Annotated in this window: 201 protein-coding genes, 3 tRNA genes, 3 rRNA genes, 4 other RNA genes and 5 pseudogenes (2 of these 216 running past the window's edge); 112 read left to right on the forward strand and 104 right to left on the reverse strand. The window is 65.5% G+C overall.

The genetic code is table 11. The features are described 5' to 3' along the window. The 3 genes from ACCQ01_RS01695 to ACCQ01_RS01705 all read left to right on the forward strand — a co-directional run. Positions 1-903: the 3' portion of a tryptophan--tRNA ligase gene (locus ACCQ01_RS01695; protein WP_161960434.1), read on the forward strand. It extends 387 nt beyond the left edge of the window; only the last 903 of its 1290 coding nucleotides appear in the window; its start codon lies beyond the left edge, outside the window; the stop codon is at positions 901-903. Between the two features lie 83 nt (positions 904-986). Continuing rightward, positions 987-1931 carry an MBL fold metallo-hydrolase gene (locus ACCQ01_RS01700; protein ID WP_228433156.1) on the forward strand — a complete coding sequence of 315 codons (945 nt, stop codon included), beginning with the start codon at positions 987-989 and terminating at the stop codon, positions 1929-1931. A gap of 164 nt (positions 1932-2095) precedes the next feature. After that, entirely contained in the window at positions 2096-3748 is a 1653-nt protein-coding gene (locus ACCQ01_RS01705) for a M28 family metallopeptidase (protein WP_228433187.1), read from the forward strand. A 124-nt stretch (positions 3749-3872) separates the two neighbouring features. Here ACCQ01_RS01705 and ACCQ01_RS01710 read toward each other — a convergent pair whose 3' ends face one another. Then, entirely contained in the window at positions 3873-4256 is a 384-nt protein-coding gene (locus tag ACCQ01_RS01710; RefSeq protein ID WP_016944600.1) for a Rap1a/Tai family immunity protein, read from the reverse strand. A 122-nt stretch (positions 4257-4378) separates the two neighbouring features. On the opposite strand from ACCQ01_RS01710, the gene yedA reads away from it, so the two are divergent. Continuing rightward, positions 4379-5281 carry a drug/metabolite exporter YedA gene (yedA, locus tag ACCQ01_RS01715; RefSeq protein ID WP_228433155.1) on the forward strand — a complete coding sequence of 301 codons (903 nt, stop codon included), beginning with the start codon at positions 4379-4381 and terminating at the stop codon, positions 5279-5281. Then, on the forward strand, positions 5278-6186 hold the full coding sequence (rarD, locus tag ACCQ01_RS01720) for an EamA family transporter RarD (RefSeq protein WP_012439498.1): 909 nt from the start codon (positions 5278-5280) through the stop codon (positions 6184-6186). Before yedA ends, rarD begins: the two co-directional genes overlap by 4 nt. A gap of 154 nt (positions 6187-6340) precedes the next feature. Here the strand turns inward: rarD and ACCQ01_RS01725 are convergent, their stop codons facing one another. The 4 genes from ACCQ01_RS01725 to ACCQ01_RS01740 all read right to left on the reverse strand — a co-directional run bounded on the left by ACCQ01_RS01725 (position 6341) and on the right by ACCQ01_RS01740 (position 10840). Then, positions 6341-7462, reverse strand: a complete 1122-nt coding sequence (locus ACCQ01_RS01725; RefSeq protein ID WP_011038989.1) for an alpha/beta hydrolase family protein — start codon at positions 7460-7462, stop codon at positions 6341-6343. Positions 7463-7644: 182 nt separating this feature from the next. After that, a complete protein-coding gene (locus ACCQ01_RS01730) occupies positions 7645-8964 on the reverse strand; it encodes an ABC transporter permease (RefSeq protein WP_228433154.1) in 1320 nt (439 codons plus the stop codon). Between the two features lie 13 nt (positions 8965-8977). Beyond that, on the reverse strand, positions 8978-10138 hold the full coding sequence (locus ACCQ01_RS01735; RefSeq protein ID WP_228433153.1) for an ABC transporter permease: 1161 nt from the start codon (positions 10136-10138) through the stop codon (positions 8978-8980). A gap of 12 nt (positions 10139-10150) precedes the next feature. Beyond that, complete coding sequence (locus ACCQ01_RS01740) at positions 10151-10840, reverse strand: ABC transporter ATP-binding protein (RefSeq protein ID WP_012439495.1); 690 nt, start codon at positions 10838-10840, stop codon at positions 10151-10153. Between the two features lie 339 nt (positions 10841-11179). Here ACCQ01_RS01740 and ACCQ01_RS01745 point away from each other — a divergent pair. Continuing rightward, a non-coding RNA gene (locus ACCQ01_RS01745) (sX9 sRNA) lies at positions 11180-11254 on the forward strand. A gap of 30 nt (positions 11255-11284) precedes the next feature. On the opposite strand, the gene ACCQ01_RS01750 is transcribed toward ACCQ01_RS01745, so the two are convergent. Beyond that, positions 11285-12523, reverse strand: coding sequence for an efflux RND transporter periplasmic adaptor subunit (locus tag ACCQ01_RS01750; RefSeq protein ID WP_228433152.1), 1239 nt, complete (start codon positions 12521-12523; stop codon positions 11285-11287). A 393-nt stretch (positions 12524-12916) separates the two neighbouring features. Between ACCQ01_RS01750 and ACCQ01_RS01755 the strand changes: the two genes are divergently transcribed. The 3 genes from ACCQ01_RS01755 (at position 12917) to ACCQ01_RS01765 (ending at position 15764) form a co-directional block, all read left to right on the forward strand. After that, a complete protein-coding gene (locus ACCQ01_RS01755) occupies positions 12917-14104 on the forward strand; it encodes a sensor histidine kinase (protein WP_161960967.1) in 1188 nt (395 codons plus the stop codon). An 88-nt stretch (positions 14105-14192) separates the two neighbouring features. After that, complete coding sequence (locus ACCQ01_RS01760; RefSeq protein ID WP_014506244.1) at positions 14193-14795, forward strand: response regulator transcription factor; 603 nt, start codon at positions 14193-14195, stop codon at positions 14793-14795. Between the two features lie 180 nt (positions 14796-14975). Continuing rightward, complete coding sequence (locus tag ACCQ01_RS01765) at positions 14976-15764, forward strand: ThuA domain-containing protein (protein ID WP_228433151.1); 789 nt, start codon at positions 14976-14978, stop codon at positions 15762-15764. A gap of 285 nt (positions 15765-16049) precedes the next feature. Here the strand turns inward: ACCQ01_RS01765 and ACCQ01_RS01770 are convergent, their stop codons facing one another. The 9 genes and pseudogenes from ACCQ01_RS01770 to ACCQ01_RS01810 all read right to left on the reverse strand — a co-directional run bounded on the left by ACCQ01_RS01770 (position 16050) and on the right by ACCQ01_RS01810 (position 24280). Then, positions 16050-16592 carry a cytochrome b gene (locus ACCQ01_RS01770; protein ID WP_011038981.1) on the reverse strand — a complete coding sequence of 181 codons (543 nt, stop codon included), beginning with the start codon at positions 16590-16592 and terminating at the stop codon, positions 16050-16052. Further along, positions 16589-17680 (reverse strand): catalase family peroxidase, encoded by a 1092-nt coding sequence (locus ACCQ01_RS01775; protein ID WP_228433150.1) that lies wholly within the window; start codon positions 17678-17680, stop codon positions 16589-16591. Before ACCQ01_RS01775 ends, ACCQ01_RS01770 begins: the two co-directional genes overlap by 4 nt. Positions 17681-17922: 242 nt before the next feature. Continuing rightward, positions 17923-19293, reverse strand: a complete 1371-nt coding sequence (locus tag ACCQ01_RS01780) for a leucyl aminopeptidase family protein (RefSeq protein WP_011038979.1) — start codon at positions 19291-19293, stop codon at positions 17923-17925. Positions 19294-19353: 60 nt separating this feature from the next. Beyond that, the gene (locus ACCQ01_RS01785; protein ID WP_115577826.1) at positions 19354-20085 is read right to left on the reverse strand and encodes an HAD family hydrolase; all 732 of its coding nucleotides are present in this window, start codon (positions 20083-20085) and stop codon (positions 19354-19356) included. A gap of 100 nt (positions 20086-20185) precedes the next feature. Beyond that, positions 20186-21292, reverse strand: a complete 1107-nt coding sequence (locus tag ACCQ01_RS01790) for an AI-2E family transporter (protein ID WP_011038977.1) — start codon at positions 21290-21292, stop codon at positions 20186-20188. A 192-nt stretch (positions 21293-21484) separates the two neighbouring features. Then, positions 21485-21862 (reverse strand): annotated as a pseudogene (locus tag ACCQ01_RS01795) (hypothetical protein); the annotation flags it as partial. Then, positions 21859-22362 (reverse strand): phage holin family protein, encoded by a 504-nt coding sequence (locus ACCQ01_RS01800; RefSeq protein WP_228433149.1) that lies wholly within the window; start codon positions 22360-22362, stop codon positions 21859-21861. The pseudogene ACCQ01_RS01795 and the gene ACCQ01_RS01800, both read right to left, overlap by 4 nt. Before the next feature lie 3 nt (positions 22363-22365). After that, complete coding sequence (locus tag ACCQ01_RS01805) at positions 22366-22728, reverse strand: hypothetical protein (RefSeq protein WP_011038974.1); 363 nt, start codon at positions 22726-22728, stop codon at positions 22366-22368. A gap of 115 nt (positions 22729-22843) precedes the next feature. Then, positions 22844-24280 (reverse strand): Do family serine endopeptidase, encoded by a 1437-nt coding sequence (locus tag ACCQ01_RS01810; protein ID WP_228433148.1) that lies wholly within the window; start codon positions 24278-24280, stop codon positions 22844-22846. A gap of 243 nt (positions 24281-24523) precedes the next feature. On the opposite strand from ACCQ01_RS01810, the gene ACCQ01_RS01815 reads away from it, so the two are divergent. Then, positions 24524-25303, forward strand: a complete 780-nt coding sequence (locus tag ACCQ01_RS01815) for a histidine biosynthesis protein HisIE (RefSeq protein WP_228433147.1) — start codon at positions 24524-24526, stop codon at positions 25301-25303. A 211-nt stretch (positions 25304-25514) separates the two neighbouring features. On the opposite strand, the gene ACCQ01_RS01820 is transcribed toward ACCQ01_RS01815, so the two are convergent. From ACCQ01_RS01820 to ACCQ01_RS01835, 4 genes are all read right to left on the reverse strand, one after another. Continuing rightward, positions 25515-26177, reverse strand: coding sequence for a DUF3313 domain-containing protein (locus tag ACCQ01_RS01820; RefSeq protein WP_228433146.1), 663 nt, complete (start codon positions 26175-26177; stop codon positions 25515-25517). 67 nt (positions 26178-26244) lie between these two features. Continuing rightward, positions 26245-26532 (reverse strand): hypothetical protein, encoded by a 288-nt coding sequence (locus tag ACCQ01_RS01825; protein ID WP_228433145.1) that lies wholly within the window; start codon positions 26530-26532, stop codon positions 26245-26247. A 100-nt stretch (positions 26533-26632) separates the two neighbouring features. Further along, positions 26633-27841 carry a sensor histidine kinase gene (locus tag ACCQ01_RS01830; RefSeq protein WP_228433144.1) on the reverse strand — a complete coding sequence of 403 codons (1209 nt, stop codon included), beginning with the start codon at positions 27839-27841 and terminating at the stop codon, positions 26633-26635. Beyond that, complete coding sequence (locus tag ACCQ01_RS01835) at positions 27838-28503, reverse strand: response regulator transcription factor (protein WP_040941992.1); 666 nt, start codon at positions 28501-28503, stop codon at positions 27838-27840. Before ACCQ01_RS01835 ends, ACCQ01_RS01830 begins: the two co-directional genes overlap by 4 nt. A 263-nt stretch (positions 28504-28766) precedes the next feature. Here ACCQ01_RS01835 and ACCQ01_RS01840 point away from each other — a divergent pair, with 263 nt between their 5' ends. Then, entirely contained in the window at positions 28767-29231 is a 465-nt protein-coding gene (locus tag ACCQ01_RS01840) for a DUF4126 domain-containing protein (protein WP_228433143.1), read from the forward strand. Further along, positions 29228-30610, forward strand: coding sequence for an FAD-containing oxidoreductase (locus ACCQ01_RS01845; protein WP_228433142.1), 1383 nt, complete (start codon positions 29228-29230; stop codon positions 30608-30610). Before ACCQ01_RS01840 ends, ACCQ01_RS01845 begins: the two co-directional genes overlap by 4 nt. Positions 30611-30658: 48 nt before the next feature. Here ACCQ01_RS01845 and ACCQ01_RS01850 read toward each other — a convergent pair whose 3' ends face one another. From ACCQ01_RS01850 to ACCQ01_RS01865, 4 genes are all read right to left on the reverse strand, one after another. Continuing rightward, positions 30659-31549, reverse strand: a complete 891-nt coding sequence (locus ACCQ01_RS01850) for a TIGR01777 family oxidoreductase (RefSeq protein WP_228433141.1) — start codon at positions 31547-31549, stop codon at positions 30659-30661. 182 nt (positions 31550-31731) lie between these two features. Next, on the reverse strand, positions 31732-32325 hold the full coding sequence (locus ACCQ01_RS01855) for a DUF4142 domain-containing protein (RefSeq protein WP_228433140.1): 594 nt from the start codon (positions 32323-32325) through the stop codon (positions 31732-31734). Between the two features lie 122 nt (positions 32326-32447). After that, complete coding sequence (locus ACCQ01_RS01860; RefSeq protein WP_050912607.1) at positions 32448-32714, reverse strand: hypothetical protein; 267 nt, start codon at positions 32712-32714, stop codon at positions 32448-32450. A 42-nt stretch (positions 32715-32756) separates the two neighbouring features. Next, positions 32757-33038 (reverse strand): hypothetical protein, encoded by a 282-nt coding sequence (locus tag ACCQ01_RS01865; protein ID WP_014506262.1) that lies wholly within the window; start codon positions 33036-33038, stop codon positions 32757-32759. Positions 33039-33457: 419 nt separating this feature from the next. Here ACCQ01_RS01865 and ACCQ01_RS01870 point away from each other — a divergent pair, with 419 nt between their 5' ends. The 3 genes from ACCQ01_RS01870 to ACCQ01_RS01880 all read left to right on the forward strand — a co-directional run bounded on the left by ACCQ01_RS01870 (position 33458) and on the right by ACCQ01_RS01880 (position 35684). Beyond that, on the forward strand, positions 33458-33622 hold the full coding sequence (locus tag ACCQ01_RS01870) for a hypothetical protein (protein WP_014506264.1): 165 nt from the start codon (positions 33458-33460) through the stop codon (positions 33620-33622). Positions 33623-33702: 80 nt separating this feature from the next. Beyond that, positions 33703-34815: a DUF3182 family protein gene (locus ACCQ01_RS01875; protein ID WP_228433139.1), complete on the forward strand. Its 1113-nt coding sequence runs from the start codon at positions 33703-33705 to the stop codon at positions 34813-34815. Then, positions 34815-35684 (forward strand): alpha/beta hydrolase family protein, encoded by an 870-nt coding sequence (locus ACCQ01_RS01880; protein WP_019238059.1) that lies wholly within the window; start codon positions 34815-34817, stop codon positions 35682-35684. The genes ACCQ01_RS01875 and ACCQ01_RS01880 overlap by 1 nt, the downstream gene beginning before the upstream one ends. A gap of 146 nt (positions 35685-35830) precedes the next feature. On the opposite strand, the gene ACCQ01_RS01885 is transcribed toward ACCQ01_RS01880, so the two are convergent. From ACCQ01_RS01885 to fabR, 5 genes and pseudogenes are all read right to left on the reverse strand, one after another. Then, positions 35831-36628, reverse strand: coding sequence for a hypothetical protein (locus ACCQ01_RS01885; protein ID WP_228433186.1), 798 nt, complete (start codon positions 36626-36628; stop codon positions 35831-35833). A 199-nt stretch (positions 36629-36827) separates the two neighbouring features. Continuing rightward, entirely contained in the window at positions 36828-38048 is a 1221-nt protein-coding gene (locus ACCQ01_RS01890; protein WP_228433138.1) for an RtcB family protein, read from the reverse strand. A gap of 57 nt (positions 38049-38105) precedes the next feature. After that, positions 38106-39226 (reverse strand): annotated as a pseudogene (locus ACCQ01_RS01895) (slipin family protein). A 1129-nt stretch (positions 39227-40355) separates the two neighbouring features. Continuing rightward, positions 40356-41015 (reverse strand): UdgX family uracil-DNA binding protein, encoded by a 660-nt coding sequence (locus ACCQ01_RS01900; protein WP_228433137.1) that lies wholly within the window; start codon positions 41013-41015, stop codon positions 40356-40358. A gap of 375 nt (positions 41016-41390) precedes the next feature. Next, positions 41391-42038, reverse strand: coding sequence for an HTH-type transcriptional repressor FabR (fabR, locus tag ACCQ01_RS01905; RefSeq protein WP_011038955.1), 648 nt, complete (start codon positions 42036-42038; stop codon positions 41391-41393). 93 nt (positions 42039-42131) lie between these two features. On the opposite strand from fabR, the gene ACCQ01_RS01910 reads away from it, so the two are divergent. Both ACCQ01_RS01910 and ACCQ01_RS01915 read left to right on the forward strand, forming a co-directional pair. After that, on the forward strand, positions 42132-43208 hold the full coding sequence (locus ACCQ01_RS01910; RefSeq protein ID WP_228433136.1) for a ferredoxin reductase: 1077 nt from the start codon (positions 42132-42134) through the stop codon (positions 43206-43208). Between the two features lie 9 nt (positions 43209-43217). After that, a complete protein-coding gene (locus ACCQ01_RS01915; RefSeq protein WP_228433135.1) occupies positions 43218-44339 on the forward strand; it encodes a fatty acid desaturase family protein in 1122 nt (373 codons plus the stop codon). Between the two features lie 380 nt (positions 44340-44719). On the opposite strand, the gene ACCQ01_RS01920 is transcribed toward ACCQ01_RS01915, so the two are convergent. Beyond that, positions 44720-46279 (reverse strand): EAL domain-containing protein, encoded by a 1560-nt coding sequence (locus ACCQ01_RS01920; RefSeq protein ID WP_012439470.1) that lies wholly within the window; start codon positions 46277-46279, stop codon positions 44720-44722. 381 nt (positions 46280-46660) lie between these two features. On the opposite strand from ACCQ01_RS01920, the gene ACCQ01_RS01925 reads away from it, so the two are divergent. Further along, entirely contained in the window at positions 46661-46837 is a 177-nt protein-coding gene (locus ACCQ01_RS01925; RefSeq protein WP_012439469.1) for a hypothetical protein, read from the forward strand. A gap of 10 nt (positions 46838-46847) precedes the next feature. Here the strand turns inward: ACCQ01_RS01925 and ACCQ01_RS01930 are convergent, their stop codons facing one another. The 3 genes from ACCQ01_RS01930 to ubiK all read right to left on the reverse strand — a co-directional run bounded on the left by ACCQ01_RS01930 (position 46848) and on the right by ubiK (position 49541). Continuing rightward, a complete protein-coding gene (locus ACCQ01_RS01930; protein WP_220357705.1) occupies positions 46848-47357 on the reverse strand; it encodes a lipocalin family protein in 510 nt (169 codons plus the stop codon). 375 nt (positions 47358-47732) lie between these two features. Further along, positions 47733-49253, reverse strand: a complete 1521-nt coding sequence (locus ACCQ01_RS01935) for a YifB family Mg chelatase-like AAA ATPase (RefSeq protein WP_116670835.1) — start codon at positions 49251-49253, stop codon at positions 47733-47735. Between the two features lie 15 nt (positions 49254-49268). Beyond that, the gene (gene ubiK / locus ACCQ01_RS01940; RefSeq protein ID WP_011038948.1) at positions 49269-49541 is read right to left on the reverse strand and encodes a ubiquinone biosynthesis accessory factor UbiK; all 273 of its coding nucleotides are present in this window, start codon (positions 49539-49541) and stop codon (positions 49269-49271) included. A 190-nt stretch (positions 49542-49731) separates the two neighbouring features. Between ubiK and ACCQ01_RS01945 the strand changes: the two genes are divergently transcribed. After that, a complete protein-coding gene (locus ACCQ01_RS01945; RefSeq protein ID WP_042595602.1) occupies positions 49732-50070 on the forward strand; it encodes a P-II family nitrogen regulator in 339 nt (112 codons plus the stop codon). A 320-nt stretch (positions 50071-50390) separates the two neighbouring features. Here the strand turns inward: ACCQ01_RS01945 and ACCQ01_RS01950 are convergent, their stop codons facing one another. After that, the gene (locus tag ACCQ01_RS01950) at positions 50391-51050 is read right to left on the reverse strand and encodes an RIO1 family regulatory kinase/ATPase domain-containing protein (protein ID WP_014506282.1); all 660 of its coding nucleotides are present in this window, start codon (positions 51048-51050) and stop codon (positions 50391-50393) included. A gap of 528 nt (positions 51051-51578) precedes the next feature. Here ACCQ01_RS01950 and ACCQ01_RS01955 point away from each other — a divergent pair. Further along, a complete protein-coding gene (locus tag ACCQ01_RS01955) occupies positions 51579-52364 on the forward strand; it encodes a hypothetical protein (protein ID WP_228433134.1) in 786 nt (261 codons plus the stop codon). Between the two features lie 132 nt (positions 52365-52496). Here ACCQ01_RS01955 and speE read toward each other — a convergent pair whose 3' ends face one another. After that, positions 52497-53354 carry a polyamine aminopropyltransferase gene (gene speE / locus ACCQ01_RS01960; protein WP_042595599.1) on the reverse strand — a complete coding sequence of 286 codons (858 nt, stop codon included), beginning with the start codon at positions 53352-53354 and terminating at the stop codon, positions 52497-52499. Positions 53355-53595: 241 nt separating this feature from the next. Here speE and speA point away from each other — a divergent pair, with 241 nt between their 5' ends. Further along, positions 53596-55482, forward strand: a complete 1887-nt coding sequence (gene speA / locus ACCQ01_RS01965) for an arginine decarboxylase (RefSeq protein ID WP_011038943.1) — start codon at positions 53596-53598, stop codon at positions 55480-55482. 155 nt (positions 55483-55637) lie between these two features. Here speA and ACCQ01_RS01970 read toward each other — a convergent pair whose 3' ends face one another. Continuing rightward, positions 55638-55994, reverse strand: coding sequence for a hypothetical protein (locus tag ACCQ01_RS01970; protein ID WP_228433133.1), 357 nt, complete (start codon positions 55992-55994; stop codon positions 55638-55640). 370 nt (positions 55995-56364) lie between these two features. Here ACCQ01_RS01970 and ACCQ01_RS01975 point away from each other — a divergent pair. From ACCQ01_RS01975 to ACCQ01_RS01985, 3 genes and pseudogenes are all read left to right on the forward strand, one after another. Then, positions 56365-60257, forward strand: a pseudogene (locus ACCQ01_RS01975) (amino acid adenylation domain-containing protein). Beyond that, complete coding sequence (locus ACCQ01_RS01980; RefSeq protein ID WP_228433132.1) at positions 60250-61584, forward strand: glycosyltransferase; 1335 nt, start codon at positions 60250-60252, stop codon at positions 61582-61584. Before ACCQ01_RS01975 ends, ACCQ01_RS01980 begins: the two are co-directional and overlap by 8 nt. 678 nt (positions 61585-62262) lie before the next feature. Next, positions 62263-63387: an acyltransferase family protein gene (locus ACCQ01_RS01985; protein ID WP_228433131.1), complete on the forward strand. Its 1125-nt coding sequence runs from the start codon at positions 62263-62265 to the stop codon at positions 63385-63387. A 362-nt stretch (positions 63388-63749) separates the two neighbouring features. Here the strand turns inward: ACCQ01_RS01985 and ACCQ01_RS01990 are convergent, their stop codons facing one another. The 5 genes from ACCQ01_RS01990 to radC form a co-directional block, all read right to left on the reverse strand. After that, the gene (locus tag ACCQ01_RS01990; RefSeq protein WP_012439460.1) at positions 63750-64505 is read right to left on the reverse strand and encodes an SDR family NAD(P)-dependent oxidoreductase; all 756 of its coding nucleotides are present in this window, start codon (positions 64503-64505) and stop codon (positions 63750-63752) included. 23 nt (positions 64506-64528) lie between these two features. After that, on the reverse strand, positions 64529-65086 hold the full coding sequence (locus ACCQ01_RS01995) for a hypothetical protein (RefSeq protein ID WP_228433130.1): 558 nt from the start codon (positions 65084-65086) through the stop codon (positions 64529-64531). A 6-nt stretch (positions 65087-65092) separates the two neighbouring features. Further along, entirely contained in the window at positions 65093-65953 is an 861-nt protein-coding gene (locus tag ACCQ01_RS02000) for an SPOR domain-containing protein (RefSeq protein ID WP_076057114.1), read from the reverse strand. Between the two features lie 46 nt (positions 65954-65999). Further along, entirely contained in the window at positions 66000-67688 is a 1689-nt protein-coding gene (gene argS, locus ACCQ01_RS02005; protein WP_014506293.1) for an arginine--tRNA ligase, read from the reverse strand. An 87-nt stretch (positions 67689-67775) separates the two neighbouring features. Continuing rightward, positions 67776-68453: a RadC family protein gene (gene radC / locus ACCQ01_RS02010; protein ID WP_228433129.1), complete on the reverse strand. Its 678-nt coding sequence runs from the start codon at positions 68451-68453 to the stop codon at positions 67776-67778. 96 nt (positions 68454-68549) lie between these two features. Here radC and coaBC point away from each other — a divergent pair, with 96 nt between their 5' ends. The 3 genes from coaBC to ACCQ01_RS02025 are packed head-to-tail and all read left to right on the forward strand — an operon-like array spanning position 68550 to position 72622. After that, complete coding sequence (coaBC, locus tag ACCQ01_RS02015; RefSeq protein WP_228433128.1) at positions 68550-69809, forward strand: bifunctional phosphopantothenoylcysteine decarboxylase/phosphopantothenate--cysteine ligase CoaBC; 1260 nt, start codon at positions 68550-68552, stop codon at positions 69807-69809. Further along, positions 69797-70264: a dUTP diphosphatase gene (dut, locus tag ACCQ01_RS02020; protein WP_029217103.1), complete on the forward strand. Its 468-nt coding sequence runs from the start codon at positions 69797-69799 to the stop codon at positions 70262-70264. The genes coaBC and dut overlap by 13 nt, the downstream gene beginning before the upstream one ends. Before the next feature lie 15 nt (positions 70265-70279). Further along, positions 70280-72622, forward strand: a complete 2343-nt coding sequence (locus tag ACCQ01_RS02025; RefSeq protein WP_228433127.1) for a phosphomannomutase/phosphoglucomutase — start codon at positions 70280-70282, stop codon at positions 72620-72622. Between the two features lie 314 nt (positions 72623-72936). Here ACCQ01_RS02025 and ACCQ01_RS02030 read toward each other — a convergent pair whose 3' ends face one another. The 10 genes and pseudogenes from ACCQ01_RS02030 to pyrE form a co-directional block, all read right to left on the reverse strand. Continuing rightward, complete coding sequence (locus ACCQ01_RS02030; protein ID WP_323370333.1) at positions 72937-73383, reverse strand: hypothetical protein; 447 nt, start codon at positions 73381-73383, stop codon at positions 72937-72939. Positions 73384-73601: 218 nt separating this feature from the next. Beyond that, positions 73602-73943, reverse strand: a complete 342-nt coding sequence (locus ACCQ01_RS02035; protein WP_011038930.1) for a lipid-A-disaccharide synthase N-terminal domain-containing protein — start codon at positions 73941-73943, stop codon at positions 73602-73604. Then, positions 73943-74665 (reverse strand): glycosyltransferase family 2 protein, encoded by a 723-nt coding sequence (locus ACCQ01_RS02040; RefSeq protein WP_228433126.1) that lies wholly within the window; start codon positions 74663-74665, stop codon positions 73943-73945. Before ACCQ01_RS02040 ends, ACCQ01_RS02035 begins: the two co-directional genes overlap by 1 nt. Positions 74666-74744: 79 nt before the next feature. After that, positions 74745-75710: an SDR family NAD(P)-dependent oxidoreductase gene (locus ACCQ01_RS02045; protein WP_228433125.1), complete on the reverse strand. Its 966-nt coding sequence runs from the start codon at positions 75708-75710 to the stop codon at positions 74745-74747. 43 nt (positions 75711-75753) lie between these two features. After that, a complete protein-coding gene (locus ACCQ01_RS02050; protein ID WP_115573711.1) occupies positions 75754-76482 on the reverse strand; it encodes a suppressor of fused domain protein in 729 nt (242 codons plus the stop codon). 101 nt (positions 76483-76583) lie between these two features. After that, positions 76584-76871 (reverse strand): annotated as a pseudogene (locus ACCQ01_RS02055) (helix-hairpin-helix domain-containing protein); the annotation flags it as partial. A gap of 25 nt (positions 76872-76896) precedes the next feature. Further along, positions 76897-77826: a ParB/RepB/Spo0J family partition protein gene (locus tag ACCQ01_RS02060; RefSeq protein ID WP_228433124.1), complete on the reverse strand. Its 930-nt coding sequence runs from the start codon at positions 77824-77826 to the stop codon at positions 76897-76899. Beyond that, entirely contained in the window at positions 77826-78623 is a 798-nt protein-coding gene (locus ACCQ01_RS02065) for a ParA family protein (protein ID WP_012439448.1), read from the reverse strand. The genes ACCQ01_RS02060 and ACCQ01_RS02065 overlap by 1 nt, the downstream gene beginning before the upstream one ends. A 114-nt stretch (positions 78624-78737) precedes the next feature. Beyond that, positions 78738-79400 (reverse strand): hypothetical protein, encoded by a 663-nt coding sequence (locus ACCQ01_RS02070; protein ID WP_012439447.1) that lies wholly within the window; start codon positions 79398-79400, stop codon positions 78738-78740. A gap of 25 nt (positions 79401-79425) precedes the next feature. Beyond that, positions 79426-80085 (reverse strand): orotate phosphoribosyltransferase, encoded by a 660-nt coding sequence (gene pyrE, locus ACCQ01_RS02075; RefSeq protein WP_103700854.1) that lies wholly within the window; start codon positions 80083-80085, stop codon positions 79426-79428. Positions 80086-80206: 121 nt separating this feature from the next. On the opposite strand from pyrE, the gene ACCQ01_RS02080 reads away from it, so the two are divergent. The 3 genes from ACCQ01_RS02080 to ACCQ01_RS02090 all read left to right on the forward strand — a co-directional run bounded on the left by ACCQ01_RS02080 (position 80207) and on the right by ACCQ01_RS02090 (position 82853). Further along, positions 80207-81007: an exodeoxyribonuclease III gene (locus ACCQ01_RS02080; protein ID WP_228433123.1), complete on the forward strand. Its 801-nt coding sequence runs from the start codon at positions 80207-80209 to the stop codon at positions 81005-81007. A gap of 264 nt (positions 81008-81271) precedes the next feature. After that, positions 81272-82567, forward strand: a complete 1296-nt coding sequence (locus tag ACCQ01_RS02085; RefSeq protein WP_223647350.1) for an AmpG family muropeptide MFS transporter — start codon at positions 81272-81274, stop codon at positions 82565-82567. Positions 82568-82625: 58 nt separating this feature from the next. Further along, on the forward strand, positions 82626-82853 hold the full coding sequence (locus ACCQ01_RS02090; RefSeq protein ID WP_011038919.1) for a hypothetical protein: 228 nt from the start codon (positions 82626-82628) through the stop codon (positions 82851-82853). A 244-nt stretch (positions 82854-83097) separates the two neighbouring features. On the opposite strand, the gene ACCQ01_RS02095 is transcribed toward ACCQ01_RS02090, so the two are convergent. Both ACCQ01_RS02095 and ACCQ01_RS02100 read right to left on the reverse strand, forming a co-directional pair. Continuing rightward, entirely contained in the window at positions 83098-84231 is a 1134-nt protein-coding gene (locus ACCQ01_RS02095; RefSeq protein ID WP_115007579.1) for an anhydro-N-acetylmuramic acid kinase, read from the reverse strand. Positions 84232-84434: 203 nt separating this feature from the next. Then, positions 84435-85853 carry a M23 family metallopeptidase gene (locus tag ACCQ01_RS02100; protein WP_014506310.1) on the reverse strand — a complete coding sequence of 473 codons (1419 nt, stop codon included), beginning with the start codon at positions 85851-85853 and terminating at the stop codon, positions 84435-84437. A gap of 172 nt (positions 85854-86025) precedes the next feature. Here ACCQ01_RS02100 and tyrS point away from each other — a divergent pair, with 172 nt between their 5' ends. From tyrS to ACCQ01_RS02135, 7 genes and pseudogenes are all read left to right on the forward strand, one after another. Further along, the gene (gene tyrS / locus ACCQ01_RS02105; RefSeq protein WP_228433122.1) at positions 86026-87237 is read left to right on the forward strand and encodes a tyrosine--tRNA ligase; all 1212 of its coding nucleotides are present in this window, start codon (positions 86026-86028) and stop codon (positions 87235-87237) included. A gap of 779 nt (positions 87238-88016) precedes the next feature. After that, a 16S ribosomal RNA gene (locus ACCQ01_RS02110) occupies positions 88017-89563 on the forward strand. A gap of 94 nt (positions 89564-89657) precedes the next feature. Continuing rightward, positions 89658-89733: transfer RNA gene (locus ACCQ01_RS02115), tRNA-Ala, on the forward strand. Positions 89734-89752: 19 nt separating this feature from the next. Further along, positions 89753-89829 (forward strand) — tRNA-Ile (locus ACCQ01_RS02120). Positions 89830-90056: 227 nt separating this feature from the next. After that, a 23S ribosomal RNA gene (locus ACCQ01_RS02125) occupies positions 90057-92939 on the forward strand. 127 nt (positions 92940-93066) lie between these two features. Beyond that, positions 93067-93181: ribosomal RNA gene (gene rrf, locus ACCQ01_RS02130) — 5S ribosomal RNA — on the forward strand. Together the 16S, 23S and 5S rRNA genes with 2 tRNA genes alongside form the textbook arrangement of a ribosomal RNA operon. A 522-nt stretch (positions 93182-93703) precedes the next feature. Beyond that, positions 93704-93943: pseudogene (locus tag ACCQ01_RS02135) on the forward strand (DNA-formamidopyrimidine glycosylase family protein); the annotation flags it as partial. 393 nt (positions 93944-94336) lie between these two features. Here ACCQ01_RS02135 and putA read toward each other — a convergent pair. Then, the gene (putA, locus tag ACCQ01_RS02140) at positions 94337-97537 is read right to left on the reverse strand and encodes a bifunctional proline dehydrogenase/L-glutamate gamma-semialdehyde dehydrogenase PutA (RefSeq protein ID WP_228433542.1); all 3201 of its coding nucleotides are present in this window, start codon (positions 97535-97537) and stop codon (positions 94337-94339) included. A 278-nt stretch (positions 97538-97815) separates the two neighbouring features. Here putA and ACCQ01_RS02145 point away from each other — a divergent pair, with 278 nt between their 5' ends. The 6 genes from ACCQ01_RS02145 to ACCQ01_RS02170 are packed head-to-tail and all read left to right on the forward strand — an operon-like array spanning position 97816 to position 102586. Further along, entirely contained in the window at positions 97816-98292 is a 477-nt protein-coding gene (locus tag ACCQ01_RS02145; protein WP_183110888.1) for a DUF2244 domain-containing protein, read from the forward strand. A 16-nt stretch (positions 98293-98308) separates the two neighbouring features. Next, positions 98309-99283, forward strand: coding sequence for a cytochrome c oxidase subunit II (gene coxB, locus ACCQ01_RS02150; protein ID WP_115003730.1), 975 nt, complete (start codon positions 98309-98311; stop codon positions 99281-99283). 39 nt (positions 99284-99322) lie between these two features. Next, a complete protein-coding gene (ctaD, locus tag ACCQ01_RS02155) occupies positions 99323-100927 on the forward strand; it encodes a cytochrome c oxidase subunit I (RefSeq protein WP_114999697.1) in 1605 nt (534 codons plus the stop codon). Continuing rightward, positions 100908-101081: a hypothetical protein gene (locus ACCQ01_RS02160; RefSeq protein ID WP_115003731.1), complete on the forward strand. Its 174-nt coding sequence runs from the start codon at positions 100908-100910 to the stop codon at positions 101079-101081. The genes ctaD and ACCQ01_RS02160 overlap by 20 nt, the downstream gene beginning before the upstream one ends. Further along, the gene (locus tag ACCQ01_RS02165; protein WP_014506318.1) at positions 101078-101674 is read left to right on the forward strand and encodes a cytochrome c oxidase assembly protein; all 597 of its coding nucleotides are present in this window, start codon (positions 101078-101080) and stop codon (positions 101672-101674) included. The genes ACCQ01_RS02160 and ACCQ01_RS02165 overlap by 4 nt, the downstream gene beginning before the upstream one ends. A gap of 36 nt (positions 101675-101710) precedes the next feature. Next, complete coding sequence (locus ACCQ01_RS02170) at positions 101711-102586, forward strand: cytochrome c oxidase subunit 3 (protein ID WP_042595322.1); 876 nt, start codon at positions 101711-101713, stop codon at positions 102584-102586. Between the two features lie 92 nt (positions 102587-102678). Here the strand turns inward: ACCQ01_RS02170 and ACCQ01_RS02175 are convergent, their stop codons facing one another. Continuing rightward, positions 102679-102897, reverse strand: coding sequence for a twin transmembrane helix small protein (locus ACCQ01_RS02175; RefSeq protein ID WP_011038908.1), 219 nt, complete (start codon positions 102895-102897; stop codon positions 102679-102681). A gap of 60 nt (positions 102898-102957) precedes the next feature. On the opposite strand from ACCQ01_RS02175, the gene ACCQ01_RS02180 reads away from it, so the two are divergent. From ACCQ01_RS02180 to cyoE, 4 genes are read left to right on the forward strand one after another with little or no spacing between them, the layout of a single operon-like run. Then, a complete protein-coding gene (locus ACCQ01_RS02180) occupies positions 102958-103683 on the forward strand; it encodes an SURF1 family protein (protein WP_228433541.1) in 726 nt (241 codons plus the stop codon). Between the two features lie 27 nt (positions 103684-103710). After that, positions 103711-104286 carry a redox-active disulfide-containing membrane protein gene (locus ACCQ01_RS02185; RefSeq protein WP_014506320.1) on the forward strand — a complete coding sequence of 192 codons (576 nt, stop codon included), beginning with the start codon at positions 103711-103713 and terminating at the stop codon, positions 104284-104286. Positions 104287-104296: 10 nt separating this feature from the next. Next, a complete protein-coding gene (locus ACCQ01_RS02190) occupies positions 104297-105460 on the forward strand; it encodes a COX15/CtaA family protein (RefSeq protein WP_115576314.1) in 1164 nt (387 codons plus the stop codon). 2 nt (positions 105461-105462) lie between these two features. Beyond that, the gene (cyoE, locus tag ACCQ01_RS02195) at positions 105463-106359 is read left to right on the forward strand and encodes a heme o synthase (RefSeq protein WP_042595343.1); all 897 of its coding nucleotides are present in this window, start codon (positions 105463-105465) and stop codon (positions 106357-106359) included. Between the two features lie 90 nt (positions 106360-106449). Here the strand turns inward: cyoE and ACCQ01_RS02200 are convergent, their stop codons facing one another. From ACCQ01_RS02200 to rpsU, 7 genes are all read right to left on the reverse strand, one after another. Beyond that, positions 106450-108024 carry a thioredoxin family protein gene (locus tag ACCQ01_RS02200; RefSeq protein WP_228433540.1) on the reverse strand — a complete coding sequence of 525 codons (1575 nt, stop codon included), beginning with the start codon at positions 108022-108024 and terminating at the stop codon, positions 106450-106452. 207 nt (positions 108025-108231) lie between these two features. Continuing rightward, positions 108232-109272, reverse strand: a complete 1041-nt coding sequence (locus ACCQ01_RS02205) for a bile acid:sodium symporter family protein (RefSeq protein WP_228433539.1) — start codon at positions 109270-109272, stop codon at positions 108232-108234. Between the two features lie 46 nt (positions 109273-109318). Next, positions 109319-109816 carry a fused DSP-PTPase phosphatase/NAD kinase-like protein gene (locus ACCQ01_RS02210; RefSeq protein ID WP_372358852.1) on the reverse strand — a complete coding sequence of 166 codons (498 nt, stop codon included), beginning with the start codon at positions 109814-109816 and terminating at the stop codon, positions 109319-109321. Next, complete coding sequence (dnaG, locus tag ACCQ01_RS02215) at positions 109816-111564, reverse strand: DNA primase (protein WP_011038900.1); 1749 nt, start codon at positions 111562-111564, stop codon at positions 109816-109818. Before dnaG ends, ACCQ01_RS02210 begins: the two co-directional genes overlap by 1 nt. Before the next feature lie 80 nt (positions 111565-111644). Continuing rightward, positions 111645-112592 (reverse strand): YihY/virulence factor BrkB family protein, encoded by a 948-nt coding sequence (locus ACCQ01_RS02220; protein ID WP_019238042.1) that lies wholly within the window; start codon positions 112590-112592, stop codon positions 111645-111647. A gap of 833 nt (positions 112593-113425) precedes the next feature. Continuing rightward, a complete protein-coding gene (locus tag ACCQ01_RS02225) occupies positions 113426-113872 on the reverse strand; it encodes a GatB/YqeY domain-containing protein (RefSeq protein ID WP_011038898.1) in 447 nt (148 codons plus the stop codon). 225 nt (positions 113873-114097) lie between these two features. Further along, positions 114098-114313 carry a 30S ribosomal protein S21 gene (gene rpsU, locus ACCQ01_RS02230; RefSeq protein ID WP_002808376.1) on the reverse strand — a complete coding sequence of 72 codons (216 nt, stop codon included), beginning with the start codon at positions 114311-114313 and terminating at the stop codon, positions 114098-114100. A 280-nt stretch (positions 114314-114593) separates the two neighbouring features. On the opposite strand from rpsU, the gene tsaD reads away from it, so the two are divergent. The 3 genes from tsaD to ACCQ01_RS02245 all read left to right on the forward strand — a co-directional run bounded on the left by tsaD (position 114594) and on the right by ACCQ01_RS02245 (position 118512). After that, on the forward strand, positions 114594-115661 hold the full coding sequence (gene tsaD, locus ACCQ01_RS02235; protein ID WP_228427252.1) for a tRNA (adenosine(37)-N6)-threonylcarbamoyltransferase complex transferase subunit TsaD: 1068 nt from the start codon (positions 114594-114596) through the stop codon (positions 115659-115661). Between the two features lie 69 nt (positions 115662-115730). Further along, positions 115731-116084 (forward strand): dihydroneopterin aldolase, encoded by a 354-nt coding sequence (folB, locus tag ACCQ01_RS02240; protein ID WP_011038896.1) that lies wholly within the window; start codon positions 115731-115733, stop codon positions 116082-116084. Positions 116085-116340: 256 nt separating this feature from the next. Then, positions 116341-118512: a glycoside hydrolase family 3 N-terminal domain-containing protein gene (locus ACCQ01_RS02245; protein WP_228433537.1), complete on the forward strand. Its 2172-nt coding sequence runs from the start codon at positions 116341-116343 to the stop codon at positions 118510-118512. 325 nt (positions 118513-118837) lie between these two features. Here ACCQ01_RS02245 and ACCQ01_RS02250 read toward each other — a convergent pair whose 3' ends face one another. Further along, the gene (locus tag ACCQ01_RS02250) at positions 118838-120016 is read right to left on the reverse strand and encodes a PQQ-dependent sugar dehydrogenase (RefSeq protein WP_228433536.1); all 1179 of its coding nucleotides are present in this window, start codon (positions 120014-120016) and stop codon (positions 118838-118840) included. 170 nt (positions 120017-120186) lie between these two features. Between ACCQ01_RS02250 and yiaA the strand changes: the two genes are divergently transcribed. Continuing rightward, on the forward strand, positions 120187-120621 hold the full coding sequence (gene yiaA, locus ACCQ01_RS02255) for an inner membrane protein YiaA (RefSeq protein WP_228433535.1): 435 nt from the start codon (positions 120187-120189) through the stop codon (positions 120619-120621). A 40-nt stretch (positions 120622-120661) separates the two neighbouring features. Here the strand turns inward: yiaA and ACCQ01_RS02260 are convergent, their stop codons facing one another. The 6 genes from ACCQ01_RS02260 to ACCQ01_RS02285 all read right to left on the reverse strand — a co-directional run bounded on the left by ACCQ01_RS02260 (position 120662) and on the right by ACCQ01_RS02285 (position 126506). Further along, positions 120662-121009, reverse strand: a complete 348-nt coding sequence (locus ACCQ01_RS02260) for a hypothetical protein (protein WP_014506334.1) — start codon at positions 121007-121009, stop codon at positions 120662-120664. 173 nt (positions 121010-121182) lie between these two features. Next, on the reverse strand, positions 121183-121680 hold the full coding sequence (locus tag ACCQ01_RS02265; RefSeq protein ID WP_228433534.1) for a hypothetical protein: 498 nt from the start codon (positions 121678-121680) through the stop codon (positions 121183-121185). 87 nt (positions 121681-121767) lie between these two features. Continuing rightward, positions 121768-123069: an APC family permease gene (locus ACCQ01_RS02270; RefSeq protein WP_228433533.1), complete on the reverse strand. Its 1302-nt coding sequence runs from the start codon at positions 123067-123069 to the stop codon at positions 121768-121770. Further along, complete coding sequence (locus tag ACCQ01_RS02275; protein ID WP_228433532.1) at positions 123066-123842, reverse strand: L,D-transpeptidase family protein; 777 nt, start codon at positions 123840-123842, stop codon at positions 123066-123068. Before ACCQ01_RS02275 ends, ACCQ01_RS02270 begins: the two co-directional genes overlap by 4 nt. A gap of 163 nt (positions 123843-124005) precedes the next feature. Next, complete coding sequence (locus ACCQ01_RS02280; RefSeq protein ID WP_228433531.1) at positions 124006-125100, reverse strand: dipeptide epimerase; 1095 nt, start codon at positions 125098-125100, stop codon at positions 124006-124008. After that, on the reverse strand, positions 125097-126506 hold the full coding sequence (locus tag ACCQ01_RS02285; RefSeq protein ID WP_228433530.1) for a C40 family peptidase: 1410 nt from the start codon (positions 126504-126506) through the stop codon (positions 125097-125099). The genes ACCQ01_RS02280 and ACCQ01_RS02285 overlap by 4 nt, the downstream gene beginning before the upstream one ends. Before the next feature lie 153 nt (positions 126507-126659). On the opposite strand from ACCQ01_RS02285, the gene ACCQ01_RS02290 reads away from it, so the two are divergent. The 10 genes from ACCQ01_RS02290 to hglS all read left to right on the forward strand — a co-directional run bounded on the left by ACCQ01_RS02290 (position 126660) and on the right by hglS (position 134239). Continuing rightward, complete coding sequence (locus ACCQ01_RS02290; RefSeq protein WP_228433529.1) at positions 126660-127469, forward strand: N-acetylmuramoyl-L-alanine amidase; 810 nt, start codon at positions 126660-126662, stop codon at positions 127467-127469. A gap of 125 nt (positions 127470-127594) precedes the next feature. Then, positions 127595-128284: a M15 family metallopeptidase gene (locus ACCQ01_RS02295; RefSeq protein WP_228433544.1), complete on the forward strand. Its 690-nt coding sequence runs from the start codon at positions 127595-127597 to the stop codon at positions 128282-128284. Positions 128285-128294: 10 nt separating this feature from the next. Continuing rightward, positions 128295-128492, forward strand: a complete 198-nt coding sequence (locus tag ACCQ01_RS02300) for a CPXCG motif-containing cysteine-rich protein (RefSeq protein WP_011270049.1) — start codon at positions 128295-128297, stop codon at positions 128490-128492. Positions 128493-128728: 236 nt separating this feature from the next. Next, positions 128729-129106 (forward strand): hypothetical protein, encoded by a 378-nt coding sequence (locus ACCQ01_RS02305; RefSeq protein ID WP_103700431.1) that lies wholly within the window; start codon positions 128729-128731, stop codon positions 129104-129106. Between the two features lie 224 nt (positions 129107-129330). Continuing rightward, positions 129331-129678 carry an EF-hand domain-containing protein gene (locus tag ACCQ01_RS02310; RefSeq protein ID WP_115555192.1) on the forward strand — a complete coding sequence of 116 codons (348 nt, stop codon included), beginning with the start codon at positions 129331-129333 and terminating at the stop codon, positions 129676-129678. A gap of 241 nt (positions 129679-129919) precedes the next feature. Beyond that, positions 129920-130354 (forward strand): EF-hand domain-containing protein, encoded by a 435-nt coding sequence (locus ACCQ01_RS02315; protein ID WP_115576328.1) that lies wholly within the window; start codon positions 129920-129922, stop codon positions 130352-130354. A 167-nt stretch (positions 130355-130521) separates the two neighbouring features. Next, positions 130522-131274 carry an HAD family hydrolase gene (locus ACCQ01_RS02320; RefSeq protein WP_228433528.1) on the forward strand — a complete coding sequence of 251 codons (753 nt, stop codon included), beginning with the start codon at positions 130522-130524 and terminating at the stop codon, positions 131272-131274. 110 nt (positions 131275-131384) lie between these two features. Then, entirely contained in the window at positions 131385-131951 is a 567-nt protein-coding gene (locus ACCQ01_RS02325; RefSeq protein WP_228433526.1) for a hypothetical protein, read from the forward strand. Next, a complete protein-coding gene (locus ACCQ01_RS02330; RefSeq protein WP_228433524.1) occupies positions 131951-132616 on the forward strand; it encodes a hypothetical protein in 666 nt (221 codons plus the stop codon). Before ACCQ01_RS02325 ends, ACCQ01_RS02330 begins: the two co-directional genes overlap by 1 nt. A 255-nt stretch (positions 132617-132871) precedes the next feature. After that, complete coding sequence (hglS, locus tag ACCQ01_RS02335) at positions 132872-134239, forward strand: 2-oxoadipate dioxygenase/decarboxylase HglS (protein ID WP_228433522.1); 1368 nt, start codon at positions 132872-132874, stop codon at positions 134237-134239. Positions 134240-134350: 111 nt separating this feature from the next. On the opposite strand, the gene ACCQ01_RS02340 is transcribed toward hglS, so the two are convergent. From ACCQ01_RS02340 to ACCQ01_RS02350, 3 genes are all read right to left on the reverse strand, one after another. Beyond that, entirely contained in the window at positions 134351-135622 is a 1272-nt protein-coding gene (locus ACCQ01_RS02340) for an RNA polymerase sigma factor (protein ID WP_228433520.1), read from the reverse strand. A 454-nt stretch (positions 135623-136076) separates the two neighbouring features. Beyond that, a complete protein-coding gene (locus ACCQ01_RS02345; protein ID WP_228433518.1) occupies positions 136077-136511 on the reverse strand; it encodes a VOC family protein in 435 nt (144 codons plus the stop codon). 23 nt (positions 136512-136534) lie between these two features. Further along, complete coding sequence (locus ACCQ01_RS02350; RefSeq protein WP_228433516.1) at positions 136535-136954, reverse strand: YciI family protein; 420 nt, start codon at positions 136952-136954, stop codon at positions 136535-136537. 254 nt (positions 136955-137208) lie between these two features. Here ACCQ01_RS02350 and ACCQ01_RS02355 point away from each other — a divergent pair. Continuing rightward, positions 137209-137283: non-coding RNA, sX9 sRNA (locus tag ACCQ01_RS02355), on the forward strand. A gap of 4 nt (positions 137284-137287) precedes the next feature. Here the strand turns inward: ACCQ01_RS02355 and ACCQ01_RS02360 are convergent. From ACCQ01_RS02360 to ACCQ01_RS02370, 3 genes are all read right to left on the reverse strand, one after another. Further along, positions 137288-140428: an efflux RND transporter permease subunit gene (locus ACCQ01_RS02360; protein WP_228433514.1), complete on the reverse strand. Its 3141-nt coding sequence runs from the start codon at positions 140426-140428 to the stop codon at positions 137288-137290. Between the two features lie 133 nt (positions 140429-140561). After that, complete coding sequence (locus ACCQ01_RS02365) at positions 140562-143810, reverse strand: efflux RND transporter permease subunit (protein WP_228433512.1); 3249 nt, start codon at positions 143808-143810, stop codon at positions 140562-140564. A gap of 93 nt (positions 143811-143903) precedes the next feature. Continuing rightward, entirely contained in the window at positions 143904-145142 is a 1239-nt protein-coding gene (locus ACCQ01_RS02370; RefSeq protein WP_114999762.1) for an efflux RND transporter periplasmic adaptor subunit, read from the reverse strand. 259 nt (positions 145143-145401) lie between these two features. On the opposite strand from ACCQ01_RS02370, the gene ACCQ01_RS02375 reads away from it, so the two are divergent. From ACCQ01_RS02375 to ACCQ01_RS02395, 5 genes are all read left to right on the forward strand, one after another. Continuing rightward, entirely contained in the window at positions 145402-146706 is a 1305-nt protein-coding gene (locus tag ACCQ01_RS02375; protein WP_228433510.1) for a M20 family metallopeptidase, read from the forward strand. 182 nt (positions 146707-146888) lie between these two features. Continuing rightward, complete coding sequence (queF, locus tag ACCQ01_RS02380) at positions 146889-147704, forward strand: NADPH-dependent 7-cyano-7-deazaguanine reductase QueF (protein WP_042595272.1); 816 nt, start codon at positions 146889-146891, stop codon at positions 147702-147704. Between the two features lie 104 nt (positions 147705-147808). Next, positions 147809-148105: a LysM peptidoglycan-binding domain-containing protein gene (locus ACCQ01_RS02385; RefSeq protein WP_040941941.1), complete on the forward strand. Its 297-nt coding sequence runs from the start codon at positions 147809-147811 to the stop codon at positions 148103-148105. 71 nt (positions 148106-148176) lie between these two features. After that, positions 148177-148737 carry a hypothetical protein gene (locus ACCQ01_RS02390; RefSeq protein ID WP_228433508.1) on the forward strand — a complete coding sequence of 187 codons (561 nt, stop codon included), beginning with the start codon at positions 148177-148179 and terminating at the stop codon, positions 148735-148737. Positions 148738-149113: 376 nt separating this feature from the next. Continuing rightward, positions 149114-151345 (forward strand): NADP-dependent isocitrate dehydrogenase, encoded by a 2232-nt coding sequence (locus tag ACCQ01_RS02395; protein ID WP_228433505.1) that lies wholly within the window; start codon positions 149114-149116, stop codon positions 151343-151345. 78 nt (positions 151346-151423) lie between these two features. Here ACCQ01_RS02395 and ACCQ01_RS02400 read toward each other — a convergent pair whose 3' ends face one another. Then, a complete protein-coding gene (locus ACCQ01_RS02400) occupies positions 151424-151648 on the reverse strand; it encodes a hypothetical protein (protein WP_228433503.1) in 225 nt (74 codons plus the stop codon). Positions 151649-151750: 102 nt separating this feature from the next. Here ACCQ01_RS02400 and ACCQ01_RS02405 point away from each other — a divergent pair, with 102 nt between their 5' ends. The 3 genes from ACCQ01_RS02405 to ACCQ01_RS02415 are packed head-to-tail and all read left to right on the forward strand — an operon-like array spanning position 151751 to position 155361. Beyond that, positions 151751-152680 (forward strand): LysR substrate-binding domain-containing protein, encoded by a 930-nt coding sequence (locus ACCQ01_RS02405; protein WP_228433501.1) that lies wholly within the window; start codon positions 151751-151753, stop codon positions 152678-152680. 8 nt (positions 152681-152688) lie between these two features. Then, positions 152689-154428 carry a bifunctional isocitrate dehydrogenase kinase/phosphatase gene (aceK, locus tag ACCQ01_RS02410; protein ID WP_228433499.1) on the forward strand — a complete coding sequence of 580 codons (1740 nt, stop codon included), beginning with the start codon at positions 152689-152691 and terminating at the stop codon, positions 154426-154428. 60 nt (positions 154429-154488) lie between these two features. Then, the gene (locus ACCQ01_RS02415) at positions 154489-155361 is read left to right on the forward strand and encodes an energy transducer TonB (protein WP_228433543.1); all 873 of its coding nucleotides are present in this window, start codon (positions 154489-154491) and stop codon (positions 155359-155361) included. Positions 155362-155587: 226 nt separating this feature from the next. Here ACCQ01_RS02415 and rho read toward each other — a convergent pair whose 3' ends face one another. Continuing rightward, positions 155588-157450: a transcription termination factor Rho gene (gene rho / locus ACCQ01_RS02420; RefSeq protein ID WP_228433497.1), complete on the reverse strand. Its 1863-nt coding sequence runs from the start codon at positions 157448-157450 to the stop codon at positions 155588-155590. Positions 157451-157666: 216 nt separating this feature from the next. Next, the gene (trxA, locus tag ACCQ01_RS02425; protein ID WP_011038858.1) at positions 157667-158008 is read right to left on the reverse strand and encodes a thioredoxin TrxA; all 342 of its coding nucleotides are present in this window, start codon (positions 158006-158008) and stop codon (positions 157667-157669) included. 198 nt (positions 158009-158206) lie between these two features. On the opposite strand from trxA, the gene rhlB reads away from it, so the two are divergent. The 6 genes from rhlB (at position 158207) to rpoH (ending at position 164286) form a co-directional block, all read left to right on the forward strand. Continuing rightward, positions 158207-159928, forward strand: coding sequence for an ATP-dependent RNA helicase RhlB (gene rhlB / locus ACCQ01_RS02430; protein WP_228433495.1), 1722 nt, complete (start codon positions 158207-158209; stop codon positions 159926-159928). Between the two features lie 75 nt (positions 159929-160003). Beyond that, entirely contained in the window at positions 160004-160690 is a 687-nt protein-coding gene (gene ftsE / locus ACCQ01_RS02435) for a cell division ATP-binding protein FtsE (protein ID WP_003484499.1), read from the forward strand. Beyond that, positions 160687-161637, forward strand: a complete 951-nt coding sequence (ftsX, locus tag ACCQ01_RS02440; protein ID WP_011038856.1) for a permease-like cell division protein FtsX — start codon at positions 160687-160689, stop codon at positions 161635-161637. The genes ftsE and ftsX overlap by 4 nt, the downstream gene beginning before the upstream one ends. 8 nt (positions 161638-161645) lie before the next feature. Then, complete coding sequence (locus ACCQ01_RS02445; RefSeq protein WP_014506371.1) at positions 161646-162488, forward strand: response regulator; 843 nt, start codon at positions 161646-161648, stop codon at positions 162486-162488. Then, complete coding sequence (gene ung, locus ACCQ01_RS02450; RefSeq protein ID WP_014506372.1) at positions 162485-163210, forward strand: uracil-DNA glycosylase; 726 nt, start codon at positions 162485-162487, stop codon at positions 163208-163210. The genes ACCQ01_RS02445 and ung overlap by 4 nt, the downstream gene beginning before the upstream one ends. 200 nt (positions 163211-163410) lie before the next feature. Beyond that, positions 163411-164286 (forward strand): RNA polymerase sigma factor RpoH, encoded by an 876-nt coding sequence (gene rpoH / locus ACCQ01_RS02455; protein ID WP_011038853.1) that lies wholly within the window; start codon positions 163411-163413, stop codon positions 164284-164286. Between the two features lie 193 nt (positions 164287-164479). Here the strand turns inward: rpoH and ACCQ01_RS02460 are convergent, their stop codons facing one another. Further along, positions 164480-165094, reverse strand: a complete 615-nt coding sequence (locus tag ACCQ01_RS02460; RefSeq protein WP_011038852.1) for a trimeric intracellular cation channel family protein — start codon at positions 165092-165094, stop codon at positions 164480-164482. Positions 165095-165146: 52 nt separating this feature from the next. Next, a complete protein-coding gene (locus ACCQ01_RS02465) occupies positions 165147-166433 on the reverse strand; it encodes an NAD(P)/FAD-dependent oxidoreductase (protein ID WP_042595249.1) in 1287 nt (428 codons plus the stop codon). 119 nt (positions 166434-166552) lie between these two features. On the opposite strand from ACCQ01_RS02465, the gene ACCQ01_RS02470 reads away from it, so the two are divergent. The 3 genes from ACCQ01_RS02470 to ACCQ01_RS02480 are packed head-to-tail and all read left to right on the forward strand — an operon-like array spanning position 166553 to position 168539. Next, entirely contained in the window at positions 166553-167056 is a 504-nt protein-coding gene (locus tag ACCQ01_RS02470) for a hypothetical protein (RefSeq protein WP_228433493.1), read from the forward strand. Then, the gene (locus ACCQ01_RS02475; RefSeq protein ID WP_228433491.1) at positions 167053-167880 is read left to right on the forward strand and encodes an NYN domain-containing protein; all 828 of its coding nucleotides are present in this window, start codon (positions 167053-167055) and stop codon (positions 167878-167880) included. The genes ACCQ01_RS02470 and ACCQ01_RS02475 overlap by 4 nt, the downstream gene beginning before the upstream one ends. Then, positions 167877-168539: a glutathione S-transferase family protein gene (locus tag ACCQ01_RS02480; RefSeq protein ID WP_228433488.1), complete on the forward strand. Its 663-nt coding sequence runs from the start codon at positions 167877-167879 to the stop codon at positions 168537-168539. Before ACCQ01_RS02475 ends, ACCQ01_RS02480 begins: the two co-directional genes overlap by 4 nt. Before the next feature lie 408 nt (positions 168540-168947). Here ACCQ01_RS02480 and ACCQ01_RS02485 read toward each other — a convergent pair whose 3' ends face one another. Further along, on the reverse strand, positions 168948-171167 hold the full coding sequence (locus tag ACCQ01_RS02485) for a primosomal protein N' (protein ID WP_228433486.1): 2220 nt from the start codon (positions 171165-171167) through the stop codon (positions 168948-168950). 459 nt (positions 171168-171626) lie between these two features. Between ACCQ01_RS02485 and ACCQ01_RS02490 the strand changes: the two genes are divergently transcribed. The 4 genes from ACCQ01_RS02490 to sppA all read left to right on the forward strand — a co-directional run bounded on the left by ACCQ01_RS02490 (position 171627) and on the right by sppA (position 177011). Continuing rightward, the gene (locus tag ACCQ01_RS02490; RefSeq protein ID WP_228433484.1) at positions 171627-172685 is read left to right on the forward strand and encodes a hypothetical protein; all 1059 of its coding nucleotides are present in this window, start codon (positions 171627-171629) and stop codon (positions 172683-172685) included. Beyond that, positions 172672-173274 (forward strand): DUF3106 domain-containing protein, encoded by a 603-nt coding sequence (locus ACCQ01_RS02495; RefSeq protein ID WP_228433482.1) that lies wholly within the window; start codon positions 172672-172674, stop codon positions 173272-173274. The genes ACCQ01_RS02490 and ACCQ01_RS02495 overlap by 14 nt, the downstream gene beginning before the upstream one ends. A gap of 374 nt (positions 173275-173648) precedes the next feature. Further along, the gene (locus ACCQ01_RS02500; protein WP_228433481.1) at positions 173649-175025 is read left to right on the forward strand and encodes an MATE family efflux transporter; all 1377 of its coding nucleotides are present in this window, start codon (positions 173649-173651) and stop codon (positions 175023-175025) included. Positions 175026-175109: 84 nt separating this feature from the next. Then, on the forward strand, positions 175110-177011 hold the full coding sequence (sppA, locus tag ACCQ01_RS02505; RefSeq protein WP_228433479.1) for a signal peptide peptidase SppA: 1902 nt from the start codon (positions 175110-175112) through the stop codon (positions 177009-177011). Positions 177012-177079: 68 nt separating this feature from the next. On the opposite strand, the gene ACCQ01_RS02510 is transcribed toward sppA, so the two are convergent. Then, a complete protein-coding gene (locus ACCQ01_RS02510) occupies positions 177080-177295 on the reverse strand; it encodes a hypothetical protein (protein ID WP_076056920.1) in 216 nt (71 codons plus the stop codon). A 104-nt stretch (positions 177296-177399) separates the two neighbouring features. Between ACCQ01_RS02510 and ACCQ01_RS02515 the strand changes: the two genes are divergently transcribed. Next, a complete protein-coding gene (locus ACCQ01_RS02515) occupies positions 177400-178176 on the forward strand; it encodes an SDR family oxidoreductase (RefSeq protein ID WP_040941929.1) in 777 nt (258 codons plus the stop codon). Positions 178177-178226: 50 nt separating this feature from the next. Further along, positions 178227-179585, forward strand: coding sequence for a sensor domain-containing diguanylate cyclase (locus ACCQ01_RS02520; protein WP_228433477.1), 1359 nt, complete (start codon positions 178227-178229; stop codon positions 179583-179585). A gap of 30 nt (positions 179586-179615) precedes the next feature. Here the strand turns inward: ACCQ01_RS02520 and ACCQ01_RS02525 are convergent, their stop codons facing one another. The 9 genes from ACCQ01_RS02525 to ACCQ01_RS02565 form a co-directional block, all read right to left on the reverse strand. After that, positions 179616-180260, reverse strand: a complete 645-nt coding sequence (locus ACCQ01_RS02525; RefSeq protein WP_228433475.1) for a DUF4124 domain-containing protein — start codon at positions 180258-180260, stop codon at positions 179616-179618. Continuing rightward, on the reverse strand, positions 180257-180997 hold the full coding sequence (locus ACCQ01_RS02530; RefSeq protein WP_116890837.1) for a DUF4124 domain-containing protein: 741 nt from the start codon (positions 180995-180997) through the stop codon (positions 180257-180259). The genes ACCQ01_RS02525 and ACCQ01_RS02530 overlap by 4 nt, the downstream gene beginning before the upstream one ends. A gap of 122 nt (positions 180998-181119) precedes the next feature. Further along, entirely contained in the window at positions 181120-181683 is a 564-nt protein-coding gene (gene tsaC, locus ACCQ01_RS02535; protein WP_228433473.1) for an L-threonylcarbamoyladenylate synthase type 1 TsaC, read from the reverse strand. A gap of 8 nt (positions 181684-181691) precedes the next feature. Then, complete coding sequence (locus tag ACCQ01_RS02540; protein WP_011038837.1) at positions 181692-184187, reverse strand: DNA topoisomerase I; 2496 nt, start codon at positions 184185-184187, stop codon at positions 181692-181694. A 180-nt stretch (positions 184188-184367) separates the two neighbouring features. Further along, positions 184368-185513, reverse strand: a complete 1146-nt coding sequence (locus ACCQ01_RS02545) for an RDD family protein (RefSeq protein WP_228433471.1) — start codon at positions 185511-185513, stop codon at positions 184368-184370. A gap of 26 nt (positions 185514-185539) precedes the next feature. Further along, positions 185540-186280 (reverse strand): pilin, encoded by a 741-nt coding sequence (locus ACCQ01_RS02550; protein WP_228433468.1) that lies wholly within the window; start codon positions 186278-186280, stop codon positions 185540-185542. 40 nt (positions 186281-186320) lie between these two features. Beyond that, complete coding sequence (locus ACCQ01_RS02555) at positions 186321-186794, reverse strand: DUF494 family protein (protein ID WP_011038834.1); 474 nt, start codon at positions 186792-186794, stop codon at positions 186321-186323. Positions 186795-186837: 43 nt separating this feature from the next. Continuing rightward, positions 186838-187974, reverse strand: coding sequence for a DNA-processing protein DprA (gene dprA / locus ACCQ01_RS02560; protein WP_228433466.1), 1137 nt, complete (start codon positions 187972-187974; stop codon positions 186838-186840). Positions 187975-188046: 72 nt separating this feature from the next. Further along, positions 188047-189183, reverse strand: coding sequence for a LysM peptidoglycan-binding domain-containing protein (locus tag ACCQ01_RS02565; RefSeq protein WP_228433464.1), 1137 nt, complete (start codon positions 189181-189183; stop codon positions 188047-188049). Between the two features lie 131 nt (positions 189184-189314). Here ACCQ01_RS02565 and def point away from each other — a divergent pair, with 131 nt between their 5' ends. The 5 genes from def (at position 189315) to ACCQ01_RS02590 (ending at position 195667) form a co-directional block, all read left to right on the forward strand. Next, positions 189315-189827, forward strand: coding sequence for a peptide deformylase (def, locus tag ACCQ01_RS02570; protein WP_014506394.1), 513 nt, complete (start codon positions 189315-189317; stop codon positions 189825-189827). A gap of 423 nt (positions 189828-190250) precedes the next feature. Beyond that, the gene (fmt, locus tag ACCQ01_RS02575) at positions 190251-191174 is read left to right on the forward strand and encodes a methionyl-tRNA formyltransferase (protein WP_042595220.1); all 924 of its coding nucleotides are present in this window, start codon (positions 190251-190253) and stop codon (positions 191172-191174) included. Then, a complete protein-coding gene (gene rsmB / locus ACCQ01_RS02580) occupies positions 191174-192484 on the forward strand; it encodes a 16S rRNA (cytosine(967)-C(5))-methyltransferase RsmB (RefSeq protein WP_228433462.1) in 1311 nt (436 codons plus the stop codon). The genes fmt and rsmB overlap by 1 nt, the downstream gene beginning before the upstream one ends. 21 nt (positions 192485-192505) lie before the next feature. Next, positions 192506-194227, forward strand: coding sequence for an ArnT family glycosyltransferase (locus ACCQ01_RS02585; RefSeq protein WP_228433460.1), 1722 nt, complete (start codon positions 192506-192508; stop codon positions 194225-194227). A gap of 150 nt (positions 194228-194377) precedes the next feature. Continuing rightward, positions 194378-195667, forward strand: coding sequence for an O-antigen ligase family protein (locus ACCQ01_RS02590; RefSeq protein WP_042595216.1), 1290 nt, complete (start codon positions 194378-194380; stop codon positions 195665-195667). Here the strand turns inward: ACCQ01_RS02590 and ACCQ01_RS02595 are convergent. After that, complete coding sequence (locus ACCQ01_RS02595) at positions 195652-196476, reverse strand: glycosyltransferase family 2 protein (protein WP_228433458.1); 825 nt, start codon at positions 196474-196476, stop codon at positions 195652-195654. The two genes, ACCQ01_RS02590 and ACCQ01_RS02595, sit on opposite strands and share 16 nt — an antisense overlap. Here ACCQ01_RS02595 and ACCQ01_RS02600 point away from each other — a divergent pair, their 5' ends adjacent. Next, entirely contained in the window at positions 196477-197535 is a 1059-nt protein-coding gene (locus ACCQ01_RS02600) for a CDP-glycerol glycerophosphotransferase family protein (RefSeq protein WP_228433456.1), read from the forward strand. Positions 197536-197563: 28 nt separating this feature from the next. Here ACCQ01_RS02600 and ACCQ01_RS02605 read toward each other — a convergent pair whose 3' ends face one another. From ACCQ01_RS02605 to ribA, 3 genes are read right to left on the reverse strand one after another with little or no spacing between them, the layout of a single operon-like run. Beyond that, the gene (locus tag ACCQ01_RS02605) at positions 197564-199066 is read right to left on the reverse strand and encodes a PH domain-containing protein (RefSeq protein ID WP_228433454.1); all 1503 of its coding nucleotides are present in this window, start codon (positions 199064-199066) and stop codon (positions 197564-197566) included. Continuing rightward, positions 199063-199641, reverse strand: a complete 579-nt coding sequence (locus ACCQ01_RS02610) for a PH domain-containing protein (RefSeq protein WP_042595214.1) — start codon at positions 199639-199641, stop codon at positions 199063-199065. The genes ACCQ01_RS02605 and ACCQ01_RS02610 overlap by 4 nt, the downstream gene beginning before the upstream one ends. Positions 199642-199678: 37 nt before the next feature. Then, on the reverse strand, positions 199679-200812 hold the full coding sequence (gene ribA / locus ACCQ01_RS02615; RefSeq protein ID WP_228433452.1) for a GTP cyclohydrolase II RibA: 1134 nt from the start codon (positions 200810-200812) through the stop codon (positions 199679-199681). A 245-nt stretch (positions 200813-201057) separates the two neighbouring features. Between ribA and ACCQ01_RS02620 the strand changes: the two genes are divergently transcribed. Next, positions 201058-201579, forward strand: coding sequence for a GNAT family N-acetyltransferase (locus tag ACCQ01_RS02620; RefSeq protein WP_228433450.1), 522 nt, complete (start codon positions 201058-201060; stop codon positions 201577-201579). A gap of 140 nt (positions 201580-201719) precedes the next feature. Here the strand turns inward: ACCQ01_RS02620 and ACCQ01_RS02625 are convergent, their stop codons facing one another. Beyond that, a complete protein-coding gene (locus ACCQ01_RS02625; RefSeq protein ID WP_100666294.1) occupies positions 201720-202634 on the reverse strand; it encodes a lauroyl acyltransferase in 915 nt (304 codons plus the stop codon). A gap of 99 nt (positions 202635-202733) precedes the next feature. Between ACCQ01_RS02625 and dtd the strand changes: the two genes are divergently transcribed. From dtd to ACCQ01_RS02645, 4 genes are all read left to right on the forward strand, one after another. Continuing rightward, positions 202734-203174 (forward strand): D-aminoacyl-tRNA deacylase, encoded by a 441-nt coding sequence (dtd, locus tag ACCQ01_RS02630; RefSeq protein ID WP_042595206.1) that lies wholly within the window; start codon positions 202734-202736, stop codon positions 203172-203174. 107 nt (positions 203175-203281) lie between these two features. Further along, positions 203282-205156: an RNA polymerase sigma factor RpoD gene (gene rpoD / locus ACCQ01_RS02635; protein ID WP_228433448.1), complete on the forward strand. Its 1875-nt coding sequence runs from the start codon at positions 203282-203284 to the stop codon at positions 205154-205156. Positions 205157-205406: 250 nt separating this feature from the next. Beyond that, on the forward strand, positions 205407-205652 hold the full coding sequence (locus tag ACCQ01_RS02640; protein WP_161960456.1) for a hypothetical protein: 246 nt from the start codon (positions 205407-205409) through the stop codon (positions 205650-205652). Positions 205653-205936: 284 nt separating this feature from the next. Continuing rightward, positions 205937-206012 (forward strand) — tRNA-Ile (locus tag ACCQ01_RS02645). Positions 206013-206160: 148 nt separating this feature from the next. Here the strand turns inward: ACCQ01_RS02645 and ACCQ01_RS02650 are convergent. Then, positions 206161-207513 (reverse strand): S41 family peptidase, encoded by a 1353-nt coding sequence (locus ACCQ01_RS02650; protein ID WP_228433446.1) that lies wholly within the window; start codon positions 207511-207513, stop codon positions 206161-206163. Positions 207514-207665: 152 nt separating this feature from the next. Between ACCQ01_RS02650 and ACCQ01_RS02655 the strand changes: the two genes are divergently transcribed. The 6 genes from ACCQ01_RS02655 (at position 207666) to ACCQ01_RS02680 (ending at position 212397) form a co-directional block, all read left to right on the forward strand. Beyond that, a complete protein-coding gene (locus tag ACCQ01_RS02655; RefSeq protein WP_202863343.1) occupies positions 207666-208208 on the forward strand; it encodes a winged helix-turn-helix domain-containing protein in 543 nt (180 codons plus the stop codon). 718 nt (positions 208209-208926) lie between these two features. Continuing rightward, a complete protein-coding gene (locus tag ACCQ01_RS02660; RefSeq protein ID WP_228433444.1) occupies positions 208927-209130 on the forward strand; it encodes a hypothetical protein in 204 nt (67 codons plus the stop codon). A gap of 94 nt (positions 209131-209224) precedes the next feature. Next, positions 209225-209299, forward strand: a non-coding RNA gene (locus ACCQ01_RS02665) — sX9 sRNA. 120 nt (positions 209300-209419) lie between these two features. Further along, entirely contained in the window at positions 209420-209509 is a 90-nt protein-coding gene (locus tag ACCQ01_RS02670; protein WP_267132464.1) for an iron-sulfur binding domain-containing protein, read from the forward strand. Between the two features lie 422 nt (positions 209510-209931). Continuing rightward, a complete protein-coding gene (locus tag ACCQ01_RS02675) occupies positions 209932-210792 on the forward strand; it encodes a GAF domain-containing protein (protein WP_228433442.1) in 861 nt (286 codons plus the stop codon). Positions 210793-210891: 99 nt separating this feature from the next. Beyond that, positions 210892-212397 (forward strand): sensor domain-containing diguanylate cyclase, encoded by a 1506-nt coding sequence (locus ACCQ01_RS02680; protein ID WP_372358853.1) that lies wholly within the window; start codon positions 210892-210894, stop codon positions 212395-212397. A 67-nt stretch (positions 212398-212464) separates the two neighbouring features. Here ACCQ01_RS02680 and ACCQ01_RS02685 read toward each other — a convergent pair whose 3' ends face one another. After that, the gene (locus tag ACCQ01_RS02685; RefSeq protein WP_115539495.1) at positions 212465-212833 is read right to left on the reverse strand and encodes a winged helix-turn-helix transcriptional regulator; all 369 of its coding nucleotides are present in this window, start codon (positions 212831-212833) and stop codon (positions 212465-212467) included. Between the two features lie 101 nt (positions 212834-212934). On the opposite strand from ACCQ01_RS02685, the gene ACCQ01_RS02690 reads away from it, so the two are divergent. The 3 genes from ACCQ01_RS02690 to ACCQ01_RS02700 all read left to right on the forward strand — a co-directional run bounded on the left by ACCQ01_RS02690 (position 212935) and on the right by ACCQ01_RS02700 (position 216789). Next, positions 212935-213678 (forward strand): NADPH-dependent F420 reductase, encoded by a 744-nt coding sequence (locus tag ACCQ01_RS02690; RefSeq protein ID WP_228433438.1) that lies wholly within the window; start codon positions 212935-212937, stop codon positions 213676-213678. A gap of 499 nt (positions 213679-214177) precedes the next feature. Continuing rightward, positions 214178-215392 (forward strand): IS4-like element IS1481A family transposase, encoded by a 1215-nt coding sequence (locus ACCQ01_RS02695; protein ID WP_372358837.1) that lies wholly within the window; start codon positions 214178-214180, stop codon positions 215390-215392. A 407-nt stretch (positions 215393-215799) separates the two neighbouring features. Continuing rightward, entirely contained in the window at positions 215800-216789 is a 990-nt protein-coding gene (locus ACCQ01_RS02700) for a zinc-dependent alcohol dehydrogenase family protein (protein ID WP_228433813.1), read from the forward strand. Between the two features lie 91 nt (positions 216790-216880). Here the strand turns inward: ACCQ01_RS02700 and ACCQ01_RS02705 are convergent, their stop codons facing one another. Further along, on the reverse strand, positions 216881-217774 hold the full coding sequence (locus ACCQ01_RS02705) for a LysR family transcriptional regulator (RefSeq protein ID WP_267132162.1): 894 nt from the start codon (positions 217772-217774) through the stop codon (positions 216881-216883). Between the two features lie 106 nt (positions 217775-217880). Here ACCQ01_RS02705 and ACCQ01_RS02710 point away from each other — a divergent pair, with 106 nt between their 5' ends. Then, entirely contained in the window at positions 217881-218657 is a 777-nt protein-coding gene (locus ACCQ01_RS02710; protein ID WP_228433817.1) for an NADPH-dependent F420 reductase, read from the forward strand. Positions 218658-218806: 149 nt separating this feature from the next. On the opposite strand, the gene ACCQ01_RS02715 is transcribed toward ACCQ01_RS02710, so the two are convergent. After that, on the reverse strand, positions 218807-219592 hold the full coding sequence (locus ACCQ01_RS02715; RefSeq protein ID WP_228433818.1) for an SDR family NAD(P)-dependent oxidoreductase: 786 nt from the start codon (positions 219590-219592) through the stop codon (positions 218807-218809). 124 nt (positions 219593-219716) lie between these two features. On the opposite strand from ACCQ01_RS02715, the gene ACCQ01_RS02720 reads away from it, so the two are divergent. Together ACCQ01_RS02720 and ACCQ01_RS02725 are read left to right on the forward strand one after the other, a co-directional pair. After that, positions 219717-220376 carry a TetR/AcrR family transcriptional regulator gene (locus tag ACCQ01_RS02720; protein ID WP_042595187.1) on the forward strand — a complete coding sequence of 220 codons (660 nt, stop codon included), beginning with the start codon at positions 219717-219719 and terminating at the stop codon, positions 220374-220376. Positions 220377-220629: 253 nt separating this feature from the next. Then, positions 220630-220704: non-coding RNA, sX9 sRNA (locus ACCQ01_RS02725), on the forward strand. A 64-nt stretch (positions 220705-220768) separates the two neighbouring features. On the opposite strand, the gene ACCQ01_RS02730 is transcribed toward ACCQ01_RS02725, so the two are convergent. Next, positions 220769-221749: a ketopantoate reductase family protein gene (locus tag ACCQ01_RS02730; protein WP_228433820.1), complete on the reverse strand. Its 981-nt coding sequence runs from the start codon at positions 221747-221749 to the stop codon at positions 220769-220771. Between the two features lie 537 nt (positions 221750-222286). Between ACCQ01_RS02730 and ACCQ01_RS02735 the strand changes: the two genes are divergently transcribed. Both ACCQ01_RS02735 and ACCQ01_RS02740 read left to right on the forward strand, forming a co-directional pair. Next, the gene (locus tag ACCQ01_RS02735; RefSeq protein ID WP_228433822.1) at positions 222287-222439 is read left to right on the forward strand and encodes a hypothetical protein; all 153 of its coding nucleotides are present in this window, start codon (positions 222287-222289) and stop codon (positions 222437-222439) included. Positions 222440-222807: 368 nt separating this feature from the next. Further along, a complete protein-coding gene (locus tag ACCQ01_RS02740) occupies positions 222808-223284 on the forward strand; it encodes a hypothetical protein (RefSeq protein WP_228433824.1) in 477 nt (158 codons plus the stop codon). A gap of 91 nt (positions 223285-223375) precedes the next feature. Here ACCQ01_RS02740 and ACCQ01_RS02745 read toward each other — a convergent pair whose 3' ends face one another. Beyond that, positions 223376-224245: an NmrA/HSCARG family protein gene (locus ACCQ01_RS02745; RefSeq protein ID WP_228433826.1), complete on the reverse strand. Its 870-nt coding sequence runs from the start codon at positions 224243-224245 to the stop codon at positions 223376-223378. A gap of 49 nt (positions 224246-224294) precedes the next feature. After that, positions 224295-225230, reverse strand: coding sequence for an NADP-dependent oxidoreductase (locus tag ACCQ01_RS02750; RefSeq protein ID WP_228433828.1), 936 nt, complete (start codon positions 225228-225230; stop codon positions 224295-224297). Between the two features lie 104 nt (positions 225231-225334). Between ACCQ01_RS02750 and ACCQ01_RS02755 the strand changes: the two genes are divergently transcribed. Continuing rightward, positions 225335-226210: a LysR family transcriptional regulator gene (locus ACCQ01_RS02755; protein ID WP_228433905.1), complete on the forward strand. Its 876-nt coding sequence runs from the start codon at positions 225335-225337 to the stop codon at positions 226208-226210. Positions 226211-226250: 40 nt separating this feature from the next. On the opposite strand, the gene ACCQ01_RS02760 is transcribed toward ACCQ01_RS02755, so the two are convergent. Beyond that, the gene (locus tag ACCQ01_RS02760) at positions 226251-226727 is read right to left on the reverse strand and encodes a hotdog fold domain-containing protein (RefSeq protein ID WP_076056855.1); all 477 of its coding nucleotides are present in this window, start codon (positions 226725-226727) and stop codon (positions 226251-226253) included. A gap of 224 nt (positions 226728-226951) precedes the next feature. Here ACCQ01_RS02760 and ACCQ01_RS02765 point away from each other — a divergent pair, with 224 nt between their 5' ends. Beyond that, a complete protein-coding gene (locus ACCQ01_RS02765) occupies positions 226952-227470 on the forward strand; it encodes a hypothetical protein (protein WP_228433830.1) in 519 nt (172 codons plus the stop codon). 232 nt (positions 227471-227702) lie between these two features. Here the strand turns inward: ACCQ01_RS02765 and ACCQ01_RS02770 are convergent, their stop codons facing one another. Beyond that, positions 227703-227748: the end of a methyl-accepting chemotaxis protein gene (locus ACCQ01_RS02770; protein WP_228433831.1), read on the reverse strand. Its footprint extends 2075 nt past the window's final position; 46 of the gene's 2121 nt are visible here — the last part of the coding sequence; the start codon falls outside the window, past its right edge — the gene reads right to left on this strand; its stop codon occupies positions 227703-227705.

Here is a 227748-nt window from a genome sequence, read left to right on the forward strand (position 1 = left end):
ACCGCCGGATTGTTCATGTATCCGGTGCTGATGGCCGCCGACATCCTGATCTTCAATGCGCACAAGGTGCCGGTGGGGCGCGACCAGATCCAGCACATCGAGATGGCGCGCGATTTCGCGCAGCGCTTCAACCATGTGTATGGGCAGGACTATTTCACCCTGCCCGATGCGGTGATCGATGAGCAGGTGGCCACCTTGCCAGGCCTGGATGGCCGCAAGATGAGCAAGAGCTACAACAACACCATTCCGTTGTTCGCCCCGCGCGAGGAATTGCGCAAATTGGTGTTCTCGATCCTGACCGACTCGCGTGCGCCGGGCGAGGCCAAGGACACGCAGGGCTCGGCGCTGTTCCAGCTGTACCAGGCCTTCGCCACGCCGCAGGAAACCGCTGCGTTTGCGCAGGCGTTCGCCGATGGCATCAGCTGGGCCGATGCCAAGCAGCAGCTGTTCGAGCGCATCGATCTGGAGATCGCACCGCTGCGCGCACGCTATGAGGCATTGATGGCCGAGCCGGCCAAGATCGAGGCGACGCTGCGTGCCGGCGGTGCGCGCCTGCGGGCCCGTTATGCCACGCCGTTGCTGGCGCAACTGCGCGATGCGGTGGGCTTGCGCGATCTGTCCAGCCAGGCCAGCGCAGTGGCTCCGGCGACGACGGCAAAGGCTGCATTACCGGTGTTCAAGCAATACCGCGAGAGCGATGGCCAGTTCTATTTCAAGTTGCACGATGCGGCCGGCACCTTGCTGTTGCAGAGCGATGGCTTTGCATCGCCGCGCGAGGCGGGCCAGCTGATTGCGCGCTTGAAACAGGCCGAAGACACCACCCAGCTGCAATTGCCGGGTGTGCAGCTGCCCGCCGATGCAGCGCCGGTGCTTGCCGCATTGCGCGCGCTGCGCGAGGCGTGATTGCCGCCGCTTGACGTGGTCCACAGCGGCCCGCTGCGCACGCGTCTACACTTGAGGCTGCGCATGGCAATCGTGTGGTGGGCATGACAGAACCCGTCGAGCATGGCATCCAGACCATCGACACCGGCTTTGGCGGCGCGAACTTCGATGCCGCCTACCTGATCGTCGACGAGCAACGCGGCGCATTTGTCGATTGCGGCACCAGTCTGTCGGTGCCGCACATGTTGGCGGCGTTGACTCATGCCGGGCTGACGCCGGCGCAGGTGGAGTGGTTGATCCTGACCCACGTGCACCTGGATCACGCTGGCGGCGCCGGGGCCTTGCTGCAGCACCTGCCCAACGCGCGCGTGCTGGTGCATCCGCGCGGTGCGCCGCATCTGATCGATCCGGCGCGTCTGATTGCCGGCGCCACCGCCGTCTATGGCGCCGAAGCGATGGCGCGCAGCTATGGCGAGATCCTGCCAGTGCCGGCCGAGCGCGTGGTGCAGGCACCGGACGGGCACACGCTGCTGCTGGGCACACGCGCGCTGCAATGCATCGACACGCCCGGGCATGCGCGGCATCACCTGTGCCTGTGGGATGCGCGCAGCCGCAGCTGGTTCACCGGCGACACCTTCGGGTTGTCGTATCGCCAGCTCGATAGCGCGCAGGGCGCCTTCATCCTGCCGACCTCATCGCCGGTGCAGTTCGAGCCAGAGGCCATGCTGCAGTCCATCGAACGGCTGATGGCAATGGCGCCAGAGGCGATGTATCTCACCCACTATGGTCGCGTGACCCATCCGCAGCGATTGGCGCAGGCGCTGGTGCAGCAGATCCATGCGATGACCGAGATCGCGCAAGGCTGTGCCGACCGTGCCGACCGCCACCGCTGTCTGGTGGCCGCATTGACCGCGCTCTACCTGGAGCGCGCACGCCAGCATGGCTGCCCGTTGGACTATGCCGCGGTGGAGCACTTGCTGGCCACCGATATCGAACTCAATGCGCAGGGATTGGCCTGCTGGCTGGACCGGCCGGTGCGCGCGGGCTGAGGCAGCGTGTGGCGTGTGGTTGCGCTGCAAGTGGCGGCAACCGCGTGCGAATCACTGCGTGGCACGCTTGTCCGTATCACGCAGCAACACAGCGCTACGGTTTTGCGCGCGCGCTTTGTAAACTGTCGGTCATCTTTGAGTTGCAAGGCCACGCCGTGAATCCGATGCGCATCCTGCTGTTGTCCGCCTGCCTGTTTGTGGGGGGCGTGGCGCAGGCCGCCAACGATCTGCCCGGCGGCGGGATCGATGCCGAAGCGCTGTCGCGGCATGTGCGCCTGCTGGCGTCCGACGATTTCGAAGGGCGTGCACCGGCGAGCGCCGGCGAGCAGCGCACCGTTGATTATTTGGTCGAGCAATTCAAGGCTGCAGGGGTGCAGCCCGGTGGCGAGCAGGGCGGTTGGACCCAGGCGGTGCCGCTGGTGCGCGCGCAGGTGGACGGGCCGATCCGCGCCACGTTGCATGTGGGCGGCAAGGACCAATCTCTGGTCAACGGTACTGATGTGACCTTGCAGAGCCTGCGGCCGATCGACACGGTGGCATTGAAGAATGCACCGCTGGTGTTCGTGGGCTACGGCATCAGCGCGCCGGAACGGCAGTGGGACGACTACAAGGGCGTGGACCTGCGCGGCAAGATCGCGGTGGTGCTGATCAACGATGCCGACTTCGCTACGCCGCAGCCGGGCGCATTCGACGGCAAGGCGGTGACCTACTACGGCCGCTGGACCTACAAGTACGAAGAAGCCGCGCGCCGCGGCGCGGCCGGTGTATTGATCGTGCACGAGACCGCGCCGGCCGCGTATGGCTGGGCCACGGTGCAGAGCTCTGGCCTGTCGCCGCTGTTCGATATCGAACGCAGTGATGCCGACGCCCGCGCGCAGCACGTGCCGGTGCGTGGCTGGATGCAGCGTGCATTAGCGGAATCGTTGTTCCAGCGCGCCGGCCTGGATTTCGAGCAAGCCAAGCAGCGTGCGCAGCAGCGCGACTTCGCACCGATCGCGCTGGGCGATGCGCGCCTGTCGGTGGACTTCAAGCTCAAGCGCGAGCGGGTGGTGACCCACAACGTGGTGGGCAAGCTCACCGGTAGCCAGCATCCGGATGAGACGGTGATCTTCTCCGCGCACTGGGATGCGTTTGGGGTTGGCAAGGCCGATGCAAGCGGCGACACGATCCGGCGCGGTGCGGTGGACAACGCCACAGGCGTGGCCAGCGTGCTGGAACTGGCGCGCGTGTTCGCCGCCGGCCCCAGACCGCAGCGCACGCTGTACTTCATTGCCTTGACTGCCGAAGAGAAGGGCCTGCTGGGTGCCAACTACTACGCGGCACATCCGCTGGCGCCGTTGGACAAGACCGTGGCGGTGCTCAACATGGAGATGTTCAGCCCGGATGGCCCGACCCGCGACATCGCCTCGTGGGGCCGTGGACGGGTGTCGCTGGAGGGCGATCTGGAACAGGCGGCCAAGGCGCGTGGGCGCACGTATTCGCCGGACCCGAATCTGGAAGCGGGCTTCTTCTACCGCGCCGATCATTTCGCGTTTGCTCGCATGGGTGTGCCGGCGATCACCGCAGGCCCGGGCCTGGACATGCTCGACGGTGGCGTGGCTGCCGGCAAGGCGCTGCGCGATACCTACTTTGCGCAGTGCTATCACCAGCCCTGCGATCGCTGGACCCCGCAGTGGGATGCCAGCGGCCATGCGGCCGACACCACGCTGGTTTACGACGTGGGTGTGGCGCTGGCCAACAACCGCCAATGGCCGAGCTGGCAGGACGGGTCGGAGTTCAAGGCGATCCGCAGCAAGAGCGATGCGGCGCGCAAGTAAGCGCGGCGCGGTGCAGGTGCCCGGTGCGTTGGTCAGGCCCGGGCGTCGCTGAGTGCAGATGCACCTTCAGCTGTATCGCGCACGCCGCCGAAGGATTGCGGCAGTGCCCCAATCAATCTGACCCTCAGCGACACGGATAGCGTTTGGCCAGCGCCTGCAGGATCAAGCCGGGAGCGGGCTCTTCCAGACGCTTCAACGGCAGTGCCGCAAGATCGGCAATGATGGCCTGCAAGTCTGGCGGGCCGGCCTTGCCTGCGGGCATGCACCACTTGGTGCGATAGCCGGTGCTGGCGACGCCGAGCACGTACGCGCCGGCGCGGCTGGCCGAAACCATGACCTTGAGTTCGGGCTGCCCGGGTGCGTCGATTTCCGGTGCCAGCGAACCGTCCAGTCCGGCATCGATCAGCGCCTGCCCGGTGAGTTCCCACGGCTCGGGCGTGCGCGCCGCTGCAGTGGTGGAGAGCAGGCTCAGGGCGGCCAGAGCCAGCAAGGGGATGCGACGCTGCATAAGCATTCCATCGTGATGAGAGTCGGTAGGCACCATAACGTGCGCGGCAGGCGAGCGCATGCGGCACGAGGGCGTGTGCAGGTGCTCTAGAATTGAAGCTTCCGCTGCACTTGGCATGTCCGATGTCTTCCTCTCACAACGCTGCCGCGCCTGCGCCTGCGCGCAACGGGTTGGTCGTTCTCGCGCTGCTGCTGGTCTACGTGGTGTGGGGCTCGACGTACCTGGTGATCCGCTTCGCCCTGGCCGGCGGTGCGCAACCGCTGACGATGGTGTCCGGCGCGCGCTTCATCGTTGCCGGCACGCTGTTGTATGCGGTGCTGCGCTGGCGTGGCGTGGCCGCACCGACGCCTGCGCAATGGACGCATGTGGCCTTCATGGGCGCGGCGCTGTTGCTGTTGGGCAACGGCATGGTGGTGCTGGCCGAGCGCAGTGTGTCGTCGGGCCTGGCGGCGACCGCAGTGGCATCGGTGCCGTTGTGGATGGCCTTGTTCGGCGCGTTGCGCGGCCAGCACGCCAGCCGCGGCGAATGGCTGGGCATCGTGATCGGATTTCTTGGGGTGGTCTGGCTCAATGCCGGCAGCAGTCTGACCGCCACGCCGGGCGGGCTGGTGTTGTTGCTGATCGCGCCGATCGGATGGGCGTTCGGCTCGGTGTGGTCGCGTGGGCGTGATCTGCCGACTCCGTTCATGACCGCCGCCGGGCAGATGCTGTGCGGCGGCGTGTTGCTGCTGAGCACCGGCCTGTTGCTGGGCGAACGCCCGCACGCCTGGCCCACCACGCAGGGCCTGCTGGCGGTGGCCTACCTGTGCGTGTTCGGCTCGATCGTGGCCTTCACCGCCTACGTGTGGCTGTTGCATCACGTGCGCCCGGCACTGGCTGGCAGCTATGCGTACGTCAACCCGGTGATTGCGGTGAGCCTGGGCGCCTGGCTTGGCCACGAACGTTTCAGTGCGCACGATATCGGCGCGATGGCGGTGATCCTGTGCGGCGTGCTGGTGGTGACGCTTGCCAAGGCGCGCCGATGAGCGCGGTGTCGCCGGTCGAAGCGCGCCGCGGGTTGTTGATCACCGCGTCCACCTTCGTGTTGTGGGGCGTGATTCCGCTGTACTGGCATGTGCTCAAGGCGGTGCCGTCGCTGCAGATCATTGGCCATCGCATCGTCTGGAGTGCGCTGCTGGTGGTGGCGTGGCTGGTGGCCACCTCCGGCTTGCGCTGGTGGCGCACGATCGCCGCGCAGCCGCGCGCGCTGGCGATGCTGGCCGGCAGCAGCGTGGCGATTGCCTTCAACTGGGGCCTGTATATCTGGGCGATCAACGCCGGGCATGTGATCGAAAGCAGCCTGGGCTACTTCATCAACCCGCTGCTGAGCGTGCTGCTGGGCGTGGTGGTGTTGAAGGAGCGCCTGCGGCGCCTGCAATGGGTGGCGGTGGCATGCGCGGCGCTGGGCGTGCTATGGCTGACGCTCGATGCGGGCGCGCCGCCATGGATCGCGTTGGGGCTGGCGAGTTCGTTCGGGTTGTATGGCTTGCTGCGCAAACTGGTGGCGGTGGATCCGGTGGCCGGCCTGGGCGTGGAAAGCGTGTATCTGTTCGTGCCGGCACTGCTGCTGGTGGGCTGGGGCGAATACGGCCACGGCGGCGGTTTTATCGGCAGCTGGAGCCTGGGCACCGATGCGATGCTGATCTTCGGCGGCGTGGTCACCGCCTTGCCCTTGATCGGGTTTGCCTACGGTGTGCGGCGCATTCCGCTGTCGCTGGTGGGCATCCTGCAATACATCGCGCCGAGTCTGCAGCTGCTGCTGGGCGTGTGGTTCTTCCATGAGCCGTTCGACCAGGGCCGTGCGATTGGATTTGCCGCGATCTGGCTGGGCTTGTTGTTGTTTGTCGGTGACAGCGTGTGGCGTGCGCGCAGGCCTGCGGCGTCGCGCTGAACGCGGAGCGTGTGGCATGCAGGTGTGAGAGTGCGCGCGGAATGTGGTCGTGTGCTTGATGCACCTGCGCGTGCGGGACTCGATATGCGATCTGTTTCGCTACGCGCGCTTGCGAGCGCCCGCGCAGTGATCTGAAGCTACTGCTTAGCTGCGATCAGCTACGCGGCGGCGTTGCGGCCGCCGCTGCTACAGCAAGCGTGGAGGCTGGAAGCGCCTGCGGGGCCGGGCAAGTGCCGCGGTCCTGTTGCGTTTGCGCCAGCCAGGCATCGATCGGCTGCGCCAGCAGGTCCAGGCGCAACGGCAGGCTCAGATGGTCTTCGTCGTGCAGCTCGAGGTAGTGCGCGCGCGGGCTGGCCAGGGCGAGGGCACGGCCATGCGCCACCGGAATGTGCTGATCGGCATCGCCATGCAACAGCAGCACGCAGCTGCGCGTGGCGGCCAATGCCTGGGTGACGTCGACATGGTCCAGATCCAGCTGTAATTGCGTGTCTGCCGCGGCAATCACCGCATCGATGTCCTGGCCGCCGTAGCGCCAGCGCGCATACGCCGCCACCGCCTGCCCACGCCAGCCGTTGGGCTGGCTGGCGAGCAGGTGCGGCACCATGTCGCGAATGCCGCGCCCGGCATTGGCGAAGGATTCCATGGCCACCACGCCGGCCACGCGGTCGCCGAGTTTGTCGGCGGTGAACAGCGCGGTGGCCGCGCCGTAGGAAATCCCGAACAGATACAGCGGGCCCTGGATCTCGCCGCGCGGCTGCAGTGCATTGATCACATCGATGACGTCGTCGGACTCGCGCGTGCCGTAGCCGGACGGGCCACCGCCGGAATGGCCGTGGTTGCGCAGGTCGATGGTGACCACGCGGTAGCCGGCCTGCGCCAACTCCAACGACCACGGCAGCAGCGAATCGCCATCCATCATCCAGCCGTGCAGCAGCACCACGGTGCCGCGCGGTGTGGCCGGCGCGGCCGCGGTGGGCGCGGTGAAGCTGAAATCCACGTCCAGCGCATGCGCCGGGTCATGCCGCTGGCCGCGGTAGCGGTAGCGCATGGCGTACTGGCCCGGGTCGATCGCGCGCCAGAAGATCGGCACCTGATCGCGGGTGACCACGTGCCCGCTGCGGCTGGGCACGCTGGCGATGGTGGCGGCAATGCGCTCTTCGTCCAGCAACGGCGAGGTGCCACCGGGCGCGACCAGGCGCTCGCTCAGCGAGGTGGAGGACGAGGAACAGCCGGCCAGCCAAAGGCAGGCGCAGGCCAGCAGGAGCAGGCGCGTCATGGCAATGCATCGAAGGGCGAAGCGGCCGAGCAGACTACGGCCTGCCCGCCGCGCGCATCTACCGCAGTGCGGTGACAAAACGATGACAGCCCGCCCGGCGTTCAGCCGCAGCCAGATGGTTTGCCCTGGCTGTTACGCATCCCCAATCCCCACTCCCCAATCCCGGCGGGCCACCGCCCGCCTCACACCTCGCGCAATGCCGTGGTGATCGGCAAGCGCGCCGCGCGCAATGCCGGGAACAGCCCGCCCACCAGCCCAATGCCCAGCGCCCATTTCAGCCCGCTCCACAGCAGCTCTGGCGACACCTTGAACTGGAACACCACCTGGCTGAAGTTGTTGCCCAGCGTGGAGACGGTGTAGCCGTTGAACACTGCCCAGGCGATCAGCCCGCCTAGCAGGCCGCCGAGCAAGGCGAGCAGCATGGTTTCCAGCATCAGCGCCATGATCACCGGCACCCCGCGGAAGCCGATCGCGCGCATGGTGGCGATCTCGCGCGCCCGCGTGGCCACGGCGGCATACATGGTGTTGAGCGCACCAAACACCGCGCCCACCGCCATGATCGCGCCGATCACCGTGCCCAGGATGCTGATCAACTTGTTCAAGCCGCCGCCCTGCTTGCCGTAGTACGCGCGGGTGGTGTCCACATCCAGCTTGAGCCGTGGATCGGCCGCCATGGCGGCCTTGAACTGTGCAAACCCCGGTTTGCCGGCGGTGCGCGCGGTGATCGACTGATACGCGCTGCGGTTGTAGGTGGTGGCCAGGGTCTGCGCGTCGGTCCACATCTCCGAGTCGTGCGCATCGCCGGACGCGAATACGCCCACCACCGTCCACTGCTGGCTGCCCAGGGTGAGCGTCTTGCCCAGTTCCAGCCCGCGGAACTGATTCAACGCGCCCTTGCCGACCACGATCTCGCGCAGGCCGGGCGTGAAGTGGCGGCCCTGCACCAGCTTGACCTTGGTGTGCACCGCCCAGGCCTGTTCGCCCACCCCGCGCAATTGCGCGTTGACGTCGGTGGCATCGGATTTGGAGGCGATGTTGACCACCTGCGCCAGTTCCGGCGACAGCAGCGGGCGCCCGTTGGCATCGGTCGCAATGCCGGGCAGGTTGCTGATCAACGGCACCAGATCACGGGTGATCACCGAGTTGGTTTCCGCTTGCGAGCCGCCGCGCAGCACAATGGCGGTGCTGTCGTCGCCGGTGTTGTTGAGCGTGGCCTGAAATCCCTGGCCCATCGCCAGCATCGCCACCAGCACCCCGACCACCCCGGCGATGCCGACCACGATCACCGAGCTGGAGCCCCAGCGTTGCGGCAACGTCGCAATGCCGATGCGTGCCGCCGCCAGCGACAGCCGGCCGCTGCGTGTGACCACCAACCACACTGCCAACAGCGCGGCGATCGGCAGCAACAACGTCCATGGCAAGGCGATCCACGCAGCCAGGCCGATTGCCAGCAGCACCACCGACAGCAGATTGACCAGACGGTTCTTCCATTTGCTTTGCATCTGCGTGCTCCTGTCAGCGGCCGGCGAGGGCATCGACGATCTTCAAGCGCTGCGCGCGTAACGCCGGCAGCACACCCACCACGATACCGATCCCGGCCATCAGGCACAGGCCGACCAACCAGGTCTGCAGCGGCACCGTCTGTGTCGGCATCAGGCCACCGCTACGCGCGGCCACCATCGGAATCACCAACGCCGACAACCCCATGCCGATCAACCCGCCCAGGCCGATCAGCAACACCGATTCGACCATCACCAACGTCAGCACGGTGCGGTCCTGGAATCCCAGTGTCTTGAGCGTGGCCAGTTCCGGAATGCGCTCGCGCACCGCCTGCACCATGGTGTTGCCGGTCAGCAGCAGCAAGGTGAAGAACACTGCGGCCATGATCGAGGTGACGATCAAACCGATGTCGGCGAACTGCTTGAGAAAGGCCTGCTGGAACGCCGATTCGGTCTGCGACTTGGTTTCATGATCGGAGTTGGCCGACAACGCATCGATCGCCAGCGCCACGCGCGAGGCCTGGTCGGCACTGCGCAAGGTCACCGTGTACCAGCTCACCTGGTTCTTGATGTAGTCGTTGGATTCGTCGAAATATTTCCAGTTCATCATCAACTGGCGTTCCTGGTTGGCTGCCACGGTGCGGTCCTTCATGCGGAAGATGCCAACCAGTTGCAGCGGCCAATCGTTGCTGCCGCTACGCGGGAAGATGGTGGCCTGCAGTGGAATGGTGTCGCCGATCTTCCAGCCGAATTGCTTGGCCAGCGACTCGCCGACCACCGCGCCGGTGCGCGTGGTCTGGAAGGCCTTGAGCTGGTCCTTGGGTAGCTGGTATTCGCTGTAGACATCGAAGAAGTTCGGCGCCACCGAAAAGTTCGGGAAGAAATTCTTCGGGTCCTGGTAGATGCCGCCGAACCACATCGCCGAGGTCACATCGCGCACGCCCGGCACGCTGCGAATCTGGTTTTCCAGGCGGATCGGCAGCGATTGGGTGATCGACAGCCGCGAGGCCACCACCAACCGGTCCACGCCGCTGACATTGCCACCGGAGGTAAACGCCACGCGCACCGAATCGAGCATGCCGAACAACAGGAACGCCGCCACCACCGACAGCAGTGTCAGCAAGGTGCGCGTCTTGCTGCGGAACAGTTGCGCCCACACCAGCGAGAGATACTTCATGGCAGCGCTCCTTTACGGCGCGAGTGGCGCGTCGGCCAGCTCACCCTTGTCCAGGTGGATGGTGTGGGTGGCGTATTCGGCGGCCTTCGGGTCGTGGGTGACCATGACGATGGTCTTGCCGTGTTCGCGGTTGAGTTCCTGCAGCAGGCGCAGGATTTCTTCGGCGTTGTGGCGGTCCAGATCGCCGGTGGGTTCGTCGCAGATCAGGAAGGTGGGGTCGGACACGATCGCGCGTGCAATCGCCACGCGCTGCTGTTGGCCGCCGGACAATTCGCTGGGCTTGTGATTGCGACGTTCCTGCAGGCCGACCAGGGTCAGGGCGATTTCCGCATTGCGCTTGCGCTGGGCGGCGTTGAGCGAGGTGAGCAGCAACGGCAACTCCACGTTCTTCTGCGCGGTGAGCATCGGCATCAGGTTGTAGAACTGGAACACGAAGCCGACGTGGTGGCTGCGCCAGGTGGCGAGCTGGCCGCCACTCATGCGGTCGATGCGCTCGCCTTCGATCTCGATCTCGCCGCCGCTGGGTGTGTCCAGCCCGCCGATCAGGTTGAGCAGGGTGGTCTTGCCGGAGCCGGAGGGCCCCATCATGGCGACGAAATCGCCGCGGGCAATTTCCATGTCGATGCCGTGCAGCACCTGCACTTTTTCCGGGCCGCGTTGGTAGGTCTTGGTGATGTTGCGCAGGGTGACAAGGGCGGTCATGACGGTTCCTGACGGGGCAATGGCGGGAATGGAACGGCAAGGCAAAGCGACAACGCATGGCAGGACGACGGTGCGGTACGGCGGCTACGGGCTAGGGACAACTGGTGCTACACACGGCGGCCGCGATGCAGCGCCACAACGGCAAACACGGCGCACAGCGCGATCCAGCAATTCAACAGCGAGCACGACACAGCAAGACACACAGCACACGACGTTCGGCAGCTGCTGATTTCGACAAACGCCGCAGCGCCGCGCTGCAGCCAGGTTGCGTCTGCTTAGAGCAGCTATCAAAACGACTGCGCAGCCGCCAGGCGGGCGCGGCCGGTGCTCGGAATCGGCATGTACCCCCGTACACTCCGGTTCCTCCGCGCCGTCCGCACCCACCTGACGGCTGCTCGCTACGTTTTGTTAGCCGCTCTTAGTGCAAAGGCGCCATCGCGTGCGTCACTCGCTCTCGGCGGCCGCCTCGGCCACCGTGTCGCCATCTTTCAACTGCGCCGGCGGCTGCAACACCACGCTGTCGCCGGCGGCAAGCCCCTTGCTGACCTGCCTGTCCTCGCCCAGGGTGATGCCGGTGGTAACGGTGTGCGCCTGCACGCGGTTTTCCGCATCGACCACGAAGGCAACCGTGGCGCCATCGCGCTCCACCAGCGCGGCGGCGGGCACGCGTACGCCTTGCGGCGTGGCCGCTTCCTGCGGTTTGGCCGGTTCCAGAAAGCTCACCCGCACGCCCATTTCCGGCACGATGCGCGGGTCCTTGACCTTCAATGCCACGCGCACCTTCACCGTGGCCTTGCCGCGATCGGCGGTGGGGATGATGGCAATCACCTCGCCGGGAATCTTCCACTCCGGGTAGGCATTGAGCACCGCTTCGACCGGCATCTTCGGCTGCACGCGGCCGATGTAGGACTCGCCCACTTCCACCTCGATTTCCAGCGATTCCATGTCGACGATGGTGCCGATACCGGTGCGCGTGAAGCCGCCGCCGGCCGACAGCGGCGAGACGATTTCGCCCGGCTGCGCGGCCTTGGCGGTGACTACACCCGCGAACGGCGCGCGCACCACGTTGAAGTCCGAGCGGATCGCCGAGATCGCCAGTTGATTGGAGGCTACCTGCACATTGCGCTGCGCATTCTGCAGCTGCGCACGCAGGGCATCGCGCTGCGCGGTGGCCTGTTCGTACTGCGAGCGCGAGACCAGTTGTGCTCCCACCAGCGATTGCAGACGCGAGGCATCGGCATTGGCCACTGCCAGCTGCGCCTGCATGTTGTCCACCTGGCTGCGTGCGGCCGACAGTTGCGAGGCGGACAAGGTGCGTTGCGCATCGGCGTCCAGCGGGTCGAGCGTGGCCATCACCTGGCCTTCTTCCACGCGCATACCTTCTTCGATCATCACCTCGCGCACCTTGCCGGTGACCTGCGCCGACACGGTGGCCATGCGCCGTGCCACCACGTAACCGGAAGCATCCAGCACCGAGGCGCTGCTGCTGCCGGTGCTGATCGCCACCACCGGTGCGGTCTGCACTTCGATGACCTGGCGCCGGTTGAACCACCACAACGCGGCGGCAACGATGACGACGAGCACGATGGCCAGGCCGATCCACAGCCCACGCCGGGACGGAGCCGGTGGCGGGGTCTGGCGGTCGATACGGAGTTGCTTGAGCAGATCGGCGGAAGTGTTCATCGTTGACCGTGACGGGGTGCTGCGCGAAATGTGACCGGCCGGGCGCCGTGCCGCAAGCTGCCGGAAGTCACCAGCAATACGAAGGCGACCAACGGGGTGGGTGCCGCGCAGCATGCAACCGCCCCATCGCGACCGCCAGTGACAGCTGTCACCCGCCGCACATGACAGCGGCAACTGGGCGCGGCGGTGGCAGTACGCGATGCTGGGTGCATGTCAGGCTGTCGCGTTCGCCAGGCATGCTGTGGCAGCGCTGCGCCCGTCGCATCGTAGGTGCACGCACTGGCGCGCGCGACAAGCGGGCCGTGCCTTACAGACCGGCTGCGTGCTCAACTGTTTCAATCCACTGCGCGCACTGCGGTGGCAGACTCCAGCTTCCTCACCGGACTCATCCAGATGCGCTTTCCGCTTCCTGCCTGGTTACGCCCCGCCGCCAATTCGCAGGTCAGCGCACGCCTCGCGCAAGGGCAGTCGCCCTGGATGGATTGCGTGCACCTGCTGTGGTCGTCCTGGATCTTTGTGGTGCCGGTGTTTTCTTCGCGTGGCTACGATGCCACCTGGCTGCTGTGCACGCTGCTCTCGTATCCGGTGTTCCTGCTGCTGTACGCGCGCATGCTGCTTGCCCCGCGCGGCCAGTTGTATCGCTACGCCTGGGCCATGGGCGTGCTCAGCGCGGCCTTGCTGCCGGTGTATTCCTCCGGCATCAGCTACTTCGTATTTGCTTGCCTGAGCCTGCGCCCCTCCACCCGGCACGCACTATGGCGGCACTTCGGCATGCTGGTGCTGATGAACCTGCTCTACCTGGGCTGGGCGCGCTGGCTGGGCCTGGGCTGGCAATCGCTGGTGTGGTTGCCGGTCTCGGTGCTGGGCATGGCGGCGGTTGGCGCGGTGTACAGCGTCAACGAGCGCAAGGACATGCTGCTGCGGCTGTCGCAGGATGAAGTGCGGCGGCTGGCCGCCACTGCCGAGCGCGAGCGCATTGGCCGCGATCTGCACGATCTGCTCGGGCACACCTTGTCGCTGGTGGCACTCAAGTCGGATCTGGCCGCGCGCCTGATCGAGCGTGATCCGCAGGCGGCGCGCAGCGAGATCGATGCGGTGGCGCAGATCTCGCGTGATGCGCTGGCGCAGGTGCGGCGCGCGGTCACCGGCATCCGTGCGGCCGGGCTGGTGGCCGAACTGGCCTCGGCGCGGGTGTTGCTGGACCTGGACGGCATCGTGCTGGAGCAGCACCTGGAAACGCTGGCCTTGCCACCCGAACACGAGACCGCGCTCGCCCTGGTCGTACGCGAGGCCGCGACCAATGTGCAGCGCCATGCGCAGGCCAAACGCGTGCGGGTCCGCCTGCAGGCACAGGACGCGCACGCGGTGCTGGAAATCACCGACGACGGGCGCGGTGGCGTGATCGTGCCCGGCAACGGCCTGGACGGCATGCGTACGCGCCTGCAAGGCCTGGGCGGTGCACTGGATGTGGAAGCGCTGCCGCGTGGCATGCGCTTGCGTGCCAGCGTGCCGCTGCCGCGCCCCACGCCGGCGCCGGCCACTCCGCCGCTGCCGGTGCCGCTGATGCCACAGTCGCGCTGACGGCGCATCGGTCGATGCGCGTGTCGCATACACGCCAGGCGCGCGGCTGCTATCGTGCGCAGCCGTTGCATGCATGCGAGCGCGACCGATGATCCGTGTCCTGTTGGCCGAAGACCAAGCCTTGCTGCGCGGTGCGCTAGTGGCCTTGCTCGGCCTGGAAGACGACATCACGGTGGTCGGCAGCGCCGCCGATGGCGAAAGCGCCTGGCGCGAGCTGCAACGCCTGCAGCCGGACGTGCTGGTCACCGACATCGAGATGCCGGCGCTCACCGGCCTGGAGCTGGCGCAGCGCATCCAGCGGCAGGCGTTGCCGGTGCGCGTGATCATCGTGACCACCTTTGCGCGCCCCGGATTCTTGCGCCGCGCCCTGGATGCCGGCGTGGCCGGCTACCTGCTCAAGGATGCGCCGGCCGAACAACTGGTGAGCGCCTTGCGCACGGTGCAGCGCGGCGGGCGCGTGATCGACCCGCAACTTGCAATGGACGCCTGGGTGGAAGCCGACCCCTTGAGCGAACGCGAGCGCACCGTATTGCGGCTGGCCGGCGAAGGCCGCTCGGCCAGCGAGATCGCACAACAGCTGCAGTTATCGCACGGCACCGTGCGCAATTACCTGTCCGAATGCATCGGCAAATTGGGTGTGGCCAATCGCATCGAAGCGTATCGCCTGGCGCGGCAAAAAGGCTGGTTGTGAGCCAATGATGCGCTGATACGCGTGCATGCATGCGCGATGTTTGGCCGTTGTACGCGCGATGTAATGCGGTGACATCCACAGTGCAGGACACGCATGGACACCTATTCCAAAATGCAGGGAAAGGCATGCCATGCGTGCGCAGGTACACTCGTTGATGGGTGATCAACGCGAGCGCATTGCATGAAACATCTGTGGTTGTTGGGTCTGCTATTGGCCTGCGCATTCAACGCATCTGCCGAGCAATTCAAGATTCTGGTGGCAGCCATCCCCAACCAGTATCACCACGACTACATTCCCGTCGCCAAGCCGCAGTTCGAAGCGATTGCGCGCAAGCATTACGTCGAACTGGTGTGGGCCTGGAATGCCAAGGCCTTCGATGGCGATCTGTCGCAGTACGCGGCGATCGTGTTGCTCAACACACCGGCCACCGATCTGGATCCCACCCAGCGCGCCAACTTTCAGAAGTACGTGCGTAACGGCGGCGGTGTGGTTGCAGTGCACAAGGCGTTTGCGATCAAGCGCGGCGACTGGGAGTGGTACGACCATCTGATCGGGCGGTCGTTCCGCACCCATCCCTACATGCAGACGGCGATGGTGGATGTGGTGGACGCCAATTTCCCGGCCACGGCCGGCTTGCCCGCGCGCTGGGTGTGGACCGATGAGTGGTACGAATACGACCCGCCTTACAGCGATGATTTAGTGACGCTGATGACGGTGGACGAATCCAGCTACGACCCCACGCTGATCTGGCCGGGCCAGGTCGCCAAGGGCATGGGCAAGCAGCACCCGGTGGCGTGGTACCACCACTTCGAAGGCGGCCGCGTCTTCGCCACGGCATTGGGCCATCTGGCCGAGGCCTACAACGACCCACGCTATCTGGAGCATCTGTACGGCGGGATTTACTGGGCCGCGACCGGCAAGGGCATCGACGCATCTGCGCCAGAGGCCAAGACAAAACGCCAGCGCTAGCCCCTCTCCCGTCGGGAGAGGGGTTGGGAGGGGGTGCGCGGCAAAGCCACTCCAGACGGCGGCGAACCCGATGCTTCGCCCATACCCTCATCCGCCCCTGCGGAGCACCTTCTCCCGAGGGGAGAAGGGAGACCAAAGCCTCTCTCCCGTCGGGAGAGGGGTGAGGGTACAACAGGGCAAAACCACTCCAGACGGCGGCGAACCCGATGCTTCGCACGTACCCGCATCCGCCCCTGCTGCGGAGCATCTTCTCCCGGCGGGAGAAGGGAGCCCACCCCCCATCCATCAACGCGCGGAGCGCTCCCCGCGCGCCATGCTGGAAAACACGCCATCGCGGCGCACCCAGGCATGGAACAGCGCCGCACTCAGATGCCCCAGCACGGTGGCGAACAACAGATACGCCAGCCAGCCATGCGCACTGCGCAGCCAGGCGTAGAGCGCCGGGTCATGCGGCGCGATTGGCGGCAATTGCGCGCCCGGCCACAACACGATCGGATACGCGCCGGCCGACAGCATTGCCCAACCGATCAGCGGCATGCCCAGCATCAAGGCGTACAACAGCCAGTGCGAGGCGATGGCTGCCGCCTTCTGCCAGGCCGGCAGATCGGAGGGCAGCGGCGGCGGGCGGTTGCGCAGGCGGTTGATCAACCGCAGCACGGCGAGAATCAAAATGGCGATGCCCAGCGGGCGATGCAGGTCGATCAACCACGGCCGCTGCGTCACCGAGGCCACCATGCCCACGCCGACGAACAGCATGGTCAGGATCATCGCGGCCATCAGCCAATGCAGCACGCGTGCGGGCAGATTGAAGTGGGTGCGGCTGCTCATGGGTGGGCTCCCTGGCCGGTGGCGGCGCTGCCTTTGCCGTTGGCGATCTCGCGCTCGCGGCGATTGAACGATTGCGAATACACCGACGAGCGCGCCGCCAGGATCGGGTCGTTGGAGGCGGCAATGCCCTTGGGCAGGATCAGCGGGTCGTAGTTGAGATCGCGGCATGGGCCGCTGGCCTGCGGCTGCGCATGGTCGAGCGACAACGTGCCGGCCACGATCTGGCGGCGGTTCGCCGGCCATGGCTGGGAGGGATCATCCACCGGGTCGCCGGGCTCGGCGACGGTCAGCACCATGTCCCAGCGCAACGGCCCCTGCGCCAGGCGCGCATCCAGATCGGTGGCCAGAAAATCGCCATCGGCCTGTGCGCGTTGTTCCGCACTCAAGCCCTTGAACGGCGTGTGCGGGCGCATCGACCAGCGGATGTAGCGCTCGCGGCCATCGGCGGCCACCGCGCGGAAGGCGTTGACGCCGTTGTACTGGGTATTGGCCCAGCTGTCCGACCACGGCGCGGTCTTGGCCCACTGCTGGAATTTTGCCGCCTCCGGGTACTGTTTGCCGAACGCCGCCAGCTTGGCCGGATCGGGTTTGCCGGTGGCCGGATCGGGCTTGGAGGCGACGTTGAGCGCCTGAAACCCGGCCGGTGTGGCCACCACGAAAAACGGAAAGCTGTTCATGGCGGTGCGCCATTCCTGCCCGTCATCGCTGCGCAGTTGCAGCGCCATGCTGCGCACGCGGGCCGCACCGTCGGCGCCGTGCGGGTCACCGCCGCCAATCGACATGCGCCCCAGCACCGGCGTGCTGGGCTGGCTGAAGATGCGTGCCGACGACAGCCAGGTGGCCTTGCCGCTGGACTGGAACTGCCCGCTCACGCACACGCCCTTGGTATGCGCGCGCCGGAAGCCCGGATGCGGCGGCCCGCTGGATTCGATGGTGTCGGTCATGCGTGCGGCGGTCAGCCGGTCGCCGCCAATCCAGCCGGCGGTCCAGGCGAATGCGATGGCGATGCCGCCGGCAATCGCTGCGATACCCAGCAAGGGCACCACAGGGCTGCGTGCGCGGTGTGGCGAGGGAGGTGGCAACGACATGGCTGGCTCCGGGTGATGCGAGAGGTGATGTAGCGGTCGCCCGGGTTGGCCGCGCGGTCGTCGCGGCAGAGGACGCCTGCGCCGCATCATCCGCAGGGCGCTGCTTGTAGCGTGTGATGTTGGCAACGCGCGGGCAAGTGCCGGTGCGACCGGCGCTCGCAATGCGTGCGCCTGCAGTGCGTCCCGCACGTCTCAGCGCGGTATCCGACGATGCCGGGCGCGCGCTGCGCCGGCCGTGTGCCTCAGCCGCCGTAGCGCTGCTGCAGCATCGCGAAGGCCGAGCGCAACGCCAGTGCCTCGCCGCCGGCGGGGCGGCCGGGGCGGTCGCTGTCGTTCCAGGCGTAGACGTCCAGATGCGCCCACGCCAGGCCCGGGGCGATAAAGCGTTCCAGATACAGTGCCGCGGTCACCGCGCCGGCCATGCGCGAGCCGGCGTTGGCCATGTCGGCGACATGGCTGTTGAGATACCGCAGGTACGGGCGCCACAAGGGCATGCGCCAGACCGGGTCGCGGGTGCGTTCGCCAGCGCCCAACCAGGCCTGCGCCACTGCTTCGTCGTTGGCGAACAGCGCCGGCAGGTCCGGGCCCAGCGCAATGCGCGCCGCGCCGGTGAGCGTGGCGAAATCCAGGATCAGGTCCGGGCGCTGCTCGCTGGCGTAGCTGAGCGCATCGCACAGCACCAGGCGGCCTTCGGCATCGGTGTTGTCCACTTCCACGCTCACGCCGGCGCGGGTGATGATCACTTCGCCAGGACGGAATGCATCCGGGCCCACGGCGTTTTCCACCGCCGGAATCAGCAACGTCAGCTGCACCGGCAGCTGCTGCGCCATCACCAGCCCGGCCAGCGCCAGTGCATGCGCGGCGCCGCCCATGTCTTTTTTCATGTTGCGCATGCCGTCGGCCGGTTTCAGGTCCAGCCCGCCGGTGTCGAAGCACACGCCCTTGCCGACCAGCATCAGGTGCGGGTGTTCCGGCTTGCCCCAGCGCAGCACGATCAACCGCGGCGCCCGGTGCGAGGCACGGCCCACCGCATGGATGGTGGGGAAGTTCTGCGTCAGCAACTGCTCGCCGACAATCGCCTCGACCTGTGCGCCGTGCGTCTGCGCCAACGCGCGTGCGGCGTCTTCCAGATGCTGCGGGCCCATGTCTTCGGTGGGTGTATTGACCCAGTCGCGCACCTGCAGGCAGGCCTCGATCAGCGCGCGGGTATGCGCAGACGGCGCGGCGGCCAGTTCGGCCGGCGCACGCGGCACCTTGCGGTAGCGTGCAAAACGGTAGGCCCCCAGGCCCCAGCCCAGCTGCAGCAGCGCCTGTTCGGCTTCGTTCAACGGCGTGGCCAGCATCCAGCGGCTGGCCGGCGGCAGCGCCATCGGTGCATGCGCATACGCATACGCGTCGGCGCGGTCACCAATGCCCAGCACCGCACCGGCCAGGCCCTGCTCACCGGGCAGCAGCAGCACGCTGCCGGGTGCGGCGTCGAAGCGTTGCGCCTGCGCCCATGCCAGCACCTGGGTGGGCTGGTCGGCACACCAGCTGGCAAACCCTTCGCGGTCGAGGACATGCAGCGGCAACGCCGCCGCGCTGGGGTCGGTGAAACCGGTGAGGTGCGACATGGGAATCCTCGAATGCGGCGCGGCATGCCGCGCAAAAGCTGCGGAAAGAAGGCGCCGGATTTAGCCGGGCACGCACACGCCAGCGTGCGCCGCCGGTGTGTGGTGCACGTCCAGCCAATCGGCCAGGCCGAGCAGGCTGTCGAACTCCAGGTCCGGCTGCTGGGTGGGGTGCGACCACTGCGCCTGCTCGCGGTTGATCCAGCACGCGCGCAGGCCGGCATCGAGCGCGCCCAGCACATCCATGCGCACATGGTCGCCCACATGCAGCACCTGCGCGGGCGGCACCTGCAGGCGCGCGCACGCGGCCAGGAAGATGCTCGGGTCGGGTTTTGCGCTGCCGTGTTCGCGCGAGCCAAGCTGGAAGGCGAAATGGTGCATCAGGCCGATGCGTTCCAGATCGGCATTTCCGTTGCTGAGCGCAGCCACCGGCACGTGCGCGGCGATGCGCGCCAATGCATCGAGCGCATCCGGATAGCATTCCACCTGATTGCGCGCGGCATAGAACACTTCATAGGCCGGTTCCAGCAGCGCCAGATCGCCGCCGCTGTCGCGCAAGGCCATCTCCAGTGTGAGCCTGCGCAGCGCGCTCAGGTCGTGATGCAGGTGCGGGTTGTCGGCAAAGCTGCGCTCACGCAACTCGCGCATCGCCTCCACCGGGAACCGCGCTGCGGTGACCGGGCTGTGCTCGCACATCCAGTCGTACAACACCTGATCGATGCGCGCACCGATCGGAGCGAAGGGCCACAACGTGTCGTCGAGGTCGATGGTGATGGCGCTGATTTGGAAACTCATCGCGAGATTGTAATGCCGGGAATGGGGAGTCGGGAATCGAGAATGGGTAGAGCGCAGCCACTGCTCTTGCGATTCCCGATTCCCAACTCCCGATTCCCGGCTACTCCAACAACCGCGCCCAGCGCTGCATGCCTTCCACCCGGCTGAGCACCATCTTGATGCACACCAGCAGTGGCACCGCCAGCAGCAGGCCGACCATGCCCCAGAGCCAGCCAAACAGCATCAACGCCAGGATCAACATCAGTGGCGAGATCGCCATGCGCCGGCCCAGCACGATCGGGGTGACCACCTGGCCTTCGATGGTATGCAGCGCTAGATACAGAATGGCCGGCAGCAGCGAAGACAACGTGGTGCGGAATTCCACAAAGCCCATCAGCAACATCAGCATCACGCCGATCAGCGGGCCCACGTATGGCGCGAAGTTCAGCAGCGCCACCACGGTGCCCCACAGCAGGGCTTCGGGCAGCGGAATCTTGAGTACGTACAAGATGCCGGCAAACACCAGGCCCACCAGCATATTGATCACGCTGATGGTGAGCACGTAGCGCGAGACCTCGCGCTCGATGTCCAGCATGATTTCGGTGGTGAAGCGTTGCTGCTGACGATTGGGCAGCAAGGCGATCGCATGCCGTTGCAGGCTCTCGCCATACACCATGAAGAAGAACGTCAGCAGCACCACTGCCAGCACCGAGGCGGCGAGCTTGGGTGTGCGGGTCAGTGATTTGTACGGGTCATCCAGCTGCGTGCGCACGATCTGGATGCCGCGTGCGCCTTCACCGCCAGCGGCGCGGGCAAAATTTTCCGCCGCCTGATTGGCCTGCTGCACCGGCTTGGTGAAGTCGCGCACATCGCGGGCGATCTGGCGCATCTGCCGCGGTGCCTGCTGCACCCACTCGGCCGCCGGGCCCGCCAATTGCGCAGCCAGTGCCACGGTGCCGGCCAGGCCCAGGCACAGGATCATCAAGGCGCCGAGAAAGCGCGGGATGTACAGCTTGCGCAGACCGCGCAGGATGGGGTTGCCGATCAGCGCGAAAAACGCCGCCAGCATCACCGGCAGGATGATCGTTTGCGCGGCCCAGAGCGTGTAGCCCACTGCCAGCGTGGCCAACACCACCAACGAGGCGGGTGCACGCGGGCGTGGCGCCGGTGGTGGCGGAAGCGAGTCTGCCGGTTCGGCGGCATCCAGTGAGTCAACGGGGAAGTTCATGCGCGCCCTGGCAGCAGCCGGCGAGGTGCCGGCGGTGGGCCATTATCAGCAGAACGTGTCAACGCCGCGCACAGAACTGTGCGCGGGAATTCAGTGCTCGGAGAGCTCGGTAGCGGCCTCGGCCGCGCGCGGTGAGCCACGCGGGTAGGTCGCCTGGGCTGGCGCCACAGTGGCCGTGGCCAGCGTGCGTTCGTCCACCGGCACCGGGCCCATGGCGGCACCTGCGCTGTTGTCGGCGGCAACTTCTTCGGCGTTGTCGGCAGCGCGCTCGGCCTGCTCGGAGGCTTCCTGCGCGCGGTGCGCGGTAAACAGCGCCGAGATGGTGCTGATCATCTGCAGGATCTTGGGAATACCGCCCAACTTGCCGGCAATGCTGCCCAGTGCGGCCTGCGGTTCGTTGCGGCCGACGACAAAGCCCAGCCCGAAACCGGCGACCAGAATCCGCACAGGTGACCAGCCACTGGTCCATGCCTGACGCAGCTCCGCCCAATGCTGGCGGGTTTCGTCACTGCGGCCTTCGACCAGCAGTTCGGCGCGTTCAACGCGATGACGCATGGCGCCGAATTTCATGGGCGGCCTCCGGTTGTGGACGATGGCGTTGCCGGCGAGGCCGGGCCGGTGTCATCGTCGTTGCCGTCATCGAAGATGCCCAGGCGCACCAGTTGTCGGCGCGTGGCATTCATGCCGGTGTGATCGAAGTAGAAGAACACCCGCCATGCGGCGAGGCCGGTGACCAGCAGGCTGGCCAGCGCGGTGAAGAACATTGCCTGGAACCACGACAACCCTGCACGTTGCAGCAGCGCAATGATGGCACCGGCCAGCAGCAACCAGGACGAGGCGCCAAACACCACCGCCACACATGCCCAGGCCAAGCCGCGGCCAAAGGCGCTGCGTGCCAGTTGCAGGTCGGCCGACACCAGCCGGCGCAAGGCACGGCTGGTGTCTCTGGCCGATCCCAGCGTCGCCCGGCCGGCAGCACCGACCTGACGTACGCTTTCGTCCAATCCTGGCGTTTCCGGACGTGCGTCGTGCGCGTCCGGGCCGCCAGCAGTAGAGGCCTGATCGCTCACGACTTAGTTGTCGTTGCTACGGGCCAGCTTGGCGATGATCCAGCCAGCAGCAAATGCCACACCAAAGGCGGCCAGCGGACGCTCGCGGATCAGATCGGTGGCGCTGTCGAGCAGATCGTTACCCTTGCTGACCAGCACGTCCATCTGTTCCTTGGCAGCGGCGCCACCGAACTCGGCAGCGGCCATGCCCGCAAGCGCGGTGTCGGACAGTTCGGCCTTGACGTTGGCACGGCCCAGCTTGAGCTCATCGCCCGCGGCGCTGGTGGCACCCTTGACCGCTTCACCTGCTGCGCTGGCGGCGGACTTCAGATGGGTGCCGGCTTCGCTCAGGTTGTCCTTCAGCTGTTCGGTATTGGTGGGGCTCATGCGATATCTCCTACGGTCGTTGAGGGCAGCCGCGAAAGCGTGCGGTCGTGCGGTAGCAATAGCATCGGCAGGGTGTAGGGGGTGTTAGGGCAGGCGCTCGTCAGTGCACGCCGGATCAACGCATGAGCGCGTCGTACTGGGCGTTTCCGCGCAGGATGCGTAGTACCAGCTGTTGCGGCTTGCGCTGGAAATTGGCCCGCCAGCTGGCCAGGTCGGCGAACTCGCCCACGCTGCTGGCCAAGATCACATCGCCGCTCACCAGCCCGTTGGCAGCCGCGCGCCCGCCGCGTTTGACCTCGCTCACCATGACCCCGGTGACACCGGACTGGCGCAGCGATTCGGGCAGATCCACGAAGGTGGCGCCGCCCAGGCGCGGGTCGAGCATGTCGCCGGTGACTGCGCGGTCCTGTTCCTTCAAGGTGGCCTTGAGCTTGAGCGGCTTGCCGTCGCGGCGGATGTCCAGCGTGACCGCACTGCCTACCGCCTGCAGGCCTTCGTAGTTGTGCAGCGCCTGCGCGCTGTCCACGCGTTGATCGTTGGCTGCCACGATCACATCACCGGGTTGCACGCCGGCCGCTGCCGCCGCCGAACCCGGCAGCACGCGCGTCACTAGCGCGCCGCGCAGCGAATCCACGCCCAGGCCCTGCAGCATCTGCTGGGTGAGGTTCTGGGTTTCCAGGCCAAGCGTGCCGCGCACCACCACGCCCTTGGTCACCAATTGCTCGACCACATTGCGCGCCAGGTTGGACGGGATCGCCAGGCCCAGGCCGATGTTGCCGGCCATGCTGCCTTGCGGGTTGAAGCTGGCGGTATTGATGCCGACCAACTGGCCCTGCAGATTGACCAGCGCACCGCCGGAATTGCCGGGGTTGATCGACGCATCGGTCTGGATGAAGTTCTGGTAGCCCAGCCCACGGATGCCGCTGCGGCCCACCGCCGACACGATGCCCGAAGTGACCGTCTGGGTGAAGCCGAATGGGTTGCCGATCGCCACCACAAAGTCGCCGACGCGCAATGCATTGCTGTCGGCCAGTTTGATGTCGGTGAGGTTGTCGGCCTTGATGCGGATCAGCGCGATGTCGGTATCGGCATCGGAGCCAATGAAATCGGCCTTGACCGTGCGCCCGTCACCGAGCGTCACCTGTACGTCGTCGGCGTTTTCGATGACGTGATGGTTGGTCAGCACATAGCCTTTTTGCGCATCGATGATCACGCCCGAGCCCAGCGACTCGTTGATGCGGTCTTGCGGAATTTCCGGAAACAGCCGGCGCAGGATTGGATCATTGAAGAACGGGTTGCGTACGCGCACCACCTGCTTGGTGTTGACGCTCACCACCGCCGGCATGGCCTGCTGCAGCATCGGTGCCAGTGAGGGCACCGGCTGCCCGGCGACCGCCGCCGGCAACGTGGCGGCGGTAGGCAGCGTAAACGCCGCACCCGCGGTGGGCGCGGCTTCGGCGCGGTTGTCCAGCCAGGCATTGATGCCGCTGGCAGCGAAACCGCCGAACGCGGCGGCCAGCGAAAGGGACAGCAGGGTGGGCAGCGGTCGCATGCAACGGATTCCGGTTACGCGGTGGAAGAGGAATAGGGCGTCTGACTGCGTAAATCAAGCTGAACGAAGATGCCAGCGCGCGATTTAACCGCTGGTGAAAGTCGCGCGCAGGCCTTGTGGGCACTGCGTTGACAGCCGCTTGAGCCCGGCGTAGCGTCCGCTCGAACAGCCCCACATTCAGCAATACGGCGTGCCTGTGCGCACCGCCCCGGGTTTCCACACTGACGCCCCGAAGGAGGGCTTATGAGCAATGGCAATGGTGTGACGGCAACCCTGTCCGACGCCGTCGACAGCGTGAAAAGTACAGCCACCGAACTGGGGCAGAGCATCGCCAGCACCACCAGTGACGCGGTCGCCAGCGTGCAGGACGCCGCCGATGGCGCGGTGACGCAGGTCAAGCAGCGTGTCAGCAAGGCGCGCAAGGCCGTGGTCAAGTTCGAAAAACGCGTGGTCAAGAAAGCCGGCGCCGCCGCCAGCGCGGTGAAGCGCAGCGTGGCCAAGACCCGGCAGTCGATCGAGACCGGCACGGCGGCAGCCAAGCACAAGGTCGAAACCACCGCGGCCACGGCCAAGCGCAAGATCGCTGGCACCACCGCCACGGCGAAGAAGAAGATTGCCACTACCAAGGCCGCGGCCAAGCAAAAGATCGCCAGCACCAAGGCCACTACCAAGTTGAAGCTGGAAACCGCCAAGGCCAATGCCAAGGCCGAAGCGGCGGCACTGAGCACCAAGACCGCTGCCAGCAAGGCCGCGCGCAAGGCGGCGGTTGCCAACGCCGGCACGCGTTCGGCCGCCAAGAAGGCGCAGGTGAAGTCGGTAGCGGTGAAGAAGGCGATCGCCAAGAAGATCGCCAAGAAGGCACCCGCGGCCAAGCAGACCGCGACCCGGCAGGTGGCGGTGAAAAAGGCGCCACTGAAGAAAGCCGCCACCGCCAGCGCATCGCCGGCCAAGCGCGTGGTGGCCAAGAACAGCGTTGCTCGCAAGGCCGCAGTCAAGAAGGCCCTTCCGCGCGGCACGCGCTGAAAACCACAGGCCGGCGGTGCAGTAGCGCCGGCCTGTTTCATTGTCAGTGGCGGCGGTGACAGCGGCGCACCAATTGATCGGTGTGCAAGACGCTGCACGCACATCGGCTGCGGAGCCTAGGTAAGCGCTATGCCCGGATGCGGCACGCACCTGCGTCTGCGCAGGCGGCCGTCTGCGTAAGCCGCCTCGCGCAGCGCAGTCACGGCATCACTCACTGCAGGCCTTGCACAAACTGGTCGGCGCCTTTGCGGATGCCGGCCTTGGCGGCGTCGTATGCGCCCAGGCTGGCCTTGATGTTCAAGGCGCTTGGATATTGCTTTTCGACGTAGGCGGCCAGCAGGCGATTGCTCTGCGCATCGAAGATTTCCACCGCGTAGCTGACCGAGCCTGAAAACGCGCCTTCCTTGCCGCGTGCGGCCTGCACCGCGTTGTAGGAGCCGCCACCGATATCCACTTTCATGATGGTGCCGATCACCCGTTTATTGGGCTTGGCACCGGTGAGGGTGATGCGGATGCGCACGGTGTCGGCCAGGGGCGTGGTGGCGCGTTGCCAGCGCTGGGTGATGGCGCCGCTGAATTCCTGCTGCATGTAGTCGGCCAGCATGCGCTTGTCCTGCTCGGGTACGTCTTCGAACTGCGCATCCGGTCCGCGATAGATGCTGACCGGCTCCACGATCGCGGCGCGGTAGCGGCTCCAGTTCGCATCGCCTTGATACGCGTAGGGCATGCGGTCGCCGCGGCTCCCGTCATGCGGACGCAGATAGCTGGACGAGGGCAACTGGCTATACGGCAGTGGCCGCGTGCTGGCGCAGCTGCATAGCAGCAGGCCGACCGATGCCACTGCGCACCAGCGAACAATAGGAGAGCTCGACATACAGGGGTACCTGATTGGAAGGAGACAACGAATGGATCAGCAGCACCAGCGCGGCCGGCACGCGGATTCAATGCAGCAGCAACCGGCACGCAGCCATCACCAGCACACCGGTGGCCGCCAGGCACAGCAGCCCGCAATGGTGGTGCTGCAGGCGGCGCGCATCGCGCGCGCTGCGGATGTCCGGCAGCGCACTCCAGATATCGCGATTGCAGATGCCGGTGCGGGCGCAGTGATACGGCGGCGCCGCGTGCATGCCGGTGGTGGTGGCCGGCGCACTATCGTTGGCGGCAACTGCGGAGACGTGCAGCACCAGCGGAGCGGGCGCGGGCGGGGTAGAACGGATGGAGTGGAACATGGGCGTGCATCCTGGATGCGAGCGGTTCCAGGCACTGTAGGCAGCACTGTTTGGGACGGTATTGGTGCGCGCGCCGAGGGCGCCGTGCGTGCTTGCGTGTTCAGCGCGCAGCGGGGCCGCTGGTGGTGCCGGCCGGGAACAGCACGCGGATGCACAGGCCACGTCCGTCGCCGCCTTCGCAGGTTTCAATACGCGCCTCGTGCAGCCGCGCAATGCCGGCCACCAGCGACAGCCCGATGCCACTGCCTTGCACCGCGTTGCCGGAAACACGGTAAAACCGCTCAAAAATCGCGGCGCGGGCGTCCTCCGGCACGCCGGGGCCATCGTCGCTGACCTGCACGAATGGATGCAGCTGATCTGCGCGCAGGCAATACCCGCAACTCACTTCCACCGTGCCGTGCAGGCGCCCGTAGCGGATGGCGTTGTCGACCAGGTTGCGGATCAGGATGCCTACCGCGTCCACGTCGCAGCGCAGCACGCACGGCGCGGCTTCCACCTGCAGATTGATATGGCGTGCCTCGGCCTGCACGCTGAATTCGTCCAGCACATGCGTGATGAGTTCGGCCATTTCCACCTGGTGATACGCCGCCGAGCTGATGCCGGCATCCAGCCGGGCCAGATCCAGCAGTTGCTCGGCCAGGCGATTGCTACGGCGTGCGGTTTCCAGCAAGCGTTGCAGCGCGGCGTCCTTGTTTTCCAGGGTGGTGGCGCGCAGGGCGACCTCGGCGTAGGCATGCAGCGCGGAGAGCGGTGTGCGCAGCTCGTGTGCGGCGTCGGCAACGAAATCGCGTTCGGCTTGCACGGCCTTTTCCACGCGTGCCAGCAACGTATTGAACGATGTCACGAGTGGGCGGATTTCGTCGGGCACCTGCTGCAAAGGCAGCGGCTCCATGTCCAGGCCCTTGCGTTGCGCGATGGCGTGCGAGATGGCGCGCAGCGGGCGCAGCGAGGTGCGCACCGCCAGCCACATCAGCAGGCCCAGGATCGCCAGCTGGCTGGTATTGAGCACGATCGCGGTGAGCGTGCGTTCCAGTTCGGCGCGGGGCGATTCGGCATCGGCGGCAGCTTGGTCGTGGGCGCGGGCATTGCGCCTGGCGCGCAGATGCGCTGCATCGACAGTGGCGATCTGGCGTTCGATCGGGTCCGGCAGCGCCGCCAGCAGCTGCGCGCCGAAATGGGTGAGTTCGTGTTCGAGTGCGCTGTCCTTGCCATGGAACATCAGCGCCACGATGATCCAGATCGAGGCTGCCCAGCTCAGCACCACGATTGCCCCCAGCGTCGCCAGCATGCGCGCCTGCAGGGATCTCATTCGGGCGCCTGGCCGATCATGTAGCCCTGGCCATAGATGGTGCTGATGGCCTCGTCGCCGAGCTTGCGCCGCAGCTGGTGCACGTACACCGCGATCATGTTGCTGCCGCCTTCCGACGGGCCGCCATACACGCCTTCTTCGAGCTGGTCCTTGGTGACCACGCGCCCGGCGCGTTCCATCAAGGCCAGCAGCAGGCGGTATTCGTGCGCGCTTAGCGCCACCCATTTGCCGTTGCGGGTGACCTTGCGGCTGCTCGGGTCCACCGACACTTCGCCCTGGGTGAGCAACGGCACCACGCGGCCCTGGCTGCGCCGGGCGATGGCGCGCACGCGTGCCATCAATTCATCGAACTGGAACGGCTTGACCAGGTAGTCGTCTGCGCCGGCATCCAGGCCGCGGATGCGGTCGGTGAGCTGGCCGCGCGCGGTCAGCGCGATCACCGGGGTGGGGTCGTAATGGCCCCGCATGTAGCGGATCACCGTGAGCCCGGAATCGCCGGGCAGGCCGATGTCCAGCAACACGGCGGTGTAGTGGTGTTCCACCAGCGCGGTCCTGGCCGCAGCGGCGGTGCCGACATGGTCGATGGTCCAGGACTGCTGGCGGACGCCGTCGCAAATGGCGTCGGCAAGCATGGTGTCGTCTTCAACAAGGAGCAGGTGCATGGTGGGTCCGCCGGGCACTGGGGCCAGTCCGATCTCCGCAGCACTGTCGGTTGTGGTCGTTAGGCAAATATTAGTGCATCGCCACCGCGGGCAACCCGGGCAGCCGACCAGAGGCGGCCCGGCCAGTGGTATCGACGTGCGCAGTAACGGGCTCATCCGCAAGGGGAAGCGCCTGGGCTGCCTATACTCGCGGCGATCGCGGCCGTGTCCGAGCCTGGCTCGCACCGACGCGGCATCCCGCTGATTTCACGAGGAGTGGTTGCATGGACCTTCTTCCTGCTGCGTGGTTGCTGGGTGTGGTGGCCGGGCTGCGCGCGATGCTGGCGCCCGCCTTGCTCAGTTGGGCCGCGGCCCTGGGCCACGTGCACCTGGCGGGGACGCCGCTGGGCTGGCTGGGCTGGCGCTACACCCCCTGGGTCGTCTCGTTGCTGGCGCTGGGTGAGCTGATCACCGACCAATTGCCCAACACGCCCAGCCGCAAGGTCCCGGTGCAGTTCCTGACCCGGCTGCTGAGCGGTGCGCTGTGCGGCTGGGCGATTGGCCTGCAGGCCGGGCAGTGGGTGCTCGGCGCAGCGGCCGGCGTGGTCGGTGCAGTGCTGGGCACCTATGGCGGCGCTGCGGCACGCGCCGCCGTGGCACAGCGGCTAGGGCGTGACCGTCCCGCCGGGCTGCTCGAAGACGGCATCGCGCTGCTGCTGGGCGGTGTGGCCCTGGTGCTGCTGCCATGACGGCCACGCGCTACGACGCCATCGTGGTGGGCGCGGGCCAGGCCGGCCCGTCGCTGGCGGTGCGCCTGGCCGAACGCGGCCAGCGGGTGGCGGTGATCGAGCGGCATCTGGTGGGCGGCACCTGCGTCAATACCGGCTGCATGCCGACCAAGACCCTGGTGGCAAGCGCACGCGTGGCGCACCTGGCCCGGCGCGCGGGGGACTATGGCGTGCGCATTGCCGGCCCGGTGGAGGTCAACCTGCCGCAGGTAATGGCGCGTGCGCACGCGATCAGCGATGCGGCGCGTACCGGCGTGGAGCAGTGGCTGGCGCAGACGCCGGGTGTGCAGTTGATCCGCGGCCATGCCCGGTTTGTCGCGCCGGGTCGGCTGCGCGTCGGCGCGCAAGAACTCAGCGCACCGCGCATCTTCCTCAACGTGGGCGGACGCGCACGCACCCCGGAGCTGCCCGGGCTTGATCAGATCAGTCCGTTGAACAACACCTCGATCCTGCAGCTGCGCACGTTGCCGCAGCATCTGGTGGTGATCGGTGGCAGCTACATCGGCCTGGAATTTGCGCAGATCTTTCGCCGCCTGGGGGCGCAGGTCACGGTGGTGGAGCAGCACGCGCACCTGATCGGGCGCGAGGATGCCGACATCTCCGAGGCCATCGCCCAGATGCTGCAAGACGAGGGCATCGCGGTGCGCACCGACGCGCGCTGCATCGCCTTCGCGGCGCATGCCGACGGTGCGGCCGTGCAACTGGAGTGCGCGCAGGGCGCGCCGCAGATTGTGGCCAGCCACGTGCTGCTGGCCCTCGGGCGGCAACCCAACACCGACGACCTGGGCCTGGAGGCCGCCGGCATCGCCACCGATGCGCAAGGCTATGTGCAGGTCGACATGCAACTGGCCACCAATGTGCCCGGCGTGTGGGCGATGGGCGACTGCAACGGCCGCGGCGCGTTCACGCACACCGCCTACAACGATTACGAGATCCTGGCCGCCAATCTGCTCGACGGTGCTGAGCGCCGGCTCAGCCAGCGGGTGCCGGCCTATGCGCTGTTCACCGACCCGCCATTGGGCCGGGTGGGCATGAGCGAAACCCAGGCGCGTGCCAGCGGGCGGCCGTTGCTGGTGGCGCACCGCCCGATGCAGCAGTTGGGGCGTGCGCGCGAGAACGGAGAAACCATCGGCATGATGAAACTGGTCGCCGATGCGCAGACCCGGCGCGTGCTGGGCGCCGCAATTCTGGGTCTGCATGGCGACGAAGCCATCCACGGCATCATCGACCTGATCAACGCCGACCAGCCGATCGACACCCTGGAATGGGCGGTACCGATCCACCCAACAGTCTCCGAGCTCTGGCCGACCCTGGCGCGCGCGCTGGCCCCTGCGCAGTAACGCGACGACGCCCACTGCTGGTTACCGCGTGGGGCCGCGTACGTGCGCTCAGCGCTGCAGGATGGCGCGCAAGGCTGCGTCCAGGCGCACGTACTGGAACTGAAAACCCGCATCGAGCGCGCGTTGCGGCAGCACGCGCTGGCTGACCAGCAGCAGATCGGCCATTTCGCCAAAGCCCAGTCGCAACACACCAGCCGGCAACGCCAGCAGCGCGGGGCGGTGCAGCGTGCCCGCCAGCGTGCGCGCGAATTCTGCGTTGGTCACCGGCGTCGGTGCCGTGGCGTTGTAGGCGCCGGCCTGGCCGTGCTCCAGCAGCCACTGCAGCAGGGCCACCATATCGGCGCGATGGATCCAGCTCATCCAGTGCCGCCCATTGCCGAACGGCCCGCCGCCACCCAGCCGGAATGCCGGCAGCATGCGCGCCAGCGCGCCGCCATCGCGGTCCAGGACAATGCCGGTGCGCACGCAGCTCACGCGCGGGCCCAGCGCGGCAATCGCCATGGCCGCGGCTTCCCAGTCGCGGCAGAGCGCTGCAGAAAAGTCATCGCCCGGGCCGTCGGCCTCGGTCAGTACCGCGTCGCCGCGTTCGCCGTAATAGCCCACCGCCGAGCCGGACACCAGCACGCGCGGGCGTTGTTCGGCCGGCTGCTGGGCGATCCAGGCGTGTAGCTGCTCGGTAGTGCCGATCCGCGATGCACGGAAGCGCTGCTTGCGCGCGTCGGTCCAGCGCCCGGCCGCCAGCGGTTCGCCGGCCAGGTTGATCACCGCATCGGCGCGCAAGCTGTTGCTGAGCGTGGCGACCGTGGTCACGCCGGGGAGTGTGCGCGCAGCGCGCGGCGGGTCGCGGGTCAGCACGCTGACCTGGTGGCCGGCCTCCAGCAGCGCCGGACACAGTGCCTGGCCGATGAAACCTGTGCCGCCAGTGATGAGCAGATGCATTGCCAGGCTCCAGTGCGCCGTATCGATGCCGCACCATAGGCGATGGCGGGCGCGAGTGGAGTGAAGCCGTGCGGGGGCGTGTTTGTCACTGCGGCTGCGTGATGCACGAGAAACGCTGCACGCCTGAAACGCAAACGCGCCGGACAAGCCGGCGCGTCGTGATGCAGGTACCGCTTGGCGTGTCAGCGCGAAGACGACACCGAATGTGCCCGCTCGAAATGCGCCGAAACCACGCGGCGGGTTTCTTCCAGATGCGCCTTGACCGGGTCGGTCGCCGCGGCCGGGATCAGCTCCGCATCCAGGATCTTGATGGTGTCGGCGTGGTCGGTGACCATCGTGCGCATGAAGGCGTTGCGGTACGCGTCCTTGCCGTCCGGCAGGGTGAGCGTCTTTTCCAGTGCGTCCACCGCAGCCTTGCCTTTGGCACGCATCGCATCGGCGCGCGGCGAATCGGTTGCGCCCAGGGCCTTGGTCTTTTCCAGATTGGCCTCGTGGTCGTGCAGCATCTGCTTGGCGAATTCGTCGTTGGCGCCGCCCAGATCCTGTGCGATGGCCTGCTTGGCCAATGCGATTTCGTTCTCGTCGATCGCCGCAAGCACGCCCAGCGCGCCACCGTCGCCCTTGGCCAACTCGGTTGCGCCAGTGCCGCTCACCGGAGCAGCCGTGGGTTCGGGAGAGACCGCCGGCGCGGTCCGCGAGGCGTCGCCTCCTGGGCGATCACAGGCGCTGAGGGAGAGCACGGCCAACAAGGAAGCAGCAATAAGCGTGAGTTTCATGAAAGTCCTGGGAACGGGGAATGGCGGCGGCCGTCAACGGGCCTATAAGAGCGGCTGCACAGTAGTTTTGATAGCTGCTCCAAATGCAAAGGAGCCGCTGAGCGGCTCCGGTGTCGCATCGATCAGGCCCACTGCGGCTGGGCGAGGGGTTGCATGCCCAGAGGTCGTACAGGTGCACGTGCTGCAGCCTGCCCTGTCCGGCACATCCGCGCCATATGCGCGGTGCGCTCACGGATCAGCGCGTGTTCGCTTGCCGGTGCACTGCCCAACAAACTGGCTACATGGAAGCCAAGGATCTCCTCCGCGCGGTCGCCCTGGTCGCTGATGATGTGCGGCACCAGCCGCTCCAGTCGTTCCAGCTCCTGCTGCACTTGATACGGGGTTTTCATGACGATCTCCATTGGATTACAGGTCTTGCTCAACGATTGCGATCAACTTGTGCGATTGCCCAGACGCTGCCAGCAGTCAGTGGCCAACTGTTCGTAGTTCGACTGCGTGCTTGACGAAATGAAGTGATGTTCCAGACGGTCGCGAAACAGCCTCAAACGTTCCTGGTCGCTGGAACGCGGTGCCTGCAGATAGATGTCGCAGGCCATCTTCACAACCGGCGACAATTCGCTGAACTTGCCGGCGCCGAGATTGCCTTGGGCATGCCGCGCCTGCCAATGCGCGATTTCGGCTTGTACATCGATGACGGAGGGATCTCTGCTCATGACTTGCATGTTCCGGGTTAAACAAACTTGACGCGCAGAGTAACTGCAGGTATGTCAACAAATGATCATCGAACGCGACAATTCAGCGCGGCGTTTGCCAGGGTTTGCTTAATTGGTCAGCTTTTTGCGCCGCGCCTGCACAGCGTGCCAACGCAACTCACCTGCGAACACCTTGCGTGCACATGTGCCGCACCATCCACCAGGCACTGCGGCGTTTCAGTGCCGATTGCAGCCACGTTACGGCGCATCGATGAACTGCGCACTGCGCGCGGTAAAGCAACAACGTCGGGTTGCCTGCATTGATTGCGCGAAATAGCGCGCGCACTGCGTCATTTCACGGAAGATTCTGAACCGCTCCACACCTGTGTAACGTCTGATCGTTAAGGTGGATGCTTGGAGCGATGGAGAGAGCACTCAGGATGCAGGACAGCAATAACCGCAGTTCAAAGCCGCACCACGCAAGCGGCACCCCCGAAGCACGCGTCTGGTGGCACGCCCTGTTGGAGCTACGTGGCGGCCGCATGCTGGTCAGCCTGGTCGTTGTCCTGCTGATCGTGTTCGGGTTCTACCTGTTGCTGAAGTAGCAGACAGGGCGCGGTAGACAGCGGGGCATGGCATGCGATGCGTGCATCACGCCAGTGACAACCTGCACGAGGGGAACGCCATGCAACACACGCACTACCGGCAGGTGCTGGGGCATACGCTGCGCGACGTACCTCACGATGGTCACGAGCGTGCCACCCATGCCTGGGTGTGCGCGGAAGTGGCGCGCCTGCTGGGCGTGCGCACCATGCACGCGGAGAGCAATGAGCGCGTTCAACACGGTGGCGGCGCGGCAGCGCACACGCTGCATATCCCCGACGAAACCCTGACCGTTGCACAAGCGCGCACGCTGGGCATCCAGGACGCGCGTGACGTGTTGGGCGGCGTGGTGCCTTACGCCTTTCTGGCCACGAAGGTCATCGGCCATCCGTTGATCACCGAGGCGGCGCAGCGTGTGGACGGTTGGAATCAAGCCCTGGCCACGGCCTTGATGCCCGCCACGTTGCCGGGGTACACGGTGTTCTCGCGTGCAGATGCCACGCAGGCAGCAGCGGCGTTGCGTAAAGGTGGTGGCGTGCGATTGAAACTTCCCACTGGTGTGGGTGGCAATGGCCAGTGGCGGATCGACGATGCCGCGCAGATGGATGCCGCACTGGACGCCTTGCCGCCTGCGTATCTCGCCACCCATGGCGCGGTGCTGGAGCGCAACGTGGTGCAGCCGCACACCCATAGCGTGGGCGAGCTGTGCATCGGCGGCATCCAAATCGCCTACTACGGCACTCAATGCAGCGTGCGCGATGGCAATGGTGCAGAGGTGTATGGCGGTTCCAGCTTGCGCGTCTACCGCGGCTCGCTCGAAGCGCTTGCCGCCAGCGCGTTGCCGCCGCTTGAAAAACAGGTGGTCGCGCAGGCCTGCATGTACGATCGATTCATCACTGCCGCGTATCCTGCCTTGCGGATCTCGCGTCGCAATTACGATGTGGTGAGTGGACAGGACGCGCAGGCCGGCCCGGTCTGTGGTGTGCTGGAGCAATCCTGGCGCGTCGGTGGTGCCACGCCGGCAGAGCTCGCTGCCATTGCCAGCTTTCAGCAGGACCCGGCGCTGCAGTGGGTGACCGCCTCCACACATGAACTGTATGAGGGCGATGCGCCGGACGACGCACAGATCTACTACCGCGCGCAGCGGCCCAGGCCCGGGCCGCGCGTCAAATACCGGAGGGTGTCTACGGACTGATGGAAGCCAAACTATCCAGCATCGAAATCCCCGTTGGCCAAGATGAACTCAGCGGCACCTTGCTCACGCCGACCGGCATGCCGGGCGTGTTGTTCGTGCACGGGTGGGGTGGCAGCCAGCATCACAGCCTGGTGCGCGCGCGCGAAGCCGTGGGCCTGGGCTGCATCTGCATGACCTTCGATCTACGCGGCCACGAAGGCTATGCCTCGATGCGCCAGAGCGTGACACGTGCGCAGAACCTGGACGATATCAAGGCCGCCTACGATCAGCTGGCAAGCCTGCCGTATGTGGATGCGCATTCGATTGCGGTGGTGGGCCTGAGCTATGGGGGCTATCTCTCGGCATTGCTGACGCGCGAGCGCCCGGTGGAATGGCTGGCGCTGCGCTCGCCTGCGCTCTACAAGGATGCGCATTGGGATCAGCCGAAAGTGAGCCTGAATGCCGACCCGGACTTGATGGATTATCGCCGGCGTGCGCTGGCGCCCAGCGACAATCTGGCGCTTGCCGCGTGCGCGCAATACAAGGGCGACGTGTTGCTGGTGGAGGCCGAGAACGATGTGATCGTGCCGCATCCAGTGATGCGCAACTATGCAACTGCCTTCACCAATGCGCGCTCGCTGACCTCGCGTGTCATTGCCGGTGCCGATCATGCGTTGAGCGTGAAAGAGCATCAGCAGGAATACACCCGTGCATTGATCGATTGGCTGACCGAGATGGTGGTGGGGCGTCGCATCGCATTGGCCAAGGAAGTGGTGGCCGCACGCAAGCAGTTGCTCAAGGAACAGCAGGGCGACGCGGTGTCGTTGCCGGGGCAGGGCTCACGCGAATTTCGTGGCGATATTCGTGCGGTAGAAAAGACGTCGGGATAGGTGCACTTGCCGGTGGCGGCTCAAAACACGCACGTCGCCGCGCAGCAAGACAGTCTCGCAAGGCTTGAAAACAACAACGGGCCCACTGGGCCCGTTGTTGTTAGCCATCCACGTGCAACGCATTGCGCTGCACGTAGCGCGCTCCTTTAAAGACGGGTGTCATCGGTGCGGCGCACCGAGCCATCGTGACGGTCCGAATCAAAGGCCTCGCGCACGGCATGCTTGGCTTTTTCCCAGCTCAGGCGCGAATCGGCCTTGAAGCGGTCCCAGCCGTCGCCCAGGTCGCGCTCCAGATGGTCATCCCATTGGCGGCCGGCATGCTGCTGGCGCGCCTGCATGCCATAGCGGTACGCAGGGCGATAGTCATCGTAGGAGTAATCGGCTTCGCGGTAACCCACGCTGTCGAAGCGGCTCTGGTAGTGGGTGTCGCTGTCGCGATACACGGTGTGAGTGCGATCCGCACGGTCCCAGGCATCACGCGCGGCGAGGCGGGCTTCGTCCCACTCAAGACGCGATTCACCACGGTTGCGCGGCCATTCGCCTGCCAGCGTGGCTTCGGTCTCTTCCCAGGTGCTGGTGGGGCGGGTTTCGCGCGCCTGCAGGCCGAATCCGTAGACGGTGGCGTAGTCGCGATCGTAGTCGGTGCCTTCCTTGTAGTACGGGCGGTTGCGATGCTCCTGGCGCCAGTATTCGGTCTCCACCGTTGGGTCTAGCCGTTCGGCGACGCCCTTGCCTGCGGCAGCGCCAGCAACCACACCTGCCGCGGCGCCGATCAGCGTGCCCAGCGGGCCAAACACCGTGCCCGCCAGCGCGCCTGCGGCCGCACCACCGGCAATGCCGCCCACGCCCACGCCAACCGGATGGGAGCCGGGCGCGCCGGAGATCGGGTCGCGGTTGAGATCTTGCGCTTCTGCCTTGCGTTCCTGCTTGTCGTAGCTGGTCATGTCGCCTCCGGGTTGCTTCAAGGACGCGTCCTGACAGTGCAGGTCCGCGAATGTGGCGTCACGATGGCGTCGCAAGAGTGAAACGTGTGTGCGTGGATGTGAGTGCGGCCGCGACATGACTGAACTGTGCACCTGCAGCGACGGATGAGTTCGTCGCCTTCGCACGCGCAATGAAAAGGGCCGCTTGCATGGCCCTCGCTCACCCCTTGATGCACACCACCTGGCGCAGCGTGTGCAGCACTTCCACCAGATCCTGCTGCGCGGCCATCACGGCGTCGATCGACTTGTACGCCGCCGGCGATTCGTCGATGACCGCCGCATCCTTGCGGCATTCCACGTGCGCAGTGGCTTCGCGGTGCTGCGCCAGCGTGATCTGCTGACGCGCGGCGGTCCGGCTCATGACCCGGCCCGCACCATGGCTGCAGCTGTGGAAGCTCTCCGCGTTGCCGAGCCCGCGCACGATGTAGCTACGCGTGCCCATGCTGCCGGGAATGATGCCCAACTCGCCGGTGCGCGCACTGACCGCGCCCTTGCGGGTGACCAACAGTTCCTCGCCGCCGTGCGTTTCCTTCTGCACGTAGTTGTGGTGACAGTTCACCGCCAGCTTTTCCAGCTGGAACTTCGGCAAGCGGTGGCGCATTTCCGCCAGCACCCGCGCCATCATCGCCTCGCGGTTTTCGCGGGCGTAGTCCTGCGCCCACGACACCGCTTCCACGTACTCATCGAACAACGGCTCGCCCTGCATGAAGAACGCCAGGTCCTTGTCGGGCAAATGAAAGCCCAGCACGCGGTGTGCCAGCTGCTCACGCGCCCGCTCGATGAAATAGGTGCCGATCAGGTTGCCGGTGCCGCGCGAGCCGCTGTGCAGCATCACCCAGACCGCATCGGTTTCGTCCAGGCAGATCTCGATGAAGTGATTGCCGCCGCCCAACGTGCCGATCTGGCACTCCAGCTTGTCGGTACGGATGCGCCGATGGGTCTGCTTGATCGCTTCCAGGCGCGGCACCAGCCCGGACTGTGCAATGCGCGTGGCGATGCTGTCCGGGAGCTTACGGTGTTCGCCACCCCGGCCATTGCCCACCGGCACGCTGCGCTCGATGCTGGAGCGCAGCTGGGCCAGGTTGTCGGGCAGATCGTTTGCACGCAGCGTGGTGCGCACTGCGGCCATGCCACAGCCGATGTCCACCCCGACCGCGGCCGGGATGATGGCGCCGCGGGTCGGGATCACCGAGCCCACGGTTGCACCCTTGCCCAGGTGCACGTCGGGCATCACCGCCACCCACGGCCCCACAAAGGGCACGGCGGCGATGTTGCGCAGCTGTGCATGCGCCTGTTCTTCCAGCGGCACGCCACGCACCCAACCCTTGATCGGCGTGGAGGTGCCTTCGGCATGCAGAAATTCATAGGCGTGTGTGTTCATTGTTCTCATTCCTTTGGGGTCGTGCGTGGCGGATCCGTCCACCGCACACGGCGATCATCAGCGCAGCGTCACCAGCTGCTTCAGCACGCCATCCAGGCCGCCGAACACGGTGAGCGTGTTGATCTTTTCGGTGACCTTTTCCAAGGCCTCCAGTTCCTTCAGCCGCATCAGCACGCTGCTTTCCTCGATCAACTTTGCAGTGTTGAGCAGTGAACGCGTGGCATTGGCTTCTTCGCGCCGGCGGATCACATTGGCTTGCGCCTGCTTCTCTGCCTGCACCACGGCATTGAGGATGGCGCGCATCTCGCCGGGCAGGATCACGTCCTTGACGCCCACGCCCAGCACCTCGATGCCGAAGCCGTGCACGCTGCCACGCACATGCGCCACGATGTCGGCGTCCAGCGATGCCTTGTCGCCCAGCAACTCGTCCAGCGTCTTGCTGGCCACCGCACGGCGCAGCCCGTACTGCAGTTCGCGATACAGCAAATCACCGGCCTTGGCCACGCGGGTGCGCATGGCCACCGCATCGGTGATGCGCATGCTGGCAGCCAGGTTGACCCGCAACGACACCTTGTCGCGGGTCAGCAGCTCCTGGCCGGAGACTTCGACCGATTGCACGCGCAGGTCGACCACTTCGGTCACCACGGTGTTCTGGAAATTCCAGAACGCATACGCCCCGGGTGGCAGCGGTGGTGCAAGCGTGCCATCCACCGAGACCAGGCCGACCGAATCGGCCGGCACCTCAACGCAGCTGGCCACCTTCGACAGCGTGCCGAGCTGGCGCAGCCGGCGCTGCACATCCGTTGGCACCTGCAGCCCATCGCTGAGCGGCAGCACCTGCACGGACAGGGGGGGGCCCCACGCCAGTACAGCGTGCGCGAGCCCGGCGGCAGTACGCCGTCGAGGACGCCGTTGCGCAGCAGCAGGCCGACCTGGTGCGCGCCGATGTCGGCGAGCACACAGTGCGTCTCCAGCTGCGGGCCCAGCGCCTCGATCAGCCGCTCGGCCTCCGCCCCTACCGGGGCGCCATTGCCCACCGCATGCAGCGTGATGGTCAGGCGATGCAACCGGTCGAACAGGCGATAGACGCCGGGCATGAGCAGGCGCGCAAAGCGCCGGTCGCGCTACACCAGGCCGCGTTCGCCGTCACCGATCACGACCTTCTTGGTCCAGAACATGGCATGTCTCCTTGGGTTGGCTCTGGTGATCCGATCCGGGCACGCACGCACGCCTCGTCCCCCGGATCGGAACCGGGACGAAGCCATTGCCGACGCAACGCGGCGCAAGCAAGAAAAAGAAGGAAACGCCCGACAGAGCGCGGTGGCGGAGCACAGTGGGCTGGCGCTGCCGCCGCACCGCGCATGACCAACACGGCGAACCGCACGGCCAGGCGCACTGCAGGGAAGGCAGCGTCAGGCCACAGGCCCGGCGACAGCGCCGCTGTCTGGTGGCCGCGCACGGTTGTACGCTTACACCAGGCAAGGGCGTTTCCTGGAGTTGGGACATGTGTCCCGTGGTGCATCAGGCAAGGGCGTTTCCTGGAGTTGGGACATGTGTCCCGTGGTGCATGACGTGAAAGGTCATGGTGGAGCGGGATTCGAACCCGCGACTCACGGAGGTGACTCCGCTGCTCTACCCAACTGAGCTATCCAGTGGTGGATGTGCCGGAATCGAACCGACCCTGTGGCTGACGCCACCGCTCCCACCAGGAGCCGACATCCGATGTCAGAAACTGCATCGGGGTTTCCGGTATATGCCACGGCACGCCGCGCACACCAGCTGGAATAAACTCCAGACCGCTGGAAACCTTTCTGCATCGTTTCTGATTACCGTTCTTTAGGAACGATAATCCATGTGTACGCATGATCGTCTGCCGCCCGTGCCCGACACCTGGGCACAGCGCTTGCGCGCCTCGCAGCACTGCAACTTCCCTGTTGCCGGGCGTTCCCTGCCCGGGTGTCTTCGGCGATCAGCCGTACCAACCTATTGAGCGAACGCATAACGAAAAACGCCCCCGGATGCAGCATCCGAGGGCGTTCGCAAGCCTCGGAGATCGGGTGACCGATCTCCTGTGGCTGAAGATCAATCGAAGGTGTGCATCCGCGCTGCCAGCACGGCGACACGCGTCTGCGGAACGCGGTTGGCGCGTTGCAGTCGGTCCTGTTTGCTGGGGAGATGAATGGTCATCTGCGCGGGAATCCAAAAAGTGTAGGGCGTACCTGCCGAGGGCGCGAACATTACCCGTGTTGTTTTTATTGTGCAAGGACTTTATGCAAAAAAAATAATCGGGCCGATTATCTCCGGGCATCATCGGCGGTTATTCAGTGCGGCCGCGACCTGGGCCAGATCCTCACGCAGCAGCGCGCGTGTGGCGGTGCGCTCGGGCTCACGCATGCGCAGGATGGCGGACGGGTGCCAGCTTGCCAGCGCAGTGGTGCGGTCATCCAGCGCGCGCCATTGCCCGCGTTCGGTGGTCAATCGAAACGCGTTGCCGAACAGGGTCTGCGCCGCCATCGCGCCCAGCGCCAGCACAATGCGTGGGCGCACCCGTAACAGTTCGGCGGCCAACCACGGCCGGCACGCGGCCTGTTCGCCGGCGGTGGCGCGCTGATGCAGCCGGCGTTTGCCGCGCGGGACGAACTTGAAATGCTTGACCGTGTTGGTGACGTAGGCCATCGCCGGATCCAGGCCCACGTCGGCCATCAGCGTGCCCAGGAACTGGCCGGCCGGGCCCACGAACGGGCGGCCCTGCTGGTCTTCCTGGTCGCCGGGCTGTTCGCCAATGATCATCAACGGCGCGCGGGCAGGGCCGGCGCCAAATACAACCTGGGTGGCCGGCTTCCAGAGATCGCAGCGACGGCAGTGCTGTGCCTGCGCTCGCAGCGCGGTCAAGGTGCCGCTGGGCACGGTGTCCACCGGCTTGGCTAATGGAGTGGTGGGCGCAGAAGGGATGCGGTGCGCAGGCATGGGCAGCGGCAAGGCAAGCGGGTAGCCGACGCTAGGGCGCGGCCCGCCGAGACGCCGTGAATCACCCAGCGGTATGTGCGGGCATGCTCACTGGGTGGCGACGGTGCGCGTGCGTGTTCGGCCATTGATGCAACGGCGGCCTCGGCAGGCGTGTGAAAAACGCGCTGGGCGCTGTCTCAACGTATCCCAATCGCGACAGTCGGTCGCGCTGTGGGCAACGCACCGCCGTGCCGCTTGGGTGCATACACCGGGACGCATCCAACGGTTTGTAGGCGACTAAAGACGCATTCGCGCAGGGATACCGATGGCGCAGCACAGCGTCAATGGCGCACGCACTCCAGCGTGTCGACAACGCAGCACCTGCCAGTCCCGCACTCAGTGGCCGTGCGAGCCCAGCGTGCGGGCGCCGGTGAGGATCATGCGCAGCATCTGCGAGATCTGTTCGACCAGCTCGGGGTCTTTCTCCGGCGGCAGGTCCATCGCCGTGGCGCCCATCGCAAACACCAGCCGGGTGATCGCCTTGGAGACCAGCGCCGGCGCATGCAGCGTGGCGCCGTCGGCAGCGGCCAGGCGGATCAGGTCCACGCGCAGCTCGTCTTCGAAATAGCTGAGCTCGCGTTCCACCGCCTGCTTGAAGGCATCCGAGCCCACCGCGCCTTCGCGTAGCAACACGTGCAGCAGCTTGTCGTCGGCGCGCAGCTGTTCCATGAAGGTCTCCACCGACACCCGGATCACGCTGCGGTCGGTGGAGGTCGCCCGCCGCCGTGCCTGGCCGATGATGGTGCGCAGCGAGCGCCCGGCCAGATCGATCAGCGCCACGGCGAGCTCGTCCATGTCGCGGAACTGGCGGTAGAAGCTGTTCGGCGCGATGCCGGCCTCGCGGGCCACTTCGCGCAGGCTCAGCGTGGACAGGCTGCGGTGCGGGCCGATCAACGACAGCGCTGCGGCGATCAGGTCCTCGCGTGAAATCGCCGGCTTGCGTGACGGCGGCGCGTCGTGGGATGGCAGGGCGATGGAGGTCATGAGGCAGCAGCCGGGCGTGGGCCTGAATCATAGCCCCTCTGGTCGATATACAACTGTATACACGTCTGTGCATGCGTGCGTATAGTACACCCCATGAACTCGGCTCCTGCTCGCATGCCCAAGTCCCCGCTGCCCACGCGCCTGGCGCGCCGGCTGGTGTCGCCCCAGCTGTTCGACTTCTGGGCGACCCGGATCAACCCGCTGTGGACCCTGGAGCGCCCGCTGGCGCGGCTGGTCGCACGCACGCCAGCCAGCCGGGATGCAGTGACCTTGCTGTTCCAGCCCAATGGGCATTGGCGGGGCCTGCAGGCCGGCCAGCACGTCAGCATCGGCGTGGAAATCGACGGCCGCCGCCTGCTGCGCAGCTACAGCCCCACGGTGCTGGCCGACGGCCGCCTGGCGATCACCGTCAAGGCGATCACCGGCGGGCTGGTCAGCACGTATCTGGCCAGTCAGGCGCCGCTGGGTGCGGTGGTCTCGCTGGATCCGGCGTTCGGCGACATGCTGCTGCCCACAACGCCCGCACCTCTGTTGCTGTTGGCAGCTGGCAGCGGCATCACGCCGATGCGCGCGCTGCTGCAGGCCGCGGCCGCGGCAGGCATGCCGATGGACGTGGACCTGCTGTACTGGGTGCGCCAGCGCGACGAGGCCTGCTTCCTGGACGAATTCGAAGCGCTGGCGGCCGCGCATCCACGCCTGCGCGTGCAATTGCTCACCACCCGCGAAGGCGCCGCGCCTGCGCCGCGGATCGACAGCTTCCCGCTGGAGCAGGTCACCGCCCTGCAGGACCGGCATGTGATGGCCTGCGGGCCGGGCGGTTTCGTGCAGGCCGCGCGCGCGCGCTTGCAGGACCGTGTTGCCCGGTTCCAGGCCGAAGCCTTCAGCGTGCCGGCACTGGACGACGGCGAAGCCGGTCAGGTGCAGGTCCAGCTGTCACGCAGCGGCCGTACGCTGACCCTGCCGCGCGGCCAGTCGCTGCTGGAAGGGCTGGAAGCCCAGGGCCTGCGTCCCAAACACGGCTGCCGCATGGGCATCTGCAACAGCTGCGCGTGTGCGCGCCAGTCCGGCACCACGCGGCACCTGCTGACCGGCGAGCGCAGCAGCGAACCCACCGCACAGGTACGCCTGTGCATCAGCGCCGCCAGCACCGACCTGATCCTGGATCTGTAAGGAACCCTCATGAGCCGAGTCCATAACCGCGCCCTGTCCGCCGCCGAACTGCAGTCCTTCGGCGACGAGCTCGATGCCGTCCGTGCCCGCGTGCTGACCCAGGTCGGCGCCGCCGACGCGCGCTACATCCGTCGCATCGTTGCGGCCGTGCGCTGGACCGGCGTGGCCGGCCGTGCGCTGCTGTTTCTGGGCGCCTTCGTTCACAGCGTGCTGATCCCGGCGTGGATCGCCGGCGTGGCGCTGCTGACCCTGTCCAAGATCCTGGAAAACATGGAGCTGGGCCACAACGTCATGCACGGCCAGTACGACTGGATGGGCGACCCGCAGCTCAACGGCAACACCTACGAGTGGGACATCGTTGCCACCGGCGATAACTGGCGCAAGACCCACAACTTCAAGCACCACACGTATACCAACGTGCGTGGGATGGATGACGACATCGGTTACGGCCTGTTGCGCATCTTCCCCGAGCAGCGCTGGCGCCCGTTCTACCTGCTGCAGCCGTTCATCGCGGTGGTGTTCGCGCTGCTGTTCGAATGGGGCGTGGCGATCCAGGACCTGCGCCTGGGCCGCTGGTTCGCTGGCAAGATGAAGGCTGCCGAATTGCGCGCGTCGTTCCTGCCGGTCGGCCGCAAGATGGGCCGTCAGATGCTCAAGGACTACATCGTGTTTCCGTTGCTGGCCGGCCCGTTCTTCCTGACCGTGCTGCTGGGCAACCTGGCCGCGAACATGCTGCGCAGCATCTGGACCTTCGTGATCATCTTCTGCGGCCACTTCACCGCCGATGCGGAAGTGTTCCCGAAGGAATCGATCCGCAACGAGTCGCGTGGTCACTGGTATCTGCGTCAGCTGCGTGGTTCGTCCAACCTGACCGGCGGCAAGCTGATGAATGTGCTCTCGGGCAACTTGAGCCACCAGATCGAACACCACTTCTATCCCGACCTGCCGGCCAATCGCTATGCGCAGATCGCGATCGAAGTGAAGCAGATCTGCGCGCGCTACGGCCAGCACTACAACACCGGCTCGCTGCCGCGTCAGTTCGGCCAGGTGATGTGGCGGATCGTGCGGCATGCATTCCCGAGCCGCCCGGCACCGGTGCGTCAGAACGACGGCGCACTGCAACGCGCCTGAGGCTTGCGACTTGATGCAGATGATCGGCCTGTCGCGCGTGCGGCAGGCCGATTGTGTTTGTGGGGTGCGCAACTGTTTGGCTGACTGTATTGAGGAGCAGCTGCGCTCGTTGGCACGTACAACAGAAAGAGGTGTGGCAGGGCTCGCGCCATCGCTGTCGGCTTTGCTTGGAACCGCGATGTGATGCGATGTCGCCGGGATGGAAGGGCGGTTGCGTTGGAGTGCATGCGGTAATGCGTAACAACTGTCTGTCGCTGTTTCAGCGCGCAGCATGTCCGCTGATCGCGACCTAACGACCTAACGACCTAACGACCAAACGAACCAATGAACCAATGAACCAATGAACTAACAACCCACTGCGCAGATCAGCGATCCGACGCTCAGCCAGTCCGCCGCAGCGCATTGCGATAGGCGATGAATCCCGCCGCCGGCAAGGCGCGCGAGAACAGCCAGCCCTGTGCCAGGTCCACGCCGTGGGCGCGCAGATAATCCAGTTGCTCCTGCCGCTCCACGCCTTCGGCAATGGTGCGCAACTGCAGGGTCTTGGCCATTTCGATGATGTGCGAGGTCACCGCGCTGGTGGCCGAGTGCGTGCCGATGGTGTCCACGAAGGATTTGTCGATCTTCAACGCGTCCAGCGGCAACCCCTGCAGGTATTGCAGGCTCGAATAGCCGGTGCCGAAGTCGTCGATGGACACGGTGTGGCCGGCGCCGCGCAGATGCATGATCGTGGTGCGCGCCGCATCGATATCCATGAGGCTGCGCTCGGTCGCTTCCACCCACAGTTGCCCGCTGTCCACGCCGGTGCCGGCCAATGCATCGGCCAGCACGCTCTGCACGCGGCCGCTCTTGATATCGCCGGCCGAGACATTGATGGCCACGTGCAGGGAGCGATCGGCCGCCAGCATGGGGCCGAGGTCGCGGATGACTTCGGCCACCACCAGGTCGGTGATCGGCAGGATCAACCCACTGTGCTCGGCCAACGGGATGAAGTCATCCGGCGGCACCAGCGCGCCGCCGGGCTGCTGCCAGCGCACCAGGGCCTCGGCGCCCACGCAGTCTCCGCTGTCCAGCGCGATGATCGGTTGGTAATGCACCACGAACTCGCCACGCTGCACGGCGATCTCCAGCCGCGCCAGCGGGGACAGGCGCCGCCGCGACACCCACACCACCGCGCCCACCAGCAACAGCGCCACCAGGATGCCGACCGGCAGCAGCTGCAGGCGCAAGGCCGCCAGCGGCCCGCGCAGATAAGCGGCCGGCTCGGTGACCACGGCCACCCAATCGCCGCGCCGCGCCCGCCCGGACAGCACTTCCGAGGCCGGAGCGGCATGCGAGGTGGCCGCCAGCGCCTGCCCCTGCAGCAACTGTTCGGCGGCAGTGCCGGTGCTGCTGAGGATCTGCCCGGCCGGCGTGCCGATCGCCAACTGCAGGCCGGGCGGAACGTTGATGTCGGTGAGGGTGGAGGGGTTGATCAGGACGTTGTAGTCGCCCAGGTGCAGGGCCATCACCGGGTGCTGCGGGCTGGCCAGCGGGAGCAGGCGGGTGGTGACGGCGATCCCGCGGGCGACCGTGAAGTCCGCAGGCGTCTGTGGCACTGCCGCGTCCAGCGTGCCCCACGAGGTGCAGCGCAGCTGACCTTGCTGGAAATGGCCGAGTTCGACGATGTGGTGGCTGCTCAGCACCAGCGCGCGCATCTGCGCCAGGTGCGCGGGCGAACAGGAGGGCAGGGTCGAAGCGGCCATGCTCAGCAGCGCGCCATGCGCCTCGTCGAAGGCGGTGTCGGTGCGGCGGATCGACAATTCGGCCAGCCGGCTCAACTCGGCCTGCTCGCGCGTGAGCGCCAACCGCCAAGCCAGGTAATACGACACGCCGGTGGGAAGCGCCGCACACAGCAGGGCAAGCAGCACGGTGACGCTGATGATGCGGTGCCGCTTCACTTCAGATCCTGACATGGGTAGCCAGCATTGCCGGCTGGCCGATGGCAGGGTGGGCAGCCGCGCACGGCGCGCTCAAGAGTGGTTTGCGCTGTGGCGGATGTTCGGCCACGCAACACCGCCGCATGGGGACGGAGATGGCGGGCGGCGGTGACAGATGAGGCTGCACGTCACGAATGTACGACACACACGCGCATTGCGGGCAGCGTTTCGGCGAAGCGGTCGCGTTTTTGTGCTCGCGGCCGCTTGTGCCGGTGCTGAAAGGTCCGGCCCTGTTAGGTTCACGCACCCGCGTCGGGGCAGCGGGTAGGGTCAGGTGGTCGGCAGTGCTGCACTGATCCGACACCTCGGCGCCATGCTGGCGCCCTCGATGGAGAACGACCCATGACCCAACAGAAAGAACGCGTCGGCGGCACCGATGCAGTGCCGATCTTCAAGATGCAGGAGGCCACCCGCGACGGCGAGGTGACCAAGTATGTGGTGGGCGACACCGGCGTCGCCTTCGACAGCCTGGAGGGCGCGCAGGCCGCCGCCAAGGACCTGGGCACCCTCAACAACTAGCGGTGCCGCGCTACGGGAGCGGCTGCTCGGTCAGCCGCCCCGTATGCGGGGTGTGGATCAGCGGCGCCAGATCGAAGCCCTGCTCGCGTGCATGGGCCAGATAGGTCTGCGCGATGTTTTCGTCCAGCTGCGGCAAGCGCGCCAGCAACCACAGGTATTTGCGATCCGGGCTGCCGACCAGCGCAGCGGTGTAGTCGGCATCGATACGCATCACCCAGTAGTCGCCTTTGGTGAAGGGAATCCAGCGCAAGCCTTCCGGCAAAAAGGTGACTTCCAGGCGTGCGCCCGTTTCATCGATCGCGCGTGCCTGCCCAACCGCTTCCTCGAGCTCGCCCTTGGCGGTGAAGCAGCGGTTCTGCACGCGGATGCCGCCGTCGGCGTCCAACGAATAATGCGCAGACACATCGGTGCAATCGGCATCCTCGAAACGGATCGGCAGGCGGGCGATCTCGTACCAGGTGCCGAGATAACGGCTCAGGTCCAGTGATGCGACGGTGGACAGGTCGGGATGTCGGCTCATGGCGGCCTCTGTGCAGTGGGATCGCCGCAGTTGTACGCGCACCGCCATGAATCGGGTGTCGGCATGTGGTGCGGTGTGGCCTTACGCGCTGGTTGCGGCCTCCTGTGATTGACCACAGCGGGCTGTTTTCGAGCATGCGCCGCGCACTACGCGTGCCGAGCAGATCAACGCAGCAAGGTGCAACGCAGGCGTGCGGCCACGCAGCGCACCGCACACTCAGTGTGTTGTTCGAGCACAGTGTGTTGATCGAGCAGCGCAGAGCAGCCTGGCGACACGCCCAGCGGCGTCACCGCAGTGGCCACGCGTCTTTCCTTCACCACGAACCCGCATGCGTCTGCCGCCGGTCGCGTTGTCAGAGCCATCCATCAAGACCCGTTATGCGGCGCTGGAGGTATCAAGGGCACGGTCGAGTTTACGGTAGCCGATGGCTTCGGTGAGGTGACGGGTGGCGATGTCGGCGCTGTCGTCGAGATCGGCGATGGTGCGCGAAACGCGCAGAATGCGATGCATCGAGCGCGCGGACAGCTGCAGATGTTCGATGGCGCGTTCCAGCAGCAACTGATCGTCATTGCCCAACCGGCAGTGGCGGTCGGTGGCGGCCTGGTCCAGCCGGGCATTGGGCACCTGTGCACGTGCCTGCTGGCGTTCGCGCGCGGCGGCGACGCGTGCACGCACGCTGGCACTGTCCTCGCCGGTCGCACCGCTGCGCAGTGCCTGCGGCGGCAGGCGCGGCACGTCGACGTGCAGGTCGATGCGATCCAGCAGCGGCCCGGAGATGCGGCTGCGATACCGGCGGATGGCGTCACCACTGCAGCGGCATCGCCCGCTGGCATCGCCGGCCCAGCCGCACGGGCAGGGATTCATTGCGGCGACCAGCTGGAACCGCGCCGGGAAGTCCATGCTGCGCGCGGCCCGCGAGATGGTGACCACGCCGGACTCCAGCGGCTCGCGCAGCACTTCCAGGGTCTGCCGCTGCCACTCGGGCAGCTCGTCCAGGAACAGCACCCCGTTGTGCGCCAATGAGATTTCGCCCGGGCGCGGATGGGTGCCACCGCCTACCAGTGCCACTGCGCTGGCGGTGTGGTGCGGGGCGCGATACGGGCGTTGCCGCCAGCGCGCCAGGTCCAGGCCGCGTCCGCTGATGGAGGTGATGGCGGCGGTTTCCAGCGCCTCGGCCTCGCTGGCGTCCGGCAACAGACTGGGCAGGCGCGAGGCCAGCAGGGTCTTGCCGCAGCCAGGGCTGCCGACCAGCAGCAGGTGATGGCCGCCGGCCGCGGCGATCTCCAGGGCCCGGCGTGCATGCGGCTGCCCGCGCACGTCGGCCATGTCCGGTAGCGCGCGGGCGCCGAGCGCCACGATCGCCAGTTCGGCGGCCGGTGGCGGCTGGGTGCCGTTGAGTGCGGCGCACACTTCCAGCAAGGTGCGCGCGGTGAAGGCCTGCACGTGTCCGGCGATGGCCGCCTCGGCGCCGTTGGCCAGCGGCACGATCAGGCGCCGCCCGGCCTGCGCGGCGGCCAGGGCCGCAGGCAGCACCCCATCGATGCCGCGCAGCTCGCCGGTGAGGGCCAGCTCGCCGAGGAATTCGTAGTCGGCCAGGGCCTGGCGGTCGATCTGCCCGCTGGCCGCAAGGATGCCGAGCGCGATCGGCAGGTCGAAGCGCCCGCCGTCCTTGGGTAGATCCGCCGGCGCCAGGTTGATGGTGATGCGGCGTGCGGGGAATTCGAACTGTGCGCACAGCAAGGCGGCACGGACCCGTTCGCGTGACTCGCGCACCGCGGCCTCGGGCAGGCCCACGATCTGGGTGGAAGGCAGGCCGCCGGAGAGATGCACTTCCACCCGGACTTCAGGCGCGTGCACTCCCACGCGGGCACGGCTGTGCACCAGCGCCAGACTCATGGGGGCGGCCTTGGGTCAGGGGGTTGGGGAGGTGGGCGGCGCGTTGCCGCTGCGCGCTTCCAGCGCTGCGACCGTCTGCTCCAGCGCGTCGAGTTTTTCGCGTGTGCGCAGCAGCACCGCGCGCTGCACATCGAACTCTTCGCGGGTGACCAGGTCCAGCTTGCCCAGGCCAGCCTGCAGCGCGCCCTTGAAAGTGCTCTGCAGTTCTTCACGCGACTGACGCAGGCCCGGCGGCACCAGGTCGCTGAGGCGGCGGGCAAGGTCGTCGAGTTGGTTGAAATCGATCATGGCAGTTCTCCGCAGGTCCGTAGGAAGCCTAGTGCAGGCCGGACAGACGGGACATCGGCAGGGCAGTCGGCAGGCGGTAAGGATAGTCCCATTCGGCTGTCGGCCGTGGCGGCCCCTGCCATCGGATGGGATGAGTGTTGCGGCGGTCCACGGTATGCTGCGCGCCCGTCATTCCTGGGACTTGCCCCCGATGAAAATGATCATGGCCATCGTCAAACCGTTCAAGCTGGACGATGTACGCGAAGCACTCGCCGGCTGCGGCGTCGCGGGCATCACGGTGACCGAGGTCAAGGGATTCGGGCGCCAGAAGGGCCACACCGAGTTGTATCGCGGCGCCGAATACGTGGTCGACTTCCTGCCCAAGGTGAAGATCGAAGTGGCGGTGACCGACGACCAGGCCGAGCAGGTGGTGGAAGCCATCGTCAAGGCGGCCGGCACCGGCAAGATCGGCGACGGCAAGGTGTTCGTCTACGACCTGGGCAGCGTGGTGCGCATCCGCACCGGCGAACTGGACGGCGACGCGCTGTAAGGCACGTTCGTCCGTGGGGCGAATGCCACGCTCCCAGGTAGTGCTTGGTGCTGATCAGTGGGTGGAGGCGCTGGTGGACCTCGCCACGACGTGATCGACGGCGCTGCCATGCGCGCAAGCACGTGCATCTGGATCTGATCGTCGGCGGAAGACCGCAGTAACCCGACTTACTACGGGCACAGACTTATCGCAGTCCGCAGTCCGCAGTCCGCAGTCCGCAGTCCGCAGTCCGCAGTCCGCAGTCCGCAGTCCACGGCCAATCCTGTGGATCCCACCAGCCTGCGATCAACAACGCACCGCAAGCCCACCCCTGCCGGATCTCAGGCAGCGCCACCCTTCAGCCGCCGATACAGCCGCTTCCAGCCGTTACGCACGCCGCGCACCCATCCCGGTTCGGCAGTGAGCGCGGCTTCGGCGTCGCTGGGCGCGATGCCGACCAGGCGCCGACGCATCTTCTGGAAGTTCGCCACATCGCTGCGCTGCAGCTGCCGCGACAGCGTGCTGCGGCGTAACCAGCGCGGGAACCGCCACGCCGAGGTGAAATCGATCAGCACCGGCACCCCGGCGCTGACCACCACGTTGGTGCCATGCAGGTCGTTATGGGTGATGCCCACCGCATGCAGGCGGCGCAAGGCGTGCTGCAGCTGCTGAAAGACCTCCTGCCCCACCACCGCGCTGGCGCTGAGCGTGTCGCCGGGAATGAACTCCATGCCCAGCGCCAGGCCACCCAAGGTGCCGAGCAAGGCCGGTGCATGCTTCCAGCCCTGCAGGCGCCGCAGCATGTTGGCCTCGTGGCGCACCATCAGCCGCGCGATCGGCGCGAGCAGGGTGCGCCGGTAGCGGCTGTAGTCCTTGACCACCGCCAACTGTCCATCCAGATGGGTGCGGTAGACGGTGGGCTCGAGCAGGCGGGTGCCTTGCTTGAGCAGCACGGGGGTGGCAATGGTCAGGCTGGCGGTATCCAGCGCTTGGTAGTGCATGACGGCTCTCCGGACCCTAGGGGCGCGGGAGTGGTCACGCGTCTGCAGGTCCACGGTGATCACTCGGATCGGGACCAGGCAATTTTAGAACTTCCAAGTTCTGAAATTAGATTTGTTAAAAAAATGAAATGTTCCGGAGATGGAACGCTCTGCCAGATCAGGCACTTGGGCGATCACGCAGATGCAGGCGGTTGCTGGAAGTAGATGCCGAGGCGGCGCCGCACAGCAGCTACGTTGAGACGAGGCACAACTGACAGCCAGGCAGAAGCGGCATCGCGCCTCAACCGTCCATCGGAAACCGGTCACTTAACGTCTTGACCGCAAATGAGACTCCAGGCACTGTGCCGCTGCGGTCAGGGGGGCTGCATCACCCGCGCGCATGCCAAGGCGTGCGCGCCGCGTGCCATGCGGTGATGAGGGGAACGCCTCCAGCTACTGACGGCAACTGCGCCACTTCCGGACGCCGTTGGGCCATGCCTGCGCGCGCAAGGATGCGGAAGACGATGGAGTTTCACACATGGGGATGCGATGAAAAGGACCGCAACACTGCTGTTGGCCTGCACGGCGCTTGGCGTCACGGCACAGGCCTCGGCGCAATCGTTATCGCGCGGCTGGGACAGCTACCGCCAGCAGCAAAAGCAGCAGCAGGCCGGTACGCAGGGTGCGGAGGCGCCTGCCGCAAGTACGCAGCAAACACGCGGCACGTCGCCGCAGTCTGCCGGTGCGAGCGGGACCACCAGCGATGGAATGACCACCGCCACTGCACCGTACCCGGTCGTGGACACCACACCAATACCAGCGTATGCACCACCGCCACCACGCCAGGAGGAGCAACGCCTGAAGAGTGGCGCGTTTATCGGTGTGCAGGGCGGCCAGGGCAAGGTGTACGAAAGCATCGACCAGGACATGCTTGGCCTCAACGCCGGTTATCGGTGGCGTGCAGGCCCGGTGACGTTGATCGGCATCGAGGCCGCAGTTGGAAAGCTGGCCCGTATCAGTGACCACGACGGCTACTACGTTCCTAGCGTGGAATTCGGCAGTCTGGGCGGCATGGCGCGCTTCAACTTCGGCGACAGCCCACTGTTTGCCGTCGTGCGGCTGGGATACTGGTCGGCTAATTCACAAGGCGACTCGAACGAGCGCGTTTCCGGCGGCTATGCGGGTGCGGGCGTTGGCGTCGACCTCGGCCGGCACGCGAGCTTGAGCGTGCTCTATACGAACTATGTGTACGCCAACGATTACTACTACTCGGATGAAGACATCACCATCAATCGCGCAGAAGTGCTGAACGTTGGTGCCGAAGTGCGCTTCTGATCAGGCGCGCGTCGGAACTGCAGATGTGGCAACGGGGCGGATGACAACATCCGCCCCGTTCTCGTTTCACACGACGCCGGCAAGCGCGTACTCCACTGCCGACGTTTATGACGTTTATGACGTTTATGACGCTTACTCGCCCAGCGCCTTGGCCACGAACGGCGGTGCCACCAGCACGCCGGTGTGCAAGTGCGCGGTGTAGTACAGCGTGTCGAAGCCCTTGGCCTGCGCGTCGGCCTGGCGGAAGGCGAAATCCGCGTTGGCCTGCTTGCTGGCCATGGTCACGCTCCACCAGCCGGTGGGGTAGCACGGCTGCGGGAACGGCAGGGTCTTGAACGACTGGAAGCCGGCCTTGCCCATTTCCGTGCGCATTTCCTTGATCAGGTCCAGCAGCGCCAGCGGCGATTCGGACTGCTGCACCAGGATGCCGTCGTCCTTGAGTGCGTTGAAGCAGCTCTCGTAGAAGGACTTGTTGAACAGGCCTTCGGCCGGGCCCACCGGGTCGGTGGAATCCACGATCACGATATCCACGCTGCCGGCCGGGCAATTGGCCATGTAGGCCACGCCGTCGTCGAACAGCAGCTCGGCGCGCGCATCGTCATTGGAATCGCACAGTTCGGGGAAGTACTTCTCCGACATGCGGGTGACCTGCTCGTCGATGTCGCACTGGGTGGCGCTTTCCACGCCGGGGTGCTTGAGCACCTCGCGCAGCGTGCCGCAGTCGCCGCCACCGATGATCACCACGCGCTTGGGGGCGGCATGGGTGAACAGCGCCGGGTGGCTGATCATCTCGTGATAGAAGAAGTTGTCGCGGCTGGTGAGCATCACCGCGCCGTCGATGATCATCAGCTTGCCCCAATCGGTGGTCTGGTAGATCTCGATCTTCTGGAACGGGGACTGCACCTCGTCCAGCTTGCCGCTGATGCGGTAGCCGATGGCCGAGCCGGTGGGCTGGAAGTGTTCGATGTACCAGTTGTCGTTGGTGCTCATGCGGACGTCCTAATCGAAAAGAAACGGGCTGTTCCTGCTCCCGGCGGGAGAAGGTGGCGCACGGCGCCAGGTGAGGGTCGGGGCGCAGCCTGGTGCAGCCATGCGGCTGACGGCCAGGTCCGAGCCCTCGTCAGCCCCGTTTCCATCGGGAACAGGGCGTCAGATCGGCGCGGATTGTAACGGACCCTCGGCATGCCAGGCGTTACAATTCACGCCCTTTTGCCCCAGCCGAGACAACGAAATGAGCGATTGGTCCCTCGACCAAGCCCGCAAGACCTACTCGATCCCGCATTGGGCCGATGGGTATTTCGATGTGAACGACGCCGGCCATGTCGTGGTCAGACCGACCGCCGACGGCCCTGCGGTGTCGCTGCCCGAAGTGGTGGATGCCGCGCGTGCGGCCGGCGCCAAGCTGCCGCTGCTGGTGCGCTTCCCGGACATCCTGGGCCAGCGCCTGGGCAAGCTGCAGGCGGCGTTCGCCCAGGCCCAGGCCGATTGGGACTACGCCGGTGGTTACACCGCGGTGTACCCGATCAAGGTCAACCAGCACCGCGGCGTGGCCGGCACGCTGGCCAGCCACCACGGCGAGGGCTTCGGCCTGGAAGCGGGCAGCAAGCCCGAGCTGATGGCGGTGCTGGCACTGTCGCGTCCGGGTGGGCTGATCGTCTGCAACGGCTACAAGGACCGCGAGTACATCCGCCTGGCGCTGATCGGCCGCAAGCTCGGCCTGCAGACCTTCATCGTCATCGAAAAGCCCTCCGAGCTGAACCTGGTGCTGGAAGAGGCGCGCGCGCTGGACGTCAAGCCGGGCCTGGGCGTGCGCATGCGGCTGGCGTCGCTGGGCGCGGGCAAGTGGCAGAACAGCGGCGGCGACAAGGCCAAGTTCGGGCTGTCGCCGCGCCAGGTGCTTGACCTGTGGAAGTCGCTGCGCGACACCGAATACGCCGATAGCCTGAACCTGCTGCATTTCCATATGGGCTCGCAGATTTCCAACGTGCGCGACATCGCCAACGGCATGCGCGAGGCCACCCGTTACTTCGTGGAGCTCTCACGCCTGGGCGCGAAGATCAGCCATGTGGATGTCGGCGGCGGCCTGGGCATCGACTACGAAGGCACCCGTTCGCGCAGCTATTGCTCGATCAATTACGGCCTGCACTCGTACGCCAGCAACATCGTGCAGCCGCTGGCCAGTGCCTGCGAAGAACACGGCCTGCCGCCGCCGCGCATCGTCACCGAATGCGGCCGCGCGATGACTGCGCACCACGCGGTGCTGATCGCCAATGTCTCGGAAGTGGAGCAGGCGCCGGAAGGCCGCGTGCCGGATGCGCACGACGACGAGCCGGCGGCGATCCGTCACCTGCGCGAGATCCACGACGAGCTCGATGTGCGCCCCGCGGTGGAACTGTTCCAGGAAGCCCAGCACTTCCATGCCGAAGGGCTGAGCGCCTACGCGCTGGGCCAGATCGACCTGACCCACCGTGCGCGCATCGACGACCTGTTCTACGCCATCGCCCACGGCGTGCGTGCGCGCCTGAGCTTCGACGAAAAGAGCCACCGCCCGGTGCTGGACGAGCTCAACGAGCGGCTGGTGGACAAGTACTTCGTCAACTTCAGCGTGTTCGAATCGATTCCGGATGTGTGGGCGATCGATCAGGTCTTCCCGATCGTGCCGATCGAGCGCCTGAACGAGGCGCCGCAGCGGCGCGGCATCATCGCCGACATGACCTGCGATTCCGACGGCATGGTCAAGACCTACGTCGAGAACGAAAGCCTGGACAGCTCGCTGCCATTGCATGGCTTGAACCCCGGCGAGAGCTATCGCATTGGCTTCTTCCTCGTGGGTGCCTACCAGGAAATCCTGGGCGACATCCATAACCTGTTCGGCGATACCGATGCGGTGGAAGTGGCGGTGGATGGCACCGGCTACCGCATCGCGCAGCAGCGTCGCGGCGACACCACCGATGTGATGCTGGATTACGTGGGCTATCAGCTGGACACCCTGCGTGCCACCTATGCCGAACGTATCGCCGCGGCACAGCTGCCACCCGAGCGCGCGCAGGAATTGCATGACGCCCTGGAAGCCGGCCTGACCGGCTACACCTATCTGTCCGACGAACCGTTGGGCTGATGGGCAGCTGCGCTGCGGCCAATGCCGCAGCGCAGTGGGGGTGGTGTGTGCGCATGCCTGTCACGGAGCGGGGTGCACTTGTCAGCGTTCTCTAAGCCGGGTAATGCATTCACACGCCCGCGCCACGCGCGATGCGCATCGACCTATTAGAGTGATCAACGCCGCACTTTCTTGTGCGTAAGGCCTGCCATTGGCCGCATGCGTGTGCCGAGAAGGCGTAGACAATCGCCGCGTGTTGTTCCCGAAGGGTGCTGCCCGCCGATGACAGTTCGGCGACTGTGGTGATCGTGCGAGGACACGCCGTGCTTGCTAAAACGTTCGCCGCTCTCTGGAACCAGTCCGATTTCGGTAAGTGATTCGGTCTGCGGCGCAGTTATACCAATAGCGTTACGCAAAGTGGTCTTATCAGCGCCTGCATTCGATGCGTTGCGATGGATGAAGATTCCGAGTGTGCTTGGACGCTTAAATGCACGAATGCGGCCTTTATCAAGCGCTTCTGCGGCAGCAGCCATCGCGATATGCGCGCGCTACCTATGCATCAAGAACACTAGTTCAAATCACGCTTCGGTAAAAATATTTGCGCACGACGCGAAAATCGTGATTTTTGCACGGTTCATTGTGCGCGCAGATTGTTAGTGTTTATTAACTTGCAGCGACGCAAGGGGCTTTATCAGTCAGCTGTCATGCGAGCGACTGTGCGTCGCGTCAGTGTGCGTCTCTATTGTGCGTTTCCATCGCGTATTGCCGGCAGATGCTGGTGATCGGTGGTGTTGCTTACCCCACGATTCTTAAAAGGCGGCTCGGTCTTGCCCGCGTCCTGATACCGCATTGCGGTGAGGATGCGCTGGATCACTGCGCGCCAACAACAAGGAATGCACGTCAATGCACGCTGACTCTTCCCCGGTGTATCCCCTGACCAGAGCGCAACGCGGGCTGTGGGTGGCCAGTAAGTTGCATACTGACAACACCTTACGCTGCGGCTATGCATCGTCGAGCACGACGGCGTGCCCAGTCAGGTGGTGATGCCCGAGTACACCGCGCCGATCCATTATTTCAACTTCAGCGACGATCCTGCGCCACGGAATGCGGCCGAGCATTGGGTGGAAGAGGAAATCCGCAAGCCGGAGGATCTGCAGAACGGGCCGTTGTGGCGATGTGCAGTCTTCCGTCTGGGTGAAGACCATCACATGTGGGTGCAATGCGTGAGCCATCTGGTGATGGACGGCTATTGCGCTTCGATCATGATGCAGCGCATGGCGGTGTTGTATACCGCCTACGCCACCGGGTGCGAGCCGGCACCTGCCGAGTACGGCAGCGCGCTGTCGTTGATCGAGCTGGAGCAGCAGTACCGCGACTCTGATCGCTTTCAGCGTGATCGCAATTACTGGATGGAGCAGCTGGCCGACCTGCCACCGCCGGCGACCCTGGCGCGCCCGGGCAACCACCTGTCCACCGGGTTGTTGCGTGGCACCGGGGAATTCTCCCCGCAGCAGGTGGTGCAGTTGCGTGCGCTGGGCAAGCACTACGGTGCCAGCCTGCCGCAGATGCTGATTGCGCTGATTGCCACGTATTACTACCGCTGCACCGGCGCAGAAGACCTGGTGCTGGCCATGCCGGTGACTGGCCGGATCAATGCACGCTACCGGCAGGCCGCCGGGTTGGTGGCCAATGTCATTTCGCTGCGTCTGAAGATGGATCCGCAGCAGCCGGTGCATGCACTGTTCGCGCAGGTGGCCTCCGTGGTCAGGAGTGCACTGCGGCACCAGCAATATCGCTTCGAGGATGTGCGCCGCGATTTGGGCCTGTTCGGCATCGAGCAGAAGTTCGCACGCCTGGCCGTGAATATCGAAGCCTTCGACTATGCACTGCGCTTTGGCGAGGCCTACGCGGTGCCGCATAACCTGTGCAATGGCCCGGCCGATGATCTGACCATCTTCTGCTACGAGCGTGGCGACGGTGCAGCGTTACGCTTTGATCTGGATGCCAACCCGGCGTTGTATGACAGCGAGGAGCTGGCCGAACATTGCCGCCGCCTGACCCATCTGGCCGATGCCGTGCTCGCCGATCCGGAGTGCGCGCTTGGTCAGGTCGATGTGCTGGGCGATGCCGAGCGCCAGCGTCTGCTGCACACCTGGAACGCCACTGCCGCGCCATTGCCGGAGCCGAGCACCTTGCTGCACGGCATGCTGCAGCGTGCCGAACTGATGCCGGCAGCGGTGGTGGTGCAGTACGACAACCGCACGCTGGATTACGCCACGCTGTGCGAGCTGGCCGCGCGCATCGCCGCGCAATGGGTGGACGATGGTGTGCGCCCGGGCGATGTGGTCGCCATCGCGTTGCCGCGCAGCGAGCAGTTGCTGGTGGCATTGCTGGCGGTGATGTGGAGCGGGGCGGCGTATCTGCCGCTGGACCCGGAAAGCCCGGCCGCGCGTAACCGCCAGATGCTCAACGATTCCGGTGCCATCGCGCTGGTCTGCGAGCCTGCACTGTGCGAGCGCTATCTGCTCGGCGGCATGGTCTGGCTGGACCCGCGCCCGGCCGTCTTGCCCGCCGCGATCGCCCCGCTGGCGCAGCCGGATGGCACCGCGTATGTGCTGTACACCTCCGGCTCGACCGGTGTGCCCAAGGGTGTAGAAGTCAGCCATCGCAACCTGGCCAATTTCCTGCATGCGATGGAGCAGGAACTGGCGTTGCGCCCGCGCGATCGCGTGCTGGCGGTCACCACCATCACCTTCGATATCGCCGGGCTGGAACTGTATTTGCCGCTGCTGACCGGCGCGCGCGTGGTCATTGCACCTGCGGGGATTACGCACGATCCACGCAGCCTCTCGCGCCTGATCGTCAACGAACAGATCAGCGTGGTGCAGGCCACGCCGTCGTTGTGGCGCATCCTGCTGGCCAACCAGGAGCTTGCGCTGGACCGCGTGCATGCGCTGGTCGGCGGCGAGGCCCTGGTGCCCGAACTGGCCGCGCAGCTGTTGAGCCGGGTAGGGCGGCTGACCCAGTTGTACGGGCCCACCGAAACCACCATCTGGTCGACCATCATGCCGCTGCAGCTGAGCGACGCGGCGGCGCCGCCCATCGGCCGGCCGTTGCTCAATACACGCGTGTACGTGCTCGATGCGCAGCGGCAGCCGTTACCGACCGGCGCGGTCGGCGAGCTGTACATCGGGGGCGCGGGCGTGGCCAAGGGCTATCGCGGCAAGCGGCAGCTCACCAGCGAACGGTTTGTGCACGACCCGTTTGCCGATGACGGCAGCACCATGTACCGCACTGGCGATCGCGTGCGTCAGCGCCGCGACGGCCTGCTGGAATTCATCGGCCGTGCGGACGGGCAATTGAAGATCCGTGGCCACCGCGTGGAGCCGGCGGAAATCGAAAACGCACTGCTGCTGCATACGCAGGTGGCGCAGGCGGTGGTGGTGGGGCATCACGATGGTGCCAACGCGTTGCAACTGCTCGCCTACGTGGTTGGCAAGCACGGCACCGCGCCGTCCACCGAGCTGCTGCGCGCGCATCTGCAGCAGCGCCTGCCGGCATCGATGATTCCCACGCTGTGGATGCCGTTGCAGGCGCTGCCACTCACGGCCAATGGCAAACTCGATCGCCGCGCGTTACCGGCGCCGGGCGCCATACTGCAGCGTGCGCATCTGGCCCCGCGCGATGCACTCGAACAGCAGCTGGCAGCGATGCTGCAGGACGTGCTGGGCATTGCCGTGGTGGGCGTGGACGACAACTTCTTCGAACTTGGCGGCGACTCGCTGCGCGCTGCAGAAATGGCGGCACGCTTTCCGCAGCTGTTTGGGGTGGAACTGCCGCTGGGGACGCTGTTCCATGCGCCGACCATTGCCGGGCTGGCCGAGGTGGTCCGGCGCAGCACGCACACGCCGAACGATCCACTGGGCGTGCTGCTGCCGCTGCGTGCCGGCACCGCAGGCGTTACGCCGTTGTTCTGCATCCACCCGGTGGTGGGGCTTGGCTGGTCGTATCTGACCTTGCTGGGGCAGCTCGACCCGCAGTGGCCGGTGTATGCGCTGCAGTCGCCTGGCCTGAGCGACCCGCTGCACCGCCCGGACAGCATCGAGGCGATTGCGCGCGATTATCTGGCGCGGCTACGCGCAGTGCAGCCGCACGGCCCCTATCGCCTGATGGGCTGGTCGCTGGGTGGGCTGATCGCCCACGCCATCACTGCCGAACTGCATGCGCTTGGCGAGGAAGTCGAGGTGCTGGCCATGCTCGACAGTTACCCGCATCGCCAGCAGGCTGCCGCGCTGCCGGAATCCGAAGGCGTGCGTGCCTCGGTGCATGCGCTCAATCTGAATCTGGCGCCCGGACAACCCATGCCGACCACGGTGGCCGAACTCGCCAGCCTGTTGTGCGATCACTACGGGCTGATGTCGGTGCCGGCGGTGCGCCAGCTGCTCGATCAACGCCCCACGCTGCTGGATGATCTGGGCGCGGTGACCCAGCATCACCTGCACCTGGCACGGCGCTACCAGCCGCGTGCATTGGCGCAGGATGTGCTGTTCGTCGAAGCCAGCGTGCGCATGACCTCCGGTGGCGACGATGCGCTCTGGGTGGACTACCGGCCGCAGGCATGGCGCCCGTATGTGCGCACCCTGCAGCTGCACACCCTGGATAGCGACCATCACTCGATGCTGTCGCCTGCGCACTCGGCCACGCTCAGCACGCTGCTGCATGCGGCGACCGCGAAAACCGCGCGCACCGACGGCTGCATCACCACCGCCAGCGACGGGGTGGCCGAATATGCCTGAGTCCTCCACAGCGTCATCCCAGCGCCCGGTGGTGATCGCCACGCTGGGCACGCATGGCGATGTTCGCCCGATCATCGCGCTGGGCCGTGGCCTGCAGCAGCGTGGCTATCGGGTACGGGTGCTGACCAGCGCCAACTTTGCCGCGTTGATTCTTGCCAACGGGCTGGAGTTCTACCCGCTGAGCGGCGATCACCAGAAGCTGTTGCAGGGGCATCCGGACATCGCCGAGATGCGTGGCGGCTGGCGTGGCATCTGGGGCAAATTGCGTGCGCAGCTGATGGAGTGGGCGCGCGATTGGGCCGACCAGGGCCGCGCCGCCTGCGCCGATGCCGGCCTGATTCTTGGCGTGGGCAGCGCCAGTTTCCTGGCCCATAGCCTGGGCCAGCGGTATGGCCTGCCGGTGGTGTTCGCGCAGTTGCAGCCGCTGACCGCCTCGCGCCATCTGCCGTTGATGGTAATTCCCACCGTGCGCCTGCCCGGGCTGGTGAGCGTGGCGCTGCATCATGTGGTGCGCTTTGCCGGCTGGCAGTTGATGCGCCCGGCGCTCAATGAGGTGGTGCGCCCGGCATTGGGGTTGCCGGCCTACCCGCGGAGCGGGCCCGATCGCAGTGCGTTACGGGTGCTATACGGCTACAGCGCGCATCTGTGTCCGCGTCCGCCCGACTGGCCGGAGAGCGCGCAGGTCTGCGGCTTCTGGCAGTTGCCGCAGCCGCAGTGGCAGCCGGCGGCGGCGCTGCAGGCGTTTCTGCAAGCCGGGCCGCCACCGCTGTACATCGGCTTCGGCAGCATGACCAGCAACGATGCCGCGCAACTCACCGCCACCGTCAAGGCGGCGGTGCGCCTGACCGGCCAGCGTGCGCTGCTGGCCAGCGGCTGGGGCGGGTTGGCGGCCGGGGAAGACGCCGATGACGATGCCACGCGCTTCTTCCATCTGGAGCAGGCGCCACACGACTGGTTGTTCCCACGCGTGGCGGTGGCCGTGCATCACGGCGGCGCCGGCACCACCGGTGCGGCGCTGACCGCGGGGATCCCGTCGGTGGTGCTGCCGTTCGGCTACGACCAACCGTTCTGGGCGCATTGCCTGGCCCAGCGCGGTGTGGCGCCGCCGGCGTTGTCACGTAACGGGTTGCTGCCGCAGACCCTGGCCGATGCCATCGCCCAGGCCAGCACGCCGGCCATGCGTGCGGCCGCAGCTGCGCTGGGCCAACGCATTCGCGACGAAGACGGCATCCGCCGGGCCGTGGACCAGCTGGAGGCCTGGGCGTTACTGGAGGCCGGCATACCCTTCAGCGTGGATGCGCGGAGTACGCAGCCGGCGATGGCCTGAGGCGCGATGGCGTTTGGCATGTGGCGGCGCTGAGGTGAGCAGCGCCGCGATGCATTGCCGCAGCAGGCACGTTTGTCTGGCCGCTGAAGCGCCGGTGCTGTGCGAAAGGCTATAGCGCACACATCAACTGGCCGCCGTGTGACGCGGCCTATTCTTTGGGTGCGGGAAGAGTGCCTGCGCTGCGTGCTGGATCTATGCGTAGGCAAGGCCATCTAACGTGAGAGCACTGCGAACCACCAGGGTTGAGAGATCGGGCCACTGGCTGTGTCTTCATGTTTGGCCGCGTGATGCGGCGGCGGAGTACGTTTCTGTATCCGCCGTCTGCTCCATGCATGCGCTCGCGACCAGTGTCCAAGCAAACGTGCGCCGCTGACATCGGCACTGCGTTGCTTTGCATCATTCGCCCGTCATGCTGGGCCGCCAGTTGGCGCGCGATCGCCAGAGTCGGATGCACGCTGGCAGCGTGGTGTGCGCATTGGGGTGTCTTTCATGCGTGCACAGGCTTCCTCTGATCCAGACATGCGTGCGCTTGCGGCGCATTGCCACATGCGCGTGCGCTGCTGACATCGATAGTGCATTCCTCTGCGTGCCCGGGCATCTGCGCCAATGCACGCGCACCCATCCGTAATGCCGCGATGGTTAGGGCACAATCGGGGTTCTCCCGACCGCCTCTACCGCATGCGCTATCCGGCTCTCGATCTGTTGCGTGGTATCGCCATCGTGTGGGTGATGCTGTTCCACGCGTTCGTGGTCGGTGGTCTGGGGCCGGAATGGGCATGGCTGTCGCGCTACGGCTGGATGGGCGTGGATCTGTTCTTCGTGCTGAGCGGGTTTCTGATCGGCACGCAGGTGCTGATGCCGCTGGCCAGTGGGCAGCGTCTGGATTTCACCGACTTCTACCTGCGCCGCGCTTTCCGCATCTTGCCGGCCTTCCTGGTGGTGCTGGCGGTGTACCTGGCCTGGCCGGGATTCCGCGAGTCGCCGGGCCTGGCGCCGTGGTGGATGTTTGTGACCTTTACGCTGAATCTGCTGGTCGATTACGGCCGTGACGCCGCGTTTTCGCATGCGTGGTCGTTGTGCGTGGAAGAGCATTTCTATCTGGTGTTTCCGCTGCTGGCCACGGTACTGCTGCGGCGTCCGTCGGCGTTGCGCTTTGGTGTGCTGTGCGTCGTGGTGGTCGCGGCAGGCATCGCGCTGCGTGCGGGGGTGTGGCTGCATGACAGCGCGCTGGATGCGGCCGGCGCCGGGCTGCAACGCAACTGGTTTATCGAAGACATCTATTACCCCACCTGGAACCGTCTGGACGGCCTGCTGGCTGGCGTGGTGCTGGCGGTGGTGAAGGTGTTCCGCCCGCACACCTGGCAGCGCCTGCAGCAGCGCGGCAATGCTTTCGCGCTGGCCGGCGTGGCGGTCATGGCGCTGGCGCTGTGGCTGTTCCGCGACCGAACCGGCCTGCTCGGCAATGCAGTGGGCTGGCCGGTGTTGTCGCTGGGCCTGGCATGCCTGGTGTTGGCCGGTACCGCCACCAACAGCGCGCTCGGCAGGCTGCGTGTACCGGGCGCGGCCTGGCTGGCAGGCATTTCGTACAGCCTGTACTTGACCCACAAGGCGGTGTTCCATGTCACCCAGACCTGGCTGGGGGAGGCGCTGGACGGGCGCGGCATCCTCGCGTTCGCCGTCTACGGCGTCTGCGCACTGCTGGCCGGGGCGTTGTTGCACTACGCAGTGGAGCGGCCGTTCCTGCGCCTGCGCGGCAGGGTGCTTCGCCGGCGCAGTTCGGCCGTGGTGGCCGAGCCGGCGTAGCGCGCTCGGCGTTGGCGCTCCTGCGTTGGGTATGCGCTACACCGTTGTTGGCCGAACAGGCGCGCAGCCGTGCGCTGTGTCTGTCCACATCGCGCCAACAAGCAGCGGCTACCGATCGACCAACCCACCGATCTCTCGACGTATCGACGCCAATGAAGAAAGCCGCGCAATGCGCGGCTTTCTGACTTCAGCAGTCGCGTTCATGGACGAGAGCAGGTGCAGCCACGGCCATGCACCGGCACGGCTCCAACACGCCCGCAAACGCGGCGTTCGTTCTGCCCACGCAGCGCAGTGCGGCAGGGTGATCACCGGCAATGCGCTTGGCTGCAAACAACGCTCGCCTGCCCGCACGTATCACCGCCTCACTGCGCGTCGCGTGCCACCTGGAAGCCTGCAAACGACTGCGTCACCGGCATGATCTCCAGCCGGTTGATGTTCAAGTGCGGCGGCAGGCTGGCCACGTAGAAGATCTGCTCGGCGATGTCCTCGGCCGTCATCGGCGTGGCACCGCGGTACAGCGTGTCCGAGGCGGCCTGGTTGCCGCCGGTGCGCACCAGGGTGAATTCGGTTTCGGCCATGCCCGGTTCGATCGAGGTCACGCGCACGCCGGTGCCGTGCAGATCCGAGCGCAGGCCCAGCGAAAATTGCTGCACGAACGCCTTGGTGCCGCCGTACACATTGCCGCCCGTGTAGGGGTAGGTCGCCGCGACCGAGGCGATGTTGATGATGGCGCCGCGGCGCGCGATCAGCGCCGGCAGCAGGCGATGGGTGAGCGTCACCAGCGCGGTGACATTGGTGTCGATCATCTGCTGCCACTGGGTCAGGTCGGCCTGCTGCGCCGGTGCGGTGCCCAGCGCCAGGCCGGCGTTGTTGACCAGCACGTCGATGTTGGCGAAGTCCGCCGGCAGCGCGTCGATGGCAGCGCCTAGGGCCTGTGCATCGCGCATGTCGAAGGCGGCGGTGTGCACCTGGCCTGCGGGGAGTTCAGCGGCCAGCGCCTGCAGGCGGTCGGCACGCCGGCCGGTGGCGATGACGTTCCAGCCGGCTGCGGCAAAACGGCGGACGGCGGCACTGCCGAATCCGGAGGTGGCGCCGGTGATCAGGACGGTCTTGGACATGGGGGAACTCCTGGGGATATGGGTCAGGGATGGGGAGCGGCACGTTGCGCATCGGCGGCGGCGCGCCGCGCCTCCAACATCGCCGCGCTGAGCGGTTTGCGTGCGGTGATTTGGCCGTGCTGGACGTGCAACAGCAGATACGGCAACGACTTCGAACTGGCCTGTGCAGGAGCCGCCGCTACGTCGTGTGCGTGCTCATCAGGCAGGGCGATCAGCAGTTCGCCGTCGACCCAGTCTGCCAACAGCGGCGCCTGGCGCTGCGGAAACAGCACCTGCAGCGGCAAGTTCGGCGGTGTTTCGGCACAGGCGCCGATGACCACGCGATCCAGCAGCAGGCGCACGCCGTCCAGTCGCCAATAGGCCTGGTAACCACGCCAGTTGGCGCTGCAACCGCCCAGCGCCTGGTGCGCATGGGCGACGAAACGCTGCCAGGTGGCCTGGTCGTCGAGCACCGCAGATAACGGTTCGGCCAGCAGCGCTGCATCGCGGCCATCGATCTGGATGCGGTCGGGAATCTGCTCGGTGGCCTGCGCCGTGCAGATCAGCCCCCACAGCAGCAGCGCGGCGACCCGGCGCATCACCGGTGTTTACTGCGCCTTGATGGCGATGGCCGGCAGCCCACTGCCGGTGAGCTTCTGCTTGGCCTCGGCCAATTCGCCGGCGCTGCCATACGGCCCCATGCGCACACGGTAGACCGTCTTGCCAGCGATGTCGGCCGACTCCACGCGTGCGGCCAGGCCCATCATCGCCAGCTTGGCCTTGGTCGACTCCGCATCGCCCGAGGCGCCGAACGAGCCGGCCTGCAGGATGTAACGGGTGGTGTCGGCCACGGCCGGTGCGGTGGCCGCGCTGGCCGCCGGTTTGGCGGCGCTTGCGGCTGCCGGCGTGGTGACCGCAGCGGTGCTGGCCGGTGGCGGCGTCGCGGCCGGCCGCGCGGGCGAGGTTTCCGGCAACGGCTTGGGCGTGCTGGCAGCGGTTTCGTTCAAGGGCACCGGCACGCTGGTCGTGGGTGTGGCGGCCGCGACGCTGGCCGCTGGTGCCACCGGCTTGCCTTCCAGCGCAGCGCGCGCACGCGCAGCCTCTTCGGCACGCGCGCTGGCGGCCAGTTCGGCATCGGACATCTGCACTTCCTTGCCCGGTAGCAGGGTGTAGAAGTCGTACTGTGTCTGCGCATCGCCGGGCTTGACCGCCGGCTTGGCCGGCGGCGCGCTGGGCTTGGGCAACTCGGCCGGCGTGTCGACATCGGTGTCGGCCACCGGAGCGGGCTGCGCGTCCGGATTGGGCCGTGGACCCACGCGCAGGAACCCGTCGCCGTCCTTCTTGAACAGGTTGGGGGCCGCCAGGAAGATCACGGCCGCAATCGCTGCGCCGGCGACCAACCAGACCCATCCCGGTGTGCCATTGCTGGTATTGCGTCGCGCCTGACTCTTACCGCGTCGTGCTGCCATTCACCACTTCTCCGAATCACGTCATTGCGGGCCATGCGGCCGCTGATTACATCTTTTCTGGGGCGCTGACGCCGAGCAGTTCCAGGCCGTTGGCGAGAACTTGCTGGGTGGCCACCGCGAGGGTGAGCTTGGCGTCGCGCTCGGCGGCATCGTCCACCAGCACCTTGCTGTTGTGATACCACGTGTGGAAGGCGTGCGCCAATTCACGCAGGTACTGCGCAATCTGGTACGGCTCCAGCGTCTGGCCCGCCAATTCCACCACTTCGGCGTAGCGCGACAACTCCAGCATCAGCGCCAGCGAATGTTCGTCGTCCAGGCGTGCAAGCTCGGCCATGCCGTGGGTCTGGTCGTACTTCAGACCCTTTTCCTGCGCCTGGCGCAGCACGCTGCAGACGCGGGCATGCGCGTACTGCACATAGAACACCGGGTTGTCGTTGCTCTGCGCACGCGCCAGATCGATATCGAAGGTGAGCTGCGAATCGGGCTTGCGCGCAATCAGGAACCAACGCACCGCATCGGCGCTGGTTTCTTCGATCAGGTCGCGCAAGGTGACGTAGCTGCCGGCGCGCTTGGAAAGCTTCACTTCCTCGCCGCCGCGCATCACCGTGACCATCTGGTGCAGCACGTATTCCGGCCAGCCCTGCGGGATGCCGAGCTCCATCGCCTGCAGGCCGGCGCGCACGCGCGTCAGCGAGCCGTGGTGGTCGGCGCCCAGCTCGGTGATGGCGCGCTCATAGCCGCGCTGCCACTTGGTGAGGTGATAGGCCACGTCCGGCACGAAGTAGGTGTAGGTGCCGTCGGACTTGCGCATCACCCGGTCCTTGTCGTCGCCGAAGTCGGTGGACTTCAACCACAGCGCGCCGCCTTCCTCATAGGTGTGGCCGGAGGCGATCAGCTTCTGCACGGCTTCGTCGACCTTGCCGTCCTTGTACAGCGAGCTTTCCAGGAAATAGATATCGAAATCGACGCGGAACGCGGCCAGGTCGTGGTTCTGCTCGTTGCGCAGGTAGGCCACCGCAAAGCGACGGATCGATTCGAGATCGGCCGGGTCCTTGGTGCCGGTGACCAGGTGGCCTTCCAGGTCGACGGTGTCGCCCGCCAGATAGGCCTTTGCGACATCGGCGATGTAATCACCGCGGTAGCCGTTTTCCGGCCAGCCGGGGCTGTCCGGGGTGAGGCCCTGCGCGCGCGCCTGCACCGACAACGCCAGGTTCTCGATCTGCACGCCGGCATCGTTGTAATAGAACTCACGCTTGACGTTCCAGCCATTGGCATCGAGCACGCGTGCCAGGCTGTCGCCGATCGCCGCCGCGCGGCCGTGGCCGACATGCAGCGGGCCGGTCGGGTTGGCCGAGACATATTCCACACCCACCGAGCGGCCGTTGCCGGCCAGCCCGCGGCCGTAGTCGTGCCCCTGCTTGATCACATGAATCACTTCGCGCTGGTAGGCGGCCGGGGTGAGATGGAAATTGATGAAGCCCGGGCCGGCAATCTCCACGCGCGCTACATCGTCACTGGCCGGCAATGCGGCCAGCAGCGCCTGGGCCAGCGCACGCGGGTTGCTGCGCGCAGCCTTGGCCAGCAGCATCGCCGCATTGGTGGCGAAATCGCCGTGCTCGCGGGTCTTGGGCCGCTCGACCACAAAATCCGGCGGCAGGGTGTCGGCGGGCAGGGTGCCATTGGCGCGCAAGGCTTCGATGCCTTGGCCGATCAGTGCGCGGAGTTGGGCTTTCACGTGGGATCTGCTTGGAACGAAACCAGCGATTTTACCCGACCGGGCGGCCGCGGGTCCGAGTGACGATTCAGGTCCCGGCGCGCACGCTCACGGCACCCAGCCGCGCTCGGCCAGCGAGACCGGCCGGCCATCCCCGATCACGAAGTGGTCGAGCAGCCGGATATCCACCAGCCCCAGGGCCTGCAGCAGGCGCTGGGTGACCGCGCGGTCGGCCTCGGACGGCTCCGGATTGCCGGAGGGATGGTTGTGGCCCACCACCACCGCCGCCGCGTTGTGCAGTAGCGCTCGCCGCACCACTTCGCGCGGATGGATCTCGGCCGCGTCGATGGTGCCGGTGAACAACTCCTCGAAGGCGATCGCGCGGTGGCGGCTGTCCAGGAACAGTGCCGCGAACACTTCGTAGTTGCGCGCCCGCAGCCGCTGCGAGAAGTAGCGCCCCACGCTGCTGGGATCGTTCAGGGCCTCGCCGCGCTCCAGGTCGCTGAGCAGGTGCCGGTTGGCCAGCTCCAGCGCAGCGCTCAGCTTGCAGGCCGACGCCGGCCCCAGGCCGGGCAGGCGGGCCAGCGCCTTGGCCGGGCGATCCAGCAGGCAGCGCAGCGGGCCGTGCCGGTGCAGCAGGTCGCGCGCGGTGCGCACCGCGTCCTGGCCGCGCAACCCCGAGCCGACAAAGATCGCCAGCAGCTCGGCATCGGAGAGAACAGCGGCGCCGCGGGCCAGAAGTTTCTCGCGCGGGCGTTCGTCGGTGGGCCAGTCGTTGATGTGCATATGGCCAGATTGCCGGTGCTCATCGCCGACGCCTATCAGGCCGAACGGGGGCATCGGCTAATCTAGTTGTCCTTGTAACGGTAGGACGACTCCGACGTGACCGGCTCCACTCAGGCCCGCCCCCTGGACGGACAGCGCTTGCTGCTGTGCGTCGGCGGAGGCATTGCCGCCTACAAATCGCTCGAACTGGTCCGTCGCCTGCGCGACGCCGGTGCGCAGGTGCAGGTCGCCATGACCAGCGGCGCGCAGCAATTCGTCACCCCGCTCAGCTTCCAGGCGCTGTCCGGGCAGCCCACTCGCACCACCTTGTGGGACAGCGCTGCCGAGCAGGCCATGGGCCATATCGAACTGGCACGTTGGGCCGATCGCGTGATCGTCGCGCCGGCCACCGCCGATCTGCTGGCGCGCCTGGCGCACGGCCTGGCCGACGACCTGGTCACCACCCTGTGCCTGGCCACCACCGCGCCACTGACCGTGGCGCCGGCGATGAATCACCGCATGTGGCTGCACCCGGCCACCCAGGCCAATATCGCCACCTTGCGCGCGCGCGGCGTGGCGGTGGTCGGCCCGGATGACGGCCCGTTGGCCGAGGGCGAATCCGGTCCCGGCCGCTTGGCCGAGCCGGCCGCGATCATCGCGGTGCTGGCCGGTGACGGTCTGCGTCAAAACGCTGCTGCCGCGTCGCCGCCGGTGTTCGTTCCCAGCAGTGCCCAGCTTGAAGGCCTGCGCATCGTGATCAGCGCCGGCCCTACCTTCGAGGACCTGGACCCGGTGCGCTACGTCGGCAACCGCAGCAGCGGCAAGATGGGCTACGCGCTGGCAGCGGCGGCCGCACGCCAGGGCGCCGATGTGGTGCTGGTCAGCGGGCCGGTGCACCAGACCACGCCCGAGGGCGTGCAGCGCCTGGATGTGCGCTCGGCCGCGCAGATGCGCGATGCGGTACTGGGCGCGTTCCCGGCCGATATCTACATTGGCGCGGCCGCGGTGGCCGACTACACGCCCAAGCGGGTGGTGTCGCAGAAAATCAAGAAGACCGGCGAGACGCTCACGCTGGAACTGGTGCGCACGCCGGACATCCTGTCCGAGGTCGCCGCGCAGACCGGTGCGCTGAAACTGGTGGTCGGTTTTGCTGCCGAAACGCACGACGTGGAGCATTACGCCCGTGGCAAGCTGGCGGCCAAACGGCTGGACCTGATCATCGCCAATCAGGTGGGGATCGCCGGCGGTGGTTTTGAAAGCGACAACAATGCCGCCACCGCCTATTGGCAGGGCGGCGAGCGTGCGTTCCCCAGCAGCAGCAAGACGGACCTGGCCGAGCAACTGCTGGCCCTGATCGCGGAGAGATTGCAGGCATGACCCAGTCCTTGCAGGTGAAGTTGCTCGACCCGCGTTTCGGCGACCTGTGGCCGCTGCCGGCCTATGCCACCGAGGCCAGCGCAGGCATGGACCTGCGCGCGGCACTAGAGGCGCCAATGACGCTGGAGCCCGGCGATGCGGCGCTGATTCCCAGCGGCATCGCCATCCATCTGGACGACCCGCAGGTCTGCGCGGTGATCCTGCCGCGCTCTGGCCTGGGCCACCGGCACGGCATCGTGCTGGGTAATGGCACCGGTCTGATCGATGCCGATTACCAGGGGCCGCTGTTGATCAGCACCTGGAACCGTGGCCGCGAGGCCTTCACCATCGAGCCGGGCGATCGCATCGCGCAGTTGGTGATCCTGCCGATCGTGCGCGTGAGCTTGCAAGTGGTGGATACTTTCGTGGACAGCGCGCGGGGAGCGGGTGGATTCGGCCACACCGGCGTGCGCTGACAGGGGAGCTTGACGATGAGCAAGGCGAACGAGCGCAGGCAGGGGATGTCGGGCGTGCGGACGAGTGGACCGGTGTTGGGCGGCATGCTGCTGCTGTTGGCCGCCTGGTTCGGCTGGAGCAGCTACGCACAGTGGCGCGAGGACGCGATCGCGCAGACGCTTGAGCAGGCGCGCGACCGCGCCGTGCAGGACGTGCGTCAGGCCATGGCCTCGCAGGCCGGCCAGCTGGACGCCGTGCTCAAGCAACCTCAGGTGGTGGCCGCGTTGGCCGGCGGCGATGCACTCGCCGCCGCCTCGGCGATCCGCGAGCGCTTCAAGGGCGCCGAGGATGTGCAGGTGCTGCGAGGCGACCTCAGCGCGGCGTACGACAACCCCAAGGACTTTGGTTACGCCAGGTTGAGCCTGCTCGAGTCGGCACTGGTCGGCGAACGGGCCCAGGTGCGCGTGGTGCGCGACGCCAAGCAGGTGCGGCTGGGCGTGGCCGCCGCGGTCGCCCTGGGCGGCCAGCCAGCGGTGGCCTACGCACGGCTGCCGTTACTGCGCCTGACTGGCCCGCTCGATGCCATTGCCGTGCCCGGGCAGGCCTATCTGGCATTGCGCCAGGGCAGCTTCAACGTGGTGGAGCAGGGCAATACCGCGCTGGCGGACGCCGCCGAAACCCTGGCCCGCCCGTTGGGCGACAGCGGCCTGCGCATCGCTGCGGCGGTGCGGCAAAGCGACAGCGGCCCGCTGGGGCTGGGCGCGCTCGGCTGCGCGATCGTGGCGGCATTGCTGCTGGTGATCGCGGTGCTGTTGGTGCTGGCCAGCCGGGGCCAGGTGGCCTTGCCGCGCCGCCGGGTGGCCGGTGATGCGGCCGCAGACGAGCCGACCTTCCGCCAGAGCCTGCAGCAGGACGCCAGCGTGGCCGGCGAGCCTCGCGCGCTGGACGATGCCACGCCGGCGTCCGCAGTGCTGGTCCCGGCTGTGCAGGTCGCCGCAGAAATGTTCCGCGCGTACGACATCCGCGGCGTGGTGGGCAAGGATCTCAACCCCGGCATCGCCGCGCTGATCGGCCAGGCCATCGGCAGCGTGATGCAGGCGCAAGGCCTGCGCGACATCGTGGTCGGCCGCGATGGCCGTTTGTCTGGCCCGGAACTGACCAACGGCCTGATCGAAGGCCTGCGCCGCGCCGGTTGCAACGTCACCGACATCGGCCTGGCGCCGACGCCGGTGGTGTACTTCGGCGCCTACGAATTGCGCGCCGGCAGCTGCGTGGCGGTGACCGGCAGCCACAATCCGCCCGACTACAACGGTTTCAAGATCGTGATCGGGGGCGAGACGCTCTCCGGTGCGGCGATCACTGAGCTGCACCAGCGCATCAACGAAGGCCGCCTGCATACCGCAGCCAGCCCCGGCGAACTGGAGCAGCGCGACATCAGCGATGCCTACATTCAGCGCATTGCCGACGACGTGCAGCTGGATCGTCCGATCAAAGTGGTGGTGGACGCCGGCAATGGCGCGGCCGGCGAGATCGCGCCGCGCTTGTTGGAGGCCATCGGTGCGGAAGTGGTGCCGCTGTATTGCGATATCGACGGCACCTTTCCCAATCATCATCCAGACCCGAGCGAGCCGCACAATCTCGGCGATCTGGTGCAGATGGTGCAGCGCTTCGATGCGGATATCGGCGTGGCCTTCGATGGCGATGCCGACCGCTTGGGCGTGGTCACCAAGGAAGGCGCCATCGTCTTCCCCGACCGCCTGCTGATGCTGTTCGCCGCCGATGTGCTGCAACGCAACCCCGGCGCGCTGGTGATCTACGACGTGAAGTGCACCGGCAAGCTGTCCGACTACGTGTTGCGCAATGGCGGCAGCCCGTTGATGTGGAAGACCGGGCATTCGCTGATCAAGGCGAAGATGCGCGAAACCGATGCCGAGCTGGCCGGGGAAATGAGCGGGCACTTCTTCTTCAAGGAGCGCTGGTACGGCTTCGACGATGGCATCTATGCCGCTGCGCGCCTGCTGGAAATCCTGGCCCAGCGCGAAGAGACCCCGTCCGACGTGCTCGGCGAGCTGCCCGAAAGCGTGTCCACGCCGGAGATCAAGGTGCCGGTGGACGGCGATGCGCACGCGCTGGTGGCCCGGTTCGTGGAGCGTGCGCAGGCCGGCGAGGAGTCGCCGTTCGAGGCCGCGCGGTTGTCCACCATCGACGGGCTGCGCGCGGATTTCGGCGACGGCTGGGGCCTGGTGCGTGCGTCCAACACCACCCCGATTCTTGTGTTGCGCTTCGAAGCCGACACCGCTGTGGCGCTGGAACGCATCCGCGCGCTGTTCCGCAGCGAACTGCAGGCGCTGCTGCCGGATCACCCGCTCGCATTCTGAGCACGGCAGCCGCCGAGCCACTGCGCTGGCCGCATCGGCCGCGGCCAGCGCGCTGGCGTCCTGGCCAAGCCGCGTTCTGCTCCGCAGTCTCCGCGCGCGAGGCTGCGCGTGCGTTGCTCGGCGGTGAGGAATAGCCACCCCGCCGCGGCGACGAACTGACGTGGTTGCGCGCGGCTTTCCCGGCGCACTCGCGCTGATTCCGCAGCTCAAGACGCATGGGGAAGAGCACCCGCCCGGTCTGCCGGGCACCATGGCCCGCGAGCGCAGGCCTCTTGCATTCGCTGATCCACGCCGCGCTGATCTGCACCGCACAGTCACCCGGCCCGCCGCGTCATCGCCGTGATGCCTGGCACCGCTATGCCACCTGCCTCGTGCGGCAGCCAGACCGCATCCCAGTACGGGTAGGCGCCCACGTGCGCGGCCAGCCCGGCGCGCACCGGCGCGGCCACCAGCGCACGCGCGAATTGCCGATGGTCGTTGGGCGCAGCCAACGGCGTCAGGGTGGGGTGCGGTTGCCAGACCGTACCGCCGCGTCCGCGTGCGCGATTGACCGCCTCTGCCGCCGCCTGGCACGCGCTGCCGGCGCGGTGCAGCAGCAGCGCCGGCTGATCCGCCTGCAACAACGCGCTCCAGTGATCGGGCAGCAGCACCCAGCACAGCAATCGCGTGCCATGCCAATGGCTGCTATGCGACAGGCACGCCGCTGCAGCGCGTGCGCAGCGCCAGTCAGCGAACAACGCTACCTGCTGATGGGTGTGCACCTGTAGATGCCAATGCCGCGCAGCGTTGGACGGCAGAGGCAGAGCGGGCGGGTGCTGGGCGCTGGGCATGTCCACAGCCTGCGTGGCAGCAACGTCGCCGCGCATCGGTGCGGCACCCACGCGCGATTAGGCAAACCCGGCAGCGCAGTGTCCGAAGAGGCGCCGTTTCAGGCGCGCGCTGGCGGTGCGTCAGCAGGCGCAGCAAACCTGTGCAGCACTCAGTGCGAGGCGCGCTCGCGCTTCCAGCCGCGGTGCTTGATGTCCAGGTACAGGCTGTAGAACGCGGTAAAGGCCGGGAACATGTTCTGCAGCACGCCCACCGAGTCCTGCTTGGCCGAGAACACGAAGTAGCTCAGCGTCATCAGGCTGCCGACCACGCTCATGTACCAGAACATGCGCGGGATCACCGGCTTGCCGGCGCGCTTGGAGGCCACGAACTGCACCAGCCAGCGGCCGCCGAACATCAGCGCGCCCACATAGCCGATCAGCTTCCAGCCGGTGACGTGCAGCCCGGTCCAGTACAGCCAGGTCAGCGGTTGATCCAGCCAGTGCAGCTCCATCAGCGCTCCTCCACCGCGGTGCGCTTGCTGCGGGTGATCAGCCATGCCACGCCGCGCAGGTCGCGGATGCCCACCAGCGCCCGGTTGAGATTGTTGTACTTGGACACGCCTGCGGTGCGGTGGCGGTGATGCACCGGCACGCTCACCGTGCGCCAACCGGCGCGCTGCATCAGCGCCGGCAGGTAGCGGTGCATGTGGTCGAAGTAGGGCAGGTCCAGGAACGCCTCGCGCTCGAACAGTTTGATCCCGCAGCCGGTATCGGGGGTGTTGTCCTGCAGCATGCGCGAGCGGATCGCGTTGGCCCACTTGCTGGCCCAGCGCTTGGAGCCCGAATCCTGGCGGTTGACCCGCCAGCCGGCGAACAGCTTCACCTGCGGCTCGGCCTCGGCACGCGCGATGAGCAGCTTGGGGATGTCGGCCGGGTCGTTCTGGCCATCGCCATCGAGCGTGGCGATCCAGCTCGCCCGCGCGGCCTTGATCCCGCTGCGCACCGCCGTGCTTTGCCCGCTCTGGGTAACGTGGTGCAGCACGCGCAGTTCGGGGGTGCGGGTTTTCAGCTCCTGCAACACCGCCAGCGTGTCATCGCGCGAGTGGTCGTCGACATAGACGATCTCGAAGGCGACCACGCCGCGCAACGCCGCCACGATCTCGCCGACCAGGGGCGCCACGTTGTCGCGCTCATTGAACACGGGGACGACGACGGAAAGCTGAGGTTGGCTCATGGGATCGTGGTGGCCCGGATGCAGGCGGAGCAAAAAAGATCGCGCATTGTGCCCTGACCATCTGAGCCGGGCATGAAGCTCAGGCGCGCGAGGCGAAATAACGGTGGCACCACTCCACCACCTGTGGCAGACCGAGCTCGACCGGCGTGGCCGGATCGAAGCCGAATGCCGCCTGCGCCCGCGAAGTGTCGGCCATGGTGCGCACCATGTCGCCTGGCTGCATCGGCCGGTAGACCTTCTCGGCTGGCCTGCCGGCCGCCTGGGCGATCACGTCGATGAAGTATTCCAGTTCCACCGGGGTGTGGTTGCCCAGGTTGAACACGCGGTGCGGCACCGGCTCGGTGCTGGGGGTGTCCAGCGCGCCCAGCACGCCGGCCACGATGTCGGCCACGAAGGTGAAGTCGCGCTGCATCTTGCCGTGGTTGAACACCTCGATCGGCCGCCCGGCCAACACCGCGCGGCTGAAGATCAGTGGCGCCATGTCCGGCCGGCCCCATGGCCCGTACACGGTGAAAAAGCGCAGCCCGGTGGCGCGCAGGCCGTACAGCTGCGCATAGGTGTAGCCCATCAACTCGTTGGCCGCCTTGGTCGCGGCATACAGCGAGCGTGGCTGGTCCACGCGCTGGTCTTCGGAGAACGGCGGGGTGGCCGAATCGCCGTAGACCGAACTGCTCGACGCATACACCAGGTGCTGCACGCCGCGGTGGCGGCACAGCTCGAGCACGTTGACGAAGCCGACCAGGTTGCTGTCGACATAGGCATGCGGATTTTCCAGCGAATAGCGCACGCCGGCCTGTGCAGCCAGGTGCACCACGCGGGTGGGCTGGATCTCGTCGAACAGCGCGGCCAGGCCTGCGCGGTCGGTGAGATCCAGCGTGCGGATGTCGATTTGCGGGCACAGCGCGGCCACGCGGTCGTGCTTGAGCTGCGGGTCGTAGTAGCTGTTGTAGTTGTCCAGGCCCGCCACGTTCTCGCCGCGCGCAGCCAGTGCGCGGCAGGTGTAGGCACCGATGAAACCGGCGGCGCCGGTGACGAGAATGGTCATGGCAAGGGTCCTGAAAACGTCAAAGGGAAGGAGACAACAGCGCTCAGAACAGCCCGAAAAAGCGCTTCCTCGCCACGTTGCGGCGGCGCAGGTCGATGTCGTCCCGAATGTTGCCGGCATCGAGGCGATCCAGCAGTGCATCGCTGCCGTGGCTCAGCTTCAGCGCCATTTCTTCCGGATACAACGGCACCGCCGTCATGAAGGCGATGGTCTTGTCGGCATCGATGCGCAGCTGGGCAAATGCTTGCGGCGTGCTCACCGGCGGCAGCACGATCGCGCCGTCGAAGGCGACACCCGGCGCATACGGCTCGGCCGGGTTGCCATTGGGAACGGTATGGCCGAAACCCAGCCAGGTGTCGAACTTGTGCGGCAGCCGCGCCAGGTTCTTGAGCAGGCGGATGGGCCAGTAGTGGCGCTCGTCGTCGAAGTCGCGCTGGTCGACCGGCCAATCGCCTGGCAGGCTCAGCATCAGCTCCATGTAACGCGGCGCCTCCACCCCGTCGGGCAGCGTCATCGGCAGATCGCTCATGCCCGAGGTGACCAGGCGCAGATGCGGCGAGTGCGCATTGGGCGGCACGATGTGCACATCCAGATGCACGGTATCGGAGAGGATTTCGTGGAAAACACTCGCAATCGGACCCAGGTGCTGCTCGATATGCGCGCTGATCTGCGCGAGGCATGCTTCGCCGCGTGCCGGCTCGAAGCCCTTGGCCTGCGCGTGATGCAGGATCGGGCTGCCGGATGGGCTGATCGTCTCGTCGGCGTGGCTCATGGGCGGTGTTTGTCGTCGCTGCTGGCGCCAGTGCCGGTGCCAGTGCTGGTGTTGGCGACACGGCGCCCCGGCAGCGGCGCGGTTGCCCGCGTATCCGTGCGCTCGGCCGCCAGGGTTGCCTTGCGCTCGGCGCTGAAATCCCACCAATTGCGTGCCGGCTCGCCCTGCATGAAGCGCACCAGTGACAGGAACACATCGATCACGCACGGGTCATGGGTGACGCCGGTGCGCAGGCAGAGCTGGGCGTACATATCGTAGGCATCGCGGCCGTGCAGCTGCGCCGGCATGCGGATGCCAATCTGTTGCAGGTCCTTTTCGCAGGCCGGCCCCACATTCGGCAGGTCGGTCAGGCGCAGCAGATGCGCGCGGTCCACTTTGGCGGGATGCATCGCTGATCCTCCTGCGCTGGCCGCGTCACCCCGTGCGGGCGCGCAAGCGTTCCAGCACGCCGTCCAGGGTGTCCAGGTCGGTGTAATGAATCACCAGCTTGCCCTTGCCGCCGCGGCCGTGGTTGAACACCACCTTGGTGCCCAGCGACTCGGACAGTTCGGTTTCCAGCGAGGCGATATCGGCCTGCGGCGCAACCGCGGCCGGTTTGCCCTTGCGCAGCGAGCCCGGCACCTTGCCGGCGGCGAACTGCTGCGCGCGGTGTTCCACTTCGCGCACCGACCAGCCCTGGTCGGCCGCTTCCTGCGCCAGCTTGCTGGCCAGTTCCGGCGCCAGGGTGAGCAACGCACGCGCGTGGCCCATTTCCAGGCGGCGGGTTTCCAGCAGCACGCGGATGGCCACCGGCAATTCCAGCAGGCGCAGCAGGTTGGATACCGACGCGCGCGAACGGCCCACCGCTTCGGCGGCCTCGGCATGCGTCAGCGAGAATTCGTCGATCAACCGCTGCAGCGCCTGGGCTTCTTCCAGCGGGTTGAGGTCTTCGCGCTGGATGTTCTCGATCAGCGCCATCGCGATGACGGTGCGGTCGTCGAGCTCGCGCACCACCACCGGCACTTCGGTCAGCCCGGCCAGCTGCGAGGCGCGCCAACGGCGTTCGCCGGCGACGATCTCGAACTGCCCCGGCGCCAGTTCGCGCGCCACGATCGGCTGGATCACGCCCTGCGCCTTGATCGACTCCGCCAGCTCGGCCAGCTTGACCTCGTCCATCTCCCGGCGCGGCTGGTACTTGCCCGGCTGCAGCTGGGTGACCGGCAACTGGCGCAAGGTATCGCCGGGCTGCAGAGTGCTTTCGTCGGCGCCGGCCGGTGCCGCTGCGGCTGCCGCGCCCTTGGGTCCCAGCAGCGCTTCCAGGCCGCGGCCCAGTCCACGCTTCTTGGCAGGGGTCGGCTTGCTCATCAGACGGTCTCCATGGGCCGGACGGCCTTGTTGCGGTCGTTCTGGCGGCGCACGATCTCGCCGGCCAGGCCCAGGTAGGCCACCCCGCCGCGCGAGGTGCGGTCGTAGCCCACGATGCTCTGGCCATGGCTGGGCGCCTCGGCCAGGCGCACGTTGCGCGGCACGATGGTGCGGAACACCTTGTCGCCAAAATGCTCGGTCAGCTCGGCCGACACCGCGTTGGCCAGGTTGTTGCGGATGTCGAACATCGTGCGCAGCACGCCTTCGATCTCCAGCGCCGGATTGAGGTTGGCGCGCAGCGCTTCGATGGTTTCCAGCAGCGCGGTCAGCCCCTCCAGCGCGTAGTACTCGCACTGCATCGGCACGATGATCGAATCTGCCGCGGTCAGCGCGTTGAGCGTCAGCAGCGACAACGCCGGAGGGCAATCGATCAGGATGAAGTCGTATTCGTCGCGGATCGGCGCCAACGCGCGCTTGAGCCGCTGTTCGCGCTCACCCTGGTCCATCAGCTGGATCTCGGCGGCGGTCAGGTCGATGTTGCCCGGCAGCAGGTCGAAGCCTTCCGGCGCGGTGACCCGGATCTCGGCGGCGGTGTTTTCGCCCAGCAGCAGGTCGCAGGTGGAGGCGGCGACCTCGCGCTTGTCGATGCCGCTTCCCATCGTGGCGTTGCCCTGCGAGTCCAGATCCACCAGCAACACACGCTTGGGCGCGCGCGCCAGGCCGGCCGCCAGATTGACCGCGGTCGTGGTCTTGCCGACGCCGCCTTTCTGGTTGGCAATGGCGATGATCCGGGCCATGCGGGAGAGCCTCGTGGGCAAGGAGTAAGACCGGCCATTATGCGGGCTGGGCGCCGGATCGGGAAATGCGCCCCGACGGCGCTGCGTCACCCCTGCGGGCGGCGTCTGGCTGGCTCAGCCTGCCGGCGTGGCGGTGTCCTGCGCGCCCTTCATGGCTCGGTAGCGCTGCAGGATGTCGGTGATTTCGCCGTCCAGCGCGGTGCGCTGCTGCTCGAAACTGCCCTGCAGGCGCAACTGCGCCATCAGCTCGCGATGGCGCTGCTGGATATCGCCGGCCAGCTTGTCGGCCACCGCCTGGCCGGCCAGCTCGCGGTCACCGGCGGCACGCAGCATGCTGGCCAGGCCTTCGCGCAGGCTGGTCACGTTGAAGCGCGCGGTGTGGATGTTGTTGTCGACAATGGCAATGCGCTCGTTGAACACCCGGCGCAGGTCGTCCTCGCTCTGGTACGACATCAGCATTGCCTGGTCGGTGCGCTTGCGCATCTGTTCGGCGGCCAGGTCGGCCTGGCGTTGTTGCTCGCTGGCCGCAGCGGCGGCGCGCTCGTCGCTGCTCATCGCGCGCTGCACCTCGGCGCTGCGCATGCCGCTCTTGACGTTGAATTCGTCGCGCGCCTGGTTCACCGCCTCCGGCGGCAGCGTATCGCTGCAGACCCGGGCGCCGTTCTGGTTCCAGCAATAGAGTTTCTTTGCAGCCGGCTTGTCCTGCGCAACGCCGGGTGCGGCCACCACGGCGGCCGCAACGGCGGCCAGTAACGCCAAACGTGTGTGTATCGGCATCAGCGCAGCCCCCTGTCGCCTGCTATCAGCCCGTGGTGTCGGTTCCGTAGCGGCCACGATAGGCCAGCAGCGGTTCCCGGAAGCCCACAAGGTCGGCGTTTCCTGCCGCGAATGCAAGCAGGTCGGCGAGGTTGGCCACCGCGATCACTGGAATGCCGGCCTCGGCCGCCACCGCCTGCGCAGCCGAACGGCGGTCCTGCTCGGAGGCGATCTCCTGCCGGTCCAACGCCACCACGATGCCCGACGGCGTGCCGCCAGCGGCGCGGATGATGCCCAAGGCCTCGCGGATCGCGGTGCCGGCGGTGATCACGTCATCGACGATCAGCACCTTGCGGCCCTGCAGCGGCGCCCCGATCAGCGTGCCGCCTTCGCCATGGTCCTTGGCTTCCTTGCGGTTGAACGCCAGCGGCAGGTCGCGGCCCCGCCCGGCATAGGCGCAGGCCAACGCCGTCGCCAGCGGGATGCCTTTGTAGGCCGGCCCGAACAGCAGGTCGAACTCCACCCCCGCCGCATCGATCGCATCGGCGTAGCACTGCGCCAGCTTGGCGGTCTTTGCGCCCGAATCGAAGCGCCCCGCATTGAAGAAATACGGGCTGAGCCGGCCGGACTTGAGCGTGAACTCGCCAAAGCGCAAGGCATCGGCATCCAGGGCCAGCTGCAGGAAACGGGTGCGGTGGTCGGTCATGGGGCGGGAATGGGGAATAGGGAGTCGGGAATGGTAAACGCATCGCAGCGCGGCAGCCTTCCTGGCGGCGCTGGGGTAGGCTTTACGATTCCCCATTCCCGACTCCCCATTCCCAGCTCTTATGCGCATCATCAGTTTCAACGCCAATGGCCTGCGGTCGGCCGCCAGTAAGGGGTTCTTCGAGTGGTTCGCCACCCAGGACGCGGATGTGCTGTGCATCCAGGAGACCAAGGCGCAGGAACATCAGCTGGCCGGGCCGGAATTCCTGCCCGCCGGCTACAAGGCCTGGTTTCGCGATGCCAGCACCAAGAAGGGCTACAGCGGCGTGGCGATCTACGCCAAGCGTGAACCCGACGAGGTGCGCACCGCGCTCGGTTGGCCGGAGTTCGACGAAGAAGGCCGCTACATCGAGGCCCGCTTCGGCAACCTCAGCGTGGTGTCGTTCTATATCCCGTCCGGCTCCTCGGGCGAGTTGCGGCAGGGCTACAAGTTCCAGGTCATGGAATGGCTGCGCCCGATCCTGGACGAGTGGCTGGCCAGCGGCCGGCAGTACGTGCTGTGCGGCGACTGGAACATCGTGCGCTCGGCGCTGGACATCAAGAACTGGAAGTCCAACCAGAAGAACTCCGGCTGCCTGCCGCCCGAGCGCGACTGGCTCAACGGCCTGTGTGCCGACCTGCTGGACGAGGCCGATGCCAGCAACGGGCGCGCCTGGGTGGACAGCTACCGCGTGCTGCATCCGCAGGGCGAGGACTACACCTGGTGGAGCAACCGCGGCGCTGCCCGCGCCAACAACGTGGGATGGCGCATCGATTACCAACTGGTCACCCCCGGGCTGCGCGACAAGGTGCAGGCCTGTTCGATCTACCGCGAGCAGCGCTTTTCCGACCATGCGCCGTACATCGTGGATTACGCGCCGTGACCCAGTGGCGGCCATGGCGTGGTGCCGCCTCGCGCGGCGGTTACCGCTGCAGCGGCATCGCCGGGCTGCGGTGGATCGCCCGGACGGCGGCTCCTAGAAGGCAGGTCGGATAAGCCGCATGCCGTCCCAGTTGCAGCAGCGCGGTGAAGGCGACCGCCGCGCGTTCCATTCGAGGCGAAGGTTCGTCTTCGGCAGTTCGGTCCGTGCAGTGAGCGGCGACAATGGCGGCCGTCGCGCTTCCCATCACTTCCACCGGACGCCGTTATGACCCCGCCCGCATCCACGTACAAAGGCCTGAGCGGCATCCAGCGCGCTTTCGCAACCCCGTCGGCCGCCACCATGGCGCTGCTCGGGTTCGGCAGCGGGCTGCCGTTTCTGCTGATCGCCTCGCAGACGCTATCCACGCGCCTGCGTGATGTGGGCCTGGATCTGGGCAGCATTGGCCTGATCAGCCTGGCCAGCTTCTTCTACCTGTTGAAGTTTCTGTGGGCGCCGCTGCTCGACCGCTACGCGTTTCCGATCACGGCGTTCCTGGGCCGCCGCCGCTCGTGGCTGCTGGTCTCGCAAGTGGGCGTCAGCATCGGCTTGTTCGCGCTGGCGTTCTCGCGTCCGGACATGAGCGTCACCGGCCTGGTCGCGTGGGTCCTGTTTGCCTCGTTCTGGGGCGCCACCCAGGACTCGGTGGTGGATGCCTACCGCATTGAAATCGCACCCGATACCGCGCAGGCCGCGCTGGCGGCAACCTACACGCTGGGCTACCGCATCGGGCTGATCCTTGGCGGCGCCGGCGCGCTGTACATGGCCGAATACCTCAACTGGACCTGGGCGTATCTGGCCATGGCGGGGCTGATGCTGTTGCCGATCATCACCACCTTGGTGTGCCGCGAACCGGAGCGGCCAGAGCTCACGGTGGTGCGCCGCATCGATGTGGTGGGCGCATTCTGGCAGCCCATCTCCAGCTTTTTCTCGGGCAATGGGCTGGCGCTGGGCCTGATGTTGCTGGCGTTTGTGGGCCTGTTCAAATTTCCCGACCAGGTGATCGGCGTGATGGCAGGGCCGTTCTATCTGGATTCGGGCTATACCAAGGCCGACATCGCCACCGTGTCCAAGTTGTTCGGTGTCTGGATGGGCATTGTTGGCGCGTTTGCCGGCGGTGCGGCGGTGGCGGCATTCGGCTTCCGGCGCATGCTGCTGGTTGCCGCGCTGGGTGTGGCGCTGTCCAACCTGGCCTTTCTGCTGATGGCGCAGAACCCCGGCAAGCTGTGGGCGTTCTACGCCGCGCTCAGCGCCGACAACCTGTTCCAGGGATTTGCCGGCACCGTGCTGGTGGCCTTCATGTCGTCGCTGACCAATCGCAATTTCACCGCCACCCAGTACGCGTTGCTGGTCTCGCTGGCCAACCTGCCGGGCAAGTTCGCCGGCGGTGTCTCCGGCTTTCTGGTGGAGGCCACCTCCTACAGCACCTTCTTCATCCTGAGCGCGCTGACCGTCGTGCCCACCCTGGCACTGCTCGCCTGGCTATGGCCGCGCTTGCAGGCCCATGACCGGCGGCCGGATTGAAACCGCTGCCAAGGTTGCCGATGATGCCGGCGGGGCAGGGCATTGCACGAGGAAGGGCATGACCGATCTGGTGTTGCGTGATATCGATCCGGTGCTGGTGGACCGGATCCGCCGCATTTCCGTCGCACGGGGCTGGACCCAGCACCAGACGGTCATGCATCTGCTCGAACAAGGCCTGTTCGCCAGCGAGTACGAAGTCACCGGCGGCCTGCAACACCCGGAAGTCGATGCGCTGGCCGAAGCCATTGCCGCGCTCAAGGCGCTGCCGGCGGGCAACACCCCCTGATAGCAGGCGGACGCTGCTTTAACTACGCTTTTTTCTGCGAGAGCTGAGTGCGAGGACACCGTCCAGGCGCGCGACCAGATTGCTGCTTGCTCGCATCTGCATCAGCAGCAAGCGGTGCGACTGCATATCTGCAATCTGTGGCTAGTGCTGTCCCGCCATAGCTATCCAGCTAGGTGTTCGACGAGTAGACCGGTATCGCGCCCAGCTGCACCGGCTCACGACGCTAATTCCGGCTGCACGGCCCTCAGGCCGGATAAATCGCTCCCAGCAGCCGCGGCCCCGCCGCACCAGTCACCGATGGCAGATTGGCCGGCCGTCCGGCCAGGAGCTCGGCGGCCAGCCAGGCAAAGCCCATCGCCTCCAGGTAATCCGGATCCAGCCCATGGCGCGCGCTGGACTCCACCACCACGCCGGGCAGGCGCGCGGCCAGCCGCGCCAGCAGCACCGGGTTGCGCACGCCGCCGCCGCAGACCAGCACGCGGCGCGTTGTCGGCTGGTGGCACAGCAACGCATCGGCCACCGTGGCCGCCGTCAATTCCAGCAAGGTGGCCTGCACATCGGCCGGGCGCAGCGTCGCGGCGCCCATGGCCTGCAGTGCCCACGCCAGGTGAAATTGCTCACGGCCGGTGCTCTTGGGCGGCGGCAGTGCGAACCACGGGTCGGCCAACAGCGCGTGTAGCAACGCTGCATCTACCTTGCCGCTGGCTGCAAACGCGCCGTCGGCGTCGAACGGCGTGCCTCGGTGCTGCTGGCACCAGCTATCGAGCAAGGCATTGGCGGGGCCGGTGTCAAATCCCCGCACCGCGCCGTCGCGCGGGATCAGCGTCAGGTTGCCGATGCCGCCCAGGTTGAGCACCGCACGGTCTTCGTCGCTGGCACCCAGCATCGCCAGGTGGAAGGCCGGCATCAGCGGCGCACCCTGGCCGCCAGCCGCCACATCGCGCCGGCGGAAATCGGCCGCCGTGGTAATGCCTGTGTGTTCGGCGATCCGGCTGGCGTCGCCGATCTGCCAGGTAAAGGCCGGGTCGGCCTGTGGCCGGTGGCGGATGGTCTGCCCGTGCGAGCCGATCGCGCGGATCTGCTCGCGCGCCACGCCGGCCTCGGCAATCAGCTGATTGGCCGCATCTGCAAAGGCCAGCCCGACCTGCGCGTCCAGGCGGCCCAAGCGGTCGATCGCCATCTGCTCGGCGCCCTGGCCGAGCGCGACCAACGCTTCGCGCAACTGTGGCTCCCAGCCCACCGTGATGCCAGCGACCAGTTCGCAGCGGCGGTGGCTAGCGTCGTCGAAGCGCACCAACGCCGCATCGATGCCGTCGGCACTGGTGCCTGACATCAAGCCGAGATAGAGCGGGGAGTGCGTGTGTGTCGGAGCAGACATGCCGGAGCCAGGTGCGGAGCGGTCAGGCAGCTTGTGCAGCGAGGGCAGGGCCGTCAACCGGGCGTTGGTCGAAGCGCGGTGGTTCGGGTCTGGCGGCCAGGTGCTGGCCGCCGTGCACCACCGTCTGCGGCTGGGCAACCGCGCTCGCGGGAGCTAAAGCGCGCCGCGAGCGCTGATCAATCGGCCATCAGGGCAGGCCGCCCTCAGCCGCGCGGCTTGCCCTTGGCAGGCTTGCCGGCGTCGGCGTAGATCAACTTCTCCATGCCTTCGATACGTGCCATCGCCGGCGCGGTCTGCGCGCGGAAGGCTGCGAGCTCGGCGCCCTGCAGCGGCTCCGGTGGCGGCATCGTCACCGACATCGGGTTGCGCTGCTGCCCGCCGACGCGGAATTCATAATGCAGATGCGGCCCGGTCGCCAAGCCGGTCATGCCGACATACCCGATCACCGTACCCTGGTTGATGCGCTGACCGGCCTTGACCTTGCCAAACCGCGACATATGGCCGTACAGCGTGCTGTAGTTCTTGCCGTGGTCCAGGATCACCACGTTGCCATAGCCGCGCTGGGTGCCCACAAACACCACCCGCGCATCGCCCGCCGCCATGATCGGCGTACCGGAAGCGGCCGCGTAGTCCACGCCCTTGTGCATGCGCATCGTGCCCAGCACCGGGTGCTTGCGTGCGCCAAAGGTCGAGCTGATCCGGCTATAGGCCACCGGCATGCGGATGAAGCTCTTCTTCAGCGGGCGCCCGGTGATGTCGAAATATTCCGCCGGCTTGCCCGCGCGCTCGAAGCGGAAGCCGGTATAGGTCTTGCCGCCGGTGGTGAAGGTGGCCGCCAGGATGTCGCCGGTGCTGATCCGCTCGCCTTCGCGCCAGGTCTCGTCCATCACCACGCTGAAGCGGTCGCCCGGCTGCAGATCCTTATCGAAATCGATGTCGTACTTGAAGATATCGTCGGTCATCACCGCGACCGCCGCCGGGGAGAGCCCGGATTTGCTGGCCGAGGCATACAACGAGCTGGTGATCTCACCGCTGGCCACCACCGTGCGGGTGCTGGTCGCCCGCTCGGTGACGTTCTCGCGCACGCTGTCGCCCAGCAGACGCAGCTCCACCCGGTGACTGTCATCGCGATCGAAGCGCAGCGCCCGCAACTCACCGGGGGTGGGCATGTCGAAGGCGATTTCCGTGCCGGGGCGCAGCTTGGTCAGCGCCTCCTTGGTCCCCGGATGCGCCAGCACCTGGTACATCACCGTTGTGGGGATGCCCAGCTCCCCGAACAGGGTGCTCAGCGTCTGCCCGGACTTGACCTTGAGGATCTCCCAGTCGGTGCCCGGCCCCAGTGCCTTGCGGCTGGGTACCAGCGGCGGCAGCGGCAGTGCCAAGGTGGCATGGCTGGAAAGCGGCGCATCGATGGCATTGGAAAAGCCCGGCACGATCGTCGCCACCATCGCGCCGATCGTCGCGAACAGGCTGGCATGGATCCAGTGACGGCGCGTCCAGCGGTCATTGAACGCCGCCGGCAGGTGTTCCTTGAGCTTGCGATGCAGTGCAGTGTCGTGGAGGACGTGGAGGCGTTCTTGGAAGCGCCGCTTGCGTGCACGGCCCTGCTCTGAGTTCTGCATCGTTGGAAGTCTCCGGGACGGCTCGAAGTGCGAGCCCAAACGCCGGTACCATAGACAGCGATCAACAGCGCGTCAAACCATTGAGCCTGTTCATTATTTTCATTTGGCGCGGTATTAACCTGCGTTTAACTTAATTCATGTTGTTGACGGCGAACGCCGCTGGAGTCTGTGGTTGGCCACTATCGATGAATCCCTTGCGCTCATTGGCCGCGGTGCCGAGGAGATCCTCAAGCTTGAGCAGCTCGAAGCGCGCCTGACCTCCGGTGTGCCGTTGCGGGTGAAGGCTGGCTTTGATCCCACCGCACCGGATCTGCATCTCGGCCACACCGTGTTGCTCAACAAGATGCGCCAGTTCCAGGAGCTGGGGCACCAGGTGATTTTCCTGATCGGCGACTTCACCGGCATGATCGGCGACCCGAGCGGCAAGAACGTCACCCGTAAGCCGCTCAGCCGTGAGGACGTGCTCGCCAATGCACGGACCTATGAAGAGCAGGTCTTCAAGATCCTGGACCGCACGCGGACCGAGGTGCGCTTCAACTCAGAATGGTTCGGCCAGATGAGCGCGGCGGACATGATCAAGCTGTCCGCCCAGCACACCGTGGCGCGCATGCTCGAGCGCGACGACTTCGCCAAGCGCTTTGCAGGTCAGCAACCGATCGCGATCCACGAATTCCTGTATCCGCTGGTGCAGGGCTATGACTCGGTGGCCCTCAAGGCGGACGTCGAGCTCGGCGGCACCGACCAGACATTCAACCTGCTGATGGGGCGCGGTCTGCAGGAGCACTACGGTCAGGCGCCGCAGGTCGTGCTGACCATGCCACTGCTGGAAGGCCTGGACGGCGTCGCCAAGATGTCCAAATCCCTGGGCAACTACATCGGCATCAACGAACCGGCCATCGACATCGTCACCAAGACCATGAAGATCGGCGATGCGCTGACCTGGCGCTGGATCGACTTGCTCTCCTTCGATATCAGCGTTGCCGAGGCTGCCCGTCTTAAAGAAGATGTCGCCGCCGGCAACCTGCATCCGCGCGACGTCAAACTGCGCCTGGCGCGCGAGCTGGCGACCCGGTTCCACGATGCAGCCACTGCCGAGCAGGCCATCGCCGGCTGGCATGCCGTAGTGACCGGGCAGGGCGACACCAGCGTGTTGCCGCTCCAGCAGGTCAGCGTTCCCGCAGAAGGCCTGCGGATCGCCAGCTTGCTCACTGCGGCCGGTCTGACACCCAGCAACTCCGAAGCCACCCGCAAGCTCAAGGAGCGGGCAGTCAAGATCGACGGCGAAGTGGTCGACGACCTCGCTCGCCAGTTCGGCCCCGGCTTTGAGGGCGTCATCCAGGTGGGCAAGCGCAACTTTGCCCGCGTTGCGTTGGTAACCGGCTGAGTTGCCTGGGTCGAACAAGTGGTGACGCAGGCAACTGATCTGTGTCGCTCGCGGCTATCTGTATAGAGCGTCGCCAGCGCCTCAGCGTTTGGTGAGCTAATTGATCAAATCGGTAGTCTCTATAGATAGGAAACGTGCGTCAGGCGGCTAGCAACGTGCGCCCGCGCACGCTTCCAAACTCGCGGCGAGGATCAGTGAAATTTTTTTCACAAACCCCTTCCCAAATGCGTTTGACCGGCCCATAATTCGCCTCCCCCGACGCAACGGCCCCGCAGACGCGGAACCAGCGCAAAGGGCTCGAAAACAGCCTGAAATTAGGGTGTTGACGAAACAGAAAAGCCGGCTATGATGGGCGGCTCGCTACACGGAAAGACGCTACGGCGGATTGAGGTGCAGCGGCGGCAACTTCCTCTTCACGAGGGGTTGACGAGGATGAAAAGCCTGCTAATATGGCCGGCTCGCTTCGCAGAAAACCTTCGGGTCGAAACGGAGAAGCGTCAACCACCTCGGAAACAAGGTGTTGACGGCAAGAAAAAGTCCGCTATAATGGGCGGCTCGCTTCGACGGAAACGACGAAGCTGACGGGAACGGCGCTGAGGCCACTTCCCAATGTTCTTTGACAGTGTGCGCAGGTAATTTGTGCGGACGCCTGCAGGAAGGATGATTGTCCATCTTGCAGACGTTTAATCAAAAAGCAACATATTAATTGCTTTGCAAGCGATAAGTTGTCAGTGGTTGAACTTCTGCAGCTAAAGTATTTGTCTTCGGACATGTAATTTTAAGTGAAGAGTTTGATCCTGGCTCAGAGTGAACGCTGGCGGCAGGCCTAACACATGCAAGTCGAACGGCAGCACAGTAAGAGCTTGCTCTTATGGGTGGCGAGTGGCGGACGGGTGAGGAATACATCGGAATCTACTCTTTCGTGGGGGATAACGTAGGGAAACTTACGCTAATACCGCATACGACCTACGGGTGAAAGCGGAGGACCTTCGGGCTTCGCGCGATTGAATGAGCCGATGTCGGATTAGCTAGTTGGCGGGGTAAAGGCCCACCAAGGCGACGATCCGTAGCTGGTCTGAGAGGATGATCAGCCACACTGGAACTGAGACACGGTCCAGACTCCTACGGGAGGCAGCAGTGGGGAATATTGGACAATGGGCGCAAGCCTGATCCAGCCATGCCGCGTGGGTGAAGAAGGCCTTCGGGTTGTAAAGCCCTTTTGTTGGGAAAGAAAAGCAGTCGGTTAATACCCGATTGTTCTGACGGTACCCAAAGAATAAGCACCGGCTAACTTCGTGCCAGCAGCCGCGGTAATACGAAGGGTGCAAGCGTTACTCGGAATTACTGGGCGTAAAGCGTGCGTAGGTGGTGGTTTAAGTCTGTTGTGAAAGCCCTGGGCTCAACCTGGGAATTGCAGTGGATACTGGGTCACTAGAGTGTGGTAGAGGGTAGCGGAATTCCCGGTGTAGCAGTGAAATGCGTAGAGATCGGGAGGAACATCCGTGGCGAAGGCGGCTACCTGGACCAACACTGACACTGAGGCACGAAAGCGTGGGGAGCAAACAGGATTAGATACCCTGGTAGTCCACGCCCTAAACGATGCGAACTGGATGTTGGGTGCAATTTGGCACGCAGTATCGAAGCTAACGCGTTAAGTTCGCCGCCTGGGGAGTACGGTCGCAAGACTGAAACTCAAAGGAATTGACGGGGGCCCGCACAAGCGGTGGAGTATGTGGTTTAATTCGATGCAACGCGAAGAACCTTACCTGGTCTTGACATCCACGGAACTTTCCAGAGATGGATTGGTGCCTTCGGGAACCGTGAGACAGGTGCTGCATGGCTGTCGTCAGCTCGTGTCGTGAGATGTTGGGTTAAGTCCCGCAACGAGCGCAACCCTTGTCCTTAGTTGCCAGCACGTAATGGTGGGAACTCTAAGGAGACCGCCGGTGACAAACCGGAGGAAGGTGGGGATGACGTCAAGTCATCATGGCCCTTACGACCAGGGCTACACACGTACTACAATGGTAGGGACAGAGGGCTGCAAACCCGCGAGGGTAAGCCAATCCCAGAAACCCTATCTCAGTCCGGATTGGAGTCTGCAACTCGACTCCATGAAGTCGGAATCGCTAGTAATCGCAGATCAGCATTGCTGCGGTGAATACGTTCCCGGGCCTTGTACACACCGCCCGTCACACCATGGGAGTTTGTTGCACCAGAAGCAGGTAGCTTAACCTTCGGGAGGGCGCTTGCCACGGTGTGGCCGATGACTGGGGTGAAGTCGTAACAAGGTAGCCGTATCGGAAGGTGCGGCTGGATCACCTCCTTTTGAGCATGACGTCATTCGTCCTGTCGGGCGTCCTCACAAATTACCTGCATTCAGAGATTCATACCGGCACAGGTCGGTATGCGAAGTCCCTTTTGGGGCCTTAGCTCAGCTGGGAGAGCACCTGCTTTGCAAGCAGGGGGTCGTCGGTTCGATCCCGACAGGCTCCACCATATTGAGTGAAAAGACTTCGGGTCTGTAGCTCAGGTGGTTAGAGCGCACCCCTGATAAGGGTGAGGTCGGTAGTTCGAGTCTACCCAGACCCACCACTCTGAATGTAGTGCACACTTAAGAATTTATATGGATCAGCGTTGAGGCTGAGACATGTTCTTTTATAACTTGTGACGTAGCGAGCGTTTGAGATATCTATCTAAACGTGTCGTTGAGGCTAAGGCGGGGACTTCGAGTCCCTAAATAATTGAGTCGTATGTTCGCGTTGGTGGCTTTGTACCCCACACAACACGGCATGTAGCTCCGAGGCAACTTGGGGTTATATGGTCAAGCGAATAAGCGCACACGGTGGATGCCTAGGCGGTCAGAGGCGATGAAGGACGTGGTAGCCTGCGAAAAGTGTCGGGGAGCTGGCAACAAGCTTTGATCCGGCAATATCCGAATGGGGAAACCCACTGCTTCGGCAGTATCTTGCAGTGAATTCATAGCTGCTTGAAGCGAACCCGGTGAACTGAAATATCTAAGTAACCGGAGGAAAAGAAATCAACCGAGATTCCCTGAGTAGTGACGAGCGAACGGGGAACAGCCCTTAAGCTGGAATGGCTTTAGAAAAACAATCTGGAAAGATTGGCCATAGAAGGTGATAGCCCTGTATTTAAAAGGGCCACTCCAGTGAAGACGAGTAGGGCGGGGCACGTGAAACCCTGTCTGAATATGGGGGGACCATCCTCCAAGGCTAAATACTCCTGACCGACCGATAGTGAACCAGTACCGTGAGGGAAAGGCGAAAAGAACCCCGGAGAGGGGAGTGAAATAGATCCTGAAACCGTGTGCGTACAAGCAGTAGGAGCTCGCAAGAGTGACTGCGTACCTTTTGTATAATGGGTCAGCGACTTACTGTTCGTGGCAAGCTTAACCGTATAGGGGAGGCGAAGGGAAACCGAGTCTGATAAGGGCGCATAGTCGCGGGCAGTAGACCCGAAACCGGGTGATCTAGTCATGGCCAGGGTGAAGGTGCCGTAACAGGTACTGGAGGCCCGAACCCACGTCTGTTGCAAAAGACGGGGATGAGCTGTGATTAGGAGTGAAAAGCTAATCGAACCCGGAGATAGCTGGTTCTCCTCGAAAGCTATTTAGGTAGCGCCTCGGACGAATACTACTGGGGGTAGAGCACTGTTATGGCTAGGGGGTCATCGCGACTTACCAAACCATTGCAAACTCCGAATACCAGTACGTACTATCCGGGAGACACACGGCGGGTGCTAACGTCCGTCGTGAAAAGGGAAACAACCCAGACCCACAGCTAAGGTCCCAAATTCACTGCTAAGTGGAAAACGATGTGGAAAGGCATAGACAGCCAGGAGGTTGGCTTAGAAGCAGCCACCCTTTAAAGAAAGCGTAATAGCTCACTGGTCGAGTCGGTCTGCGCGGAAGATTTAACGGGGCTAAGCAGTGAACCGAAGCTTGGGGTGCGTAAAACTTCGGTTTTATGCGCGGTAGAGGAGCGTTCCGTAAGCCTGCGAAGGTGGATTGAGAAGTCTGCTGGAGGTATCGGAAGTGCGAATGCTGACATGAGTAACGATAATGCGGGTGAAAAGCCCGCACGCCGAAAGCCCAAGGTTTCCTTGCGCAACGTTAATCGACGCAGGGTTAGTCGGTCCCTAAGGCGAGGGCGAAAGCCGTAGTCGATGGGAAGCAGGTTAATATTCCTGCACCTCGCGTGAGTGCGATGGAGGGACGGAGAAGGTTAGGTGTACCGGGCGTTGGTTGTCCCGGGGAAAGGCGGTAGGTTTGGATCTTTGGCAAATCCGGGATCCTTTAAGACCGAGCACCGAGACGAGCCTTTATGGCGAAGTCACTGATACCACGCTTCCAGGAAAAGCTCCTAAGCTTCAGCTCACGAAGACCGTACCGTAAACCGACACAGGTGGGTAGGATGAGAATTCTCAGGCGCTTGAGAGAACTCGGGTGAAGGAACTAGGCAACATGGCACCGTAACTTCGGGAGAAGGTGCACCCTTTTTGGTGGCTCATGCGAGCTATAGCTGAAGAGGGTCGCAGAAACCAGGCCGCTGCGACTGTTTATCAAAAACACAGCACTCTGCAAACACGAAAGTGGACGTATAGGGTGTGACGCCTGCCCGGTGCTGGAAGGTTAATTGATGGGGTCAGCCGCAAGGCGAAGCTCTTGATCGAAGCCCCAGTAAACGGCGGCCGTAACTATAACGGTCCTAAGGTAGCGAAATTCCTTGTCGGGTAAGTTCCGACCTGCACGAATGGCGTAACGACAGCGGCGCTGTCTCCACCCGAGACTCAGTGAAATTGAAATCGCTGTGAAGATGCAGCGTTCCCGTGGCAAGACGGAAAGACCCCGTGAACCTTTACTATAGCTTTACACTGAACGTTGAGTTCGTCTGTGTAGGATAGGTGGGAGGCTATGAAACTGTGGCGCTAGCTGCAGTGGAGCCAACCTTGAAATACCACCCTGTCGTGCTTGACGTTCTAACCTAGATCCGTTATCCGGATCAGGGACCGTGTATGGTGGGTAGTTTGACTGGGGCGGTCTCCTCCTAAAGAGTAACGGAGGAGCACGAAGGTACGCTCAGCGCGGTCGGACATCGCGCACTGTGTGCAAAGGCATAAGCGTGCTTGACTGCAAGATCGACGGATCAAGCAGGTACGAAAGTAGGTCTTAGTGATCCGGTGGTTCTGTATGGAAGGGCCATCGCTCAACGGATAAAAGGTACTCCGGGGATAACAGGCTGATACCGCCCAAGAGTTCATATCGACGGCGGTGTTTGGCACCTCGATGTCGGCTCATCACATCCTGGGGCTGTAGTCGGTCCCAAGGGTATGGCTGTTCGCCATTTAAAGTGGTACGCGAGCTGGGTTCAGAACGTCGTGAGACAGTTCGGTCCCTATCTGCCATGGGCGTTGGAAGTTTGAGAGGGGCTGCTCCTAGTACGAGAGGACCGGAGTGGACGAACCTCTGGTGTTCCGGTTGTCACGCCAGTGGCATTGCCGGGTAGCTATGTTCGGAAGCGATAACCGCTGAAAGCATCTAAGCGGGAAGCGCGCCTCAAGATGAGACTTCCCGGGGCACAAGCCCCCTAAAGGAACCATATAGACTATGTGGTTGATAGGTCAGGTGTGTAAGTACAGCAATGTATTGAGCTAACTGATACTAATGATCCGTGCGGCTTGACCATATAACCTCAAGTTGCCTTGGTCCCAACGAACGTTGGAAGATCCCCAAACGCAAGCTACGTCACAAGTTAACTATGCGAGACTGGGCGCCTTAATCCGTTTCTTGGATGGCGACGCTCCAACCGTCTCCCTGGTGAAATTAGCGCTGTGGAACCACCCGATCCCATCCCGAACTCGGAAGTGAAACGCAGCTGCGCCGATGGTAGTGTGGCTCAAGCCATGCGAGAGTAGGTCATCGCCAGGGGCTTTACCCGAAACCCTCAGTCCAACAGGACTGAGGGTTTCTTTTTGCCTGCGATTTGACTAAAGACAGGACCATCGGCCAGAAGATGGCCGTAGGCGACGCGCTCGGTCCTAGCGATTTAATCCTGACTCGGCTTGGACACGCTTGCGTTGTCGTTGGCGGCCAGGGTCTCCAACTAACTGCCCTAGCGGAGAGGCTGCCTGGATCGACCGTTTCTAAGCCGCTTTGCTGCTCAGCCTGGCGCTGTGCGTGTGACATTGGCCTCTTCCGCACCGGGCAATAGGCATTTACTGACGCTGCTGCTGCAGAGATGAGTGGTGTGCCTAGCAACATGCGAGGTGTGAGCACATTCCTGCAGAGCCGCCACGTGTCTAGATCACTTGGTAAGTCCGGTAGACGGCTAGAATCTGCGGCTGCACGCGGGGATCTAGGTCCGCTCATACCGCCATAGCAGTTGTGTTTGCCTGCCTGCACCACCATGTGGTGTGCTCCGGTCTGTTGCCGTGTGTCGAGTCGATCTGCATGCCTGAGCTTCCCGAAGTCGAAACCACCTTACGTGGGCTGGCCCCGCACCTGGTGGGGCAACGCATCCATGGCGTGATCCTGCGGCGGCCTGACCTGCGGTGGCCGATTGCAGAGCAGATCGAACAGTTGCTGCCAGGCGCCACGATTACCGATGTGCGTCGGCGGGCGAAGTATCTGCTGATGGATACCGATGCAGGCGGCAGTGCAGTGCTGCATTTGGGGATGTCGGGCAGCCTGTTGCGTTGCATCGCGGTGTTTGGTGCACTGCTAAGCCATACTAGTTTTGAATCATGTGCTGAGGCATCGGCTGCGCGTAGGTCCACGGCCGTTTCGCGCTCGGCGGGGCCTATCCGTTGCGCCAAAAGAAAACCCCGCTTCTGCGGGGTTTTTTTGTTTCAAACGCTCAATTCGACGCGTAAATGTAATGCGGCACTGCACTGCCGCCTGCATCAGTCGAACTTTCTGGCTTCCAGTGATGCGATAGCAAGTTGGGGCACTCCCTACTAGTTATAGCTGCCAGGGAACTCGTACTTCTTTACATCTAGGCTTCCTGCAAGAATCGTTCGGTAGCGTTGCCTTGGCACGCCCACGGACTAATCGCAGAGCTACCAAGGTGCGGCACTCCCAGCCTCAGTCACCCAAGGTCAGCAGCGAAGCATTGCCGCCGGCTGCGGTGGTGTTCACCGTGACTACCTTTTCGGTGGCAAAGCGCAGCAGGTAGTGAGGGCCGCCGGCCTTCGGGCCGGTGCCTGACAGTCCCTGACCACCGAACGGCTGCACCCCGACCACAGCGCCGATCTGGTTGCGATTGACGTAAACATTGCCTACGGCCACGCGCGAGGTGATGCGATCGATGGTCTCATCGATCCGCGAATGCACGCCCAGGGTGAGGCCATAGCCGGTGGCGTTGATCTGATCGATGACCGCATCCAGCTGGTCGGCTTTCCAGCGAATGACGTGCAGCACGGGGCCGAAGATCTCACGCTGCAGCTGCGCAAGTGACTTCAGTTCATAGGCGCGTGGAGCAAAGAAGCTGCCGTGTGCCGTGGCGCTGTCCAGCGTGGTCGTGCCGATCAGGCGTGCTTCGCTGTCCATGCGGCTCGCGTGTTCTTCCAGGATCTTCAGGGCATCGGCGTCGATTACGGGGCCAACGTCTGTGGAGAGCAGGGCCGGGTCGCCGATTTTCAGCTCGCCCATCGCGCCGGCGAGCATGGTCATGACCTTGTCGGCGATGTCGTCCTGTACGAACAGCACGCGGGCGGCCGAGCAGCGCTGGCCAGCAGAGATGAAGGCGCTGGAGATGGCGTCCTTGACCACGGCTTCCGGGAGCGAGGACGAATCGGCGATGAAGGCATTCTGGCCGCCGGTCTCGGCGATCAGTACGCCAATCGCGGCGTCACGCGCGGCGAGGGTACGATTGATGCTGCGGGCGGTATCGGTGGAGCCGGTGAAGGCCACGCCGGCAACGCGGGGATCGTTGGTCAACGCGGCGCCGACCGTGGCGCCATCGCCGGGCAGGAACTGCACAGCGGCTTCCGGCACGCCGGCTTCATGCAACAGTTTGACCGCCGCAAAGCCCACCAGGTTGGTCTGCTCGGCCGGCTTGGCGATGACGGTATTGCCTGCCGCCAGCGCCGCAGCCACCTGGCCCAGGAAGATCGCCAGCGGGAAGTTCCAGGGGCTGATGCAGACGAACGCGCCGCGGCCATGCAGTTGCAGCTCGTTGGATTCGCCGGTGGGGCCCGGCAGGCGCTCAGGCGCACCAAACTGCGCACGCGCCTGGGCAGCGTAATAGCGCAGGAAGTCCACGGCTTCCCGTACCTCGGCCACGGCGTCCGGCAGGGTCTTGCCTGCTTCCTTGACGCAGATCGCCATGAACTCCGGCATGCGGGCCTCGAGCAGGTCTGCAGCGTGTTCGAGGATGGTGGCGCGGCTGGCGGCGGGCGTGCGATTCCAGGCTGGCTGGGCGGCTGCGGCAGACGCCAATGCCTTTTGCACGGTGGCCGGGTCCGCAGGCTGCCAGTGGCCGACTGTCTCGCGGCGGTCGGCCGGGTTGAGCACGGTCTCGCTTGGCGTTGTGATCACGGCACCGGGCACCAGCGGCGCAGCCTTCCACGGCTTGATTGCAGCAGTGAGTTGGTCGGCCAGCTGCCGCAGATCGTTGTCGTTGGCGAGGTTGGCGCCCATGGAGTTCTTCCTGTTCTGGTTCTGGCTGCGCAGCAGGTCGGCCGGCAGCGGGATCTTGGGGTGCGGGATGGACGCGAAAGAGGACACCGCCTCGACCGGATCGCGGATCAGGTCTTCGATGGCGACGTCTTCATCGGTGATGCGATTGACGAAGCTGGAGTTGGCGCCATTTTCCAGCAGACGACGGACCAGGTACGGCAACAGGTCTTCGTGCGAGCCGACCGGCGCATACACCCGGCACGGCAATCCCAGCCGATCGGCCGGAATCACCTCGGCATACAGGTCATCCCCCATGCCGTGCAGCTTCTGGTGCTCGTAGGTCTTTCCCGCCGAGATCGCGCGTACCGCGGCGATGGTCTGCGCGTTGTGGGTGGCGAACATCGGATACAGCGCGTCGCTGTGCGCAAACATGCGCCGTGCGCAGACCAGATAGGACACATCGGTGTTCTGCTTGCGCGTAAACACCGGGTAGCCCGGATGACCTTCGATCTGTGCGCGCTTGATTTCCGCATCCCAGTACGCGCCCTTGACCAGGCGCACCGGGATACGACGCCCGACGCGCCGCGCCAGGTCGGCCAGGAAATCGATCGTGTAAGGCGTGCGCTTCTGGTATGCCTGCACTGCCAGCCCGTACCCTTCCCAGCCATCGAGCGACGGGTCGGAGAAGGTGGCTTCGATGATATCCAGCGACAGCTCCAGACGATCGGCCTCTTCCGCATCGACGGTGTAGCCAATGCCGTAGGACTTGGCCAGCTGCGCGAGCTCCAGCACGCCGGGCGCAAGTTCGGCCATCACGCGTGCGCGCTTGGCATGTTCATAGCGCGGATACAACGCGGACAACTTGATCGAAATGCTGGGGGCGGCGAACACATCGGTGCCGACGAAGCTGCCGCTGCGACCGATCGCATGGATGGCATCGCGATACGCCTGCAGATAGCGCTGCGCGTCCTTCATGGTCAACGCGCCTTCGCCGAGCATGTCGAACGAATAGCGGTAGTCGGCGTTGTCGCCCTTGCGCGAACGCGACAACGCCTCGCCGATGGTACGGCCCATGACGAACTGGTGGCCCATGATCTTCATCGCCTGCCGCACGGCCAGACGAATCACCGGCTCGCCAACGCGGCCGATCAGGCGCTTGAAGGCACCGGGCACATCTGCACGGGTGAGGTCGTTGAGTTGTACCAGCCTGCCAGTGAGCATCAGGCCCCAGGTCGATGCGTTGACCAGCACCGAGTCGCTGCCGCCCATGTGCTTTTTCCAGTCGGCTTCACCGAGCTTGTCGCGGATCAGCTTGTCTGCGGTGTCCTGATCGGGAATGCGCAGCAAGGCTTCGGCCACGCACATCAGCAGCACGCCTTCCTCGCTGCCCAGATCGTACTGACGCATGAAGGCTTCGATCGCGCCCTGATCCTGGGCACGTGCGCGCACCCGGGTGACCAGGTCGGCGGCCAGCGCCTGCACCTTGGCCTGCTCTGCGGCCGGCAAGCGCGCCTGCTCCAGCAATTCACGGACGTGCTCGGTTTCGTCCTTGAGCCAGGCAGCGGTGATAGCGGCACGCAAGGCGCCGGGCGCGGCGGGCAGTTCGGGCGCCAACAGCGGGCGCGCGGCGTGGGAAGAGGCAAACGTGTCTGGCTGGGCGTTCATGCGTAAGGTGCCTGGGAATCCGCGCTCATTCTAGAGAGCCCGCACGGCTGTGCACTTGTGTGGAAGCGGCAGCTTTTCTGCCGTTTTGTGCATGCCGTCGCGCAACGCCGTGATCGCCCACGCGCGCACCGCGATAAAACCCCAGCCATCGGGAAGTGATTGATTTTTCGTGCAGTTTTTAGCTGCAGTGCAGCATCGGTGATTCGCGCGAAACGCTTGCCGCATGCGTTCGCCGGGGACTACCATCGGGACATTCCCGCAGTCCGCTGCGTGTTGCCATGATCGAAGTACTGCCGTTGATGTCCGAAGGGGTTGGGACGCAGGTGCGGTTACGGCCTCCGCGGGCAATGAGTGCCAGGCAATTCGTGCAGTTGTTTGCGGTGTTGGCGGGAACGATGTGGTTGTTTGCAGGCCTGGGGTGGTGGACCGGCAATGCGTTCGCGCCGGTGTTCGCCCTGTTGCACAGTGGTGTGGTGGCGCTGGCGCTGCGGCAGTTGTGGCGAAGCGGCGAGCGTGTAGAAGCGATCCGGGTGGGGGAAGCAGTAGTTGAAGTGTTTCCTTCCGGGCATGCGCCACCAGCGTTTCAGGCACATCCGCACTGGGTGCGGTTGCGCACGGAACGCGACGACAGGGTGTTGCTGGTGAGCAGCGGCAGGCAGATCGAGATCGGGAGCTTTCTCGGGCCGGCCGAACGTGTGGAACTGGCAGATACGCTGAAACGCTTGCTCGCGGCCGCCAATGGCCGTCACCGATGACGTAAGGGTCTAGGCAATGACGCAACGCAGCAGCTGGAACGCGACGTACATGAAATGTGGCTCGGCCGTGTTGGCGCTTGCAGGTGCGCCGGTTGCCTGGGCGCAATCAGCCGATCCCAAGGAATGGCAGCTCAACATGGGCCGTGGGGTCACCCAGACCGCGCGCATGGCCTATGAGGCCCACATGGTGGCGTTGTGGGTGTGCGTGGTCATCGGCGCGTTGGTGTTCGGCGCGATGGGCTATGCGATCTTCAAGTTCCGCAAATCCAAGGGCGCGGTGGCCGCGCAATTCAGTCACAACACCAAGGCCGAGGTGCTGTGGACGGTGATCCCGGTGCTGGTGCTGATCGCCATGGCATGGCCGGCGACCGCCAAACTGATCGCGATGTACGACACCCGCGAGTCGGAAATGACCGTCAAGGTCACCGGTTATCAGTGGATGTGGAAGTACGAATACCTGGGGCAGGGCGTCGAGTTCACCAGCCGTCTTGCGCGTGAATCCGACAGGATCCGCCAAAGTGGCGAGCGCCCCACCGCCGCGTCGCAGCCGCACTATCTGCTGGATGTAGACAACCGGCTGGTGTTGCCGGTCGATACCAAGATCCGCTTCGTGATCACCGCCGATGACGTGATCCACGCCTGGTGGGTGCCGGCGCTGGGCTGGAAGCAGGATGCCATTCCGGGCATCGTCAACGAAGCCTGGACCAATATCGAAAAGCCCGGCGTCTATCGTGGGCAATGCGCCGAGTTGTGCGGCAAGGACCATGGCTTCATGCCGATCGTGGTCGAAGCGCTGCCCAAGGCGGAATTCCAACGTTGGCTCGCATCGCGTCGTAGCGCGGCAGGCGCGCCGGCCGCAGCAACCGCTGCAACGCCGACAGCGCCTGCAGCACCGGCGATGCCAGCTGACGCACCGGGGGCCGCCGCACCGTCAGCAGAGGCTACACCGGCGGCCGGCACAGCATCTGCCGCACCGTCCGCCGCTCTCTAATCGCACGCAACCGCATCGCTTCGCAGAGGTCGTTCCGTCATGGCGCACACCGCAGTCGATCACCACGGACACCACCAGCCCGGTTTCGTTGAGCGCTGGTTCTTTTCGACCAATCACAAGGATATCGGCACGCTGTATCTGCTGTTTTCCTTCGTGATGTTCATCATCGGCGCTGCGATGAGCGTGGTGATCCGCGCCGAATTGATGCAGCCAGGCCTGCAATTCGTGAAGCCGGAATTCTTCAACCAGATGACCACCGTGCATGCACTGGTGATGATCTTCGGTGGCGTGATGCCGGCCTTCGTCGGCCTGGCGAACTGGATGATTCCGTTGCAGATCGGCGCGCCGGACATGGCGTTGCCCCGCATGAACAACTGGTCGTTCTGGCTGCTGCCGGTGGCCTTCACTCTGCTGCTGCTCACCTTGTTCCTGCCCGGTGGCGCGCCTGCCGGTGGCTGGACGTTGTACCCGCCGTTGTCGCTGCAAGGCGGCTACAACGTGGCCTTCAGTGTGTTTGCGATCCACGTGGCCGGCGTCAGCTCGATCATGGGCGCAATCAACATCATCGCCACGGTGCTCAACATGCGCGCGCCCGGCATCGACCTGCTGAAGATGCCGATCTTCTGCTGGGCGTGGCTGATCACCGCCTTCCTGCTGATCGCGGTAATGCCGGTATTGGCCGGTGCGGTGACCATGTTGCTCACCGACAAGTTCTTCGGCACCAGTTTCTTCAATGCGGCCGGCGGCGGCGACCCGGTGATGTACCAGCACATCTTCTGGTTCTTCGGGCACCCGGAGGTGTACATCATGATCCTGCCGGCGTTCGGCGTGGTCAGCGAAATCATCCCCACCTTCAGCCGCAAGCCGTTGTTCGGTTACCAGGCCATGGTCTACGCAATCGCGGCGATCGCCTTCCTGAGTTTCATCGTGTGGGCGCACCACATGTTCACCGTGGGCATGCCGCTCGGTGGCGAAATCTATTTCATGTTCGCCACGATGCTGATCTCCATTCCGACCGGGGTGAAGGTCTTCAACTGGGTCAGCACGATGTGGAAAGGATCGCTCACCTTCGAATCGCCGATGCTCTGGGCGGTGGCGTTCGTGATCCTCTTCAGCATCGGTGGTTTCTCGGGCCTGATGCTGGCGATCGTGCCGGCCGACTTCCAGTACCACGACACTTACTTCGTGGTGGCGCACTTCCATTACGTGCTGGTGACTGGCGCGGTGTTCGCACTGATTGCGGCGGTGTATTACTGGTGGCCGAAGTGGACCGGGCGCATGTACAACGAGACCTGGGCCAAGTTCCATTTCTGGTGGACGATGATCTTCGTCAACCTGCTGTTCTTCCCGCAGCACTTCCTGGGCCTGGCCGGCATGCCGCGGCGTATTCCTGACTACAACGTGGTGTTTGCAGACTGGAATCTGATCAGTTCGATTGGTGCATTCGGCATGTTCGCCACCCCGTTCCTGATGGCCGGCATCTTGTTCGCCTCGTTGCGCAGTGGTGCCAAGGCCGACGCGCGTGCGTGGGAAGGGGCCAAGGGACTGGAGTGGACGGTGCCGTCGCCCGCTCCGGCGCATACCTTCACCGTGCCGCCTGTCATCAAGCCTGGAGATCTTGCGCATGAAGACATCGGCCACTGAGTCGACGCCGGCACCCGCGGTGGCACGCATGCTCTCCGCTGCCGAACGGCAGGCGCAACAGCGGCGCGCGGTGCGCCGTACCGCCATCACGGTGGGCATCATTGCGCTGCTGATCTATGCCGGCTTCATCGCCTCGGGAGTCATTGGCCGGTGAGTACGCGTCTGCCTACGCACACGCCCACTGCCGGCTTGTTCAAGCTGCTGGGCGTGGTGCTGGGTGTGTTTGTGCTGACGTTCTCGCTGGTGCCGCTGTATCGCATCGCCTGCGAAAAAGTATTCGGCATCCGCATGGAGCGTGCACCGGGCAGTGCCCGTGAAGGCGCGTCCAGCGCGGTGGCGGCCGGCAAGCGCACGGTGCGGGTGGAGTTCGATGCCGGCGTCAATTCGAAACTGCCGTGGACCTTCCATCCCGAGCAGATGACCATGGACGTGGTGCCCGGCGAACTCAACGAAGCGCAGTATTTCGCGCGCAATGACAGCGCACGGGCAGTGGTGGGCAGTGCAGTGCCTTCGGTGGCACCGTCGCGGGCGTCGGGCTACTTCAACAAGACCGAATGTTTCTGTTTCACCGCGCAGACGCTGCAGGCCGGCGAAACGCGCGACATGCCGCTGCGCTTCATCGTGGACCCGGCGCTGCCGCCGGAAGTGACCACCATTACCTTGTCCTACACGTTTTATCGCAACGACACGCTGACCTCGGAACTGCAAGGCGGCGGCGCAGCCAGCGCCCCGCGTGCCGCGCCGTAATCGATCGCCCACTCATACCGACACGGAAGCAACGCCATGGCCGACCACAGTCCCAACGCCGACGCGTATTTCGTCCCGACCCAAAGCAAGTGGCCGTTTGTCGGCTCCATTGCGATGTTCGTGATGATGATCGGCGTGGCCAGCTGGCTCAACGATGCCGGATGGGGGCGCTGGACGTTCTTCGCCGGTGTGGCCATGTTGCTGGCGACGTTGTTCATGTGGTTCGGCGATGTGATTCGCGAGTCCAACGCCGGCCACTACAACCGCCAGGTGGACGGCTCGTTCCGCATGGGCATGGTGTGGTTTATTTTTTCCGAGGTGATGTTCTTCGGCGCCTTCTTCGGTGCGCTGTTCTACACGCGCGTGCTGACACTGCCCTGGTTGGGCGGCGAGGGCGATGGCGTGATGACCAACGAACTGCTGTGGAATGGGTATTCCGCAGCCTGGCCGACCAATGGCCCGGGCACTATCGGCGGGCAGTTCCAGACCATTCCGGCCTGGGGCTTGCCGCTGATCAACACGCTGATCCTGCTCAGCTCCGGCGTGACCTTGACCATTGCCCACCACGCATTGAAAGGCGGTCGACGCGGCGCGCTGTTGCTGTGGCTGGGGCTGACCGTGCTGTTGGGTTGCGTGTTCCTGTTCCTGCAGGCGGAGGAATACATCCACGCCTACACCGAACTCAATCTCACGCTGGGCTCGGGCATCTATGGCTCGACTTTCTTCATGCTCACCGGCTTTCACGGCATGCATGTGCTGCTGGGCACGATCATGCTGGCGGTGATGTGGCTGCGCGCGGCAAAGGGCCACTTCAGTCGCGACAACCATTTCGCCTTCGAAGCCGCCGCGTGGTACTGGCACTTCGTCGACGTGGTGTGGCTGGCGCTGTTCCTGTTTGTGTATGTGCTTTGAGGGCAGGGATTCGGGATTGGTGATTCGGGATTCGCAACAGCGATTTTTCTGCTGTTACGAATCCCCAATGCCGAATCGCCAATCCCGGCTCTTCAGCGCCCCACGCCATGCGGTTTGATCCAGCCGGTGTAAATGCCCAGGATCACCAGCGCGATCAATGCCACCGACAAGCCGATGCGCCAGGTCAATGCGTTGACCGTGCGCTTGGTCTGGCCGCGGTCGGTGAGCAGGTAGTAGAGCCCGGCGCCCAGGTTCCATAGGATGACGATCAGGAAGGCGACAATCAGCAGCGTCTTGAGCGAATCGTTCACAACAGCCCCGGTGGTCGTCGACGTGGTGCCGGCATTGCACGCCTTTTTGCGCCGATTGTCATGATGCGCAAGCACACGGGTGTGCTCGGCTGGTGTCTGGCATTGGCGGTGAGTGCCGGATTTGCCGCATTGGGGCAGTGGCAGCTGCAGCGCATGCATGCCAAGGAGCAGCTGCTGGAGCGTGCCGCCCATGTGCGGCAGACGCCGACAACCCTGGTACAGGCGCTGGCTGCGCCGCGCGCGCTGGCATGGGTCAGTGGACGCGTACGCTTTCTGCCGCAGCAGGTGCTGTTGGACAACCAGTTGCAGGAAGGGCGCGCCGGTGTGCGCGTCTACCAGCTGGCCGCGCCGGAAGGCAGCGCTGCAACGGTGCTGGTGGATCTAGGCTGGTTACCCGTGCCTGCCACGCGGCAATTGCCGACCGTGACCGCGTTGCAGGGCAGCCAGGCAGTGCAGGGGTTGTTGACTGCGCCGCCGTCGGCCGGGCTTGCGGTTGGCGCGGCACTGGCCAGCACCGCCCAGCCACAGACCTGGCTGGCGGTTCGCCTGGAGCCGCAGGCGTTGCGGCAGGCCTTGCACAGGCGCGACATTTCGTCGCAGGTATTGCGCCTGGATCCTGCCGTTCCGGTTGGTTATGCGCGCGATCTGCAGTTACTGGTCAACACGCTTCCGCCCGCGCGGCACTTGGGTTACGCGGTGCAATGGTTCGGCCTGGCGCTGGCCGTGCTGATCACCGCGGCGCTGTTGTCGTGGCGTGCGCGTCGCCGTCATCGACGCGGGCACTGACGCCCCCGGCATGAGAAAATCGCGGGCATGACCCCATCCACATCGGCCACGCCGCAGTCGGTCAATCGCGGCCGCAGGATGCTGATCGCCCTGGCGGTGCTGTTCTTCGGCTCGATGTTGCTGGCCGGCGTGCTGCGCTTCTCTGGCTGGCAACCGGCGGCGATGCGTAACCATGGCGAACTGCTCGCTCCGCCCGCAGACCTGCGCGCGCTGACGCCGCTGCGTGCGGACGGCAGCGCGTACGCATGGGCACCGGGCGAGCGCATGTGGCGGATCGCCCTGGCGCCGCCTGCCGGCTGCACGCAGCCGTGCGTGGCGCTGGCGGCCGAACTGGACAAGGTGTGGCAATTGCTTGGGCACCGCGCCGACAAGGTGGAGGTGCTGTGGATCGGCACGCCACCGGCCGGGCTGCCGGCGATGCCGGCGTTACGCGTGCTGCGCGACGATGCGCGCCTGCGCCAGGCGTTGCCCCGTGCCAACGATGCCGCCGGCGTGCCGGTGTATGTGATCGACCCCAACGGCTTCGTGATCCTGCGCTACGCCCCGGGTTTCGACCCGGCCGGTCTGCGTGCGGATCTGGTCAAGCTGCTGAAACTGATGTGAGCCCGTTTCGATGAATCTGTTTGCGCCACCGGCGTTGTTCCGGCACTTCCACCGCATGGCCTGGCTGGCTGCCCTGTTCACGGCCAGCACGATCCTGTTCGGGTCGTTCGTGCGGCTGTCCGATGCCGGCATGAGCTGCCCGGACTGGCCCACCTGCTATGGCCGCGTCACTTGGCCGCAGACCAGCGACGAAGCCAATACGCACGTGGCCAGCAAGATCCGCCCGCTCGAGTCGCACAAGGCCTGGCGTGAGCAGGTGCACCGCTTCCTGGCTGGCGCGCTGGGCGTTGAAGTGCTGGTGCTGACGCTGCTGGCGGCGCGTCGCCGGCGTGCGGGCATTGCGCAGGTGGTGTCCGCCGCGGCCCTGGTCGCGCTGTCGATCCCGCTGTACATGTCCGGCTGGCACGGGCTGGCGATGGGCGTGGCGGCCGCTGGCGAAGCCATCCTGCTGCTGGCGGCGCTGCGCTGGAGCAATATCGATCTGGCCCGCGCTGCCGTGCTGACGCTGGCGGTGGTGATCTTCCAGGCCCTGCTGGGCATGTGGACGGTGACGCTGCTGCTCAAGCCCATCGTGGTGATGGGGCATCTGCTCGGCGGCATGCTGATGTTCTCGCTGCTGGTGTGGATGGCCTGGCGTGCGACCCACCTGCCGATCACGCTGGCCGATGCCGCGCGCCTGAAATGGCTGCTGCGTCTGGGCGTGGCGGTGCTGGGGCTGCAGATTGCGCTGGGTGGCTGGGTCAGCGCCAACTACGCGGCACTGGCGTGTGGCGGTGGCAGCTGGTCTGCCGACAATTTCCCCAAGTGCGTGAGCCAGTGGTGGCCACCGCATGACTTCCGCGCGGGCTTTACGCTCTGGCGCGGGATCGGCGTGGACTACGAAGGCGGCGTGCTGGACGGCGCGGCGCGCATCGCCATCCAGATGACGCACCGCTTGTGGGCGATCGCCACCGCGCTGTATCTGTGGTGGCTGGCATGGCGTCTGTCGCGTTCGCCCGGCATGCGGGTGTGGGCCGGCGCGCTGGCGTTGCTGGTGGTGGTGCAGGTGACGCTGGGCATGCTCAACGTGAAGCTGGCGCTGCCGCTAGAAGTGTCGGTGCTGCACAACGGTGGCGCGGTCGCGTTGCTGTTCGTGCTGGTCTCGCTGTTGGCGCGGCTGCGCGCGCCGGAGTGATGATGGCTGTCAGCGCACGCGACTACTGGGACCTGACCAAGCCGAAGGTGGTGGCACTGATCGTGTTCACCGCGCTGGTCGGCATGTTCCTGGCCATCCCCGGTATGCCGACCTGGCTACAGGTACGCACCGGCGCGCTCGGCTTTTTGGGTATCTGGCTGGCGGCATCGGCGGCGGCGGCCATCAATCAGTTGCTCGACGCCAAGATCGACGCACAGATGGCACGCACCTCCTGGCGCCCGTTGGTGGTGGGCAAGGTACGGCCCGCGCAGGTGCTGGCCTTCGCCAGCGTGTTGATCGTGATCTCGATGACCATCCTGGTGGTCTGGGTGAACGTCATCACCGCCGTGCTCACCTTTGCCTCGCTGATCGGCTATGCGGTGATCTACACCGTGTATCTCAAGCGCGCGACCTCGCAGAACATCGTGATCGGCGGGCTGGCCGGTGCCACGCCGCCGATGCTGGGCTGGGCGGCAGTGACCGGTTTGCCCACCAGCGCCGACTGGATCAATGCCTCGCTGCTGGTGTTGATCATCTTCATCTGGACCCCGCCGCATTTCTGGGCCCTGGCCATCTTCCGGCGCGCCGACTACGCCAAGGCGGCGATCCCGATGTTGCCGGTGACCCATGGCGTGCCGCATACGCGCAAGCAGATCCTGGTGTACACCGTGCTGCTGGCCATCGTGACGTTGCTGCCGGTGGCCGTGGGCATGAGTGGGGTGTTTTATCTGGGCGGTGCGGTGGTGCTCAACGCGGTGTTTCTCTGGTACGCGTGGCGCATGCTCGACCCGCCGGACGAGCTGTTCTCGATGAAGATGTTCGGCTACTCGGTGGTGTATCTGATGGCGCTGTTCGCGTTCCTGATGGTCGATCACCTGGTGCTGCCGTGGGTGCGCTAGCACCAGGTGTCACTCTGGCGAGCCGCGGGATGCGCGTGCTCGCCAGTGCCCGATCATGTCTCTCGCGCCGTGCTACGTCGCTTCCGGTTCCTAGCCTAGCCAAGTGACGCAGACGGTCTTGTTGCCGCAGACGGTCTGCGCTTTCTGATGCAGCCGTGTCAGCATTGCCTTGCCCTGCGCTGGGTGCTGCTTGCTCCAGGTTTTCAGCGCTGCCGCTACCGGTTCGAAGTGCTGGCGGTTGTCGCTCAGGTAACCGTCGGTCTGGCGCGCCAGATCACCGATCACCTGGGTCGTCAGCGCCTCGATAGCAGTACCATCGTCCGGCTTGAGCCGGATCAGGGCATACAGATAGGTCATGCCGCGATACACGATCATCCCCTCGCTACCGGGGGTCTCATAGGCCTTCTTGAACCAGGACAGCGCGGTCTTGCTGTCCCCGCGATCTTCGGCCAGGTGACCCAAAATCGGCATGTAGTAGGACGGCGTCTTGGTGCGGCCCAACTCCGCCGTCAGCAATTTTTCTGCTGCGTCGTTGTCGCCGACATCGACCAGCAGGTGCATGGCATCGGCAATGGTGGATTGACGCTCCTCGGCAGTTTTGGCGGCCGTCACGGCCCACTGCACGCGCTGATGCACGGTTTCGACCACAGCCGCCGGCAATGGCGGCTTCGGTAGTTTCTCATTCGTCTCATCGGTCTGCCCCTGAGCCAGGCGCGCGAGGTCTATCGTCGCAGACGCGGTGCGCAAGCGGTCGCTGATCGGCAGTGTGGGGTCGGCATAGGCGCGCGTCAGCACCTGCTCGAATGCCTGCGACAAGGTGGCGCGCTTGCCTGGATCGGCGGTGGAGGCGGCAACCAGCGTGGCGGCATTGGGCAGCAGGACATGGAGATTGTCGCGAACCTCTGCCGGGTCGGCGAGCACCGCCTGCAGTAACGCGTAGGTGGCCGGATCTGCAACCGGCTTCTGCTTGGCGATGAGCACCGCCTGGAGTTGGAATTGCCGTTGCAGCGCTGGCTGTGGCGCTGCCTTTGCCAACGCGGCCAGAACGCGGGGCGCCTCCTTGGCGTCGACCAGTTGATTGTCATAAAGCCAAGCGTAGTTGGCGAGTAGCGCCCATTCCTCATGCTTCAGGGAGGCGGGCTGCTTGAGCGCCAGCTGCAGCAGCTGTTGGGTGCCGCCGCTGAGCTGGGTGGCCGTGTGCAGGCTGTCGATCAGCTGGGCCGTCGTGGTGTCGCCAATCAGCCGGGTGATTTCAGTGCCATCCGGGCGCAGCATGATGATGGTCGGATATCCCTTGACCGCGAAGCGTTCACCCGCCGCCTGGGCTTCTTCCAGGTCGCCATCCAGGTGCACCGCAATGAATTGCTGGGCCTGCGCGATGAAGGCAGGGTCCTTGAAGGTGGTGGACTTGAGCCGATTGCACGGCGGGCACCACACCGCGCCCCAGTACAGCAGCAAGGGTTTGCCGGTTTTCTTGGCTTCTACGAGGGCTTCGTCAAGCTTGCCTTCCTGCCAATGAATGCCGGACGGCACGGCCGGGCGTGCGGCGGCCGCGGGCGGCGCGTTGACCGCTGATGGAGTCGGCTTATCGCAGGCGGTCAGCGTCGCGAGGACGGCAGACAGCGCAAGCAGCGCGGGAGACGGCGAACGAAATGACAGTGCCATGGGAAAGCCTTTGCGTGGAGGAGATGCCCGAACGCGCCGTCGAGCAGCCCTTGCAGGCTCCGCCGCGTACGTCCTCCCACTGCCACTGACTTCGATGCGTCACACGCCGGACAATGCGAACCGCCGTCCCGCCGTACGCATCGTTGGATCGGCACGAATGCAGCAGTACGTCATCATTCGGTCACAATCGCGAAGCGCTGAATGCGCCTAGTGACGGCTGCTATCGGGCTGCGGGTCCGGTGCGGTGCGCGCATAACGCGCGGCCACGAACGCGCACACGATCAGCTGCAGCTGGTGGTACAGCATGATTGGCAGCACGATCGCGCCGAGGCCGCCACCGGCGAACATCACCTTGGCCATCGGCACGCCGGTAGCCAGGCTCTTCTTTGAGCCGCAGAACACGATAGCGATTTCATCGGCGCGGTTGAAGCGCAGGCGGCGTGCGATGAAGGTGATCGACAGCATGGCCACCGCCAGCAACAGCGCCGCAGCACCCAGCACGGCGAGCAAGGCTGGCAGCGGTGTCTTCTGCCACAGGCCTTCGTTGACCGAGGCGCTGAAGGCTGTGTAGACCACCAGCAGAATGGTGCCCTGGTCGGTGTAACGCAGCACTGCGCGATGACGTTCTACCCACGCGCCGATCCACGGGCGCATGAAATGTCCGGCCAGAAACGGTACCAGCAGCTGCAGCAGGATCTTGCCGATGGCCTCGGCCGGGTGCGCCATTGCGCCCTGGCTGCCGACCATTGCGCCCATCAGTAGCGGGGTGAAAAACACGCCGAGCAAACTCGAAAGCGAGGCGGCACACACGGCTGCCGGCACGTTGCCGCGCGCCATCGAGGTGAACGCGATCGAGGACTGCACAGTGGAGGGCAGGGCGCACAGGAACAGCACGCCGATGTACAACTCCGGCGTCAGTGCCAGATGCGCGAGCGGCTTGAACAACAGGCCCAGCAGCGGGAATAGCACGAAGGTGCAGGCCAGAATCACCAAGTGCAGCCGCCAATGCAGCGCGCCGGCCTTGACCGCTTCGCGCGAGAGCCGCGCGCCGTGCAGGAAGAACAGCGCGGCGATTGCCACGTCGGTGACGTCGTCCATGATCACGGCCGCGGTGCCGGTGACCGGCAGCAGCGAGGCCAGCGTGACCGTGCACAGCAGCGCCAGGGTGAATGGATCAATGCGCAACCGCGCCAGCAGCTTCTTCATCGAGGTCCCAGGGGCGGCGCGCAGGCGCCTGTCGCGGACCATTCTACGATGCGCTGCTGCACCGGCCGATGCCGGCGCAACAGATGCGTCACTGCGGCGGCGGTGGCTGCAGGCGTTCGCGCACCGCCGGTTCCAGCGATGGTTGCAGGCCGGCATCGCGCCCGATTTGCAGGGCCTGTTCGGCACTGGCGCCCTCGCGTGCGGCGAGCAGCGCCAGCAACGCGCCGGCGCGATTGCCGCTTGCACAATGCAGCAGCACCTTGCCCTGGGCTTGTTGGTCGAGCACGCGCTGCAACGCGCGCACGTTGTCGGGCGTGAGGCCGGCTGCAGTGCGGATCGGCAGGCGCACATAGCGCAGCCCCAGGGCGTGCGTGCTTGCGGTTTCGTCGTAGCCGCGCGCTTCGTCCGGGCCACGCAGGTCGATCACGGTCGTGACGCCGTTGGCGGCTGCCTCGCGCAATTGCGCCTGCGATGGCTGGCCGGCGCTCAGCACCGCGCGCGGGCGGTAGGGCGGTGCTGATTGCGCCAGCGCGCCGCCGGTGAGCAGCAGGAGCATCCAGACCGCGTGGCGCAGGCGCAGTGGCATCACAACGCTGCGAGCGCCTTGAGCAACTCGCGCATTTCGTACTTGTCGGTGTTGTCCAGGCCCTGCGCGCGCTGTTTGGCCTGCAGTTCTTCCACGCGCTGACGCAGTAATTGCTTGTCGAGCTGGGCGACGACGTCGTGCAACTCGATCGCCCAGCTGTGCTCGTCGCCGGGAAGCTCCTGCGCGGCCAGCTTCTGCAGCGCGACCAGTTCCTCGCGCTCGGCGAAGTGTTCCAGCAGCGCGCCGGTGCTGATTTCCGGCCGTTGCCGTACCAGCGCCAGCAGCTCCATCAACAACTCGATGCCGGGCAGGCGCAGACCGGAAAAATCGTGGTCGCCTTCCAGGCTCATCGCCAATGACGGCTGTTGCAGCAGGATGGCGATCGACGCACGCACCAGGCTGCGTTTCTGCGTGGGCGCACCCATGCGCGCGGGCGGCCGCGCTTTTGGCGGGGACTGTTGCGCGGACATGCTCGCCCCAACGCCCGTCATACGCGCCAGCTCCTGCTTCATCAGATCGCCGAACGCGCCTTCGGGAATCTGCGCCAGCATTGGTTTGGCACGCTCGGCCAGGCGTGCCTTGCCATCCAGCGTGTGCAGGTTGATGTCGCGCGCCATTTCGTCGAAAAAGAACTGCGACAGCGGCGTGGCCTGCTTCAAGCGCGCATCGAAGGCCTGCGCGCCTTCCTTGCGCACGATGGTGTCCGGGTCTTCGCCGTCGGGCAGGAACAAGAAGAACGCCTGCCGGCCGTCCTTCATCCGCGGCAGCACTGATTCGAGCGCGCGCCAGCCGGCCTTGCGCCCGGCGTTGTCGCCATCGAAGCAGAAGTACACGTCTGGCGCATTGCGGAACAACAGCTCGGCGTGTTCCGGCGTGGTCGCCGTGCCTAGCGTGGCCACCGCCTGGGTCACGCCGAACTGGAACAGCGAGACCACGTCCATGTAGCCCTCCACCACGATCAGCCGTTCGATCTTCTGGTTGGCCTGGCGCACCTGCCACAGGCCGTACAACTCGCGGCCCTTGTGGAACAGCGCGGTTTCCGGCGAATTGAGGTATTTGGGCCCCGGGTCGCGGCCATCGGCCGGCGCGCCCATGATGCGCCCGCCGAAGGCAATGACGCGGCCGCGGCGGTCGAAGATGGGGAACATCACCCGGTCGCGGAACTTGTCGTAGACATGCCCGCGGTCGTTCTTGGAAAACAGCCCGGCACGTTCGAGCACGCTCATGCGGCGCGCATCGGTGCCCAGCGTGTCCTTCAGGGCGCTGTAGCCATCCGGTGCGTAGCCGATCTGGAAACGCGCGCGGTTTTCCGCATCCACGCCGCGCCCATCCAGATAGTCGCGGGCACGGTCGCTGCCTTCGAGCTGACGCTGGAAGAACTTGGTCGCCGCCTCCAGTGCCGAGTACAACTCGCGGCTGTCATCCTGCTGCTGCGGAGTGCGCTGCTGGGTCTCGCGCGGAATCTCCATGCCGGCGCGCTTGGCCAGCTCATCCACCGCGTCGAGAAATTCCAGGCGGTCGTAATTCATCAGGAAGCTGATCGCGGTGCCATGCGCGCCGCAGCCGAAGCAGTGATAGAACTGCTTGGTCGGCGACACGGTGAACGAGGCCGAGCGCTCGTCATGGAACGGGCAGCGCGCCGAATACTCCTTGCCCTGGCGCTTGAGCGGCACGCGACCGCCCACCACCTCGACGATGTCGGTGCGTGCGAGCAGTTCGTCGATGAACGCGTCTGGGATGCGGGCCATCCCGCTAGGATAATCCCTCGCGCCCGGCTCGGGCCTGTCTCAGTGCGTCTTCATCCGCAGCCGAGCGCCCACGGTTGGGCTCAGCTGCGCAACGGCGTCTCGGTGGAAGCCGGTGTTGCCGGCACAGCAACGATCTCGGGCGGATGCTCCGGGTCCACGCCGGCATCGCGCAGTTTGCGGTGCGAGCGTACGCGCTCATCGATCACTGCGGTGAGCAGCGCGCCGATGAAGAACACCACCGAGGCGTAGTACATCCACACCAGCAGGATCACCAGCGTGCCCATCGAGCCGTACGCACTGCCGGGCGCAGCCTTGGCGATGTACACGCCGATCGCGTAGCGGCCCAGCGCAAACAGCAGTGAGGTAATGACGCCGCCCACGAAGGCCTGGCGCCAATTGACGGTGCGATCGGGCAGGTAGCGATACAGGAACGCGAACGCCAGCGAATACAACGCCAGCGTGGTCACATAGCCCACAGCAGGTAGTACAGAGGGCAGCCTGGCAAAGACCACCTGCAAGGCGGTGGTCGCGATCATCGAGACGATCAGCAGGAAGCCCAGCGCCAGGATCACGCCGAAGGAAAACACCCGCTTCTTCAGCCACGCCATGATGCCGTCCAGGCGCTGCTTGTCGGTACGGAAGATCAGGTTGAGTGCGTTCTGCAGCTGCGCAAAGACCGCAGTGGCACCGATGAACAGCAGCAGCGTGCTCCACAGCCCGGCCAGCGAGCCCACACCGGGCTGGTCGGTGGCATTGCGGATCACCGTATCGGCGACTTCTGCCGCGCTGCCGCCGGCCAGTTGCGCGATCTGCTGCACCAGCGCTTCCTGCGCGGGTGGATACAGCGAGGCCGTCAGCCACAGCAGCAAGACCAGCAAGGGCGCCAGCGACAGCAGCGCATAGAACGACAACGACGCGGCCTGGGTCATCACGTCGATTTCGAGAAAGCGGTTGAACAGCGCCATGGGCAGGCTGCGCTGCACGCGGGTCAGGTGCTTTTGCAGGTGTTCGGTGGAGAATGTCGTCACCGGCGGAGAATCCTTGGCGCATACCGTGGCGTGTGCAGGATCCAAGGGCCAGGCCGGTATGCGGAGTGCCTGGCCTGCGCCTGCGCTGGCATCACCGTTCTAGCAGGGCGGGATCGAAGGCATGGTGAAAAAATCGATGCTGGAGGATGTCGTGCAGCATTGGCTGCGAGATTAGGTGCGGGCATGTGCCGGTGGCGCGCTGCCGGCTGGGCCAATATCAGCGCATCGTTGAGTGCTGCACATCAACCTCATGGCACCACCTGCGGCGCCTGCCGGGCGACGCAGGATTGATCTTCAGCGCGCAGCGTTGATTCCTGTCTGCGATAGGTCGCAGACGCGTGCAGAAAAATCGGTGCGAGCCTTGCCACACTGCAGCGCAGTGTCGGACTTACGGCGAATCAACGGTATGAGGCGCGCAGATGCAATGTGCATTGGCCATTTGCTGGAGCCGGAGCCACATCGTCGCTTGCGCGCCGTTGTTCTCGGAACAGAAAAGGCAGTGGCAACAGCAGTACGGATCAGTGATCAGCGATGTACCAGCAGCACTGCGGCGTCGATGACGCCGTGCGGCGGCGTAACGATATGCGCGGACTCGGCAGCGCGCACCGCGCGTTCGTAGCAACGAGGGGATGGTTCAACCGCTGCGACTGATGTAACCGTGCAGCGCATCGGGCCTCGCATACCGCCAAGCTGCGATCCACCTCGGGAAGGCGAAGGCCATCACCGGCGCACGCCGTAATCGCACCACGCGGGCTCGACGCGCGCGGCAGCAGCAGCGCACCCGCCGCCTGCATGCCCCGGCCATCGGCGCAGGGCAGGCCGGTTGATCGGCCTCAGCCGGCCAGCTGCTTCTTCACCAGCGTGGACACCAGGCCCATGTCGGCCTGGCCGGCCAGCTTGGGCTTGAGTGCGCCCATCAGCTTGCCGATATCGGCAGGGCTGCTGGCGCCCGTCTCGGCGACGGCCGCCTGGATCGCGGCCACGATCTCGGCTTCGCCCATCTTTGCCGGCAGGTAGCGCTCGATCACCACGATTTCCTCGCGCTCGATCTGTGCCAGATCCTCGCGGGCGGCGCCTTCGTACTGGGTCACTGAGTCCTTGCGCTGCTTGACCATCTTGTCGAGCACGGCAATGACGGCGGCATCGTCCATTTCGACGCGCTCGTCCACTTCCTTCTGCTTGATCGCGGCATTGATCAGCCGGATCACGCCCAGGCTGTGCTTGTCGCCGGACTTCATCGCAGCCTTCATGTCTTCGGTGAGCTGTTGCTTGAGGGACATGCTGTACTCCTGGGTGACGTAAGGGGGATCGCCGACAGGCGCCGCCGAGATGGCGGGTAACCAGCGTGAATGCAGCGACGCGGTGGCCGGGCCAACTGCCTCGGCACGCACGGCCGCGGCAGGCCAATACAAAAAGCCGGCGACGCTTACGCGTGCCGGCTCTTGGGTTCTACTCCGAGGGGCCGCGCCTACAGCGCCTGCCCGCCGGCGAAGAACCGCGATCGATCAGTACAAGCGCTGGCGCTTGGTGACGTCGCGCGACGAGCGACGCAGCTGACGCTTCACAGCAGCAGCAGCCTTACGCTTACGCTCCTGGGTCGGCTTTTCATAGAACTCGCGCTTGCGGGTCTCGGCCAGCACGCCGGCCTTTTCGCAGGTGCGCTTGAAACGGCGGAGCGCAAATTCGAAGGGCTCGTTCTCGCGGACTTTAACGCTGGGCATGGGTTCTCCAGATAATGGGATTTCCGTCCGGGAGCCCCGGGCGGGTGCGAGCGGACTCGCGTGACGGAATTTCCGGGTTGCCCCGGCGAGCCGCGCATTATAACGACTTGGGAACGGCCTGCAAGCCCCTGGCGCAATCGAGTGGATCGAGGGCGCCGGAACGTGCGTGCTGCCGCAGTTGGCTGGCCATTCCGCGGTCGCGCAGCATACCTGCGGAGACCGGTTTGCGCGCGGCAAAAGCTGCGAAAATACAGCCCATGAACCTGCCTGCCGAACTGTCATGAAAGTGCTTGGGATCGAATCATCCTGCGATGAGACCGGGGTGGCGGTGTACGACACCGCGCTGTCCGGCGTGCCGGCGCTGCGCGCCCATGCGGTCTACAGCCAGATCGCGCTGCATGCCGAATACGGCGGCGTGGTGCCGGAGCTGGCCAGCCGCGACCATGTGCGCAAGCTGCTGCCGCTGATCCGCCAGACCCTGGACGAGGCCGGGTTGCGCATCGATGAGCTGGACGGGGTGGCCTATACCGCCGGCCCGGGCCTGGTCGGTGCCTTACTAGTAGGTGCGGGGGTGGCGCGCGCGCTGGCCTGGGCGCTGGAGGTGCCGGCGATCGGCGTGCACCACATGGAAGGCCATCTGCTGGCCCCGTTGATGGAGGACGACCCGCCGCAGCCGCCGTTCGTGGCGCTGCTGGTATCTGGCGGCCATACCCAGCTGGTCTCGGTGAAGGCGCTGGGCGCGTATGAAGTGTTGGGCGAAACGTTGGACGACGCCGCCGGCGAGGCCTTCGACAAGACTGCCAAGATGATGGGGCTGCCGTATCCGGGCGGCCCGCAGCTGGCGGCGTTGGCCGAAACCGGCACGCCGGGGCGCTACAAGTTCGCGCGGCCGATGACCGACCGCCCCGGGCTGGACTTCAGTTTCAGCGGGCTCAAGACCCAGGTGCTGCTGGCCTGGCGCGGCAGCGACCAGTCCGACACCACCCGCGCCGACATCGCGCGCGGGTTCGAGGACGCGGTGGTGGAGACGCTGGCGATCAAGTGCCTGCGCGCGCTGGACGCCGCCGACTGCAACACCCTGGTGGTGGCCGGCGGCGTGGGCGCCAACAAGCGCCTGCGGGCCCGCCTGCAGGAGGCCGCGCAACGCCGCGGCGGCCGGGTCTGCTTCCCGCGCCCAGCCCTGTGCACCGACAACGGCGCCATGATTGCCTTCGCCGGCGCGCTGCGCCTGGAAGCCGGCGAGCACGCCGATGCCGCGGTGCATGTGACGCCGCGTTGGGATATGGCGAGCTTGCCGCCGCTGGCGGCGGCGGCGCGGGAGTCGGGAGTAGAGATTCGGGATTCGTAAATGCCTGGCTCCGCGCTGCCTTCCTGTTCTTGCCAATCCCGACTCCCCACTCCCCAATCTCGGCTCTCCATGGACAAAGTCTTTATCGAAGGTCTCGACATCGATGCGCTGATCGGCATCTACGACTGGGAGCGGCGGATCCGGCAGACGTTGCGGTTCGACCTGGAGATGGGGTTCGACAACCGCATTCCGGCCGCCAGCGACGACATCGCCGACACGCTCAACTACAAGGCGGTGAGCAAGCGGTTGATCGAGTTCGTGCAGCAGTCGGAGTTCGGGTTGGTGGAGACCCTGGCCGAGCGGTGTGCGGCGATCGTGCTGGACGAATTTCAAGTGCAGTGGCTGCGACTGAAGTTGAGCAAGCCGGGCGCGGTGCGCGGCGCGCAGGCGGTGGGCGTCATCATCGAGCGCAGCCGCAGCTGATCTGGCGCTCCCACTGGCGCAATAGACGTTGGTGTATCGAGTTGGAGAGGTGGCCGATCCGCCGGCAACCGGGCTCATCCAACTGCCGGGATCACTGGCGCTGCTGGGGACAGCGTCTGCCGCCGGCTGCGCGAACTGCGTCGCACTGCCGCCCCGAACAGCTGAATCCGAGGCTGAACCGGGGCGGGGGACTTTCACCATCGTGGTCGCATCAGGCTAGAATTGCCGGCCATGTAAACGTTTTCTCAAGGATCTCATGGCTGCTGATCGCATCGACTCCCTGATTGCCCGCATGACCGTCGAAGAGAAGGTCGGCCAGCTCGGGGTATTCGCCGACATGGTGCGGCCGTTCGCGCCGGACGTGAATCCCGAGGCCAATGTCCTCAACGCCGACGAAGTGCTGCAACAGGTCCGCCAGGGCCGGGTGGGCTCGCTGTTCAATGGTGTGGGCGCTGCGTTGGGCGTGCAGATCCAGAAAGTGGCGGTCGAAGAAAGCCGCCTGGGCATTCCGGTGATCCTGGCCGCCGATGTCATCCACGGCATGCGCACGGTGTTCCCGATCCCGTTGGGCGAAGCGGCAAGCTTCGAGCCGGAGCTGGCTGAGCGCACCGCGCGGGCCACCGCGATCGAGGCCACCGCTGCCGGCCTGCACTGGACCTATGCACCTGCGGTGGACATTGCGCGCGACCAGCGCTGGGGCCGTGGCGCGGAAGGCGCCGGCGAAGACGTGGTGCTGGGCATGGCGTTTGCCGCCGCGCGCGTGCGCGGCTTCCAGGGCAGCGATCTCAAAGCCGACGATTGCCTGCTGGCCACGCCCAAGCATTTTGCCGCCTACGGCGCGGTGGCGGCCGGCATGGAATACAACACGGTGGATATCGCACCGCAGACGCTGCGCGATGTGCATCTGCCGCCGTTCAAGGCGGCGTTCGATGCGGGCGCGCTGACGGTGATGTCGTCCTTCAACGACATCAACGGCGTGCCGGCCAGCGCCAACCACGAGCTGCTCACCGAGATCCTGCGCGGTGAATGGCAGTTCCCGGGCGTGGTGATTTCTGATTACACCGCCGACATGGAGCTGATTGCGCACGGCTACGCGGCCGATGAGCGCGACGCCACCAAGAAGGCGTTCCTGGCGGGTCTGGACCTGAGCATGCAGAGCGGGTTCTATGCCGCGCATCTGCCGTTGCTGGTGGAAAGCGGCGAGGTGCCGATGGCCACGCTGGACGCCAGCGTGCGCCGCATCCTGCAGCTGAAAGAGGCGATCGGCCTGTTCGACAATCCGTACCGCTCGCTGGATCCCGCACGCGAAGCCGATACCGCGCATCTGCCCGCGCACGATGCGTTGTCGCGCGATGCGGCGCGGCGTTCGATCGTGCTGCTCAAGAACGAAGGCGACCTGCTGCCGCTGAAGAAGAGCGGGCAGAACATCGCGCTGATCGGCCCGTTCGTGCAGGACCGCGAAAACATCGAAGGCTGCTGGACCCTGTTCGGCGACAAGGAACGGTACGTCACGCTCGAGCAGGGCGTACGTGCAGTGGTGGCGGCCGACAACCTGAGCGTGGTGGCTGGCTGCGGGCTGGAAGAGCCGTTGCCAGGCGGCATTTCCGCGGCAATCGATGCCGCGCAAGCTGCCGATGTGGTGGTGCTGGCGCTGGGCGAGCCGCAGCGTTTCAGCGGTGAGGCGCAGTCGCGGACCGAGATCACGCTGCCGCCGGCGCAGCAGGCACTGGCCGAAGCGGTGGCCGCCACCGGCACGCCGATGGTGATCCTGTTGCGCAACGGCCGCGCGCTGGCGCTGAGCGGTGCGGTGCGCGATGCCGATGCGATTGCGGTGACCTGGTACCTGGGCACCCAGACCGGTACCGGCGTGGCCGACGTCCTGTTTGGTGATTACAACCCCTCGGCACGCCTGCCGATCAGCTTCCCGCAGGTGACCGGCCAGCAGCCGTATTTCTACAACCATCTGCGCACCGGCCGCCCGGAACTGCCCACGCTGTCCGAATACAAGGCGCGCTGGCGCGAGATGCCCAACGAGCCGCTGTACCCGTTCGGCCACGGCTTGAGCTACACCACTTTTGCGTATGCGGCGCCGCAACTGAGCACCACGCAGTTGGGATGGGAGCAGACGCTGACCATCACCACGCGCGTGACCAATACTGGCACCGTAGCCGGCGAAGAAGTGGTGCAGCTGTATGTGCACGACCGGGTTGCCAGCCGCGTGCGGCCGGTGCGCGAGCTCAAGGGATTCCGCAAGGTGCTGCTGCAGCCGGGCGAGAGTGCGGAGGTGGTGTTCACCCTGCAGCGCGATGCGCTGGCGTTTACCAACCACAAGGGCGTGTTCGGCGCCGAGCCGGGGCTGTTCGATGTGTGGGTGTGCGCGTCGGCCAAGAGTGGCGAGGCGGTGTCGTTCGAGTTGCTGGAAAGCTGAGGCACCGCCCTGGGCGTGGCCTGTCGCACTGCAGGTCACTCGGTTATGCAGATGAAACGCGGGTCTCTGGATGGGCGACCTGTGACTCAGGTCAGGTGACCATCACACGCGTCGTTCGCATGCGAGTGCGTAGCGGCCAATCAGCGTTAGTGGTCAATGCGCTTGTCGCTGCGCCCAACTTTTTGCCGAAAGGCATGCATGCTGCAGAAGTGCGTGTCGCAGAAAAAAAGCGCCGATCGCTCGGCGCTTCGCATCACATCATGACCATCGCCAGCACGCGATGCGTGCGTGGCGATGGCATGACTCCCCTACTCAAACTCGCAGTTCACGCGTCTTCCTCGACAGTGCCGGTGCGCTTGGGCGTCAGCTTGAGCAGACGGCCGGTGCTGCCGCTGGCCTCGTCTTCCAGCAGCCACAGCGCGCCATCTGGACCTTGCTCCACCTCGCGGATGCGCGCGCCCATGTCGTAACGCGCCAGTTCGCGCGGTTGTTCGTCCAGGGACACCTGCACCAACGCCATCGACGACAGCCCGCCGATGAAGCCATTGCCGCGCCATGCCGGGAACTGCTTGCCGCTGTAGATCACAAACCCCGCTGGCGAAATCACTGGCGTCCAGCTGATCTTGGGCGCAGCGAACTCCGGGCGCGTGTTGTGGTCCGGGATGGGCGTGCCGTCGTAGTTGTCGCCGTTGGACACCACCGGGTAGCCGTAGTTGGCGCCACGCTGGATCAGGTTGAGCTCATCACCGCCGAGCGGGCCCATTTCGTGTTCCCACAGTTTGCCCTTGCTGTCGAACGCGATGCCCAGGATGTTGCGGTGGCCTAGCGACCACACCTGCGCGGCAACTCCGCCTTGCGCAGCGAAGGGGTTGTCGGCAGGCACACTGCCGTCGTCGTTGAGACGAATCAGCTTGCCCAGATTGGCCTGCATGTCCTGCGCGGGCGTGAACTTCTGGCGTTCGCTGGAGCTGATCCACAGCTTGCCGTCCGGCCCGAAGGCGAGGCGATGACCGAAGTGCCCGTTGCCGGTCACCTTCGGGTCCTGCCGCCAGATCACCTTCAGGTCCGACAGGCTGCCGCCGCCGTTTGCGTCCAGCGTCAGCTTGGCACGCGCCACCGCCGCGCCGCGCACGTCGCCCTCGCCAGGTTCGGCGTAACTCACGTATACCAGCCCGTTGCGGGCGAACCGTGGATGCGCCAGCACATCGCCGAAACCGCCTTGGCCGCCGTAGGCGACGGTGGGGATGCCGGTGATGGCGCGTTTGCGCTTGGTTTTCAGGTCCAGGCGCATCAACGCGCCACGCTTTTCGCTGACCAGCAGGCTGCCGTCGGACAGGAACGTCATGGCCCACGGCTCATCGAAATCGGCCACGGTGGTGGCCTGGAACGGCCATTGCGCCTTGGGAATGGACGCTGCCGGCGCGGTGGCAGGTGCGGCAAGTGCGGCGCCGGTGGCAAACAAGCTGGCCGTGCAGGCCAGGGCAAGCAGACGTCGAACTGACATGAGGTCCTCCAGGGGATGAGGCACGGTCACGTCGCAGCCCTCCCACAACGTGTCCCGCGTCGGGTTTTCAAGTACCTTACACGACGCCGTCCAGGCCGCCCTTGTCGTAGATCACCATCTGCGAGACCGCCGGGTCCCCTCTCGATGCTTCACCATGAAAAGGAGTTTCCATGGCTGTCACGCAGAAAACCTCGTTTGCCTTTGTCGCCGCATCGTGGGCCGCCTTGCTGCTCGGTGGCGGCGCCTATCTGGTCGGCCTGTGGAATGCCGAAATGCTGCTCAACGAAAAGGGCTATTACTTCACCCTGCTGTTGTTCGGCCTGTTCGCATCGGTGTCGCTGCAAAAAAATGTGCGCGACCGTGTCGATGGCATTCCGGTCACCGGGTTGTATTACGCCATCTGCTGGTTCTCGCTGATTGCAGCGCTGTTGTTGCTGACCATTGGCTTGTTCAACGCAACACTGTTGCTCAGCGAAAAGGGCTTCTATGCGATGGCCTACGCACTGAGCCTGTTTGGCGCGGTCGCGGTGCAGAAGAACACGCGTGATGCGATGGATGGCCCGGCGGGGTCAGTGAGCCGCGCCGTCCCGCCTGCGTTGGACTGACACTGCGCCAGCTGGTACACCTTGAACGCGAAACGCCACCTCAACGGTGGCGTTCTGCGTTTTTGGCGTGGTCATCGCCACTGACAAACTCTGCAGCGCTTTCCCATGCGCGCCGCACGGCATGGCGGGCCTTGCTCCAGCTCAACGACGAAGACCCACGATTGGCATCCCAGTCACGATGCAGCTCGGCTTCCACCTGATCGTAGGCGCGCGCCATATCGCGCACGCGTGCTTCGTGGCCGGCAAGATACGCGGCTTCATAATCTTCGTAGCGATCGCCTTCGGCGTAATACGGCTCCTCGGTAAAACGCTCGCGCCAGTATTGCGAAACGTTCTGGTTGCGGCCTTCGTCCGGGGCACGGCCGGGAATCTGGTAGGGCACGTTCATGCGCGTCTCCTTCGTTCGAATGTGCGAAATACCCTAGGGCGGCGCTTGTTAACTGCATGGCACGCCGGGTGATGGGCAGATCAAACTGTGGTGCTCGTCGGGTGCGTTGTCCAAGCTGAAGTGGTTTGCTCGGGAATATGCGATTGCGCCCACATCGCATTTCCGCTGATGCTTCAGGTCGCCGCTGACGCGGCTTCATACGGCAATGGCGTTGCCCCTGCGCTCACCAGCGCAGATTCCGCATTGTGGAGTTGCTGTTCTTCGGCATCGATCACCACCAGCACGCGGCCGGCTTCGATCTCGTCTTCGAACTGGCGCCGCACCGGATCCGGCACGGTGGCACCCACCAGCGCGGACGACCACGTGCCAACCAAGGCGCCCGCGAGGGCCATGACCCCGGCGCCGGCGACAGTGAGCCCAATTGGCGGCACCGCGATGGCGACCAATCCTGCGACCAGGCCCGCGGCACCGCCTGTGGCAGCGCCGCGGGCGGCGGCGGGCAGGAAGTCGGTCTTGGCGTCCTTGCGTTCGTCGGGAACGCCTTCCACTTCGATATCCGAACGTGCAATCAGTGAGAGCGCATCGTTGTCGAGCCCCGCGCCGCGCGCGGCCTGCAGGACGCGTTGGGCACTGTCGACATTCGGTGTGCTGTAGACACGGCGCAGCTTCATCGCAACCTCCCGCAGGACTGTGCGTGGCAGCGTCATGCGCACGCAGTTAGTCGTGCGTGAGCGCTACGCGAGCGCGGCGCGAAGTGCTCAGGCCGGCTTGCGCGGGAACAGGTAGAACACGCAGCCCACCAGCAAGGCCAGCCCGGCGGCGGCGAGGTTCTGCCAGCTGGCGCTCGCCAACAGGCCAAGCGACAACAGCAGGGCGGCGATGGGAATGAGCGGGCCACCGGGCAAGCGCAAGGCATCGGTGCGCGCCCGATAACGGCGTGCCAGCACGATCACCGCCGCCGCCGTGCCGATATAGGCAAATAGCCGCGTGACCATCGACAGCAGTGCCAGCTGCGTAAACGAGCCCGACAAGGCTAGCGCCAGCGACAGCACGCCTTGCGTGAGCACGGCTGCCGCAGGGGTGTGGAAGCGCGGGTGGACGCGCGCCAGGAAGGCCGGGCCGTAGCCGTCCTGGGCCAGCGCAAACAAAAACCGCGGGCCCAGCATCACCGTGTTGCTGGTGGTGCCCAGGATGGAGATGGTGGCGCCCACGGTGAGGATCAGCGCCAGGGCTTCGCCACCGAAGCGGCTGGCGGCATCGGCCAGTGGCGTAGGCGATGCCGCGAGATTCGGCAGGGTGCCCTGCGCCACCACCTGCACGGCGGCATAGATCAGGGTCACGGTGACGATCATGGTGATCAAGGCGAACGGCACGTCGCGGCGCGGGTTGCGGTACTCGCCTGCAGCGGCAGGGATGTTCTCGAAGCCGGCATACGCAAACAGCAACAGCAACGCGGCTTCGCCCAGATTGCCGAGGTCGCGCAGGTCCGGCGTGCTGCCGGCAAAGGCCCACGACCAATCCACGTAAAACAGGCCGATGGCCACGAACAACAGCAACGGCACCAGCTTGCCGATCACCAGCGCCACGCCGGTGCGTGCGGCCGACTTCACCCCGATCACGTTGATGGCGGTGAGCACGCCCAGCGAGCCCACCACCACGAGTAGACGTTCCCAGCCGTCGCTGCCAGCGGCCGGCCAGAAGCGCGCCACCGCATCGGCCAGCCCATTGCTCAGTGCCGCGGCCGAACTGATGCGTGTCAGCCAGATCATCCAGCCGATCTGGAAGCCGGTGAACGGGCCGAAGGCTTCGCGCGTATACAGATAGCTGCCGCCGGGCGTATCGAAATAACTGGCCGCCTGGGCGTAGCACAGCACCAGCAGCGCCACTGCCAGGCCGGCCAGCATCACCGCCCACAGGCTCATCGGCCCCAGCAGCGCGGCCGTGGCCGCGGGCAGCAGGTAAATGCCGCTGCCGATCACATCGTTGATCGACAAGCCCACGATCTGCCAGCGGCTGACCGCGCGCACCAGTGCGGGAGATTCAGTGCCCTGGCTGCTCATGGCGTGGCCTGCGCCAGTGCCGGCAACTGCCAGCTGCGTTGCAGGCGCGCGTACTCGGCACGTGGCAACAGCACGAACAGCGGCGCGTCCTCGGGCTTCAACCAGGCGAGCAAACGTTGCATGTCGGCGGGGGCCATCGCGGTGCAGCCGGCGGTGGCATGGCCCGGGCTGCGCCACAGATGCGCGAAGATGCAGCTGCCGCGGCCGGGAATCGCCTGTGGGTTGTGCGCAATCACAAACCCTTCCTGGTAGCGCGCATCACCGGGGTGGCGCAGATCCAGGCGCATCGGTTCGGTCGAGCCGGCCACCGCGGCCTTGCCCACCTGGTCGGCATCGACGATGCGGTTGTACAGCGGCGAGCTGGGCACATCCATGCAGTAGTGGCTGGCCTGCATCGGCTGGTACGGCAGGGCGCTGTCGATCTGCGGCGCATAGCCGAACGCGGGGCCGATGGCGAAGATGCCGGCCGGGCTGCGGCCGTCGCCTTCCCGTTTTTGCGGGCCTTGCGTCTGGGCCGGGTGCAGGCCCTCGCCCCAGGCGCTGCCATGCTGGCCCAGCGCAACGGCAAACGCCGGTGCGGCCGGTTGCCAGCGGCCATCCACGCGGTGGAAGGCCTGCAGGCGTGCCTGGGTGCTGTCCCAGTCCGCCGTGGTCACCACGATCAGGGCGCGTGCCGCCTCCAGTGCCGGCACCGGTGCGGCGCTGCTTGCCGCACTGCTGCTCAGCAGGACCGCCAGCACCACGAAGGATCGAAACAACACAGCGATGCGCATGCAGGCTCCAGTGATCACTGACCAGCGGCAGACACCGCTGCAAAGGGGGCGGCGCGCAACGTATTGCCCTTCGGCACTGCACGCCTGATCGCTACTGTACCCAGCAACGCGCGCGCCTGCGCATCAACGGATGCAACGCAGCGCTGCGCGGCATGTGCGCCGATCAGGGCAACAGCTCCAGCCCGCGGATGCGCCGGATGCCCAGGCCGGGCGCGTCGTCGATATGAATCTGCGCCTCATTGAAATGCACGCCGCCCTCGGTGGGGTCGAACTGCCCCAGCGCCGGCGCATCCAGGTCGGCCAGGGTGATGCTGTCGGCCTTGGCCACAGCCAGATGCACTGCGGCGGCCACGCTGATGCTGGATTCGATCATGCAGCCGATCATGCACGGCATGCCGTACAGCGCAGCGATATCGGCAATGCGGATCGCCTGCGACATCCCACCGGTCTTCATCAACTTGATGTTGACGATGTCGGCCGCGCGGCGCTGGATGAGGTCGATCACCTGCGCCGGCGCGAACACGCTTTCGTCGGCCATCACGGGTGTATCGATATGTGCGGTGACGAACGCCAGGCCATCGAGGTCGGCAGCCTTGACCGGCTGCTCCAGCAACTCCGGAGCGATGCCTGCATGCTCCAGCGTGCGCATGGTGCGCACCGCCTGTTTGGGCGTCCACCCCTGGTTGGCATCCAGCCGCAGCGGTGCGCGGCCTTGTACCGCAGCGTGGATCGCCTGCACACGGGCCAGGTCCGAGTCGATGTCCTTGCCGACCTTGATCTTCAACGCGCGGTAGCCACGCGCAAGCGCCTCGTGCGCATCGGCCACCATCACCTCGATGGGATTGGCGCTGATGGTGATATCGGTGGTGATGCGCGGAGTGCCGCCGCCCAGCAGCTGATACAGCGGCGCATCGAACGATTGCGCCCACAGATCGTACAGCGCGATTTCCACCGCGGCCTTGGCACTGCTGTTGCGCTCCAGCGCCTGCTGCACCAGTCCGCATAAGCGGTTGAGATCGGCCACGTCCTGGTCGATCAGGCGCGGGCCGATGCAGTGCGTGATGGCAGCGATGATGCTGGCATGCGTCTCGCCGGTGATCAGCGCGGTGGCGGGCGCGGCGCCATAGCCGATGTGGCCGCCGTCGGTCTGGAGCAGCACCACCACATCCTCGATGGCCTGCACCGTGCGCACCGCGGTCTTGAACGGGGTTTTCAGCGGCACGCGCAGCATGCCCAGGCGGAAACCGGTGATTTTCATGGCAAGGCCGTGGCTGCAACGCGTTGGATGCGGGTGATGTGGTCGATGAAGGGGGTACCGTCGCCGGCGAGCAGCGGCAGCAGCGGCGTGACCGAGACGCCGTTCAAGCGCGCGCGCTGCAGGGCGCCGGCGGCATCGCGGTAGCCCGCACCGGCCACGTCGTGGATCACCCACGGCGCGCCCTGCACATGCCCGATCACCAGCATTACGTGGCCGGGGATGTAGATCAGGTCGCCCACCTGTAGCCGCGCCAGCTGTTGCTGTCGTTGCGGCGAGGGAGCGCGTTGATCGAAGGGCACGCTGTACAGCACCGGGCTGCGCGCCTGGTCGCCGGTATTACGTGGCAGCGCGATGCCGAGGCTGCGATAGACATCCAGCACGAAGCCGCTGCAATCGCGCGCGGCGTAATCGTTGCCCCAGCCGTAGCGCTCACCCAGGAACTTGAACGCCTGGCGCAGCAGTGCTGCATCGCTGAGCGGCAACGCACCGACATGCACATCCGCACCACGCGGCACCAGCGCCGGCACCAGCTGCAGAGCACCGCGCGCATCGCGCTGTGGCAGTTCCACCACGTATGCGGCGAGCGGCAATTGCCCGTTGACCGGCGTCTGTGGCGGCCAGCGCGGCAGCAGCGGCAGGCTGGTGCCCATGTCCAGCGTCAGTGCGGAGACCGCCGGCAATTCCGGCGTGTAGGCGCTCTGCACGCGTGCGCCGGTTACCACCAGGCGCGGGCCGCGTTGTGCGTAGTCGAGCACCTGGGCGCGCGTGCCCACCGCCAGCTGATCATTGGCGACCCAGGCGGCGTAGTTTTCGGCCAGCACAAAGCGCCACGCACCATCGGCACTGGTGTGCAGCACGGCGACCGGCGTGCCGGGGTAGAGCGCCGACTCCTGAAACCGGTCGATATCGCGGTCGTCGGGAGTGGTGAACACCCGCTGCGTGGTCGGGAAGGTGCGCAAGGCGGCGCGCTGCACCACCAGGGCATAGGCCGGCGTGATTCGCGCGGGTAACGCATCCAGCGCCAGCGATTGCCGCAGTGCATCCAACTGCGCTGCAGTCAGCGTCTGGCCATCGGTACTGTAGAGCGTGCGCGTTGGCGTTGCCGACAGCGTCTGGATCCATGCGCGTACCTGCGCGGCCGTCAGCGTGGCGGGCAGGCGCGCCAGGTCGTGCATGGAGGCATCGTCACGCAACAGGCGTGCATTGAACGCGGCGATCTGCGTGCCAGGCATGCGCGGCGCGTTGGCCGTGTCGCTGCGTGCGATCCAGTAATCGGCCTGCAGCTGCGCGTCGTCCACGGCGAACGGTGCCTGCAGGGAAGGCGAGCTGTCCGCGCACGCCACACCGCTGGCGAGCATCACGACCAGACAGAGCAACCACAAGCACAGAGGGCGCGACACGGGCATGGCAGGAGTTCTCGACGATGGCCGCGGCCGGCATGCTGCGAAGCGTTTAGTCTAGTCGCGTTGCGCTGTGCCCGCGCGGCGCTCACCCGCACGCGTGCCCAGGCCGGCGCGCGTCGCACCTGCCTGACCGGGCAGTCTTTGAAGGAGAACCGGATGCCCCCTCGTCCTCGCGCGTTGCACCTGTGGTCACGTGCCGCGCTGTGCGCGGCGGTGCTGCTGCTGGGCGCGTGCGCGCATGCGCCGCAGCGCAACCCGCTGGCCCAGTGGGTACCGTCGCCAAACCAGGATGCGCGGCGCCCGATCCTGATCGTGCTGCATTTCACCGACCAGCACTCCGTGCAGCAGAGCCTGACCACCTTGCGCGGCCGCAACAGCGGCGGCCGGGTCAGCGCGCATTACCTGATCGGCGAGGATGGCCAACGCTATCAACTGGTCGCCGACAGCGCACGCGCCTGGCATGGCGGGGCCGGGCGCTGGGGCACCATTACCGATATCAACTCGGCCTCGATCGGCATCGAGTTGGACAATGACGGCCACGAGTCTTTTGCCCCGGCGCAGATCGACAGCCTGCTGGCACTGCTGGAGGACCTGTGCACGCGCCTGCGCATCCCGCGCACCCAGATCGTCGGGCATGAAGATGTCGCGCCCACACGCAAGAACGACCCCGGCCCCCTGTTCCCGTGGAAGCGCCTGGCCGATGCCGGCTTCGGCCGCTGGCCGGCCGCCGACAGCCCCGCCGCGCCCGCCGGCTTCGACCCCTGGCAGGCACTGGCCCTGCTCGGCTACAGCCTGGACGACCCCGCCGCTACCCTGCAGGCCTTCCACCACCACTTCCGCGGCAATGACGCCAAGGTGCTGGACGCGGAAGATCTGCGCATCCTGTTTGCGTTGACGCGGCCGTTGCTGCCGGCTTCGCAGCCCGCGGTGACCGATGACCGCAACGACGCTGACAGCAGCCTCTAGACACTGCTGCGTGCGGGCCTATGCTGCGGTTTGTGGGTGTCGATTCATCGTGGATCTGCCACCGTTTTTTTATTAAAGAGGTCTTCATGCGGCACATTCTTTGCGGTGCGATACGTCAGGTGCGTATGGCGCTGGCCGCGGTCCTGCTGCTGCCCTTGACCGCGCTTGCCGCTGATGTACGCATCTCGCCGGCCACCACGCCAGCACAAGCTGGCCTGATCGATGTGCGCAGCCTTGCGCCCAACATCGATGTCGACATGCGGTACGCCGGGCGCGACAACTTCACTGGCCGCGTGGTGCCGGGGTATGCGGCGCCGACCTGCTATCTGCTGCGTCCGGCGGCGGAGGCGTTGGCGCGGGTGGCGCGTACGCTCAAGGCGCAGGGATATCGCCTGCAGGTCTTCGATTGCTATCGCCCGGTGCGTGCGGTGCAGGCGTTCGTCGCGTGGGCGCGTGATCTGCAGGCGCAGTCGACCAAGGCGCAGTACTACCCGCGCGTGGACAAGCGCGCGTTGCTTGGCGATTACATCGCCGAGACCTCCGGGCACAGCCGCGGGGCCACGCTTGATCTGGGGTTGCTGACCTGCAAGCGTGGAACCTGCGCACCGGTGGACATGGGCACGCCGTTCGATTTCTTCGACGCCCGGGCACATACCGACGCGCCCGACATCAGCGCAACCCAACGCGCACACCGCCAGCGCCTGCTGCGCGCAATGGCAGCGCAGGGCTTCGTCAACTACCCGATGGAATGGTGGCACTTCACCTTTCGTCCGGAACCCACGCCCGACACCGCCTACGACGTGCCGGTCAACTGAGGAACCTGCCATGTCCGATCCGGAACGCTTTGTCGATATCGCCTGCCCGTATTGCGGGGAATGGATCACCCTGGCGCTGGATCTGTCCGGCGGCGACCAGCATTACATTGAAGACTGCCAGGTCTGTTGCAAGCCCATTTCGGTGAGCGTGCAGTGGGATGAGGAAGGCGAAGCGCAGGTCAGCGCACGTGGGCAGGACGACGCCTGAGCGCTAGGCGGCTTTGCGCAGGCCTGGCGAGCGAACAGTGCACCGCGTAACGGTGTTGCGCCGCCGAATGAATGAGTGGAATGAGGCGTTACCCACGTCGCTTCGCTTGCCGCACCGATGCTGCGGCAGCGGCCGCTGGCTGCACGATCCAGTGGCGCGCCAACCGCAGTGCCGCGCGTGGTTGCCCCGCGCACTGCCGCTAGACTGGGGCGTCTCTCGCGCTGGAACGCCTTTTAATGAATCTGCCTCTGCACTTTGGCCTGCTCGGATCGCTGGAAGCCGGCCTGATCGCCCTGGTGATCGGGGTATTGCTGTTTGCCGGGGTCGAGCACCTGGGCCGGCGTCTGCAGTTCACGCATGGGCACACCCTGGGCATCGCCTGCCTGCTGGCGGTAGCCGTCGGTGCCGGCTACGACATGTGGCATCTGGTTTACACCAGCGTGGTGCGGCTGGAATCACCGCTGTATGCGCGCGTGGCATTGGCCAAGATCCACGACCCCAATGAACTGGGTTCGCGCGTGGTGCTCGAAGTGGCCGGTGCGATCGCCGGTGTGGTGCTGGGTTGGCGATTGTTCAGTTCCGCGACGTGGGACGATGACGCGCCTGCCGCGTAAAAGCGGCCATCAAAACGGGCCTCAAGTCTCAAATTCGCGCTGATTGAATGGGGCGCTTCTGTTTGGCTCACGCATGCCTAACAGCCGCCTAATCACAAAGAATTGTTGGGTGGTTAAGAGGACGTTTTGCGGCAAATCAGGGCAGGTTGAACGTTCATTTGCGATGGGTAGGGTGGTGCCATGTGCGGCGACACCGTGCATTCCCAAGACAAGGAGACCTCCCAATGAAGACCCGTAACCGCACCTCGCTGATCGCTGCCACCGCCGCCCTTGCTGCCGCTCTGGCGCTGCCGGCCATGGCGCAGAGCGCCTCCCAGGATGCTGCGCAGCCGGCGCAGACCGGTAGCTCGGCCACCAGCGCACAGTCGCAGTCTGGCGGTGGTCAGACTTGGGCCAGTGTGGACACCGATAGTGACGGCGCCATCAGCAAGCAGGAAGCGCAGGTCAATGCAGGTCTTGCGCAGATTTTTGATAGCGCGGACGGCAACACCGACGGCAAGCTGACCCCGGATGAGTACAAGGCCTTTGTCGCTAAGCAGAGCGGCGGCGCGACCGGTTCGCAGGGGCAGTAAGCTGCAACCCGCACAGCTGCAGCGTTCTTTCCGACCGACAGCAACATGTAGAACTCAACGCGATGTTTGCCCACTGACATGACGATGGAGGTGCGAAATCAGCCAACCACTGCATGAGCGCCGCGTGCGCTGAGAACATTGTTAGGATGGAACACACGGGAGCGGCCTGCCAGGGTCGCTCCCGTTCTGTTTACGTCTACCGGGTTAACGTGCACTGCTTTCCTGTGCTTGGCGGTCATCTATGTCTGTGCGTCTCACGCTACTGATCGGCTTGTCGGCAACGGGCATGGTGTGGGCCGCCCCACCGGAACTGCCGCCTGTCACGCCTGCGCCGGCCCCGGCGTCTCCTGGATCGAGCACGCAGACCATGGCGCCGCTGCCGATTGACCCGCCGGCACCGGCCAGCACGCCGTTGTTGCCCGCGGCGCCCGCGGCGACGTCCGGTGCAAAAGGCGGCGCAGAAGCGGCGCTGCCCAGTCAGGCCGGGACCTTGGGCCCGCGCAGTTTCCGCAGCCTGGATAGCGATGCCGATGGCTCGCTGACCGCTGCGGAAGCTGGCGCGGACCCCGTGCTGCGCGAGAATTTCGCCCGGTTCGACAGCAATGGCGACGGCCGCTTGTCGCGGGACGAGTTCGCCAGCTACCAACCCGGCCCGGGCGACGCGGCGGGGGACTGAGGGGCGCGATTGAGATGCCGGTGCCGCCGCCAACAGGCGCGCTGCCGTGGTCAGCAATCCGCATCTTCCAACCGCGCGCGACGGTTGTTGCAGCCTGCGTTGGCGACGGCTCGCCATACGCCGCCAGCCACGCTGAACACGGCCATGCGCGCTGCTAGACTTGCCCGATGACTCCCATTGCACAGCGCGACGGCCAGGCGATCCAACTGGTCGGCTTCGACGGCGACGACACCCTCTGGAAGAGCGAGGATTACTATCGCACGGCCGAGGCGGACTTCGAGACCATCCTGTCCGGCTATCTGGACCTGGGCGACAGCCGCATGCAGCAGCATCTGCTGGCAGTGGAGCGGCGCAATCTCAAGATCTTCGGCTACGGAGCCAAGGGCATGACGTTGTCGATGATCGAAACCGCGATCGAGTTGACCGAGGCGCGCATCGAGGCACGCGACATCCAGCGCATCGTCGAGATTGGCCGCGCCACGCTGCAGCACCCGGTGGAGGTCATTGCCGGCGTGCGCGAGGCGGTGGCTGCAATCGCCGCCGACTACGCGGTGGTGTTGATCACCAAGGGCGACCTGTTCCATCAGGAGCAGAAGATCGAACAGTCGGGGTTGAGCGATCTGTTTCCGCGCATCGAGGTGGTGTCCGAGAAGGATCCGCAGACCTATGCGCGCGTGCTGGGCGAATTCGATCTGCCGCCGGAGCGCTTTGTGATGATCGGCAATTCGCTGCGTTCGGATGTCGAGCCGGTGCTGGCGATTGGTGGCTTGGGCATCTACACACCCTATGCGGTGACCTGGGCACACGAGCAGGACCATGGCGTGGCAGCGGATGAGCCGCGCCTGCGCGAAGTGCCGGACCCATCCGGTTGGCCGGCCGCCGTGCGCGCGCTGGATGCGCAGGCGGGGCGCCAGCAGTAAGCTGAGCCTGCACTGCCGGGCAGGACGGCACGGCGCGTTCCACCGCACTGCAGTGCACAGGACGTTTTTTGGGAGCGGCGCGGTGCGCCACCGAGCGAGGAGGGAATCTGATGAAGGTGTTTTGGTTGCTGCAAGCGTCCACGGCGCGTGCCTTGGTGTTGGCGGTGCTGTGCTGTTCCTCGCCGTTGCTGGCAGCGGAGCTGGAGGAAGAGCGCGTCAACCCCAGTGAGGCGGTGTTCCGGCAAGGCCAGCCTTACTACGACGATGGCGGCACGTTCGTGCAGCTGCAGACGCGCCGCATCGATGGCGAACTGGTGTATGTGCGTAAGGTGCGGTTCGACCCTGAAAACGGCTATGTGGACGCGCAAGGCGACAGCGTGGCGCGTTTACAGCCACGCTCAGGTGCGCGCCACGCTGCTGGCGATGACGGCGCGAGTCCCTGGGCACGTGGCGGCTACGGCGATGGCTACGGCTACGGCGCGATCCGGCTCGGTGCCAGCCGCAACCGTCCCTACGGGCAGATGTACTACGGCAACGGGCTGTACGGCCCGGACCCGTACAGCAGCCCGCACAACCGCGATGCGCGCCAGCGGTATGTCGGCCCGGGTTACATCGGGTCCTGCGATCTCAGCGGCTGCCGTGAAGTGCACTACTACGGCGTGTACGACCTGCGCTGATGCGCCACCGGCCTGACAGCCGCACAGGCTTGCGGCATCATCTGCGCATGCCTGTGTTGCGCGCCCTGTCGCTTCGAACCGTGCCGCTGCTGCTGGCGCTGCTGCTATTGCCTGTATGGGCTGCGGCGCAGAGTGCACCAGCGCCAGCAGCGCCTGCGTCGGCCGATGCCGCGACGGGACAGGAAACCGCGCCGGCAGTGATGCCGGGCACCGGCGACGCCTGGGTGGACCAACATCTTGCCGATATGGGCAGCTACGCGCAGCGCTATCCGGACAGTTTCATGGACGAGGTGGCGCGCTACGCCGGTGTACGCCGCGGCTATGTGCAGGCGCTGCTGCAGGTGCACGGCTGGCATGCGGGGGACATCTATTTCGCGTGTTTTTGGGCGCAGACGCTGCAGCTGTCCTGCCGCGACACCGTGCGCGCCTTCAGCCGCGACCATCACGACGGCTGGCAGGGGGTGATCACGCGGCTGTCGGTGGCGCCGGACACGGCGCACCTGCGTGCGTTGCGCCACGCGATCGTGGCCAGCTATGACCGCTGGGAACGGCCGTTCACGCTGGACGCGCTGCTGCGCCGCCAATTGGGTGACCATACCCAGCGCCTGGAAGCGGCGCGCGAGGCCAGCGAGGCGGCCGAAGCAGCAGTGCAGGCCGGGTTGTAGCGCGGTAGCTGTCGCGTGGCAGCGCGATGGTGCAGGCGCAACGGGCGCTGCGATGGACTTGCCGATGACCGCGGCACGGCGCAATGACGCGACACTGCGCAGCATGGCGCGCGAGTAAGCCGAACGGCGCCTGGCAGCGCTGCTGTCTGCCAGCCAACACGCGATGCCGATGCTGCCTTGCAGCTGGCCGCCAGCTGGCAGGGTCGGCGAGAATGGGGCAACGTCGGCAGTGGCCGGCACTGCCAAGACTGTCCCATGCGCGAGACCGTGTTTGTTTCCCCTGACCAGATCCGCAGCCTGTTTGCGCAGGCCATGTCAGACATGTATCGCGCCGAGGTGCCGCTGTATGGCGACCTGATGACCCTGGTGGCCGACGTCAACGCGCAGACCCTGCAGGCCGATCCGGCACTGGCGGCGCGGCTGCAACGCAACGACGAGCGCGCGCGGCTGGATCTGGAGCGGCATGGTGCGATCCGGGTCGGCACGGCACAGGAGCTGGCCACGTTGCGGCGGCTGTTTGCGGTGATGGGCATGCACCCGGTGGGCTATTACGACCTCTCTGTTGCGGGCGTGCCGGTGCACTCCACCGCCTTCCGCCCGATCGACGATGCAGCGTTGTCGGCCAATCCGTTCCGCGTGTTCACCTCGCTGCTGCGCCTGGAGCTGATCGAAGATCCGGCGTTGCGCGTGCAGGCGGCGGAGATCCTGGCGCAACGCCAGATCTTCACTGCCGAGGCGCTATCACTGATCGAGCAGCACGAGCGTGCCGGCGGCCTGGATGCGACACAGGCGCAGCAGTTCGTGGCGCAGGCGTTGGAAACCTTTCGTTGGCATGGCGATGCAACAGTGGCGTTGCCCACCTACCGCGCGTTGAGCCAGGCGCACAAACTGATTGCCGACGTGGTGAGTTTCCACGGCCCGCATATCAATCACCTCACGCCGCGCACGCTGGATATCGATGCGGCGCAGGCGCAGATGCAGCGCGCCGGCATCGAGGCCAAGGCGGTCATCGAAGGCCCGCCACGCCGGCGCGTGCCGATCCTGTTGCGGCAGACCAGCTTCAAGGCGCTGGAAGAGCCGGTGCGCTTCCTGGGCGAAACGGGCCAGGCCGAGCAGGGCACGCATACCGCGCGCTTCGGCGAGATCGAGCAACGCGGGCTCGCACTCACGCCCAAGGGCCGCGCGCTGTACGACGCCCTGCTGGCGCAGGCGCGCGAGACCGAGGGTGCGGGCAGTACCGGCAGCGATTACGCGACCGTGCTGCAGACCGCGTTCGTTGCGTTCCCCGATGATGAAGCGGTGCTGCGCCAGGAAGGCCTGGGGTATTTCCGTTACGCGCTCACCGAGGCCGGCCGCGCCGACCCGGCGCAGGTTGCCGCGATGCCGGCCGAAACCGCGATTGCGCTGGGATTGGTGCGTGCCGATCCGATCATCTACGAAGACTTCCTGCCGGTGAGTGCAGCGGGCATCTTCCAATCCAATCTGGGCGGCGCCGAGCAGCGTGCCTATGCCGCGCACGCCAGCAAGAGCACCTTCGAACGCGAACTGGGCGCGCCGGTGCATGACGAGTTTGCGCTGTATGCGCAGCTGGAGCGCGACTCGCTGCGGGCGTTGCTGGTGTAGCCAGGCGGCGGCGTTGGTGTCGCGTGCCGCGCCACATTGGGGCTGCGGTACGCGCACCGAACCCATCTAATCGTTTGGCGCAAGCCAGCACGTAAAACGACAACGCGCGCGTTACGCGGGTAATCCGGTGCAGGCATCCGCGCGGGCCAGCAGGAATGTCTTGTCGCGTGCGTTGCCGGCCAGCGTGGCGGCATGCAGGAAGTCAGCGCGTGCTTCGTCAAACCGGCCGAGCTTGTAGAGCAGGTCGCCGCGAACGCTGGGCAGCAGATGGTAGTGACGCAGCGTGTTGTCCTGCTGCAAGGCCTCTACCAGCAGTAACCCTGCCGCAGGGCCCTCGGCCATGGCGATGGCCACGGCGCGATTGAGTGCAATCACCGGTGATGGAACGCGCTGCGCCAGCCGTGTGTACAGCGCGGCGATGCGCGACCAGTCGGTGTCCTGCGCCTGCGCGGCGGTGGCGTGGCAGGCGGCGATGGCAGCCTGCAAGGCGTAACTGCTCTGGCCACCTCCCAACTGCTGCGCGCGGGCCAGCGCGGCCAGGCCGAGCTGGATCAGCGGTTGATGCCAGCGGCTGCGGTCCTGCTCCAGCAACAACACCGGTGCGCCGCTGGCATCGCTGCGCGCCGCGCTACGTGAGGCCTGCAACGCCATCAGGGCGCGCAATGCATGCACCTCGGCGGCAGTGGGCATCTGCTCGGCAAGCACGCCGATCAAGCTCAGCGCTTCGTGGCAAAGCGCAGGCCGCTGTGCATCGTCGCCGTCGCTGGCCGCGTAGCCTTCGTTGAAGATTAGGTACAGCACCTCCAGCACCGAGGCCAGCCGTGCATGCCGCTCGCTCCCGCGCGGCACTTCGAACGGCACCTGTTTGTCGCTGAGTGTGCGTTTGGCCCGCACGATGCGCTGGGCGATGGTGGCTTCCGGTACCAAAAACGCGCGTGCGATCGCGTCGGTGCTCAAACCGCCGAGCAGGCGCAAGGTCAGTGCGACACGCGCATCGGTCCCCAGCGCCGGGTGGCAGGCCACGAACATCAAACGCAGTTGGTCATCGCCCAGGTCATCGTCGGGATCGACGACCTGCGCGGCGCTGGCGGCTTGCTGTTCGCGCTCGATCTCGAAGCTCAGCGCATCGTGCTTGCGCCGCTGCAATTGATAGTGGCGCAGGCGGTCAATGGCGCGGTGCTTGGCGGTGGTCATCAGCCACGCGGCCGGGTTGTCGGGAATGCCGTTGCGCGGCCAATGCTCCAGTGCGGCGACCAGCGCATCCTGCGCCAGTTCTTCGGCCAGCCCGACGTCGCGGAGTTGGCGTGCCAACGCACCGATGATGCGTGAGGCCTCGCGGCGCCACAGGGTGTCCAGCAGTGCGGAAATGTCGGTCGCAGCCATGGGCACCGATCAGAGCATTCCCGCGTGTCGCCAGCAAGACGCGCCGCAGCGCGCCTGCATGGCTCAGCCCGGTTCGCAGAGGTTGTGCAGGACATCTGCATCGCCGCAGCGTGCGAACGTGCGCTGTGTCTGCCAGTGGTGCTGCAGCAGCGTGTCTGCAGGCGGCACGGTGTGCGCGGCGACACGTGACGGTGTGCACCGCGCGCTCCAGCTCGCTCCGCTGCACGCGGTGCACGGCTGCTGCGTCATCCGTGCCATCGGCGCAAGACACTGCACCGTGGCGACTGCGCACATACCCCGCGACATCAAACAGTCCTCGCACACGTTACAGGGCAGCAGGCGCAGCCCCATCGCGTGGAAGAACGCGATGGCGAGCGGCAGTGACACGATATGTGCATCCATCGCGCGCTGTGGGTGCATGGGCAGCTCCTGTGAGCGAGCGCAACGTTTGGGGTCAACTCTGCTGGTAGCGCCCGTTGACCAGCCACTGGATCCCGAACCGGTCAATGCACATGCCAAAGCGCTCGGCCCAGAAGGTTTCCTCCATAGGCATACCGATCTGGCCGCCCTCGGCCAGCGCCGCGAACACGCGCTCTGCCTCGGCGTTGTCATCGAAGTTCAGGGCGACCGCGATGTTGGAGCCGCCCGGCGCGTGCTGGCCGGGCGGCATGTCCGAGCCCATCAGCAGTGGCGCTTCGCCTGCGGCGAGCGTGACGTGCATGACCTGGTCCGGTGCCGCGGCGCTCACGTCGGCGCAGCCGTCATCGCGGGTGTTTTCCGGCATCTGTGCGTAGGTCATCAGCATCAACTCGCCACCGAGGACGCGTTGGTAATGGGCGAAAGCCTCACGGCAATGGCCGTTGAAATTGAGATAGGGCGTGACGTGCATGGGGTGGTCTCCTGGGTGCGGGATCAGTGGGCGAGTTGTTGGCGCAGCGCGTCTTCCAGTGCGCGTGCCTCGGCGGTCAACGCGGTGCCGAAGTCCTCGGCCTCGAAGACCGGGCGCAATTCGATCTCGATCGGCGCGTTGTCGGGATTGGGCATGCGTTTCAACCACGCCACGGCGTCGTCCAGTGAGTTCACCTGCAGCAGCCAGAAGCCGGCGATCAATTCGCCGGTGGCTGCAAACGGGCCGGAGGTGACACGGCTGCCGTGCGCATCCAGCTGCAGGCGCAGCCCGCGCGCGCTGGGATGCAGCCCCTCACCGCCGAGCAGGACGCCGGCGTTGAGCAGTTCCTGGTTGAACGCACCCATCGCAGTGAGCTGGCGCTCGCTGGGCAGAATGCCGGCTTCGGATTCGGGGCTTGCCTTGATGATGGCCATGCAGCGCATGCGGATCTCCTTCGTGGTGTCGGGCGGATGACCGCTCACTGCGGCCATTGCAGACACGACGAACCAGCACGCGGCAGATCGACACGCGTGCGCGGAGATTTTTCAGTTGCATCCGCTCAAGCGGGCGCGAGCGGCCCGCCCGTCCCGCCACGTCGGCCCGCGTGGGCCAACGTGGTCACAGCGCCGCAGCTTAGAGCAGCTATCAAAACTACTGCGCAGCCGCCGGGCGGGCGCGGCCGGTGCTCGGAATCCTCATGTACCCACGTACATTCCGGTTCCTCCGCGCCGTCCGCACCCACCTGACGGCTGCTCGCTACGTTTTGTTAGCCGCTCTTAGTGTGCGGAGGCTGCCGGGCGGCGTGCGGCAGCGCGCTCGGCCCGCTGTGCACGCTTACGCGCGCGGCGCCCCTTCCAGCGCTCGCTCAGGCAGGAAAAGATCACGTACAGCGCCGGGGTGCTGAGCAGGGTCAGGCCCTGCGAGAACACCAACCCGCCAATCATCGCGATACCCAGTGGCCGGCGCAGTTCCGAGCCTTCGCCCAGGCCCACCGCCAGCGGCACCGCGGCCAGGATCGCCACCATCGTGGTCATCATGATCGGGCGGAAGCGCACGATCGATGCCTCGCGTGCAGCCGCACGTGCGTCCTTGCCATGCTCGCGCTGCGCCACCAGTGCGAAGTCGATCATCATGATGGCGTTCTTTTTGACGATGCCGATCAGCAGCACCAGGGCGATCATCGAAATCACCGACAGCTCGGTGTTGGTGATGAACAACGCCAGCAGCGCGCCCACGCCGGCGGCCGGCAGGGTGGACAGGATGGTCACCGGGTGGATCAGGCTCTCGTAGAGCATGCCCAGCACGATGTACACGGTGAGCACTGCGGCCAGCAGCAACACGCCCATCGAATTGGGGTTGAGTTGCACGTTGAAGCCGCCACCATCGCTGATGCGGATGTCGCCGGGCATGCGCAGCCCTTCCACGGTGTTCTTGATGATCAGATCCGCCTCGCCGGTGCTCACGCCCGGTGCGAGGTTGTAGCTCAGATCCATTGTCGAATACTGGTTGTCGTGGGTGATCTGCGGCGGCGCCAGACCCGGCACCTGCGTGGCCACCGCAGTGATCGGCACCATCTGGCCGGCGCGGTTGGGCACGAACACTTCATCCAGTGCCTTGGGCGTGGCGGTCTGCGATGGCAGTGCATTGACCACCACGCTGTACTGGTTGAGATCCGAATAGATGGTGGAGATGGAGCGCTGGCCGAACGCGCCATACAGCGCGCCATCGATGGCACCCACTGAAATCCCCAGGCGCGCGGCCTTGGCGCGGTCGATCACGATGTTCTGGCGCAGGCCCGAGGTATCCACGTCGGTACCGACATCGCGCAGGCGCGGATTCTTTTTCAGTGCGGCCTGCACCTTGGGCAGCCATTCCTGCAGTTGCGCCAGGTCGTTGCCCTGCAGCGACACGCGGTATTGCGCCCCCTGACTGGTGCCGCCGCCGCCGTCGCTGGGCAGGTCCTGGATTGCGCGCAGGCGCAAATCCAGATCCGGGTAGCGGTCGGCCTTGGCGCTCAGGCGCGCAACCACCTGCGCGGTGGTCTCGCGCCGGCCTTCGTCGCGTTTTTTCAGTTCGATGTTGAATGAGGCGCTGGACCCCTGGCGGCCGGAGCCCAGGCGCGCGCCCACGGTTTTCACTGCCGGGTCGGCCATCAACATGTCGGTGATGCGGCGTTGGCGGCTGACCATGTCGGCAAACGACACCGTGGCGCTGGAATTGGCGCGGCCCCAGATCAGGCCGGTGTCCTGTGGCGGGAACGAGCCCTTCTTGACCGCGCCACCCAGGAAGATGGTGGCGGCGATCAGCACCAGCGGCGTCAGCGACAACAGCAGCGCGTGGCGCAACGAAAAATCCAGTGCCACGGTGTACACCGCGAGCATGCGGTCGTGCATGCGATCCAGCCAGGCGCCGAAACGGCTGGGTGTTTCCGGCGCGGTATGGGCGGAGAGGAAGCGGCTGCACAACGCCGGCGTCAGCGTCAGCGACACCAGCATCGAGACCACGATGGCGGCCACCAAGGTCACGGTGAACTCGCGGAAGAACGCGCCGACCATGCCGCTGGCAAACAACATCGGAATGAACACCGCCACCAGCGAGGCGGTGATCGACACGATGGTGAAGCCGATCTCGCGCGCGCCGGTGAGTGCGGCCTGCAGGCGCGGCATGCCCTCGTCGAGGTGGCGCATGATGTTTTCGATCACCACGATCGCATCATCGACCACGAACCCAATCGCGATCACCAGCGCCAGCAGGCTGAGGTTGTTCAAGGTGAAGCCGAGCACGTACATCACCAACGCCGAGCCGGCCAGCGACAGCGGCACGGTGACCGCGGCGATCAACGTGGGCGCCAGGCGGCGCAGGAACAGCGCCATGGTCAGCACTACCATCGCCAGGCTGATCATCAGCGTGGCCTGCACTTCATGCAGTGAGGCGCGGATGGTGGGCGTGCGGTCGAAATACGGTGTGAGGGTGGTGCCGGGCTGCAGGTAGGCGCGCAGCTCGGGAATCTGAGCTTTCACCTGGTCCACGGTTTCGACGATGTTGGCACCGGCGCGGGTGAAGGCATACATCACCACCGCGGGTTTGCCGTTGAACCAGGCGGCCTGGTAGGCATCCTGCTGGCCGTCGTAGACGGTGGCCACATCGCCCAGGCGCACGATGCGCCGGTTGGATTGGGTGGAGATCGCCAGCTGCGCGAAGTCGGCGGCCTTGGCCACCGAATCGTTGGCGATGATCGCCATGGTGGTGTTGCCGTCGGACAAAAAGCCGGTCGGCGAGGTGACGTTGGCCGCACGCACAGCGTTGCGCAGGTCGTCCGGGGTCAAGCCCAATGCGTTGAGCGCGCGCAGGTCCACATCCACGCGCACCGCTGGCGTGGAGGCACCGGCGATGTCCACCGAGCTGATGCCGGTGATCTGCCGCAGCCGTTGCGCCAGCAGCGAGTCGGCCACGTTGTAGAGCTCATCGGCCGATTGGGTGTCGGAGGTCAGCGCAATGGCGATGACCGGGTCGTCGTTCGGGTTGGCCTTCTGGTACATCGGCGTGCCGAGCCCGGAGGGCAGATCGGACTGTGCCGAGTTGATCGCAGTCTGCACATCCTGCGCGGCCGAATCGATGTCGCGATTACTCTGGAAAATCATGAACACCATGCTGCTGCTCTCCGAACTGGAGGAGCGCATGCGGTCGATGCCCGGCAGCTGGCCCAGGTGGCGTTCCAGCGGCGCGGTGACCGTGGAGGCCATGGTGCTGGCGTCGGCGCCGGACTGCGTGGCGTGCACGAAGATCACCGGGATCTGGATGTTCGGCAACGCCGCCACGCCCAGCCGCAGGTAGCACATCAATCCGATCACGAACAAACCGATCGCCAGCAACGAGGTGCCGATCGGGCGCTTGATGAAGGGCGCGGAGATGTTCATGGCTGTGGCGCCGGGAGTCGGGAATCGGGATTCGGGAATCGGTAAAGGCCAAAGCCAAAGCAGATGCCACTGGCGCAGGCGCGCCAGCTAAGCTGCGGGCCTGCGCGCCGATCTGCGATGCCGCTAGCGGTCCTCATGCCGGGCGCTCCGAGGTGGAGGCCGGAGGCACGCCATCGCGGCGCGCGGCACGTCGCGCGCGCCAATCGCGCATGCGCTCGCCGGCGCGCTCCATGTACAGGTAGATCACCGGGGTGGTGTACAGCGTGACCAGCTGCGAGAGCAGCAGGCCGCCGACGATGGCGATGCCCAGCGGGCGGCGCAATTCCGAGCCGATGCCGGTGCCCAATGCCAGCGGCAGCGCGCCCAGCATCGCGGCGGCGGTGGTCATCATGATCGGGCGGAACCGCAGCAGGCAGGCGCGCCGGATCGCTTCGTGTGCGTTGACGCCGGTGCGGCGGGCTTCGATCGCGAAGTCGATCATCATGATCGCGTTTTTCTTGACGATGCCGATCAGCAGCACGATGCCGACGATGCCGTCCACCGACAGGCTCAGCCCGCACACCATCAACGCCAGCAACGCACCGACACCGGCCGGCGGCAGCGTGGAGATGATCGTCAGCGGGTGGATGTAGCTCTCGTAGAGCACGCCCAGCACGATGTAGATCACCACAATGGAGGCCAGCAGCAGCCACACGATGTCGGTCTGGCTGCCGGTGAATTCGGCGGCCTTGCCGACGAATTCCGCATGCACCTGGGTGGGAATCTTGAGGTCTGCGCGCGCCTGTTCGATCGCCGCCACCGCCTGCGAGAGCGAATGCCCGGGTGCCAGGTTGAAGGAGATGGTCACCGCCGGCAGCTGCTGCTGATGGCTGACCACCAACGGCGTGTTGGTGACCTTGGCCTCGGCCAGCGCGGCCAGCGGAATGATGCTGCCGGCGCCGACCACGATGCCGGTGTTCTGGTTGCCCACGCCGGTGGCGGTGGACGAGTTGGAGGATGTCACCTGGCCGAAGCTGGTGGCATTGGTGCCGGTCAGCGCGCCGCTGCCGTTGCTGGCCACGGCCAGCTGGTTCATCAACGCAGTGCTGCTGCGGAATTCCGGCGCCACTTCCAGCACCACGCGGTACTGATTGAGCTCGGTGAAGATGGTGGAGATCTGGCGCTGGCCGAAGGCGTCGTAGAGCGTGTCGTCGATGGTCTGCATCGGCACGCCCAGCATGCTGGCCTTGTCGCGGTCGATGCTGAGCTCCAGCGCGCGGCCCTGGTTGGCCAGGTTGTTGTCCACGTCGGCCAGCTCGGGCAGCTTGCGCATCGCCTCGGTCATGCGCGCGGCCCAGGACGCCAATTCGGTGCTGTCCACGTCCGACATCGAATATTGGTATTCGGTGGCGGCCACGCGTGTGTCCAGGGTGACGTCCTGCACCGGCTTGAGGAACAGCGCCACGCCGGGAATAGCGGACACCGCTTTTTGCAGGCGCGCCACCACGGTTTCCAGATCGTCGCGGTCGCCGCGCGTCTTCAGCACGATCGACAGCTGGCCCTGGTTGAGCGTGGGGTTCATCGAACCTGCGCCGATGAAGGCAGCCACGCCGGTCACCGCCGGGTCCTTGCGCAGCGCGGCGGCAACCGCCTGGGTGCGCTGCTCCATCTGCGGGAAGGCCACGTTCTGATCGGCCTGCACCACGCCGGTGATCAGGCCGGTGTCCTGTTCGGGCAGCAGGCCCTTGGGGATGGCCACGTACAGCACCACGGTCAAGGCCACCGCGCCGATCGCCACGGCCAGGGTCAGTGGCTGGTGGTCGAGCACCCAGTCCAGCGAGCGCTCGTACACACCCACGGTGCGCGTCCACAGGTTGGTCTTGCCTTCAGCGGCCGCGCGTTCGTGCGCGTCCTCGCCTTCGGGCAACGCGTCGGGCTTGAGCAGGTAGGCGCACATCATCGGTGTCAGCGTCAGCGACACCAGCATCGAGATCACCACCGCGATCGACAGCACCCACGCAAACTCATGGAACAGCCGGCCGGTGACGCCGGGCATCAGCAGCAGCGGCAGGAACACCGCCACCAGCGAGACGGTCAGCGACAACACCGTGAAGCCGATCTGGCGCGCACCGATCTCTGCCGCCTCCGGCCCGCTCTTGCCCTGTTCGATGTAACGCACGATGTTTTCGATCATCACGATCGCATCGTCGACCACGAATCCGGTCGCCACCACCAGCGCCATCAGCGACAGGTTGTCCAGCGACATGCCCGCGAACGCCATCACCCCGAAGGTGCCGGCCAGCGACAACGGCACCGCCACCGAGGGAATGATGGTGGCCCACAGCCGGCGCAGGAACACGAAGATCACCGCCACCACCAGGAAGATGGTCAGCACCAGGGTGAACTTCACTTCATGCACCGAGGCGCGGATGGTTTCGGTGCGGTCGGAGAACACATCCAGGTGCACGTCCGCCGGCAGCACGCCCTGCAACTGCGGCAGGATGCTGCGGATCTGCTCCACCGTCTGCACGATGTTGGCACCGGGCTGGCGGCGGATTTCCAGCAGCACCGCCGGCTTGCCGTCGGCCCAGGCGGCAAGCTGGTCGTTCTCTACGCCATCGACCACCTTGGCCACATCGGCCAGCCGCACCGGCGCGCCGTTGTTGTAGCTGATGATGGTTTCGCGGTACTGCGCCGCGTCGGTGAGCTGGTCGTTGGTGCCGATGCTGTAGGACTGGGTCTTGCCGTTGAGCGAGCCCTTCGGCGCGCTGACATTGGTCTGGGTCAGTGCGCTGCGCAGCGACTCCATGGTCAGGCCCATGTTCGACAACTGCGCCGGATTGACCTGGATGCGCACCGCAGGCCGCACGTTGCCGGCGATCGACACCAAGCCCACGCCCGGCACCTGCGACAGGCGCTGGGCCAGGATCGCATCGGCGTAGCGGTTGACCTCGCGCAGCGGCAACGTGTCGGAGGTGAGCTTGAGCGTGAGGATCGCCGCGTCCGCCGGGTTCACCCGGTTGTAGACCGGCTGGTAGGGCAACGACGAGGGCAGGGTGGCCTGGCGGATCGCTGCCTGCACGTCCTGCGCGGCGATATCGATGTTCCGGTCCATCGAGAACTGCAGGATGATCGTGGACAGTCCCGCCGACGAATCGGAGGTCATCATCTGCAGCCCGGAAATCTGGCCGAACTGCCGCTCCAGCGGCGTGGTCACCAGCGAGGCCATGGTGGTCGCGTTGGCACCGGGGTATTGGGTGGTGACGACCAGGCTGGGGGCGTCGATTTCCGGCAAGGCAGACACCGGCAATTGCCGGTAGCCCAGGATGCCCAGCAGCAGGATGCCCGCCATCAACAGCGAGGTGGCGATCGGACGGCGGATGAAGATGGTTGAAAAGCCCACGGGGGGTGTCCTTGCTGAAGACGTCAATCGAAGCCGGCGCCAAGGGCGCCGACGCTCACAGGCAACGGGGGTGCCGTTGCCTGTGGTCGCGAGTTAGCGCGGGCCGCCGCCACGCCGGCCGCCGGCACTGCCGCGGCTCTTGTCCTGCGCCGCCTTGAGTTCGGCTTCGGTGGGTTCGGGCGGGGTTTCGCCCGGCTTGAGCGCGCTGACCTTGCTGCCGGGCTTGAGCCGGAACTGGCCTTCGGTCACCACGCGTTCGCCGGGCTTGAGGCCCTTGGTGATCTGCACGTGGCTGTCGTCCACCTCCACGCCCTGCACCACGGTGCGCATCTGCGCGGTGCTGTCGCTGCCCACTACGTACACGTAATCGCCATCCGGGCCGCGCTGCACGGCCTGGGTCGGCACCACGGTGCCGCCGGAGATGGTGCGCAGCTGTAGCCGCACGTTGACGAACTGGCCCGGCCACAGCGCGTTGTCGGCATTGCCGAAGATCGCGCGCGCACCAAAGGTGCCGCTGTCGGCGGCGATGCGGTTGTCGATCACATCGAGCTTGCCGTCGCCGCTGATCACGTGCGCATCGCCACGGTCCAGCGCGGCCACCGGCAACGGGGTGGCGGCCTGGCCGCTGCGCACTGCCGGCAGCTCGCGCTCAGGCAGGCTGAAGGACACGTAGATCGGGCGGATCTGGGTCAGGGTGACGATGGTGGAGGTGGTGCTGACGATATTGCCCACGTCCACGCCGCGGATACCGGCAATGCCGTCGATCGGCGCGGTGACCCGGGTGAACTGCAACTGCACCTGCGCCGAGCGCATCTGTGCGTCGTTGGCGGCCACGGCGGCCTCGTACTGCGCCACCTGGTTGCGCTGGGTGTCCAGGTCGGTGCGCGACACGTACTGCTTGTAGGCCGGGTCATTGGAGCGCTGGTAGTTCACCCGCGCGGTGGCCAGCAGCGCCTGGTTCTGGCGCTTGGCGGCCAGCGCCTGGTCGTAGCTGGCCTGCAGCGTGCGCGGGTCGATCTGCGCCAGCAGCGCGCCCTTCTTCACTTCCTGGCCTTCCTGGAAATTCAGGCTCATCAGCTGGCCGGACACCTGCGGGTTCACCGTCACCGTGTTGAGCGCGGTCACCGTGCCCAGCGCGGTGGCGTACACCGGCACATCCTGGGTGGCGGCGGGCACCACCGTGACCGGCACCGGGCCGCTGTTTTCAGTGCCATTGCCGTCCGGCGCCCCTGGCCGCTTGCCCTGCTGGCCCCCGCCCATCATGCGCATTGCAACGAACACAACGACGAGCACCGCCACGACCAGCAGTGAGATCTTCCAGAAACGCGACATTCGACAACTCCTGATGGCGGGCCGGGCGCGTGGATGCGTCCGTGGGGGCGGCTGAGCAAAGCATATCGTCGCGCCCGCAGGTTGGAACGTTACTGAAGTAACGGGCCACCCCCCTGCGCGACAGGCCGATTCACTGGCGTGGTGCTGCGGCAACGCGCCACGGTCGTTGCGATTGACCGCGGGGCTGAATCACAGCCCACTGTGGCCCGGGCGCGGCGCCGGTGCACTACAGTGAGGCATCCCGATTGGAGAATGTTCAATGCGCCACCGCCTGCTCAGCAGCGCCCTGCTGCTTGCCCTGCCCACGCTTGCCGCCGCCCAGGCCGCGCCCCGGCCCGAAGTCCAGGCGGCTGCGGCGCCGCTGCAGGCCAAGGTGGTGCAGTGGCGCCGCGACTTCCACCAGCACCCGGAGTTGTCCAACCGCGAGGAGCGCACCGCCGCCACCGTGGCCGCGCAGTTGCGCAAGCTGGGCCTGAAGCCGCGCACCGGCATCGCCCATCACGGCGTGGTGGCCATCATCAAGGGCGGCAAGCCCGGCCCGAAGATCGCCCTGCGCGCGGACATGGACGCGCTGCCGGTCACCGAACAGACCGGCCTGCCGTTCGCCTCCAAGGCCACCTCCCAGTACCGCGGCGAGACCGTGGGGGTGATGCACGCCTGCGGCCACGATGCCCACACCGCCATCCTGCTCGGCGTGGCCGAGGCCCTGGTGGGCATGCGCGAACAGTTGCCGGGCGAGGTGATGCTGATCTTCCAACCCTCCGAGGAGGGCGCGCCGGGCAATGAAGAAGGCGGCGCCTCGCTGATGCTGAAAGAAGGCCTGTTTGCCGACTTCAAGCCGCAGGCGGTGTTTGGCCTGCACGTGTTCTCCAGCGTGCAGGCCGGCAAGATCGCGGTGCGCGGCGGCCCGCTGATGGCGGCCTCGGACCGGTTTGCGATCAAGATGATCGGCCGCCAGACCCACGGCTCGGCACCGTGGAACGGCATCGACCCGATCGTGGCCAGCGCCGACATGATCGGCACCGCGCAGACCGTGGTCAGCCGCCGCGCCAATTTGTCCAAGCAGCCGGCGGTGGTCAGCTTCGGCGCGATCAAGGGCGGTATCCGCTACAACATCATCCCCGACGAGGTGGAGATGGTGGGCACCATCCGCACCTTCGACGAAGGCATGCGCCAGCAGATCTTTGCCGACCTCAAGACCGTGGCCGAACACACCGCCGCCGCGCATGGCGCCAAGGTCGAGGCGCACGTGCCCGACCAGGACGGCAACCCGGCCACCGTCAACGACCCGGCCCTGACGGCCAAGATGCTGCCCAGCCTGCAGGCCGTGGTGGGCGCAGACAACGTCTACGAACCGCCATTGCAGATGGGCGCGGAAGATTTTTCGTTCTACGCCCAGCAGGTACCGTCGATGTTCTTCTTCGTCGGTTCCACCGCCAAGGGCATCGACCCGGCCACCGCGCCCAGCAACCACTCGCCGCAGTTCCTGCTGGACGAATCGGCGCTGGATGTCGGCCTGCGCGCGCTGTTGCAGGTGTCGCTGGATTATCTGCAGCAGGGCTGAGGCTGGGGAATCGGGAATCGGGAATCGGCTGCGGTTGGGCGATTCCCGGTTTACAGGGGGCGTGCCGCTAGGCGACGGGCGACGGGCCGCGTGACGCGGGTCGTCGCCTAGCGTCGATCCATATGATTGCGCCCGCGTCGCCATACACCTCACGGCCAGCCCGGCCGCCCTAAAATGGCGGCATGAATACCCCAGAAGACTCTTCCCTCGGTCGCGAAGTCGCCTACCCGAGCGGCTACGACCCGTCACTGCTGTTTCCGATCCCGCGTGCGGCCGGGCGTGCGGCCATCGGCCTGCGCGGTGCGCTGCCATTTGTCGGCCGCGATCGCTGGCATGCCTACGAACTGAGCTGGCTGGATGCGCACGGCAAACCGTGCGTGGCCACCGCCACCTTGCACGTGCCGTGCGAGTCGCCGGCGTTGATCGAATCCAAGTCGCTCAAGCTGTATCTCAACTCGCTCAACGCCACGCGCTTCAATAGCGCCGAAGCCGTACGTGCACGCATCGCCACCGATCTGTCCACACGTGCCGGCGCCGATGTATCGGTGGAATTCGGATTGCCGCCGATCGACGCGGTGGGCGAGGGCGAATCGATCGACGCACTGGATATCGCCATCGACGATTACGGCCCGCCCAAGGCCGACTATCTGTCCACCCATGCAGGCACGGTGGTGGAGGAAGTGCTGACCTCTGCGTTGCTCAAGTCCAACTGCCCGGTCACCGGGCAACCGGATTGGGCCAGCGTCACGCTGCGCTACCGCGGCGCGCCGATCGACCGCGAAGGATTGCTGCGTTATCTGGTCAGCTTCCGCGACCACGCCGATTTCCACGAACAATGCGTAGAGCGCATTTTTCAGGACCTGCTGGTGCGTTGCGCGCCGGAGTGGTTGGTGGTGGAAGCACGCTATACCCGTCGTGGCGGGCTCGACATCAATCCGGTGCGCACCTCGCCGCAGGTGCCAACGCCGCTATCGATCTTCCGCGATCTGCGCCAGTAAGGCGCACATTGCAGGCACTCGCGCCGGCTTCACGGCGGCGCGATCAGCACTTAACGGCGCTCCGCGCACCCTGCGCATCATCGTGATGGACAGGGAGCGCGGCAATGAATGTCGACAAGAAAGCAGATTTTTCCAATGTCACGTCCACGGTCGACAGCACCGCGGAGGTCGTGCCATCGCCGGATTTTTCCAACGTCCGTTCCAGCGTGGAAAGCACCGCGCAAATCATCGGCGACGAGTCGGTGACCGTGCAGGCAGGCGACAGCCTGTCGGTGATTGCCAAGCGCCATTACGGCGACGGCAACTTGTGGCCACGCATCTTCGAAGCCAACCGCGACACGCTGAAAGATCCCGACACGATTTTTCCGGGCCAGGTGTTGCGCTTACCGCCGAAAGCGTAACCACCACGCTGCCCGCGCGTTGCCGCGGCCTGTTGCACACCCCCTTACTGTGATTCTTGGAGATCGATCCCATGCGTAGCAAATCTGCATCCAGCACCTTGGTCCTCGCACTTGCCGGCGTTCTGGCACTGTCTGGCTGTCGCAAGGAAGCCCACGACGATTCCAGCGTGTCGCAGGATCCTACCTCCGGCGCTGCAACCTCCGACATTCCAGGCCCCGCGAGCACGCCGCCGGCCGGTGACCAAGCCGCGCAAGGCACTGCCACCGGCGCCGCCAGCACCGATACGGCCGTAGCCAGTGGCGCGGCGGTCACGGTGTCCAGCGTGGCAGTGGGCAACAAGGCGGGCGCCGACAAGAGCGTGACGCCGGCCACCACACTGGGCAGCAAGGACACCATCATCGTTTCGGTGAAGACCGATGGCAGCGCCAGCAATGTGCCGGTCTCGGCCAAGCTGACCTTCCAGGATGGGCAGGTAGCGGGCGAGCAGAACGCGACACTGACCACCACCGGCGCCGAAACCACCAACCTGAGCTTCAGCAAGCCCGATGGCTGGCCGGCCGGTAGCTACACCGTGCAGGTCATGGTCGACGGCAAGCCGGCGGGCAGCCCGCAGACCTTCACCGTGAAGTAAGCCGCAGCGTGCTGCGCGGCTGGTGCGCGCGCAGGTGTGAATGAAGCTCATCCATGCTGCGACTCTCTCCCGCAGCGTGGGACCTGAGGCGCGATCGCAAGGCCGCGCCTTTTTTTGTGGCTGTGTGCGTCTGTGTGGCAGCGTTTGCACTTCGTTACAGCTGCATCGATAGCGATTGGACGCGTGGCGGGATGAAGCATCCGCCTGTGGTCGCTTTACCCGGGCAAGGCCCAGACGCGACAATGCCGTGCTGATCCATCGCCGCGTCCACGCGCGTCGGCCGCTCGGCGTGCCACCAGCGACCTCCGTCGCGCACGCCCGCAGCCACCGCCGTGCGGACCGGTGCTCCTCCCGACCACAAGAGCTATCGCACCTCATGTCGAAGACACCGAAGATCATCTACACGCTCACCGACGAAGCACCCTTCCTGGCCACGCAGTCGCTGCTGCCGATCATCGATGCCTACACCGATACCGCCGGGATCGTGGTCGAGACCCGCGACATTTCGCTGGCCGGACGCATCCTGGCCCTTTTCCCGGAGCAACTGACCGACGCGCAGAAAATTGCCGACGATCTGGCCGAACTGGGCGCGCTGGCCACCACGCCGGAAGCCAACATCATCAAGCTGCCCAACATCAGCGCCTCGGTGCCGCAGCTCAAGGCCGCGATCAAGGAACTGCAGAGCCAGAGCTACGCGTTGCCGGCGTATCCGGATGAACCCAAGGATGCCGCCGAGCAGGACATCAAGACGCGCTACGACAAGGTCAAGGGCAGCGCGGTGAATCCGGTGCTGCGCGAAGGCAATTCCGATCGCCGCGCACCGCTGTCGGTGAAGAACTATGCACGCAAGCATCCGCACCGCATGGGCAAGTGGAGCAGCGAGTCCAAGTCGCATGTGGCGCACATGGACAACGGCGACTTCTTCGGCAGCGAACAGTCCACCACGCTGGCGCAGGCCGGCACGCTGAAGATTGAATTCGTCGGTGCCGACGGTAGCAGCAATGTGCTCAAGGACGCCGTTGCAGTGAAGGCTGGTGAGATCGTCGATGCCGCCGTGCTGAGCAAGCGCGCATTGGCGAGCTTCATCGACGCGCAGATCGCCGACGCGAAGGCCAAAGACGTGCTGTTCTCGGTGCATCTGAAAGCCACCATGATGAAAGTCTCCGACCCGGTGCTGTTCGGCGTGGTCGTGGGTGAGTTTTACAAGAGTGCGTTAAGCAAGCACGCCGATGTGCTGAAGTCGGTTGGCTTCGACCCCAACAACGGTATCGGTGATCTGTACGCGCGCATCGGCACGCTGCCGGATGACGTGCAGGCGCAGATCAAGGCCGACGTGCAGGCCGAGTACGCGCAGCGCCCGGGGCTGGCAATGGTCAACTCGGACAAGGGCATCACCAATCTGCACGTGCCCAGCGACGTGATCGTCGACGCATCGATGCCGGCGATGATTCGCGATTCCGGCCAGATGTGGAATGCGCAAGGCAAGCTGCAGGACACCAAGGCCGTGATCCCCGACCGCTGCTATGCCGGCGTGTACCAGGCGGTGATCGACGACTGCAAGGCGCATGGCGCGTTCGATCCGTCCACGATGGGCTCGGTGCCCAACGTCGGCCTGATGGCGCAGAAGGCCGAAGAATACGGCTCGCACGACAAGACCTTCCAGATGGCCGCCGCCGGCACCGTCAAGGTCACCGATGGCAACGGCAGCACCGTGTTCGAGCACGCTGTGGAAGCCGGTGATTTGTGGCGCATGTGCCAGGTCAAGGACGCGCCGATCCAGGACTGGGTGAAGCTGGCGGTCGAGCGCGCCCGCCTGAGCGACACCCCGGCCGTGTTCTGGCTGGACAAGGCACGCGCGCACGACGCGCAGGTCATCGCCAAGGTCGAAACCTACTTGAAGGATCACGACACCAACGGCCTGGACATCCGCATCCTGCCGCCGGTGGAGGCCACCACCTTCTCGCTGGAGCGCATCCGCAAGGGCCAGGACACCATCTCGGTCACCGGCAACGTGCTGCGCGACTACCTCACCGACCTGTTCCCGATCATGGAGCTGGGCACCAGCGCCAAGATGCTCTCGATCGTGCCGCTGATGGCCGGTGGCGGGCTGTTCGAGACCGGCGCCGGTGGTTCGGCGCCCAAGCACGTGCAGCAGTTCGTCGAAGAAAACTGCCTGCGCTGGGATTCGCTGGGTGAGTTCCTGGCCCTGGCCGCCTCGCTCGAGCACCTGGGCAACCGTTACGACAACCCGTCCGCCACCGTGCTGGCGAAAGCGCTGGACGTGGCCAACGGGCAGTTCCTGGACAACAACAAGTCGCCGGCGCGCAAGGTCGGCGAGCTCGACAACCGCGGCAGCCATTTCTATCTGGCGATGTACTGGGCACAGGCCCTGGCCGCACAGACCGAAGACACAGCGCTGCAGGCCAAGTTCGCACCGCTCGCCAAGGCCTTGACCGAGAACGAAGCCATCATCGTGGCCGAGCTCAACGGCGCGCAGGGCAAGCCGGTGGAGATCGGTGGCTACTACCATCCGGATCTGGCCAAGGTCAGCGAGGCGATGCGTCCGAGCAAGACCTTCAACGACGTGCTGGCCACGCTCAAGGCCTGATCCCGCGCACCGGCTATCGGTGCATTCAATCAGTGCTACCTCCAAGGCCCGCCTCGCCAAGAGGCGGGCCTTGGTGTTTCAGCGAAATGGCGACAACGCCGTCATCTCCCGCACCAAGCGGCGTGCACGCCGCGCCATGCGGTGTTCGGCACGCTGCTGGCGCGCAGCGTCCGGCGCGACCGAGGCAGGTTGCGTTGTCTGCGCAGCTGCATCCAGCGCCGTGTCCGGCTCTGCCAATTGCTGTGCAAGCGTCACCTCGGCAATGTGCCCGTGCTGGAACAGCAAGTCGGTAAAGATGCGCATGATCCTGCTCCCACTTGAGTGAAAGCCACAGTAGGTGCAGGCTGGGCGTGGAAGAAGCGAGGCTTTTGCAAGTCGGCGTTGAATTTCATTCAAGGGTGAGCCATGTCGCGTCCGCCGCTTCACGCATTGCAGGGATTCGTCAGTGCCGTGCGTCTGGGCAATCTGTCGCGCGCGGCGGCGGCGATGCACCTCACCGTCAGCGCGCTCAGTCACCAGGTGCGTTCGCTCGAACAACGCTTGGGGTATCCATTGCTGCAACGGCACGCACGCGGCGTCAGTGCCACGCTGCAGGGGCAGCAGTTGCTCGATCGCATTGCACCGCATCTGGATGCCATTGCCGAAGCGTTCCAGCCGTTCGCTGCGCGCCGCGAAGACACGTTGACCCTGAGCATCACACCGTCGATGGCCTCGGCCTGGCTGGTGCCGCGTCTGGGTGGATTTCTGGCGCTGCATCCCACCATCGAGATCAACCTGTTCTCCAGCGAGCGGCTGGTGGACTTCGAACGCCAGCAGCAAGTGGATGCCGGCATGCGCATCGGTGCCGGGCTTTGGCCGGGCTTGATCGCCGAGCCCTTGTTCGACGAGTGGCTGGTGCCCATGGCGAGCCCCGCGCTGATCGCGCGCATGGGCGGGGTCGATGCGCAGCCACTGCATCATTGGCCGCTGCTGGGCGACCCGGACGGCGACTGGCTGCGTTGGTTTGCAACCTTCGGCGGCGAAGCACCGCGCCGCTATGCGGCGGTGCTGGACGAATCCGAAGCGCACCATCGTGCCGCGCTGGATGGTGTGGGTGTTGCACTGGGGCGGGTGACGCGTGCGCGGTTGTTGCTGGCGTCCGGCCAACTGGTGGCGTTGTCTGCGCAACGGCTCAAGACCAGCTGGTCGCATTACCTGGTGTATCCGGCGCGCTCGGCCTCGCATCGCGGTTTTCTCGCCTTCCGCGCGTGGCTGCAGGAGCAGGCGCGCGAGCATGCGGCGCACGCGCAGCAGGCGGCATCCGCAGTTCCCAATACACGTCGTCGCAAGCGCTGAGGATAGCCATGAGCCAACTTCCGTTACCGCCGCAATCCGAGCGCCGCGCGCTGGCGATCGGTCGTGCCGTGTACGAGGCGTTTCAGGACTATCACGCGCAATTCTCGCAGATCACCGCGCGTGCCAGGCAGCGCTTCGAAACGCGCGACTGGAGTGGCGCACGCGAAGATGCGGTGGCGCGGATTGCGCTCTACGATCAGTACATCAGCGAATGCATGTTGCGCCTGCGCGCGGTGTTGCTGGGGCAGGCGCACGATCGCGCGCTGTGGATGCGTGCCCGCACCCACTACGCGGAGCTGCTCACCGGCCTGATCGACCAGGAGTTGTACAAGACCTTCTACAACACGCTGACGCGGCGTTACTTCCGCACCCAGGGCGTGGATGCGCAGATCGAATTCATTGCGCTGGATATCGAGCCCACCGATGCCATCACCGTGCCGGTGGCGCGGCATACCTACGCGGTCTCGCCTGGCCGGTTGACCGAGATGCTGGTGCGTGTGCTCGGCGATTATCCATTTGAGGTGCCGTATGCGCACCGGACCCGCTGCGCGGCGGCAATCGCGGTGCGGCTGCTGGACGACCTTGCCCATTGGGGCGAGCACCCGGTGCGCAGCGTCGAGCTGCTGGAGACGGTGTTCTATCGCGAACGTCGTGCCTATCTGGTCGGGCGCGTGTTCGGCGAACATCGGTTTTCGCCGTGTGTGATTGCGCTGGTCAACGACGATGCCGGTCTACGCGCCGAAGCGGTGTTGACGCGCCGCAGCGATGTCGCGCAATTGTTCAGTAATTCCCGCAGCTATTTCCAGGCGGATCTGACCACCGTCGGCGATGCGGTCGTGTTTCTGCGCAGCCTGCTCACTCATAAGCCCATCGACGAGCTGTACACGATGCTGGGGCGTGCCAAGCAGGGCAAGACCGAGCGGTATCGCACGTTTTTCCGCCACTTCCAGGCCCATCCGGCCGAACAGCTGGTGCATGCCGACGGCACGCCGGGGATGGTCATGGTGGTGTTTACGCTGCCCAGCTATCCGCTGGTGTTCAAGTTGATCCGTGACCGCTTCGCATATCCCAAGACCATGAGCCGCGCGCAGGTTGAAGGCAAATACGAGCTGGTGTTTCAGCTCGACCGCATTGGTCGCCTGCTCGATGCGCAGCCATACCGGTTTCTGCGGTTTCCCAGGGCGCGGTTCTCGCCTGCACTGCTGCAAGACCTGCAGACCAGCTGTGCGATGAGCCTGAGCGAAGACGGCGACGATGTGCTGATCGCACTGTGCTACGTGCAGCGCCGCCTGCGCCCGCTCAATCTGTATCTGCGCGAGCAACTGCCCGCCGCCGCGCATGCCGCCGCGCTGGACTACGGGCAGGCGATCAAGGATATGGCGCGCAACAACATCTTCCCCGGCGACATGCTGCTGAAGAACTTCGGCATCACCCGGCACCAGCGCGCGGTGTTCTACGACTACGACGAGCTGTGCCTGATCACCGAATGCACCTTCCGCGATTGGCCCACGCCCACCAGCTATGAAGAGCAGATGGCAGCCGAGCCCTGGTTTCACGTCGGTCCGCGCGACGTGTTTCCCGAGCGCTTTGCGTTGTTCATGGGCCTGCCGTCCTCGCAGCTGGAAGCGGTCAAGCACCTGCACCCGGAACTGTTCGACCCGCAGTGGTGGCGCGACCTGCAGGCACGCCTGCGCGAAGACGATTACCCGGACACGCCGCCGTATGCGGACGCCCAAAAGCTGGCATGACGATTCCGTTTGCGGCCGGCGGCTGGTAAAAGGACGTTCCAAGACGAATGGAGTGTGGTCATGCAGTGGATGCAACGGTTGGGGCTGGTAGCGATGTTGGGGATGCTGTCGATCGGCCAGGTAGCGGCGCGCGCGAGCGAGGCGGCAGAACAGGTCGAGGCCAGCATGAATGTTGCGGGCGAATTGACGCTGACGCCGGATGGCACGGTCACTGCGGTGACGCTGACCAATGAAGGCAGCTTGCCGCCAGCCGTGCGCAGCCGGATCAGGCAGTCGATTGCGGGGTGGCGCTTCGATCCGGTCACCGACAGTGGTACTGCCTTGCCAACCACGCTGCCGATGCGTCTGCTGCTGGTCGCCAAGCCTGGCGAGAAAAATCAGTATCTGGTTTCGATCCGCAGCGCTCACTTCGGTGGAGAGGCCAGCGACGGCAGCAGCGTGCGTGCCAAGGACATGACACCACCCAGCTATCCCAAGGCGGCGTTTCAGGATGGCGCGACCGGGATCGTGTATCTGCTGCTGAAGATCGGCCGCGACGGCAAGGTGGCGGATCTTGTCGCAGAGCAGGTCAACCTCACCGTGTCGATTCCCGCGGCCAAGCGCGAGCGCGTGCGCAAGACGCTTGCCGACGCGTCAATCGCCAAGGCACGCACGTGGACTTTCGATCCGCCTTCCGATGGGCCCGAGCGCACGGCGCCCTACTGGACCATGCGCGTGCCGGTGAGCTTCGATATCACCGACTCGATACGCGACCTGAGAAAACGGCAGGCCAGCTGGCGGTCCTATCTGCCAGGCCCACGCCAAAGCGCGCCATGGAGCGATCAAGGCGTGCTGGCGTCGGCCACTGACAGTCCGGATGCATTGCCCGACAGCGGGCTGTTCTCGGTACGTGGTGAAGGCGTGCGGCTGCTGACGCCGCTGCAAGGCGGCTGAGCAATCCAAGGCCGTGTCGCTGCGGCGTGGCGGCATGCGGGTCGACTGGTCGATAGGCACGCCAGGCGCCCAGGGCTCAAGAGATGGTGCCACGCAGTGCTACCGATCAAGCCCCGCAGAGCACGAGTTGAAAGTCGTGGTGGCCTCACGCCTGAGCCAGTTAATTCGGCGCATAAAAAAAGCCCCGCAATGCGGGGCTTTTTCGTAACACACCAATCAACTGAACTCAGCGCTTCATTGAGCTGAAGAACTCGTCGTTGGACTTGGTGGTCTTCATCTTGTCCAGCAGGAACTCCATCGCGGCGATTTCGTCCATCGGATGCAGCAGCTTGCGCAGGATCCAGATCTTCTGCAGCAGCTCCGGCTCGATCAACAGGTCTTCGCGGCGCGTGCCCGAGCGGTTGATGTCGATCGCAGGATAGACGCGCTTTTCGGTGATACGGCGGTTCAAATGCACTTCGCTGTTGCCGGTGCCCTTGAACTCTTCGTAGATCACCTCGTCCATCTTGCTGCCGGTTTCCACCAGCGCCGTGGCAATGATGGTCAGCGAACCGCCTTCTTCCACGTTACGTGCCGCACCGAAGAAGCGCTTCGGGCGATGCAGGGCGTTGGCATCCACACCGCCGGTGAGCACCTTGCCGGAGCTCGGCACCACGTTGTTGTAGGCGCGTGCCAGACGGGTGATGGAGTCCAGCAGGATCACCACGTCCTTCTTGTGCTCGACCAGGCGCTTGGCCCGTTCGATCACCATCTCGGCAACCTGCACGTGGCGCGCGGCCGGCTCGTCGAACGTGGAGGAGATGACCTCGCCGCGCACGGTGCGCTGCATTTCGGTCACTTCTTCCGGGCGCTCGTCGATGAGCAGCACGATCATGTGCACTTCGGGATGATTGGTGGTGATGGCCGTGGCCACCTGCTGCATCATCATCGTCTTACCGGCCTTGGGCGGGGAGACGATCAGCGCACGCTGACCTTTACCCTGCGGTGCCATCAGATCGAGGATGCGGCCGGTGATGTCCTCGGTGGACCCATCGCCGCGTTCCAGGCGGAAACGCCGACGCGGGAACAGCGGGGTCAGGTTCTCGAACAGCACCTTGTTCTTGCTCGCTTCCAGCGGCTCACCATTGATGGTGTCCACGATCGACAGCGCGAAATAGCGTTCGCCGTCCTTGGGGAAGCGGATGCGGCCGGACAGATGGTCGCCGGTGCGCAGGTTGAAGCGGCGGATCTGGCTCGGCGAGATATACGTATCGTCCGGGCCGGCCAGGTAGCTGGCCTCGGCGGCACGCAGGAAGCCGAAACCGTCCGGCAGGATCTCCAGCACGCCGTCGGCGGCAACGCCTTCGCCATGGCGGGTGAGCACCTTGAGCAGCGCAAAGATCACATCCTGCTTGCGTGCGCGGGCGACGCCTTCCTGGATGTTGAGCTGGTCGGCGATATCCAGCAGCTTCTGCGCCGGCATCCGCTTGAGGTCGCTCAGCGAGTACGCCGGGAAGCCTTCCGGCACGGCCGGATGCGGACGCGCAATGAACGGCTCGTTGCTGCCATCGGACGACGGCATGCCGCCTTCGCCCTCATTGCCGAAGCGGTCGCGGCCACGGTCGCGACGGTTGCGGAACCGGTCACGGCGGTTGCCCTGCTGGTTCTGGCCCTGGCCCTGATTCTGGCCTTGACCTTGACCCTGCTGGCCTTGGCCCTGGTTCTGACCCTGGCCTTGCTGCTGGCGCTGCTGACCCTGACCCTGGCTCTGCGCCTGGTTCTGGTTTTGCTGCTGCTGCGCCTGGTTGAAGCGCTGCTGCTGCTGCGACTGGCCGCCCTCACGGGACTCGCCGTGCTGCTCGCCAGCATGCGCCGCCTGGGCTGCGCCGCCATCGCCAGACGACTGCGCCGGCGCCGATTCGGCTGCGGACGACGGGGTCTGCGCGGGGCGCGGAGCCTCGGGGGCGGGGCTGCTGGGCAAGGGAAGATTGGGTTGTTGCGACCCGGCGTCGTCATGGGCGACGGCGGTCTTGCTGACACGTGGCTTGCGCACACGCTTCTCGACGGGGGCGTCAACGCTCCCGGTATCGGAGGAAGGATTCTCGGACAAGTGCTTGATTCCTCGCTAAGAGTGCGAGCGCCCGGCTGGGGGGCGAACTGTGGTGATGGGAGTCTAGAAGAGGTTTCTAGAGGGGTACGGCGGCGCACGAACGTGTGCCGGATCAACTGACACTACCACCGCCGCGCAGAGCGGCGCAAGCGTCTGCCAAAGCAGGAGTTAACTGCCGGCAAAACGCAGGGCGCCCATGGCTGGACGCCCTGTCACTCAGGCGGCCGCGCCGCCCAGGGTCTTGTCGATCATCTGGGTCAGCTGGCCCTTGCCAACTGCCCCGATCTGGCTTGCCTGGACCTCACCGTCCTTGAACAGCAACAGCATCGGGATCGAGCGCACGTGATACTTGATGGCCAGAGCGCGGTTCTGGTCCACGTTGACCTTGGCAACCTTGAGCTTGCCCTGGTATGTATCGGCCAGATCGTCCAGCACCGGGGCGATCATCTTGCACGGGCCGCACCATTCGGCCCAAAAATCCACCAGGACCGGTTCGCCGGATTGCAGTACAGCTGTATCGAAGTCGGCATCGCCGACATGTTGAACCTTGTCGCTCACGTTGGGTCTCCTGGAAACCAAAACGGCCTACCCGACCGGGCAGGCCGCCACATTGCGGTAAACTGGGGCATTGCGCGACTGAATCAAGTGTCAGTCCTGAAGCCGCGCTGTCCGCCACAAGAGCCGCAGTTTGCGACGCTGTCGGCATCGATGCAAGCCGCGCCCGGGCTGCCCAGGGCGCCTCACGAAGACGGAATAATGAGCGACAAACCGCTGACCGATTTGACTTTTTCCTCGTTCGACCTGCATCCGGCGCTGGTCGCCGGGCTGGAGAGCGCCGGGTTTACGCGCTGCACGCCGATCCAGGCGCTGACCCTGCCGGTCGCCCTGCCAGGCGGCGACGTCGCCGGCCAGGCCCAGACCGGCACCGGCAAAACGCTGGCGTTCCTGGTCGCGGTGATGAACCGCCTGCTGATCCGCCCCGCGCTGGCCGACCGCAATCCGGAAGACCCGCGCGCCCTGATCCTGGCGCCCACCCGCGAGCTGGCCATCCAGATCCACAAGGACGCGGTCAAGTTCGGCGCCGACCTGGGGCTGCGCTTTGCGCTGGTCTACGGTGGCGTGGACTACGACAAGCAGCGCGAGCTGCTGCAGCAGGGCGTGGACGTGATCATCGCCACCCCGGGCCGGCTGATCGACTACGTCAAGCAGCACAAGGTGGTCTCGCTGCATGCCTGCGAGATCTGCGTGCTGGACGAAGCCGACCGCATGTTCGACCTGGGCTTCATCAAGGACATCCGCTTCCTGCTGCGGCGCATGCCCGAACGCGGTACCCGCCAGACGCTGTTGTTCTCGGCCACGCTCAGCCACCGCGTGCTGGAGCTGGCCTATGAGCACATGAACGAGCCGGAAAAGCTCGTCGTGGAGACCGAGACCATCACAGCCGCGCGGGTGCGTCAGCGCATCTATTTCCCCTCCGACGAAGAGAAGCAGACGCTGCTGCTGGGCCTGCTGTCGCGCAGCGAAGGCGCGCGCACCATGGTGTTCGTCAACACCAAGGCGTTCGTGGAGCGGGTGGCGCGCACCCTGGAGCGGCACGGCTACCGCGTGGGGGTGTTGTCCGGCGACGTACCGCAGAAAAAGCGCGAGTCGTTGCTCAACCGCTTCCAGAAGGGCCAGCTGGAAATCCTGGTGGCCACCGACGTGGCCGCGCGCGGCCTGCACATCGATGGCGTCAAGTACGTCTACAACTACGACCTGCCGTTCGACGCCGAAGACTACGTGCATCGCATCGGGCGCACCGCGCGCCTGGGCGAGGAGGGCGATGCGATCAGCTTCGCCTGCGAGCGTTACGCGATGAGCCTGCCGGACATCGAGGCCTATATCGAGCAGAAGATCCCGGTCGAACCGGTGACCTCCGAGTTGCTGACCCCGTTGCCGCGCGCTGCGCGTGCGCCGGTGGAAGGCGAAGACGTTGGTGATGCCGAGGGCGAAAGCGTCGGCGCGATCTTCCGCGAAGCGCGCGAGCAGCGTGCGGCCGACGACGCGCGTCGTGGCGGTGGCCGTAGCGGCCCCGGTGGCGCATCGCGTAGCGGCAGTGGCGGCGGTCGTCGCGACGGCGCCGGTGCCGATGGCAAGCAGCGCCCGCCGCGTCGCAAGCCGCGCGTGGAAGGCGAGGCCGATCCGGCCGCGGCGCCCAGCGAGACGCCGGAGGTTGTCGTTGCTGCCGCAGAAACCCCTGCCGTCACGGCGGCCGAAGGCGAGCGCGCACCGCGCAAGCGCCGTCGGCGTCGCAATGGCCGCCCGGTCGAAGGTGCCGAGCCGGTGGTGGCATCCACGCCCGTGCCGGCCCCCGCCGCGCCGCGCAAACCCACCCAGGTGGTGGCCAAGCCGGTACGTGCCGCAGCCAAGCCGTCGGGCAGCCCGTCGTTGCTGAGCCGCATCGGACGCAGGCTGCGTTCGTTGGTCTCCGGCAGCTGAGGTATTGCGGCATAGATCGCATCGCCGTGCACCGGCGATGCGACGCAAGCGCTGACGCTCCGGCATAATCGCTGGATGACCGTTCTGCGTTTCGACAACGTCAGCAAGCACTACGCCGGTGGCCACCAGGCGCTGACCGATGTCAGCTTCGAAGTGGCCGATGGCGAGATGCTGTTCGTGACCGGCCACTCCGGCGCCGGCAAAAGCACCTTGCTCAAATTGATCCACCTCAGCGAGCGGCCCAGCCAGGGCGCGGTGCTGCTGGGCGAACGCAACCTGCTCAAGGTGCGTGGCCGGCAGATTCCACTGCATCGCCGCCAGGTGGGCGCGGTGTATCAGGATCACCGCTTGCTCAACGACCGCAGCATTGCGGAAAACGTCGCCTTGCCGTTGATCCTGCGCGGCACCCGCCGTGCGGAAATCGGCAAGCGCGTGCGCTCGGCGCTGGAGCGGATCGGCCTGGCCCATCGCGAGAAGGCGCTGCCTTCGCAGTTGTCGGCCGGCGAACAGCAGCGCGTGGGCATTGCCCGTGCCATCGTCGGCGAACCGCGCCTGCTGGTGGCCGACGAACCCACCGGCAACCTGGATCCGGCACTGGCCGCGGAAATCATGCAGCTGTTTGCCGAGCTGCCGGCGCGCGGCACCAGCGTGCTGGTGGTCAGCCACGACCTGGCGCTGCTCAAGCAGATGCGCAAGCGCGTGCTGATCCTGGACCACGGCCGCCTGGTCGATGACATCTCGCCGCAGGACCTGGCCGAATGAGCAAGCTCGCCAATACCGAATCGGTGGCCCCCTCGCGGTTCGGCGTGTGGATCGACCACCATCTGCACAGCATCGCCTTCAGCCTGGGCCGCGCCATGCGCAAGCCCTGGGCCACCTTGCTCACCATCGTGGTGATGGCGCTGGCGCTGGCATTGCCGCTGGGGCTGTCGATCGCGCTGGATAACGTCAAGCTGCTGGCTGGTAGCGTGCAGCAGTCGCGCGAAATCAATCTGTTCCTCAAGGTGGACGTGGCCGCCGATGCGGCCGAGCGCCTGGCCGGCGAGCTGCGTGCGCGTGCGGACATTGCCCAGGTGGCGGTGCGCACGCCGGCGCAGGGCCTGGCCGACCTGCGCGAAAACGCCAAGCTGGACGAAGCGATCGATGCGCTCGGCGACAACCCGCTACCCACGCTGCTGATCGTCACCCCGGCCGATGCCACTGACGATGCGCAGCTGGCCGCCGCCTTGCAGGCTTTGCCGCAGACCGACCAGGTGCAACACGACGCGCTGTGGCGCAAGCGCCTGGATGGCTGGCTGCACTTCGGCGAACGGCTGGTGCAGGTGCTCTCGGCCTTGCTCGGCATTGGCGCGGTGCTGGTGGTCGGCAATACCGTGCGGCTGGATATCCAGTCGCGGCGCGAAGAGATCGGCGTGCTGCAGCTGCTGGGTGCCAGCGATGGCTTCATCCGCCGCCCGTTCCTGTATCTGGGTGCGTGGTACGGGCTGGGCGCCGGCGCGGTCGCGCTTGCTCTGATCGCCGCTTCCGGGTTTGCATTGCGTACGCCGCTGGCCACGCTGGCCGACAGCTACGGCAGTTCCTTTACCCTGCACGGACTGGATCTGCTGCATTCTGCGATGGTGTTGGTGGGTACCCTGGTGCTGGGTTGGCTGGGTGCCTGGCTGGTCACCGGCCACTTCCTCCGTCAGACCCGCCCCACCGAGACCTGAGACCTGCCATGCATCCACCAGATCTCAAACACCTGATCAGCGACGCACCGCGTGTGATGGTGGTCGATGGGTCCAAGCTGGTACGCAAGCTGATTGCCGACGTGCTCAAGCGCGACTTGCCGAATGTGCAGGTGATCGGCTGCGCCAGCATCGCCGAAGCACGCGATGCGCTGGAGGCCGGTGCGGTGGATCTGGTCACCACCTCGCTGTCGTTGCCCGATGGCGACGGCCTGACGCTGGCGCGCAGCGTGCGCGAAGCGGCCGGCCAGGCCTATGTGCCGGTGATCGTGGTCTCCGGCGATGCGCAACAGCATCTGGTCGAGCGCCGCTTCACCGAATACGTCACCGATTATTTCGACAAGGCGCTGGGCCACGAGGCGCTGGCGACCTTCATCCGCGGCTACGTGCAGCCCGAACCGGTGGTGGGCGCCACCGTGCTGTACATCGAAGACAGCCGCGTGGTGGCCGAAGCGACCAAGCGCATGCTCGAGCGCCAGAGCCTCAAGGTGGTGCATGTGCTCACTGCCGAAGACGCGTTTGCGCTGCTCACCGCCGAATCGCTGGGCCGCACCGAGCGGCGCATCGACGTGGTGCTGACCGACGTCACCCTCAAGGGCGAGCTCAACGGGCGCGATGTGGTCGAGCGCATCCGCATCGATTTCGCCTACGGCAAGCGCCGCCTGCCGGTGCTGGTGATGACCGGCGACACCAACCCGCGCAACCAGTCCGAGCTGCTGCGGGCCGGCGCCAACGATCTGGTGCAAAAGCCCATCGAAGAACGCCTGCTGGTGACCAAGGTGCTGTTCCAGCTGCGGCTGGCGCGCCTGGAGGATCAGGCCGTCACGCTATGACCGAAGGCGAGGGGCGTATCCAGCTGGAACCGTCGTGGAAGGCGCGGGTGGGGGAGTGGTTGTTGCAGCCGCAGATGCAGGAGCTGTCCGCGTTCCTGCGCCAGCGCAAGGCCGCTAATGCGCGGGTGTTCCCGCCCGGCCCGCAGATCTTTGCCGCCTTCGATGCCACCCCGTTTGAGCAGGTCAAGGTGGTGGTGCTTGGCCAGGACCCGTACCACGGCGAAGGCCAGGCGCATGGGCTGTGCTTTTCGGTACTGCCCGGGGTGCCGGTGCCGCCGTCGCTGCTGAACATCTACAAGGAAATCCAGGACGACCTGGGCATTCCGCGCCCCGACCATGGCTACCTGATGCCGTGGGCGCGCCAGGGCGTGCTGCTGCTCAATGCGGTGCTGACGGTGGAGCAGGGCCGCGCCGGTGCGCACCAGAACAAGGGCTGGGAAGGCTTCACGGATCATGTGGTGGAAACCCTCAACCGCGAGCGCGAGGGCCTGGTGTTCCTGCTCTGGGGCAGCTACGCGCAGTCCAAGGGCAAGATGATCGACCAGGCGCGCCACCGGGTGTTCAAGGCCCCGCATCCGTCGCCGTTGTCGGCGCACCGCGGCTTCCTGGGGTGCAAACATTTCTCCAAGACCAACGACCATTTGCAGCGGCGCGGGCTGAGCCCGATCGACTGGTCGTTGCCGCCGCGCGCGGCGCTGGATCTCAGCCTCGCCGGCGGCTGAACGGGCTGGGCCGTCGCGCCTGGCAAGTAGGCGATTTGTCACGATCCGCGAGCGGTGACGGTGGTAGCGTAGTCACATGAATCGAGGCGGCACGGATTGGAACAGCACCTGCGCCGGAAACCCAAACGTCCTATAAATGGAACGCTGGAACTTTTTCTGTACCCAGCAGTCCAATAGCTCGACTGCTAAGATGGTGCCCTATGAACCAGATCACCTCGACTGCCCTTGTGGCAAACAATCTCCCGATTCCCAGTGCGCTCGGTTCGCTGGACGCCTACATCGGTGCCGTGCACCAGATCCCGGTGCTGTCGGTCGATGAGGAACAGAATCTGGCCCGCCGCTTCCGCGACGAGCTGGATCTGGACGCAGCGCGCGAATTGGTCCACTCCCACCTGCGCTTCGTGGTGCACGTGGCCCGCGGTTACAACGGCTACGGCCTGCCGCTGGGCGACCTGATCCAGGAAGGCAATATCGGCCTGATGAAGGCGGTCAAGCGCTTCGACCCGGAAATGGGCGTGCGTCTGGTCAGCTTTGCGGTGCATTGGATCCGTGCCGAAATGCACGAGTTCATCCTGAAGAACTGGCGCATCGTCAAGGTCGCCACGACCAAGGCGCAGCGCAAGCTGTTCTTCAACCTGCGCAAATCCAAGACGCGTCTGGGTTGGCTGAATGCGTCCGAGGTGACTGCGGTTGCCAAGGACTTGAACGTCTCAGAGCGCGAAGTGATGGAGATGGAGTCGCGCTTGTCTGGTCGCGATATCGGCTTCGACGCTTCGTCGGACGAAGACGATGACCACGGCCCGCCGTCGCCGGTGAGCTACCTCGTGGCCAACGAGGAAGACCCGTCGCAGGCCTATGAGCGGCACGACAGCGAAGACAATCAGCTGCAGTTGCTGCGCGAAGGCATGGCCGGCCTGGATACGCGCTCGCGCGACATCGTCAAGCGTCGCTGGCTGGATTCCGAATCCAAGGTGACATTGCAGGAGCTGGCCGACGAGTACGGCGTATCCGCCGAGCGTATTCGCCAGATCGAAGCGAACGCGCTGAAGAAGATGAAGGCGCTGTTCGTCGCCTGATCCGGTGTGACATTGCCAGTGATACAAAACGGCCCGGTCTTCCGGGCCGTTTTGCGTTGTACACATGCTGCAAGCGGTGCGTTTGTGTGTTGACGTCTCATCGGCCCAGCAACGCCATGCACGCAGCACGGCCGCAACGGCAGCCGTTACGAATCGTCAGGTCACGTTGGAACAACGCCGGTTGCGCGCAGCGCTACTCCGGCAGCCTTGCCACCGGCAAATGCCAGCCGTAGCGGATCGCCATAAAACGCAGGCCGAAGCACACGCCGGCACCGGCGGTCAGCGACCAGGATTGCGGCAGGCCGAGCACATGGCCGATCGCGACCAGGCCGCCGCCGGCCAGCGCCGCCACCGCATACAGTTCGGCCTGCAATACCACCGGGGTGCGCGCGACCAGCAGGTCGCGGGCGATGCCGCCGCCGATGCCGCTGAGCATGCCGAGTAGCGTCGCACTGAGTGGGCTGAGCTGATAATCCAGCGCCTTGCTGGTGCCGTAGACCGCAAACAGCGCCAGCCCTGCGGCGTCGAACAGCTGCACCGGGTTGCGCAGGCGCTCCACGGCGGTGTGCCAGTAGAAGCCGGCGATACCGGCCAGGCAGGCGGTGATCAGATAGTGCGGGTGCACCAGCGCTGCCGGCGGCGTGGCACCGATCAGCACATCGCGCACGATGCCGCCGGAAACCGCCGCTGCGCAGGACAGCACCAGCACGCCAAACAGGTCCAGGCGGTTGCGCACCGCCACGGTGGCGCCACTGAGCGCAAACACGAAGGTGCCGAGCAGATCCAGCAGGAACAAGACAGTGGCCACGGCACAACGGTCGACAGCTGGCGGCACAGCATCGCGCACCGCCCGCCGGCTGTCATCCGTCCTTGCTGGGCGGTGGCTGGTCAGTGCCGCCAAAGATGATGCGTGCGGCGCGCTGGTAGCTCCAGTACGCCATGGCCCAGTTCACCAGCACCACGAAGCGGTTGCGGAAGCCGATCAGGAAATAGACGTGGGCGGCCAGCCAGAACCACCAGGCCACGATGCCGGAGAGTTTGAGCTTGCCGACATGCACGATGGCGGCCATGCGCCCGATCGTAGCCAGGTTGCCGAAGTCCTGGTAACGGAAGGCTGGCGCAGCCTGGCCGCGCTGGCGTGCGCGGATCGCCTTGGCGATGTGCTTGCCCATCTGCTTGGCCGCCGGCGCCACGCCGGGCACGGGCCGCCCGTCCTGTTGTACCGAGGCCAGATCACCACCGACGAAGATCTCCGGGTGGCCGGGCACGCTGAGGTCCTGTTCCACCAGCACGCGGCCGGCGCGGTCCAGCGGCACGCCCAGGGTGCGCGCCAACGGCGAGGCGGCCACGCCAGCGGCCCAGACCACGGTGCGCGCCGGCACGAAGGTGTCGCCCAACTGATAGCCGAACGCATCGATGTTGGTCACCGGCGTGCCGGTGTGCACCTCCACGCCCAGGCGTTCGAGCTGCTTGCGCGCCTTGTCGGTGAGGTCGTCCGGGAAGGACGGCAACACGCGCGGCCCGGCCTCGACCAGGCGCACGCGGGCCTGCTGCGGGTCGATATGGCGGAACTCGTTCTTCAGCGTGTGGCGGGCGATTTCGGCCAGCGTGCCGGCCAACTCGACCCCGGTCGGGCCGCCGCCAACCACCGCAAAACTCAACCAGGCCGCGCGCGCGGCCGGGTCGGATTCGGCTTCGGCGCGCTCGAAGGCGAGCAGCAATTTGCGGCGTAGCACCAGCGCGTCATACAGGGTCTTCAAACCGGGGGCGTGCTCGGCCCAGTGATCGTTGCCGAAATACGCGTGGGTGGCGCCGGTGGCCAGCAGCAGCATGTCGTAGTTGACGGTGTTGCCGTCGGCGAGCACCACGGCGCGGCGGTCGGTGGCGATATCGGCGACATCGCCGAGCAGCACTTCGACATTGCGCTGCTCACGCAGGATGTGGCGCAGCGGGGCGGCGATGTCCGGGGCCGACAGGCCGGCGGTGGCCACCTGGTAGAGCAGCGGCTGGAACAGGTGGTGATTCTGGCGGTCGATCAGGGTGATGCGGATGTCCGGATCGGCGAGCGCGCGGGTTGCCCATAAACCGGCAAAACCGCCGCCGACCACGACCAGATGCAGCGGCGCTCGGGAGGGGGATGAGGTCATCGTCAGGTCCGATGGATCGCAACGTGGGCACGCAAGGATGCAACAGCGGCAATGAATGTGGCGCGTCGGGCAGGGCCCGCCTGCGGCATCATGTCGCATCTCGCTCACCTGGTCACCGTATGTCCACCTTGCCGCCGCCGTTGCCGCCGCTCGCACCACCTGCCGCCGTTGCGCCTGTGCGCGTTTCTCAGCGCAGCCCCGCGACCGTTGCGTTGCTGATCGTGCTGGGCGGTGTAATGACGTTCGGTGTGGTGGTGCTGGGCGTGATCGCCTGGATCGCGGTCGCCGGGTGGTCGATCTTTTCCGAGCAGGCCCAGGCCGCGCTGCAGGCCGACGCGGTGGTGCAGCAGCACATCGGAAAAATCGACACCATGGAGGTCGATGTGCTTGCTACTGGTGCGGCGCCGGGCGGCGACGAATTCGTGTTCTCCGTCACTGGCGATCGCGGGCGTGGCAAGGTCAGTGCGACCTGGGTCAGCGACGGTGCCGAGCGCGAGATCCTGACCGAGGGCGTGCTGACCATGCATGACGGTAGCGAGTACACGCTGCCGGCGGAGCAGGCGTCGGGCAACGACAGCGAGACTGAAATCGAATCCGCCGAGTCTTTCGAGGAACAGACATGATCGACAACCCCGATAAACGCATCGCACTGCTGATCGATGCCGACAACGCGCCGGCCGGCAAGATCGATGTAGTGCTGGCGGAAGTGGCGCGCTACGGCGTGGCAAATGTGCGCCGCGCTTATGGCAACTGGAAAAGCCCGCACTTGAAGAGCTGGGAGGCGGCATTGCACGAATACGCGATCCGCCCGATCCAGCAATTTGCCTACAGCTCCGGCAAGAATGCCTCGGACATGGCGATGGTGATCGATGCGATGGATCTGTTGTACGCGCGCAATCTGGATGGGTTTGCGATTGTCTCCAGCGATGCGGACTTCACTCCGCTGGTGATGCGCCTGCTCACCGACGGCATGAAGGTGTATGGCTTTGGCGAGAAGAAAACGCCAGCGCCGTTCGTCAATGCGTGTTCCAAATTCACCTATGTCGAAGCACTCGGCGAGCAGGCTGCCGCGGCCAGCGACACCGCCGCAGGCCGAAAGGATGCCACCGCGCTGCGCGGCGACACACGGCTGGTGCAGATGCTGCGCAACGCAATCGACAGTGCCTGCGAAGACGACGGTTGGGCGCATCTGGGGGCCGTCGGCAAGCAGGTGGCCAATCAGGCCTCGTTCGATCCGCGCAACCACGGCTACCGCAAGCTCAGCGATCTGGTGCGCGCGATCGGCCTATTCGAGATCAAGCAGGACGAACAGGCGTTGTGGGTGCGCGATGTGCCCAAGGGCAATCGCCCCAAACAACCCCCTGCTGCTGCGGCCCCCGCGCCGGCCGCGGCCAAACGTGGGACGCGTGGTGCACGCAGTGCGCCGAAGCCGGTGGTGGAAAAATGACCGACGAGCGCATGGCGACCGCACACACGCCAGCGGGCGATGGCATCACGTTGTGGGGGCGGCGCAATTCCAGCAATGTCCGCAAGGTGCTGTGGTGCCTTGAAGAGGCGGGTGTGGCGTATACCTCGATCGAGGTGGGCGGCGCATTCGGCGGAAACGATACACCTGCGTACCGCGCATTGAATCCGAACGGGCTGGTGCCGGCGCTGCAGGATGGCGCGCTGGTGCTATGGGAATCCAACGTGATCGTGCGCTATCTGGCGGCGCGTTACGCACCGGCGTTGTACTCGCACTCACCGGCCACGCGCGCGCTGGGCGACCGCTGGATGGACTGGACCACGTCGACCTTTGCCGGCGTGTTTCGTGATCTGTTCTGGGGCGTGTTACGCACACCGCAGGCCGAACGGGATACCACACGGATTGCCACAGCGCTTCAACGCTCCGGCGAGCTGCTCGCAGTTGCCGACGCTGCGCTGGCACAGCAGCCGTATCTGTCCAGCGACGACTTTGCGATGGGTGACATTCCGTTGGGCAGCTTTATCTACGCGTGGTTCGAGATGCCAATCGAATGGCCCGAGTTGCCGCATCTGCACGCCTGGTACCAGCGATTGCGTGCGCGGCCGGCTTACCAGCGTGGCGTGATGACGCCGCTGACTTGAGTTAGCAAGCGTACTGACCTTGAGCCGTTGAAGGTGCGGGGGGCCGAGCATCGTCGGATGCGTCGATACGAGCCGAATGCTGCGGCACATTGGGATACGTGTAGAGCCCGCGATGGTAGGAGCGCGCTGGCGCGCGATGTGGAATGACTGGGAACGCTTCATCGCGCGTCAGCGCGCTCCTACCGGGCGTGTTTCTGTTTGCGGGCAGGCGTCTCGACAACGGACGCAATAAACGACCAATGCACCTTCAGCGGACGGATGTTGCGGGACATGGGGACGCGGAGTGGCAGCAGCTTTGGTAGGAGCGCGCTGGCGCGCGATGGGGCATTACCGGTAACGCTTCATCGCGCGCAAGCGCGCTCCTACCAAGCGCGTGTTCGTTTGCAGTCAGGCGCCTCGACACCTGCCTCAATACAGATCGATCGGGTCCACATCCAGCGACCAGCGCACCCGGCGCGCTTGCGGTAAGGCATGGATGGCCGGCATCTGCGCGTCCAGGACCCGATGCAGCGCAGAGCGTTGCGCCGCCGACAGCAGGAGTTGGGTGCGCTGGAAACCGGCGCGGCGCGGCATCGGCGCCGGCATCGGCCCGTAGCATTCCACCGGCGCGATGGCCGGCGAGGGGGCTGGCTGCTCGCCGACCAGAGCGCGCACCGCGATCAGGAACTGATTGGCCGCGGCCACATCCTTGGCTTCGGCACGGAACAAGGCCAGATGCGCGAAGGGCGGGAAGCCGGCCGCTTCGCGCTGCTGCAGTTCGGCATCGGCAAACGCGTGGTAGCCGCCGTTGACCAGGGTCTGCAGCAACGGATGCTCGGGGTGATGGGTCTGCAACCACACCTCGCCGGGGCGGTCGGCGCGGCCGGCGCGGCCGGCAACCTGGATCAGCTGCTGGGCCAGTTTTTCGGCGGCGCGGAAGTCGGCGGAGAACAGGCCTTCGTCGATGCCCACCACCACCACCATGGTCAGCCGGGGCAAGTCGTGACCCTTGGCCAGGATCTGGGTGCCGACCAGGATGCCGGCGTCGGTGCCGAGGCGGGCGAGCTGGGTTTCCAGCGCGTCGCGGCGCTGGGTGGTGCTGCGGTCGATGCGCACCACTGGCGCATCCGGGAAGGCCTCGACCAAGCGCTCCTCCAGCCGCTCGGTGCCGATGCCCTGCGGCTGCAACGCCAGGCTGGCACAGGCCGGGCAGGCCAGCGGCGCCGGTTGGCGCGCACCGCAGTGGTGGCATTGCAGGCGGCGGCCGCCGGCATGCACGGTCATCGGGGTCTGGTGCAGCGGCGTGCTGCAGCGTTGGCAGGCGGCGGTCCAGCCACAGTCATGGCACAGCAGCACCGGCGCATAGCCGCGCCGGTTCTTGAACACCAGCACCTGTTCCCCGCGCGCCAGGGTGGCGCCGATGCCGGCCAGCACCTCCGGCGACAGGCCGTCCTTGAGCGGGCGCTTGCGCACGTCGAGCACGCGCACGCGGGGCGGACGCGCATCGCCTGCGCGGCGCGACAGCCGCAGATGCCGATAGCGGCCGCTGTAGGCGTTGTGCAGGCTTTCCAGCGATGGCGTTGCGCTGCCCAGGATCACCGGCACATCCAGCGCCTTGCCACGCACCAGGGCGAAGTCGCGTGCGTGGTAGCGGATGCCGTCCTGTTGCTTGTAGCTGCCGTCGTGTTCCTCGTCGATCACGATCAGGCCGGCGTTGGGCAGCGGCGTGAATACCGCCGAGCGCGTGCCGACGATCAGCTTGGCTTCGCCACGCCAGGCCGCGGCCCACACCCGCGCGCGCTCGCCATCGGAGAGCCCGGAATGCAGCGCATGCACCGGCACGCCCAGGCGCGCGCGGAAGCGGCCCAGCGTCTGCGGGGTCAGGCCGATTTCCGGCACCAGCACCAGCGCCTGCTTGCCGGCGGCCAGGCAATCGGCGATCGCCTGCAGGTAGACCTCGGTCTTGCCGCTGCCGGTGACACCGTCGAGCAGATAGGTGGCAAAGCCGCTGCCGGCGCGGATGGCGTCGGTGGCCGCCTGCTGTTCGTCGTTGAGCTGCGGCCCGGTGCCTGGGCGCGCCGGCAGCGTGTCGGCGGCCACCGCCACGCGCTCGGCGTAGCCACGCTTGGCCAGGTTGCGGGCAGCCTCGCGCCACTGCGGCAGCTGCTGCTCCAGCGGCTCTTCGGCGAGCGGGCCGGCAAGCAGCAGCGCGGCCAGCAGGGCCGGGCGGCTACCGGCGCGTAGGCTACCGGCACCAGTGCGGCCGGCCTCGGTGAGTTGCCAGGCCCAGGCATGGGTGTCGGCCAATGGCTCGCCACGGCGCAGCGGGCCGGGCAGGGCGCTGGCCTGGGCCTCGCCCAGCGGGGCATGGGTGTAGCGGGCGAGCCAGTGCAACGAACGGGCCAGCTCATCGACCAGTAGCGGGGTGTCGTCGCACCAGTCCAGCGCCGCGCGCAGCCCCTCGGCTGACGGCTGCTGGCCGCGCTCGACGACCACCCCGATCAGCTCGCGCGGCCCAAACGGCACGCGCACCCGGCAGCCAACCCGATCCGGACCGTCCACGGCGGTGTCTTGGGGGGGCAGGTAATCGAACAATTGCGGCAGCGGCACCGGCAGGGCGACGCGCAAGGTGGTGACTGGAGCGGACATCCGACCAGTCTAACGACCCTGTCCAGTGCCGGCAGCGGAGCGCACCGCGCAGCCCGGAGCGGCCTGTTGAGTTGCGGCAGCTTTCTGTGACCGAAGTGATAAATCCGACGTAAACCCATGTGAGGGTTGGAGAAACCGGCTTATCCACACTGCCTGTGGATAAGCCTGTGAATTAGTCTCGTGCTCCACGCCGTGAAGGCGGATTCACTAGCCTTGGCAACCCGTTGGACATTTTTTCGCCATCTACCATAACTCGATAACTATCAAAGACTTAGGCGTGAAACAAGAATGCAACACGGAAAAACCAACAGTTGACAGACGGCGGCGTATCGGCATGTCTGCCGCTGTGCACAACGTGCGTGGGCGGCGGCCACGGCAGGAGCAACGGTGTGTGGATCTGTCAAGCCATCGGCGGGGATCATCTGCGTCGGTATCATGCCGGCCGATGCTGGAGTTCTCATGACCGTAGTCCCCGACGCCCCCGTCACCCCCACCGCGCTGTCAGCCTTTTTGCGCGGTGTCGAACGCAGGGGGCTGGTGCTGGCGCAGTTGCAATGCGGCGATGACGCCGCTGCCGAGCGGGCCTTGGCCGCTGCGCTGCGTGCCTTCAGTGGGCAAGCCGCCGGGCGGCCGATGGCAGGCTGGCCAATGCGCTTCTGGAGCCTGCTGGCGGCCGCGCCGCCGCTGCGGCGCGAGCCGATGCCCGGCACCTGGTTGCCACCCTTCACCGCCCTGGGCCGGATGCAGTCGGTTGACCGCCTGGCCCTGCTGCTGCGCATCGTCGGCGGGCTGCAGGAAGCCGACGCCAGCGAAGTGCAGGGCATGGAGACGGCCGCGTACCAAGCTGCGCTGGCGCGTGCCTGCCCCCGCGATGCGGCCGGCAACCCGGATGCGCAGGCCTGGCGGGCATTGGCCGAGGCCGCCCAGGCGGAATTGCGTGAATTGAGCCCCGGCCAATTGAGCCGGCTGACCCAGCTGCGGGAGTCGGCCCTGGCTGGCATGCCGTTGCAGCCGGTACAGGACGGTGCCTCCAGCCCGGCGGCATCGGCTCCCGCGCGCAGCGAACGGCCCGCCGATCGGCGCCCGCGCGCCCGTGCCGCCCGCCGGCAATGGACGTGGCCACGCATCAACCGCCGCCATGCCGGCATCGCGCTGGCGCTTGTAGCGCTGGCGCTGTTGGTGGGGGCGCTCGGGTGGTGGTGGACGCATCGCCGCCCCGCCTTGCCGCCGGAGCCGGTGTCGCAGGCGCCCGCGGGCGTCCTGCACGTCACCGACGCGGCCCCGGTGCTGGTGGAGGAGTTACCGGCCGCCAACCTTCCCGATGCCGTCGCTGCGCCCGGCCTGGATGCGCGCGACCAGGCAATGCTTGCCGACCCTGATCTGGAGCTGGCGCGCTCGGCCGACCTGTACGCCTGGTACGCCGCCGGGCACCCGGTGCCACCGGACGAATCCGGCGCCCACGCCACTGCGGCCGAACGTCCGTCGAGCGAACTGGAGACGGTCGATGACCAAAACTAAGTGGTGCGGCCTGTGGCTGGCTGTCATGGCCGGTGCCGCAGGGGCGCAGGCGCTGCCCGCGGCGCTGGACGAAACGCCGGCCGGGCCGGTGGCTGCCCCGGCAGCGCCCGCCGTGCCGGGGCGGAGCATTCCCCGCGCTGCGCAGCAGCGGGCGCGATGGGGTGCGCTGACGCCCGCCCAGCGCACCGAGCTGCGCGCCCGCTACGCGGCCTGGAAGGCACTGACCGCCACCGACAAGGTGGTCTTGCGGCAAGCGCGTGAGCGCCTGCAGGCCTTGCCGGACGATCAGCAGCGTGCGCTGCGCACCCAGTTCGGCGCCATGGACCGGCTGCATCGCGATGGCTGGCGTCTGGGCTCGCAGCTGGGCAACTTCTATCCGCAACTGCAGCCGCTGATCGGTTATGTGCCCGTCGCCCAGCGCGATGCACTGCTCGGCGTCCTGCGCAGCCTGGATGCCGGCCAGCTGGAGCAGCTGGCGGTGCTGGCGCAGCGCACCCCGCCGCAGGAACGCGATGCCTTGCGCGATGCCTTGCTGGCCGAGTCGGCGGCAACCCGGTCGACCTGGCTGAAGCGGCAGTTGGCGCGCTGATTAGAGGGGCCGCTCGTGGCGGCCGTAGTCCCACTCGCGCGGTGAGCGCGTGGGCGTCAGGCAGCCCGCGTGCGGGGTCATCGGGTGTCGACCGACGCCGCCGTTACGGCTCCGCTGCCAGTGGCCTCCGAGGCGCGCGGTCCAGGCGCCTGCCCCTGATTGCTCAAACGCGCGTCACACGCACTCCGCGCACGTTGCAGCGCCGCACCTTCACCCGCAGCGCCAGCACTGGCGACAGGCGTCACTGCGCTGGTCAGCGCTACGCTCGCCACGCATGGCCCGCACGGCAAGTGCAGGTAAGATAGCCGCCCCCACGCGACCCGGTGCCAGCGCCGCCAGGCACGGCCGTAGTCCGCGTGGCGATCGGTTCTGCAATGTCTGTCCCTCACTCCTCCCCGTCGGCAACGCCACGCTTTGCAGCGGAAGTGCGTACCACTGGCCTGCTCGCGCTGCCGTTGGTGCTCGGCCATGTCTCCACCGGCCTGATCGGTTTTGTCGACAACGTGATCGCCGGCCACCACGGCACCGCCACGCTGGCCGCGGTCACCATCGGTACCTCGTTGCTGTGGCTGCCGATGCTGGTGCCGATCGGCACATTGATCTCGCTCACCGCCTCGGTGTCGCAGTTGCTCGGTGCCGGGCGCGAACGCGAGATCGGACCGTTGTTCCGGCAAGCGCTGTGGCTGTCGCTGTGGCTGGGCGCGCTGATGTTCGGCTTTCTCACCGCGGTGCCGCCGTTGCTGCCTACCTTCGGGATCGCGCCGGACATCGTGCCCGGCGCCACCGACTTCCTGCACGCGGTGCGCTGGGGTGGGCCGGCGCTGACGTTCTACTTCTGCATGCGCTACCTCAGCGAAGGCATGCACTGGACGCTGCCGACCATGCTGCTGGGCTTTGGCGGGCTGCTGGTGCTGGCGCCGCTGGGCTACGTGCTGACCTACGGCAAGTTTGGCTTCGCCGAGCATGGTGCGCAGGGGTTGGGCATGGCCTCGGCCATCACCATGTGGGTGCAGGCGATTGCCTTTGCGCTGTATCTGTGGCGCTCGCGGCGCTTTGCGCATCTGGAGTTGTTCACCCATCTTGAAGGCCCGCGCTGGCGGGCGATTGGCGAGCTGTTGCGCACCGGCTTGCCGATCGGTATCACCGTGTTGATGGAAGGTGGGCTGTTCATCGTCACCGCGTTGTTGATCGGGCGCCTGGGCTCCACCGAAGCGGCCGCGCACCAGATCGCGATCAACGTCTCGCAGCTGTGTTTCATGATCCCCATGGGCGTGGCCGAAGCCACCACCGTGCGCGTCGGCCACGCGGTGGGCCGTGGCGATCCGCTGGGCATGCGCCGCGCGGCCTGGGCGGGCTACGCCATCGTGCTGGGCACGCAGGCGGTGTCTGCCAGCATCCTGTTGCTCGGTCACGATGCCATCGTGGGCGTGTATACCAACGATGCCGCAGTAGCTGCGCTGGCATCGGTGTTGTTGTTGTTCGCGGCCACGTTCCAGTTTCCCGACGGCATCCAGGTGTTGTCGGCCGGCGCACTACGCGGGCTCAAGGACACGCGCGTGCCGATGTTCCTGGCGATGTTTTCGTACTGGGGCTTAGGCATGCCGCTCGGTGCCGGGCTCGGCCTGGGGCTGGGCTGGGGGCCGCAAGGGATGTGGATCGGGCTGATTCTGGGCCTGACCGCCGCCGCGATCCTGATGGGCTTGCGCTTCCGCCAGACCAGCCGCCGGCTGACTGCCGACGCGGCACCCTGACTTCCTGCGCATGCCCTGCACCGCGCGCAGCCGGTATGCTGGGCGCAACGATCGATCCATCGCGTCTTTCCGACGGAGTTTTCCATGAACCACCCCGTGCGTCGCAATCCCATCGCCACGTTTTTTGTCGGCCTGTGGGATGTGATGAATTTCACCCGACGCCTGATTTTCAACCTGGTGTTCTTCGGCTTCCTGTTCCTGTTGCTGCTGCTGTTCGTGGTGGCGGTCGCCCGTGGCGATGGCACCAAACCGCTGGCTGCGCGCACCACCTTGGTGATCGCACCGGAAGGCACCTTGGTGGAGCAGTTCAGTGCGGATCCGGTGAGCCGTTCGCTGGCCAAGGCGGTCGGCGACAAGAGCGCCGAAGAAGTGCAGCTGCGTGACCTGGTGCGGGTGATCGAGGCCGCCGGCAAGGACAGCAAGATCGAGCGGGTGCTGTTGAACCTGGACAAGCTGCAGCCGTCCGGTTTCGCTTCCCAGCGCGAGGTGGCCAAGGCGTTGCAGGGGTTGCGCGCCTCCGGCAAGCAGATCGTCGCCTTCAGTGAAAGCATGAGCCAGGGCCAGTACCTGCTGGCCGCGCAGGCCAACGAGGTCTATCTCGACCCGATGGGCAGCGTGTTGCTCGAAGGCCTGGGGCGCTACCGCCAGTATTTCCGCGAGGGTCTGCAGGACAAGCTGGGCGTGGACGTGCACCTGTTCCGCGTGGGCGAATACAAGTCCGCCGCCGAGCCATACATCCTGGATGCGGCCTCCGCCGACGCCAAGGAAGCGGACCTGTTCTGGATGAACGATGTCTGGCAGCGCTACCTGACCGACGTGGCCACCGCACGCAAGCTGTCGCCGGCGCAGCTGGCGGCCGGCATCGACACGCTGCCGGAAGGCGTCACCGCCGCCGGTGGCGATCTGGCCAAGTTCGCGCTGCAGCAGAAGCTGGTGGACGGGCTGAAGACGCGCGAGCAGGTCGACAGCTTGCTGACCGAACGCGGCGTGGCCGACAACGATGCCGATGGCGGCTTCCGCAGCATCGATTTCGGCAGCTATCTCACCCAGTTGCAGGCCCAGCATTCGCCGATGGACAGCCGCCCGCAGGTGGCCGTGGTGGTGGCTGCGGGCGAGATCAGCGGCGGCGAGCAGCCGGCAGGCCGCATCGGTGGCGAATCCACTGCCGCGTTGCTGCGCCAGGCGCGTGACGACGAAGAAATCAAGGCGGTGGTGCTGCGCGTGGATTCGCCCGGTGGCGAGGTGTTTGCCTCCGAGCAGATCCGCCGCGAAGTGGTCGCGTTGAAGCAGGCCGGCAAGCCGGTGGTGGTGTCGATGGGCGACCTGGCCGCCTCCGGTGGGTACTGGATCAGCATGAATGCCGATCGCATCTATGCAGATCCGTCGACCATCAGTGGCTCGATCGGCATCTTCGGCATGGTGCCCAACCTCACCCGCGCGCTGGACAAGATCGGCGTGCATACCGATGGCGTGGGCACCACGCGCTTTGCCGGCGCCTTCGACATCACCCGCCCGCTGGACCCGGCTGCCGGCCAGGTCATCCAGGCGGTGATCAACAAGGGCTATGCCGACTTCACCGGCAAGGTGGCGCAGGCGCGGCACCAATCGGTAGAGGCCATCGACAAGGTTGCCCGTGGCCGCGTCTGGAGCGGTGCGCAGGCCAAGGACCATGGTCTGGTGGACGCGTTTGGCGGCATGCAGGAAGCGGTGGCCGATGCGGCATCGCGCGCCAAGCTGAGCAAGGGCAAGTTCCGCGTGCGCTACGTGGAAAAGGCCGCCACGCCGTTCTCGCAGTTCATGAGCGGGTTTGCAGGCAGCCGCCTGGGCGCGTGGATGTTGAGCGACTCGGGCATGGCGCGTGCGCTGCTGGCACGCTCGCTGCCGGAAGTGGACACCCAACTGCGCTTCGTCGAAGACGCCGTCCACGACAGCAAGGCAGGCGGCACGCCGGTCAAGGCGCTGGCGTATTGCTTCTGCGGGTTCTGATACGCCTCCCGTCGAGGGCGGCAGTCACGACAACGCCGGCTTCGCGCCGGCGTTGTCGTTTTCAGCGGTTACTGCGTCGCCGCGTCGATCGTTGCACGCTGCTGTGCGGCGGCCTGATCGGTGGCGGCCTGCACGCCGCGCGCCTTGTCCAGCGGCTGCTGGATGTGGTTACGCAGGGCGGTGGCCTGCGGTTCGGGTTTCTGCTCGGTCGGCGCGGGTTGCGGCCGCTGGCAGGCGGCCAACGTCAACGTGGCACAGGCCAGTACGGCCCAGTGGATCTTCATCGTCGTGACCTCGCTCGGGGTGGCGGTATCCTACGCCCCGGCCGTACGCGTGCGCCAACCGCACCGCACCGCCCGTTTCCCGCGTATTCAAAGGACACCCCCACGTGACAGCGCACCGCTGGCGGCTGGATGGACAGACCGCCCTGATCACCGGCGCCAGTGCCGGCATTGGCCTGGCCATCGCACGCGAATTGCTCGGCTTCGGCGCCGACCTGTTGATGGTGGCGCGCGATGCCGATGCGCTGGCGCAGGCCCGCGACGAGCTGGCCGAAGAGTTTCCCGAGCGCGAACTGCACGGCCTGGCCGCGGATGTTTCCGACGACGAGGAGCGCCGCGCGATTCTGGATTGGGTCGAAGATCACGCCGATGGCTTACACCTGCTGATCAACAATGCCGGCGGCAACATCACCCGCGCGGCCATCGACTACACCGAAGACGAATGGCGCGGCATCTTCGAAACCAACGTGTTTTCCGCCTTCGAACTCTCGCGCTATGCGCACCCATTGCTGACCCGGCACGCCGCCTCGGCGATCGTCAACGTGGGCAGCGTGTCGGGGATCACGCATGTGCGCAGCGGCGCGCCGTATGGCATGACCAAGGCGGCGCTGCAGCAGATGACGCGCAACCTGGCGGTGGAATGGGCCGAAGACGGCATCCGCGTCAACGCGGTGGCGCCGTGGTACATCCGCACCCGGCGCACCTCCGGCCCATTGTCCGATCCCGATTACTACGAGCAGGTGATCGAACGCACGCCGATGCGCCGCATCGGGGAGCCGGAAGAAGTCGCCGCCGCAGTCGGTTTCCTGTGCCTGCCGGCGGCCAGCTACATCACCGGTGAATGCATCGCGGTGGATGGCGGTTTCCTGCGTCATGGGTTCTAGCGCAACGCCGCTAGCCCGCAGCTCCTGTTGGGTGCACGCCGGAGCGGGCCGTGGCTGACGCGCCCATGCAGCAGCATCCGCTCGCGCACCTGCATGACATCGTGCATGACAACAGCGACTGGATCTGGGAGGTGGATGCGCAGGCGCGCTACACCTTCTGCTCGCGCGCCTGCGAGCGGTTGCTGGGCTATACGCCCGAGCAGATTTTGGGGCGCACGCCGTTCGATCTGATGGAACCGGCCGAAGCGGCGCGCGTGGGCGTGGCGTTTGCCGAAATCGTGGCAGCGCGTCGCCCGTTCCAGGGCCTGCTCAACCGCAACGTGCGTGCCGATGGCCGCACCGTCATGCTGGAAACCAGCGGAATTCCGCTGTTCGATGCCCAGGGCGCGCTGCGCGGTTATCGCGGCATCGACCGCGACGTCACGCCGATTGCCGGCGGCCCCGACGACAGTGCCACCAATCAGCGTTTGTTCCAGCTGGAGGCGCTGTATGCCGCCGCGCCGGTGGCGTTATGTCTGATCGACCGTGCCGGGTGCTATCTGGCGGTGAACGAGGCGATGGCAGGCATCGCCGGGCGCAGCGTGCAGGAGATGATCGGCATGCGCGTGGCCGAGGTGTTTCCGCAAGCGGCGGCCGATCAGGCTGACGCATTCGCCACGCTCGCTGCCGGGCACGACGTGCCCGACCAGGTGTTCGACTGGCAGGACCGCAGCTACCACGTGCGGGTGCGCGGCGTGCGCGATCTGGAGGGCCGGCTGATTGCGCTGACCACCGCGTTGACCGACATCAGCGAGCACCTGCGCGTGCAGTGGCGGCTGACCAAAACCACCGAGGCGCTGGCCGAGGCCAACCGTCAGCTGGAGCAGGCCAATGCGCAATTGCTCGGTGCCGCGCGCAACGATCATCTGACCGGGCTGGCCAACCGGCGCGGCTTCGATCGCGCCTTCGAGCGACTGCTGCCGGCAGTGCGCGACGGCACGCGCGGCGCGTCGGTGCTGATGCTGGATGTTGATTACTTCAAGCAATACAACGACCGCTACGGCCACCCGCAGGGCGACCAGTGCCTGCGGGACATCGCCGCCGCGCTGCGCAGCGTGGTCACGCGCGGCGAGGACGTGGTGGCCCGCTATGGCGGTGAGGAATTCGCACTGCTGCTGCCCGATACCGATTTGCCCGGCGCGGCGGAGGTTGCGCGGCGGCTGCAGGAGCGACTTGCTGCCATGCCGATCAGCCATGCGGGTAGCCCGTGCGCGCGCATCACCGTGAGCATCGGAGTCACGGCGCTGCAGCCGCAGGAGTGCCAGGTGCAGGATGCTCAGGTGCGTGAGGCGGTGATGGCGCGCGCCGATCGCGCGCTGTACCAGGCCAAGAATCAGGGCCGTAATCGGGTGGCACTGGCGCCGGCCTAGACACCTGCACGCAGACGGTGTCCGCGTGGCTCAGGGCGTCGCGGGCGTGCCGGCGCAGCGGCTCTCGTCCATCACCCGCCGCGCCTGGTCGTAACGTTGCTTGCGCGCGGCCGATTGGGCTTCGTCGGAGAAGCGCCACGCGGCCTCGGCTTGCTCGGCGCGTTGCCGCCACGCCGCGCACAGGCTCTGGTCGGGCACCGGCGCGCAGCGGTCGGTGACCACCTCGCAAGCGCTGCCGCCGCTCTGCGCGGGGCCGCCGGCCAGATTGGTGACCTGCATCGGCAAGCAGCGCGTGGCCGGCTCGCTGTCTTCGGTGAAATAGCGGCCATTGTCGTGCGCGGTGCATTCGAACAGCGGCGGTGGTGGCAGTGACGAGGTGGCGGTGGTGGCCGTCGGCACAGCGGCCGGCGCTTGCGGTGCGGGCGCCACTGCAGGCGGCGCTTGCGTGGCCGCGCGGGCAGGCGCAGAACGGGCGGATACCGGCGCCGCTGCACTGGACGGCAACGGCATGGCAGCTGGGGCGGTCATCAGTTTCTTCTGCTGCTGCACGCCCTTCGGGCAGGGCATGTTCTGCACCGTCAGCGCGCCTTGCGCATCGGTGCAGCGGTAGATCGCCACTTCCTGCGCGCTGGCGGTGGACGCCAGCACCAGCATCACCCAGCCCCAGCGGCTCATGCGCCGCCGCAGTCGCGCTGCAGGCGCGCATCGATGCCGCGCTGCTCACGGGTCAGGTCCACGCGCTCGCTCTGCAGGGCGCTGTTATAGCGACGGATCAGCTCCCATCTGCGGTCGGCCAACCGTGCACAGACTTCCTGCTCGGGCAGGGCGTGGCATTCGTCGCGGATCTGCACATTGCCGTAGGGCACGATCACCGTGCCGCCGTAGCCATTGCCGTAGCCGCCGCCACCATAGCCGCCGCGCCCACCCCGGTACCCGCCATCACCGCCGGCCTGGATCGCACCGCTGGCACCGGCTGGCCGTGGCCCCGGCGGGCGGATGCCCGGCGGCCGGCGGTACGGATCACCCGACACGTAGGCCGGGCCCCAGGTCGGCACCCAGCGCGGATTGCCCTCCGGGCTGTCGCTGGTATAGCGGGTGCCTTCTTCGGTCACGCACTCGTACATCGGCTGCGGCGGCTGCACGGTGACGATGCGTACTTCACGCGGCGGCGGCGCGACCGTTGCGGCAACCGGCGCCGCCCGTGGCGGCTGCGGTGGCGGGTCTTGCGGGCGCTGCAGATCCAGCACCTGCTGGCGGCCGCTGCTGCACGGCGCATCCTGCAGCGCCACGGTGCCGGCGCTACTGACGCAACGGTAGATCCGCACGTTCGGATCGGGCTTGGTGGCGGTGGCAGGCGCGGCCTGCGCGGTGAGCGTGGCGGCCAGCAGCAGGAAGGTCGGGATCAGGCGCATGCACGCAGTGTGCGCGCGTTATGGGCTCTGGCAAAGAGGCGGCAATGCCCGCGCTGAACGCGTAACCACGCGCCCAGGCGGCGGTTGCGTGCAGCAACCGCCGCAGTGTTTCGACGCCAGCGTCAGTCGCGCAGGATCTGTCCGGTGCGGGCGTCGCGGATCGGGGTGGGCTGCGCCAGACCGCCGACCTCGCCGTCGAGCACGCCGTCGATGCGGGCCAGCAGGGCCGGGTCCAGCGCTGCGCGACTGCGCGCGGGCGGCTCACCGGCCAGGTTGGCGCTGGTGGACACCAGCGGCGCGCCCCAGGCCTTGCACAGGGCCGCAACCACCGGATGGGCACTGATGCGCACGGCCAGTCCGTCGTGATCGCCAGTGACCCAGCGCGGCGCCTGCGCGGTCACCGGCAAGATCCAGGTATGCGGGCCGGGCCATTGCGCCAGCACCGCGGTCAGCTGTTCGCTGGCGAGTGCAGCAATATCGATCCAGTCCTGCAACACGTCCAGCCCGGACGCGACCACGATCACGCCCTTGTCCACCGGGCGGCGCTTGATCTCCAGCAGGCGCAGCACGGCGTCCTCCTGTCGCGGGTCGCAGCCCAGCCCCCACACCGCTTCGGTGGGGTAGGCGATCACTCCCCCGCGGGCGAGAGTGGCAACGGCAGCGTCAAGATCCGGTGCGTGCGGCATGCGCTGACTCAGCCAGCCGCCTTGCTGACGGCTTTCTTGACCACGCGCTTGGTCGCCTTCTTGGCGGCCTTCTTCGCGGGTGCCTTCTTGGCCGCGGTCTTGGTGGCGACTTTCTTGACCGCCGCCGTCTTCTTGGCCGCGTCCTTGGCTTCCTTGGCGGAATCCTTCACTGCATTCTTCTTGAGCGTGGCCTTCTTGGCGCCAAAGCCCTTACGCACCGGCTTGCCGGTGTCGGCCAGCAGCTGCTGCACTTCCTCGAAGGTCAACGAGGCAGGCTCGCGGTCCTTGGGGATCTTGCCGTTGAGCTTGCCGTCGCTGATGTACGGGCCAAAGCGCCCGTTCAACACCTGGATGTCGCTGCCGTCGAATTCCTTGATCACCCGGTTACGCGCGATTTCTTCCTTCTCTTCGATCAGGAACACCGCCCGCGCCAGATCGATGGTGTACGGGTCGTCCTCTTTCTTCAGCGACGCATACACGCTGCCGCGGCGGGCGAACGGCCCGAAGCGGCCGATACCGACGCTGACGTCCTGGTCCTTGTCCTGGCCCAGGGCGCGCGGCATCTTGAATAGTTCCAGCGCATCTTCAATGGAGATTGAATAGATGCTCTGGCCCGGCCGCAGCGAGGCGAAGGTGGGCTTGTCTTCGTCTTCGACCGTGCCGATCTGCACCATCGGCCCGAAGCGGCCGATACGCGCACTGACTTCCTTGCCGCTGACCGGGTCGGCGCCGAGCACGCGCACGCTGCCGGCATCGGTCTTGTCCAGCGAATCCTTCTTGTCCTCGACCAGTTCCTTGAACGGGCCCCAGAACTTCTCCATCAACGGGATCCACTCGGCTTCGCCGCGCGAGACCGCATCCAGATCGTCTTCCAGATTGGCGGTGAAGTCGTAGTCCACGTAGCGGGTGAAATGCCCGGATAGGAACTTGGACACCGCACGGCCCACATCGGTCGGGCGGAAGCTGCGGCCTTCCATTTCCACGTACTTGCGGAACTGCAGGGTCTGGATGATTGAGGCGTAGGTGGACGGACGGCCGATGCCGTATTCCTCCAGCGCCTTGACCAGCGCCGCTTCGGTGAAGCGCGGCGGCGGCTGGGTGAAATGCTGATCGGTGACGATGCGGTCCAGCGGGATGTTGTCGCCGGCCTTCATCAGCGGCAGCTTGCGACCTTCGTCCTCGTCTTCGCTGCTCTTGGTGTCCTTGCCTTCTTCGTACACGGCCAAAAAGCCCGCCACCACCACAGTGGTGCCGCTGGCGCGGAACACGTGCTCGCTGCCGGCCGACAGATCCACGCTGACGGTATTGAGCGTGGCCGGAATCATCTGGCACGCCACTGCGCGGCGCCAGATCAATTCATACAAACGACGCTCGTCATCAGACAGAAAGCGCGCCACCTGTGCCGGCGTGCGCAATGCCGAGGTCGGGCGCACCGCTTCGTGGGCTTCCTGCGCGTTCTTGGATTTGGTGGTGTAGGCGTTGGGCTGATCCGGCAGCGAGGCGGTGCCGAAATCGCGCGCGATCACGTCGCGGATTTCCGCCAGGGCGTCCTGCGACAGGTTCACCGAGTCGGTACGCATGTAGCTGATCAGACCGACCGAGCCTTCGTCGCCGAGCGCTACGCCTTCATAGAGTTTCTGCGCCACCTGCATGGTCTTGCGGGTGGTGAAGCCGAGCTTGCGCGAGGCTTCCTGCTGCAGCGTGGAGGTGGTGAATGGCGGGGCAGGGCGACGCTTGCGCTCCTTGCTGGCCACATCGGTGACGTGCAGCACGCCTTGCGCGGCCTGCTGGATGCGCAGGCGCGCCGCCTCGGCGGTATCGCCGTCGGTGACGGTGAATTGTTCGAACTTCTGCCCGTCCAGCTTGATCAAGCGCGCATTGAACGGCTGCGAGGGATGCCGACAATGCGCATCGATGGACCAGTATTCGCGGGCGATGAAGGCTTCGATCTCTTCCTCGCGCTCAACGATCATGCGCAGCGCCGGCGACTGCACGCGGCCGGCCGACAGCCCGCGCTGCACCTTGCGCCACAGCACCGGGGAGAGGTTGAAACCGACCAGGTAATCCAGCGCACGGCGTGCCTGCTGCGCGTCCACCAGGTCGGCGGCGATCGCGCGCGGCTTGAGCATGGCTTCCTTGATCGCGCGGGGCGTGATCTCGGTGAAGACCACCCGCTGCATCGTCTTGTCCTTCAGCAGCCCGCGCTCTTTCAGGATCTCGGCGATATGCCAGCTGATCGCTTCACCCTCGCGGTCCGGGTCGGTCGCCAGATAGATGTCGTCGGCGCTCTTGGCAGCCCGGGCAATCGCCTCGACGTGCTTCTCGTTCTTTTCGATCAAGTCGTAGCGCATCGCAAAGCCGTTGTCCGGATCCACGGCGCCCTCCTTGGGAACCAGGTCACGCACGTGCCCATACGAGGCCAGGACGGTGAAGTCCTTGCCGAGGTATTTATTGATCGTCTTGGCCTTGGCGGGCGATTCGACGATGAGCAGGTGCTTGGGCATGGTGGCAAATTCTTGGGGCGGAGCCCGGGGGGCAGGTAGCGTGGCCTAATTGGCCGGTCGAGGGAAGCAGATCGGCTGTTTCGCACACGTCGACGCCCGGGAAGGTGCCCGGGCGTTCAGTTCTCTTATTAGAAAGATCACGGCGAGCGCCGCTGTGTCAAGCGGCCAGCGCCGCGGTTGTCAACTCTGGTTGATGGCGATCACCGCAAACAGGACGCCGAACACAATGGAGATCAGTAGCATCACTGCGTAGATCGCCAGCACCACGATGGTGACTGTGTCCAGGCCCACCTGCTGGCGTTCCGGCGTGTCGGTGTAGGCCCAGCGGTCCACCACCAGGGTGTCGCAGACCTTGTCGTGGATCGCCTGTTTGCGTGCGCTCATGCCGGCCATGAAGGCTGAGACGATCGCCCCGATGCCCAGCGTCAGCACCGTGATCAGCATGTAGGCCAGGTAGCGCAGCATGTTGCGCCAGAAGCTGACCCGGCCACCGTTGCCGTTCACCAGCTTGATGCCGCAGGCGAGCTTGCCCAGGCTGGCCTGGTGGCGGCTGGACTGCATCCACGCAAAGTAAATGGTTGGGATCAGCAGGCCGATGCCATAGGCCAGGATCATGATCGCCACCGTGCCGCTCGCGCCCTCCAGGCTCGACGCCGAGCTGGAGGCGCCCAGGCCGATCGACAGCACCAGGACCACCGGGATGACGATCAGATAGACCGCAAACGTGGTGATGAAGCTGTCCAGCACGCTGGCGGCCACCCGGCGCCACAGGCCCGCGTAGACGATCGGTGCGTCCGCGACCGGCGCAACCCCGAGAGAGGTCGCCGGCATGTCCCAGGCGGCCGGCAACGGTGTCGCCTGGGCCGGTGTGGCTGGGGACGCGGTGGTGGCTGGCTGGTGTTCGGTGGACTCGGCTGCAGTAGTCGCCGACCATGCGCCAGGGGACGGCGCGGAGCTGGTGACGCTACCGGCGTCCACGGGAGTCGAAATGTGTGCGGCCGGCACGCTGTCTGGCTGCGTGGTCTGGGGCGTGACCGGCGTGAACCCGGCCTCTGGCACCGGATCGGCACTGGTCGCGGCGCCAGGCGAGGGATCTGCAGTGACCGGCGCAGGCGTTAACGCGGATGCCGTCTCGCGCGTTGCGGCGGGCGTCTCCAGACCCAGTTCGGCAGCCACCTCCGCCAGCGTCACCCATTGCGCCAGGCCTTCGCGCCAGACCAGGCTGGAACGATCAATGACGCCCTGTTCCAGACGCGCACGGAGCGTGTCCGTGTCCACCGGTCCCTGGCGTTGCCGCTGCGCATCGGCGTAGTACCACTGCGTCATACTGTCCCCTTGGTCAAAACCGTTGCCTAGCCGCGGCAATCCTGCGGCAGAAATTTGTCGTCGATCTCGGAACTGCAGTCCCAGCTGCTGGCGTCCTGATCCAGGTCCAGCCACAACGGTTTGCCGTCGAGCTTGGCGTTGTCCGGCGTGTGCAGCAAGGCCTCCACGCCGCACTGGGCCGTGTCGAAGTGTCCGATGCGCACGATGCCCAACGTCCCCGATGCATAGTGTTCTGGCGGATGGAAGCCGGCGTCGTCATTGGTCGGGCAGCGGCCTTCGCGTTCCAGAAATTCGGCGATCTGCGGCTTTAATGGTGCCAACGCGCCAATGGCTTGGCTGACTTTGGCGCGCGCGGTGTAGTCCTGATAGGCCGGCAGTGCGATCGCAGCGACGATGCCGAACACAAACGCCAGTCCAACCACGCCAATCACTGACCCGACCGCAATCCCGACCGCCCAGCCGGCACCGTTACGCGAGGTAGCGACGGGTGTCGAACGAGGGGAAGATGAAAGGGCGGGGCGCGGCGGGGTTGTGCCGACAGCGGTAGGCGGCAACGGCGGTGGCAGCGGCGATGACGCCACGTCGGTGGCGATCGGTGGGCCCAATTCTGCGGCGCATGCAGCCAACGGCGCCCAGTGAGGCATACCTTCGCGCCAGACCAGCGAATCCAGCGCAATCAGGCCGTCGCGGTACAAGTCCCGCAGCGCCTCCACGTCCACCGGGCCACGCCGCTGGCGGCTGCCATCGGCGTAATACCAACTGCTCATCCCCGTCCCCTCGCTCGCGCGTCCGTCGCGGCTTCTGCCTTCAGTGTACGGGTTCAGGCTCGTCGAGGAACATCTGCGTTTCCATCCAGGCGTAGGCCGCTTCGGCGCCCGGTTGGTTGAACAGCACCATCAACACGACCCATTTGAGGTCGTCCAGATCCAGTTCGTCCTGGTCCAGCGCCATGGCGCGGTCCAGCACCAGCTCGCGCTGGTCGGCGTCCAGGATGCGGTGCTGCTCCAGGAACAGCAGAAAGCCCCGACAATCGACGTCGAGCTTGTCCAGCTCCGGGCCGTGGTAGATCCGCACCGGGCCGTCGACATGTGGACGCGCGACGCTTGGCCGCTGCTCGGCGAGCGCGTCCAGCCAATCGAAGGCTTTACTGATCTCGGCAGGGCTGAAGCCGGCCTGGATCAGGCCGTTCTGAAGCGAATCACGGTCGCGGACCAGGTCCGCATCTTCGCTGAAGTAATGTTCGAACAGGTACAGCAGTACATCGAGAATGCTCTCTTTCATTGCCCCTCGGCCTGCGTCGCGCGACGCTGTGGAGGTGAAGAAACTAGGGATTGCGGGTATAGCGACCGTGCTCGGTGACCACGTCTCCCTCCAGTTCCATGATCAGCAGCATGGAGGACAGCGCGGCGGCCGTCAATCCGGTGCGTTCGAGCAATGAATCCATAGGGGTTGGGTCGTGGCCCAGGGCGTGCCACAAGCGCTGGTAGTCGGGATCGGAGCGCCGCGGGGTGGGCTGCAGGACCGTCCTGGCCTGTTCAGTGGGGGCGGTCAGGCGTTGGCGCAAGGCATCGGCCAGCTCGCCGGACAGCAGGCGTAGCCCTTCGACGAGTTGCGCCGGCTCCTGCACCAGCGTGGCGCCCTGTCGGATCAGGTGGTGGCAGCCGCGGGCAAGCGGGTTATGCAGCGAGCCGGGCAGGGCGAAGACCTCACGGCCAGCCTCGGCCGCCAGCCGGGCGGTGATCAGGGCGCCGGAGCGCATCGCCGCCTCCACCACCAGCGTGCCAAGCGCAAGCCCGGCAATGATGCGATTGCGTGCCGGAAAGTGCGCAGCCACCGCGCTCGTGCCTGGCAGGTATTCGCTGACCACCGCGCCGCGCGCGGCAATCCGGTCGCGCAAGGAATGATGCTGCACCGGATACGCCACGTCCGGGCCGGTGCCGACCACCGCCACGGTGATGCCGTCGGCACGGGCGAGCGCGGCCTCGTGTGCGATCGCATCCACTCCGGCCGCCATGCCGCTGACGATGCCGAGCCCGGCATTGGCCAGGCTGGCGGCGAAGTGACGCGTATGGTCGCGGCCACCGGCACTCGCTGCCCGGCTACCGACCACCGCCACGCAGGGGTGCCACAACGCGGCGGGGTCGCCGTCCACGAACAGCATCAAGGGCGGATTGACGATATGCCGCAACAGTGCGGGGTAGTCCGCGTCCCGCCAGCCGATCAGGTGATGGCCTGGTTGCGCGCACCAGCGCAAGGCGGCGTCCAATGCCGGGGTGTCAGGCGTTTGCAGCTTGGCGATCTGGAGCGCGTCGCAGCCGGCAGCCCGCCAGGTGGCCGGGCCGGCAGCCAGGATCTGGGAGGGGGCGTCGAAGGCGTCCAGCAGCGCGCGGCGTGGCGGGCTGCGTCCACCAGCCAGCAGTAAGGTGAGCAGGGCGCGGCGGTCGGGTTCGGTCAGGTCCATGCCGGCAGCGTAGGCCGCAAACGACGACGGCGCCCTCGGGCGCCGTCGCGTTGGTGCGTCGGATTTTTCCCGTTACTTCGCGTCGGGATGCTTCACGAAATATCCCAGGCCGGTCGGCTTGACGCTTTCCATCACCAGCGCGTAGCTGACCCGGTCGTAGGTGCGGAACACCATCGCGTGCGCGGCATATTCGTCCGGCAGGCCGACCGTGGAACTGGACGGGCCGCTGAACCCATCATCTGCACGCGAGAAGCGCGAATGCTTCACGCGGTCGCTGACTGTGCGGCCCTTGCGCCAGATCGAGAACACCGTGCCGTTATCGATGCCCTCGCGGGCGCCGCCGGAAATGGCGATCACGTCGCGGGTGCCGCCTGCGGTGAACGCATCGGCAATGGCCAGCACGCGCAGTTCGGTCTGCACCGCCTGTTCGGACGGCGGATGTGGAATGAACTGCAGGTCGTAGGGCTGCGCTTCGATCGCGATGATGCGATCGCCCGCCCGCACTTCGCGGCCACTGTCCTGCAACAACAGGGTGGCGGCCTTGGAATTGCCGGCGGCGGCGCTGCGGGTGATCGTGCCGATGTTGACCTGGGTCAACTCATAGCCGAGGAACTCGCGGCGGGTGCTGGGTGCGGCATAGAATTTCCACAGCGAACCCGACCCCGGAACCGTATCGCCAGCTGCGTCCAGGTCTTCGTTGTGCTTTGGCAGGCTGAACTGCGTTGTCGGCCTGACCACTGCAAAACGCTGGCCTGGCTGGGCATCTTCAAGCCCGACCACGTAGGCGACCTGCTCGGCCGACGCACGCAGCCGATTGCCTTCCAGACCCACCACATACGGCAGCTCGTCGAAGTCTTCGACCACGCGCAGGTTCTTCAGGAACGGCTCGACGTCGGCCAGCGGAATGGCGTTGATCGGTGCTTCCTGGCGCGGGCCGGGCTGTACGGTGCCCTTGGCGACGCGGTCCAGGTAGGCCAGGCTGATCACGTCACCCGGGTAGATCAGATGCGGATTCTGGATTTGCGGATTGGCCTGCCAGATTTCCGGCCACAGCCACGGTTTTTCCAGAAAGCGGCCAGCGATATCCCAAAGGGTATCCCCCTTGCGGACCACGTAGGTATCTGGATGTTCGCCCACCGCTTGCGCGGCAGCGTAGGTCGCGACGGTCAGCATCGCCGCAGCGACGACCGTACGAAGTCGGTTCAACATGAGTGCCTTCTTGCCTGATTCCCCAACAGGTCCGCGCACTATAGTCCAGAAACCGGGGCGCCACGCAAGCATTGCGCTAGAATGACGCCGTCTTGCCGGCCCAGCGCCGGTGTTCCCTGACGGGTAATCCCATGGCTTTGCTCCCCATTCTCGAATTTCCCGATCCGCGGCTGCGCACCAAGGCCGTGCCGGTCGATGCGGCCGAGGTCGTCAGCCCGGCGTTCCAGACCCTGCTCGATGACATGTTCCAGACCATGTACGAGGCGCCCGGCATCGGCCTGGCCGCCAGTCAGGTGGACGTGCACAAGCGTTTCATGGTGATCGACGTCAGCGAGGAGAAGGATGCCCCGCAGGTGTTCATCAACCCCGAGATCGTCACCAGGCAGGGCGAACAGGTGTACCAGGAAGGCTGCCTGTCGGTGCCCGGCATCTTTGCCGATGTCAGCCGCGCCGATGCGATCACCGTGCGCTATCTGGACCGCCAGGGGCAGGCCCAGGAACTGAGCACCGATGGCCTGCTGGCGGTGTGCATCCAGCACGAAATGGACCATCTGGACGGCAAGCTGTTCGTGGACTATCTGTCGCCGCTCAAGCGCGAGATGGTCCGCAAGAAACTGGCCAAACTGCGCAAGCATGTGGCGTGAGGGCCGGGATTGGGGATTTGTGATCCGGGATTGGCAAAAGCGGGTTCTTGCTGGTCTTTGAGTCCGCTGTTTCAAATCTTCGGGCGCGGATCCTGGTGTGATCTGTTTCTTGGCGTGAGTCGTCGAATCGCCATTGCCCCAGTCCGCGTGTGCAGAGCCTTGAGCCTTGAGACTCGGGATTCGGGATTCGGGATTCGGGATTCGGGATTGGATAAGCCGCTGCCCGTCGCGGTTATCGAATTGCTGTTTGCAATTCCCGCTTCTCACCGCGCCTATCGATGCCGGGCAATGCCGCTTTCGGCGCCAGTCGCCAAACCTGCCCGCGCAACTGTCTACCCTATCTATCAGTTCCATGCCGCCACCGTCCCGGCTAGCACATCTGCCGTTGCGAATCCCCAATCCCGACTCCCAAATCCCAGCCCTATGAGAATTGTCTTCGCCGGTACGCCGGACTTCGCTGTCGCCTCCTTGCGCGCAGCCGCGCAGCGGCATGAAGTGGTCGCGGTGTATACCCAGCCGGATCGCCCTGCAGGCCGCGGCCGCGGGCTGACGCCATCGCCGGTCAAACTGGACGCGATTGCACGCGGTATCCCGGTCTTTCAGCCGCAAACGCTGCGCTCGCCCGAGGCCCTGGCCACCTTGCGCGCGCTGCAGCCGGACCTGATGGTGGTGGTGGCCTACGGCCTGATCCTGCCCAAGGCCGTGCTGGCCGCGCCCACGCATGGCTGCTGGAACGTGCATGCCTCGTTGCTGCCGCGCTGGCGTGGCGCCGCGCCGATCCAACGTGCGATCGAGGCTGGCGACACCGAAACCGGTGTGTGCCTGATGCAGATGGAAGCCGGCCTGGATACCGGCCCGGTGCTGTTGTCGCAGCGCATCGAAATCGGCGAGCAGGAAACCGGCGGGCAATTGCATGATCGCCTGGCCGCGCTGGGCGCGCAGGTGCTGTCCGATGGCCTGGGCCTGTTGCGTGCCGGCATCCGCCCGGTTGCACAGCCGCAGCCGGCCGAGGGCGTGACCTACGCGCACAAGCTGGACAAGGCGCAGGCGCGCCTGGACTGGGCGCAGCCGGCCGAGGAATTGGCGCGGCGCGTGCGGGCGTTCAATCCGTGGCCGGTGGCTGAAGCGATCCTGGCGGGCGAGCGCGTGCGCCTGCATGGCGCGGTGGCGCTGGACCTGGCGCATCAGCAGGCGCCGGGCACGCTGCTGGCGGCCAGCAAGCAAGGCATCGACATCGCCTGCGGCCAGGGCGCGCTGCGGGTGCGGGTGCTGCAGCGCGAAGGCGGCAAGGCGATCACCGCCGCCGATTACCTCAACGCGCGGCGCGACTTGCCGGCGCTGCGCTGATGGCCGCCGAAACCGCGGCAGCCGGTGTCGCCTCGCGCCTGGCCGCTGCCCGCATCCTGGCAGCGGTATTCGACCAGGGGCGTTCGCTGAAAGCCGAGCTGACCGCCGCGCTGCCGGGCGTCAGTGATCCGCGCGACCGTGCTTTGGTTGAAGCGATCTGCTTTGCGGTGCTGCGCCGCCGCCCGGCCTATGACCTGGCATTGCGGCAATGGTTGGAGCGTCCGCTGCCGCCGCGCGATGCCGAGCTCAAGGCGCTGCTGATGGCCGGTTTCGCGCAATTGGATGTCTTGCAGTTGCCCGCCCACGCGGCCTTGTCGGCCACTGTGGAGGCCTGCCGCGCGCTGGGCCGCCCGCGTCAGGCCGGCATGGTCAACGCGGTGCTGCGGCGCGCGCAACGCGAGGGCTTCCCCGCTGTTGCCGACGATGCCGGCTGGCCGTCGTGGCTGCGCAAGCAATTGCGCGCGGACTGGGGCGACCAGGCCGAAGCGATCTTTGTGGAAAGTGCGCGCATGGCACCGATGTGGCTGCGTGTTCAGCGCGCCCGTGTGAGCCCTGCCGAGTATGTTGCGCGGCTGGCCGAGCAGGGCATCACCGCGCACACCGACCCGGTGCTCGCCGATGCCGTGCGCCTGGACACTGCAGTGCCGGTGAGCCAGCTACCCGGTTTTGCGCAAGGCGATGTGTCGGTGCAGGACGGCTCGGCGCAGCAGGTGGCCGATGCGCTGGCCCTGGCACCCGCAGCGCGGGTGCTCGATGCCTGCGCCGCGCCCGGTGGCAAGGCAGCGCACTTGCTCGAGCGTCACCCGCAGTTGCAGCTCACTGCGCTGGATGTGGATGCGCGCCGTCTGGAACGTGTGCGGCAGACCGTGCAGCGGACCGCGCCCGATCGCACGGTGCGCCTGCACGCCGCCGATGCGGCTGATACCGCCGCCTGGTGGGATGGGCAGCCGTTCGATGCGGTGCTGCTGGATGCGCCGTGTTCGGCCACCGGCGTGGTGCGCCGCCAGCCCGACGTGCTGTTGCATCGGCGGGCAGACGACATCGATGCGCTGTGTGCCCTGCAGGCCCGTCTGCTGGATGCCTGCTGGCACACCCTGCGGCCTGGCGGGCAGTTGCTTTACACCACCTGCTCGCTGCTCAAGCGCGAAAACCAGACGCAGATTGAGGCCTTCCTCCAGCGCACCGCCGATGCGCAGGCGCATCCGCTGGGCGCGCAATTCGGCCATGCCGCCGGTGCGGGACGGCAGCGCTTTCCTGGCGAACAGCAGTGCGACGGTTTTTTCTACGCGCTTTTGCTAAAAGCTTCCTGATCCGCGTCCGCAGACATCGCCATGCTCAAGACCCGCGCTTCCAAGGATGTCTGGCTGCTCGCCATCACCGCGGTGCTGGTGATCGGTGCCGGCCTGGGCCTGCGTGACCCCTGGCCATCGGACGAGCCACGCTTTGCGCTGGTCGCCAAGCAGATGGTGCTGAGCGGCGACTGGTTGTTCCCGCATCGCGGCAACGAGCTGTATTCGGACAAGCCGCCGATGCTGATGTGGCTGCAGGCGGCGTTCTACACGCTGCTGGGCAATTGGCGCGTGGCGTTCCTGCTGCCGTCGTTGCTGGCGGCGCTGGGCACGCTGGCTTGTGTGTACGACCTGGGCCGGCGGCTGTGGACGCGGCGCGTCGGCGCCTATGCGGCGTGGATGCTGTTGTTCACGCTGCACTTCACGTTTCAGGCCAAGAAGGCGCAGATCGATCCGCTGGTGGTGTTCTGGATCACCCTGGCCAATTACGGGCTACTGCGGCACCTGCTGCTGGGGCCCGCGTGGCGCTGGTGGACGCTGGGCTGGTTCGCTGCAGGACTAGGTGTCATCACCAAGGGCGTGGGCGTGATTGCGCTACTGATGCTGATTCCGGCCGGTATCGCCGCGTTGCGTGGCTGGCCCGGCGTGCAGGTCCGGGTGCGCGACAAGCGGTTCTGGCTTGGCCCGGTGTTTTTCTTAGTCGCGATCCTGCTGTGGTTCGTGCCGATGGTGGTCACCGCGTTGACGGCCGGCGAGCCCGAGTACCGCGTCTACCTCAACGACATCATGCTGCGGCAAACCGCCAAGCGCTACGCCAACTCGTGGGATCACGCGCAACCGGTGTGGTACCACCTCAAGGGCATGGCCACGATGTGGCTGCCGGTGATCCTGCTGCTGCCCTGGGCGGTGCCGGCCTGGCGGCGTCGGCTGCGGCGACGCGATCCGCGCTACCTGTTGCCGCTGGCCTGGTGGCTGCTGGTGCTGGTGTTCTTCACCATTCCCAATGGCAAGCGCGACGTCTACATCCTGCCGGCGTTGCCGATGTTCTGTCTGGCGCTGGCGCCGTTGGCACCGGGGCTGTTGCGCCGCGTTGGCGTGCAGCGGGTGCTGTTCGGATTTGCGCTGCTGTTGACGGTGGCCTTTGGCGCGGGCGGGTTGGCGATGCTGATCGGCCACCCGGGCTTCGAGCAGAAGATCATGGACAGCCGCGGCGTGGGCAGCGAAGCCACCGACCCGCTGGGCTGGGTGCTGCTGGCAGTGTCGCTGTGGGGCGCTGCCAGCCTGCTGTTGCTGCGCGTGCGACGCTCCGCGCTGGCGGTGGCGTCCTTGCTCGGCGCCTGGTGGGTGGCGTTCGGGCTGATCTGCTACCCGATCTTCAACGACTCCAGCTCGGCCGGCGCGGTGATGCGTGAGGCCGGGCGCCGGATCGGGCCGCAAGCGCAGCTCGGGCTGGTGGCATGGAAAGAGCAGAACCTGCTGATGGCCGACCGGCCGGCACAGACGTTCGGCTTCAAGGTGCCCTGGGAGACGCAGCTGCAGCAGGGCGTGGCCTGGCAGGCGCAGCAGCCGGCCCAGCGCTGGTTGCTGGTGCAGGAAACCGCGCTGCTGGGCTGCGTCGATCGCACTGCCAGCCAGGTGGTGGGCGTGGCCAACCGGCGCAAATGGTGGCTGGTGCCGGGCAGTGCCGTGCATGGGCCGTGCGTGGCCAATGCGACCGAGAAGGTGGTCGAAGCGAAGGAGCAGGGCAACCTGGACACCGAGTGAGGGTGTCCACACCGCAACTGCGCAGCCGTGATGCGGTCAATGACGCAGTGCATTGTCGTCTAGCCTCGATTCATGCGCCGCATCGTTAGCTTGGCCTGCCTTTTTGCCGCCACCGTGCGGCCGTACCCCTCCTTCGCCCCCCCACACCTGATGAATTCCTTGCCCTCACCGCACCCGCCCCTGTCGCCCGCCGTACCTGTCGCATCGCGCGCCGCGCTGGGATTGGCCGAGCTGGGCGTGTTCGTGCTCACCGCGCTGGTGGTGAACATGCCCAGCGGCCTGCTGCCGTTCGGCGTGTGCCTGCTCGGCGGCACGCTGCTGGGGTGGCGCAGCCTGCGCGCGGGCCTGGCCACGCAGGGCTGGTCGTTGCGGGTGCTGACCGGCCTGACCGCGGTGGTGATCGCGATGTCGGTGCTGTCGATCGTGTTGTTCGAGCCTTCCGTACGCGATGTGGAAAACCGTTCGCGCTTTCTGGTGCTGCCGTGGGCAGCGCTGTGGGCGTATGCACTGCAGCCGCGGCAGGTCTGGCTGTGGCGCGGCGCGCTGGCCGGCGTGTTCGCGGCGATGCTGGTGGCGATGTTGCAGGTGATGAACGGTGCCGAGCGCGCAGAGGGCTGGACCAACGCGATTGTCTTTGCCGACATTGCGCTGATGTTGCTGGTGGTGGCCATCTTCTGCCGCCCGAATGGCCAGGTGCGCTGGTTGCTGGGCGCGGCGGTGGCTGCGGTGGCGGTGATCGTGCTGAGCGGTAGCCGTGGCGTGTGGTTGTCGTTGCTGGTGACCTTGGGTGTGTTGGTCTGGGGCGCGCCCTGGCAGAGCGCACGCATGCGGTTGCTGGCGTTCGTCGGCGGCGCGGTGGTGTGCGTTGGCCTGGTGCTCAGCGTGCCGGGGCTCACCGAACAGCTGCGCATCGGCGAGCTGCAAAGTGATTTTCAGCGCTACGAAGTCGGCGATGCTGATTCGTCGGCCGGTGCGCGCATCGAGCGCTTGCACGTGGCCTGGGACACCTTGCAGGCGCATCCATTGACGGGCGTGGGCGTGGGGCGCTTCGATGATGCAATGCGCGAGCTGCCGCTGTGCGCGGGCGACACCTGGTTGCTGCGCTGCCATCTGGGCCACGCGCACAACGATCTGGCCGAGTGGGGCGCCACCCAGGGCATTCCTGGGTTGCTGTTGCTGATCGCCGTGTACGGCGTGCCGTTGTGGATGTTCGTGCGCCTGCACCGTCGCAGCGGGCAGCGTCAATTTCGTGGGCCGGCCGCGGCAGGAGTGATGATCGTGATCAGCTACGCGCTGTGCGGGCTGACCCAATCGATGTTCGCCCATCAGGTCTCGGCCAGCTTTTATGCGGCGATGGTGGGCATCCTGGCGGGGCTTGCCGCGCGTCAGGCGCAGCAGCATGCCACTGCCGCATCGCCACTGGCTCAGTCCGCGCGCTGATCAGATGCGCGCGGCGGGTCTTGCACCGGTTGGCCCTGCTGCAACAGCCACAACATGATGGTCTTCTGGCGGACGTAGTTCGCACGTACGTAGGCGTAAATCAGCCCGTGCCAGCCATCGCGAAAACCACCGCGCAGCAGATAGCCGCGCCAGAAGCGCCACGCTGGCGCGAGCACCAGCTTGCTCCAGGTCGCCCGTTTGCCACGGGCGTAGTCGTACTCGGCCATCATCTGCGCATAGCGCTGGGTCTTGCCGAGCTGCTGCATCAGCGAGCGGTAGGGGTGGTGGATCAGGTCACCGCGCAAGGTGGCCACGGTGCCATCCACGCTGGCGGCTTCGTGGATCTCGCGCTTGCCGCGCCAGCCGCCGCGGCGCCGGTCGAACAACCGCAGCACGCGGTCCGGATACGCATTGCCGTGGCGCAGGAAGCGCCCGAAATACTCGGAAAGGCGTGCGAAGCGATAGCCGGCCGCCGCGTTGAATCCGGCATCGCGCGCGGCGAGGATCGAGGCGCGCAATGCATCGCTCACGCGCTCGTCCGCGTCCAGGCACAGCACCCAGTCATGACTGGCCTGCGCCACGCAAAATGCCTTCTGGCTACGGTAGCCGTCGAACGCACGGTGCAGCACGCGCCCGCCGTGTGCGCTGGCAATGGCGGCAGTGGCATCGGTGGAGCCGGAGTCGACCACCACGATCTCATCGCAGAACGCCAGCGAGGTCAGGCAGTCGCGTAGGCGATCGGCTTCGTTGAACGCGATAATGCAGGCAGAAATGCGAGGCCGTTCGTCTGGGGCGGTCGATGAGGACATGTGATGGCCGAATACCTGCTGTTCGCAACGGAGCGTTACGCGTTGCCTATTCTGGCGCCATTGGCGCAGGCATTACAGGCCTCCGGCCAGTCGGTGTCGGCCTGGTTCGAAGATGGTGCGCGCGGGCTGCAGGTGCCGGGCGTGCGCGAGGTTGGCCTGCGGCAAGCGCTGGCGCTGCGCCCACGTGCGGTGTTCAGTGCCGCCAACTGGGTGCCGCCGTTCGTGTCCGGCGCCAAGGTGCAGCTGTTTCACGGCTTCAACGTGCAAAAACGCGAAGACAACCGCGGGCATTTCCGCGTGCGCGGGCTGTTCGATCTGTATTGCACGCAAGGCCCGGCCACCACTGCGCCGTTTCGTGCATTGGCCCAGCGCGAAGGGCATTTCGCGGTGGCCGAGACCGGCTGGCCCAAACTGGACCCGGTGTTTCGCGACGACGGCGGACGCAGCGCCGCATTGCGCGCGCCGGCTCACGGACGCCCGGTCATCTTGTTCGGGTCCACTTTTACCGAGCGGCTGAGCGCCGCGCCGGTGTTGTACGACCAGATTGCCGCGGACATCGCACGCGGCACGCATTACTGGCTGCTCACCCTGCATCCCAAATGTGCACCGGCGCTGTTCGAACGTTATCGCGCGCTGGCCGGGCCCAATGCGCGTTTTGTCGAGCCCGAAGAGGTCATGGCCGCGCAGCGCGCTGCCGATGTGCTGGTCTCGGACACCTCTTCGATCGTGTCCGAGTTCGTGGTGCAGCACAAACCGGTGGTGACCTTCCGCAACCGCGTGCCGCAGCCGCATATGCTGGATTTCCAGCAGCCGGAGGAATTGCCGCAGTGGCTGGCGCGCGCGCTGCAGCCAGAGGACGGTCTACGTGCGGCGCTGGCCGCGTACGCGGATGCGATCCATCCGTTTCGCGATGGGCTGTCGTCCGAGCGCGTGATCGCCGCCACCGAAGACTTCATCGCCGGCGAGATGGGCCGCCTGCGCAGTAAACCGCTGGGGGCGCAATGGCGGGCCCTGCAGATCCGTCGCGCGCTTGGCTATTGGGGCCCGTCGCGGCGCTGATCACCGGCGCGTCCATCGCAAGCCGCCATCACCAGCGGAGTTTGCGACGCGCCAACGCGGCGCCGAGCTGGGTCTGCAAGGCCTGCGCGTGGACCAGCGGCACGAAGCGCAGCCGCAAGGCCGGGCCGGTGGCACTGGCACCGGCGGTATCCAGCAACAAGGTTGCGGTGCCGGAGAGCCGGTCCAGCGGCGAGCGCTGCAGTTGCAGGGCCTGCAACTTGTCCAGTTCGGCCAGCCGCCACCAGCGCTTCCACCAGCCGCCACGCACCGCTACGTAGCGCGCATCCAGCGCGTAACCCATGCGCTGCACCTGGCGGTAGGCCTTGAAGGCGCTCCAGGGCAGCCACAGCAGCAGCCAGCTCGCCTGCGCACCGAAACGCCAGGCCAGCACGGCGGTCAGTGGCAGCACCAGCAGCACGGTGGGCAGGCTCAGCCGCCACCAGCAATGCGTGGCCACCGGCTGCCACGCCGCAGGCGGCCAGGCCACGTCGGGCAACAGCTGCTGCAGCAGGGCGTCGCAGCGCTGCGGCTCGGCGATTGGCGCCAGTTCCTTCAGCGCAGCCCCGTCGTTGTCACCGGTGGCCACGGCGGTATCCACGCGCAGCTGGCGGCGGCCGAACAGGGCATGCAGGCGGCTTTCGTACAGCGTCCAGGACTGGATGCGGCGCAGCGCCACGCTGCTGCGGATGCGGGTCAGCAGACCGCGTTCCACCGTCAGGCGGCGCTCGGATTCGCTCAGGTGAAAGCCGTGGTACTGCGCCACTGCCAGTGCCACCGACAGGGCCCGCATCGCGACCAGCACCACCAGCATGCCGAGCACCACCAGCGTCGCAGTCACGGCGGTGCCGGGATGGATTTGCGCCACATAGCGATAAGCCAGTTCGCCGTTGTGTTCGACGAAGTTGGACACCGTGCGACGCGGAATCATCTGGTACAGCACACCGAAGCCGGCGGCGACCACCACCATGCCGCGGTTGGAGATCAGCCCCAGGCGGATCACCTCGCTGGTGGGCAGGCGCAGCAAGGTGCCGACGTCGGGCGCCTGGTGTGCAGTGGCCGGCTCGGCGGTGTGCGCGCGGCGGCGGATCAGGTCTTCCAGCGCCAGCGCCTGATCCAGCCGCAACACGCGCATTTCCGCTTCCGGCTTGTGCCCGCCGGCCGATTCAAGGCGCACCTCGGCCACGCCGGCCAGCCGGTGCAGCAGCGATTGGTGCACCACCACGTTGTGGATGCGGGCGAACGGGATGTCGCGCCGGCTGCGCTCCAGCAGGCCGCTGCGGATCGCCACGCCATCACTGCCGATGCGGTAGCGGTAGGTGAAGTAGCGCAGCACCGAGATGGCCACCAGGACGGCGATCACGATGCCGGTAGCCAGGTGATCGGCCGAGTCGCGGCTGCCATCGCGGCTGCCGAACAAAATCAACGCCGCCAGTGGGATCAGGAACTGGCGGATCTGCTGCAGCAACACGAACAGCCACGACAACGGATGCAGCCGCTGCTCGTCATCGGTTGACGCATCGATCGCGCTCACAGGGCGTCGTCGTCGTGGTCGAGCTGGTGGGCGAGGCGGTCGCGCAGCCGTTCGGCATCGCGCTGGTCCAGGCCGGAGAGTCCCACGGCGTTGAGCCGGCTGCCCGCGGTATGCACCACCAACGTGGTGAGGCCGGTGGCGCGCTCGATCGGGCCGCGGCGCAGGTCCAGATGCTGCACACGGGTGATCGGGATCCGCGTTTCGCTCTGCCACAGGTGGCCGCGCTGCAAGGCCAGGCCGTGGTTGTCGAGCTTCCAGCGCGTCAGCCGGTGGCGTTTGAGTGCCAGCCATGCGCCCAGCCCGGCCGCCAGGAGTACGGCCACCACCATTGCCGGCCAGTACTGCCAGGCCTGCAGCGCGACGCCGAACACGCCCAGCGCGAACAGGCAGGCCACGCTCATGCCCAGCGCACCCTTGACCCCGGCTACATAGGCGCCGCGGCGTGGCAGCGGCTGCCATTGGGCGTGGTCCACCGTGTCGGGCTCGGCCGGCGCGGGCGTGGCGTGGAGGTCGTCGGGAAGCGGGGGTGGGGCGTCGTGCACACGGCGGGCCTGCGGGAAGCGGTCCGCCAGCATAGCCGGGCGCCGTGCGGGCGCGCACCCGGCAGCCGGCTTACTGGGCCGCCAGGATCAACGCGTCGACATCCAGCGCGTGGCCGGCGCGGGCCGCCTTGGTGCGCAGGTACTGCTCATTCTCCGGTGTGATGTCGCCGGTGACCGGGATGCGGTCTTCCACCACGATGCCGGCGGCGCGTAGCCGCTCGGCCTTGGTCGGGTTGTTGGTCAGCAGGCGGATCCGGCTGACGCCCAGGCCGCGCAACATCGCCACCGCACTGCCGTAGCGGCGCTCATCCGGGCCAAAGCCCAGCTGCGCATCGGCATCGATGGTGTCCAGCCCGGCGTGCTGATAGCCGTACGCGCGCATCTTCGAGGCGATGCCGGTCCCGCGGCCTTCCTGATCCAGATACAGCAACACGCCGCCGCCGAGCTCCTTGAGCTTGGCCAGCCCGTGCCGCAGCTGGTCGCCGCAGTCGCACTTGAGCGAGCCGAACAGGTCGCCGGTGAGGCAGGACGAATGCACGCGCACCGGCACCGCACTGCCCAGATCCGGCTGGCCCACCACAATCGCCACCTGATCGCGCTGCGCCACGCCACCGCGGAACACCACGAACTCGCTCATGCCCAGGCCGCGCAACGGCACCGGGCTGCGGGTGACCAGTTCGTAGCCAGCCGCCGCCGAGGTGGCGCAGCCGCTGTCCAGGTCGTCCAGCGCCAGTGACTGGCAGCCGGCGAAGGCGGCGCGGTCTTGCTCGCCGGGCAGCTCCACCGCCAGCATCGCCGGCAGCAGCAGCCCAAGCCGTGCGATCTCCACCGCGCCGGCGTCCAGCGCATCGCCCGGGGTCCACTGCGACGGCACCGGGGTATCGCGCAGATAGGCGAGTGCGGCGAGCTGGTCGTAATCGTGGCTGGCCAGCGCCACCCGCGCACCCTGCGGGGCCACCAGGCCCAGCACCTGTGCGCGGGTGGGAGTCACGAACAGGTAATGCCGGCCCTGCGCGGCGCGCGCGAAGGCCGTGTACGACTGCGCCGTGCTGCTGTCCAGTCCGAGCACGGCGCGGGTGTGTCCCTGCGCATCGGTGATGAGTACCGGGCGGCCCGCACGCAGTTCGGAGGCGGCGCGCTCGCAACGGATCGCGGCCGGGTCACCGAAGGGTTGCGCGCTGGGGGAGGGAGAGGGACTGCTCATGCACGACTCCAAATGGGGACTGCCACGACCGCTTCAAGGCGGGCACCAGCGCAACCACACGCTGCCTGCCTGCGCCATTGTCGCGTGCCCGGCGAGCGCCGGCAGCCACGGGCGGATGGAACGCTGCGTCTGTGGCGGACCTGGACTGTGTGGCAGGCGGGGCCACCATTGGTTGCACCGCTGCCGCGTTGTTCATCGCCCGGCAATGCTTTTTAATCCGTCCACCTTGTCTTTGCCGGGATGCCATGCACATCGTCGACTGCAGCCATGCACGCCACGCCGGCGCGATCCTGGACATCTTCAACGATGCCATCGCCCATTCCACGGCGCTGTACGACTACCGGCCGCGCCCAGCCGAGAGCATGGTGGGCTGGTTCGCCACCAAGCGCGCCGGCGGCTTTCCGGTGATTGGCGTGGAAGACGCCGATGGCACCTTGATGGGCTTTGCCAGCTACGGCACGTTTCGCGCCTGGCCGGCGTTCAAGTACAGCGTGGAGCATTCGATCTACGTGCACCGTGACCATCGCGGCAAAGGCCTGGGGCGCACCTTGCTGCAATTGCTGATCGACGCGGCGCAGGCGCGCGGCGTGCATGTGCTGGTCGGCGGCATCGACGCCAGCAATGCGGCCAGCATCGCGCTGCACGAACAGTTTGGCTTCACCCATGCCGGCACCGTGCGCGAAGCCGGATTCAAGTTCGGCCGCTGGCTCGACCTGGCGTTCTATCAGCGCATCCTCAGCACGCCGAGCGACCCGCACGACGATTGAGCCTGGTAGCGATGTCTTAGCTAAACGTCACTTGGGAAGCGCTGCTGCGGCGCCTGATCTATCTTTGAAATGAGACGCTCGCGGCCAAGCGCTGGCTCAGCACGCGCAAGGCAGAGCGTTTCCCGCAAGCCCGCCGCACTTCAATGCGGATGCCGCTCGGTCGCATACGGATTGGGCTCGCCGCTGCCCGGCGGGCGCAGCGTGTAGCGCTTGTAGGTCCACTGGTACTGGGCGGGGTCACGGCGGGCGATCCGTTCGATGCCGGCGTTGAGCGCGGTGGCCGCACGCACCGGGTCGGGGTCGGCCACCGCCGGCTCGGCCGGCTGCACATGCAGGGCGAATTGCAGATCGTCGCCGGCGCGCTCGCACCAGCCGTACAGCACGGTGGCGCCGGTGCGCTCGGCCAGCCGGTTGACCAGGGTCATGGTCAGCGCCGGGATACCGAAGAACGGCGCAAACACGCCATCGCCCATCTTCGGCTGCTGGTCGGGCAGGATGCCGACCGCGCCACCGTCCTTGAGCACCTTGAACAGCTGGCGCACCGCCGGGCCTTCCGCGCGCACCTGGCGCACGTTGTCGCCGCCACGGGCCAACTGCAGGAAGCCATCCACGGCATCGGAGTCCGGCGGGCGGTACACGATGGCGATCGGGCCGCGTTCGGACAGCCACTGGTTGAGCAATTCCCAATTGCCGAAGTGCGGCGCCGCCACGATCACCCCGCGGCCCGATGCCAGCGCCGCGTCGTACAGCTCCTGCCCATTGCGCTGCAGCCGCGCCAGGTTCTCGGCCGGCGGGCGGGTCCAGGTGCGCAGCACTTCCAGGGTCTGCCGGGCGGTGGAGCGCAGGATCTGCGCATGCAGCTGCGCGCGCTGTGCCGGTGCCAGTTCCGGGTAGGCCAGTTCCAGGTTGCGCCGCGCTACGCGGCTTTCACGGGCATCGAGCTTGCGCCAGCTCCAGGCCAGCGTGTCGGCCACGCGCTTGAGCAACGGCCAAGGCAGCCGGCCCACGGTGGCGGCGGTGACATACAACAGGCGGGCGCGGACATCGGGTTTCATCCGGGCAATTCTAAACAGCGCGGCCGGCGATGACCCGTACGTGACAGCACTGGCCGCACTCGGCATGCTCGTGCCGCCCGACTGACTGAGGTGTTGCCCATGCTTGCATTGATCCAACGCGTCACCCGGGCCTCGGTCGCGGTGGATGCGCAGGTGGTCGGGCAGATCGGCCCCGGGTTGCTGGCCCTGATCGGTATCGAGCCCGGCGACACCGCGCCACAGCTGCGCCGCCTGGCCGAACGCCTGCTGGGCTACCGGGTGTTTTCCGATGAGGCCGGCAAGATGAATCGCTCACTCGCCGACACCGGCGGTGGGCTGCTGCTGGTGAGCCAGTTCACCCTGGCTGCCGACACCAAGGCCGGTATGCGGCCGAGCTTCAGCAGCGCCGCGCCGCCAGAAGAGGCTGAACGGGCGTTCAATCAATTGGTGGCGATCTGCCGCGAAAAACATTCCGGCGGGGTGGAAACCGGCCGCTTCGGTGCCCATATGGTTGTCGACCTGGTCAATGACGGCCCGGTGACCTTCCTTCTCAGGCCCTAGCGCGCCTCACTCAACCAGCTGCCTGTCTTGATTCCGGCAGACCGGGCTTCACGCTGGTATAATGCTAGGTTCTCTTTCCAATCTCAAAGCCGGTGGCGCGAGCACTCATGGCCAACGAACGTCCTGCCCAGCAATCCGACATCAAGCTACTGATCAGCAAGGGCCTGGAACAGGGCTATCTGACCTACGCCGAAGTCAATGACCACCTGCCCGACGACCTGGTCGACCCGGAGCAGATCGAAGACATCATCAGCATGATCAACGGCATGGGCATCGATGTCCATGAAGTTGCCCCCGATGCTGAAACCCTGCTGCTCAACGATGGCAACACCGGCAACCGCGAGGTTGACGACACCGCCGCCGAAGAAGCCGCCGCCGCGCTGACCGCGCTGGACACCGAAGGTGGTCGCACCACCGACCCGGTGCGCATGTATATGCGCGAGATGGGCACGGTCGAGCTGCTGACCCGCGAAGGCGAAATCGCCATCGCCAAGCGCATCGAAGAGGGCCTGAGCCAGGTTCAGGCCGCACTGGGTACGTTCCCGCTGTCGACCGAGCTGCTGCTCGCCGATTACGAAGCGCACAAGGAAGGCAAGAAGCGCCTGGCCGAGATCGTGGTCGGCTTCAACGACCTGATCGAAGAAGCTGACGCTGCCGCCGCGGCGCTGGCCGCTGCCGGCCCGGTCGCCGTTGACGAAGATGCGGTCGACGAAGACGCTGATGAAGACGGCGATGACGACGCTGCCGAGGAAGAAGCCGGCCCGACCGGTCCGGATCCGGTGGAAGTCGCCACGCGCATGGAGAATCTGGCCAACGAGTACGCCAAGTTCAAGAAGGCCTACGTCAAGTACGGCGCCGAGCACAAGAATGTGGTCAAGGCGCGCGAAGACATGGCCGCCATTTTCACAACGCTCAAGCTGCCGCTGCCGCTGACCGATTCGCTGGTCACCCAGCTGCGTGAAGTGGTCAACGGCATCAAGGACCACGAGCGCAAGGTGCTGCACCTGGCGACCACCGTGGCGCGCATGCCGCGCAAGGACTTCATCCGTTCGTGGGAAGGCAACCAGACCAACCTGGAATGGGTGGAAGACGCACTCAAGCGCAAGCAGAAGTGGTCGTCCGCGCTGCGTGACGTCAAGGACCAGATCATCGCCGAGCAGCAGGCGTCGATCGATAGAGAGAAGTCCAGCTACCTCACCCTGGCCGAGATCAAGGACATCAGCCGTGCGATGGCCTACGGCGAAGCCAAGGCGCGCAAGGCCAAGAAGGAAATGGTCGAGGCCAACCTGCGTCTGGTCATCTCCATCGCCAAGAAGTACACCAACCGTGGCCTGCAGTTCCTCGACCTCATCCAGGAAGGCAACATCGGCCTGATGAAGGCCGTGGACAAGTTCGAATACCGTCGCGGTTACAAGTTCTCGACGTATGCCACGTGGTGGATCCGTCAGGCCATCACCCGTTCGATCGCCGATCAGGCGCGCACCATCCGTATTCCGGTGCACATGATCGAAACGATCAACAAGTTGAACCGCATTTCCCGCCAGATGCTCCAGCAGTTCGGCCGTGAGGCCACGCCGGAGGAGCTGGCCAAGGAAATGGATATGCCCGAGGACAAGATCCGCAAGGTGATGAAAATCGCCAAGGAACCGATCTCGATGGAAACCCCGATCGGCGACGACGAGGATTCGCATCTGGGCGATTTCATCGAGGACACCAACGTGGAGTCCCCGATCGACAACACCACCAACATCAATCTCTCCGAGACGGTGCGGGACGTGTTGGCCGGCCTGACCCCGCGGGAAGCCAAGGTGCTGCGCATGCGCTTCGGTATCGACATGAACACCGATCACACGCTGGAAGAGGTCGGCAAGCAGTTCGATGTCACGCGTGAGCGGATTCGCCAGATAGAGGCCAAGGCGTTGCGCAAGCTGCGTCACCCGAGCCGTTCGGAACAGCTGCGGTCGTTCCTGGATATCGACTGATCGCACAGCGGTCAGCGCACCTCGGTTCCACAACAGCCCCGCTCATGCGGGGCTGTTGCGTTATGGGTAGGGGCCACGCTCTGCGTTCGCAGAATCAACGCAGCACGCCAATCACGCCGCCTGGCGCGTTCACGGCGCGCGCACGAAGCTACACAGCCCCGCAACATTAAGGACGCGTTTCCCGATTACTCACGTATTTTTCTAGTGCCACGCCCTACCGTGCTAATCGAATGGAAACGAGAGTGCCACCATGAGCAGGCAAAGCCGATTCGAAACCACCACCTACCGCGACAGCGAGATCCGCGTGCGTGTGGAACAGGCGTCTGTCGGTGCGAAGTGGACGCTATGGGTGGATGTGTACGTTGCCCGCGGCAAACGGTTGCCACGGATAAGCGAGCAGAACGTGGAGTACGACAATTACCAGGACGCCATCGCGCACGGCTTTCGTACCGGCCGCGCGCTGGTTGATGCGCAGCGGGAAGTGGCCGATGCGTGAGTGGTGGTTGCTGCCGAGGACCACGAGTGCAGCGGAACAACCAGTACAGCAATACGCAAGTGCGGCAATGAGCGCGTTGTAGTGCTGGCCTGAAGCAGCCGGTGACGAAGGTCCGATGCGCAGCAGAGACGCCCAGCCAACCGCTGGGCTTTTTTGTGGGCGTGGCACAGCCGGGCGGCTGTGCTTTTTGCAGGTAAGCGCAGACAGCGAAGCGGCCGGGCAGGTAAACTTTGCCGACTCTGGGGGTAGCTGATGCATGCAGCACCGACGAGCCACGCGACGCAGGGCCTATAGCTCAACGGTTAGAGCAGAGGACTCATAATCCTTTGGTTCCAGGTTCGAATCCTGGTGGGCCCACCATTAAAACAGGCGCTTAGTGGCGAGCTGAGCGCTTTTTTGTGGGCTTTGGAAAAATCCCAGGGAACATTAGCGGTGCTTGAGAGGTTTTACGACGGCGGGCGAATGGTCGTAGCGTTGTGTGGTCGTGGGGCAGATATGATCGTCTTTCTTAATTGCTCGTCTTAAGCAGCGCGTCAATCGGCGCTTGTGGATTGAGCGGATCATCAGCGATCTGTCTGTCAGGCGTCAGCCACGTCGGTCGCCGAGCTCCGGACGGGCGATCCAGCACGAAGCGTGGATAGGACAGTACAAGGCCGGAGTTCGGAAGTATCAGGGTCCTGACGCCGCCGCTCTGTCGCGTCCTGACCGATTGACCGACACCGACCAAGTTCCCGAAGCGGTAGTCTTGGACGACATTGGAGAACAGCACTGCGGAGGAGTAAGTCAGTGGGCCGACCAGCACGTTGACCTCTCCCGTGAAGTGCGCCGCTTCCGCGGTTGCTGGTTGCACGATGGATTCGATCGTTCCTTCCACAAGCTGCCCGGCGACTTCGCCCGGCCCTGGTGTCAGCACGCGTTTGATGTAATGCGAACCGTGCCGGTAAGGTTGATCGGCGATATAGCGGAGAATGCCGTCGCGCCACATGTCGTCATCCCCACCGCCGTTTTCGCGAATGTCGATAACTAGGTGATGGACCTGTTCTTTGGCCATTTTCGTAAAGCATGCTTCCGTAAACGCGAAAAAGCGGGCCTTGTCTGGCCAGAAGAACGTGCTCACTGTCAGCACGGCGCCTGTACCCCGCATTTCGCAGCGGAACAGCCGCTCGAAGCTCGCGTCGCGCTGCAGGACAGCGGGGAGTACCGTGCGTGAAGCAGCCAGCTGCTCGCGACTTCGCCGGTCAGCAAATTCCAGATCAAAGGTCGCTGGTGTGCCGTAGACCTTGGCATAGAAGAGCCACCAACGTTGAGACAGAAGCGCCGCGCGGGCACTTGGCGTATCGCCGTGAGTGCGATTCAGCAGCGTACGCACAACTTCTTTGGCAGGCACGCCATTGATACGACTGACAGAACGCCCGGCATCGGCGGACGGGGCTCCACCGAGTAGCGCAATGAGGCGCAGACGTCCGGATGCCGCTACGGAGACCTCGAAAGGAAACCACGGTGCCCCGTGCTCGGTGGCTGAAGCGGCCGAAGCTCGCCAGTCGGGCAGGCCGATGAGAAGGTGGCCGTCGGCCAGCACGGGATTGAGCTGGGCCAGCACAGACCAAGCCTGTGTCTGATCCATCGGCCGGTCCAGCTCACGCGCGATCAACCTGGCGGTGCGGCGTAGTGTCGCTTTGTCCACCGAGTGTCCAAGGTCAGGATGATTCTTCTCGATGGCGTCGATCGCGGTCTGCAGGTCGGCACGCAGATCCGCTGCAGAAATGACGGAAGCAGGGGGTGCGGCAACTGCGGATATGGCAGGCGCTGTCACCAGCACCAGGGCTGCCAGGCCCAGGGTCTTCCATAAATCGATCGACACATTTGCTCCAGGCGGTTGATGAAGCGCGCCTTGCCGTGCGCTGCTTGTGTTTAAATAATGCACACATATTTCAACAAGCGTCTATAGCCATGCGTACATCACCTCGGCATCTCATTTCCCGGCCCGAGCAAGTGAGGCTCCTGAGCTCGTCAGTGCGGCAGGAGATTGTCGACACGCTCGCCTCTCTTGGAGGAACGGCAAGTACGGCCGAACTCGCTGAGCAGTTGGGTCGGCCTGCGGACGGCTTGTACTACCACCTGCGCGAACTGGTCGCCGGTGACTTGCTCACAGAAGTGGCCGAAATTGGAGGCGAGCGTGTCTTTCGCCTGGCGGGCGAAGGCGCCGGCCCGGTTCGCCTGGTCTACGACCTAAGTCGCCACGGCAATGCAGACGAGTTGGCACGTTTCGCGCGTTCCTTGTTGCAAGTGGCGCAGCAGGACTTCGAGGCCGCGCTCAAGGCTGACGGTGTGGTCACTGAGGGCAAAAGGCGCGAACTGTGGGTCTCACGCAACAAGGGCTGGCTCAGCGACGATGACATCCAGGAGGTCAACGTGTTGCTGGAGCGACTCAGCGCGCTGACCAGCCAGCCCAAAGCCGAAGGCCGCAATCGACTCGCGAGTCTTGCGTTCGCCCTCGCGCCGACCAAGCCACAGCCAAAGCGGCGCGGCACGCAGAGCGCCAATCCCGGTAAATGACAAGCAGCTCATGTGTTTTGCGACGTCTGCGGGAAGCGCAATCGTCGCCCCGTCACGCCTGCGCTCTTCATAGGGCCATCTCGATGCGCTGCTGCAGGGGGCAGAAGTGCCCGCCGATCTTGGTGACATGTGAGCTACTGTTCCTTTGCTAGAGCCTGCCGATCCCCGCATTTTTTCGCGGGGCGGTGGAGGGTGTCGCCGCTGCTCTCCTAGGGCCTGCGAGGACGGTATAGAACGCACCGCCAGCGCAGAAAAAGCGGGGATTCGCTTTGTCGAAGTTACGCTACAGCCGCTGTCATTCCAGGCAACGTTTGGGGCTGATCCGCAACAGATCTACGCGCGGGCAGAAGACATGATTGAGGACGCGATAGTTCTGCTAAAAGCGCGAGGAGATTTGATCCCGATGCATTGACTGCTTGCATATCAACGACTGCCTTCGATGTGCAGCGCTTCGCGGATGACAACCCGCCATCGCATACTTACGGCGATCAACTCATGTCAAGCAAGGAAGAAATTGCTGCCATCTACCGCAAGCTCAGTCGCACTTACACAACGTTCGATCAAACGGACGACCCGTGAATGACCAATGGGCTGTCCAGAACGCCATTTTCGCAGCATTGTCGCAGGTGCGCTGCCTACGGTGACTGCAACAAAACGTGTAGTTTCGGCTTGCGTGCCACTTTTCAAAAAAAGTTCGGCCTTCTAAGCGCTGTAATCAATGGATGACGAGCAGCGTCGTGCAATCATCAAACCAGTAGCGCACTACAACAAGAGGACCAAACGTCTGAAAGAGATGTGCCGTCAAATTATCGAAGACTTCGATGGGCAACTTCCCAATGCCAAAGATGACCTGATGAAGCTTCAGAGCGTAGGGCTCAAGGCTGCCAGCCTGATCATGAACTTCATTTCTAAGAGCCACTGATCGCGCTCGACACGCATATCCATCGGTTGCTTAGAGCAGCTATCAAAACTACTGCGCAGCCGTCAGGCGGGCGCGGCCGGTGCTCGGAATCGGCATGTACCCACGTACATTCCGGTTCCTCCGCGCCGTCCGCACCCACCTGACGACTGCTCGCTACGTTTTGTTAGCCGCTCTTAATCGCCTGGGCATCGTCCACGCCACGTCTACCGACGTCACGACGCGAGAGATCGATGAGCTCACACCAAAGAACTACAACTGCCATGCACATGAGTGGTTAATCCAGCACGGCATGCAGATCTGCCGCGCTAGAAACCCCAGGTGCGAGGAATGTGTTATCCAGTCCTACTGTGAGTTCTACGCGGAGCGACAAGCGGTTTGAGCCGCCCACCGCTCTCGGGCGAGTAGATGACCGCGAGCGAGTAGGGAAGAGCCCCGCAGAGCACCCGGCGTCAACGGTTCTGCGATCGGTCTGTAGCAAAATTTAGTGGCTAACCCATTGATCTGTTGGGTAAGTTGCCTTGCTTCATAGTCATCGGTTCCAAGGTTCGCATCCTGGTGGGCCGTCACGCTTTCAGTCGCGTCCCGCACTGCCTATGCCGATACGTGCGGCGATGTCGCCATAAGTTCAAAGCTGATAGAGCACAGCCCTGGCCGAAGACGGATCTGCAGAGGCGCTTCGTGGTCTGCACGCCACTAGCCTGCATGCGTCTTGGGTTCCTCGGTCTTTGCTGTCAAACGAGCACGACCGCATTCGCGGTCTGCAGGGCGCTATGATCGGGGCTGCTTCCCTGGTCCTCGACTATGCTCATTGCACCGTATCCGAAGAATGAGCAGGCGCGCCTTCGCCTCCTGCGTCAGCTAGATATCCTGGACACAGCGGCAGAAGAGGTCTTTGACGAGATCACGCGCGAACTTGCCGAGAAATTGCAGGTGTCCACCGCATTGATTTCGCTGGTGGACGCAGACCGGCAATGGTTCAAATCCAGAGTCGGTCTCGATGTCTGTGAAACATCGCGGGACGTGTCGTTTTGCGCGCACGCTGTGGGTGCGGGGGAGCCGCTGTTTGTGCATGACGCCTTGACGGACGTTCGATTCAAGGACAACCCGCTCGTCCAAGGGCCGCCCTACATTCGCTTCTATGCAGGGATACCGCTGCGCAGCGAAAACGGTCTGGTCGTAGGAACGCTCTGCGCCCTCGACGCCCAGCCAAAAGAGCTGAGTGAGGACGAGCTGCGGTTGATGAATCAGCTGGCGGAAAAGGCCAGCCATTATGTCTTTAGCCGTTTGAAGAGCGACCTGTCATCGAACCAGGAAGCGGATGCGAAGCAGATAGGCTTCGACTTCTCGCCAATCGCCATGGCGGTGTTCGGTGCCGATGAGGCGCTGGTCGCTGTCAACGCAGCGTGTTGCGCGTTATTGGGAACGACCAAGGCGGCGTTGCTTGCTTCTTCCGCCAATGCACTCTGGAAAGGCGATTCCGACGAACGCTTAAGCTTGAAAACGCGCGCCCACGATAGCGGTGTCCTTCCCGTCACCTTGAACGCGGGCAGCTTCTCGGGCAAGCGGGTCTGGCTGCAGGTGGTGACGAATGCGCAAACCGCACCGTCTTTTGTTGCACTTCTCTATCCAGAAAACGTGGGTGCGTCGTGGTCGAAACTCTAGGCTTTGCGCGTTTCGGGTTAGGCCGCCTCTTCGGATTCAGATTCCTTTCCTGTCGACAAGTAGATGCATGAGCGGCACACCTCATAGGGCGGGAAGCGCATGGTAGTTCCCTTCAATTGGCAACGCGTCATTCTAAGATCTGTTCCCTATTTTGCGGCGGCAATGATCCTGTTGATGGTCGGCACCAACGCCTACCAGACATGGACGGGATACCGTTCCGCATTGGACGCGGCTCGTAGCACAACTGAGAATCTTGCCCACTCCGTGGGGCAACATGCGGATGATGCAATCAAGGACGCTGACATACTCTCCATGAGCGTGGTGGAGCGAATTGAAGGCGACGGATTCGAGAACATCGACAGGAATCGGCTCCATCTTCTCTTCCAGCGTCAGGTACGCAGCCTTCCGCAATTGCACGGAATCTTCGTTTACGACGAAAAGGGTAACTGGATAGTCACCGACAAGGACAAGGTTCCTGCGTCAGCCAACAATGCCGACAGGGAATATTTCCACTATCACAAGGCGCATGCGGGTGAGGCTGTGCACGTCGGGCCAGTGATTACGAGTCGCTCGACCGGCGAGCTGATTATTCCGGTGTCCAGGCGAATCAATAAGAAGGATGGAAGCTTCGGAGGGGTCTTTCTAGTGACTCTCCGCGTGCAGTACTTCAGTAGGTTCTATGCTGATTTCAGAATGGACGATCAAGGTGTGATCGTTCTCGCAGATCAAAACGGAACCATCATGGTGCGTCATCCATTCGACACGAACATGATTGGTAGAAATATCGCCAAGGGAGATATCTTTTCGAAGTACCTGCCGCATGCATCGCGGGGCGTGCACATGGTGGTTGCGATCACTGACAAGGTGGAGCGTATGTATGGCTACGAACGCCTCAATCGCTATCCGCTTGTCATACTGGCCGGCAAGTCAAAGCGTGCAATTCTTGCGTCGTGGTACGAGAGTTTGTATGGCTCATTGATCATGCTCTGTCTGATCCTTCCGATTCCAGTCCTCTTTGCGACCCTTATTTCGCGCCAGATAAAGACAACGCTGAAAGTCGAAGATGAGCTGCGACTGGCGTATGCCGCAGTGGAAGCCATTGCCATGCAGGACAGCCTGACTGGTCTGGCGAACCGCAGGCAGCTTGATGTGGTTTTGCCTGCCGAGATCAAGCGCGCAAAGCGAACATCGCAGCCGCTCGGCGTGATCATGGTCGATATCGATTATTTCAAGCGGTACAACGACTATTATGGCCACCCTGCAGGCGACCTCTGCATCAAGGCAATCGCCAATGTGCTGAAGAACCACACGCGGCGCGCTGGCAATCTCGCTGCCAGGTACGGTGGAGAAGAGCTCACTGTGTTGCTTCCCTCATGCGACCAAGCTGCGGTGATGGCAGCAGCCGAGCGCATTGTGGAGAGTATTCGTGGGCTGCAGATTGCGCACGACGACAGTCCGGAGGGCTACGTCACTGTCAGCGTCGGGGCATATAGCTATAGCGCGTTCAACAAGGAGGTCGATGCAAGCGGACTATTGAAATGCGCCGACGATGCGCTTTACGCGGCAAAGCAGGCTGGACGCAATCGCGCCCGCCAAACGATGTAGTTTGTCCGCGCTGGTATCGGACACTGCTGCGCGGTGGCTTACCTACGGCGGCGCCTTTACGTCTGGCTCACGCCGCCGACGGATCAAGCTCTGCTTCGGTCAATTTCGCCCACTTCACAAGCGCTTCGAAGGATGGGCCGAGTGCACGCCCCAGCGCGCTCATGGTGTATTCGACCTTGGGCGGTACCTGGGGATACAGCGTGCGGATCACGATGCCGTCTTCCTCCAGTGCTTTGAGTTGCTGGATGAGCATCTTCTGGGTGACGCCTGGTATCCGGCGTTCCAATTCCGAGAAGCGTAGCGGCCCGCCTGCAGCGAGGAGGTGGACGATGATGGCAATCTTCCATTTGCCTTCAAGGACGCGCAGCGTGCGTGCTGCTGCATCGGCCCACGCGCGCTGCTCTTTGGGGTCCTGACAATGCTGTTCCTGTGCCATGCACTTACCTCCTGGTGGGTACCCCACCGTTCGGTAGGTTCTTGCTGATTCTACTGCACATCACTAGCGTAGGTGTCCTACATCGAACGCTAGGACTTAACGTGAAAATCGGCATCTTAGGCAGTGGCAACATCGGCAAGACATTGGTCCGCAGGCTTGCTGCGGCAGGACATGACGTGAAGGTCGCCAACTCGCGCGGACCGGAGACGATCGACAGCGAGACGCTCGCCAACTGTGGGCGTGCGGTCACCGCAGAGGAGGCGATTGTCGATGTTGAGGTGGTCATCCTCTCGATCCCGTTCAAGCAGATTCCGGCAGTTGCGCCGCTGCTGTCCTCGATCCCGTCCGAGACGGTTGTGATCGACACGTCCAACTACTATCCGGCACGCGATGGTGAGATTGCGGCGATCGATCAGGGGCAGGTGGAAAGCCTCTGGGTCGCAGAGCAACTTGGCCGCCCGATCGCCAAGGCCTGGAATGCGATTGGCTCGGGATCCTTCGCAGACAAGGACACGCCGGCCGGTGATCTGCAACGCATCGCGATCCCGATCGCGGCCGACCACGAGCAGGACCGGCGCGTGACCGTGGAATTGGTCAACGACACCGGCCTCGATGCGGTCGATGCCGGCAGCCTGTCCGAATCCTGGCGGCAGCAGCCTGGGAGCCCGGTGTATTGCACCGATCTGACGCGCGAACAGATCCCGCAGGCGCTGGCCGACGCTGACAAGGCGCGCCTGCGCAAGCGGCTGGAGCTGGTGATGGCGGTGATCGTCGAACGGTTTGGCCCCACCGGTTACCCGGACGGCGATTATTTGGTCCGTATCAATCGCGCTGTTCTCATGTAAATCCGCGTTACTGCGCAAAGACCGGTATTGCCTCGGCGATACCGGTCTTCCGCACGCCATGGGACGCGGAGCGTAGCCATGCCATCGCACTGTGCGCACACGCTGCTGCTCCGCCATGCAGTGAGACGTGACTGGCCGTCGCATGCATGAGCGTCTATCTATAAGCCAGCGAGAAATGAAGTCACGCGCCGTGCGCGGCTGGCGCCTCAGCACATGCAGCTGACAGAAGATCTGACCTAACTGCGGGTCGTTGCGCATGCGCGTGGCGACGCGCACTCCTTGGTTTCAGGTCTGAATCCGGTTGCACCCGCCGCATACAGCGTGGTCGTTGCTGTGCGTGATTGCGAGCTGCCGTGGTCGCCACTGAGAAGTGAACCTCACCCTGAGGTTTCCCCACATTTCCTCCTGTCAGATCAATCACTTGCGACATGATCGCCTGGAAGAAAGTGCGCGCATGGCGCAATCTTCAAGGTGACTAAGCCAGAGAAGGTTGACGACCATGCGCGCCAGCGAAGTATTGCAGAAGTGCCTGCCGAACTCACTGTCCGGGATGCATGCGTTGCGCGAACGCGCGTTGCTGCATGCGGTCGAGGCGTTGTTGCACGGACGCAGGCTGACACTGATGGACATCGCACGTTCGTGGCCGAGCGCACTGCGGGTGCGCGCGCCGCTCAAGGCAGTTGATCGCCTGTTGAGTAATCGCAATTTGCAGGTCGAGCGATCAGTGATCGACCACGAGATGGCACACTGGCTGCTGCGCGGCGCGCAGCCGGTAATCGTCATCGACTGGAGCGATCTGAAGCCAGACAAATCGTGGTGTCTGCTGCGCGCAGCGGTGCCGGTGGGCGGCCGCACGCTTACCTTGCTGGACATGGTAGTGCCAGGAAAGCAGCAGGGATCGCCTGGTGCAGAAAGACGCTTCCTGCACCAACTGAGGGCACTGGTTCCGGACGATGTTCGCCCGATCCTGGTCACTGACGCCGGCTTCCGGACACCGTGGTTCCGCGCTGTATCGGCCATGGGCTGGTGTTGGGTGGGGCGATTGCGCGGGCGCACGCAAGTCAAGCCGCAGGACGTGCGGGATGGAGCAGATCAGTGGATCGACAGCCGGAAACTGCATGTGTTGGCGTCCAATCGTGCATGCGAGTTACCGCCGATGCAGGCCAATCGCAGCGATCCACTCGATTGCAGGTTGGTGGTTTACGCCAAGGCACGGCAAGGGCGCAAACGGTGCAATCGCCGCTCACCCGCCAAAGCCTCACGTGCGTCATCGAGTCTGAAGGCCGCAGCGCGTGAGCGCGAGCCTTGGCTGATCGTTGCATCCCCGCAGCTGCAGGCACCCAGCGCAAAGCAGTTGGTTAATGTGTACGCACGACGGATGCAGATCGAACTGGCATTTCGCGATCTGAAATCACATCGCTACGGCCAGGCGCTGGAAGACAGTTTGACCCGACGCGGCGAGCGACTGCAGATCCTGCTGCTGATCAATACGTTGGCTGCATTCGCCAGCTGGTTGGCAGGGCTGGGATGCGAAGCGACCGGTATCGCCCAGTGGCTGTCTCCACGCAACAGCACACGCAAGCTCTACTCCACGCTACGCATCGGCCGAGAAGCCTTGGTCCGACACTGGCCGATGGAGCCCGTCTCACGGTGGATAGGGCGCTTGCGCGCACTGCCTGCGGCAGTGCGCGAACAGATGATGCTTACGGTGTAAAACGTGGGGATACCTTAGAACCTCACCGCTTTTCTATACCTCTTCATTCACGTGTGGACCGTCGCTAGTGCGGCAGAGTTCCACAACCACATTGGCAACGGTCGCCCGACAGCTCGCGAACGCCGAGACCTTCGGTGAGGCAGCCATGCCGTATGCAATAGGACCGCGCATGAGCGCCGCTTGATGACATTGGACCGGCTTCTTGCGCGCGGACTGCGAGCTGGCTGCGATAGTTACCGAATGTGGAAACAGTCAATTTTCGCCATCTGATCTTCTCGAACACCAAGCGCTTGCGCATAGTGCGTTCTGTCCAGCTGATCCTCTGCTCTTCGATGTGAACGAGGGCGCATTGGTCAACGACTTAATTCATATCGCCTCATGGCGCAGTGAAAAGCAGGAGAAGAGAAATGGCACGGCATGTTCGTTTCCACACAACTGGTGGTCCTGAAGTTCTGCAAATTGATGACGTGCCCACCCCGCAGCCGAAGGCTGGTGAAGTACGCATCAGCGTGCGTGCGCTTGGTTTGAACCGCGCAGAGAGCATGTACCGCAGTGGTCGCTATGTGATCGAGCCCTCATTCCCGGCCACCATGGGGTATGAAGCTTCGGGCCTGATCGATGCGGTTGGGCCAGGGGTCAGCGATTTGGCGGTGGGCGACGCGGTTGCCGTCATTCCTGCCTTCATGTTTGACCAGTACGGCCTCTATGGCGATCTGGTGGTCGCCCCGGCCCGCGCCGTTGTCAAGAATCCGGCTGGCGTCAGTTGGGAAGCAGCCGCGGCGACCTGGATGCCGTTTACGACTGCATGGGGTGCGCTGATCGACCTGGCCGGTCTGGGCAAGGGCGACTTCGTGGTGCTATCGGCAGCGTCGAGCAGTGTTGGGCTGGCCGCAATGCAGATCGCCGAATCGGTGGGCGCCACGCCGATCGCCATCACCCGCAACGGCGAGAAGCTCGATGATCTGAAAAAGGCCGGCTTCGCCCACGTGCTGCAAACCGGCCTGGACGATATCACTGCGGAGATTCTGCGCATCACCGGCGGCGCTGGCGCACGCGTAGTGTTCGATCCGGTTGGTGGTCCCGCGTTCGAACACATCGTAAAAGCCACGAGCAAGGATGCAATCGTGTTCATCTATGGCGCACTGAGCCACGACACCACGCCGGTCCCCGTGCTGCACGTCCTGGGCAAGCACATCACGATCCGCGGCTATGAATTCATCGAGGTCACTGCCGATGACGAAAAACTTGCACGTGCCAAAGCGTTCATCACAGAAGGCTTGAGCGCTGGGAAGTTCAGTCCTCAGATCGCCAAGGTGTTTCCGTTCGAAGAGATCGTCGAAGCGACTCGCTTCCTTGAGTCCAACGCGCAGTTCGGCAAGATCGTGGTCAAGCTGTAAGAGCCACGTTGTTGCCGCGTCGCCTGCGTTGGAAGCGCTGCATGCTGCGGGGCTTCTGTCAGCCGGCGACACGCGTGTGCCTATTCCTTGCTCACTCGAGCCAGGTGCGGTCGATGCCAGGGAAGTGCTGCTGAAGCCAGTCCGAGAATGCCCACAGGGGTGGCGGAACATGCGACCGGCTGGGATACACCAGCGAGACCGGAAGCGAGGCGGGGCGGAAGTCCTTCAGAACCTCTACCAACGTGCCATCACGGAGATAGTGGTCAACCAGCATTCCGGGAACTTGAATCACACCGAAGCCAGCGCGAGCGCACTGGACATAGGCGGACGCATCGTTCACCGACAGTGAGCTTTCAGGCTGAAGCGACTTGCTCACTCCCCCGTCGCGGAAATGCCAGGGCATCGTGCGTTTGCTGATACCGGACAGGAATCTGATGCATGCGTGCTGGTCAAGCGAATCCGGGTGCGTGAGTGGTGGCGATTTCTCAAGATAGGCTGGCGCCGCGCAGGTGATCATCACGAGTGCGCCCAAGCGGCGAGCGACAAGGCTGGAACTTGGCAGTTCGCCGATGCGCAACACACAGTCAACACCTTCTGCGATGAGATCGACCGAGCGATCGCTCACGCCCAACGTGATTACCAACCGTGGATACGTCGCCCGAAACTGGCCGAGCAACGTCATGAATCCCTCCACTGCAAACGCCGACGGGATATCGATTCGCAATCGTCCGCGAACCGCATCCGCAGGCGCCTGGAACATCGCTACCGCGTCCTCGACCCCACTCAGGATCTCCTCGACCTTCGCAAGGAAGGCTTCGCCTTCCGCCGTCAGACTGACCTTGCGTGTGGTGCGCTGAAACAGACGTACATCCAGGGACGCCTCCAGCTGGTTGATGGCCAGCGTGACCTGCGGCCGGCCAATCTGCAGAGCGTCGGCGGCCTTGGTGAAGCTTTGAAGTTGCGCCACCTTGGAGAACAGACGCATTGATTGAAAGAGCTCCATCGGCACCTCGACTGAGTGTTTGCGCTGCGGTGGTATCAGGCTGCCGACGCAGCAGTGAGAGTGTAGATGTACTAATGGTCAGCATTACATGGTCGTCACTATCGATACGAGGCAACAGATGAAAATGGGAATTCTAGGAACCGGACACATCGGTAAATCGCTCTGCATGCGCTTGAGTGAGGCCGGGCACGAGGTCAAGGTGGCCAACTCACGTGGCCCAGAGACGATTGATGCCGAGCTGCTGTCCTTTGGCGCACGTGCTATGACCACTGAAGAAGCACTCATCGATGTGGATGTGGTGATTCTGTCCATTCCGCTCAACCGCATCCCCGGCATTGCGCCGTTGGTGGCCCGGCTTCCGCAAGACACGGTGGTCATCGACACCTCCAACTATTATCCGTTCCGCGATGAAAAGATCGAAGCCATCGAGCGCGGCCAGGTGGAGAGCCTTTGGGTTGCCGAACAGCTCGGCCGCCCGATCGCAAAGGCATGGAACGCGATCGGCTCGGACTCGTTGGCCAGGAAGGCAAAGCCCGCTGGAGCGCCAGATCGGATTGCCATCCCGGTGGCTGCGGATCGTACGCACGATCGCCAGGTCGCCATGTCGCTGGTCAATGACACCGGTCTTGATGCCTTTGATGCGGGTGTGCTCGCAGATTCCTGGCGCCAGCAGCCGGGCGCGCCGGTGTATTGCACCGATCTTTCCTATGCGCAGGTCGGTACGGCATTGCAAGCTGCCGAGCGCTACAGGCTGCCGACGCGCAGAGATCTCGGCGTTGCGGTCATGCAGGAGCGTCTTGGAGACGGGACAACGAATCCGGACGCGGAGTGGGGCGTGCGCTTGGTGCGTGCGATCAACATGTAGCTGCGCGGCCCCTGCCAGGCCAGGCAAAAAGCCGAGCACTGGCGAGCAACACGCTTCGGCTTCAGATTTAACTGCGACGCGTCCGCCGCGCAGTGCAAGGCAATGACGATGGTTGAGGTACAGCAGGCACGGCAGGCATCAACCACGCTTCAACCATTCATGACGCGCGCAAACAAGGGCTGATGCAGCCAACGTGGGGTGGCCCAGATCATCAGCGCGCTAATCTTGTTGCCCACCCCGGGCACAACGCTGATGCGACCCTTATGGAGTGCGCGGATGCCGGCACGGACTACCGGAGCTGGCTGCATCATCGCCAGCTTCAATCCGGGCGTGATCTTTTGCTGTGCAGCCTGAGCGAAGCCTGTGTTGGACATACCCGGGCATAGCGAGGTGACAGTGACACCGTCGCGCTTGAATTCCCGGTGCAGCGCATCGCCGAAGCGCAGGACATACGCCTTGGATGCGCCATAAACCGCCATGTCCTGCACGCCCCAGAGCGCGAGCAAACTAGCCACCAGCAGGATCCTGCCGTGACCGCGCTTGCGCATGTCGGCGCCAAACAGGTGGGTCATGACCGTGAGGCTTGCGATGTCCAGCTGCACCATGTCCAGAGTGCTTTGCACCGACGTGTCCAGAAAAGCGCCTTGCAGCCCATGGCCGGCGTTATTGATGAGGATTTCCACGTCGATGCCCCGTGCGCGGAGGCTGGCGTGCAGCGCCGTGATCGCGGCTACATCTGAGAGGTCAACGTGTTCGGTGATGACCTCTACGGCATGCGCGCGGCGCAACTCCGCTGCCAGGGCCTGCAACCGGTCCAGACGGCGCGCGACGAGAATCAAGGAGCGGCCCTTGGTCGCGTATTGCCTGGCGAACTCTTCGCCGAAACCGCTGGATGCGCCGGTAATCAGGACCCAGGCTGTGGTGTTGTTTGGCATGGTTGTGGCTCTGTGTGTGTGGACGAGGTGGCCTGAGTACTGGCTTTCAGGCAAGATAGGAGACCGATGGTCTTCAATTTAGAAGACCATCGGTCTTTTATCAAGTGAAATGCAGGTGCTTCGTATGAATTCGTTCACGCCCTACGTCCGCGCGCGCTCGGTTGAGCAAAAGGAAGAACGCCGCCGCCACCTACTGACCACCGCCCGCGCCATGCTGGATGACAGCCCCGGCGCGCTGGACCTGGGGATCAACGAGCTGGCGCGCCAGGCGCAGATGACCAAGTCCAACGTGTATCGCTACTTCGAAAGCAGCGAGGCGGTATTGATCGACGTGCTCGTTGAGGAATATGCCGGCTGGCAGGCCGAACTTGGTGCAGCGCTGGCAGGGGGCAAGCGCAAGGCAACGGCCGAATCTATTGCCGCGGTGTTTGCGCAAACGTTATGCGCGCGCCCCTTGCTGTGCCGGCTTACGAGCATCATGCCCTCAATTCTGGAGCGCAAGCTGTCGTTCGAGCGCATGGTCGAATTCAAGCTCAACTTGCTGGCGTTACGCCACCAGGCGGCGCAGGCACTTCATGCGCGCTTGCCAACGATGTCGGTGCAGGCGTTCGACGAGGTGATCAAACACGCGCTACCACTCATCATCGGGTTGTGGCCGCTCAGCCATCCAGTGGATGTCGCCGCGCAAGTGATTGCACTGCCGGAGCTGGAGGGGCTGCGCTACAACTTCCAGCAGGATGTTGAGCGCGCCTTGCTGATCTTGATGCGTGGTGCTGGCGTGTGAGTGGCTAGCTCACTCGCATGGCAGACAGCGCAGTATCTCTGGCAAGCACCGCCACGCGTTTCTCGGGCGGAGGGCAATTGAGGCGTGATTGCCTTTATCGCTTCGGCAATAGCGATCTCTAAACACGCAAAAGGTGTGAGAGCACCGCCAGCAATCGCGCGTACATTTCATGAGATCTCATGGAGAGGCTAAGAGCAGCTATCAAAACGACTGCGCAGCCGCCAGGCGGGCGCAGCCGGTGCTCGGAATCGGCATGTACCCACGTACATTCCGGTTCCTTCGCGCCGTCCGCACCCACCTGACGACCGCTCACTACGTTTTGTTAGCCGCTCTAAGTGCTGGTCAGCGAAAGTCTAGGACCAGCAGAGAGCATATTCTTTTACAGGGCGCACTTAGCTAGGAAGAAGCCCCAGGGTGGCCGCCCGCATGCGAGCCAAGGCGTAAACGGTGCGCGTGTGCGGTATCGGCGCCCCGACTTGATCGGCCACTGACACAAGCGCTCCCAGGATGGCCTGAATTTCAACGGGTCTGTTCCCCTCGACGTCTTGCAACATCGACGTTTTGACGTTGCCGAGTTTGCGGGTGATTGCAATCCTTTGCTCAGGATCAATCGTTGGCGAAAGCCCCAGCCGTTGCCCGAGATCAAGCAGCTCGCCCATCATGTCGATGAACAATGCATGCAGGAACGGATCATCAATCAGCGCATCGGTGGCAGCACCGACCAGCAGGCTGACAGGGTTGTAGCAGGCGTTCCCCAAGAGTTTCAGCCAGATCTCTTCGCGCACATTGTCGTGGGCATGGGCATCAAAACCGGCGCTACGAAAGATCTCGGCGATGGTTTCGATCCGTTCGCTGTTACCGCCCGCTGGCTCGCCAAAAACGATTCTGCTCCCGGAAACGTGTTTGATCACGGCCGGACTCAGCACGGTACAGGACGGGAACACGACACAGCCGATGACTGCATCAACCGGAATCGCCTTTTCTATGACACCACCTGGGTCGACAGACTGCAGACGGAAGCCCGAGAGCGCCTGTTTCGATTTCAGGAAATACCACCATGGCAGGCCGTTCAGTGCAGGGATGATCTGCGTCTGCAGGCCAATCAATGCCTTGGCAGCTGCCGCAGCCATTGGCAGCGCCGGCGCCTTGACGGCAAATATCACCATGTCTTGAGTGCCAAGCTCTTCGGGCGCGGCTGTAGCCCGCACAGGGGCCGTAATAAGTTCGTCGTGCGTGTAAAGCTTCAACCCATTTGCATGAATCGCTTCAAGCGTTGCGCCACGCGCCACCACGCTGACATCGTGGCCAGCGGCGAATAGTTTGCACGCCAGGAAGCCTCCGATCGCTCCAGCACCTACGACTGCGACGCGCATGGTTTGCCTCATAGAAAGAAATGTTTAGCCAAACGCCGGAGATAAATCATGCTGAGTTCATGGCTGGACTCGAGTTTGGGCATGAAAGAATTCGCCTAATTCCGCTGCGCTTGACCTGTCATCAGGATCGATTTCCTAAGTGGAGACGGCAGCTTACGGCAGGGTAGCGCGCGGTGCGTTCGTTGAACGGCCGGCTTCCGCAGATGGTTCCTCGATAACGCAGGACGGCCGTATTGGCACTCTCATCAGCTGCCCTTCGGTATAGCTACGGTGGTCGCACAGGATAGAGCGCGTGCGGCCGTTGCGATCGTCGTCCCGTCACGACGGGCAAAAGTTCAAGGTTCAAAACTGATGCCATACCTCTGCGCGTGAACTGAAAGTCGTTCTAGCGGACGCATGGGGCGCGCTCTTTACGTGCTGCCACTGCCAACATCAGTGAATGGCTGCCGGACCATATCGATCTCAAAGCTCCGCGACTTTCAAGAAATAGTGATCGCTGCCGTTAGCGACCTCTTCCAGCCAAAACGATAGGTCGCCATGGACGCAGCCACGCAGCAGAATTCCGCGTTGGTAGACACGATGGCCTCTTCTGCGCGCGCACTTGAAGACCAGGCGAGCGAACTGGTGGCAAGCGTGGAGAGCAGTTCCCGCGGCAGGAGTGCAAAGCCCACGCTGGCAATGATTGCCTGAGGATTGGCGCATTCACGACCGCGTTGTTGGCGGGGCCTGTAAGCGTCAGCGGTGTTGCGGCATCGTCGTCTGCCGCGTCGGTCTGTGCAGCGACCGGTTACGGGCCCGGGCTGGTGGGTTTGGTCGAAGCGCTGAGCTCCTGACCAGGCCCGCCGCTCGCGCATGCCCCATGGGCGCCAGCTACCGGAAGTCACTATGCCGCCAGGCACTGCTGGATGTCGTGCGCGCGACGTATGCTCAGTCAACGCAGCTTACCGGTCGTGGCAGGTAGGCGCGGCTTTGTGGGCAACCAGCGGGTCTGAGGAAACGACATGCAGCAACGGAATGAGCGCTGGGTGCAATGGGCGGCTGTGCTACTCGCGGTTGTGGTGGCGGCACTGCAGCTTGGTTGGGAACAGGTGCATGGTGGGGTCAAGAACCATCATCTGCTGAACCGTGCGGACCTGCCGACGATTTCGAACTGGTGGGGTTTGCTGGTGTTGCCAGCACTGGGTGCGCTGGCTGGCTACGTTGTTGTGCGTCGAGCACGTCGTGCACCGCAGGCGGTGCGGCATGCACTGATGGGAATGAGCGGTGCGCTGGTTGCGGGCGTTGCGCTCTCGGTTGCATTTGTTGCGGGTAGCGAATCTGCGGCGTCGGCGGTGTTCGTGGGCATTCTGGGCGCGAGTGTGGTGGTGCCCGCGTATCGCGCGGAATACGTGTTCGGGTTTGTGCTGGGAATGACGTTCGTGTTCGGCGCTGTACTTCCAACGCTGTTTGGTCTGTTGGTGGTGGCAGTATCTGCACTTGCGTGGCGCGTGCTGTTTCCCTTGGTGATGGGAGTGGTTCGTCTGGCACGGCGGTGACCGTCAGGGCCGCAGTTGCCCAAGCCAAACGCGACAAACAAACGCGCGGGATCGCCCCGCGCGTTTGCGCACATCAATCACATACGTTCACTCACGCCTGCGTGGTGGCTTCGCGCACGAAGTCGGCGTAGCTGCGCAGCGGGCGGCCGAGGAGGGCCTGCAGGCGATCGACGGTGCCTGCGGCGGCGTGCATGCCGAACTGCTGGATGCCGGCCATCATCAGGCGCATGTCGTAAGCCATCCAGGCCGGGCCGTGCGCGGCGAGCTGGGCTTCGAAGGCGGCCACATCATCGCCGGCGTAGGCAATCTCGCGGCCCAGTGCGGTGCTCCAGGCCTGTGCGGCGTCCGCGCCGGTCAGGGGTTGCGGGCCGACCAGTTCCAGCGTGGTGCGCTCCAGGGCGGCCGGTGCGCGGTCGCGGCGCAGCAGTTCGGCGACGGCGATGTCGGCGATGTCGCGTGCGTCGATCATGGCGATTCCCTTCGCGCCGATCGGCATCGGGTACACGCCGTAGTCGACGATGGTCTGCTGCACCATCGCTTCGTTCTGCATGAAGTAGGCGGGCCGCAGAATGGTGGCGGGCAGGTCGTGGTGTTCGATCATGCGTTCGACTGTGTGCTTGCCGGTGAAGTGCGGCACGTTGGTGAACAGGTCTGCGTGGATCACTGACAGATAGACGATACGCTCGATGCCAGCCTCCTTGGCCAGGTTCAAGGTGATCAGCGCCTGCGTCACTTCGTCGGGGGTGACGGCGTTCAACAGGAACAGCGTGCGCACCGATTGCAGTGCGGCGCGTAGCGAGGCGACATCGGTGAGGTCGGCAACGACCTCCGTGACGCCGGCCTGGAAGCTGCGCTTGCCCGCCTGGCGAACCAGGGCATGGACGTCGGCGCCGGCAGTGGCCAGGCCTTGCACGATCAGGGAACCAACGGTGCCGGTGGCACCGGTAACGAGAATGCTCATGTGACGCTCCTGCGATGGATGGTGTGGGTGAAACGAAAGGGGGGATGGATCAGCGGGAAAAATCGGCAACCACCTTGCCGCTGTGCGCGGTGGTGCGGATGCGTTCGATGGCGAGCGGAAGGTCGGCAACGCTCACCACCTCGCCCAGGCGCGCCTGCAACGTGCCCTGTGCGACTTCCAGCGCCAGGCGCTGCAACAGCGCGGCGTCGGGCTGGCTGGTGAACCAAAGGCCGCGGTGACCAGCTGGTGTGTGTGCGGTGATGTCGGGCGCCGCGGTGCTGACGATGGTGCCGCCCGGGGCCAGCACCTGCCACGACGGTGCGAGCACGGTGTTGCCGACGTAGTCGAGCACCAGGTCGATGTGGGTGGCGATGTCTTCGAAACGTTGCGCGCGGTAGTCGATGACGTGGTCGGCGCCGAGGCTGCGCACGTAGTCCAGCTGCGTGGTGGATGCGGTGGCGAACACCTGGGCGCCGACGCGCTTGGCGAACTGCACGGCATAACTGCCCACGCCGCCGGCAGCGCCGTGGATGAGGATGCGTTGGCCGGGCTGCACCGGCCCGGCGTGGCGCAGGCTCTGCCATGCGGTCACCGCGGCCACCGGAATCGCGGCGGCGTGCACGTCGTCCAGGCCCTCCGGGGTGGGGGCAAGCCTGGCGGCGTCCAGCGCCACATATTCGGCGTAGGCGCCCAGCCCGCCAACCGCGCCCATGACCCGGTCGCCCACCTGAAAGCGGGTGGTGTCCGGCCCGACCGCCACCACCACACCGGCGAGCTCGGCGCCCAGCACGGCGGGCAATTGCAGCGGAAAGGCATCGCGCACGTAGCCGCTGCGCACCTTCCAGTCGATCGCGTTGACGCCGGCGGCGCCCACCTGCACCAGCACCTGGCCGGGCCCTGCGGTGGGGTGATCGATGGTGGCCAGCTGCGCGGCGGTGGCATCGCCGTAGGCATGGATGACGACAGCGCGTTGGGTGGTCTGCATGGCGTTGATGCTCGTGCGTTGATTGGGTGACGCCACGGTAGGCTGTTGCGCGATCAATACGAAGGCGCCAGGATGTGGACGCCCTGGTTCAAATCTGGAACACCGTGGACCTCAATGCCTTGATCGATTTCGCGCTGGTTGCCACCAACCAGGGCCTGGGAAAGGCCAGCCGTGCGAGCGGGCGTTCCAAGGCCACGTTGTCGCGGCGCATCGCCGAGCTGGAAGAGCAACTGGGCGTACGGCTGGTAGAGCGCAGTGCGCGCGGACTAAAGCTCACCGAAGCCGGCCAACGGCTGATGGACCGTACCGAGGCACCGCTGGGCGAAGTGGCCGAAGCACTCACCGCCGCGCGCGAAGGCCTGTCCGCACCGCGTGGGCGTCTGCGCGTGGCCGCGCCGGTGCTGTTTTCGCAACTGGCGATGGGCCACATCGGTGCCGACTTCTGTGCGGCCTACCCGGAAATCACCCTCGACGTGGTGGCCGAAGACCGCATGGTCGATCTGGTGGACGAACAGTTCGACGTGGCGATCCGGATCAACCCGAAGCCGGACAGCGCGCTGGTCGGCCGCTGCTTTGCGCACGACCGTTTGGTGGTGGTGGCCGCGCCGAGCGTGCCGCTGCCGGCGCCGGGTGCGGTACGCCCGGTGCCGGGAATCGTGATGACAGGCTTCCAGCCGGGCACCTGGCTGCTTGACGATGGGCGCCTGGAACTGGAACCGATTGCGCGGCTGAGGTTTTCCTCGTTCCTGATGATCCGCGATGCAGCCATTGCCGGCGGCGGCGCGGCGTTGCTGCCGCAGTCCATTGCCTGGCAGCCGCTGGCGCGCGGGGAACTGGTGCAGTGGGGAATGGTGTCGGGCGTGACGCCGGCGCTGTGGGTGCTGCACACCTCGCGGCGGCTGGCCGCGCCCAAGGTGCGCGCGTTCGTGGATTTTCTGTGTGCGCGCTACCCGGAGGGGTCACTGGTGTTGCAGGGCTGACGATTGCGGGTGGCGCGTGCAGCGGCGTGGCGGCCTGTGGCTACGCTTTCTTCGGCGACACCCACATCGCAATCACTGCGCGGAAGACGGTGTCTCCGGCGGTGTCCTTGATCAGCACTTCTACCGGGTACTCCCTGGCCACATCGAAAGTAGGTGACGGGTCGAGCGGGCGGGCTTCGGCCACCACCGCGGTCGTGGCTTTCTTCAGGTACTGCACGTCCATACCGCGCGGGATCCAGCGATGCGTGGCGGGCACGGTCACCTCGGTCATGGTGCCGCCGGCCAGTTCGGCCGCGTTGCACATGGCGATCGCATGCACGGTGCCGATGTGGTTCAGCACCTTGCGTCGCTTGCGCACGGCCACCACGCACTGGCCGGGGCGCAGCACCTCGAAGCGCGGGGAGATCGAGCCGAAGTAGGGCGCCTTCAGGCACAGCAGCCGGGAAAACAGCCATTTGCCGGCAGGCAGCGGGCTTAGCCGTGTCCAGATGTCGAGGGTCTGCGATTGCGTGGCCATGTGCTGCGTTCGCTGTGTGCGGGGGCGGAATGCTCGAAACATACCATGCAGTATGGTGGCCGCTGCAAGCGCCACGCAGCACCGCTCGATCTGGCTGTGCAGATGTACGCCAGCCGGTGCAGCGGTGAGCGTTGCGCTGCCATCGCCTGGCGCAGCCGCACGGGTGCCCAGTGCTCAGGCATGCTCAGGACACGGTCCGCCCGGACCACACACAGGACGGACCCATGCTGTACGTGCTGATCGCGCTGCTGTTGATCGAAGCGGTGCTGATGCTGTGCTGGAACCGCTGGTACTGCCGCTGGGGCGTGCCCCTGTATGTGCGGCGCATCCCGGCCACCGCAACGGCGCTGGCGCACTTCCCGTTGGGCCGCATCGAGATGACGCTGGATGACTCCGCGTGGGCGCCGCTGGTGTTCCACCCGCTGTCGGAAACAAGCAGTGCGTTTCGTGAAAGCGTGTGGATGCGCCTCAAGCCGAACTACGCACCGGTGATGCGTGGCGTGGTGTTGGTGGACAAGCGCGATCGTGAAATCCGCATCGTGGGCCTGTGCAACTGGAGCATGCTGTGGGTGGCGCTGATGCTCGTCCAGGCGCTGCCGGTGGTGCCGCTGCCAGTGCTGGCATTTACGGTCTTGCTGGGCGTGATCTACGCCATCCAGCGGCATCGCTTCAACCACGTGAGCGATGTGGCGGCGCGCTTGCTTGCCGAGCCCCCGCCGTGGCGGCCTGAGGTGCGTGTGTAAATCTGGGCGCGTGCGCTGTTGCTGCGTGATCTGGTTGCGTAGGCAGCAGGCATGTAGACGTACAGTGCGTGCTTGAAGTTGCGTCAGCGGTGTTGACTAACGGACAAAGCGCCGGGCAATGCGTGTGTCTGACGACACAGCGCACCGAATCCACACAGGCATCGCGGCGTTGCATGGCGATGCCGCAAGCAACGGGCAGCACGCAGTACGCAGTACGCGCTGCCCGTTGGCGTCAGGCTGCTTGGGCCTGCAGCGATTTTTCCAGCTGAAACAGCGAG

Origin of the sequence: Xanthomonas sp. NCPPB 4037 (assembly GCF_041475695.2) — a bacterium.
In the GTDB taxonomy this organism is placed as follows: domain Bacteria; phylum Pseudomonadota; class Gammaproteobacteria; order Xanthomonadales; family Xanthomonadaceae; genus Xanthomonas; species Xanthomonas campestris.

Coding starts and splice junctions, on each gene's coding strand:
- ACCQ01_RS02000 (WP_076057114.1), bottom strand. CDS start 65,953: ATGGCAGCACGACGCGGTAAGAGTCAGGCGCGACGCAATACCAGCAAT.
- ACCQ01_RS01880 (WP_019238059.1), top strand. CDS start 34,815: ATGGAAGCCAAACTATCCAGCATCGAAATCCCCGTTGGCCAAGATGAA.
- ACCQ01_RS01760 (WP_014506244.1), top strand. CDS start 14,193: ATGATCCGTGTCCTGTTGGCCGAAGACCAAGCCTTGCTGCGCGGTGCG.
- ACCQ01_RS02085 (WP_223647350.1), top strand. CDS start 81,272: ATGACCCCGCCCGCATCCACGTACAAAGGCCTGAGCGGCATCCAGCGC.
- speE (WP_042595599.1), bottom strand. CDS start 53,354: ATGAGCACCAACGACAACTGGTACATCGAACACTTCCAGCCCACCGGC.
- coxB (WP_115003730.1), top strand. CDS start 98,309: ATGACGCAACGCAGCAGCTGGAACGCGACGTACATGAAATGTGGCTCG.
- ACCQ01_RS02705 (WP_267132162.1), bottom strand. CDS start 217,774: ATGCGTCTGTTCTCCAAGGTGGCGCAACTTCAAAGCTTCACCAAGGCC.
- yiaA (WP_228433535.1), top strand. CDS start 120,187: ATGGCTGTCACGCAGAAAACCTCGTTTGCCTTTGTCGCCGCATCGTGG.
- ACCQ01_RS01875 (WP_228433139.1), top strand. CDS start 33,703: ATGCAACACACGCACTACCGGCAGGTGCTGGGGCATACGCTGCGCGAC.
- ACCQ01_RS02745 (WP_228433826.1), bottom strand. CDS start 224,245: ATGAGCATTCTCGTTACCGGTGCCACCGGCACCGTTGGTTCCCTGATC.
- ACCQ01_RS01710 (WP_016944600.1), bottom strand. CDS start 4,256: ATGCAGCGTCGCATCCCCTTGCTGGCTCTGGCCGCCCTGAGCCTGCTC.
- ACCQ01_RS01700 (WP_228433156.1), top strand. CDS start 987: ATGACAGAACCCGTCGAGCATGGCATCCAGACCATCGACACCGGCTTT.
- ACCQ01_RS02040 (WP_228433126.1), bottom strand. CDS start 74,665: ATGAGCCAACCTCAGCTTTCCGTCGTCGTCCCCGTGTTCAATGAGCGC.
- ACCQ01_RS02750 (WP_228433828.1), bottom strand. CDS start 225,230: ATGCAGACCACCCAACGCGCTGTCGTCATCCATGCCTACGGCGATGCC.
- ACCQ01_RS01890 (WP_228433138.1), bottom strand. CDS start 38,048: ATGAACACACACGCCTATGAATTTCTGCATGCCGAAGGCACCTCCACG.
- ACCQ01_RS01730 (WP_228433154.1), bottom strand. CDS start 8,964: ATGCAAAGCAAATGGAAGAACCGTCTGGTCAATCTGCTGTCGGTGGTG.
- ftsX (WP_011038856.1), top strand. CDS start 160,687: ATGAGCAAGCTCGCCAATACCGAATCGGTGGCCCCCTCGCGGTTCGGC.
- ACCQ01_RS02310 (WP_115555192.1), top strand. CDS start 129,331: ATGAAGACCCGTAACCGCACCTCGCTGATCGCTGCCACCGCCGCCCTT.
- ACCQ01_RS02720 (WP_042595187.1), top strand. CDS start 219,717: ATGAATTCGTTCACGCCCTACGTCCGCGCGCGCTCGGTTGAGCAAAAG.
- ACCQ01_RS01825 (WP_228433145.1), bottom strand. CDS start 26,532: ATGTTCCACTCCATCCGTTCTACCCCGCCCGCGCCCGCTCCGCTGGTG.
- ACCQ01_RS02550 (WP_228433468.1), bottom strand. CDS start 186,280: ATGAGCAGTTGGTATTACGCCGATGGCAGCCGCCAGCGGCGTGGCCCG.
- ACCQ01_RS02405 (WP_228433501.1), top strand. CDS start 151,751: ATGTCGCGTCCGCCGCTTCACGCATTGCAGGGATTCGTCAGTGCCGTG.
- dprA (WP_228433466.1), bottom strand. CDS start 187,974: ATGGACCTGACCGAACCCGACCGCCGCGCCCTGCTCACCTTACTGCTG.
- ACCQ01_RS02290 (WP_228433529.1), top strand. CDS start 126,660: ATGCCCCCTCGTCCTCGCGCGTTGCACCTGTGGTCACGTGCCGCGCTG.
- ACCQ01_RS02695 (WP_372358837.1), top strand. CDS start 214,178: ATGCGCGCCAGCGAAGTATTGCAGAAGTGCCTGCCGAACTCACTGTCC.
- ACCQ01_RS01840 (WP_228433143.1), top strand. CDS start 28,767: ATGGACCTTCTTCCTGCTGCGTGGTTGCTGGGTGTGGTGGCCGGGCTG.
- ACCQ01_RS02100 (WP_014506310.1), bottom strand. CDS start 85,853: ATGCAGAACTCAGAGCAGGGCCGTGCACGCAAGCGGCGCTTCCAAGAA.
- ACCQ01_RS01740 (WP_012439495.1), bottom strand. CDS start 10,840: ATGACCGCCCTTGTCACCCTGCGCAACATCACCAAGACCTACCAACGC.
- ACCQ01_RS02305 (WP_103700431.1), top strand. CDS start 128,729: ATGAATCTGCCTCTGCACTTTGGCCTGCTCGGATCGCTGGAAGCCGGC.
- ACCQ01_RS02685 (WP_115539495.1), bottom strand. CDS start 212,833: ATGGCACAGGAACAGCATTGTCAGGACCCCAAAGAGCAGCGCGCGTGG.
- speA (WP_011038943.1), top strand. CDS start 53,596: ATGAGCGATTGGTCCCTCGACCAAGCCCGCAAGACCTACTCGATCCCG.
- ACCQ01_RS02485 (WP_228433486.1), bottom strand. CDS start 171,167: ATGTCCGCTCCAGTCACCACCTTGCGCGTCGCCCTGCCGGTGCCGCTG.
- ACCQ01_RS01935 (WP_116670835.1), bottom strand. CDS start 49,253: ATGAGTCTGGCGCTGGTGCACAGCCGTGCCCGCGTGGGAGTGCACGCG.
- ACCQ01_RS01755 (WP_161960967.1), top strand. CDS start 12,917: ATGCGCTTTCCGCTTCCTGCCTGGTTACGCCCCGCCGCCAATTCGCAG.
- ACCQ01_RS01835 (WP_040941992.1), bottom strand. CDS start 28,503: ATGCACCTGCTCCTTGTTGAAGACGACACCATGCTTGCCGACGCCATT.
- ACCQ01_RS02480 (WP_228433488.1), top strand. CDS start 167,877: ATGACCGACGAGCGCATGGCGACCGCACACACGCCAGCGGGCGATGGC.
- fabR (WP_011038955.1), bottom strand. CDS start 42,038: ATGACCTCCATCGCCCTGCCATCCCACGACGCGCCGCCGTCACGCAAG.
- ACCQ01_RS02445 (WP_014506371.1), top strand. CDS start 161,646: ATGCATCCACCAGATCTCAAACACCTGATCAGCGACGCACCGCGTGTG.
- ACCQ01_RS02370 (WP_114999762.1), bottom strand. CDS start 145,142: ATGTCGCGTTTCTGGAAGATCTCACTGCTGGTCGTGGCGGTGCTCGTC.
- rpoD (WP_228433448.1), top strand. CDS start 203,282: ATGGCCAACGAACGTCCTGCCCAGCAATCCGACATCAAGCTACTGATC.
- ACCQ01_RS02670 (WP_267132464.1), top strand. CDS start 209,420: ATGCAGATCTGCCGCGCTAGAAACCCCAGGTGCGAGGAATGTGTTATC.
- putA (WP_228433542.1), bottom strand. CDS start 97,537: ATGAACGCCCAGCCAGACACGTTTGCCTCTTCCCACGCCGCGCGCCCG.
- ACCQ01_RS01990 (WP_012439460.1), bottom strand. CDS start 64,505: ATGTCCAAGACCGTCCTGATCACCGGCGCCACCTCCGGATTCGGCAGT.
- ACCQ01_RS02640 (WP_161960456.1), top strand. CDS start 205,407: ATGAGCAGGCAAAGCCGATTCGAAACCACCACCTACCGCGACAGCGAG.
- ACCQ01_RS02545 (WP_228433471.1), bottom strand. CDS start 185,513: ATGACGCAGTGGTACTACGCCGATGCGCAGCGGCAACGCCAGGGACCG.
- ACCQ01_RS01925 (WP_012439469.1), top strand. CDS start 46,661: ATGACCCAACAGAAAGAACGCGTCGGCGGCACCGATGCAGTGCCGATC.
- ACCQ01_RS01815 (WP_228433147.1), top strand. CDS start 24,524: ATGAGCAATGGCAATGGTGTGACGGCAACCCTGTCCGACGCCGTCGAC.
- ACCQ01_RS01865 (WP_014506262.1), bottom strand. CDS start 33,038: ATGAGCAGAGATCCCTCCGTCATCGATGTACAAGCCGAAATCGCGCAT.
- ACCQ01_RS01830 (WP_228433144.1), bottom strand. CDS start 27,841: ATGAGATCCCTGCAGGCGCGCATGCTGGCGACGCTGGGGGCAATCGTG.
- rsmB (WP_228433462.1), top strand. CDS start 191,174: ATGGCCGCCGAAACCGCGGCAGCCGGTGTCGCCTCGCGCCTGGCCGCT.
- ACCQ01_RS02765 (WP_228433830.1), top strand. CDS start 226,952: ATGCTGTACGTGCTGATCGCGCTGCTGTTGATCGAAGCGGTGCTGATG.
- ACCQ01_RS02530 (WP_116890837.1), bottom strand. CDS start 180,997: ATGCGCCTGATCCCGACCTTCCTGCTGCTGGCCGCCACGCTCACCGCG.
- sppA (WP_228433479.1), top strand. CDS start 175,110: ATGAACCACCCCGTGCGTCGCAATCCCATCGCCACGTTTTTTGTCGGC.
- ACCQ01_RS01950 (WP_014506282.1), bottom strand. CDS start 51,050: ATGCACTACCAAGCGCTGGATACCGCCAGCCTGACCATTGCCACCCCC.
- fmt (WP_042595220.1), top strand. CDS start 190,251: ATGAGAATTGTCTTCGCCGGTACGCCGGACTTCGCTGTCGCCTCCTTG.
- ACCQ01_RS02390 (WP_228433508.1), top strand. CDS start 148,177: ATGCGTAGCAAATCTGCATCCAGCACCTTGGTCCTCGCACTTGCCGGC.
- ACCQ01_RS02555 (WP_011038834.1), bottom strand. CDS start 186,794: ATGAAAGAGAGCATTCTCGATGTACTGCTGTACCTGTTCGAACATTAC.
- ACCQ01_RS02470 (WP_228433493.1), top strand. CDS start 166,553: ATGTCCACCTTGCCGCCGCCGTTGCCGCCGCTCGCACCACCTGCCGCC.
- ACCQ01_RS01785 (WP_115577826.1), bottom strand. CDS start 20,085: ATGAGTTTCCAAATCAGCGCCATCACCATCGACCTCGACGACACGTTG.
- rpsU (WP_002808376.1), bottom strand. CDS start 114,313: ATGCCCAGCGTTAAAGTCCGCGAGAACGAGCCCTTCGAATTTGCGCTC.
- ACCQ01_RS02270 (WP_228433533.1), bottom strand. CDS start 123,069: ATGAGCAGCCAGGGCACTGAATCTCCCGCACTGGTGCGCGCGGTCAGC.
- ACCQ01_RS02200 (WP_228433540.1), bottom strand. CDS start 108,024: ATGGCACTGTCATTTCGTTCGCCGTCTCCCGCGCTGCTTGCGCTGTCT.
- ACCQ01_RS02680 (WP_372358853.1), top strand. CDS start 210,892: ATGGTAGTTCCCTTCAATTGGCAACGCGTCATTCTAAGATCTGTTCCC.
- ACCQ01_RS02225 (WP_011038898.1), bottom strand. CDS start 113,872: ATGTCCCTCAAGCAACAGCTCACCGAAGACATGAAGGCTGCGATGAAG.
- ACCQ01_RS01870 (WP_014506264.1), top strand. CDS start 33,458: ATGCAGGACAGCAATAACCGCAGTTCAAAGCCGCACCACGCAAGCGGC.
- ACCQ01_RS02330 (WP_228433524.1), top strand. CDS start 131,951: ATGCGCCACCGGCCTGACAGCCGCACAGGCTTGCGGCATCATCTGCGC.
- dtd (WP_042595206.1), top strand. CDS start 202,734: ATGCTTGCATTGATCCAACGCGTCACCCGGGCCTCGGTCGCGGTGGAT.
- ACCQ01_RS02025 (WP_228433127.1), top strand. CDS start 70,280: ATGAGCAAGGCGAACGAGCGCAGGCAGGGGATGTCGGGCGTGCGGACG.
- ACCQ01_RS02730 (WP_228433820.1), bottom strand. CDS start 221,749: ATGCGCGTCGCAGTCGTAGGTGCTGGAGCGATCGGAGGCTTCCTGGCG.
- ACCQ01_RS02275 (WP_228433532.1), bottom strand. CDS start 123,842: ATGCGCATCGCTGTGTTGTTTCGATCCTTCGTGGTGCTGGCGGTCCTG.
- ACCQ01_RS01735 (WP_228433153.1), bottom strand. CDS start 10,138: ATGAAGTATCTCTCGCTGGTGTGGGCGCAACTGTTCCGCAGCAAGACG.
- ubiK (WP_011038948.1), bottom strand. CDS start 49,541: ATGATCGATTTCAACCAACTCGACGACCTTGCCCGCCGCCTCAGCGAC.
- ACCQ01_RS02475 (WP_228433491.1), top strand. CDS start 167,053: ATGATCGACAACCCCGATAAACGCATCGCACTGCTGATCGATGCCGAC.
- ACCQ01_RS02415 (WP_228433543.1), top strand. CDS start 154,489: ATGCAGTGGATGCAACGGTTGGGGCTGGTAGCGATGTTGGGGATGCTG.
- ACCQ01_RS02180 (WP_228433541.1), top strand. CDS start 102,958: ATGATGCGCAAGCACACGGGTGTGCTCGGCTGGTGTCTGGCATTGGCG.
- ACCQ01_RS01765 (WP_228433151.1), top strand. CDS start 14,976: ATGAAACATCTGTGGTTGTTGGGTCTGCTATTGGCCTGCGCATTCAAC.
- ACCQ01_RS02400 (WP_228433503.1), bottom strand. CDS start 151,648: ATGCGCATCTTTACCGACTTGCTGTTCCAGCACGGGCACATTGCCGAG.
- ACCQ01_RS02265 (WP_228433534.1), bottom strand. CDS start 121,680: ATGAAGCTGCGCCGTGTCTACAGCACACCGAATGTCGACAGTGCCCAA.
- ACCQ01_RS02625 (WP_100666294.1), bottom strand. CDS start 202,634: ATGAAACCCGATGTCCGCGCCCGCCTGTTGTATGTCACCGCCGCCACC.
- ACCQ01_RS02190 (WP_115576314.1), top strand. CDS start 104,297: ATGAATCTGTTTGCGCCACCGGCGTTGTTCCGGCACTTCCACCGCATG.
- ACCQ01_RS02315 (WP_115576328.1), top strand. CDS start 129,920: ATGTCTGTGCGTCTCACGCTACTGATCGGCTTGTCGGCAACGGGCATG.
- ACCQ01_RS02070 (WP_012439447.1), bottom strand. CDS start 79,400: ATGCCGATACACACACGTTTGGCGTTACTGGCCGCCGTTGCGGCCGCC.
- folB (WP_011038896.1), top strand. CDS start 115,731: ATGGACAAAGTCTTTATCGAAGGTCTCGACATCGATGCGCTGATCGGC.
- ACCQ01_RS02500 (WP_228433481.1), top strand. CDS start 173,649: ATGTCTGTCCCTCACTCCTCCCCGTCGGCAACGCCACGCTTTGCAGCG.
- ctaD (WP_114999697.1), top strand. CDS start 99,323: ATGGCGCACACCGCAGTCGATCACCACGGACACCACCAGCCCGGTTTC.
- ACCQ01_RS02675 (WP_228433442.1), top strand. CDS start 209,932: ATGCTCATTGCACCGTATCCGAAGAATGAGCAGGCGCGCCTTCGCCTC.
- def (WP_014506394.1), top strand. CDS start 189,315: ATGGCTTTGCTCCCCATTCTCGAATTTCCCGATCCGCGGCTGCGCACC.
- ACCQ01_RS02395 (WP_228433505.1), top strand. CDS start 149,114: ATGTCGAAGACACCGAAGATCATCTACACGCTCACCGACGAAGCACCC.
- ACCQ01_RS02280 (WP_228433531.1), bottom strand. CDS start 125,100: ATGAAAATCACCGGTTTCCGCCTGGGCATGCTGCGCGTGCCGCTGAAA.
- ACCQ01_RS02510 (WP_076056920.1), bottom strand. CDS start 177,295: ATGAAGATCCACTGGGCCGTACTGGCCTGTGCCACGTTGACGTTGGCC.
- ACCQ01_RS01855 (WP_228433140.1), bottom strand. CDS start 32,325: ATGAAACTCACGCTTATTGCTGCTTCCTTGTTGGCCGTGCTCTCCCTC.
- ACCQ01_RS02245 (WP_228433537.1), top strand. CDS start 116,341: ATGGCTGCTGATCGCATCGACTCCCTGATTGCCCGCATGACCGTCGAA.
- ACCQ01_RS02565 (WP_228433464.1), bottom strand. CDS start 189,183: ATGTTGAACCGACTTCGTACGGTCGTCGCTGCGGCGATGCTGACCGTC.
- radC (WP_228433129.1), bottom strand. CDS start 68,453: ATGCACATCAACGACTGGCCCACCGACGAACGCCCGCGCGAGAAACTT.
- ACCQ01_RS01845 (WP_228433142.1), top strand. CDS start 29,228: ATGACGGCCACGCGCTACGACGCCATCGTGGTGGGCGCGGGCCAGGCC.
- ACCQ01_RS01910 (WP_228433136.1), top strand. CDS start 42,132: ATGAACTCGGCTCCTGCTCGCATGCCCAAGTCCCCGCTGCCCACGCGC.
- ACCQ01_RS01970 (WP_228433133.1), bottom strand. CDS start 55,994: ATGGCTGCTGCCGCAGAAGCGCTTGATAAAGGCCGCATTCGTGCATTT.
- ACCQ01_RS02465 (WP_042595249.1), bottom strand. CDS start 166,433: ATGACCTCATCCCCCTCCCGAGCGCCGCTGCATCTGGTCGTGGTCGGC.
- rhlB (WP_228433495.1), top strand. CDS start 158,207: ATGAGCGACAAACCGCTGACCGATTTGACTTTTTCCTCGTTCGACCTG.
- ACCQ01_RS02710 (WP_228433817.1), top strand. CDS start 217,881: ATGGTCGTCACTATCGATACGAGGCAACAGATGAAAATGGGAATTCTA.
- ACCQ01_RS02610 (WP_042595214.1), bottom strand. CDS start 199,641: ATGCTGGCGGACCGCTTCCCGCAGGCCCGCCGTGTGCACGACGCCCCA.
- ACCQ01_RS02715 (WP_228433818.1), bottom strand. CDS start 219,592: ATGCCAAACAACACCACAGCCTGGGTCCTGATTACCGGCGCATCCAGC.
- ACCQ01_RS02490 (WP_228433484.1), top strand. CDS start 171,627: ATGACCGTAGTCCCCGACGCCCCCGTCACCCCCACCGCGCTGTCAGCC.
- ACCQ01_RS02145 (WP_183110888.1), top strand. CDS start 97,816: ATGATCGAAGTACTGCCGTTGATGTCCGAAGGGGTTGGGACGCAGGTG.
- tsaD (WP_228427252.1), top strand. CDS start 114,594: ATGAAAGTGCTTGGGATCGAATCATCCTGCGATGAGACCGGGGTGGCG.
- ACCQ01_RS02595 (WP_228433458.1), bottom strand. CDS start 196,476: ATGTCCTCATCGACCGCCCCAGACGAACGGCCTCGCATTTCTGCCTGC.
- ACCQ01_RS01980 (WP_228433132.1), top strand. CDS start 60,250: ATGCCTGAGTCCTCCACAGCGTCATCCCAGCGCCCGGTGGTGATCGCC.
- ACCQ01_RS02350 (WP_228433516.1), bottom strand. CDS start 136,954: ATGCGCTGCATGGCCATCATCAAGGCAAGCCCCGAATCCGAAGCCGGC.
- ftsE (WP_003484499.1), top strand. CDS start 160,004: ATGACCGTTCTGCGTTTCGACAACGTCAGCAAGCACTACGCCGGTGGC.
- ACCQ01_RS02060 (WP_228433124.1), bottom strand. CDS start 77,826: ATGAGCAAGCCGACCCCTGCCAAGAAGCGTGGACTGGGCCGCGGCCTG.
- ACCQ01_RS01955 (WP_228433134.1), top strand. CDS start 51,579: ATGAAAAGGACCGCAACACTGCTGTTGGCCTGCACGGCGCTTGGCGTC.
- ACCQ01_RS02160 (WP_115003731.1), top strand. CDS start 100,908: ATGAAGACATCGGCCACTGAGTCGACGCCGGCACCCGCGGTGGCACGC.
- rpoH (WP_011038853.1), top strand. CDS start 163,411: ATGAACCAGATCACCTCGACTGCCCTTGTGGCAAACAATCTCCCGATT.
- ACCQ01_RS02760 (WP_076056855.1), bottom strand. CDS start 226,727: ATGGCCACGCAATCGCAGACCCTCGACATCTGGACACGGCTAAGCCCG.
- ACCQ01_RS02250 (WP_228433536.1), bottom strand. CDS start 120,016: ATGTCAGTTCGACGTCTGCTTGCCCTGGCCTGCACGGCCAGCTTGTTT.
- ACCQ01_RS01930 (WP_220357705.1), bottom strand. CDS start 47,357: ATGAGCCGACATCCCGACCTGTCCACCGTCGCATCACTGGACCTGAGC.
- ACCQ01_RS01810 (WP_228433148.1), bottom strand. CDS start 24,280: ATGCGACCGCTGCCCACCCTGCTGTCCCTTTCGCTGGCCGCCGCGTTC.
- ACCQ01_RS02525 (WP_228433475.1), bottom strand. CDS start 180,260: ATGAGCCGCTGGGGCTGGGTGATGCTGGTGCTGGCGTCCACCGCCAGC.
- ACCQ01_RS02325 (WP_228433526.1), top strand. CDS start 131,385: ATGAAGGTGTTTTGGTTGCTGCAAGCGTCCACGGCGCGTGCCTTGGTG.
- ACCQ01_RS02065 (WP_012439448.1), bottom strand. CDS start 78,623: ATGGCCCGGATCATCGCCATTGCCAACCAGAAAGGCGGCGTCGGCAAG.
- ACCQ01_RS02585 (WP_228433460.1), top strand. CDS start 192,506: ATGCTCAAGACCCGCGCTTCCAAGGATGTCTGGCTGCTCGCCATCACC.
- ACCQ01_RS02090 (WP_011038919.1), top strand. CDS start 82,626: ATGACCGATCTGGTGTTGCGTGATATCGATCCGGTGCTGGTGGACCGG.
- ACCQ01_RS02300 (WP_011270049.1), top strand. CDS start 128,295: ATGTCCGATCCGGAACGCTTTGTCGATATCGCCTGCCCGTATTGCGGG.
- ACCQ01_RS02375 (WP_228433510.1), top strand. CDS start 145,402: ATGCGCCACCGCCTGCTCAGCAGCGCCCTGCTGCTTGCCCTGCCCACG.
- ACCQ01_RS01770 (WP_011038981.1), bottom strand. CDS start 16,592: ATGAGCAGCCGCACCCACTTCAATCTGCCCGCACGCGTGCTGCATTGG.
- ACCQ01_RS02045 (WP_228433125.1), bottom strand. CDS start 75,710: ATGACCATTCTCGTCACCGGCGCCGCCGGTTTCATCGGTGCCTACACC.
- pyrE (WP_103700854.1), bottom strand. CDS start 80,085: ATGACCGACCACCGCACCCGTTTCCTGCAGCTGGCCCTGGATGCCGAT.
- queF (WP_042595272.1), top strand. CDS start 146,889: ATGAATACCCCAGAAGACTCTTCCCTCGGTCGCGAAGTCGCCTACCCG.
- ACCQ01_RS01915 (WP_228433135.1), top strand. CDS start 43,218: ATGAGCCGAGTCCATAACCGCGCCCTGTCCGCCGCCGAACTGCAGTCC.
- ACCQ01_RS02095 (WP_115007579.1), bottom strand. CDS start 84,231: ATGTCTGCTCCGACACACACGCACTCCCCGCTCTATCTCGGCTTGATG.
- ACCQ01_RS02620 (WP_228433450.1), top strand. CDS start 201,058: ATGCACATCGTCGACTGCAGCCATGCACGCCACGCCGGCGCGATCCTG.
- ACCQ01_RS01750 (WP_228433152.1), bottom strand. CDS start 12,523: ATGAACACTTCCGCCGATCTGCTCAAGCAACTCCGTATCGACCGCCAG.
- ACCQ01_RS02540 (WP_011038837.1), bottom strand. CDS start 184,187: ATGCCCAAGCACCTGCTCATCGTCGAATCGCCCGCCAAGGCCAAGACG.
- ACCQ01_RS02735 (WP_228433822.1), top strand. CDS start 222,287: ATGGACGCAGCCACGCAGCAGAATTCCGCGTTGGTAGACACGATGGCC.
- ACCQ01_RS02295 (WP_228433544.1), top strand. CDS start 127,595: ATGGCGCTGGCCGCGGTCCTGCTGCTGCCCTTGACCGCGCTTGCCGCT.
- ACCQ01_RS01775 (WP_228433150.1), bottom strand. CDS start 17,680: ATGTCGTTGCCACCTCCCTCGCCACACCGCGCACGCAGCCCTGTGGTG.
- aceK (WP_228433499.1), top strand. CDS start 152,689: ATGAGCCAACTTCCGTTACCGCCGCAATCCGAGCGCCGCGCGCTGGCG.
- ACCQ01_RS02660 (WP_228433444.1), top strand. CDS start 208,927: ATGGATGACGAGCAGCGTCGTGCAATCATCAAACCAGTAGCGCACTAC.
- ACCQ01_RS02205 (WP_228433539.1), bottom strand. CDS start 109,272: ATGGTCCGCGACAGGCGCCTGCGCGCCGCCCCTGGGACCTCGATGAAG.
- cyoE (WP_042595343.1), top strand. CDS start 105,463: ATGGCTGTCAGCGCACGCGACTACTGGGACCTGACCAAGCCGAAGGTG.
- ribA (WP_228433452.1), bottom strand. CDS start 200,812: ATGAGCAGTCCCTCTCCCTCCCCCAGCGCGCAACCCTTCGGTGACCCG.
- ACCQ01_RS02285 (WP_228433530.1), bottom strand. CDS start 126,506: ATGCCCGTGTCGCGCCCTCTGTGCTTGTGGTTGCTCTGTCTGGTCGTG.
- ACCQ01_RS01850 (WP_228433141.1), bottom strand. CDS start 31,549: ATGCATCTGCTCATCACTGGCGGCACAGGTTTCATCGGCCAGGCACTG.
- ACCQ01_RS02260 (WP_014506334.1), bottom strand. CDS start 121,009: ATGAACGTGCCCTACCAGATTCCCGGCCGTGCCCCGGACGAAGGCCGC.
- ACCQ01_RS01985 (WP_228433131.1), top strand. CDS start 62,263: ATGCGCTATCCGGCTCTCGATCTGTTGCGTGGTATCGCCATCGTGTGG.
- yedA (WP_228433155.1), top strand. CDS start 4,379: ATGTCTTCCTCTCACAACGCTGCCGCGCCTGCGCCTGCGCGCAACGGG.
- ACCQ01_RS02385 (WP_040941941.1), top strand. CDS start 147,809: ATGAATGTCGACAAGAAAGCAGATTTTTCCAATGTCACGTCCACGGTC.
- ACCQ01_RS02210 (WP_372358852.1), bottom strand. CDS start 109,816: ATGCCACTGCGCCTGCGCCACGCGGTCTGGATGCTCCTGCTGCTCACC.
- ACCQ01_RS02345 (WP_228433518.1), bottom strand. CDS start 136,511: ATGCACGTCACGCCCTATCTCAATTTCAACGGCCATTGCCGTGAGGCT.
- hglS (WP_228433522.1), top strand. CDS start 132,872: ATGCGCGAGACCGTGTTTGTTTCCCCTGACCAGATCCGCAGCCTGTTT.
- ACCQ01_RS01705 (WP_228433187.1), top strand. CDS start 2,096: ATGCGCATCCTGCTGTTGTCCGCCTGCCTGTTTGTGGGGGGCGTGGCG.
- ACCQ01_RS01725 (WP_011038989.1), bottom strand. CDS start 7,462: ATGACGCGCCTGCTCCTGCTGGCCTGCGCCTGCCTTTGGCTGGCCGGC.
- ACCQ01_RS01900 (WP_228433137.1), bottom strand. CDS start 41,015: ATGCCTGCGCACCGCATCCCTTCTGCGCCCACCACTCCATTAGCCAAG.
- ACCQ01_RS02185 (WP_014506320.1), top strand. CDS start 103,711: ATGACCCCATCCACATCGGCCACGCCGCAGTCGGTCAATCGCGGCCGC.
- ung (WP_014506372.1), top strand. CDS start 162,485: ATGACCGAAGGCGAGGGGCGTATCCAGCTGGAACCGTCGTGGAAGGCG.
- ACCQ01_RS01860 (WP_050912607.1), bottom strand. CDS start 32,714: ATGAAAACCCCGTATCAAGTGCAGCAGGAGCTGGAACGACTGGAGCGG.
- ACCQ01_RS02050 (WP_115573711.1), bottom strand. CDS start 76,482: ATGAGCCACGCCGACGAGACGATCAGCCCATCCGGCAGCCCGATCCTG.
- ACCQ01_RS02700 (WP_228433813.1), top strand. CDS start 215,800: ATGGCACGGCATGTTCGTTTCCACACAACTGGTGGTCCTGAAGTTCTG.
- ACCQ01_RS02590 (WP_042595216.1), top strand. CDS start 194,378: ATGAATTCCTTGCCCTCACCGCACCCGCCCCTGTCGCCCGCCGTACCT.
- ACCQ01_RS01820 (WP_228433146.1), bottom strand. CDS start 26,177: ATGTCGAGCTCTCCTATTGTTCGCTGGTGCGCAGTGGCATCGGTCGGC.
- ACCQ01_RS02320 (WP_228433528.1), top strand. CDS start 130,522: ATGACTCCCATTGCACAGCGCGACGGCCAGGCGATCCAACTGGTCGGC.
- ACCQ01_RS01790 (WP_011038977.1), bottom strand. CDS start 21,292: ATGAACTTCCCCGTTGACTCACTGGATGCCGCCGAACCGGCAGACTCG.
- dnaG (WP_011038900.1), bottom strand. CDS start 111,564: ATGGCCCGCATCCCAGACGCGTTCATCGACGAACTGCTCGCACGCACC.
- ACCQ01_RS02340 (WP_228433520.1), bottom strand. CDS start 135,622: ATGGCTGCGACCGACATTTCCGCACTGCTGGACACCCTGTGGCGCCGC.
- ACCQ01_RS02495 (WP_228433482.1), top strand. CDS start 172,672: ATGACCAAAACTAAGTGGTGCGGCCTGTGGCTGGCTGTCATGGCCGGT.
- ACCQ01_RS01885 (WP_228433186.1), bottom strand. CDS start 36,628: ATGACCAGCTACGACAAGCAGGAACGCAAGGCAGAAGCGCAAGATCTC.
- ACCQ01_RS01805 (WP_011038974.1), bottom strand. CDS start 22,728: ATGAGCCCCACCAATACCGAACAGCTGAAGGACAACCTGAGCGAAGCC.
- tsaC (WP_228433473.1), bottom strand. CDS start 181,683: ATGCCGCACGCACCGGATCTTGACGCTGCCGTTGCCACTCTCGCCCGC.
- ACCQ01_RS01780 (WP_011038979.1), bottom strand. CDS start 19,293: ATGTCGCACCTCACCGGTTTCACCGACCCCAGCGCGGCGGCGTTGCCG.
- ACCQ01_RS02170 (WP_042595322.1), top strand. CDS start 101,711: ATGGCCGACCACAGTCCCAACGCCGACGCGTATTTCGTCCCGACCCAA.
- ACCQ01_RS02360 (WP_228433514.1), bottom strand. CDS start 140,428: ATGAACATCTCCGCGCCCTTCATCAAGCGCCCGATCGGCACCTCGTTG.
- ACCQ01_RS02035 (WP_011038930.1), bottom strand. CDS start 73,943: ATGGAGCTGCACTGGCTGGATCAACCGCTGACCTGGCTGTACTGGACC.
- ACCQ01_RS01945 (WP_042595602.1), top strand. CDS start 49,732: ATGAAAATGATCATGGCCATCGTCAAACCGTTCAAGCTGGACGATGTA.
- rarD (WP_012439498.1), top strand. CDS start 5,278: ATGAGCGCGGTGTCGCCGGTCGAAGCGCGCCGCGGGTTGTTGATCACC.
- ACCQ01_RS02080 (WP_228433123.1), top strand. CDS start 80,207: ATGCGCATCATCAGTTTCAACGCCAATGGCCTGCGGTCGGCCGCCAGT.